The organism is Enterococcus sp. AZ050 (assembly GCF_051715085.1).
Taxonomy (GTDB): domain Bacteria; phylum Bacillota; class Bacilli; order Lactobacillales; family Enterococcaceae; genus Enterococcus; species Enterococcus faecalis.
The window spans coordinates 2,042,501-2,273,186 of record NZ_JBIOTC010000001.1 but is presented as its reverse complement, the minus strand read 5'-3'; the positions used below and the strand labels follow the sequence as shown (position 1 = coordinate 2,273,186).

Sequence of the window (230,686 nt, the reverse complement as noted above, 5' to 3'; positions counted from 1 at the left end):
AACTAATGCAACGACTTCTTCCATCGTGTCGCATTCTTTTAATGCGCGGTCAGCAAGTTCAGCCATTTTAGTTGTGTCTAGACGTTTCATCAAGCTACGTGTTTTAAGGATAGATGTAGCACTCATTGAGAACTCATCTAAGCCCATACCCAATAGTAATGGAACAGCTGTTTGATCGCCCGCCATTTCACCACACATACCAGCCCATTTACCTTCAGCATGTGCTGCATCAATTACATTTTTAATTAAACGTAAGATTGATGGGTTGTATGGTTGGTATAAGTAAGAAACGCGTTCGTTCATACGGTCTGCCGCCATTGTGTATTGGATTAAGTCGTTAGTTCCAACACTAAAGAAGTCTACTTCTTTGGCAAATTTATCAGCTAATACGGCAGCTGCTGGAATTTCAATCATAATACCTACTTGGATATCGTTTGAAACTTCAACACCTTCGTTGACTAATTTTTGTTTTTCGTCTTCAAAGATTGCTTTCGCTGCTCTAAATTCTTTCAAAGTAGCAACCATTGGGAACATGATACGTAAGTTACCATGAACAGACGCACGTAATAATGCACGCATTTGTGTACGGAACATGCCGTCACCTAGTTCTGATAAGCTAATACGTAATGCACGGTAACCTAAGAATGGGTTCATTTCGTGTGGTAATGTCAGGTAAGGAAGCTCTTTGTCCCCACCAATATCCATTGTACGAACCACAACGGGTTTTCCTTCCATTCCTTCAAGAACTGCTTTATACGCTTGGTATTGGTCCTCTTCAGTTGGAAAGTCAGATGAATCCATGTATAAGAATTCTGTACGATATAAACCAACAGCTTCGCCGCCGTTTTTGTGTACGCCTTCTAAATCTTTTGGTGTACCAATGTTTGCAGCTAACTCAACATGTTTGCCGTCAGCTGTCACTGTTTCTGCATTTTTTAGTTTATCCCATTCTGCTTTTTGATCTGCATAAGCTTTTGCTTCTGCTTCAAATTCAGATTTTTCAGCATCTGTTGGGTCAATAATAACATCCCCAATGATTCCGTTCACTGCTAAAATATCGCCTGCTTTTACTTTGTCAGTAATTTCTTTTGTACCAACGATTGCAGGGATTTCTAACGAACGAGCCATGATTGCTGAGTGAGAAGTACGTCCGCCGATGTCTGTCACAAAGGCTTTAACATACGTACGGTCTAATTGTGCAGTATCACTAGGTGTTAAGTCATGGGCAACCACGATTACTTCTTCGTTAATCATTGAAGGATTTGGAAGAGTCACACCTAATAAATGTGCTAAGATACGTTTGGCAACGTCACGAATATCTGCTGCACGCTCTTGCATGTAAGCATTATCGTCCATTGCTTCAAACATACCAATATACATATCCGTAACTTCTTTCAAGGCAGCTTCTGCATTGACTTTGTTGTCTTGGATATTTTGTTTGATTTGACCAACCATTTCTGGGTCAGATAAAACCATTAAATGAGCATCGAAAACTTGCGCTTCTGCTTCACCAAGGCTTTGAGCTGCTTTGTCGCGAATTGCTTGCAACTCTTCAGTAGATTTTGCTAAAGCATCGTCTAAGCGAGTTGCTTCTGCATCAGTATCTTCTACGGAAGTTTTGTTGAAAGACAAGTCAGGTTGAACTAGCAGGTAAGCTTTAGCAACAGCAACGCCATCACTTGCGGCAATCCCTTTTAGCATCTCAGACATTATTCAGCCAATCCTTCTTTTTGTAATGTTTCAACGATTGCTGCCATTCCTTCAGCTTCGTCAGCACCATCAACAGTGATTGTTACGTCAGAACCTTGACCAACGCCTAAAGACATAACGCCCATGATTGATTTTAAGTTAACAGATTTACCTTTGTATTCTAAGTTAATATCTGAGTTAAATTTGCTTGCAGTTTGTACTAATAAAGTAGCTGGACGTGCGTGAATTCCTGTTTCTGCTACAATGTGAAATTCTTTCTTTTCCATATAAATCGGTCTCCTTCGTAAATAAAAAATTTTTATGTTAGGGTTTTCCTTTCTTGATACGCTAAAATCAAACGTCTACTCGAAAAAAGACCCTTTCAGTTTCTAAGATTACCATTTTTTTCTATCTTACACAACACTTTTTGCTTAAATTTCGTGATGTTTTGCACTGACTATTCTTCCTCTTTTTGGTAACGATAAATGATTCGTCCATTTAACCCCGCTTCTCCAACAATTTCCGCGCGGTCAGGCAAAGAAATCCAAGCATCACGAAATTGGAAAAATTCATTTTGCTCCACGATTAATTCAGAGATTTCTCCAGCTTTTAATGAAGCAATTTTTTCTACAAAAGGATTTTCAGCCATTGATTTCACCACTCTTTCTCTTAAATATCAACTCTTATAGTTTACTTGAAAATGGCGCAATTGTCTGTAAAAAAAATCGAATCTTTGCCTTTTTTTAAACAAGGTCTTTTACTTGATTCTCTTACAAAAAATGCTATAATAACCTCAAAGGTCAAAAATGGTCAAGTGGTTTTATAGACAGAATTTATTCCTGCTATCTAGTACTTGGCTGGTTTGAGGAAAAATGGTCTGTTTACTAGAAATAATAGAGCAAACAACTATTTTTCTGGCCTCAGTTATTTTGAAAGGATGTGTTTCATTCAATGATTTGTCAAAATTGTCAACAAAATGAAGCAACAATTCATTTATATGCAAATGTGAATGGTCAAAGAAAACAACTGGACTATTGCCAAAGCTGCTATCAAAAATTAAAAAATCAAGCGAATAATTCCCCTCAAAATATGGGACAAGACCCTTTTGGCTTTGGGAGTTTAGACGATTTATATCGTTCTCTTTCTCGCCAAATGCAACAAGGTAATCCTTATGAACAACAAACACCACCCACTCAATTTGGTGATGGTGGTAATGGCGGTCAACCCCCTCGCGGAGGCGCTGGCGCTGGTCAAGGTTTACTAGGCGAGTATGGGATTAACATCACCGAAGCGGCACGCCAAGGAGATATCGATCCTGTGGTAGGACGTGACCAAGAAATTAAGCGTGTCATTGAAATCTTAAATCGCCGTACAAAAAACAACCCCGTTTTAATCGGTGAACCAGGTGTTGGTAAAACAGCCGTTGTCGAAGGTTTAGCCCAAAAAATTGTCGATGGCGATGTGCCCCAAAAATTATTGGACAAAGAAGTCATTCGTTTAGATGTGGTTTCACTTGTTCAAGGAACTGGTATTCGCGGACAATTTGAAGAACGGATGCAAAAATTGATTGAAGAAATCACTGAAGCTGAAAATGTCATTTTATTTATTGATGAAGTCCATGAAATTGTGGGTGCTGGTGCTGCTGGTGATGGCAATATGGATGCTGGCAATATTTTAAAACCAGCCTTAGCACGTGGTGAATTACAATTAGTCGGTGCCACAACTTTAAATGAGTACCGTATTATTGAAAAAGACGCTGCCTTAGAACGTCGGATGCAACCAGTCCAAGTAGATGAGCCAACCGTTGCCGAAACCATAACGATTTTACATGGTCTGCAAAAACGTTATGAAGATTATCATCATGTCAAATATACAGATGAAGCGATTAACGCAGCAGCAAACTTATCCAATCGTTACATTCAAGATCGCTTTTTACCAGATAAAGCGATTGACTTGTTAGATGAATCTGGTTCAAAAATGAATCTAACTATCCAACTCGTCGATCCAAAAACAATTGATAAAAAATTAGCAGAAGCGGAACAACAAAAACAACAAGCTTCCGCAGAAGAAGATTTTGAAAAAGCGGCTTATTATCGTGATCAAATCAATAAATTACAAGCAATGAAAGAAAAACAAATCAGCGATGAAGAAACACCCGTCATCACTGAAAAAGATATTGAAGCCATTGTGGAACAAAAAACTGGCATTCCTGTCGGTGACTTAAAAGAAAAAGAACAAACCCAATTGAAAAATTTAGCTGTTGACTTAAAAGCTCATGTTGTCGGACAAGATGATGCCGTCGATAAAGTAGCTAAAGCGATTCGTCGCAATCGTGTAGGCCTAGGCAAACAAAACCGCCCAATTGGTTCCTTCTTATTTGTTGGGCCAACAGGCGTTGGTAAAACAGAATTAGCAAAACAATTAGCTTTTGAGCTATTCGGTTCAGAAGATTCGATGGTTCGTTTTGATATGAGTGAGTATATGGAAAAACACAGTGTTTCTAAACTGATTGGTTCTCCTCCAGGCTATGTTGGGTATGACGAAGCTGGACAACTCACAGAAAAAGTCCGTCGTAATCCTTATAGTTTGATTTTATTGGATGAAATTGAAAAAGCGCATCCTGATGTTTTACACATGTTTTTACAAATTCTCGACGATGGTCGTTTAACAGATGCACAAGGTCGTACGGTCAGCTTTAAAGACACCATCATTATCATGACAAGTAATGCTGGAACAGGAGCTGTGGAAGCCAACGTTGGCTTTGGCGCTGCCCGTGAAGGTGTGACTAAATCTGTTTTAGGTCAATTGAACAACTTCTTCACCCCCGAATTCCTTAACCGTTTCGATGGTATTATCGAATTCAAAGCATTAAGCAAAGAAAACCTGATGAACATTGTCAGCTTGATGTTAGAAGAAGTAAATGGCTTATTAGCTAAACAAAAATTACACATTGAGGTTCCAACAGAAGTCAAAGAAAAACTCGTTGATTTAGGTTATGATCCTGCAATGGGCGCTCGTCCTTTACGTCGAACAATTCAAGAACAAATTGAAGACGGCATTGCTGAATACTATCTAGATCATCCTGAAAATCATCAATTAGTCGCAGCGTTAGATAACGAAGGTAAAATTATCGTAACTGGCGCACAAGAAGTGACTAAAACAGAAACTTCAACATCTGACCAAGCAGAATAATCAAAAATCCACACGCATTAATAACAATGCGTGCGGATTTTTTTATGCTTTTCACTTTTTATTTTCATCAAAAAAAACTATAATAGAAGAAAGATATTCGTATACTTGTTCCTCATAGAAAAAATTCAATCTGGAACTCCTGTACATAATTGGAAACGCTCTTTTGCAGCACACAACTATAATGAGGTGATAAAATGAAATTAGTGAATGTGACCAATAGCTACAAACAATTAGTAAATAAACAATTGGAAAACACGGATGCTTACTTTGTAAAAGTCTACTCAGCAGGAAACACGACCGCTGTCTATTCAGAAGCAGCTCACCATGTGGAAGTTCTGATTATGAATAAAAATCGTCGCATTCGTCCGACAGAAGTAAAAGAAATTTTAGCAAAACTGTTAAAACGATTACCTAAAGAGGCTTATGACCCAGATGAAATTTCTATCATTGAGTTAAACCATGTGACCGAAGTGTCTGTTCCATTAAAAGTTTCCCTCATGGAAAACTAAAAAAACTGCCGAAGTTTCCCCACTTCGGCAGTTTTTTCAATTTATTGTGACGTTATTTTTTTTACAAGCCTTTGATAATTTTCCGACCAGGCTTCCTCATTTGTCGGACTGACTAATTTATTTTCCTCGATTGCTTTTTTTCTTAAGTCATCTACTTCTTTTTTGAAATTTTCCCCCGATTTTTGAGCATAATCTTTAGAAAAATATTTTGATTGGCGAGAATAAGCCTTCAGTTTCGCATCTTTAATCTCTTCTTCTGTATCTGCAAAATATTCATCATAACGAAGATCGGTTATTTTCCCTGAATCTTTTAACGTAATAACCGTTAAACGTCCAGAAAGCCCCTCTCCAAAATCTTCTGTTAGACTTGTATAATGTTCTTTTGAAGGTTCTTTGATTTCCTTGGCTAAAGCCCTAGCAGCAGGAAGATAACCATTATTAGCGCTATTGGATTGACCTTTGGCTGTCTGGAATGCGCCATCTAGGCGATTTTCAGCAACCATTTGATTTTCTAGAAAAGTCATCGTATTAACAACGGTCACTAACGATTGATCAGTTCGGGCGTTGTTCGCTTGAAAATTTGCATAGCCGGATAAACGTTTTGTCACTCCTGCCCATTCTTCAGAATAATAGTTTTTAGGTCCACGTTCATCAAATTCCACTAACTGAATTTGTTGATCCTTAACAACGACATCAATTAAAGCCGTATAGCCGCCATCAAACACGACTTCATGATGATAATAATCCCCTTGAACTTCTCCGATTTCTGGACGACCTGACCAATACATCTTCTGGGCTTTTTCTTCTGGACTAATTCCTGATTGTCCATTATTAGCTTCTACTGTAGCGCCAGAAACAGCATCAACTTCAAAGGTATGTCCATTACGCTCATAACTCACTTTGGCAGCACTCTCCTTCGGTTGATCATTCGTGTTTGTCTGCTCCTCCTGCTTTACAGAAGTGGCATTAGTGGCTGCCGAGGCACCACTCGTTACTTGGACTGCTTCTGCTTCAGTACTTTCTTTCATTTTTTCAGTTCGTTGATCTGGTTGGCACCCCATTAAAATAATCATTGAACAAAATAACCCGACAACTATCTTTTTAGTTTTCATTTTTCCTCCTTTTGAAACTCATTGAATTACCATTTAATTTTAATATAAGTAGGATGAAAAGTATAGCTAAGAAATCGTTTTTTCTTCATATGGCGATAAACTTAACTGTCCAGATAAATACTCACCTAGATAGATTTCCTGTAATCTTTGGAAGCCTTGTTCTTGGATTTGCGTTAACAGCCAGTGCTCATCTTTTTTGATTAACTCTAGGACATCCATGTTGGCTTGACCGTCCACAATAATCGGATAACGAATACTTTCATCGCCATATTCGACGATTGTTAATTGACCATTTTGTTCTAAAACCGCCCGTTTAACAAGCTGGACTTCATAAATACCATTTGCTCGTAATTTAAACATTAGATCATTTGCAGAAATACCATTTTTCAAACATTCCTTCACCACAACCTGTCCATCCTTGATTAAAGTAATGGGTTTACCATCCACAATTTGCTTCACATAGCGATTGTGTTCTTTTGCAAATTTTAAAATTAAGACTAATAATGTCCACAAAATTAACACTAATACAAATTGGAGCACCGTAATTGAATCATTATAAATAACACCACCAATAATGCCCCCCAATACATAGTTTTGCACTTGGTCCATAGCCGATGTGGGCGCCAAATTGCCTTTTCCCATCAAATTAATTTGGACAATTAAACAAATAATACCTAAAGCAAATTTAATAATAATTGGACTATAAAACTGCATTAATTTTCCCTCACTTTACTTTATGATTTCAAACGTTGGTGTTAATAAATACGTTTCTTGTAACGTATAAGACTGCTGATCCGTACTTAAACTCATTTTATAAAACACTTCGTCAATTTTAACTATGGTTCCGTCAGCCAATTGTGTACCATTGACATAAACTTTTTCTGGAGAAACCTTTTTTTCCTGTGCCACTTGTTCGACAAAATGTACCATTTGCGAAGATTGTGAATGCTGATTTTGGTTCAGTTGATAATTGGAATATTGAACCCCTAAAACAAATAATAATGATAAAAAAATAATAATACTTAATTCACGATATTTCGTTTGAATTTGATGTCGCACATAAAAACTAAACACAATGACTAGCCCGATTAACAAAGCAAAAATAAAAAAATACTTTAAGTAATCATTTAAATTAGATTGGCTTTTTAAATACTCGATGCCATAAAAATTCATGTTCTTGTCCACTCCTTGATAGGTTCGTTATAGTAAGTATTCTATCTCAAAAAAAACAATCACGCCTGCTTTAATACCTTATAAGAAGAAAAAGCTCAGCGCAATCATCTTGAGAATGATTGCGCCGAGCTTCAATCTTCTAAAGATTCAGCTACTGATTGATTACAAATTAATTTTACATCAAACTTTTCAGTTCAACATCTGGATATTTATCCGCAAACCAGCGTTCCGCAAATTGGTTTTCAAATAAGAATAAAGGTTGATCGAAACGGTCCCGTGCCAAAATGTTTCGGCTAGAGCTCATGCGTTCATCTAAATCTTCTGGATTAATCCAGCGGGCAATTTTAGAACCCATTGGCGTCATTACTACTTCAGCATTGTATTCATTAGACATTCGGTATTGGAAAACTTCAAACTGCAATTGACCTACTGCGCCAATGATATATTCTTCTGTTAAATATGTTTTGTATAATTGAATGGCTCCTTCTTGAACCAGTTGGTAAATTCCTTTATGGAAAGATTTTTGTTTCATCACGTTTTTGGCAGTCACTTTCATGAATAATTCAGGGGTAAATGACGGCAACTCTTCATATTGAACATTCATTTTCCCTTCATATAAAGTATCGCCAATTTGGTAATTTCCTGTGTCATACACGCCGATAATATCGCCTGCAACAGCTTCTGTGACGTTTTCGCGGGCATCCGCCATAAATTGTGTCACGTTACTTAATTTGACTTTTTTGCCTGTTCTACCTAAAGTCACGTCCATGCCTCTTTCAAAAACACCTGAACAAATTCGAACAAAGGCAATTCGATCACGATGGGCTGGGTTCATATTCGCTTGAATTTTAAAGACAAAGCCTGAAAATTCTTTTTCATAAGGACTTACTTCGCCACCCTCTTCTGTTTTATGCGCATGTGGCGCAGGCGCAAATTGTAAGAAGGTTTCTAAAAATGTTTGAACCCCAAAGTTTGTCAAAGCAGAACCGAAGAAGACTGGCGTTTGATCACCACGAGCGATTTTTTCCTCGCTAAATTCATCGCCTGCTTCTACCAATAACTCAACATCTTCCAACACTTGTTGATAAACGCTGTTATTGTGCAATGGTAAATCGCTTGGGATATCGCCATCTTTTAAAGGAATAAAACGCTCCCCGCCATTATTTTCTGGACGATATAATTCCACGCGTTCATTATAAATATCGTATAGACCTTCTAGACCTTTTCCCATACCAATTGGCCAGTTCATTGGATAAGATTCAATATCCAATAGTTCTTCCAATTCTTCTAAAAGTTCCAATGGTTCCCGTCCGTCACGGTCCAATTTGTTAATAAAAGTAAAAATTGGAATACCACGTTTTTTAACAACTTGGAAAAGTTTTTTCGTTTGTGCTTCAATCCCTTTGGCACTGTCAATAACCATCACAGCACTATCTACGGCCATCAATGTCCGATACGTATCCTCTGAGAAATCCTCATGCCCTGGGGTGTCCAAGATATTAATCCGTTTATCTTGATAGTCAAATTGCATCACAGAACTCGTTACCGAAATTCCCCGTTGTTTTTCAATTTCCATCCAGTCAGATTTGGCAAAGTTCCCTGTTTTTTTCCCTTTGACGGTTCCAGCTTGGCGGATGGCGCCCCCAAATAATAGTAATTGTTCAGTAATCGTTGTTTTCCCAGCATCCGGATGGGAAATAATCGCAAACGTACGGCGACTATCGACTGCTTCTTTTTGATTGATCGTCATAAAAATCTCCTTATCACTTGTGATGTTTATTTATTTATTTTCTTCAGCATAATTTTTGATTAACCTTTGCTAGTATATCATGTCAAGCCTTGAGAATAAAGAGCTGCTGTTAGCTGTTTTTTAAAAGGAAAACCTGCGACATTAGTCAAAACGACTGATGTCACAGGTTATTTTTAACGTCTTGGTTCGTCATCTTCCATTTCTTTACGGAAAAAACGACGATTTTCTTCTGGTTCTTCATCGACAGTTTCTTCATCGTAGAAATGAACGCGTAAGACTAGCAAACGTGTGCCTTCCATTTCTTCAGCAGTTAACTTAATATTGCCCACTTCAAAAGAAGGTTTTTCCCCTTCATCAGGAATGGTTCCTAATGCTGTAATTAAGTAACCTGCCATTGTATCAACATCGCTCATGTGTAAATCTGTTTCAAATACTTCATTAAATTCGTCAATTAACATGCGTCCTTGAACCAAATATTCATTGTCAGCCACTTGTGTATATAAATTTTCTACTTCATCTGTTTCATCGTCAATTTCACCAACGATTTCTTCTAGTAAATCTTCCAGTGTTGCTAAACCGACAACACCGCCATATTCATCTAGTAAAATCGCCATTTGGTTTTGTGTTCGTTTTAACTCATAAAGTAAATCATCAATAAAAATGGTTTCTGGGACAAATAATGGTTCTTGGATAATCGCGCCTAATTCAATGTTTTCAAAGCCTAAATTACGTGCAGCTTTTAGTAACGTTTTGGTATGTAAAATACCAACAATTTTATCTTTGTCTTCACTATAAACAGGAATCCGAGAATAATTTTCTCCTAAAATTAAATTGATGTTTTCTTGGACATCATCTTGGATGTCAACCATGAATGCGTCTGTCCGAGGAACCATTACTTCTCGTGCCACTTTTGTATCTAATGAAAAGACACCTTGTAGCATTTCTAGTTCTTCGTTTTCCAAAACACCTTCTGTTTCAAGCATGTAGCGCATTTCATCTCGTGTCATCTTCGAATCGGCATCATCGAAAGTCATTGGTGTGATTTTGGATAATAAATCGGTCGAAGCCGATAGCAACCAAACGAAGGGACGCGCGATAACTCCTAAAAAGCGGACTGCACCAGAAGTCAATTGAGCGACTTCTTCTGATTTATTCATGGCAATTCGTTTAGGGTATAATTCACCAAATACAATAGAAACGTACGTTAACAACGCTAAGATAATGATACTGGCAAGACTCTTAGCTGCGGCGCCGCCACCTAATACAGGGGCCAAACGACTAGATAAAGTCTCTGCTAATGAAGCACCAGATAGGATATTAACCAAAGTAATCCCTACTTGGATTGTGGATAAAAAGTTATTGGGGTCTTGCAATACCTTAAGCAATTTTTGAGCTTTTGCGTCGCCGTCTTCCGCTTTTTGTTCCACACGATTCTTGTTAACAGATACGACTGCAATTTCCGCCGCTGCCAAAAAGGCATTGATAAACGTCAACACGACTAATAATAGAAGTTGCGCAATTAGCGACTGACTCTCAGGGTCAGCATTATTCATAATGTTCTCTCTCTCCTTAATTGTTGATAATTCCGAGGCTGTACTTTCGTACTCTTTTAACGTTCTTCCTCTTTTTGTGGTTAGGCTTAGAAACAGACACAATCAGTATTATGACAGGTTATTTTCTATCCTAATCCATAAAATCATAGCACGAAAGATTAGCGGATTCAATCATTAACCGTTATTTTCTTTCGTATTTGTTTCATTCCCTAAAAGAACGGCATTGGTAACTTTTTCACTACGACCCGCTTTGACCATATCAATAACATAGTAGATAATGGTCCGGCAGATTGCGTAAAATGGGACGCCGAGGAAAATACCTAGCAAACCTGCTAAATTTCCTGCTACCAATAAAATTAAAATAATCGTTAATGGATGGATTTTTAGAGATTTTCCGATAACGTTTGGATAAATAATATTTCCGTCCAATTGTTGAACCACTAGCACCACTAAACAACATAAGGCTGCTTTGACGGGTTCATTAAAGATAGTCACTAAGACAGCGGGCGCTAATCCTAGATAAGGTCCTAGATAGGGAATCAAATTCGTAAAGCCGGCAATGACACCAAATAAAAAGGCATAACGAACGCCAAGCAATGAATACCCAATAATCGTAAATGTACCGACAAATAAACATTCAATCGCTTGTCCACTAATATAACTGGATAAGGTTTGGTTCAATTGTCCTAAAAGATCCACAATATCATCTTTTCTTTTCTCAGGTAAAAAGCGTTGAATCGCTGGTACTAGCTTATCTCCATCTTTTAACATATAAAATAAAATAAATGGCGCAGTGACCAAAACAATGGTGGTTGACGCCACCGTTGATACGATTGAACCTAAGCTACTTGATAAACTACTTAAAAATTGTTGGATAATATTTGCATAAGAAATATCCATTTTTTCAATATAGCTTGTTAAATCAATTTGTTTAAAAATAGGTAACTCCGCAATCTCATAAATCCAGGTCTCCACTTGTTTAAAGAAATCTGGCATACTTGATGCTAAACTAGCTAGCTGATCTGCCAACTTAGGGATAATTGTTAATAAGATCAGAACTAATGCGATGATTAGTAATAAAAATACCAGTAAGACGGCATAAATTCGTTTCATTTTCGTCTTCATTAGTAGATTGACCACAGGATTTAGTAAATAATACAAAAAGCCTGCTACTAAGACTGGGGCAAACAACGTTGAAAAGAATGTCCCAATCGGTGCAAATAAGAAATTAATTTTCGAAGCAATAAATAATAGCATGGCCACGACAAGTAATTCAACTGACCAGAAAAATAATTTCGATTCTTTAAATCGATTAATCACAGCGGCTCCTCCTTTATTTTTATTCAATTGTTGCTGTTTTATTTTATCACACCTTCCCCCCTCAGTCATTGAGAATACTTCATTGCTAGAACTTTTTCGTGGTATAATAAAATAGAAACAGATTCTGAACTTGGGGGTTTTTCTATGCATGTAGCTCAAACAAAAGATACCATGAGTGATCTTTATTTAGATGCTGTCCGGCTTCGTCAACGCGTATTCGTAGCGGAACAAGGGGTACCAGAAGAGATGGAAATCGATGAATATGAAGCACATTGTATTCACTTTGTTTTGTACACGAACCATGTAGCTGTCGCAACTTGTCGCTTGCTTCCACTAGAAAATGGCGTTATGAAATTACAACGAATGGCCGTTGAAAAAGCTTATCGTGGCGCCGACTATGGACGAGTGATTATGGAAGCGGCGGAAAATTTTGCCAAAGAACAAGGCTACCACAAGATTACTCTAGGAGCACAAGTCACCGCTGTAGGCTTCTATGAACGTTTAGGTTATCAAAAAACAGGCGCACCTTTTATGGATGCTGGCATTGAACACTACGAAATGAATAAAGAACTATAACACCAATTAAATCGGAAAATTTAGAGCTTGGAGCATTAGCCATTTTGGCTAATGCTCCAAGCTCCTTTTGTGGGCTGTTTACATCGGCTATTTTTTTGATAGCTGTTGATAACGTTGATACCAGATATCTACATACTCGGGCGAGAAGGGGCCTTTTTCGTTATTAATCCAATCCACTAAAGTCTTGACATTTTCTTTTAAAATGAAGTCAATATCTTCTGGATAATCCATTAGTTTGCTATGAAATTCATATTCATCAACGTCTAGTAAACGTTTTTCACCATCTGGAAAAACCTTGATATCTAAATCATAATCAATATACTTCAACGCTTCGTCATCTAAAACATATGGCGAAGCCAGATTGCAGTAATACGAAACCCCCTTTTCTCTAATCATTGCTATTATATTGAACCAATATTTCTTGTGAAAATAAACAATGGCTGGTTCACGAGTCACCCACCGACGTCCGTCGGATTCCGTTACTAACGTATGATCGTTCACACCAATTAAAGAATACTCGCTCGTTTTTAGTACCATCGTATCACGCCACGTTCGATGTAAATGTCCGTCATGTTTATAACTCTGAATGGTTACAAACTCGCCTTCTTTAGGAATTCCCATAATACCCCAACTTTCCCCAAATAAAGTAAAGCACTGTTACTTTTTGGGTGTTCATACATCGATATCGAAATAATTATATCATATCTTTTGAGTTTGCGTACATTGAGTTCACTTAAAGAAGACGATTTCTGAAAAAATTTAATTCAGATGACCAATTAGTTCAAATTCAGTAAATATTTTCAGCTTAATTACTGGATTTTTTCAAAGACTGATACTGCGCTCTCTCTTAAAACCTGATTTAATTCGTCAACATTTGTTTTACCAGTTGTTTCAAGCCACGCAACGGCTGCTTCAGAACCTTGTTGAACAAATGGAAGCACGCCGTCTGCCCAAGTTGCGCGACCACATAAGACTCCATTAAACGAGGAACCTGCTTTTTTTGCAAATTTCAATGTTTCCTGAAACATCGTAGCACTAACCCCTGCACTCAAGAAAATAAATGGAAGTTGTGTTGCTTCACTTTGCATTTTGAAAAAAGCCTGCGCTTCATCTTGGCTATAAAGACTTTCAGTGCCAAAACCTTCTACAAAATTCATATTCACAGGGACTTCTACTTTTAAAACATCAACATTATAGCGATCCTTTGAAAATTCTTTCATCGCTTCAATTACTTTGTGCGGTTTTACTTTAGCGTATTCTTTTGAAGCACTATCCGAATTGTTTGCATCATAAGAGACAATTTCTAAAAAGAATGGAATTTCTTCGGCTAAACACTCTGAACCAATCCGTTCTATATAAGCTTTCTTTCGTTCATTGATTGCTTCACTTTCGTCAACATCGTAGTAAAGTAAAAATTTACACGCGTCTGCGCCCGCTTCTTTTAAACGCTTAACCGACCAAACATCAAGACTATCGGGGAACCGTCCTGGTGTCGAAGCATCGTAGCCCGTTTTTTCATACGCAAGTAACAAACCTGAAGTCTGTGCTCGATTTTCAGCAGCAGCTAGGCCATATTCTGGATCCAACAAAATTGCTGAAGTCTCTGGTGTTAAGCAACGAGATACTAATACTTTAAAGTCACTGATTTCTTGCGCAGTCACCTCTTTGTATTTTCCCATCATGCGTTTTAAGGCCCCACGTTGATCAATGGCTAGTGCGCCAATAATCCCTTGATCATCTACCAGATTTTCTAAATGTTTACGTTTTTGTTCACTAATTTTTTTCATTCTGTTCCCTCTCCTAATTGATTATTTAGTAACGTAGCAATTTCAGCTGGCGAACTTGCTTGTTTCAGTCCAGAAGTAACTTCTTCTCTTAATAAGAGGCGCGCAACAGAAGAGAGTAATTTCAAATGTGTCGTGCCAGCTTCGGCATCTGGAATAAACAGCGCAATCACAAACTCCGTTAATTGGTTGTCAAGGCTCTGCCACTCAACACCTTGGTCCAAGGTAACGATGATAATGGCCGCTTGTTGAATCGTTGCTGCTTTTGCATGAGGTATCGCAAATCCATTCATCATCCCCGTTGTTCCTTCTTGTTCTCGCTCGTTCAGTTTATCGAAAACTTCCTGTGCGTCCTGAGCAACTTCCAATTCTGTTGATTTTTTTGCTAAAAAGTGAAAAACATCCTCTTGCGTTTGTAACTGTTGATTTAAAAAAATATGATTTTCTTTAATAAAAGCCATTCCATCCACTCCTAATTCCTGTTATTTCATTTTTTTGATAACGATTGCTCTTGTTTGGCGATTCTACTTTTTTGTACAAAACCTAGCAATAAACCGCCTACCAATGAACCAGCTAAAATTGCCAGAACCCATTGAACAGCGTGAGTAACAACTGGTAAAACAAGAAATCCTCCATGAGGTGCTGGCACTTGTACCCCAAACATATACGTTAGGACTGCCGCAATTGAAGATCCGAGCATCATAATTGGTAAAACCTTTAATGGGTCTTTTGCTGCAAACGGAATAGCGCCTTCTGTAATATGTGTGGAGCCTAAAATAAAGTTCACTAGCCCCGCATTGCGTTCATTTGTGTCAAAGTATTTTCCAAAGAATAATGTAGCAAAGCCTGTAATTAAAGGTGGCGCTATGCAGGCAGCAGAAACTCCTGCCATAAAAGAAGTATTTCCTTGAGCTAAGAGTGCCGTCCCAGTAACATAGGCCGCTTTATTAACTGGACCTCCCATATCAAAGGCACACATACAACCCACAATTATTCCTAAAACCAACGGACTGGAGTTTTGGAAACTAGCTAAAAAGCTCATCATTCCTTCATTAACAGCTTTCATCGGATCTGCTAATAAAGACATAGTGATACCAATAACTGCAACGCCAATGACTGGATAAAGGAAAATTGCTTTTAAACCATCTAATGATTTAGGCAAACCTTTAAATACTCTTTGTAATAAAAGAATGAAATACCCAGCAAGGAAACCAGATAATATCCCTCCTAAAAAGCCAGTACCACCCGTGTTAGCAATCAAACCACCGACAAAGCCCACAACCAAACCAGGTCGTTTCGCAATCCCCTCTGCGATATACGCAGATAAGATTGGCACCATCATTCCCATTGAGGCATCACCAATACTTTTTAACATAGCAGCGGTAGCATTATACTGACTACTTTCTGGATCAAATGAATAAATGCCCCAAATAGCAAAAGAAAGAGCAATTAAAACGCCGCCTGCTACTACAAACGGCAACATGTGAGAGACGCCATTCATTAAGTTTTTATAAATACTATGTCCAACATTTCCTGAAGAAATTTGTGTCTCCTGTTCAAGTTCGTCCACTGCTTGGTTTTCGGCTGCAATCGATCCTTTGCCTGCGAGTGCTTCTTCAATTAAGCGATCTGCTTCTTTAATCCCCACACTGACAGGGACATCAATGATTCGTTTCCCAGCAAAACGTTCTGCTTGAACGTCTTTGTCGGCGGCAATAATGACTGCCTCCGCTCCTTGGATTTCTGCAGGTGTTAACTCATTTTCTATGCCAATCTGACCATGTGTTTCAACCTTAATCGTAATACCTTTACGTTTCGCCGCTTGTTCCAATGCCTCCTGTGCCATATACGTGTGCGCTATTCCCGTCGGACAACCTGTAGCAGCTATTAATTGATACGTAGCCATCTGTTTATTCCTCCTCTTGAATCTTTATTTGTTGCTCTAACTCCTGAACATCTGAAAAATCTGTCAATCCTTTGCGAAATGCTGTTGAACTACCTGCTGCAATACTTCTTTTTAAATTTTTTTCCAATGAAAGTCCTTGATGCCAGCCAGCTAAAAAGGTACCTAACATTGCATCCCCTGAACAAGCTGTATTTACAACCATTCCAGTTGGTGAATTACCTGAAAGAACCTTTTCATTGTTCATAAATAAAGCCCCTTCACTACCTAAAGAAAGTAAAATATTTTTGGCTCCCCGCTTCAGTAATTCTTGTCCATAAAAAATGTAATCGTCCTTAGTCTGCACTTCTGTATGAAACCACTCTTGAAGTTCTTCTTCATTTGGTTTCAATAAAAATGGTTGATAAGGCAAACAATCTAAAATTTCTTCATAACTACTGTCTAAAATTAAGAACACCTGCTTTTCAAAACAAATTCGGCTAATTTCAATCAAAATACTTGGCGAAACCCCTTGTGGTAAACTTCCTGATACGCACAAATAATCCCCTTTACGTAACTCTGAAATTTTTTTCAAAAAACGTTGTACATGTTCTTCAGATAATTTTGGTCCCTTATTGACTAATTTGTATTCCTTTTGATCTTGGGTAACTTTTGTAAACACATTAATTCTCGTTGTGCCAGCGACTTCGATAAAATCAGTGGTTATCTCTTTTTCTTTTAAATAATCCTCGACATAGTTCCCAGTGAAACCAGCTTTGACTCCCAAAGCGGTATTATCAATCCCTAACATCTTTAAAATTAGGGAAACATTGACTCCTTTCCCGTTTGCTTGAATATCATCTTCCTTCGTGCGATTCACGACAAAAGGAACTAGCTCTTCTGTTTCGATAAATAAATCAATGGCTAAATTTAATGTACATGTATAAATAGTCACTGTAGTTCCTCCTTTCTCCTCTTTATTATGTCTCAAAATACTATGTAAAGGTTTTCATTCTTTCGCAAAAATATAGAAAACATTTACAATTTCATAATTTCTCTAGCTTTTTTATTTTTTTTCATTAAAAATAGGCTTATAAATGTTTTTTAGCGAAAGAAAGAAGGGCTAGCCATTATGGAACAAAAATTGAGTGAGTCAGAGCAATATCTCTGGCATTTTATCGAAACACATATTTTAGAAATCCCTGATTATTCCATTGTAAAATTAAGCGAACGAGCCAACGTATCAACTGCAACGATTGTAAGAACCATGAAAAAGAAAGGCTATGAAGGTTTCACATCCTTCAAGCATCACTTGAAAGATAAAGAAAACCAAAATATAAATTTTTCAGCATTAGAAAAAGTAGACCGAGGAATTCGGACGGCCATTTTAAAGAATGAAGAAGAAGTAACTCGCACGATTAACATGATTGAAATTGGTAATATCGAAGATGCGATCCAAAAAATCAAGGCTTCTCGACGGATTATTATCTTTGCTAGAGGTTTTTCAGAATTAATTGCTCAGGAAATGATGGTTAAGTTTCAATTGGCTGGCAAATACTGTGAGCTGCATACGGACCCAGAAATTATTAAAAATATTAGTAAAAAGTTATCAAAAAAAGATGTGGCTCTTTTTGTTTCCTTAAATGGAGAAACCCAAGAATTAGTTGTCGCTGGTAAAAACTGTTACGACTCAGAAATTGGGACTATCCTTTTAACTGCAAGCAAACACTCTAGTTTAATGAAATATATTGAAATTCCGTTCGTAGGTTTCAAATCAGAAGGCTCCTTTTTCCCCGATTATGAAGTGCGTTCACGGTTACCACTATCCATTCTGGCCAGAATTTTATTGGACGCCTATGCTTTAAGAACGACAACTTAGGCTTTCTTAAATAATAAAAAACAAGCATTCCTTCACTTAAAATAAAGGAATGCTTGTTTTTATTTTGCAACAAAACGTGCTTCTACTCGATAAATTCGTTGACCACGCCTAGAAAATTTTTCTTCGTATTCTGTCATAATGTTGCCTTCAAACTCGCTATTATGCAAATCTAGCCATACACGTTCAATAATCATGCCATATTTAGAAAAGCTACTTAATGAGTATTCGAAGAGCCCTTGATTATCCGTTTTAAAATGAATTTCTCCATTTGGTTTTAAGATAATTTCATCTGTCGCTAAAAAGTTTTTATACGTTAAACGACGTTTTTCATGTTTTTTCTTTGGCCAAGGATCTGAAAAATTTAAATAGATTAAATCTACTTCATTTTCAGCAAAATATTCTGTTAATGCTTCGCCGTCTACTCGCAATAACTGTAGATTAGGTAACGGCTCGGCCACTAGCTTATCTAATGCAATCGATAAAATACTTAATTGCATATCGATACCAATATAATTAATTTCAGGATGTGCTTTAGCCATTTCATAAATAAAACGACCTTTACCTGAACCAATTTCAATGTGGATGGGATGATTATTGCCAAAACGTTCTTGCCATTTCCCTTGCCATTTTTCAGGACCTTCTACCACATATTGTGGATATTTTGCCATATATTCTGCTGCTCCGGGTCTATTTCTTACACGCATATTTAAAATTCCTTTCTTTTAAAAACAGACTGGTGAAATTCGCCAGCCTGTGTGGATGTTAAATGAATTAGTTTAACTACTAAACATTCGTTTTAATTGTAAAATTTCTGCAGTCATTGCTCTTCTTTCGCCCTCTTGGTGATGACGAACAATCTCTTGTAAAAAGCTAAATAAACCATACCAATAAATTCGTTGAACTGTACTTTCATTAGGAATTAAACCATAAGATAGTAACCATTGATTCCAACCGGAACGAGGCACATAATGACTCAAAATCATTCCTAAATCTACCGCTGGGTCCGCGACCATCACAGAATCCCAATCTACTAAATAGAGATAATTATTCGAGACTAACCAATTCCGATGATTCACATCGCCGTGGACAGCTACATAACTAGTCTCTGGATATTCTGGTAAATGATTATATAAATAAGTGATTACTTCTTTTAAATAACTGTTTCGTTTTAATTCTTTAGGTAGTTGACGCTTATACTCTTTCAACATTGTTAGCGGGGTACAAACTTCGCCACCAATTTTTTTCAACATGTCTTTCAGCAAATTGGAATGATGCAATTGGTATAACACGTCAATCACGTCATTGCGTTTGCCAATTTCGTCCGCATGTAATAAACGTCCTTCCAGCCATTCTTGGGCTGTTAGTACGTCGCCATTCGCTGTCCGCTTTGTCCAAATCATCTTCGGGGCTAACCCTTCTTTAGACAATGCTGCAAGAAGTGGAGAAGTGTTTCGTTTAATGAACACTTTCTCTGTTTCTTTTATTCCCATGTATGTTTGACCAGTTGCGCCCTTTATCGGCTGCAGACGCCAGTCTTTATCCAACTGAAATTCCATGGAAATTATCTCCTATCTCAACACAATTTTATTGCAATTTTTACAGCAATTACCATTTTAGTCGCCAAACCTTGCTTCGTCAAGCTTCTATGTGGTTCTTTTGTAAATTTTGCTGGGTTTTCTCATCTTTATAACTTATTCAAGCGCATTGGAACATACATTTTAGTGAAAATCACAACTTCTACAATTAAGGCACCCAGAATGATCAAGCTATTTTGCAAATTGCCTAAACGAAGGCAGACAATCCCACCAAAAATAATGGCCGCAACAGACAATGCGCCGCCAATTAACCGGCGAATTGCTGCTTGTTTTTTTTCTATTGAAATTGGATATAGCTGTGTCATCACCATATAATCAAATTGCGTGTACATGGGAATCAACTGGAACCCGATTAAATAGACAAACAATAAAGCAACTACCAACGCAATCCAGAATTCTTGTAAAAAGAAGAGTAGCACGCCACCAACCAAAATCAAACGAAACAATAAGCCGCTATATTCGCTACCTCGTAAAAAGCTCCGAATGAATAAGTAAGCATACGTGTTCTCAGATGTTTTTTTGACTACTCCGAGGAGAGGATCTAAGTATTTACGACGTTTTACTGTACTACTCACTTCAGGAATATCTGTAAACAGCTGAATGAATTTATAAATTCTATGCATTCTGTTTTGTTCTTTTTGGATCATTTTTTCCCAATCCAAGAAACTCTGTTTCATCTTATTTTGCCAAATACTCGATAAACAAACGGCCAGAATGATGCCACCAATCACACCAACCCAAGGCGTCCAGTAAATGGCTCCCGTCATAATCAAGAGACTACTGATCAACCAAACGAACCACCAACTACGGTAAGTGGTTGACGAAAGATGATAGAGCCCATAGCTTTGTAAACTAAGATGTGTATAAATCATACAAACTAGCATAACCAAAAATAAAAAGAAGGTTTGAAACGACCAACCCGTTGTGACTACAATCAACGGCATTAATAGGCCACTTCCTAGAAAGCTGACCACAATCGGTAAAAGTAAAGAGTAGCGCAGCGCTCGTTTCAGATAAGCAGCGAATTGTTTTTCTTTTGGTAATAAAAACACCTTGTCTGGCTCTTCTGTCAAAGTGGCCAACTTACCAACTTGAATGAGTAGCAGCCAACCCAACAGAATTAACGGCCTGCCCCAAACAAAATCACGAGGTAATTCTTTTAACAACTGGGAATAGTACAGACCTAATCCGCCTAATAAAAACATACAGACTAAAACAAAATGATCATTTAAAATATAGCGCAAGTACTTGGACATTTTTTTGAAATGCCGTGACAAACGTTGACTAAAAAATTCGCCCATGTTACCCCACCTTTTCTTCCTTCGTCAAGGCAAGATAAATATCATCTAAAGAAGACTCTGGTAAATTAAATTCTGCACGTAATTCAGCCATTGTACCGTTTGCCCGTAATTTCCCTTCGTGTAGCACCACAAAGCGATCACAATATTTTTCAGCTGTTGCTAAAATATGCGTGGACATTAAAATCGCTGCCCCTTGCTTACGCATCGTATCCATTAATTCTAATAAAGCATGAATTGCTAAAGGATCTAAGCCTAGAAAAGGTTCATCAATAATATATAAACTCGGTTCAATTAAGAATGCACAAAGTACCATGACTTTTTGTTTCATGCCTTTTGAAAAATTAGCAGGAAACCATTCCAATTTATTGTCTAAACGGAACGTTTTTAGTAATGGTTCTGCTCGTTTGAATGCTTCTTCTAATGGAATATCATAAGCCAAGGCCGTTACTTCGATATGCTCTTTCAATGTTAATTCTTCATATAAAGAAGGTGTTTCCGGAATATACCCGATTTTTTTACGATATTCTTCAGGGGCTTGTTGCAATGTTTCCCCGTCAATCATAATTTTGCCTTTTTGCGGCGTAAGTAACCCAATAATATTTTTGATGGTGGTACTTTTCCCCGCACCATTCAAGCCGATTAAACCAACCATTTCACCAGACTTGACGTCAAAATTAATATCTTTTAAGACAGGAATATGGCCGTAACCTCCTGTTAAATGTTCAATTGTTAAGCTCATTTCTTTTGCCTCCAACCTTTTCTCTCTACCATTATTAAACCCTAAGCGAACCAAGAATTCAAAAATTACTCCCTTAATTAAATGGATTTTTTTCTTTCTCTTATTATACACGAAATGAAACGAACTTTTTAGCGAACTCACGTACTTTTTCATCCACAGAGAAATCAACTTGTGGTAAAGTAAAGGAAAGAACCTAGAGAAAAGAGGAATTTTTCATGAATGATTGTATTTTTTGTAAAATTATCAACGGCGAAATCCCAAGTTATAAAGTCTATGAAGACGAGAAAGTCTACGCGTTTTTAGACATTACACAAGTGACCAAAGGGCATACCTTAATGATTCCAAAACAACACGTTGCTGATATTTTTGAATATAATGACGTTTTAGCAAGCGACGTCTTTGCTCGTATTCCTAAAGTAGCACGAGCATTAGAAAAAGCTTTTCCAGAAATGGAAGGATTAAACATTTTAAATAACAATAAGGAAGTGGCTTATCAATCCGTTTTCCATTCCCACGTTCATTTGATTCCCCGTTATTCAAAAGAAGATGATTTCTCTATTCATTTTGGCAACCATCAAGAGGACTATTCCGCCGAAGCGATGCAAGAAATTGCTGAGACCATTGCAAAGCAGGTGAACTAAATGAAAAAATTTATTAAAGGTCTCTTTTTTGGTGCAGCTGCTGGTACCATTGGCGGCTTGTTGGCTGCTCCAAGAAGCGGGAAAGAAACACGCCAACATTTAATCAATGAGCTAGAGGACTATCGTTCACTGAAAAATCAAGTCACGAATGACTGGGATCAGGTGCAACGAAATTTGGCAGTTGTCGAAGAAAACGTTCCTCTGGCAACTGAATTTTCAAAAGACCTGCAACAAGAAATCACTGATTTCAAATTCCAAGCGGAACCTCGGATTGCTCAAATTAAAGAACAAATTGCTAAAATCACGGCTGAATTACCTGACACACAAACCAACAAGCAAAAGTAAAGTCTTTTATGTTAATTATTTCTTTTGTTATTAAAAAAATAAAAAGTGTGACGTAAATACGAATTTTGTTTGAAACTATGCCTGAGACTCTTTCTTTTTCAAAATAAGGTATGGTATAGTTATAACAGAAATAAAACTAAAAAAACAGGAGTGCATAAGAGAATGAAGAAAAAACTAATCTTAGCTGCAGCGGGCGCAATGGCCGTTTTTAGTTTAGCAGCGTGTTCAAGCGGTTCAAAAGATATCGCAACAATGAAAGGTTCAACAATTACTGTTGATGATTTTTATAACCAAATTAAAGAACAAAGCACGAGCCAACAAGCGTTTAGCCAAATGGTTATTTATAAAGTCTTTGAAGAAAAATATGGCGACAAAGTAACTGACAAAGATATTCAAAAAAACTTTGACGAAGCCAAAGAACAAGTAGAAGCACAAGGCGGAAAGTTCTCTGATGCATTAAAACAAGCTGGTTTAACTGAAAAAACATTCAAGAAACAGTTAAAACAAAGAGCAGCCTATGATGCAGGTCTAAAAGCCCACTTAAAAATTACAGATGAAGACTTAAAAACAGCTTGGGCAAGTTTCCATCCAGAAGTAGAAGCACAAATTATCCAAGTTGCTTCAGAAGATGATGCCAAAGCTGTCAAGAAAGAAATCACTGACGGCGGCGATTTCACAAAAATTGCTAAAGAAAAATCAACAGATGCTGCTACGAAAAAAGATGGCGGTAAAATTAAATTTGATTCACAAGCAACAACTGTTCCTGCCGAAGTTAAAGAAGCTGCCTTCAAATTAAAAGATGGCGAAGTGTCAGAACCAATTGCTGCAACAAATATGCAAACCTACCAAACAACCTACTATGTAGTGAAAATGACGAAAAACAAAGCAAAAGGCAATGACATGAAACCTTATGAAAAAGAGATCAAGAAAATTGCTGAAGAAACAAAATTAGCCGATCAAACATTTGTTTCGAAAGTCATTAGTGACGAATTAAAAGCGGCCAATGTGAAAATTAAAGATGATGCCTTCAAGAACGCTTTAGCAGGCTACATGCAAACTGAATCTTCAAGCGCTTCTTCAGAGAAAAAAGAATCAAAATCAAGTGATTCTAAAACAAGCGATACCAAAACAAGCGACTCTGAAAAAGCAACAGATTCTTCAAGCAAAACAACAGAATCTTCTTCTAAATAAGCATAAAAAAGAGAGTGGTCGATTGGAACTGACCTAAGATTGTGAGACAGGAATAAAAAAGCATTTTCCTAGACTGCTGATTTCCGATAATCTATCGGCGATTGGTAGTCTAGTTTTTGTTGAATTCGACTTTCACTATAATAAGTAATGTATTTTTTTACAATTTCTATTACAATAGATGTAGGTTCATTTGTGAGCCCATCTAAGTAGAACGTTTCAGACTTTAGTGAGGCATGAAACGATTCGATGCAGGCATTATCTGAAGGTGTCCCTTTGCGGGACATACTCATGGTAATGCCTTTTGTTTTTATTTGATTCTGGTAGTCAAAAGAAGTATAAACAGAGCCCTGATCACTATGCAATAGACAATCCGTTGTTTGGGGCAATTGATCAAGTGTATCCAGAACAAAAGCCGTATCTTGCTTATCACCGATGGTATAGGCAATAATTTCACCATTGTATAAATCCATAATTGAAGACAAATACAATTGCTTTTGACCAAAAGGCAGATAAGTAATATCTGTTACCAATTTCTTTAAAGGAGCGTCTGAAGAAAATTGTCTATTTAGCTTGTTCTCGACAACCGTGTAAGGTTGTCCCACTTTACTGCGTTTCTTCATTTTCACGCGACAATTCCAATGATATTTCTGCATAATCTTTTGTACGGTGTTTTTGTTTACTTTGTATTCCTGATTAATCAACGCAGTAATCTTTCGATAGCCATATCGAAACTTATGCTGGAAGCAAAGTCGACGAACGGCTTCTTCAAGAGGTGTTAACTTTCCTAAGTCTTTTCGATGAGTCCAACGATAATAAGTAGCTCGCGAAACGCCGAAAAGTTGACACAATGCAGTAATGGTTATTTTTCCTTTCATTTTTTTAACTAATTCTACAAATATTTCTGGCTCCACGTCCTTTCCAATTCTTTGTACTTTTTTAGCACCTCAATATGCATTTTTAAATAGTTATTTTCATTTCTAAGCTGTTGTTCATTTGATAGAATTTCTGGACCTTTTCCATAAGCATATTGTTTTCCAACGGGTTGAACCAGACGATGATTCTCGCCATTACGGTACCAACGCCAACATGTTTCAATTTGTGTTTTGTTTTTAATTCCTAATTCTGCCATAATTATTTTTACAGGAATATTCTCTTTTTTCATCTGTATAGCCATTTCTTTGATGTGAATCGGATAAGAAACTCGATTTCCCATTGAAAAAGCACCTCCTAGTTAAATTCATTTTAACGTGAATTCAACAAGAGGTGCTTTTTTATTTTGTCTCAGTTTATTGGGTCAGTTCAGATTGACCACTCCCTTTTTTTATTTATCTTTTGGAACATAGAAACTGCGGTTATCTAAACCAAAGATTCGTTCCGTATACTCCCCAGGCTGTGTTTGACGAATGGCCCCTAGCATCATTTGAATGGACGCATCCATGGTATCAATTTGATGTAAGATTTCCGCTTCCATAATTCTTGGTCGCACAGGTGAGCCATATTCCAACAGTCCATGGTGGGCTAAGACCATGTGCCGAAGAACGACAACGTCTTCTTCTCGATCATCAATTTTCAAAGCCAGACACGCCTTGGTAATTTCCTCATCCACCAAAACTAAATGACCAATTAAGTTCCCTGCCACCGTATATTCTGTCGTAATAGCACCAGATAACTCTAAAACTTTTCCTAAGTCATGTAAAATAATCCCCGCGTATAATAGTGACGTGTTAATTTCAGGATATTCCTTAGCAATTGCTTTGCCTAGGCGCAACATTGAGACAGTGTGGTAAGCTAAGCCATTCGCAAAAGCATGATGGTTCCGTTTGGCTGCAGGAAATTCATAAAATTCTTGTTGGTATTTCGTCATGAGATAGCGCACAATACGATTCCAATGAGCATTGGTAATTTCAAAAATCACTTGATTGATTTCCTCGACCATCTCTTCTTTTTTCAAAGGCGCTCGTTCCATATATAAACTTGGCTGGCTTGGTTCCTCTGCTGTCGCTAAACGCATGTGTAAAATTTTTACTTGGGGTTTGTTTTGATAAACTTCTCGTTTCCCATTCAGTAAAACAACGTTTCCCGCAGTAAATCGTGTAATTTCATCCTCAGAGGCGTCCCAATATTTTCCGTCAATCGTGCCAGATGTGTCTTGAAAGGTAAAGGCAATAAACTTTTTCCCATTTTTAGCTACACGCACATCGGCATTTTTAATTAGAACAAATGATTCAAAAAGTTCTTCTACTGTTAATTCACGTAATTTTTTCACTTGACGCTTCCTCCTTCTAACGCAATTACTCTTTGTTGTAAGTCCTGATAATAGCTTACCATTTCTTGGTCAGAAGAAAAACAAATGACTTGCTGTTTTTGACCAAACTTAGTAAATAATTCAGCTAATTGGGCTTTTCTTTGATGATCATAGTGTAACCAGCCATCATCAATGATAATTGGACAAACCAGTTGCTCGCCTTGGACTGCTAAAAAGGCAAAACGAACAGCCATCATCAATTGATCTTTAGTGCCAGTTGATAATTCATGTAAATAAAACATTTCTTGTTCTTTCGTCACCGCAACTAGTTGACCTTCGGCTACTTGGATTGATTGATAACGCTGATTTGTTAAAAGTGCAAAGTAGCTTGATGCATACTGTAATAAGCTGGGCAATTGTTGTTCCGAAAGCTCTGTTAATAGGTCCATTAACAGTTGCCCCGCCAGTTGATACCCAGACCAACGTTGAGCTAGTTCTTTGATTTCCGCTTTTAAAATCGCTTGGCGTTGATACAACTCATCTAAGGTACCATCCGTCATTAATTGTTGTTTTTCATAAATCAGCGCTTGATACTGTTCTTGTATTTTATTTAACTGGCTTTCTACCAGTGCTTGTTGCTGCGCCAGTTGTAAAGAACGGTCTTTTAACGTTGCCTCTGTTACCGCTTCTGGAAACAGATTGCCTAATTGTGTCGCTAATTCTTGCCCACGACCAACTTGAGCTTGCTGAGTGGTCAGCTGTTGAATCCTCATTGGAACATCAGCGATTGATAGAATCCGATAACGAATTAGTAAAGGCTGAATTCGTGTTAATGCTTCTTGCTGTTTAGTTTTCAACTCTCGTAACTGCTGTTTGAGATAGCCATCTGCTTGATACTCTTGAGCAAAGCGAACTTTCTCCATTTCTTCAGCAAACCCTTCTAAAAAGTGTAGCTTTTCGGAAAGGCTCTTTCCTTGCAAGGGTAAATGCGTCATCAATGGGAAGACTTGTTCTTCAAATACTTGGCGTTTTTGTTGATTTTCCTTCAATTGACTCATGAGTTCTTCATTTGTTTGAACAAGCAATAAATAGCGCGTAATCAATTCCCGCTGATTCATTAAAGTATCAATTTGATTCATTTTTCCTAATTGATGAAGTTGGGCTTGCTCCGCTACTGCTTGTTCAAGTTGTTCCACTTGCAGTTGTGCCTCACGTTCTTGATTCAACGCTTGTTGGAACTGTTCATTTAAATAATCTAGTTGCGAAAGTTTCGTCTGCCATTCTTCTTTCACTTCATCTGAGGACGCTTCTTTTCTAGTGGCGTAGCCAATCACTTCTTTTGCGATAAGACTAACTCCCACGAGAACTAGGCCCCATTTTAAAGGGCTCGGCAAAAAGAAACCCAGTAATGTAAGGAGACTTCCTGACAATAACCATAGTGGCTGACTTGTTTTCTGCGCTCTTTGAGCACGTGTCGCTTCACCAAAAAATGCAGCGTGCTCTTTTTCAAAGTCCGTTAACTGGTCTTCCAGATTTTCAATTTGAGAAGCCAAGAATGCTTTTTGTTCTTGGCCTTTTTGAAGAGCTTGCGTATACGCAACTTGTTGTTGGCGCCACTTTTGAACGGTTTCGTTGTCATAAAAAAGCTGTGGTGGTCGTTCAGGCGACCATGACCATTCGTTCTCTAAAAGGACCATTTCTTGACGATTTTGATCAAAGGTTTGGGTCATCCATTCCGATTCCGTCATCAATTGTTGCATATCATAGCGTTGATTCAACAATTGTTGAATCAATGCTTCTTGTTCTAGGTAAAAAGCATAGCCTTCTGGAACATCGAGCGCTTCTGACTGAAGAGATAACTCTTTGGTCAAACGTTGTCGTTCTTTGTCTAGGTACATATATTCTTGAAAGGTTTCTTCTAGTTGAACTTGGTCTTCTTTTACTAAAACAACGTTCTCTGTTTCTTCAGGCAGCGACTGCCATTCTTCGTACAAGGGAAAGTGACGTTGCTGTTCCGCCACCTGTAACAAGTCCTGTTGCGTTTCTTTTAATTGCTGTTGCAGTGTCACTCGCTGTTGTTCTGTTTCGCGAATCGTTTCTTCTAATTGTTGAAAAGTTTGTTGCTGCGCTTCTTTCTCTTGAATTTGCTCTTTTAGTTCTTGATAAGCCGCCAACTTCTGATTGAGTAATGGCTGCTGTCCTTTACCTTTAAAGATTTTTTGTGCTTCTTTAAAGTACGCATTTCGGTAAGTCAAAAGTTGTTGACTACCAGAAACACCAATGGCTAACAAGGATGTTTGCAGTTCCTCTTCTGTCAACTTGTCACTCGTAATTAATTGTTCTTGTTGGAAAGTAAAAACCTCTTGAAATAACTTTTTCGTTAGCGGATGTAACATTTGCTGTAAGGTTTTTTCATCCCCCATTTGTTGTTGATAATAAATGATTGCTTGCCCTTTATTTTTTTCTTTAAAACGCTCGACTTGAACTTCCCCAAACACAGGATGTTCCAACCACAAACGACCACCATACGAACCACCATTTTTAGGTGCGTAATCGCGCTTTCTTTTACCCTTTGTGGGAAAACCAAACAGCATTGCTTGAATGAATTGATACAATGTGGACTTGCCAACTTCATTTGCGCCGTACAGCAATTGATTACCAGATTCAAATGTAATTTTCTGTTGTTGCCATTTTCCAAAGCCCACAATCTCTACTGCAAGTAATTTCATAGTGGGTCCTCCTGAATAGTAAAGTCTTCATTAATTTGCTCATGTGCTAGGCGCAAGCTCTCTAATCGCCACTGCTCATCCATTGAAAAAATTCCAGCAAATTCTGGATAACGTAACAATTCCTTGGTGGTATCTTCAAAAATAACTGGATCTAAGTATGTTTTTTCTAATGCCGTTAATAAGTTGGGACTAGCGGCTAAATAGATCGGTTCTTTCGTTGGTTCCTCTGCTTGCAATATTAGGCGATAAACAAAAAAATCACCTTGCGTTTTTTGTAAAAGCTGCTGCTGTAAGTAGCTTAATAGTTCACCATTGACAATGGCTTGCACCACGGTCACATCCAAATGTTGCGTTTCTTTCAGTGTCAACGCCATCAATTGCTGTTGCTGATGCGCATGCCACTTCGTCAGCAAACTGGTTTCAAGATAAGACAAAACGCTTTGGGTGTCACGGCATTGCGCCAGAGATATTTCTTCATTCGTCCAATCTATTTCTGCGACTTTTTCAAATTGAACAGTCGCTTGATTTTGGGAAAGTGTGACCACTGCAACCCCTTGTAAAGACTGTTCTTTTTTCGTGTGCCCTTGAGGTGTTCCAGGATAAACAATTAGCGGTTGTTCACTAACAATTTGCGGCTGATGAATGTGGCCCAATGCCCAATAATTATAGCCAGTGGCTTTTAAATCCTTCCATGTAAACGGAGCATAATTTTGTTGCGCTTTCCGACTGGTGTCTCCATGATAAATCCCAATATGAATGTCAGATTCTGCTTGTTTGATAGGAAATTCTAGTGCTTTATTTTCATCAATCCAGGGATGCTCATAACTAAACCCTGAAACAGCCACTTGTTCGCCCGCTTTCGTTTCAAAATACAGTGTCTCAACCATTTCTTTTTCAAATAAAAAAACATTGTCTGGAAAAGAAAACCAATAGCGGTCTTTTTTATAGTAATCATGATTCCCAAATGTTAGAATCACGGGGATTTCTGCTTGTTTCAACTGTTCTAATGCGGCCATCAATTGGGCTTGCATTGAAATAGAGGTCTGACTTTGATGAAACGTATCTCCTGCAAAAATAACCAAGTCCACCGCTTCTCGAATAGCAACTGTTACGATATTCATTAACAATTGTTGATTAGCTTCTCTTAAGCGCTTCGCTAAGGCTGTCGGGATCCCAGTTAACCCTTCAAAAGACCGATCCATGTGTAAATCAGCTGTATGCAATAGTTTCATCGTTTCCCCTCCTTTTCTCCTTCCTTTATCATATCATTTTCTGCCAGCTTGGTCAGTAAAAACATACGAAAATTTGTTCGTTTTTTCAATAAAAAAAGAATCAGGTTAACTGATTCTGTCGAAAAAGCAAGTATTTAGATTGTCCGTTTCTTCTTATATTCATAAAAGTAAAATAGCTATAATTGGTAAGAATAATAAGTGAAAATTTTTATAAATGATTTCAAATTTAGGATTACTCTAAAAACAGGTACTAAAGTAGTCCTTTCTATAAGTTCAAATACTGAATATTGAATCAAATTTATTAAAAAAATCATTTTGGTTTTTAGGTAAATTATTGCTTAAATATCTATAATAAATACAGAATTCTTCTGAATCAACAGGTACCTCAAAGTTCACCAAATTTTCTAAATGTATCTCTCTCAATAGATTTTTAGAAAGAACCAAGATATTAAAATTATCACTAATTTTTTCATTACTATATATTGCTCTTATTTTTATCTTCTCTTTCACATAGCTGTCATCTGCCTGATCCTCTATCACGCCTACAATTGAATTAGTTCTTACAGGGGGATCAAAATATTTAAAATTATCTCCTTTACATATGGCTAGACCTTCTCCTATACTGACTACTCTATGTGCAAAAAAGTTGTTGTATAGACTTTTTATTACAACAATTTTACCTGTACTTATTTCAAAGTTACTACATTGTGCTATTAAAATATCTCCCTCTTTATATGTTGGCAACATAGATACTCCTTCTGCAACAAACCTCATTGCCTCATCACCACCACATCATATTTCAATAGCTCTTCTATAAATGCCTTAATTTGTTCTCTTACTATATGCATATTTTGATTATCTGTATCAAATTCTTTAGATAACCTAGACACAGCTTCATCAATATTCTTAAATTTTTCAGCTTCGATTCTATGAAAAATAAATATTGAAGTTTTATCTTCAAGCATAAAGCCATCCTCATTTAATGATATAACTAAAAACTCTCCTTTGTCTTCATAATTAATTTTTTCATTAATACTAAGCATGCTCTTTACCTCCATATACAAATTGATACATTTGTTCCAAAATCATTCCTTTGATTATTTTGCATTCCTCATTATTGATTACATTCGAAGAATCATCCTTTGACTTTGAATAATAATGATTTGCTCTACACGAGCCTCCACAAAGCAGTTTGAATGAACAATTTTTACACGGCTCCATACCAAGGGACGAATAAGAGAAGTGATCAATTTTTTTATTCTTAAAAATATAGTCTAGCGGTTCGGCTCTAACATTCCCTAAGTAAAAATCTTTTTGATCCAATAACTTACAAGTATAGACATTTCCCATGGGATCAATTGAAAATTCTCCGATACCTTGACCACAATGAACTTTAATTGTAAATGGATTTAAAGCTTTCTTGTATTTCATCGCAATCCGATCAATCTCTTTTCTTTCATCTTTTGTAAGAGAAATATCGTCAAATCCTCTACCCAATTTACAAAAAGTTCCAATATTTAAGTTTATTTTATGAGATTTTGCAAAGGCAACCATTGTATCAATGTCAGCAACATTATTTTTAGTAATTGTTTGATTAATGGCTAAATTTTTAAAGTTAAGTTTTATTAGATTCTCTAAAGCCTTTGTAGCAACTTTAAAGCATCCTCTTCCTCTATTGTCATCATTGTTATTTTCATTTAAAGAGTCTAAACTGATTGTAATTTTGTAACAACGTTCAGATAAAAACTTAGCTTGTTTGATGTTATAGGCTACTCTACCATTGGATATTAAGTTGCAGATAAATCCTTTTTTATATGCATTATCTAATATCTTATAGAAGTTCTTTTTTAAACCAACTTCTCCACCTGTAAAAACAATTTTTTTTACTCCAGCTACCTTTAACTGTTTAAAAATCTTATCATACTCTTCGTAATCTAATTCTCTACGTAGCTTTTTACCTGGACCTGCTTCAGCATAACAATAGGTACATTTTAAATTACATTCTTCGGTTACAACAATATATACCGTGCGTGGAATAGAGAAATTTTCTATTAATTTATGAAAATTCTCCTCTACTTCCAAGTCAGTGAAATCAAAGATTCTATACAATTCTATTTTTCTTAATAAGTCTTTTGAGATATCATGTCTATCTCTAGTTTTTAGATATTTTTCGAGAATAGGAAGTTCATTTTCTTCTATACCAATCCAACTACTAATAATTGGATTATGTACTATAACCTTGTTTCTATAAAAATAAAATTTTAACAAAAATTATCCTTCCCTTCTTTGTATGCCTGAGAGCATTTAAACTTAAGCGTACATTATTAATTAAAGATAGAAAATTTAAGGAGCTAAGATTCATCGTTTCGTAATATTAAATGAAAAATTTGATTAGGTTACATTTCTTTATTCAAAATTGTTTTTTAAGTTCCAGTACCTACAAGGATTCCACACATACAGCCTAATTGAATTGTTTTGCCAATTTTTTTCAATTCTGGTTTATTAAATTTCATAGAAAATTCCTCCTCTCCTAAATAATCAGCTCCTTAAATATATTTCAAATAATACATACTTTTCCTCATAAGGTCAAATATTTTCCTCTTTATTCAATATAATTTAGGAAAAACAGCGAAAATATTGATATCTATTATGAAATTATATACAATGTGTTTAAGTACGAAAGGGGAGTTGCAAATCATGGAAAAGATTATGAAAAAAAATAAAAAATTTGTTTTTCTAGTTAGTTTGACTGCTATAGTCACCACATTAACCTCTTTAATTGCACCAATTATCATTCAATATCTAACAAATAAAAAAAACCTTAATTCACAGGCAATGATCTATATTTTCTTAGCCATGTTATTGTCTTTAGTAATACAATTAGTTATCATGGTTTATAAAGAAAATTTTGCTGCAAGATTCAATTCCAATTACTTATTTACTCTAATTAATAAAATGATACACCTTAAGTATGACTCTTACATTACTCTTGAACCAACCTATTTGATTAATCGTATTTTTAGTGCTGTGGATGCACTTTATTTATTTTTGATATCTAGCTTCAGTGTGACAATTAAATCAATTTTCACTATCCTTTTATCTTTACTTATGGTCAGTTATCTTTCTATTGAAATTGTTTTATTCATGGTTTTATTGATTCCTTTAAACTATTTTGGATTTAAGTATATAAATAAAAAATTAAAAGTTCGAATGGAAAACATGCAAAAAAATGCAGCTGTTGCAAACAAAAATTTAATTTCTACGTTATCAAATCAAGATGCTGTTAAAGCCGGTATTTCAGCTGAAATATTAGAAAATTTACTCTACGAAAAAATCAATTTAATGTATCAATCCGTAGCTAGTACTAATAAATTCGCTCAAAGCACTAGTAGTATTGTTGCTTTTATTAATCAAAGTTTCCAAACTTTTGTTTATATTCGAACAAGTATGTTAATTGCGGCAGATAACTTGCCCATTTCCAGTCTAATTATATTAAGTATCCTTTTGCCTTTGTTTTTTTCCTCTTTGAGTGAATTATCTAAAGTTACTATCGATTTAAATACTTTAACAACAGCAAATACATTTATAAAAGATAGTTTAGACAAAAATATAGAAAGAGATGGTGACATAGATATAGATGCTATTGCAAGCATCCAGTTATTTTTTCCAACATTCGAGATAGACGGCAACCAATTTCAATACAGGATCCAAGAAAACCTACAAAATGGGGATCGAGTTTATTTAACGGGAAAATCTGGAAGTGGTAAATCATCTTTATTAAAACTATTACTAAAGTTTCGAGAATCAGCAGGAATTATGATTAACGATTTACCAATCAATGCAATAAATAATAAAAGTTTGAGAAACAAAATTGCCTATTTGGCACAAGAACCAACAATACTCACAGAAACTTTAGAAAAAAATATTGGTATGGGAACGCCTCTATCCTATGAACAAAAACAACTTATTTTAAATACAGGCATTCTTAATCCTATTTTGAAAACTAAGGACTGGGAAACTGTTTTAACTGAAAACGGTAGTAATTTATCTGGTGGAGAAAAACAAAGAATTGCAGTCGCAAGACTTATTTTAGCGGATGCCGATGTTTATATTTTAGACGAGAGTACCAGTAATATTGATGAAGAATCCAGTCAAGCAATCTTTGAAACATTATTAGAATGTGTCAAAGATAAAATATTCATCTTTACCTCTCACGATAAAAAAAATAGTCAATACGCTAATAAAATTATAAATATTTAAAGGAGACTTCTAAATATGTTGTCTGTAGAACAATTAGCCCAAGAATTAAATGTGACCACAAGAACCATTCGAAATTATTTGAAAGAAGGAAAAATAAAAGGAACAAAAATTGGTGGACAATGGCGTTTCTCAGAACGAGATATTTATGATTTTTTAGGAAAATCAGATGATATCATTGTAAAGAACACCGCTATCGAATCTTATGTAAAAGATGTTCCACAAAACAATGAAGGCCTTGTAACATTGACTTTCTCACTTAACACAGAAAGTGATATTGAATTCGTTAAAAATAAAATACTAAAACATTTCAACTCTGTTTACGGTAGTAATCAGCAAAACAAAAGTTTTGAATATCAGCTTTTGCCTAGAAACCTTGTTAGAATTACCTTAATTGGCCCTCATGCTTACATTTTAAATTTTGGAAACTGGCTAACAAACTTTATAGAATTATCGATTCAAAATTACCAAGAGTAGCTAGCTATTCACAAAATTAAATAATAATAAACCCCCAGAGAAGCACTTGCTTCTCTGGGGGTTTATTATTAATCGTTATACATATCACGCACAGGAGTCATGATAATTCGGTTTAAATCATTGACAACTAAGCTAAACGCTTGTTCTTTTTGCATTAATTCGTTGATAACTGCTGTTTCTTGCACTTTCGTTGCAATGCTTTGTGCTTTTTCAGCATCTTCATCCGTGAATTCTTCGCCGCGCATTTGTTTTTCTTGAAGTCCTTGTTGGAATCCTTGGAATTCTTTAAACAATGTGTAAGCTGCTTCGTCTGCTTTTACTTCTTCATACGCTGCTTGTAATGCTTTAAATTCGTCTAACTCACGTAGTTCACGTTCAATCTGATTGGCTGTATCATAAATGTTACTCAATGGAATCCCTCTTTTCTCAATAGTTTCATCTTTATTGTACCATTTCTCTTAGGTTTTCCCAACTAATTTCCTAATAAGCCTCCGAAAATTCCTTCAATCTTGTCTTTGACTTTTTTCGCGCCGTCTTTAATTTGTCCCCCAACTTCATTCAATGTATCTCCGAAATTGCTAGCGCCGTCTTGAACAGAATTTCCAAAGTCTTTTAAGTTATCCCGCCAATTAGAATTGGCACCACCAGTTAAACTATCGTTGCTATCAACAACTTTCCCACCTGTGGCATAAGCATCCGCGACAGGAAATTGTGCTTGTTTGACTTGTGGCAAGATGCCACTGGCTTGACTGTTGAACACCTGAGAAGCATATGTGGCGCTACTACCTTCCAGATAATGGGTTTTACTGGTTTCTTGGAAGCCTAGCCAAGTAGCAATGACAACTTCTGGTGTATAACCAATCACCCACTGATCGTTCGTTTTACTACTATCGAAGTTGGTTTCTGTCGTACCTGTTTTACCAGCCATTACGTAGCCTGCTGGTTGTGCGTTGACCCCGCTCCCAGAACTAAAGACCCCTAGCAGCATACTTGTAATCCCGTCTGCAACATCTTTGGTAATGACTTGTTCTTTCTTGACTTTAGTATTATCAACTACAATTGCGCCAGTTGAGTCGACGATTTTTGTAATTAAATGCGTTTCAGTTTTATAGCCTTCATTGGCAAAGGCACTATAAGCTCCCGCCATAGTTAGTGGCGAAACACCCGTTTGTAATCCCCCAAGGGCTAAACCATAGTACCGATCTTTTTCTGATAATGGAATGCCAAATTTCTCTGTTTTTTCATAGCCTTTATCTAAACCAATTTGATGTAATAACCATACCGCTGGTAAATTTAAGCTTTCTCCTAAGGCTTGATACATAGGAACTTCTCCACTGTACGTGCGGCTATAGTTTTGCGCTGGATAATAATCTTGTGGTTTATCTTCTAAAACAGAGTCTGGTTTATAGCCAGCCTCTAAAGCTGGTGTATAGACAGAAATTGGTTTTAAGGACGAGCCTGGTGAACGTTTTGTTTGCGTTGCAAAGTTAAAGCCTCGATAAACATGTTCCCCTCGACCGCCCACCAGTGCTTGCACGCCGCCGGTTTTCGGATCAATGGCTACAGAACCACTCTGAACCATGGCACCATCTTCTGCATTGGGTGGAAATAGTGCATCATTTTTATAAGTTGCATCCATCGCATCTTGATACCCCTGATTTAAAGAAGTGTAAATCTTGTATCCTTTATTTAAAATATCTTCTTCTTTAAATTTATAACGATTGACCGCTTCATCAATTACCGCATCAAAATAATATGGATATTTGTAACTATTTTCGTCGCCAACATAGGTGTCATTTAATAGACTCGCTAAGTTAACACTCGCTTCTTGATTGGCTTCTTCTTGAGATAGTTTTTTATTGTCGACCATTAGTTGTAAAACGGTATTCCGTCGCGCTGTGGCATTGTCAATGTAATCAATTGGGTTATAAATTCCTGGCCCTTTTAACATGCCCGCTAGCGTTGCGGCTTCCCCCACTGTAACTTGGGACGCATCCACGCCAAAGTATTTACGAGCTGCATCTTGCACGCCCCAGACACCATTACCAAAATAAGAATTATTTAAATACATTGCCAAGATATCTTTTTTCGAATATTTCTTTTCGATTTCAATCGCTAAGAATAATTCTCTGGCTTTCCTATCTAACGTTTGTTCTTGCGTTAAGTAAGCATTTTTGGCTAATTGCTGCGTAATTGTACTTCCGCCACCACCGCCACCGATTTTCCCGAAGGTCAATTTTCCAACAACCGCACGGGCAATCCCTTTGATGGAATACCCTTTATGTTGATAAAACCCGCGATCTTCAGTTGAAATAACCGCATCTTGAATATAAGGAGAAATATTATCCAGCTCCACAAAAGTCCCTTTTTGCCCGAATAACTTTCCGACTTCTTTTCCTGATTCATCATAAACACGTGTTGATTCACTTAGACCCGATTTTAGGGTCTCAACGTTTGCGGACTTGGCTAAGTAAAATAAATAAATACTGGCACCTAAAGCGACTACCAAACCAATTAACAAGAAAATTTTATTGATTTGATACTTTTTCCAAATCCGCTTTCTGGCTTGATGGAATTGTATTAAATAAGGCTTTATCCACGTCCAAAAATGACGTAATCCGACACCGACTTTACTAAAAAATTGTTTAAGATTATCCATAGTACTCCCTCTGTTTACGTTTCTTGGCTAAGTCTACCATATTCTTGTGAGTACGACCTAGGTCTAAAGCATGAAAAATTCTTGAAAAACAATTTCAATGGTCTTTTCGCTGTAGCAAAGGAAATGTTGCCTTCGCTAGAGGTAAATAATTGCTTACGCTTAGAAACGAGTCTTTATTTAGCCTCTATTCTATCATGCTTTTCTTCGTTTTTTATGTAAATTTGTTTAAGAATCTCTCAAGGAACTGCCTTTCTAACAAATTTCAGCTTTTTTTCCGTTCTGACTTGACCTTTTGAGTAGCTTTGTTACACTAAATAGCGAATCAGTGAAAGGTGGGATTTGGTGGAATATTCAATGAGATTACCTGAAAATTTTTCAACAATGACTGTAAAAGAACTATTAGAAAATGAGTGGCTAGTCCCTCGAAAAGTGCGCCATTTTTTACGCACGCGAAAAAATGTCAAAATCAACGGAGAAACAGCTGCTTTTCATTTTCCAGTCCAAGCTGGCGATTGTGTCACCTTAACGTTTGAAGAAACCGATTATGTACGTCCCACTATTCATTTGGGGGAAGCAACGCGTGTGAAGGTTTTATATGAAGACGAACATTTAATGATTGTAAATAAACCTTATGGCATTAAAACCCATCCAAATCAGCCACAGGAAACAGACACCTTGTTAAATCATGTTGCTGCCTATTTAGCTGAGAAAAATCAGGTCCCTTATGTCGTTCATCGATTAGATAAAGAAACCAGTGGTGCGATTGTCTTTGCTAAAAATCCTTTTGTCTTACCTATTTTAGGGCGTTTATTAGAAACAAAACAAATTTACCGCCAATATCAAGCGATTGTAGCTGGTCACTTTAACCAAAAAGAACAGACAATCAATCAGCCGATTGGTCGTGATCGGCATGATCGCCGGAAACGACGGATTGATCCTCAAAAAGGGGATTCAGCGATTACACATGTCCAAGTGGTCAAAGCTCTTTCTAATAATCAAACCGCAGTTACCTGTGTTTTAGAAACAGGTCGGACGCACCAAATTCGGGTCCATTTAGCTAGCGAAGGGCATCCAATTATTGGTGATCCGTTATACAACCCAAAATCGCAGGCAGCTCGTTTAATGCTCCATGCTTCACAACTTCATTTACTCCATCCGTTTACAAAAAAACAAATCGTTGTGACTGCAGCGCCTGGCCTATGGTAAAAAAAACAGAAGAAATCGGACGGTAACCGCCGATTTCTTCTGTTTTTTTATTTTACCGCACATTCACTGCTGAGAACGGTATATCTGCGTTTGCTCAGTGTCTTGGTGTTAAACAGTTCCTGAGCTAACTCTCAGCCTTAATCATTTGTAGCCACTCTTTTTGTAAAATTCCGTAATTGTAGATATCCAGCCATTGGCCATCTTGAAATAACGCTTCTCTATCAATTCCTTCTTTTTTGAAGCCTACTTTTTCATAAACATGAATCGCTTTTTGATTGTTACTATTGACAGCTAATCTGATTTTGTGCAAGCCCAATTCATAAAAAGCAAATTTACAAATTAAAGACACCGCCTCAAAGCCATATCCTTGACCACGTTGCTCTTTTTGTAAAATAGCAATCCCTAAATTGGCCCCTCTATTTTTCAACTGTACATCAGACAACGAAACCCAACCAATAAATTCCTCTGTCGTATTTTCTAAAATAGCAAATAGAAATCGATCATCTTCTCCTTTATTAATCGTGAAATCTTTCCATTCTTCAAGCCCCCACGGATGTAAAGCATCCCAGCTCAAATGCCGAAGCAATTCATTATCCCATTGCTGTTTTGCAATATATTCGATATATTCTTCTCTAAAATGAGAAAAGCCAATGTGTTTTCCTTTTAAGACATTTTCCATAAGAACACCTTTAATTTCCTAGATTATTTTTCTATTTGCTGACTATCTATTTCCTCGTATTTTTGTAAAAAAGTGGCAATTTTTTCGATGACACACGCATTTTTATCGCTTTGGTCATTCTCTACCTGAAGAACAAGCAACGGTTCATGCAGACTTAAGCGTAGCAAAAACCAACCACTGCCATATTGACCAGACACGTTTCCCCGAACACCTTCTTGGTTTTCACGGTCCACAGCAAAGTCTGCTTGATTTTCTACAAACAATTCAAAGTCTCGCAAGACTTGTTGCCCATAACAAGTAACATCCTCCGCAGTAATTTTGAAGCGAAATTCGTTGGTTTCTGCCGGTTGCTTCAATGTAGCAATCAGATCTCCTAACGTTTGATTGTTTTGTTTCAATTCTGGTAACAACATTAAAATTTTCGCCACGACATATGCACCATCATCCAGATTGTAGTTTTCTTGAAACGCTGCATGACCACTGGTTTCAATGGCTAACGGTGTCTGAAAGCCCCCATGATTCAATTCAATCATTTTATTAATGACATTTCGGTAACCAGAAATATAACGAATCTGTTGGCCGCCTTTTTCTTCAATAAATGTTTTTAAATGACTTGAGGTTGGCGAATTTGTCACAATATAACTACCAGGCGCTTCTTTTAAAACGATTGCCGCTAAAACAGCAATTAAATTATTTCGGTTTAGTACCTCACCTGATTGGTCCACCACAGCCGAACGATCTACATCTGTATCAAAAATAATGCCCAAATCTGCTTGATTAGCTAAAACAGCCGTTTGAATACTTTTCATTGCTTCAGAATTATCTGGATTAGGTACATGATTAGGAAAATGCCCATCTGGTTCTAAAAACTGTGATCCCGTCGTATCAGCGCCCAAAACTTGAAGAACCTGCTCCGCAAAGAAGCCCCCAGCCCCATTACCCGCATCAACGATAATTCGAAAGCCCTGTAAAGGTTTCTCTTCGGGCGAATGAATTCCTTGGCGGATTTTTGCCACCAAATGCTCCGCATAAATTGGCAGTAACTCTTGCTTCATCAGTGTGCCATTTTCATTGGCTGTCAGCGGATCAGTATGAGATAAAATATACCGAATATCTTCTTTCTCTGCTCCACCTTCTGCTGTGAAGAACTTCAAGCCATTAAAGTAGTAAGGCAAATGGCTAGCTGTAATCATAATCGCTGCATCACATTGAAGCGTTGTAAATTGAGTAGCCATAAACATAGCAGGCGTCGTAGCTAAACCAACGTCAATCACCTGAATACCTAATGAAAGAAACGTATCTACTAATGCTTGCTTAATCGGCTCCGCCGTTAGACGACTATCATGTCCGATTGCAATTGTCAGGCGCTGTTGTGCCTTTCGTGGCAGCTGTTTTTTGTCCTGTAACCAACGAACCACGCCCACCGCAATCTCGGCTACTGCTGTTACGGTTAATGTTGCAGTTTGTTCTTCCGTATCCAAAGCAATTCCCCGAATATCCGAACCATTTTGTAGCGCTTTCAATTCTACCAAGAAAAAAACTCCCTTCTATTGATGCTTTCAATTTTAAAAAATCATATTTTCGATGCGTTCGATAAAGTGTTCCGCATCCTCTTCTGAACGTGTAATCACAATAATCGTATCCGCACCAGCCACTGTACCCGCCACTTCCGGATAAGCTACTTCATCTAAAAAGTTACTCACCACATCGGCATTTCCCATCTCTGTATGCAAGATGACAATAAATTGTACTCGCTCCATTCGAACAACTGAATCTTTTACTGATTCTCGTAATTTCTCTTCACTGCTTGTGCCTTGTGCTTGAGAAAAAATTGCATATTTGACACGACCATCTGCACCATGTGTTTTAACAATACTCATTTCACGGATATCTCTTGAAACAGTCGCTTGAGTGGCTCGGACGCCAAGTTCTTCCAAACGTGTGATTAATTCATCTTGTGTTTCAATTTCTTGTTGCATAATTAATTGTTTAATCAAACGTTGACGTTCTGCTTTTTTCATATAGACCACTCCTCTCCATTCATTTCTTTTATTATATCCAAAAATGAGTAAAAATACAGGTACTTTTCACATTAAACTCTTTATTTATCTGAAAAAGACTGGATAAATGTTTATATACCAGTCTTTTTCAGTAAAAAATACTTATTTAAGAAGATTCTTTTCTTTCAAATAGTCTTTCGCCACTATGCTAGGGTCTTGCCCCTCCACATTGACTTGATAATTCATTTCACTCATTTCTTCTTCGCTAATTTTTCCTGCCAATTTATTCAATATTTCTGCTAATTCTGGATATTTTTCCAACGTTGCTGTTTTAATAAGTGGTGCTCCTTGATAAGGCGGAAATAGCGCTTGATCATCTTCTAACGTTACTAAATCGTATTGTCTCAATTCACTATCCGTTGAATAGGCATCAATCACATTTACCTCACCATTATTAATCGCTTGATAGCGTAACGCCGGTTCCATCGATTGGACATTCAGATTTAAATGATATTTTTCTTGTAATCCCTTATAACCATCTTGCCGATCAATAAATTCTAACGTAAAACCTGCTTTCAACTGATTGCTAATTTTCTGTAAATCACTAATCGTTTTTAATTGATGCTCTTTTGCAAATGAGCGCTTAACTGCGACGGCATACGTATTTTCATAGCGCATCGGTTTCAGCAAAGTAAGGTTTTCTTGTTTTTTCAAGCCAGCGCGTGCCGCTTCATAGACTACTTGAGGTTGATTGTCTAGCTGAGGAGGATTTTTTAAAAAGGTCTCGATCACTGTTCCTGTAAATTCTGGATAAAGATCGATTTCATCTGATTTCAAGGCATTATATAAAAAAGTAGTCTTGCCAAAGTTTGGCTTTAACGTCACCTGAATGTCGCTATTTTCTTCAATTAAGGCTTTATACATATTAATAATAATATCTGGTTCCGCTCCTAATTTGCCAGCAATTGTCAGCTGTTTTTCCTTTGAAGAAGTTTGTTGATTCCAGAAAAATGAACTACCTAACAAAAGGCCTAAAATAGTACCGCCAATGATTAGTCGCCGCCCATTCGCTTTTTCCAACCAATGAATTCCATAATTAAATAAGACTGCTAGTGCAGCTGATGAAAGAGCTCCAATAAAAATCAACGATAAATTATTTCGATCAATTCCTAATAAAATGAAGGTCCCTAAACCGCCTGCTCCAATTAACGCTGCCAACGTGGCCGTACCAATAATTAAAACGGTAGCCGTTCGAATCCCAGAAATAATAAATGGTAATGCCATTTGCAACTCAAACTTGAACAGTTTTTCTTTTTTACTCATACCAAATGCTTCTGCGGCTTCTTCTAACGAAGGATCAATTTCCGTCAAACCAGTATAGGTATTTTGTAAAATTGGGAATAAGGCATAAATCACTAGCGCAACAATTGCCGGTGGTCGACCAATACCAATTAACGGAATCAATAAGCCTAGCAAAGCTAAAGAAGGGATGGTTTGGAAAATCCCAGTCACTTGTAACAGACTTTCCGCTAACTTGCGATGACTCGTTAAATAAATGGCTAAAGGAATGGCAATCAATGCAGCGAATAATAACGAAATAAAGGACAATTGCATATGCTCGATTAACGCTTGCAGATATTCTTCTTTTCGAGCGAAAAAAGTTTCAATCAGTGCTTGCATCTACTGTCCCTCGCTTTCCAACAGTTGTTCCATAAAACGAGTAATCGTTTTTGAGGTGATACACCCTAAAACTTGTTGTTTTTCTACTAAATTTGCTTTCTCTTGCGCATTAATGAGTTGGACAATCTCTTTTAAATTGGTTTCCATGAAAACAGTCGGCACTGGCTCAATCGTCTTATCTGCGGCTTCTAAAAATGCAGTCAAGTCAGCGCCACAATAGTTCGCTAGTTCTGGCGAAGATTGTTTGAAAAATTGACCGACAAAATTATTTTTCGGATGTTTTTGAATGGCTTCTGGCGTATCGACTTGAATAATTTTGCCAGCGTCCATAATACAGATGCGCTCACCTAACAATAAAGCTTCATTCATATCATGGGTTACAAAAACAATGGTACTCGCTAATTCCTGATGAAGTTCTTTCACCAAACGTTGAAGATGATGTCTTGAAATTGGATCTAGCGCGCTAAAAGGTTCATCCATTAAAATCACTTCTGGTTCAGCTGCAATGGCGCGTAAAATCCCGATACGTTGTTGTTCGCCTCCTGAAAGCGCTGCTGGCTTACGATGCAAATATTCATCAGGATCCAGCTGAACTTTTTTCAATAGTTCAATGGTTCGCTCTCTGCGTTGCTCTTTGGGCCATTTTTTCATTTCAGGAATCAACTCAATATTTTCCGCCACGGTTAAGTTAGGAAATAAGGCAATTTGCTGAAGAACATAGCCAATTTTTAGTCGTAATTCACGTAAAGGGTAGTTGGTTACCGCTTGTTCATTGAGAGCCACTTCACCTGTCGTTGGCTCAATGAGCCGATTAATCATTTTCAAAGTCGTCGTTTTTCCACTACCACTCGGCCCTACTAATACAAAAAATTCGCCTTGTTGGATTGTTAAATTCACATCGGACAAAACGGCATTTTCTTGATATACTTTTGAAACATTTTGAAATTTTATCATTTATTTTCACCGCATCTTTCACTTCTTAATAAACAAAATCTTTGGAGGATCGTCACTCTTTCAGTATAATTTAAGACTAACATCCTGCCTAATTTTTTGTTTTAAGCGCAAGTATGTGGGGGCTCATTTAACGGCTGCCGGTTCGTATCTACAATTATCTACTCAATGAATGGAAAAATTGTCCTCTTCTGCCTTAAACAAAAGTGAACTGTTTTCTACTAAAAGGAGTGATCGTTATGGAAAACGACAAGCGAATTTATAAATGGGACAACGTGAAACTTTTTTTAATTTTCTTAGTGATTTTTGGGCATATTTTAGATCGTGAAGCTTCTCCTTCACGACTCATGGAAACGATCAACTTTTGGATCTATTCATTCCATATGCCAGCCTTTATTTTTGTCTCTGGACTCTTCAGTAAACATGCCATTAAACAACGAAAATATCTCCGTTTACTTTCCTTTGTTTGGCTTTATCTCTTAGCGAAGTTGTTGATTACGCTTGCTAATTTCGCCTTTGCAAATAAAATGAATTTTGATTTACTGAACGAAACGGGCGTTCCTTGGTACTTACTTTCCTTAGCAAGTTTCTACTTAATTACCATCTTTCTTCAGCGCATTCAGCCGAAAATCATGTTGCCAATTATCGTTGTTATCGGCTGCGCCTCAGGCTATTTACCTGTGGAAGATTTCTTGTCTTTAGGACGGACTCTGGGCTTCTTCCCTTTCTTCTATTGTGGCTACTTAATGGATATTCAAAAGCTGCAAACCTTTTTAGATCATCGCAAAGTCAAATGGGCAGCGATAGGCGTAATTTTAAGCTCCTTTTTATTTGTAAATAGTCAATGGTCATTGGCAACGAAATTTTGGGGCTTCTTAACTGGTTGGGCTTCCTACGCTGAAATTAGTCCGGCCTTTGAATACAGTAGTTTCATTCAGCTGTTCTTTTACGTTGCTGCAGCATTGGTGTCTCTTTCTTGGTTTGCATTATTGCCGAAACGAAAGTTACCTTTAAGCGCCCTCGGAAAAGATACCCTCTACCCTTATCTCTTGCATATGCCCTTAATTATTCTGTTGGAAAGTGGTTTGCAATTAGACACACTCTTTAAAGAATGGTTTACTTTCCGAATCCTGGCACTTTTCTTCTTAGCCCTCTTCATTTTAGCTATTACGAATATGCCTGTGGTGAAACGGGGAGCGGATTATCTTTTTAATCCAATTGCGTATGTGTTGCCAAAACAATGGTTAAAAGTTAAATAAAAAAAGAAGAGCGTGGGACAAAAATCACTTTGGATTTTTGCTCCACGCTCAAAAACTGTTAAACGGCGAGAGTTGCAATGTTTCACCGTGAAGCATGAACAAATGAAATCATCGTACCTACTTGGTTTTTGGAGCTAAACACTTTTATCTCAGATTTTTTTCAACTATTGAAACAATCCTTTAATTTTATCAAACAAACCATCGGTCGTTGTATCAGCTAACATCGCTGTAATTTTATGATAGTGTTCGCCTAATTCATCTTTATGTTCTTCAATGAATTGTTGCGCATGTTCCACGTTGCCTTCTCCAATTAAATCTTTTGCTTTTTGAACTAATTCTTCTACGTTCATCTTCACACGTCCTTTGATTAAATAGTTAACAATAAGTGTTTCACTCATTGCGTTTTCTCCTATTTATCGTATCGTGGGATCCGTTGATTTGCAAGAAATTTTCAGTAAATTGACGGTTCTGATTTTGGGTTTTTAAAAGGCAAAAATTGCAAAAAAAAGCTGTTTTCGAAAATGGAACTGACCTAAGATTGTGAGACAGGAATAAAAAAGCATTTTCCTAGACTGCTGATTTCCGATAATCTATCGGCGATTGGTAGTCTAGTTTTTGTTGAATTCGACTTTCATTATAATAAGTAATGTATTTTTTTACAATTTCTATTACAATAGATGTAGGTTCATTTGTGAGCCCATCTAAGTAGAACGTTTCAGACTTTAGTGAGGCATGAAACGATTCGATGCAGGCATTATCTGAAGGTGTCCCTTTGCGGGACATACTCATGGTAATGCCTTTTGTTTTTATTTGATTCTGGTAGTCAAAAGAAGTATAAACAGAGCCCTGATCACTATGCAATAGACAATCCGTTGTTTGGGGCAATTGATCAAGTGTATCCAGAACAAAAGCCGTATCTTGCTTATCACCGATGGTATAGGCAATAATTTCACCATTGTATAAATCCATAATTGAAGACAAATACAATTGCTTTTGACCAAAAGGCAGATAAGTAATATCTGTTACCAATTTCTTTAAAGGAGCGTCTGAAGAAAATTGTCTATTTAGCTTGTTCTCGACAACCGTGTAAGGTTGTCCCACTTTACTGCGTTTCTTCATTTTCACGCGACAATTCCAATGATATTTCTGCATAATCTTTTGTACGGTGTTTTTGTTTACTTTGTATTCCTGATTAATCAACGCAGTAATCTTTCGATAGCCATATCGAAACTTATGTTGGAAGCAAAGTCGACGAACAGCTTCTTCAAGAGGTGTTAACTTTCCCAAGTCTTTTCGATGAGTCCAACGATAATAAGTAGCTCGCGAAACGCCGAAAAGTTGACACAATGCAGTAATGGTTATTTTTCCTTTCATTCTTTTAACTAATTCTACAAATATTTCTGGCTCCACGTCCTTTCCAATTCTTTGTACTTTTTTAGCACCTCAATATGCATTTTTAAATAGTTATTTTCATTTCTAAGCTGTTGTTCATTTGATAGAATTTCTGGACCTTTTCCATAAGCATATTGTTTTCCAACGGGTTGAACCAGACGATGATTCTCGCCATTACGGTACCAACGCCACCATGTTTCAATTTGTGTTTTGTTTTTAATTCCTAATTCTGCCATAATTATTTTTACAGGAATATTCTCTTTTTTCATCTGTATAGCCATTTCTTTGATGTGAATCGGATAAGAAACTCGATTTCCCATTGAAAAAGCACCTCCTAGTTAAATTCATTTTAACGTGAATTCAACAAGAGGTGCTTTTTTATTTTGTCTCAGTTTATTGGGTCAGTTCAAAATCGAAAACAGCTTTTTTACTTTACTTCGCTAAACGATAAATCGCATCTGCATAAATAGCAGCTGCTCGGAATAAGTCATCTAATTCCATAAATTCGTTGGCTTGGTGCATTGTGTCTGTGTAGCCAGGGAACATTGCGCCATAGGCAACACCACGTTTCAATAAGCGGCCATAAGTACCGCCACCAATGATTTGTTCTTGGCCTTTTTCGCCTGTATGGTCTTCGTAAACTTGTAGTAACGTTGCCACCAATGGATCATCAACTGGTACATAATGCGGTTCTTGGTTGCGATCTCCTTGTGTTGCAGTGACCGTTTCACCGACTGTTGTTTGAACTTTTGCTTGTAATTCTTCTGCTGAAGTTCCTTTTGGATAGCGGAAGTTTAATGTTACTAAGCTATTTTCAGGGTTTTCTGGATCAAAGTTAACAATCCCAGCGTTCATTGTCAATTTACCCATTTTTTCGTCTTCAAAAGCCACGCCTAATTTTTCACCATAAAAATCTTCATGGATAAATTCAGCAATGGTATTAATAAAGCTGTATGCGCCTTCTGCAAAGCTGTAATCATTTAAGAAAGTTGCCAAGAAAGTCGCTGCGTTAATTCCAGATTGTGGGCTAGCACCGTGAGCACCTTTACCAACTACATGGAAAGTCACTGTTTTATCTGAAAGTTCTGCGTTACCTGAAATTTTTGCTTCTTGTTTGATGAATGTTTCAAAGCTAGCAGCTAGTGAAGCCGCTTCGTCTGCTGAAGCAGCCGTTACAACAGCATCTGCTGTTCCCGGAACCATGTTTTCACGTAAGCCAGATTTGAAGCTTTCTAATTTATAATCAGCGCCGTTACCGCCTCGGAAAGTTAAACGAATAGTCACATTTCCTTTTTCCCCATTGATAATTGGGAACTCAGCATCTGGTGAGAAACCAAAGTCTGGCGCTTCTTCATGTTGGAAATAGTAATCCATATCGCCCCAGCCGCTTTCTTCGTCACTTCCTACTACGAAACGGATTTTTTTAGACACGGGTAAGCCTAATTCTTTGATAATTTTCATTGCGTAATAAGCAGCCATACTTGGGCCTTTATCATCGCTTGCACCACGTGCATAAATTTTGCCATCTTTAATGACTGGTTCATAAGGATCTGTTTCCCAACCATCACCAGCAGGAACAACGTCCATATGACCAAAAATCCCTAACGTTTCGTCGCCTTCACCATATTCAATGTGTCCAGCGTAATTGTCGACATTTTTCACCGTAAAGCCATCACGTTCACCATACGCTAACATGTGTTTTAAGCCAGCAACTGGTCCAGGTCCAAAGGGCGCTTCAGGTGTTGCTTGTGCATCATCACGTTCACTGTTGATCCGTAATAAGTTTTGTAAATCTTCTAATAAGTCGTCTTTACGTGCTTCGACTTCTTTTGTCCAATCAATTGTCATTTGTTGTCACTCCTATTCATAAAGTTCTACATAGTCAATCATACCATTTTATGCAGAAAAAGAAAGAAACCCGACACTATTTTTCGAGAAAATTTTTATCTTTTCCGCAGAAAGGGCTGGGTTTTTGTTTATTTTAATTGAGGTATGATTGTTTAGGTTGTAGTTGTTGCAATTCGGCTTCTGTTAAGGGCCGATATTCCCCTAGTTCTAACGTTTCATCTAACCATATTTCGCCCATTCGTAATCGTTTTAAATACGTCACAGGTTTGCCTACAGTGGCTAACATCCGTTTGACTTGATGAAATTTCCCCTCTTGAATCACTAAACGGACTACGGAAGTCCCTTCTTCCTCATTGATCGTCTCAATGACTAAGCGACTTGGTTTAACCATTTCTCCATCTTTCAAGGCAAATCCTTGCGCAAACAGTTGACAATCTTCCGCTGTCACAAGTCCCTCAACTTCAGCTAAATATTCTTTATCCACATGCTTTTTGGGTGATAATAATTGATGCGCTAACTGGCCATCATTTGTTAACAGAAGCAAACCTTCGGTATCTTTATCCAAGCGACCAACTGGGAACAAGTCGGCACGGTAATCCTGATCAGTTAACAAGTCAATTACCGTTTCATCTCGCTGATCTTCCGTCGCAGAAATGACACCTTGTGGTTTATGCAACATGTAATAAAAGAATTTCTGATACGTAAGAATTTCTCCCATCAAGGCAATTTGATCTGTTTCTTCATTTACTTGTGTTTTGGCTTCTTTTACGACGTCACCATTCACCGTAACGACTTTTTTCTTTAACAATTGTTTGATTTCTTTACGACTACCGATACCAACATCGGCTAAAAATTTATCTAAACGCATCGTCATTCCTCTTTCCTTTAAAAAAATAGCTTGGGACATAAATCGAATCGATCGATGTCTCAAGCCTTGTCTCTTAAGAGAATCTGCTGAAAGTAGTTCAATCAGCTATTATTTAATATTGAATTTTGCACGTAATTTTGCGGCATTTTTCCCTAATAAACGATCAGCTAAGCGAATCTTCAAGACCGAATAGCCATAAAAAGCGCCTCCTGCAGCAGCCACAATTACAACGATAATGAAAGCTTGGAAACGTCTAGTTGGATCTAAAAATAGATACAAGAACTGACGGAAAATCAAAGCGATAATCATCATGATGACTGTAATACAGAACATTAACAATGTTCGCCGTAAGGTTAATTTGTAATTAAAACGTGTCACTTGACGAATTCTTCTTAGAATCAATACGCAAGAAACCGTAAAGCCAATCATCGTTGCTAATAACGGACCGTAAACTTCAAATAAACGGATTGCGGGGAATTGCACGATTAATTTCACTGCTAAACCAATTCCTAAATAACGCATTGCGTCACGATTTTCATACATCCCCATTAACATATTTGACACTAACATATACAAGCCCAAGAATAAACTAGCATAACAAGCTTGCACTAATAAAGAAGTGCCTAAAGCATCTGGCATGTAAAAAACAGTGTATAGTGGTTGCGCTAAAACAATCATACCAAACGTTGCTGGCAACATTACAAACACAAAAAGTTGTAAATTATTACTAATCAAACGCGCTAACTCACGGTGATTTTTTAAGGTGACCGCTTCTGTAATCAACGGTAATCCAGTAGCCGAAATCGAAGTTGCTAAAGCCACGACAATCATGGTTAATTTGTCCGGATTGGCATTAAAAATACCGAAAAGCTCTCGTAATTGGGTATCTGAATAATCCGTAAACAAACGCATAAAGTTTGAGAAAGTAAACTGATCGACAAGTTTAAAGACCGTTACCCCTGAGCCAACTACGATAAAAGGAATCGCCTCTTTAAAAGTTTCAATCAATAACTCTTTTGGAGCAATTTCATGTTCATTGGCGCTGTGTTCTTCTAAATAATCAAATAATGGTTTTTGTTTGTACATGTAATAACCTAAAACCGCAAAACTTGCGAGCATCCCAATAAATGCCGCAAAAGTGGCTTGGGTCACCGCTGTAACGTAATTACCTTCAAAGACTTTCATGATAATAAAAGCAGTTAATAACATGTAAAAAACTCGTGCTACTTGTTCAACAATTTGTGATAAAGCAAAGGGCATCATTTCTTGATTTCCTTGGAAATAACCGCGAATGACACTCATGCTTGGGAAAACTAAAACGGCTAAACTTAATGAACGCATCGTTGGAACTAATTCAGGTCCTCCGCCAGACAAAGCTGCTAATGCCGGAGATGCCAAATACATCACAATAGCAAAAACCACACCTAAGCCACCCATTAGTTGTAAGGCACGATAAAAAAGCTGTCGACTAATTTTATATTCGTTCAATGAATTATAATGCGAGGTCTGCTTGGCAATCGCACCTGGAATTCCGGCGGTAGAGATCATTAGGAATAAGGCATAAATCGTATACCCCATTGAAAACAAACTGTTCGCTTCGTTTCCGTGCTCGCCCATCCAAGCGTACCAGGGGATGATGTAAATCGCCCCTAACATGCGGGAGATAATATTACTAGCTGTCATCCAAGCTGAGCCTTTGACCATTTTTTCTTGGTTCGTCAGGATTGGTTGATCAACTGAATTTGGTTGATTGATCATTTTGTCCTCCAATATTCTTTGAGTATGCTTTCTTTATTTTAATTGTTCATCTTGGGATATGCAACGACTTTCTCGAAGAATTATCCTATTTTAACATTTCTCATGGATTTTCTCACGCTAACGAGATGGTTTTTTTAAAAGAAAAATAATGCTATAATGACATCAGTTTTGAAATTTCGTTGAAACGTTTGGAGGCAAAAAAAGTGACGATTTCATTATTCGCAATTCGCGATTGCTTAGAAAAAGAAGATTTATTAAAAGAATTTATTTCACCAGAAGGCTGGCACTTGACCCTTTCCGACACGTTAGGTCAACGAGAAGTAACGGCTCTTTCTTACGATTCGAGAGACGTAACAGCAGAAACACTCTTTTTTTGTAAAGGATTAAACTTTAAAGAAATCTATTTAGAAAATGCTGTAAAAGACGGCCTAGAAATCTATGTTTCTGAGGTGCCTTATGAGGTTCCGGCGCAACTAGGAATTATCGTGACTGACATTAAAAAAGCAATGGCTGTGTTAAGCATGGCTTTTTATGATTATCCACAAAATAAATTAAAACTGATTGGCTTTACTGGAACCAAAGGTAAAACAACAGCGGCTTATTTCACCAAATATATTTTAGATGTTGCTACACAACAAAAAACAGCCTTGCTTTCTACCATGAATTCGACATTAGATGGCAAAACATTCTTTAAATCTGCATTGACTACACCCGAATCTTTGGACTTGTATCGAATGATGGCAACCGCTGTTGCTAACGGGATGACTCATTTTATTATGGAAGTTTCTTCCCAAGCCTACAAAACTAATCGTGTCTACAAGCTGTTTTTTGATGTCGGCATTTTTTTAAACATTACCCCCGACCATATCAGTCCAATTGAACATCCAACCTTTGACGATTACTTTTATTGCAAACGTCAATTGATTACACATTCTAAAGTCATTGTGTTGAATCACGAAGCTGATTATTTTCCATTACTTAAAGAAACTGCACAACAGCAAAAAGTCCCTGCCATTGTCTATGGCAGTCAGCCAGCTTCAGAAGTTGACTATTCATTCGCTGTTTCTTCAGAGGATTCCTTACGTTTTATCGTTGAAAGTCCTGCAGATGCGTTAGGATTGGCCGGCTTTTATCACCTTCGTTTAGGTGGTGATTTTAACAAAGGTAATGCGTTAAGTGCGGCGATTGCTAGTGTCCTTGTGGGAGCTTCAAAAGAAGAGTGTCAACAAGGGATCGCAGCAACCACCGTCCCTGGCCGGATGGAATCTTTAACGAATACCAATGGTGCAACCGTCTATGTTGATTACGCTCATAACTATGACAGTTTGAAGAATCTTTTAACCTTTGTCCGTGAAGAACATCCTGACGGCCGCTTAATTGTTCTTGTCGGTAGCACGGGAGACAAAGCGATTTCTCGCCGCAAAGACTTTGGTACGGTTCTTTCTGAATTGGCTGATGTTGCAGTCCTAACAACCGATGACCCAGCCAGTGAAGATCCAGCAAAAATTTGCCAAGAAATTCAAGCCCATATTACCAAAGAAATGCCTGTTTACACCATTTTAGATCGTGGCGAAGCAATTGCTCACGCATTATCTTTAAGCACAACGGCTGATGATGCGATTGTCTTAGCTGGTAAAGGCGCCGACCTTTATCAAAAAGTAAACGGCGTAGATGAACCTTACGCAGGAGACTTTGCCCTTGCGGAAGCTTTCATTAATAAAAAGAACTAAATCATTTAAACACACATGAAAAAACAAGCTGCAACCACTTATCAGCAAAGGTTGCAGCTTGTTTTTTAAAGAACTTCTTTTAATTTCGTTACTTCTTCTTCCGATAACCCATGACCGCCATCCACTAGTAAAAAGTCGACTGGAAAATGTTTCTTTAATTGATTAGCTAAAGAAAGAACTTGTCCCGGAATACTCAACTCATCCTGAGCCCCTGTTGTGACAATCACTTTTGTCGCAAACTCACCAGATACATATTGATAGCCTAAATTGCTTGGATGCAGTAAAATAACAGTGTTAGCAATAGTCGGGTTCTTTTCTAACAGGCCTAAAATAAAATTGGCACCGTTAGAGTACCCTATAAAAATAACTTCATCGTATAACTTTTGCGGTTGCCAAACTTCTTCTAGAAACGCAGTCACTCGCTCATCAAAGTTAGCACGAGGTAATGCTCCATTGACTAATGGCGCAAAAAAGCGTCGCTGTTCGCCTACACCTTCTGTCCCTAAGTAACTTAGAATACTCGCTTCTGGATAAAGGGTTGCGATGGTCGTTAATAATTGATATTCATTGCCACCAGTACCATGGAAAGCGACAACTAATTGATTAGGTTTCGACCCTTTTTGAAAAAATTGTTTCATTTAATAAACCTCCAAGAAAGGAATTTTACTATGTATGCACAAATTCATCACATCTCTATTTTAAATCGATTGATAAAGCCTACATTTGACTTCTATCATAATACACTGGGATTAAAATTACTAATGAAAACGATCAACCAAGATGACCACACCATGTATCACTTGTTTTTCTCAGATAATGAGCAACGAACAGGTACCGAATTAACTTTTTTTGAATTGAATGATGGCCAAGATCAATCCTTTGGGACAAATACAATTGAACGAACTATTTTAAAAGTACCAACGCGCGCCTCTTTGGATTTTTGGGCAGAACGTCTTGAGCAAGCGGGTATCTGCCACTATGGTGTGGAAAATTTAACCAACACCCAATTTTGCGTTTTGAAGCGCCCGATAATACACAAATGGCGCTTGTTCCGTTACGTGAATTTGAAAATGCGGAAGATTATTTTCCAGCTGAGCATTCTGAAATTCCAGTAGAACATGCAATTTTAGGCATTGATGCAATTCAATTACGCGTCCAATATGCCGCAGCTACCAAACAACCTTTAGTGGATTATTTACATTGGCATGAAAAAGAAACAGTACCTTTTTTTGAAACTGCGCATGAAGTAACCGTTCTGGAAAATCATCATCCACAGTTTTATCAAGAGGTGCACATCATTGATGACCGTACCAATCCGCTTGCCATTGAAGGAATTGGTGGCGTTCATCACGTCGCCTTTGGGGTGGAAGATACGCAAGAATTAACGCAAGTTGATAGCCTGTTAGAGGAAAAGAATTTTACAAACTCAGGAGTTAAAGACCGCGAATTTTTCAAATCATTGTATTTTAGAGAACCGAACCACTTGTTATTTGAAGTAGCCACACAAAAAGGCCTGCTAGATGCCGAAGCCTATGAAAATCAAAGCTCAAACTTTGATGAAATCCCCCTTTATTTGCCTCACTTTTTGGCAGATCAAAGAGAACGAATCGAAGCGATTTTAGCACAACAACGCCATGAGTAAACAAAAATAGCGGTTAGGACCGCTATTTTTGTTTTTTAATATCCTATTATTGCCCTTTTTTGAAAAAAAGGAGTACACTAATAGTAGATGAACTGCGCAAGGAGGTGAGTACATGTTATCTAAGGAAGAAGTTCTACACTTATTGAACGAAGCAAAAAAAGAAGTCGATCGTTTAGAAACAAACCGCCAAGAAGATTTAGGTAATTCAATCAACTATATTGAAAATGAATTACAGCTCCAACGTGTCTTATCTCAAGTGGAAGCTTATGAAAAAGTACTTGGTTAATTGATTACGCATTAAATGAGAGAGGAGCAACCAGATTCATTCACCTGAATCTGGTTGCTCCTCTCTCATTTTTTACTAGACTAATTCGTAAGCAAGTTCTCGTGCAATAATTTTTGCGGTTGTTTCAGCGATTTCCCCAGTAAAGCCAATGCATTGTTCCATATGCTCAGGTGAGCCCATCGTCATTTTACTTGTCAAAATACTGCAGCAAACCACTCGATGCTTTTGTCGAAAACTTTGATGCAATTCGTTGGCTAAAGCCATCGTTTTATTTACTTGTTCTCCTTTGGCTTCTGTCCGACCAAAAAAGTAGCCCAGACACATAACCCCGCCTGAAAGAGCACCACAAATACACTTCGCTCCTCCAACACCTACAGGAAACCCAGAAGCCATGGCCACAGCTTCAATGGGAATCTCCGCATCGAAGTGTTGCCGAATGGTCGCCACAATCGCTTCCGAGCAATAAAAATCACCGTTACGATAATAGGCTTCCGCTTCTTCCCTGATTGCTTGTAAACAAATTCTCTTTTTCAAAATGCCCTCCATTCTGTATCCGATTTCATTTTATGAATAAAAGGACGCCAAGCATCCCTTTATTTTATAGATTTTCTGCAGAGGTAAATACTTCTGACACATCATCATCGTCTTCTAACTTGTCAACCAAACGCTCTAATTGCGCTTTTTGTTCATCGTTCAAGGTTAGTAAGGTTTGCGGAACCATTGTTAATTCAGCTTGTGCTAATGAATAACCTGCTTGTTCTAAAGCATCGCGAACCGCTGTAAAATCTTCTGGTGCTGTGTAAATTTCAAATACTTCTGGTGATGTTTCTAAATCCTCGCCGCCTGCTTCCAAAACGACTTCTAGCATGTCGTCTTCCTCAATTGCATGATCTTCTCTCTTAATGACAATATAGCCTTTACGATCAAACATATAATTCACCGAACCCGTTTCACCTAAAGAGCCACCATTTCGAGTAAACGCGACGCGAACATTGGTGGCCGTTCGGTTGCGGTTATCTGTTAGTGCATGAACTAAAATTGCCACGCCACCTGGCCCGTATCCTTCATAAGTTACCTCGTCATAATGTTCCCCTTCACCAGCACTACTGGCTTTTTTTATGGCGCGCGCAATATTATCATTGGGCATATTGGCTGACTTAGCTTTATCGACTGCTAAACGTAAAGCAGGATTCATTGTGGGGTCAGGGCCACCTGCTTTTGCCGCCATATAGATTTCCCTTGAAACTTTTTGGAAAATTTTCCCACGTTTGGCATCTTGTGCATTTTTACGCCCTTGAATGTTGCTCCATTTGCTGTGTCCTGACATCCTTGATTCCTCCTGACTTTTCGTTACTATTCTCCTATATTCTACTCTTCTTTTCAGTTAGGAACAAGCGCTACCAAAAAAAGACCCTCGCTTACCCACCGTTCTGACGAATAAACGAAGCTCTTCTAAATTAGCGTCTTCTTTTTTTATTTTTCTTCAAACCATGAACCACCAAACAAATAACGATGGCTGTCAAAGCACCCATGGCATCCAACATAACATCTTGAAAAAGAGGGGTCCTTCCGCCTGTGATCATTTGATGAAATTCATCTAAACCTGCATAGCCAGTAGCAGCTAGCCAGGAAACAACAGCTGTTAAAAACAGACCTTTGATTCTTGGTACTAATCCAATAAACCAACTACCACCTAATAGAAAATACGTACCAAAATGGGCTCCCTTACGAATAAAAAATTCAACAAATTTACTATAACCACTAGCTTGAATGCTCACTTCACTGCCAGCATATTGAAAAGAAATATTTTTTAATTGTTCTTCAAAAGGATGACTGCTCAGAAGTTTATCTAAAAGACCAACTTGTGATTGCTGTTCATACGTCTGTGATGAACTGAAAAATAAAATGGCCATAATAACAAACGCAATGACTAAATATAAATTACTATCTTTCAAATAATTTTTCATATAATCCTCTTTTCTTGGTTTCAAGTTGCCCCGTGCCTGCCACGGAAAATTCTTTTTTATTATAGTCGGTTTCGAGGGAAAAAGAAACAACTTCTCTTAGGTCTTATGATATACTGAAAAGAAAAAAATGAAAGAAGGATTGGATATGACCTATTCTATTACATGGGATTTAGACAGTATTTTCCCCAATGGGAGCGAGTCCAAAGAACTTAGCCAACGAATGACTCAATTAACCGAACAAACAAAAGAGTACCATCAATTAATCACAGAATGGACACCAGAAAGTGCCCAAGGCAAAGAACAATTTGCTGAAATCTTAACGTTACAAGGGAAAATCTCAAATGGCTTTTCACAATGTAATAGTTTTTTAACTGCTTTAATTTCTGCTAATACTAATGATACCAAGGCCAAAATTTTATCAGGCGATTTATACAATCTATTGCCAGCGATTCAATTAGCTGAAACCATTTTTACTAAAAAAATCACCAAGATTTCAGCAGAACATTGGCAAGCCCTGTTAGCCGAAGAACCGTTTAAAACAATGGCTTTTCGCTTAAATGAATTACGCCGTGATGGAAAAAAACTGCTTTCCGAACAAGAAGAAAATATCATCAATACGCTTTCTCTAGATGGGTTAAATGCTTGGAGTACACATTACGATACGATTGTTGCTTCCATCGTGATTCCTTTTGAAGAAAAAGATGGCTCTGTGACAGAACTATCTGCAGGCCAAGCCTTTAACCGCATGATGGGAGATCCTGACAAAGAGGTTCGTCAACGTTTGTTTACAGCCTGGGAGAAAGCTTGGAGTAGCAAAGCTTCAATTTTAGCAGACACCCTAAATCACTTAGATGGGTTCCGTTTATCTGATTACAAATTGCATGGCACTACAGATTATTTAGAAAATCCCTTAAACTATAATCGAATGAGTCAAGAAACATTAACGGTTATGTGGGAAACCATCCAAAAAAATAAACAACCATTCGTCGACTTTCTAACGCGCAAAGCGCAATTATTCGGCAAAGAAAAAATGGATTGGCAAGACCAAGATGCGCCAATTATTTTAGGTGATTTAGAAGAAAAAACGTATTCCTTTGATCAAGCCGCTGCCTTTATTTTAGAAAATTTCCGTAAATTCAGTCCGAAAATGGCCGATTTTGCCCAAATGGCTTTTGAAAAAAGTTGGATTGAAGCTGAAGATCGTCCAGGCAAACGTCCTGGGGGTTATTGTACAGAATTACCTGAAACACAAGAGTCGCGGATTTTCATGACCTTTGGCAATTCAATCAACGAAGTAGCTACTTTAGCCCATGAATTAGGTCACGCTTTCCATAGTAGCGTGATGTGGGATTTACCTTCATTGAATCGAGAGTATGCCATGAACGTAGCAGAAACAGCTAGTACCTTTGCAGAATTGATTGTTGCTGACGCTACCTTAAAAGAGGCCAAATCAGACGTTGAAAAGATTAACCTTTTAGACACAAAAATGCAAAATGCCATTGCCATGTTTATGAACATTCATGCACGTTTTATCTTTGAAAATAATTTTTATCAAGCGCGCCAAAAAGGTTTAGTAGCGGAAGAAGATATTACTGAATTAATGTTAGCGGCGCAAAAAGAAAGCTACAAAGATAGTCTTGGCAGTTATCATCCTCATTTCTGGGCGAGCAAATTGCACTTCTTTATTGATGATGTGCCTTTCTATAATTTCCCATATACTTTTGGCTATCTATTCAGCATGGGTATCTATGCGTATGCCAATCAACAAGGCAGCTCTTTTGAAGACCAATACATTGCGTTATTAAGAGACACTGCTTCGATGACAAGCGAAGAATTAGCGAAAAAACATTTAAATGTTGACTTAACAAAACCTGATTTCTGGCAAGCCGGCATTGATCAAGTCCTAAAAGATGTGGAACAATTCATGACTTTAACTGAAAACTATGTAAACTAAGCAAAAAAGAAGCAGTAACCAACATCAGGTTACTGTTTCTCTTTTTTTCAAATAGTTTCGATACGCAAGGTAGCCCACAAGCATTAGTCCAAACGTAACAAATTCAACCACAGGCATGGCTAACCAAACACCGGTTAATCCTAGTAATTTCACCAAAATAAATAAAACTGGCACAATTAAAAAGAACCCACGCAAAGAGGAAATCATTAGCGCCATTTTCGGTTTACGAACTGCCGAAAAGTAATAAATCCCCATAAAATTCAATCCTGTAAACAAGAAGGAAATCGCATATAAGCGGATGGCTGTCCTAGCAATTTGCGCCAACTGGTCGTTCCCTTCGCTATTAAAGACCTCAATAATTTGTCCCGTAAACACTTGACTGATTAAAAAAAACAGGAAGCCGGCAACCAAGTACGTAATAAAGCTAAGTTTAACAAATTTACGCAACACCTTCGTTTCCCCTAAACCATAGTATCGGCTGAGTAATGGTTGCGCCCCTTGCCCAATCCCTGTAAAAATGGCAATCACAATAATATTGAGATTGGCAACAATTGCATAAGCTGAAATCGCCACATGACCAACTAAGTTTAACAAAACAATATTAAATAAAAACATGACAAAGGCCGAAGAAAATTCATTTAAAAAGGAAGAAAAACCAATCGACATAATTTCTCGAACATCCTGAAATTTCACTTTAAACTTTTCAAAACGTAAAACTCGTTGCGGCGACCACTTATGCAACGTAATCAGGATTAAGCTTGTTAACGGTGACATCACCGTTGCAATGGCCGCACCTGCCATGCCCCACCCAAATTGATAAATAAAGACATAGTCCAAAATAATATTGACAATTCCCCCACTGACAAAAGCAATCGTTGCCAAACGAGGATTATGGTCATTTCTTAAAAAAGTAATCAGGCAATTGTTTAAAATAAATAATAATGAACAGCTAAGGTAAATCATATAATATTCCTTTGCCAAACCAAACAAGACACCGGTCCCCTGAAGTCCCCGAATAATTTGATCGGAAAAAATCAAGCTCACTAAAGTAAAGAGACTCCCTATAACGAAAACTAACCCAATCGTTAAACTAAAATACTGATTGGCTTTTTTGATTTCTTTTTGCGCAACCGTTGTCGAAAACAACGTAGCGCCGCCAACGCCAAACATCCAACCTAATCCATTAATAATATTAACGAGTGGTAAGACAATGTTAAGCCCCGCCAACGCCTCGGTGCCGATCCCATTTGCAATGAAAAATGTGTCCGCCAAAATAAAAATTGATTGCGCCGCCATACTTAAAATTCCTAACAGAACATTTTTATAAAACAACGCAGTAAAATGGTTTTGCTGTGTTTGCTCCATACCCAAATCTCCTTCTAACAAAAAAAGGACTCATTCTTTTTGCTTCAAGGCTTACGCAAAAATCAGAATCCTTCAATTATTCAACCCAGCGATTAAATAATCTGTCTATTTATTGATACTTCTAGGGTAGCATTCTCTCTTCGAAAAAACAACCATCCTTCTATTTTTCTCATTTTAAACTTTCTTAAGCAGTTGCAGTTGTTTTTGAACCACTTGCCAATCTTCTTTCACGACTTCTTTTAAACGATAATTATAAAAGACAGCCGCTGGATGGAAGAGTGGAATGATTTGATAGGTTTTCTGCGTCCAATAATAGTTTTGTGATTGCTCATCAAATGTTTGAATGGGCGACTGAATGACCGTTCCGTGCACTGCAGTGATTGTTGGCTTTGGTCCTAAAAGTCGTTGCAACCCAATATTCCCCAGTGTCAAAATTAGTTCAGGTTGGCAAACAGCGATTTCCCAATCAAGCAAAGGCGCAAAAATTTTGATTTCTTCTTTGGTGGGCGTTCGATTAGGAAACTTGGTTACTCTTTCTCCCGTTTTTGCAATCTGCTTCGTTTTTACAGAAAAAGGCCGACTCCTAACCGCACTGGTGATATACACCGTTTCACGACTTAAGCCAACTTGTTGTAATTGTTCCATCAACAATTGACCTGAACGCCCTATAAATGGTACGTTTTCTTTAATTTCTTCTTTTCCAGGGGCTTCCCCAATCAACATCACTTTTGGCTGTTGCGGACCTTGCCCTTCCACAAAACCTTCTAATGGTAAGTCTTTTGCTTTAGCTAAAACTGCTTTTTTCAGATGTTCAGGATAGTGCATTTACCATCACGCCTCTCTTCTGGTGTTCTTCCTTCGCTATATTGATTATAAATAAGGCCCAAAAGAAACTCAAAAAAGGAGCCTACTCATTTAGGAGCTGGTTTTTCTACACACAAAGCTTTGTCTTTAGCTAAATAAAAAGGCCGTAAGTAACCAACTAAATTAGACATTGGTAAAACCTCCGTTGGTAAGTCAATCTTTAATGTCTCCTTTAAATAGGCTTTGCGTGTCGTAATCCGTTGCCACATGTCTGGATAAGTTTGCTGAATCTCTTTTTGCAGTGTTTCATCAGCCAAAGCCACACATTCTTCTGCACTCACCCCTGTATAACCAGGTACAGAAGGAATAATATCCACTTGAAAGAGCATGCCACTTTCCAAGCGAATGGCTGAATCTGGATAAATAGGCGACGACATCCATTCATCATCCGAAACTAAATGCCCAGGATTCAAATGCCAGTGATAGATTTCTTTTGGTAACTGTTCTTCAATCGCTTGGTACATTTCTCGCCCTAACAGTCCGATTCGAATGGTTTCAAGCCAGTGAACGACAGCTTGAAAATAGGGTTTTGCTACGCGTTCTAAATAATCACGTTGCGCTTCTGGCAATTGCTGCTCGTTTTCAATAACAAAACCTGTTCGGCTAGACAAGCCGCCTTTGTAGCCTGTAGTTAATGATAAGGCATCACCTAACTGAATTTCTTTGGCAGTCGGATACATGTTTGCATATTCAAAACGTTGACCAGTTGCCGCAATGGTTACTACCGTCGGCGTTTGACCTTCATCATTTAACAAAGCCCCAATGTCCGTTTCACGCTGTCCTATTTCAATTGCATTTAAGGCCTTTAACATACTGCGAGAAGCCAAATTCGCCCCATATTCATAGTGCGCCAATTCGTTAGCATTATTTGTTGTGCGGGCCCCCTTTGCTCCAATCAATAAGTGGGTCCCATTTAGTAAACGAGCTTCTTTCGGCAGCGCTTTTTTCAGTGCTTCGACAATAAAATGTGGCACATCAAACATCGTAGCAGGTTCTTGCTGTTGTGTCGTAAACATTTTCCACCCAACGATACCTATTTTTTGAGCAGTTTCATCGAGAAGCGTTTCAAAAATCTGCGCCAACTTTTGTTCTCCAGCCATTGGTTGATTAGGTAGCGAAAAAGCTGGATAATGAATTAAATCGGCTGAGATGCGGGCATGTTGGCACAGTTTTAAATTTTCATTACCTAAAATAAGTGTCGCCATACCATCCTTATTTAACACAAGGAGTCCTTCTTCAAACCTCGGAATAAAGCCAGTTAAGTATTCAAAATTACTGCCATGCTCTTTGTCTGCATAGAAGACCAATTGATCGAATTTTTCTGTTTCCATTCGTTGTAATACTTTCTGCTTGCGCGCCATCATCGTTTCATTCGTCAAATACGTTGGAAAAACATTCTCAAAAACAGTAGGTTCAGCAATATGTGTATAATTAATTTTTCGCTTCATTATTATCCTCCATTATTCATCTGCGACAATCAACGTTACGCCTGCTTGCGCTAACTGCTCGCAAAATTTTTCATCAGGTCGTGTATCTGTCACTAAACAATCAATTTCTGTTAATTCGCAAATTTTAAATAAACCCGTTTTGTTTAATTTCGTTTGGTCTGCTAAGGCAATGACTTGTTTGCCTTGTTGAATCATTCGCCGTTTGACTTGACCTTCTTCTTCTGTGTGAATAAATAATCCTTGTTCAGATAACGCAAACACACCTAATAATGTATAGTCGGGGGCAAATTCCCCAACCTTAGCGACTGTTTCTGCCCCAAACAAAAAGAGTTGTTGTTTATGCAGTTGCCCAGGTAATACTGTAATTTTTGTCTGATCCATTTGCGCTAGAAGTAGCGCATGACTGAGAGAGTTCGTGATCGCGTGAATCGGACTATTTTCCATCGCTCGAATAGCTGCTTCCACCGTGGTTGATGAATCAAAAAAAATGGACGCTTGTTTGGGAATATCTGCCCAAACTTTTTGGGCAATCGCTTGTTTTTTCTCTGGGTGCTTCATTATTCGTTGAGCATAATCATAAATAGTTGCTTCAGACTGCACTGAGATAGCGCCACCGTGCGTTCTCTTTAAATGTCCTTCCTTTTCTAAACGAATTAAATCTCGCCGAATAGTATCTTTTGAAACGGAGACTTGCTCCGCTAACGCTTCCATGGAAATACTTTTTTGTTCATTCACTATTTTTTGAATCTTGGCTAAACGTTCTTCAATCAACATGCTTCCTCACCTCTTCTAAGTAAAGATAGCACCTTTTGCATTATTTTGCAAACGAATGCAAAATAATGCAAAAAAAGGCAAAAAAACTAGTCCTTCATTTTCTAACGAAGGGCTAGTTTGAGAGTGGCTTTAATAGGTAAATTGAATAATCATGCCGCTAGGATCTTCTAACGCAAGTAAATGATCTTTGGCAATAAAATGTAACTTTGCTTCTTCCGCATTGGCTTGGACGATCTCTAAATCTGCCGCAGTTGGTAAACGGAAGGTGTAATTTTCTAAGCCAAATTGATTTTCTTGAATCGTTGGCAGCTGTTTGCCGCTCCATGTATTTGTCCCAATATGATGATGGTACTGACCCGCTGCAAAAAACTTCGCTTGTTGACCAAAGTTAGACTTTAAGCCAAACCCTAAATTTTTATAGAACGTTTCAGTGGTATCTAAATCGGCCACTTTCAAATGAATGTGCCCAATTTTAGAACCTTCGGAAATTCCTAGCCAGTGACCGTCAGCTTCTGCAGCTAAACTATCACCGTCTAATTCTTCTGTCACACCGATAATTTCACCATTTGGACGAATATCCCAGACTTCTTCTGGTTTATCCCAATAAATTTCGATGCCATTATTTTCTGGATCACTTAAGTAAAGGGCTTCACTATAGCCATGATCTGCTGCGCAAATTTGCACATTTTCCTGCAAAAGCCACAGCAACATATTGCCTAAATCTTTGCGGGTTGGTAGCAGGAAAGCAATATGGTACAAGCCAGTGGTACCCTGATTTTCTTCCCCAGCTGTTAGTTCTTTTAAGACAAGAATTGCATCGTTGGTGCCTTGTGGCGCTAGCCAAGCACGTCCCTCTCCTTGTTTTAAAAGTTTTAAGCCAATTGTTTTCGTATAAAAGTTTACCATTTTATCTAAATCAGCCACTTTCAAAGTGACTTGTTGAATCCCAATATTACTTGGTAATGCTTGAACCATTTGCTTTCACTCCTTTCCTCTTCGTTTTACTAAAGCAATGATTTAGTTGAATTCTTTAAAACGAGCACTATCTTCCATGTATTCTTTTTCGCCAGCTGGCGCTTCAATGGAACCAATGACCATTTGTGCACGCAAATTCCAGTTTGCAGGAATTGACCATTCTGCAGCAACCGCTTCGTCAATGACTGGGTTGTAGTGTTGTAAGTTTGCGCCAATATTTTCTTGCGCTAAGGCAGTCCAAACGTTCGCTTGTGTTAAACCAGTTGCTTGTTCAGACCAAACAGGAAAGTTATCCGCATATAATGGGAAGCTATCTTGTAAGTTTTTCACGATATCTGTATCTTCAAAGAATAAAATTGTGCCCGCACCAGCTGCAAAACCTTGTAATTTAGCTTGTGTGTTTGGAAATGCTTCTGCTGGAGTTAATGGTTTTAAGGCATCTTCAGTCATTGCCCATAATTTTTTGTGAGCATCGCCGAATAAGAACACAACGCGTTGTGTTTGAGAGTTAAAAGCTGTTGGACTTTCTCTAACAACTTCTTTTACTAAAGCCGTTACTTCTTCTTTTGAAATTGGTAAGTTTTCTCCTAAAGCATAGATTGAACGACGGTTTTTCATCATTTCAGTAAATTTTGACATAATATGTTCATCCTTTCGAATTTCCTCAGTAAATTCATTTAATTTTGTTTACATGCTTACTATACTACCTTACTAAAAGTAAGTAAAGCTTTTTGTCTTACTTTTTGTAAGTTTTTTTATTTTTTAGCGAAAAACCTTATTCTACCAAAGAAAAAAACAACCAGCTTTTTTCTAAGAAAAAGAAAAATCTGGTTGTCGATTAATAAATGTAGAAGTCAATTGAATCGTTTTCGGCCGTTTTTCTTGAAATAAATGTGTGGCTTTTTCCCCTAATTCCATTAATGGATGACAGATTGTTGAAAAATTTAAAATTTCACTTAATAAAGTTTGTTCCTGTCCCACTAAAAAGAGTGGTCTTTCAATAACGGCTTGAATCCCTGCGGCAATTTCATCACCGTTGGTCACAACCGCTTGGAGCGTTGGATCTTGCCCACAGTGACGTCCTACTTCACACCCATCTTCATAGGTTAAACAGTCCTTAAATAACCGATTTTCAGGAATCGCTCCATAAATTTCCTGATATGCGTCAACTAAATAGCGTGCGCTTGTACTTTTTTCTGGTGCACGGTTAATCGTAATTGCCACTTCACTACATCCTTGTTGTTTCAACGCTTGGAAGACCCGCCGATAAACGGTTAAACGATCGATATAGATACTAGCATAACTAGGGTCTTCTATTTTTTCACAAAAAACAACTTGCTCTTTATACGGAGCAAACACACTTAAAGGATTTGCCTTTGACAAAACAATCATGCCATCAAACGCACCCGTGGCCATTTTTTCCAAGTAACTTTTTTCAACTTCTTTATCATAATCCGTTGGTAATAAACTGACCATCATCCCTTGTTGAAATGCTTGGTGGATAATCCCACTTAAAATAGCATCAAAATAAGGTTGATTCGTATAAGGAACCATGACACCTAATGTATTACTTTTCCCAAAGCTAAGATTTCTCGCTAATATATTGGGCTTATAGCCCAACTCATCGATAATTGCTTGGATTTTCAGTCGTTTTTCTTCAGAAACATACGGATGATGATTAATCACACGCGAAACAGTCGTAACTGAAGATCCTGAAAGGCGCGCAATTTCTCGAATTGTTGTCATACTTTCACCTCATTACTTTACAAAATTGAGTTAAATAAGGCACAATCCCTGTCCCGTAATCAACAAAACGATAAAAGGTCTCCTGCCAAGCAAAAGAAATTTCCTGAATATCCTCCTGCTGTGTCAAGTGCCACTCCGTTATCTGATGGTACGGAATTTCTTGATGCCAAATCTTATAGTATTTTTTGGGACTATCTAACTGCAGACTTTTGGCCGTCGTAGTCACCGAGACAAAATAGTAATCCATACCAAGTCTATCGCTTATCTCCACTATAACATTCATTTTCATGCCCTCCAATATTTTGATACACCTAGCTTACCTTATGAAACGCGTACCAGAGCAAGAGGAAAAATAAAAAAAAGTGAGACCATGTTATACTAGATGTATCATATAAAAGCAAAGGATGAGTGCAATGGAAACTGTTACAGTAGCAACAAAAAGCGACTTACTAACAAATTTGAACAAGCAAACTCTTTTATAACTTTTAAGATAATCAGCTGAACAAAAGTAACTCCTTCGGAAATAAGCTGAAATTCCTCGAAAGTCAAAAAGCAACTTTCAAAAATTTCTTCTTATTTCTTGGAGCTAAACACTTTTGTCTCAGCCTCGGGGGCACTTGCACAAGAAATTTACCACTTAAAAAAACAACAATTAACCGAAACGGAAGAAATGGGCTTTTTAGTGGGTAGCCAAGGTGCTGGCTCATTTTTAACCTATTTAATCGAGAAGTTATCCTATATAAATTCGGCGCTATCGCCAGAAGAACAAAAAATTGAACATGCAATTTTGCGTTTATATGTTATTAAAAAATTAACTCCAGAAACTACTTTATTACGTCTAAAACAGTTAGATTATTAAAATTTTATTTAATCAAGATAGACCAATTCCCTGCGTACAACGAGTCCCTTTCATTAATCACTTGATATAATTACCTTTATTCAAGTTCCCACCATTGTCATTATCGATTAACCAATGGTATATTAGAAGTAACAGGTAAGTCATTTTATTTGAAAAAGTGTTTGGGAAATGTTTGGGGAGGAATGTTTATGTGTCAACCGCAGGAAAAAAAGAAAGAAATTTCTGTTGCTAAGTTACGTTATCGTTTTGAAGTACCAATGATTATCATTGGTTTTGTTTTATTGTTTTTCGCATTGGGGTTAGTTGCCTTATTAATATTGAGTGATTTGCCGATTCCTGACTGGTTATTAATTGTCTTAATTGCACCAATTGCGCCAGTCATTGCTTTTTTTACCATTCGTTATATGTACATGGACACTGCTTCTAACGGAGTGGAAATTACAGAAAATCAATTACCAGAAATTTATTCCTTGTATATTGATTTAGCAAAAGAAATGGGCTTTGGCACTAAAAAATTAAGGATGCCACGTCTTTATTTAATCAACGGGAATGGTGTCTTAAACGCTTTTGCGGCAAAATGCTCTTTACACAGACGCTATGTTGTCATTCACAGTGATTTGTTGGATATCGCGTACAATACAGGCGATTTTTCGCTGATTCGCTTTATTTTGGCACACGAGCTAGGACACCATAAATGTGGACACACTAATTTATGGCGGCTAATGTTATCCATTATTTTGAAACCAGTTGCGTTAGATAAAAGTTTTACAAGAACGCAAGAATATACCGCTGATCGCGCAGGTTTATACTACGCCGAAGAAGGTGCTTTAAGCATGATTTATTTATTTTCAGGAAAATACATGGGCAGTCGTGTGGATTTAGAAGAATACTTTCACAGTATTGATTTACATGATGATACCATCTGGCTTAAATTGAGTAACTTCTTATCCGATCATCCTGTTGGCTTTCGTCGAATGCAAACATTGAAAAAAGCCAAAGATACTGGCAATTGGGACGTTCATGGGAAATTTTTCTAGCAAGAGCCAACCATCATTAAATAAACGTGCTGGGACAAAAGATTCTTTAACTTTTGTCCCAGCACGTTTATTAATCCACCAATAAATGAACAAATTCTTCTTTGGTGATATTTACAAAGTAGTCTTCAAAGTTAAACGCTGCTAATGCTTGCCAAATTGATGAATACTGATAGTCCACACCTAATAAAGCTGCAACGATTTCCGCTGTTTCTTTTTTGGCAAAGTAATCACCATAAATCGTTAACTCAATTATTTTACCTTTTTCAACAGTCAAACGTGCATCCACGATGCCGCCTTTAAACTTTTCTTCTTTTTTGATCGTAAATTTAGGCGCTTCACCAAAAATCCAAGCTTCATTGCCATACACTTCAGCGACCAATTTCCTAATTTCCTGTTGATCTGCTTTGGTTAGGACATATTCTTTCTCCGCAACTTCAGTTAGAGATTCGACATCAAAGAGCTCCATCAGTAAACGATTGCGAAATTCCTCAATGGTTAATTGTTGATATTTTTCGTCTAAGTACGGCCGTAAATTGGTTACGCGTCCCCGAACAGATTTTGTCCCTTTTGATTCAATTTTTTTCTTAGAAACAGTTAAAACACGTTGAACTTCTGCCAAATCAACATCATACATCAAGGTACCATGAGTATACATCTTCCCCTTTTTTGTATACATGGCATTGCCAGAAAATTTTTTCCCATCAATTAATAAATCATTGCGACCGCTAATCTCGGCCCCCGTTGCGCCCATTTTATGTAATGCTTCAATAATTGGTTTAGTGAACGCTTTAAAATCCCCAAAAGCTTGATGTCCTTCCTGAACAACAAAACTAAAGCTGACATTCCCAAGATCATCATAAACAGCACCACCGCCCGATAAACGGCGAGTAATAACGATTCCCTTCTCTCTAGCATAAGCTAAGTCAATTTCTTCATAAGCATTTTGATTTCGGCCTAAAATAACACAGGGTTCCTGAATATAGAACAACACTAAGGGCTCTTCAAAAGAGAGAGTGTTTAATAGATAATCTTCCGTTGCTAAATTTTCACGAATATCTCGTGACTGCATTATGACATAACGCATAAGGTCGCCCCACTTCTTTTTCTTCTAGTGTATCACTTTCTTTCAAAATTGGTTCACTAAACGTCTTCTCTGGCCATTCTCAAAAGCGGATGATCAACAAAAAAACGAACGTGGGACAACAATCACTTTGGATGTTTGTTCCACGCTCAAAATCTAATAAACAGCAATTACAGAACTGTTTAGCTTTTTAGTCTAACCAAGTTACTACTTCTGAAACATCTCGTCGGACTGTTTCAAAGCCGGGTGTTTGAGCTTTGCCAATCGGAATAATCAGTCCGTTCACTAAATGATCCTCAATATTAAATAACTTGCGAACAGCTTCTGTTTCAAAACCAGACATCGCCACAGTATCATAGCCTCGATCTTTTGCAGAAAGCATCAGCTGCATCGCAACTAAGCCTTGGTCTAACATTAGCCACTCTCTTTTTTGTTCTTCGCTAACATCATAGTACCAAGAAACATTTTCATTAATTCCTTGACGAATTTCTTCCGTCATCGTTCCTTGTGCGACAGCTTTAGCACTGATTTCATCTGCATTGGCCACTGTATAAGCAGTCAAATCACCTAATAAAATAATCACCGCCGATGCCCCTTTAACTGCTGGTTGTTGCATCGAAACTTCGTAAAGGGCCTCTTTTTGTTCTTTTTCTGTGACAATAAAAAAACGCCATGAATTTAAATTGGTACTATTTGGCGCGAACATCGCTTCCTCAATTATGGCCATTAATTCCTCTTTAGGAATCTCAACATCTGGCATAAAATCCCGAACTGAGCGGCGGCTGCGAACAACATCTTGATACATCATATTTCTTCTTCCTTCCTCTTACCTTACTTGACATAGTTATTATTACTCACTATGATGGAGAAAAAAAGTACGCACTTTTTATTCACCTAGGAAGAAAAAAGTAACCATTACGTGTCACAAGGAGAAACTATGACAACTGATAAACAAACCAGTATCAACTTAGCCCTTTCCACCATTAACGGCAAATGGAAATTATCATTAATGGATGAATTATTCCAAGGAACCAAGCGCAACGGTGAATTGATGCGTGCGCTCGACGGAATCACTCAACGCGTCCTGACAGATCGCTTGAGAGAAATGGAAAAAGATGGCCTAGTCCATCGAGAATCCTTTAACGAACTGCCCCCGCGTGTGGAATATACGCTCACTTCGGAAGGATATGCTCTTTACGATGCCCTCTCTTCACTTTGCCATTGGGGCGAAACATTTGCACAAAAAAGAGGTCGGGACAGAAGTGTTTAACTCCGAGAAATAAGAAGGAATTTCCGAAAATTGTTCTATAATTTTTGGAGAATTTCGGCTTATTTCCGAAGGAGTTGCTTCTGTTCCCGCCGTTTATCAATTTTTAAGCCTGGGACAAAAATCCAAAGTGATTTTTGTCCCAGGCTCTTTTTTATCTATTTTGGGTATTATGGGTAAACTTAAGATATTTTAGAAGTCCTTCTTGAATTGAATAAAAGGGCGAAAAACCTAAGCCTTTCAAAGCAGAACTATCTGAAAGAGAATATTTTATATCGCCATCTCGTTCCTTTTGATAAGAAACTGGCAAAGAAAGTCCCACTAATTGGTTCATTTCTTCAATTAATTGATTAAGGGAAATGGCAACTTCGGTACCCACATTATAAACGTGTCCCAACGCTTCACTTTTGGTTGCTACTAAATCTAATGCAGTTAGGACATCATCAATGTAGATAAAGTCACGTGTTTGCTGACCATCTCCAAATATTTGAAATTGGCTCGCTTGCCCTTGCTCTAATTGGATATAACGATCCATCAAAATGGACAGGACACCAGAATAGGGTGAAGCAGGATTTTGATTGGGACCATAGACGTTAAAGAAGCGAACTGCACTCGTGGGTACCCCATGTAAATGGTATTCATTGAGAACATAACGTTCAGCAGCAAACTTATCAATAGCATAGGGACTCAAAGGGCAAATCATCGAAGTTTCTCTTTTAGGCAACGTTGGCTCTGCACCGTAAACGGCTGCCGACGAAGCAAAAACAAAACGTTTGAGCTCTTTTTGATATTTTTTTATTGATTCCAATATTTTCAATACACTTAAAAAATTGACCTCATGTGTCTCTAGAGGCTGTGCCACAGAACTTGCCACGCTTGCCACGGCCGCAAGATGAAAGATATACTCAAACGAATGCTTTGAAAGTACTTCGTCCAATAATTGCTGATCCGTCACACTTCCTTTAATAAAAACCAACTGCTCAGTTTGTTGCAAATTTGACACTCGCCCCATGGACAAATCATCAATCACAAAAACTTGATACTGTTGACTATAAAAATTAGCCAAATTAGAACCAATAAAGCCAGCTCCTCCAGTAATTAATAGTTTCTTCACCTCTTTGCTTCCTCTCTTTTTTTTAATTTAATTCCACTTTTTTCGTGTTATTTTCTCTTTGGAATAAAAAAATGCAATATCGAATGAACACATAACTTACAATAGCCACAGCTAATAACAGTTCAAAAGTAGACAAAATATTTAACAGACTCGTTAGACCTACCTTTTCTGCAAATAAAGGTTTAACTTTGACTAACGCTGTCGCAGAAATCACTAATGGGAATGTAAAGGCAGCATAACTTGGATAGAATGTCACTTGCATAATTTTATATAGATTCACTACTACAATCCCATAAATACATTGAGATAAAATTAGCAAGAAAACAACTAATGGCATATACAAATGACCACCCATTGAAATATAGCCAGCTAAACATAACGAACCTGGCGCTGTCATAATCGTCAATAAAGGAATGGTCGATTCAGGCATTTCTTTCGACTTCGTAATTCTCTTGATTAAAATTGGTAACAAGAGTAAATAAAAGAACAACGCTACCCAAAAAACAATTTTTCCCAACTCATTGATAAACAATTGAGAAGTATTAGGAATAACGCCAATGCCGACAAACGTAATAAACCAGCTTGGATAAATGTGTTCCAATTCGATTTTTGTTGGAAAAATATGCACCGCTACAAAATAAATCATTAAAATAAAATGTAAAATCACTGCGCCAATCCACAACACATTAATCCAAGCAGCATTGGTAAATATCCGATCTAAGAAAACACAGATAACCATTAAAGCCATTGTAAATGTTGGTGATACCGAAGCAATAATTGGATCATCTAAGGTGCTTAATGCATGTTTCATTGTAAAAATAATTTTTAAAATAACTAAAATCATTAAGAGACTGCCAAGTACACAATAAATGGTCCCAATTGTTGCATATCCCAAGGAATAAAGTAAATTCCCCAAAGAAACCATCCCTAAAATTAGTCCACAAATGGGAATCGGGACTTTCCGCAAGAATTTTTTCGCACTTTCTACCATTATGTAGTCACACTCCGTCTTTATTTATTATTATTGATATTAATCAAAAGTATGTTATTATACTAAATGAAATATTTATATTTGTAAAATAAATATTTTCAATACCAACTATTAAGATAGTAAATAGAAAGAGGCGATTTTATGTTCGAATGGATCAAAACATTTATTGCTGTGTATGAAACCAAAAATTTTAGTGCGGCGGCCAAACAATTGTATATTTCTCAGCCAACTGTTTCTTTGCAAATCAAGAAATTAGAGCAACACTTTTCGATCAAGCTGTTCTATCGTAATGGAAAACAATCGGTTATTCCTACCAAAGAAGCTGATTTTTTATATCCAAAAATGCTCTCGATTATTGAAAGCTTAACTACTTCTTTTGCGCAAGCTGCAGAAAAAGAGAATTTTAAAGAAGACTGCATTATAGCCTCTTCAAATACAGTTGCTATTTATTTATTGCCAGATATTATGGAGAGTTTGGTTACCGCTTTTCCACTCATCAACTTTTCGATTCAACTGATGAATTCAAACGAAGTCGTGGATATGGTTCAAAATAATCATGCCCACATTGGACTAATTGAAAAACCCATTGAAACCAAAAATCTACACAAAGAAATTGTTTATGAAGATCAACTAGTTCTAGCAGGAGATGCCGCTTCAAAATTTTGGCTCTTAAGAGAAAAGAACTCTGGCTTACGTTTTTTCAATGAGCTTTATCTCAACGAACACAGCATCAACTTACCAATTATCGAATTAAACAACAACGAAGTCCTGTTACAATTGCTAAAAAATAACATTGGGCAATCAATTGTTTCTCGATTATCTATTTCCGATGAGATCCCTTGGCAACCAATTGATCAGTCCTTTGCTTCTCGAAAAATTTTCATTGTCCAGACCGATCACCATGCCAATACTTCCTTCTCTGAAGTTTATAACCGAATCGTTGAAAAAATTCGTGAACGACAAGCCTAAAAAACAGGAGAACGACTTAGCTTTCGCTAAATCGTTTTCCTGTTTTTTATTTATCAGTTTCCTCTACCAATTCAAATTCAAAAGGTTCTAACTCAAATAGTTGGTGTAAAATTTGCTGGGTTTCTTGGAACACTTGTTGTGGCTCTTTAGACAAAAGAGTGCTTTGAATGGTCTGTTTTTTTGATTGAAAAAGAATTCTCGTTTCCTCTTCCTTGAATACAACTTGATGAGTTTCCCTTTCAAACACCGTATATTCTTCGAACATTTCCATAACTAATTTTTGACGAAACCCTTCTTTGAGTGCTAATAAAGTTACTAAATCTGCAACGGTTAGTGTTTCTAACGCAATTGTTTCATCTTCTACATGAACAAGATAATTCGTACACTTCACATTCGGACAGGCATTGCAGCCGCCATTAATCAAGTCTGAGGTAGTTGTTATTTTCACCTGTTTCATCTTAATCCTTCTTTCCTACTTTTCGAGAAAAACACAAGGGGTCTCCTCAAAAATATTCAATAAAATATGATTGACTTCTTGAAAGACTTCTTCGTGATTTCGGCATTGTTTTTCCATTACTAAACGCAGATCATTCACAACAAAAGTCAACGTCGTCGCTTGTTGGGAAACATGTATACAACGGTTGCCTTTAACAAAACATTCTGTTTGTTCTTCAATGAATGGTTCTTTTTGATAGCCATATGCTGAAGCGACACATTCCAGGATTTCGTAGATTTCTATTTTTGGAAGTTCATAGCTACAGCTACCGATAACTAGTTGAAAACGGTTCGGCTGTTTTTCATTATTGCTTGCATAATACACTGTTGTCGTTGTCATTTTGCCTCCTTATCTCCTCTATTTTCCTACTCTTATCATAACAAAAAAAGCAGGCTTCCCTTATTTAAATTGTTAATAAAGACTATTACAGATTGGTATAACCACACCTAAAAAGTTCGTGATATAATTCACTAAGAAAGAAATATTACAGAAAGAAGAGATGAACGATGAAAGTATTTAACAAAAAAGTCGCAATTATTGGTACTGGTTTTGTTGGCACAAGTATTGCCTATTCCATGATCAACCAAGGGATTGCGAATGAATTAATCTTAGTTGATATTGACAAAGCCAAATCTGAAGGCGAAGCAATTGACTTATTAGATGGTGTGTCTTGGGGTCAAGAAAATGTAAACGTCTGGGCTGGCGACTATCAAGACTGCCAAGATGCCGATATCGTCGTGATTACAGCTGGCGCTAATCAAAAACCTGGGCAAAGTCGTCTAGATTTGGTTTCAATCAATGCAGAAATTATGAAAACAATTGTTAACAATATCATGAAATCTGGTTTTGATGGAATTTTAGTGATTGCCTCAAATCCTGTCGATGTACTGACTTATGTGGCTTGGCAAGCTTCTGGTTTACCTGTTTCAAGAGTAATTGGAACTGGTACAACTTTGGACACAACTCGTTTCCGCAAAGAACTGTCTCAACGTTTAGCGATTGATCCACGCAATGTTCACGGCTATATTATTGGCGAACACGGGGATTCTGAAGTGGCTGTCTGGTCTCATACCATGATTGGAACAAAACCTATTTTAGAAATTGTGGATACGACAGAGCGCTTAACTAGTGACGATTTACCAATCATTTCTGATAAAGTGAAAAATACAGCTTATGAAATTATCGATCGCAAACAAGCGACCTATTATGGGATTGGTATGAGTACTGCACGCATTGTTAAAGCCATTTTAAATAATGAACAAGCTATTTTACCTGTCTCAGCTTACTTAGATGGGCAATATGGGCAACAAGATGTATTTACAGGGATTCCTGCAGTCGTTGGCAATCAAGGTGTGACTGACATTATTGAATTGAATCTAAATGCTGCTGAAAAAGAACTCTTCCAAAAATCAGTGACACAATTAAAACAAGTGATGGCATCGTTACAACCGAACGCTTAGTAATTTTTAACTAAAAATAACACTTCAACTAAATTATTCTCTACCAAAATAGATTCTAATTCCCCTTTATCGTTCTTTTTGGTACCATGAAAGAAGAACTTCAACTAAAGCAGAAATTAGGAGGACAAAAAATGGTAATCCAAGGAGATACGTTAGAAAATAGCGCACGTCGTTTATTGCAAGAACGTGGCGTAACAATGAATGATTTAGCTGAACTTGTGTTATTTTTACAAAAAGATTATATTGATAATTTAACATTAGATACTTGTTTAGAAAGTATTGATGCAGTGTTAACAAAGCGTGAAGTACACAACGCGATTATTACAGGTGTCCAACTGGATATTCTGGCAGAAGAAAACAAGCTACTCTCACCGTTACAAGAAATTTTAACGGAAGATGAAGGGCTTTATGGCATTGATGAAATTATGGCGCTCTCCATTGTAAATGTTTATGGATCTATCGGTTTTACGAACTATGGGTATATCGACAAGGTAAAACCAGGCATTTTAAAAGAGTTAAATGCGCATGATGGCGAACATGTCCACACATTCTTGGATGATATCGTGGGCGCAATTGCGGCTGCGGCTGCCAGTCGGTTGGCTCACTCACAACCAGATTTAAGTGATATTACTAAATAAAAAACTTGCCTCTTCATTTTTATGAGAAGAGGCAAGTTTTTTATTTGCTGGACTTCTCACAAGCTTTCTACTTAACAGTAATTATTTGCCGTGTTATGTTACAGTCAAGAATAAACAGCTAAAGGAGGTTATCTAGAAATGAAAAAGTTTTTACGCGTATTTTTAATTTTTATTGGGGTATTTTTTCTTGCAAGTTGCGGTTCAAAAATAGAGACAAAAACCTTTGTAGGTTCGCCACAAGATGGGATTGATTCCACCTTAACCTATACGTACCAAGGAGATAAAGTCTTAACGCAAACGGCTAAAAACATTGTTTCTTATGACAAATTGGGGATTACAAAAGAAGAGGCAAAAACAGCGTTGGAACCCGTTTCTAAACAATATGAGGACATCAAAGGGCTTAATTACAAACTGACCTATGAGGACAAACAAGCCATCGAAAAATTGACGATTAATTATGAAAAACTTGATTATGATAAAGCCAAAAAAGTGGATGGTATCCTGATTGATGGCGATTCTTCTAAGGGAATTAGCATGAAGAAAAGCCAAGAATTGGTGGAGTCACAAGGCTATACAGAACAAAAATAATAAAAGAAAGCGTGCGACAATGGGCATTGTTGCACGCTTTCTTTTGATTATTTAAATCGATGTTGCCATCTTCACTGCTTGAATTGGGTCAAAATGATGGACAGAGTAAACGACTGTACCGGCTTGCCAAACTACTGAGTTGCGATTATAGTCAGTGGTTCCTGCCACGTTCAGTGTGATTTGACCAACGGTATTCGGTGCTGGCAACGTTTCTTGTTCCAAAATGTTGACAACATTTTTCGCTAAATCATCAGGCGATTCACCATTGATATTTGAGGCCCGTACGACTAAACTCCAATTGCCTTCTTGCCAAGATAAGTAACTAGAACCTGCCGCTCCTTGTTTATACCCAGTAATATTGTAACCTAAATCTACTGGTTGACCGCCATTGTCAATGATTTGGTTCACTGCATTTTTTGCTTCGGCATCAGAGCCATATGTTTTTTTCTCAAAAGAACTAATTGGCGTTAACTGATTGACACGTGCATCATTCACTGGAATCGCTTCTTTTTCTGCATAATATAAAACACGGAAATTGTTTTGATCCGCTTGTGAAGTTGTCGCTGCAGTTAAAAAGTTATTCGTTTGACTCGTTAAAATTGCCTGCGGTAAGCCTTGACCAGGAAACATGTTTGCTAGCTGGTTAAGCACTTGGTTGGCTTGGTCATCTGGATTCGCATTTTTCGCTGGTGATTGCTTCTCTGCTGAGCCATTATTTGCCGCTTCCTTCGTAGAAGAAGCTGTTGCTTTCGAATCAGCTGTTGTTGTTCCTGACGGTTTCGCATCACTAGATTTTGTTGCTGCTTTGCTACTTGATTCTTTTGTAGCAGATGCTTTTGTACTCTCGACTGTGGTACTTTCCGCAGCACTGGAACGACTATCCGTATTTTCTGTACTTTTTCCGCCGCCGCATGCTGCTAAAGCAAGGGTTAAAAGAAAAGCACTAGAAATAATCCCTATCTTTTTCATAAGAATTCCTCCTTGTTTTCCCTACCCTTATTGTACCTTAATCATGTGTATCCGTCACTTGTTTGTGTTTCGTTCTAGTTGGTTTAAATAACAGAAAGTGGACGGTAGGATTCGAACCTACACCTCAACATTGAGCAAGAATAAACTACTGTTAGTCTCTATGAGTTTAACACCACGTTCATCCACCTATTTGATTGATCCTTTGTATCATAACTTAGAATAATTAAATTGCCTTTAAGGAGCTTCAAAGATTATATGAAGAATTGTAAAAAATCTGTGACGAAAAAACGATTGAACCAATCAGTAGATACACTGAGGTTCAATCGTAACCAATTGTTTAATTATCTGAAAAAACTCACAATTCAACGTTAGTCCCTGGTGCTTTTTTGTTTTCCCCTTGTTGTTTTTTTAAGAATATCCCCAAAATGACGGTGATAATAGGGCAAAGCAATGGGAAAAAGGCATACGGTAAGTATTCTAGTGCACCAACTTTTAACGTTCCCATAATGAAGGTACCACTAACTCCCCAAGGAATTAACGAGTTGACTGCCGCCCCAGCATCTGCCAAAGTACGAGTTAAATATTTTTTATCAATACCTAAACGAGTAAATGAGGATTTAAATGTTTCCCCTGGTAAAATAATTGACAAATATTGTTCGCCAACTAGTAAGTTAATTCCCACAGAACTTAAGGCAGTTAAAGCGATTAATTTGGCTGGATTATTCACATAACCTTTAATTTTATCAATTAAAGTAGCCACGATGTTAAACTTAATCAACAAGCCGCCCAAACCTAATGCCAAAATAATCAACGCAGCAGAACCTAACATGCTTTCAATCCCACCACGAGATAAAAGTGTATCAATACTTTGGTCCCCTGTATCTGCCACATAACCACTCATTAAAATGGTAGAAACTTTCGCTAAACTTAGGTGATGATCATTTATAAAAGCTAAGATGACCGCCACTGTAGAGCCGACTAGTAACGTTGGAATAGCCGGTACCTTTTTCCAGGCGAATAAGAATAAAACCGCTACTGGCAACAATGTAATCGGTGAAATCCAGAATCCTTGATGTAACGTTTGGACCATTGCATCAACCGATTGTAAATCCGCCGAACCAGATTGATGCCCCAAGAAGATATAGCCGACAATCGAAATAATAAACGCCGGAATAACAGTGTACATCATGTTTAGTATATGTTCAAAAAGGTTCACGCCACCAATTCCAGCAGCTAAGTTTGTTGTATCAGATAACGGTGAAATGTTGTTCCCCAAAAAGGCACCTGAAACAACTGCACCAGCTGTCATCGCATTGTCGAATCCAAGAATATGTCCAATACCTAGAAAGGCAATCCCCATAGTTGAAACAGTTGTAAAGGAGCTCCCTACCGTCACACCAACTAGTGCACAGACCACAAAAACGGTTGGTAAGAAGAACTTCACTGAGATAATTTTAAAACCATAGACCATAATTGTTGGAATCGTCCCAGATAAGATCCAAGTAGCAACTAAGACACCTATCAACAAGAAAATAATAATCGGAATGATCCCTGGTTTGATCCCTTCCACAATGCCTTCGTGGATTTCATCCCAAGAAAATCCTTTCCATTTGCCATAAAGCAACAACAACATGAATACAAAAAGAATCGGTATGTGAGGGGTTAATTTTTGACCAATAATTAAGTACCCGAGAATCGCTAACAAGGCAATCAAAATGCCTAAACTTTCAGCGAACGAAACAGTAGGTTTCGTTGATTTCATATGAAAACCTCCTTTTATGGAAAGCGAAAACTGAAGCAATAATCGAACTTGCTTCAGTTTCCAAACGACAATTTACTATAGTCATCAGGTGAAGAGGCACTCAGCAAAATAATTGCTAGCCTTTTTATTCACCTAAATCTTCTTTTACTTCCGTTGCCCAACTTGCTTTTTTAAAGCGATTAATGATTAACGGAATCACAAACATAACAATAGTGATTAATGCAACTAAGACTGCATCAGTCACGGTTGTTGTACCTAATGTGGCGAAAATAACAATGATAACACTAAAAATTAACATTGCTGCCACTAAATAAGCTAAGCCATTACCTTTTTTACCAATTCGGTAAGGACGTAGTGTATCTGGTTGAGATTTACGTAATTTAATTAGGGAAATCGCAATCAATACATACACAATACTATAAATAATTGTTGTTGCATTTGTTAAAGTTAAGAATACAGCGTTGACATCATCCATTACCCCATAAAGTAAAGCGAATAATGAGATAACTACAGATTGTGTTAACACAACGTTACGAGAAACGCCATATTTATTTTCGCGATGGAAACCAAATTTTGGTGGCAATAAGCCATCACGAGCAACTTGAATAATTGTTTTTGATGGTCCAGTAACCCAAGCAGATAATTGTAATAACACACCTAAGAAGACCATGAAACTAAAGATATTACCAATAATTGTTGGTAAACCTAAAACGTCACAATAAAGCAAAATTGGTTGTGTAATGTTAGACAATTCCATTTTGCCATTTGGAACAATATTAGCAACAAACATTGCATTAATAACGTTTAATAAAACTAAACCAATTAATGAAATGAAAACGCCTTTTGTATAATTTTTTGTTGCATCTTTCAAACGAGGAATATAAACAGAAGACATTTCAATCCCAACAAAGATAAACGCAATCCCTGCTAGATATTTAAATGTGTCCATATTTTCTAAGTTTGGTAAAACTTTTGACCAAGAGAAGGCACCTAAATAGCCGCCAGGTGTTAAGCCTACTTTAATCATTGAAAGAAGACCTAAAACAAACATAACTAATACTGGGATGTAAACACCTAGCCAAACACCAATATTTCCGCCAACTTTCGCCATGTCAAATTTCAAGTTCAAGATTGTAATAATCCAGTAAATCACTAAGATACAACCTAATACGAACCAATGATTTTCACCTAAATGAACATTACCAAATGTATTACCTAGCAAAGGGCCTAATGTAGAAGCAACCATTACCATTCCTGGGAACATTTGCACCCATAGTAACCAAGCGACAACAAAACCCCATTTGCTACCTAAGGCAGTTTTAACCCAAAGTTGAGGGCCACCTTCTTGAGGAAGCATCGTAGATAATTCACCAGATATCAATGCGATTGGACCAGCAAAGAATAAGACCGCGAAAATTGTGTAAGAAATTAATGTCCAACCAACAGCAGCAAGTGTTGGGATACTACGTACAGTTGCACACAATGCCATTGTTAAACCGATAAAAGTACCTAATTCAATTTTTTTAACTTGTTGTTTATCCAATTTTGTACACTCCTTATAAGATTTTGGATAAGGAGCATGAATGACTGTTATACGCTGAGTAAAACAGTCATTCGACTGCCTCTTACCCAGACAAAGAATTGGTTAAGAGGTTAGCCATCTGGTTGATTTATCTCTTAAATAAATCAATCAGACGAACGTTCCCTCATTCGGTTACCATTTCTTTTTTCCGTTTAAGATTCAATTATTTTACGTCGTAAATTTGTTCTAATTTTTCTTGTAAAGCAGCTTGAATCTTAGGAGCGTAAACATCAAATTCTTCTTTATCGTTCATGTATGGAGTCATTACAGCAGCACGTAACACAGTTACTTTACCTGCACGGTTCCATTCTTCGTCACTAAATCCTAAGCTGTTTACAAATTTTAATGGGCTGTTGCCATAATCTGGAATAGCAAAGTCAGTATGTGAAGTAATGAATTCGTTGTTGTAAATATTTCCTTTAACGTATGATGCATAGTCATATACATCATGGTTTAATTTGTTCATTGCTACTAAATCATCGTTGCCTTTTTCTTTAAACACATAGTCAACCATGTTGAAGTCTGGATGAGTTAATGTGTGGACTTCGATTTCTTTGTCGCCAACTTTGAATGTTAAATCATTCAAGAAGTTATAGAAATGATGTGATCCTTCAATTGAAGCACCAATTAATTTACCATAACCTGCAACGTTTAAAGGTAAAACGTGATGTGCAGCCCATACAGAAGCAGCTGTTGCACCAGCTTTTGAACCTTCAAGGATATAAGCACCTAGTAACGCAGGAATATCGGCACCTTTTTCAAATACGTAAGTTGCGAAGTAAGAAATAACGTCGCGCATACGGATATCTTGGATAACGATACCACCAGCTGAATAAGGGATATAACCCATTTTATGAGGGTCAATTGTTACTGATTCTGCTAATTCGATTGCTTTATATGCATCATACACTTCTCTTGAAATGTGTTCTTTTTTCTCTTTGAAGACACCGTATTCTTCGTGAACATCTTGTAAATCTTCGTAAGGGATGAAGTTGTTGTCTTCGTCTAAGAAGATGGCACGTCCATAACCACCATAAGCAGCATCCACGTGTACATAATAGTAAATACCGTCTTTCATTAATTCATCGCGTAAAGCAATAATTTTATCGATTGAGTCAACGGCACCTTCTTCAGTAGAACCAACTACACCGACAACACCTAGCACTGGAATTTGTTCTTCTGCTAAGCCACGAACGATTTTTTCTAATTCGTTGATATCCATACGGTAGTTATGGTCAACTGGTACTGGGATAACTTGATCTAAACCGATACCGATAATATCAGCAGCTTTTAACCAGGAATAGTGTTTAGTTTGTGGAACTAACCATTTACCGATTGCTTGTAAATGTTTACCTGAACGAGCTGAATGAGCTTTGATTTCATCAATTTCATCTTCAGCTGATTCTAATAAGTCCATAATTTCTTTTGTTGGCATGTTCAATAGTTCCCAATCTGATTTGCCAGCAACTAATTCTGGTTTTACTTCTTTCATAGCAAATGGTAATGATTTAATGTTACGGGCATACCATAAGCCTTCTAAGTTAGCTAAAGAACCATCAGCAACGATGTGTCCCCAACCATTTTTGTAGCTCATCAAGTGAGCAAATTCATGTCCTACTTCTTCTTCCATTTGAGAAGTTGCTGGAGAAGATTCATAGGCAACGTTGTTCCCGTTCCATAGCATTGCAAAGTTGTAAGCTAATAGAGAAGGCATTAATGTTTCTGAGTTCATATGTCCCCAATATCTACCTGCTGTATGCCATGGAACTGAATGTGTACGCATGCGAGAAGAAATTTCATTCAATACATCTTTCATATGGTTGACAGTTTTTTCGTAGCTTTCAGATGTGCGTTCTTGAGAAGAGATAACTGGCATGTCTTGTGGCATGTAGTTTTGACGCCATCCTAAATGTTCATCTACTAAGTCGATCAACAAGTCTTTATATAATTGTCCGTTTTCGGCTTTGTCCCCAATGAATAGTGCATTAAGGTTCATTTCGCCTTTTGCTAATTTTTCGTTTTTCATACGAAAATTCCTCCTTACAAATTTTAATGAATTAGATTTTGCATTCACAACTTACACCCAAACGGCTAAAGTGTAAAGAAGAAAAATAACAATGGTTATCATAGCTCTTTAATTTTATAATTTTTTCACAAGGTGTCTTGTCAGAACCATTATATAAAAAAATAAGAGTGGGATTGTGTGTACAATCCCACTCTTATTAGGTGTATTAACGGTTTCACCACTACCTGTAAGGAGAAATAGAATTTTAACTTTGATCAAATAATCACACGTCTTCTCTTCGTGAAATTATTATCAATTTCTAATCCATTACTTTTGCTAAAAAGTAATTTTTCTTCCCTTTCCGTACAACAACGAATTTTCCATCGAAATGTTGTGTTGGATCGACTGCAAAATCTAAATCGGTAACTCGGTCACCGTTAATACTTATAGCTCCTCCGCTCACATCTTCGCGAGCTTGACGTTTTGATGGTTCGATTTCTGTGTCAACTAACCAATCTACGATGTTTTTAGCATCTTTGGTAATTTCAACAGTTGGCACATGTTCTAACCCTTGCTCGATTTCCTCAATCGTTAAATCTTTAATATTGCCTGAGAAAAGAGCTTCTGAAATTTTTTGCGCTTCTTCTAATGCTGCATCATCGTGAACAAATCGTGTCACTTCTTCAGCTAAGCGTCTTTGTGCTTCACGTTTACCTGGTTCTTTTTCAACTTTTTCAGCTAACGCATCGATTTCTTCTTTATCTAAGAAAGTAAAGAATTTCAAGTATTTGATGACATCACGATCATCTTGATTTAACCAGAATTGGTAGAATTCAAATGGTGAGGTTTTCTTAGGATCTAACCAGATAGCGCCACCCGCTGTTTTCCCAAATTTTGTACCATCTGCTTTTAGCATTAAAGGAATGGTTAACCCGAATACTTTGGCTTCTGGTCCTTCTTTTTTACGAATCAAATCTAATCCTGCAGTGATATTGCCCCATTGATCAGCGCCACCAATTTGCAATTGAATATTATGTTTTTTATGCAATGTGTAAAAGTCAATTGATTGAAGAATTTGGTATGTGAATTCTGTAAAGGAAATGCCACTTTCTAAACGACTAGCAACAATGTCTTTTGCCAACATCGTGTTGACATTAAAGTTTTTCCCGTAATCTCTTAAAAAATCTAATAAAGATAGTTCTGATAACCAATCGTAGTTGTTCACCATTGTTACCTCAGCATCTTTACCAAATAATTTTTTCATTTGATTTGAAAGACTGTCCACATTATGTTGCACAGCTTCCATCGTTTGTAAAACACGTTCAGTTGTTCGTCCACTTGGGTCACCAATTGTTCCAGTTCCGCCACCAATTAAAATGTATGGGTGATGACCTGCTAATTGGAATCGTTTCATCATCATAAAAGGAATTAAATGTCCAATATGCATGCTATCTCCAGTTGGATCGACACCGCAATATAGCGAAATGCTCGTATTTTCTGTAAGTTCTCTTAGTCCTTCTTCGTTTGTTTGTTGATTGATTGCATCACGCCATGCTAGCTCGTCAATGATATTCATGTTATCACCCTCCATATTTATAATTATCTCTTTATAGGAAATCGTTCATTTAAAGAAATAAACGATTAACACACTTTTTTTTACACGATATCCCGTGTTTATTTCTATGTATACACGGGTTCACGAAATTTTCTTTGATTTGCCACGTATTCAAAAAAAGAATACAAAAAATCCCTAAGTCGTTGAAACGACTTAGGGACGAATTTCTCGTGGTACCACCCAAATTTATACATAGTTTAATTTATTTAAAATACTATATACCTCTTAACAAATAACGCTGTTACCCGTGCCCTGTAGGCAGAAGCTCAAGAATGTAATTCGATAAATAACGTGTACTAGTTTCCAGCGCCACTAGCTTTCTGTAACAGTGGTTATTTCTCTACTGCTTTTCTGTCATTGCTTTGTATTTAACTTGTACATGTAGCATATTCCTTTTCGTTTTTTTTGTCAACACTCTTTGCTTAATTTTTTTTACTTTTATAAAAGATGTCCCTTTTTCACAAAAAATAAAATAACACAATTAAAATAATATTTATTTATTTTAAAAGCAACTACAGATAAAAAATAACGAATAAAATTAAAAAAATATTCTTTAAAATTTTTTTGACTTTTTTTGTGATTTTCTATACTTTTATAAAATTCCCGAAGAAAAATGACGAACTTCGGATCAGAAGTTCGTCATTTTGTGAAAAACAGTTTTAAAGAATTGGTGAAAATAATCGTGAAATTTGTTGTTTAAAAATCAACCATTTTGACATGTCGCGAACAACTTCTGGAGTCATTGTTGTACATTTTTTTCGATCTTCTAAGAAAATTGCTTCTAATTGATCAATGATTTTTTTATCATATAACACAGCATTTGCTTCAAAGTTTAATTTGTAACTTCGGATATCTTGATTGGCTGAACCAACTGTGCAGACTTCATCATCCATAATCATTGTTTTCGCATGTAAGAAACCACCGTTATAAATTAAAATTTCAATATTTTCTTTCATCAATAAGCGGCCGTAATACTGTGTTGCTCGATAAATAAACGGATGGTCGGGCTTATCTGGAATCATAATTTTAACATCTACTCCTGAAGCCGCAGCAACCTTTAAAGCAGCCAAGACACTATCATCAGGAACTAAATACGGCGTTTGAATCCAGACTCTTTTCTTGGCAGAAGTAATCAATTTAATAAAGGCCAATTTAATTTGTTCACGGTCACTGTTAGGACCACTGGCAATCATCTGAATGGATGTATTTGCCTCTGGCACCAATGCTTCAAGTTTAAAGAAATAATCCAATTGATACGCCACACGATTTTTCTCGGGGGAAGAGACGTTCCAATCCATTAAAAAACGCATTTGCAGTAATGAGGCTGCTGGCCCTTGAATCCGTAAATGTGTATCCCGCCAATAGCCAAACTTTTTAGTCGTTCCGGCATATTGATCGGCAACATTAAAGCCGCCAATGTAGCCTACTTTTCCGTCAATAACAACAATTTTCCGGTGATCATGATAATTCAAACGAAACTTCAAAAGTGCTTTTTGAGAAGTAATAAACGTTTGGACAAAACCACCGTTTTTTTTCAATTCATTCAAATGATGAACCTTGGTGCCCTTTGAGCCAAAGGCATCGTAAAGCAACCGCACTTCAACCCCTTCAGCCGCCTTTTCTTCTAATAAGTTCAAAATTTTGGTGCCGATATGATCCGTTACAAAGGCATAATATTCAATATGAATGGAGTGCTGAGCTTTTTTTATGTCCGCCATCAACGCATTGAATTTTTCCGTACCATCCGTAAAAATTTGAACATCATTTTTCTTAGTCAGAGGCATCCTATTCAACGAGGAAAAAAAGTCTGTAAACTGTTGTTGCTCCTCCGTCGGCATCTTTTGACTATAAAGTTCAAAACTTTCTTCTTGGAAATTCTGAAAATTCTCTAATTCCCGCAAATCACTTTGTTGCAAATAAAATTTCTTTTTGTCGGTTAAACCGCGCCCAAAGAATAAATATAAGAAAAAACCAAAAACGGGTAGAGCAATCAGTACGAGTAGCCATGCCCAAATTGCTGCTACATCTCGAGGTTTTAACAAAATGGTAATTCCCGCAATAATTGCATTAATAAAATAAATAACTGTTAAGACGCTAAGAATCAATTGTCTTCCTCCTTTATTTGTTACGTTTTAGTATACCATCAATTACGGATTTGGAATATCTTTTCTTTAGCTGCTTCTGTCTAAAAAAATAAAAAGAACCCCTCATTCTAGTACCAGTAACTAGAATGAGGGGTTCTTTTTGATGTTTGTTTGAAAGTCCTTTAACTTAATTTCGTGTAAATGGACCTTTAGGAGCAATCAATTCTAAATTTGTACCATCTGGATCGGTAAAGTAAGCGACCCCTGTACCAAAACCGCTCTTCAAGCCATCTTCTTCTTGGAATGTAATCGGCTCTCCATCAGGTTCTACGCCAATCGCTCTTAAACGTGCAACAGCTGCATCAATATCTTCCACTTCGAAACACATATGCATTGCACTAATTTGTTCGTTGGAATAAGAAGCTTTTTCTGATTTTGGTTTAACATATTCTAATAAATCAATATTGATGTTTTCTAGATGCACATTGGCATACTTGATTAATGTATCATCTAACCCTTGTGTTTGGGCCATCCGTTTTCCACCAATTTCATCACGATTTGCGATTTTTGTTCCTGTTAATGCTTCATAAAACTTCACTGATTCATCCAAATTACTGACTGTAATCCCCACGTGGTTGACTACTGAAAAACCTTTAACTGCTTCACTCATTATATCTCCTCCTAGTTAATTTTTAGAAATCAAACGTGTCTGGATCTGGTCCCACACGTAACGATTCATTCAATTGGTTAATTTGTGCCATTTCTTCTGCACTTAGTTCAAAATCAAAGACCGCTGCATTGTTAATCATCCGTTCTTTGTGGACAGATTTCACGGCTAATAAGATATCTTGTTGAATATCCCAACGTAAAATCACTTGCGCTGCTGATTTATTATGGTTCTCAGCAATCGCCAAAATGGTTTCATTCGATAATAATTGACCTTGCATCAACGGTGACCAAGCTTGGACTTTGATATCATGTTTTTCACAGAAATCACGCACTTCTTTTTGATCCAATTTTGGATGTAGTTCCACTTGGTTAATTACCGGAACAACTTTTGCATAAGAAAGTAAATCTTCTAAATGATGAACTTGGAAGTTGCTGACACCAATTGCTTTCACTTTTCCTTCGGCGTATAAAGTTTCTAAAGCTTGCCATGATTCTTTGTAAGAATTATTTCCTGGCCAATGAATTAAATACAAATCTAAATAATCTAAACCTAAACGTTCCAAACTATCATTGAAAGCTTGAATTGTTTCATCATAGGAAATATGCGCGTTCCAAACTTTCGAGGTAACAAATAAGTCCTCACGGTTCAAACCAGTTGCCGCTAAGCCTGCTTTAATTCCCGCTCCTGTACCAGATTCATTGCCATAGATTTGCGCTGTATCGATTAAACGATAACCATTGATAATCCCTCCTTCGACCACTTTTGCTGTCTCTTCGTCTGGTATTTGGAATACCCCGAGACCCATTCCTGGAATTTTAGTGCCGTTGTTTAATGTTACTGTATCTGCTAGTGATGTAATCATTTGATTCGCTCCTTTAACGTTTTCTGATATCATCATATACCGTGCCGTACATGCTGTATAGTACGTACTTTTTCGTTTCATAGGAACCAAAAAGTGCGCTTTTTGGTAAATTCGCTTTTTTAGCCTGAAAAATTTTTAACTTTTTTTATATAACATACTTTTTCTCTCTTCTAAGCGTAGCATTCTTTAACCGATTTAACTAGTGTATCTCTCACGACACACGACATTTTATGTAAAAAAAAAGAGAACGCGTACTCCGTCTTCGAAACGTCCTAAGACGCCGACAGAATACCGTTCTCGTGGGTTTGGCACCCAATGGGGGCATAGGGATTCGAACCCTAGACCCTCTGATTAAGAGTCAGATGCTCTAACCAACTGAGCTATGCCCCCGTTGTATAAAATAGCTTTTCAGCTACCTCAATATTGTAGCACTCCGCTATTATTTATACAAGAGGGAATTTTTTTCAGTTGTTATTCTTGTGAAGATTGTTCTTTTTTTACAGGACAAGCTGTTTGACAATCTTCACAACTTTCCCCTTTTTTGATTCGTCGATAGGTGATGATTCCTGCTGTTCCAAAAATTAAAATGGATAAAATAATTGTTGCCATCCGTTATTACCCTCTTTCTAAAGAAGTGATTGCTTGGACACTTTCTTTGCCTGGCTTTGGTTTTCTTATAAGGAAATAAAAGCCAGCTAAAACAACACCCATCGCTAAAAAAGTCCCCAGAGTTAGTGTGCCTTTTTCGACTAACACATGGCCCAATTGATAAATCACAAAACTAACCATATAAGCCAAACCGCATTGATAACCAATGGCTCCTAATGTCCATTTGAGGTCTCCCATTTCACGACGAATTGCGCCAATTGCAGCAAAACAAGGTGCACATAATAAGTTAAAAGTTAAGAACGAATAGGCCGCGACTGGCGTAAAGGTGTGTTGCAGTGCGCCCCAGACTTCTACCCCGTTTTCAGAAACATCTTTCACATTGCCAAATAAAATGCCTAAGGTACCAATAATATTTTCTTTCGCTATCAATCCTGTAATTGTGGCAACTGCCCCTTGCCAATTACCCCAGCCTAATGGGATAAATAGCACCGCCAACCCTTTACCTAGAAATGCTAGAATACTTTGACTTTCTGGAACGGGTTGAAACGTCACAGAATAATGTGACATGAACCAAATGAGAATACTGGAAACAAAAATAATCGTTCCTGCTTTTTTTACAAATGAGCGACATCGTTCATAGGCATGCCGAACCACACTTCTAAGCTGTGGCAAATGATAGGCGGGAAGTTCCATAATAAATGGTGCTGGATCTCCCGAAAAATGCTTGGTCTTTTTTAAAGCAATCCCTGACAACACAATGGAAGCAACCCCTAAGAAATAAGCAGAGGGCGAGACCCAACTTTGGTTAGGAAAAAATGCACCTGCAATCAGAGCGATAATTGGCAACTTCGCCGAACATGGCATAAAAGTCGTGACCATAATAGTCATTCGCCGATCGCGTTCGTTTTCAATCGTTCGACTAGCCATCACGCCTGGGACCCCACAACCTGTCGCAATTAACATTGGAATAAACGACTTACCAGATAGGCCGAATTTCCGAAACAAGCGATCCATGACAAAGGCAATCCGTGCCATATAGCCACAATCTTCTAAAAAACCTAAACATAAAAACAGGACGGCCAGTTGTGGTAAAAAGCCTAACACAGCCCCAACACCTGCAATGATCCCATCTAAAATTAAACTTTGCATCCATGGCGCTACTTGCCATTGCGCCAACCAATTTCCTACAAATTGAGGAACCCATTCCCCAAAAAAGACATCATTTAACCAGTCTGTCCCCATTGTACCAACCGTTTGAATAGATAAGTAATAGACCAACCACATCACAAACGCAAAGATTGGCAACGCCAACCACCGATTGGTTACCACTCGGTCAATCTTATCACTATGAGTAAATGTCATTTCTGTTTTTTTCGTCGCACACAAAGCAATTAATCGAGCAATAAAGGCATAGCGTTCATTAATGATAATGGCTTCACTTTCATCTTGAAAGATTTTTTCGGTAATTTGTATGACTTCTTCAATTTCTTTTTCTTGAAAAGAACTCAATAATAATTGCTCTTTGGTTCGAACATCTCGTTCAAAAAGTTTTAAACTATACCAACGCTGTTGCGTTTCAGGAACAGTATTTCCTAAAATATCAACAATTTCAGCAAGTGCTGCTTCTAAGCGATTATCATAAGAAGGATAAATAACCTCTGTCTCTATGGCATTCGCTCGCTGCTTACTTTGTTTTAAAGCATGATCCAACCCACGATTCTTCAAAGCACTAATCTCAACGACAGGCACGCCTAAGCCATAACTTAACTTTTCACTATTCAATGTTTGGCCGTTTTTTTCCAACAAATCCATCATATTTAACGCACAAACAACCGGTAATCCAGTTTCAATTAATTGTGTTGTTAAATAAAGATTCCGTTCCAAATTGGTCACATCGAGAATATTCAAAATCACTGAAGGTTGGTCCTCCAAAAGATAATCTCGTGCCACAATTTCTTCAGGCGTATAAGGAGAAAGAGAGTAAATCCCTGGCAAATCTTGAATAATGAGTGTCTTATCTTTCTTTGCCACCCCCTCTTTGCGTTCCACAGTCACCCCTGGCCAGTTTCCAACATATTGGTTGGCTCCTGTTAACATATTGAACGTTGTCGTTTTACCGCTATTAGGGTTGCCGGCTAGTGCAATTTGCTGAGTCATTCGCTTTCCTCCTTTTCAACCAAGATTAGTTCCGCTTCACTTTTTCGTAACGTTAGTTCGTAGCCACGTACATTGATTTCAATTGGATCAGCTAAAGGAGCTACTTTGCGAATAAAAATTACTGTTCCTTTTGTTAAGCCCATGTCCATCAACCGACGTTTCACCGCTCCTTGTCCGTGGATCCCTACTATTGTAGCGCGTTCTCCAACTTTCAAGGTATCCAAGGAGACCCAAACTTTCTCATTCGCCGAGCGCTCCTCCACATGAATCGCTTGTAAAATCGTATCTGTCAGCGCAATTCGACTATTATGTAATAAAACAATACCATTTTGATTCTGATAATTGACAAGGACAACTGCTTGGCCTGCAACGACACCTAAATTGTTCAGATGTTTCTTTGTCTGAACATCTGCTTGGACGCTTTCGACTGTATAGACTTTCCCAACTTCTGCCTGCGCTAACGTAATCATTTACTTTCCTCCATGTGAAAAAGTTTCAAACGAAAATGAGAATCGTTCTCAATTAAAAGAATACGCTTGCTTACACGGAAAGTCAATGAATTTCTGGATGTATCTCCTGTTTTCTTCTATTTTCCTTCTATATAGAGACACTTTTTTCAGGTTACCATTTTTGAAAAAAAGTCAGCTCTTGTTTTTTATGTTACTAGCTACTATAAAATTCCACTCATTCAATAACAAATCCGCTTATTTTTTCTTCTTGTGCCTAACTCAAATGTCAACACAATATTTAGTGTTTTTTCACTAAATGTTCTCTTTCAAAATTTTAATTTTTTTGTTTGTCAAACACTGACCAATGTGTTTTTTCTCCCAAAAACGAGGATTCACGTGTTTTCATTTTTCTTTCAAAAACACAAAAACTAGTATTATGAGAAAAACGCACCACAATATATAGTGTTAAAGTGTTGACTTTTTTCTACATAGATTTATACTAGTCTATGTAGAAAAAAAGAGGAGGAACTTTCAATGAACGTAAAAATCTTTTCAAAAAATAACTGTATCCAATGTAAAATGGCGAAACGTTTCCTAAGTGAAAATAACATCGCTTTTGAAGAAATCAATATCGACGCACAACCAGATGCTATCGACTGGTTAAAAGAACAAGGGTTCCAAAGCGTACCGGTAATCACATCTGAAGCAACAACCGTTGTTGGCTTCCGTCCAGACCAATTAAAACAATTGGCTAGCTAAGATGAAACTTGTTTATTTTTCAGTCACCGGTCAAACAAGGCGCTTTATTAAAAAATTGGATTTGCCTGCTTATGAACTTGAGCCAGCGAATCCTTTTTTTGAAATAAATGAGCCTTTTATTCTTGTCATTCCTACCTATGATGCAGAAATTACAGAGGTAGTGAATGACTTTCTTGATTATAAAAGTAACCAAGAACTGTTAGTTGGTGTAGCTGGTGGGGGCAACCGTAATTTTGCTGAATTATTTGTCTATACCGCCAAAGATATTGCCCGCGATTACCACGTTCCGCTTCTATACTCCTTTGAGTTTAGCGGAACAGACGAAGACGTGGAGACCTTTAAGAAAGTAGTGGAAGAAATTGAGTCTAAAAGAAATTAAAGATGTCAGCTATTTCAAACTGAATAACGAGATTAACCGTCCTGTTGATGGTCAAATCCCTTTAAATAAAGATAAAGAAGCACTCGCAGCCTTCTTTAAAGAAAATGTAGAACCGAATACACGTAAATTCAGCTCTGCTGAAGAAAAAATCAACTTTTTAATGAAAGAAGATTTTATTGAAACTGAATTCATCGAAAAATATTCAATGGACTTTATTGAAAAATTGTATGCTTTCTTAGATGAACAACATTTCCAATTCAAGTCTTTCATGGCGGCTTATAAATTTTATTCTCAATACGCTTTAAAGAACAACGCCGGAACAGAGTATTTAGAAACATATGAAGATCGGGTTGCCTTTAATGCCTTGTATTTTGCGGATGGCGATGAAGAGTTGGCTTTAACATTGGCGGATGAAATGATCCATCAACGGTATCAACCAGCCACACCTTCTTTCTTAAACGCTGGGCGTAAACGTCGAGGTGAATTGGTTTCTTGTTTCTTAGTTCAAGTAACAGATGATATGAACAGCATTGGGCGTTCAATTAATTCTGCCCTTCAATTATCACGAATCGGCGGTGGCGTAGGGATTACTCTTTCCAACTTACGTGAAGCGGGCGCACCAATCAAAGGTTACGATAGCGCAGCAAGTGGTGTTGTCCCTGTTATGAAATTATTTGAAGATAGCTTTAGCTACTCTAACCAACTAGGTCAACGTCAAGGTGCTGGTGTGGTTTATCTAAACGTCTTCCATCCAGATATTGAAATGTTCTTATCTGCTAAAAAAGAAAACGCTGATGAAAAAATCCGTGTAAAAACGTTGTCTCTTGGTGTTATTGTTCCAGATAAATTTTACGAATTAACGCGTAACAACGAAGATATGTATTTATTTAGTCCTTATAGTGTGGAACGTGAATATGGTGTACCTTATTCCTATGTAGATATTACCAAAGAATATGATAACCTAGTGGCCAATCCAAACATACGTAAACGTAAAATTAAAGCCCGTGACTTAGAAAATGAAATTTCTAAATTACAACAAGAATCTGGCTATCCTTATATCATCAATATTGATACTGCTAACAAAAACAATCCGATTGATGGCAAGATTATCATGAGTAACTTATGTTCTGAAATTCTTCAAGTTCAAACGCCTTCTGTTATTAATGGGAAACAAGAATATGAAGTTTTAGGAACAGATATTAGTTGTAACTTAGGTTCAACTAACATTGTTAATTTAATGGAAAGTCCTGACTTTGGAAAATCTGTCCGCGCTATGACGCGTGCGTTAACTTTTGTAACAGATGCTTCTGAAATTGATGTCGTGCCAACTATCCAAAATGGAAATCGTTTAAGCCATACAATCGGACTAGGCGCAATGGGCTTACACACCTTCTTCGCTAAAAATCATATGGAATACGGCTCTGAAGAATCATTAGACTTTACAGACATTTATTTCATGTTATTAAATTACTGGACTTTAATGGAAAGTAACCAAATTGCGAAAGAACGTAACCAAGTCTTCCATAATTTTGAAAAATCAGATTATGCTTCTGGTGCTTACTTCGATAAATATATTGAAGGCAATTTTACACCAAAATTTGATAAAGTGAAAGAAATCTTCAAAGACATTCAGATTCCAACAGCTGAAGATTGGGCTGCGTTACGCGATGCTGTGAAAAAAGATGGTCTTTATCATCAAAATCGTTTAGCCGTAGCGCCAAATGGTTCAATTTCATATATTAATGATACTAGTGCCAGCATTCATCCAATTACTCGCATGATTGAAGAACGTCAAGAGAAGAAAATTGGTAAGATTTACTATCCAGCGCCTTATTTAGCGAATGATACAATCCCTTACTATACTTCTGCTTACGACATGGATATGCGCAAAGTGATTGATGTCTACGCAACAGCGCAACAACACGTTGATCAAGGAATGAGTTTAACCTTGTTTATGCGTTCAGAAATCCCTGAAGGCTTGTATGAATGGAAAGAAACACCAAAACAAACAACCCGTGACTTGAACATTTTACGTCATTATGCGTTCAACAAAGGGATTAAATCAATTTACTATATTCGTACATTTACAGATGATGCTGAAGAAATTGGCAGCAATCAATGTGAGTCTTGCGTGATTTAATGAAAAGCACTTAAATAAGGCGTTCTGCTTGAGCGTCTTATTTTTTAGGAATGTTCTCTTTTTAAACAGGACATTTTCAGATATACTGGACAAAGAAGAACGGCTGCACACTCCTATTTGGACTCTGTAGAACGTTTTAAGCGAAGAAACGAGACAACTAGTCAAACAGACTGCTGTCCCAGCATACAGGAGGAATAACCATGGCAACGTATTATGAAGCAATTAACTGGAACGCCATTGAAGACGTCATTGATAAATCCACTTGGGAAAAATTAACCGAACAATTTTGGTTAGATACACGGATTCCGTTATCCAATGACTTAGATGATTGGCGGACTCTTTCCGATTTAGAAAAAACTACTGTCGGCTACGTTTTCGGCGGTTTAACTTTATTAGATACTGTTCAATCAGAAAGCGGCATGGATCAACTGAGAAATGATGTGCGGACGCCCCATGAAGAAGCCGTCTTAAATAACATCCAATTCATGGAATCTGTCCATGCCAAAAGTTATTCTTCTATCTTCAGTACATTAAATACAAAAAAAGAGATTGATGATATTTTTGAGTGGACAAATACCAACAAACATCTGCAATATAAAGCAGAACGGATTAACGAAATTTATAAAAACGGTACTCCGTTAGAGAAAAAAATTGCTAGTGTATTTTTAGAAACGTTTTTATTCTATTCTGGGTTCTACACTCCCCTTTACTATTTAGGAAACAATAAACTAGCGAACGTCGCTGAAATTATTAAATTGATTATCCGTGATGAATCAGTGCACGGCACGTATATTGGCTATAAATTCCAATTAGGATTTAATGAATTACCAGAAGATGAGCAAGATAAACTAAAAGACTGGATGTATAATTTACTTTACGAATTGTACGAAAATGAAGAACGTTATACAGAAGAATTATATGATGACTTAGGTTGGACCGAAGAAGTAAAAACCTTTTTACGTTACAACGCCAACAAAGCTTTAATGAACTTAGGTATGGATCCCTTATTTGCGGATACAGCCAATGATGTGAACCCGATTGTAATGAATGGTATTTCGACAGGAACTAGCAACCATGACTTCTTCTCTCAAGTAGGAAATGGCTATTTACTAGGAACAGTTGAAGCCATGAAAGATGATGACTATCTTTACGGTTTAGATAAATAGCAAAAAGCTAGAAACGATCAACGTTTCTAGCTTTTTATTTTACCAACTTCCTGAGGCGCCGCCACCGCCGAATGAGCCGCCACCGAACCAAGAACTAATCCAACCAAACATACTTTTCACCTCCCTAAGTAAAATATATATATAAATTAGAGTATGAAACCATTTTATTATGTACCCTACTCTAACTTATAAGTAATTTCTTTTCTCATTGCCCCTGATAAACAGGATAACAATTAGCTTATGCAAAATGGCTTACTTTTTTCTTTTAAAAGCAACCTGGATAATTTTGGAGAAAATAAAGCTAAAAATTATGATGCAGGCTAAAATAACAAAAGAACCGATAGTATTTTCCAAAACATTCTTAAATACGGGAATTTTTATTAACCCTAGATACCCAATAAGAGATAAAATAATGCCCACCAAATAAAATTGGAGTATTTCTCGGCTAGATTTTTCTTCTCCTTTTTCAAATCTGGTAGAAGCAAAATCTCCCACTTGAAATGGAAGGGGTGAACCATTTTGCGAAGGATCTACTTTTGTATTCATTTTATCAAAAGAAGAATTAGAGATATTCATTTTCTCATTAGCTTTTTCTTGATTATTTTTCATCCTACATCCCTCTCTATTTTCATTATCCCTATAAAACCAAACGCTAAAAGCATCCATTTCATGAGATATTTTTTAATTTCTACACATTAATCAATCGTAATTTTGTTACATTATTTGAAACAGATAGATCTTCGATAACATCGGCATACGTTAGGCCTTTAGGCAAATCAATAGTATAGATATTCGTATAGATTTTTGTATCATCCACCCAAGAAACATTGAAGTTCACATCATAAATTTCAATATGTTTTTCTTCAAAATACTGATTAATAAATTCTTTGGTTTCTTGTTTATGTTGATAGCGAATTTCTAATTTTTTGATTGTTGGTACGTGAATAATTCGTTTGACAATGGTTAAGGCAAATAATACACCGATAAAACTTGTTAAGGCAATCGTATAGTAGCCCATGCCCACCGCAATCCCTAAACCAGCAACGGTCCATAGCGACGCGGCTGTCGTCAATCCGGTGACACTTTGTTTCGTTACAATGATGGTTCCAGCACCTAAAAAGCCGATTCCACTTACAACTTGTGCGATCAATCTTGCTTGATCTGAACGAATGACCCCCGTCAAAGCCGGATTAGCTAACGCATCTTTCAATGCATTGATTGCAATTTGCGACTGAATTAACGCAATAATAGCCGCGCCCATACAAACTAAAATGTGAGTGCGCATCCCTGCTGGGCGATTCTTATATTGTCTTTCAAAACCAATTGCGCCACCCATCACCATCGCTAGGACTAACCGTAAAATAATTTCTGGAATTGTTAGCTGTAACATCCTTTTCACCTCTTCTTCTATTACTTCCAGTATAACAAAAAAAGAACTTGAAACATAAGGAAATCCTTATGTTTCAAGTTCTTTTTAATCAACGATTATAATTTACTTGCAGCTGCATCATCAATGATTACAACAACATCTTGATGGTTTTGTAATGCACTTGCTGGCATGTCTGTTGTTACTGGTCCGTCAATCATTCCTTTAATGGCCTCTGCTTTTGCTTCGCCATAAGCCATTAAAATCATTTTTTTACCTTTCATGATTGAGCCAATCCCCATAGAAACAGCACGTGTTGGGACATCTTCTACTTTGTCAAAATAACGTTTGTTTGCGTTGATTGTTGATTCAGTCAACTCAACGACATGTGTTAAGCTATCTAGAGGTGTGCCTGGTTCGTTGAAACCAATGTGTCCATTTTGACCAATACCTAAGATTTGGATATCTACTGGATGTGCATCGATAATTTTTTCATATTCTGCGGAAGCAGCATCTAAATCTTCTGCTTTACCATTTGGTACAAATGTTTCTTTAAATGGTTTTTTGTCAAATAAGTGTTTGTTCATGAAATAACGGTAACTTTGCTCATCTTCGCCACCTAAACCAACATATTCATCTAAGTTTACAGAAGTCATTTCTGTAAAGTCGACATCACTTGCTGTCATTTCTTTATATAATGTTTCTGGTGTACTACCTGTTGCTAAGCCTAAAACTTTCGCACCATTGTTCATACCTTCTTTAATTAATTCAAACGCTTTTTTGCCGCCTTCTTCTGCATTTGCTACACGGATAATTTGCATTTTGACACGCTCCTTACGGTTTATTTTGGTATAGTCCAATTATAACACCTTCTGAAAAAAATTTCTAGAATAAAAGAAAAAAACTTCTATTTCCATCAGAAATAGAAGTTTTCGAGCTTGTTTAACAGATTAATATTGTGGTGCGTTGGGATCCACATACGTATTTGGATCAGCATAAGCGTTTGGATCTGTGTACGTATTTGGGTCAACGTACGTATTCGGATCATAGGCTCCTTCTGCTGCTTGTTGCGTATTGCCGTTGTATTCTGTTTGACCGGCTGTGGTGTCCGCTGTGCTACTCGAACTAGTAGAGCTATTGGCACTTGAATCACCAGATTCACCAATCAGTGCAGTATCTGTAACAGCATAGCTAAACTGATTATAAAAAGCTAAATCTTTTTCACGTTCAGAAGCATGTTCTTTTAAACCAAGTTGTTTTCTAAGTGTTGTTTGTGTTTTGTATAAACTATTTGGATCTAGGACTTGATAATAAATATCATCAATAGTTGCACTGTATCCTTGTAATTGTTCAGAGTCAATTGTTTTAAAGGCAGACAAATATTTTGATTGGATGTCCATCATGTCATCCCAAGTTAAGTCTGTTTTTACGTTGGCTTCAACAGCATCAAGAATTTTTCGATATTTTGAAACACCATCAAAACTCATGACTTTGCGCACGATTTTCTCAACAACTTCTCGTTGGCGGCGTTGACGACCCACATCTCCTTCAGGATCTTCGTGACGCATCCGCGCATAAGCCAAACCTGTCGTGCCATCTAACTTGATTTTACCTGCTGGAACAGTAATACCGTCCAACGTAAATTCACCAATCGTATTATCTACTTCAATACCGCCTACCGCATCAATCAGGTCTTTTAACCCTTTCATATTGATGGATACATAGTGATGGATGGGAATATCCAGTAATTCTTGGACTGTATTAATCGCCATTTCGGCGCCACCAAATGCATAGGCATGGTTCAATTTGTCTTGTGTGTCATTTCCAACAATATCTGTTAGAATATCTCTATCCAAACTGATCATTGTGGACTTGTTTTCTTTCGGGTTGATGGTTACAACCATTGTAGTATCTGAACGACCTTGTTCTGTTCGACCTAAATCGCCTGTGTCAATCCCCATTAAAAGAACAGAGAATGGTTCTTGCGCATCAATATTGGCCGTGGCTCCTTTATTGGACTTACGGTTAACTGATTGATAGATCCCATTAATTGTTGAATTGGCATCTAAATACATCTTAATCCCGTAAGCACATACCCCAGCTACTGCCACTAGCAAGACGCTCAAGAAGCCCAGTACTACTTTTTTCCATAGTTTCATAAGACACTTCCTCGTTTATCTAAGAATAATTCTTAATTCATGCCCTTTATTTTCTCATAGTTTGCTTATTCAAGCAATATTTTTTATTTTTTGGAACAAGAACTTAACACAATTGTAAAATAAAAGAGCGCTTTATCAAGGAACAATTGTTATTTTTGAGAAAGTGTTTGCAGAAATTCTTGATAATATTTTTGTTCATTCGTTTCAGTAATAGTTATTTTCTCAAATGCACCATTTAGTAAATCAGTCAGTGATCCTTCAATCAAATGCGTAATCGTGGCATTCCCAATTAATTCCATCCAATAACTGCCATCTGACGTTTCGTGGACGACTGTTTTCACCATACCTCCAGCATTTTTGACGGTTATTTCTTCATAAAAAACACCATCTTTCAATAACGTATAAAGTAAACTACTTGCGCACATAGCTGTCCCACAAGCACTTGTAAAACCTACACCACGTTCATACGTTCGAACAAATAGTTGATTTTTGCCAAGAATTTCAACAAAACTCACATTTATCCCTTCTGGAAAATATGGATTTTCATTATTTACATAGGTAGCGATTCGTTCAAATTCTGGACCATTTAAGGTTTCGTGATCCACAAATGCTACAAGGTGCGGATTAGGCACTGCTACCGCTGTAAAGCGAATGGTGTTAGATAAGGCTGGTACGATTTCATCAATTAATGTTTGGACCCCTAAATGCATTGGGATAGTCACTGCTTCAAAACTTACTGGCGAAATTTCCACTTGGTAAGTCGCTACTTCTTCAGCTAAATTGGGGGCTTGACGTACTTTCAAATCTGCAAACATTGTTTCAACTGTAAATGATTTTTCTTGGTTTTTTTCAGCTAAATAACGGGCAACCGTACGCAAGCCGTTCCCGCACATGCTTGCTTCACTACCATCGCTGTTAATCACTCGCATTCTAGCATTGGACGTGCCGTGAGTCCCTTCTCCTACCAAAAGTAACCCATCTGCTCCCGCCAATAATCCTGTTTCCCGCGAACATAACTGGATGCGCAATTGCTCAATTTCCTCAGCGGTTAAAGAACGCTCAAACTGTGTTTCATCCAATAAAAAGAAATCATTTTCTGACCCGTGTACTTTTTGCATCATAACATTCATTTTTTTAGCTCCTTCTTTATGTATCCGTTATCTTTCCCTACTTACTTTAGTATGCCATAAACGAACAACTATTTCGACCCTGGATTTGTAAAAGGAAAGAGTCAAATGACAGCCGTCATTTGACTCTTTCCTTCACAATTGGCAAACTTATTTTGCTGCAGCAAAAAGTTCGTTTACTTTATCCCAGTTAACAACGTTCCAGAATGCTTCAATGTAATCTGGACGAACGTTTTTATATTTTAAGTAATACGCATGTTCCCAAACGTCAAGACCTAAAACAGGTGTTTGGCCATCCATTAATGGTGAATCTTGGTTTGGTGTTGAAGTGATTTCTAATTTACCGTTATTCACAACTAACCAAGCCCAACCTGAACCAAAGCGGCCAGTTGCAGCTGTTTTGAAAGCAGCTTTCATTTCATCAAAGCTACCAAATGTTTCATCGATTGCTTCTTTAATAGCGCCAGTTGGTTGTCCACCAGCATTTGGTGCCATAATTTCCCAGAAGAATGTATGGTTTGCGTGGCCGCCACCATTGTTACGAACGGCTGTGCGGATATCTTCAGGAATAGCATTCATATCTGAAATTAGGTCTTCTACAGATTTTTCGCCTAATTCTGGATGTTTTTCAATCGCTGCGTTTAAGTTAGTCACATAAGTGTTGTGGTGTTTATCATGGTGTAAGTGCATTGTTTCCACGTCAATGTAAGGTTCTAATGCATCATAAGCATATGGTAATTCTGGTAATGTGTAAGTCATTTTTTAAATCCCCCTATTTTTTAGTATGTAACATACGTCTTTCATACAACTATTATGATAACAGAGTGAACCGCTTTCTACAAAATAGTTTGCTTGCCAAAAGAAAAGTTTTACAAAAGAGGGAGATTACCTTGTGTTTCCCTCATAAATTCGCTAGAATGACCTGTAGAAGAACGATGTGAGGAGTAAATAAATGAATACATTGCAATTATTTAAGCAGGCCTTTTTTTCAGTTTCAGAATTACGGCATGCGAAAAAAATGGCGTTTTGGAAAGTAATTCTCTATGCTGTTTTTTTAAGTGCTATTTTAGCACTACCTATTACCAAACAAGTCTTTTCTGTGCTACAAGAGGTGCAACAAGATGGCCAAAAAATTGCAGAAAAGTTGTCTGACTTTTCTATTGAAAATGGCACGTTGCAAACAAAGGCCAAAGAATCTGGTTTTATTTATCAAACCGACTCGATTATTTTTACGTTTGATCCAGATGGAAAACGTACAGCCGCTGATGTCCAAAAGGATTTAATTGGTAATGCGTTTGGTTTGGCTTTTTTACAAGATGAATTTGTAGTCGCCTTACCAAATTCAGGCGCAACTGAATCAATTCTAGGCACCGACCAATTTATCTTCCCTTATAGTAAAGGAACCTTAGATGGCGTTAACGCTCAGAGTATCAAGACTGCGCTAAGCGAAGCAGCAATCCCTTGGTGGACAAAACTCATTGTCTTTTTAGTGGCTATCTACCCTGTTCTAATCGGTTTAGTTTTAGACTTACTGATTGCCGCTATCGGTGCATCTCTCTATTCAAAATTACGTTTTTATTCTTTACGTTTGATTGATTGTTTAAAAATTATTACGTATTGTGCTACCGTGCCGGTCATCTTAAGTGCTATTTTAAACTTCGTAAATCCGATGTTTAACGATGGCATCCTAGTTATTTTACTGAGTCTATTCTTTTTCTTTGTCACAACCAAAAACGAACCACGGAATATCCCTGGTTCTTAAAAAAGGTGTTGTCTTTGAGACAACACCTTTTTGCTATTCTTCAAATTCTTCATCTGTTAATTCAGGTAAGTCAATCGTGGTCACCGCAGATTGGCCAATTTGCGTTAAATATGCAGCTAATTCATCCACATTTTCCACAGGTGAGACGGCTGCTTCAATTGCCATTGCTAAATTAAGTCCAGCGACTACTCGCAATTGCGGATAAGTGCCCATGGCTATCATAGCCACATTACAAGGTGTTCCTCCTTTTAAATCAGCTAATACAAGCGTCGGGACATTGCCAGCTTCTTTTAAGATTGCTGCCAGTTTTGCTTGCGTGCCGCTCAAGCCATCTTCTGCGGTCATTGACACAATCGCAGCATCTGCTAATTCCCCGACAATCATTTGAGTAGAAGCTAAGGTTTCTTCTGCCATCCGTCCATGGCTCATTAAAATTAATTTTGGTTTCATCATATCCTCCTAAAAATACTGCTGATAAATTTTTGTTCGTGCTTTCAGAAAGCCACGTTCTTCACGAGTGGGATGAATCCGATTCGTCAACAAAATTAGGGCTTCTTTGGTCTCTTTTTTCATACCAATCGCCGTTCCAGTAAAGCCAGTATGATACAAATAGTCTGCCCCTGCTTGCGTCTTTTTCACTTCCCAACCAAATGTACGTCCCCCTTGGTTCATAGACCAGAGAGCAGTGAACATTTTTTCAGAAAATAATGGTTTGCCAGACGGGTAGCGATTGTTCATAAAACATTGAACAAAAGTGAGTAAATCTGGTAAAGTTGCAAATAAACCTGCACTGCCGATTGGCGCTTTCAGCTGATAGGCTTTCGAATCGTGGACCACTCCCTGAATAACGCCGCGTTGTTTTGTAATCTCTGTGGGCACTGCCTGGGCAAAATCGCTGACCGTAAAACTTGTATGTTGTAGGTTCATTGGTTGAAATACGTATGTTTGAAAGCTCTCTTCTAATGAGCAGCGATCCAATACTTGAATAATTTCTCCCAATAAGTAATACCCTAAATCAGAATAAGTGGTTTTCCCTCGTTCAGATAACGAATGCGTTAAAATGATTTCTTGCAAGCTTTTTTTTGTGACATTTTTCTTATCGACAACATCAGCTGGCAGTCCGCTCTGATGCAGTAGAAGCTCCCCAATCGAACAAGATAGTCCTTGATAAGCAGGTAGGATTTCCCCCACAGTGGTTGAAAAAGTAAGCTGATTTGTATCGATTAATTGTAACATTCGATTTGTTGTCCCAATAACTTTCGTTAAGGACGCTAAATCATACAGGCTAGCTGATGAAATCTTTTGTCTTGCAAATGGACCAGTATTACCTAAAAAGCCCGTATACTGTTCTGATAAGCTATCTTCTGTGATCGTCCCCCAAGCGACACCCGGAACGACTTGCTGATTAATCAGTCTCTGAATTGTTTCTTGAATTGCGATTTGATTCATTGTTCACCACTTCTATGCTAAAACTTCTGAAATCCGTCCGTCATGTTCTGCTAATAGTTGTTTGGCTTTTTGAAAATCAACGTGGGCTTTCGCCATTACAATGGCTGGTGCCACTTCTAGCTGTGATGCCTCCAAGTATTCTTTGGCTTGCGATTCCTCGATTTCTGCTGCTTCTTTAATGATATTCGTGGCACGTTGCATTAATTTTTCGTTCGTTGGTTGTACATTGACCATCAAATTTTGATAGATATTCCCTACTTTAACCATAATTCCTGTTGAAAACATATTTAACACCATTTTCTGTGCTGAACCCGCTTTCATTCTAGTTGACCCTGTAATGACTTCCGGTCCTACAATTGGCGCAATCCCAATTTCCGCCAATTGATTCATCGGACTTTGATTATTACAGGTAACTGAAATGGTTAGAGCGCCCACTTTTTTTCCGTATTCAATTGCGGAAACAGCATATGGTGTCCGACCACTAGCAGCAATCGCAATTACGACATCTCGGGCAGTCAATTGATGTTGCGTTAAATCTTCGATAGCTAATTCTTTCGAGTCTTCAGCGCCTTCAATTGCTTGATACATTGCTTTTTCACCACCAGCTAAAATACCAAATGCGCGTTCTGGCGACACACTATATGTGGGCGTTAATTCAATCGCATCCAAAGCACCTAAACGTCCAGACGTTCCTGCACCACAATAGATTAAACGGCCCCCTTTTTTAAATCGTTCTGCCGCTGCATCAATTGCTGTAGCAATCTGCGGAAGCACCTTTTCAATTGCTTGTGCTACCTTTTGGTCTTCTTGATTTATTAAAGTTACCATTTCTAATGTTGACACTTGGTCAATCTTTTTAGTCGCTTCATTTCTGGCTTCTGTCGTTAATCCTTCTAAGTTCATTTGCTTGCACACCCCTACTTCTCTTTTAGACGGCTGACAAGTTGACTCGTTTCAATCATATTGCGTTCAATTTCTGTGTCTAAATCATCTTGAATTGAACCTAAATACAGAACATCGCCAATTGCCATTGACGAAGCAATCGATGAAATAGCCCCAACTCGAATGAGGTGCTCATTATTGGGGACTAAAAGAACTTCATCGCTCAATGATCGCACGTTTTCTCCATCGTTACTGGTAATAAAAATAACCGTTGCACCTCTATTTTTGGCAATTTCACAGGCGATTAAGGCTTCTTTTGTCAAACCACTATAGGAGACCGTGATCAAAATGTCTTGTGCCGTTGCATAATTTAAAAACTCCAACATCATGTGACTATCATAATTAAAAATTGCTTGGCGACCAGCGCGGTTAAACTTGTGATAAAGATTATAAGTCGTTAAAGAAGAGGCACCAATTCCAACCAAATGAATTTTTTCCGCTTTTTTAACATGCGCGATTGCTCGTTCCAAGGCTTGTTTATCCACTGTATAAAATAAATCCTCAATCGTAGCATTTAATAAAGATTCTACTTTCATACAAATAGTATCCACCGAATCATCTGCCGCTACAATTGGATCAATATCTTTTTTACCGTTACTGGCAGCTTGTACCGCTGCAATGGATAGTTTTAACTCTTCCCAGCTGTCAAACCCTAATTGTTTAGAAAAACGGGTAACTGATGCTGGAGAAGTTTCGCTATTGCTAGCAATTTCGTTTGCTGTTAATGAGAGAAGACGGGTCGGATCCTTCAGTATATAGTCTGCGATTCTCTTATTTACTTTGGAAAAGTCCTTATATTTTTGTCTGATTGAACGGATTGGCTCCATCTTCTCATCTCCATTTCTATTTTATGAAAGTTAAAATTGCTTCGTTTGGTTCAGAAGGGATCATCTGTGCGGTAATAGTCACCCCATTATCTGTTAAACGACGAACAGTTTGAATATCTTCATCGGTTAATGCAACAGATTTTTTAATTGCTCGACTGCCTTCTTTTTGAGAAATATTGCCGACATTGAAGCTCTGTAACGGAACACCGCCATCAATTAAAGCCGCCATGTCTGCAATGTCTTTCGTAATTAAAAAGACTTTTTCTTCATCATAATTGCCTGCTAAAATTTTTTCAATCGCTTTACGTTTCGATAAAATGGATAATTTAACTCCTGCAGGCTTAGCCATTTTTAAGGCACCAATTTGTAATTGATCTTTGACAGCGGCATCATTTACTACCATGATTCTTTGTGCGCCAACCGTATTCGTCCAAACGGTTGCAACTTGTCCGTGAATTAAACGCTCATCTACTCTTGCATGTACAATTGTCATAATAAATCTCTCCTATTATATACTATTTTTTTAAAATAAACCGCCAACCCAAGCCAACATTGGTTGTAAATTACCTAAAACCATGCCAATTAAAATTAAAACAAAGATTAGCCGTGTTGAATTCATTTTCTTTTTCCCTAGTAACCAATAGGATAAAAGAACAATCCCTAAAGGAATTAATGCGGGTAAAATTTTATCCAACATTTCTTGAACAGATAATGTTACATCTCCCATTTTATAAGTTAAATCTAATTTGTAAGTAATTACCGAAGGAATCAAACCGCCGACCACCGTTAACCCTAAAATAGCTGCACCTTGCGTAAACAATTTCATTTTATCCGCAAATTCTGTCGCAATTTTTTCCCTTGATGGTAACCAATCCAAGTGAATTTATAGCGAACCCATAGGACCACTGCTCCGGCAATTAACGGGATCAGTAACCCAACAACCTGGCCCCCTTGCGCCATGTAAGCTGCAATCGAAAAAACAATCGCACGATAAATCGCGATAAAAATGGTATCACCAACACCAGCAAACGGACCCATTAGACCTGTTTTCAAACCAGTAATGGCCGTTTCATCTTCAATGCCAACTTCTTCTTCCAAAGCCATATCAGCTCCGACAATTAAATGCGACATGGCTGGCGTTGTATTCATAAAGCCAAGATGTGTCTTCAAGGCTTTCTTCATAGCTACTGGATCTTCACTGTATAGTCGCTTTAATGCAGGCATCATCACCCAAGCGTAACCAAGTCCTTGCATTTTTTCATAGTTCCAGCCCCACTGATAGCCAAAAAGATTACGGACGTAAACTTTATTAATATCCTTTTTTGTTAATTTGTTAGTCATCAATCTCAACCTCCTCATCATCTTCGTAAATAACCGTGCCACTTGTTGTAGCTGCGCCGCCTTTGTTATGATTCATCACATAAATCGCTGCTAAAGCCAAGCCAACCAGTGCGACACCTAAAACTGAGAAGAATTGGGCCCCATAAGCAAGTAACACGAACCCAATAATAAAATAAGGCCAGTATGTTTTAATTGGCAAGTAACGCATTAAAATAGCAATCCCCATCGCTGGTAAAATAGCACCTGCTGCTTTTAACCCATTCATCACCCAAATAGGAATCCAATTATTGATAGCGTTTACAACTTGTTCACCAAAAGCTAGGCCAATAAATACTGGGATGACACGAGAAATCGTCCAAGGAAAAATTCCTAAAACATTGCAGCGCTCGACCCCTTTATAATTGCCTTCTTCCGCATAGCGATCTGCTTTGTGTTGGAAAAACGTATTAGCCATTCTGCCTAAAATATCTAGTTGTGTTAATAATAACCCAATCGGAACCGCAACTCCGATACCATACTCTGCCCCTTTCCCTGAAATGATTGCATAAGCCGTTCCCATAATGGCCCCTGAAAGAAAGTCTGGGACTGTTGCTCCTCCATAAGTCGCTACGCCTAATGTCATCAATTGAAGCGTTGCCCCAATCATCAAACCTGTTTGAACATCTCCTAAGACTAGGCCAGTAAACGTTGCAGCAAACAATGGTGTATATGGACCAATCTGAATAGAAATTTGGTCAAGTACACCAACAACTGTGTAAAGACATAAAATCAAAATAATACCAATCGATACTGTCATGCTTTCTCATCCTCCTTGAATGCGTTTTCTTTTTTGTATTTGTAGAATACCATTAAAGAAATGTCATTTCAAGTTCTTTTTAAAAATATTTTCAAATGAAATTACATTTCTTATATAATTTTTATGCTATACTAAAAGAAAACGGTTTAGGAGTGATTATGTGCGGGTTTTGCTGATTTATTTCATAACTATTTTTCTATCCAATACAGTTGGGGCGCTCTCTGGGATGGGTGGAGGCGTCATTATTAAGCCTGTTTTGGATTTTCTTGGGTTCCATTCGTTAAATAGTATTGCGTTCTATTCAAGTGTCGCTGTTTTTGTCATGTCCATTTCTTCGACTTATAAACAGTATCAAAATGGTGTCCAAATTGAATGGAAAAAAGCCGCGAGTATTTCGTTTGGTTCCTTAGTCGGCGGTATGTTAGGTGATTTACTTCTTAATCAGGCGATTGCACTAGCGCCAAATGAAGAAAAAGTACAACTAATCCAATATATCATCATGTTGGTGACCTTGGTTTTGGTTCTTCTCTACAATCAATTTTCCAACTGGCACTTACACCTCAACGGATTGAGCATTTTTCTGATTGTCGGATTAGGCTTAGGGATTCTATCAACCTTTTTAGGCATCGGTGGCGGTCCCATTAATGTAGCTTGCCTTATTCTCTTTTTTGGAATGGATATCAAATCAGCAACTGTCTATTCCATCATTACTATTTTTTTCTCCCAACTCGCCAAACTTGGCAATATCGGCTTGACCACAGGGTTTGCGGTTTTTGATTTAACAATGCTTTGGGCTATTATTCCTGCCGCTTTATTCGGTGGTTATGTCGGCGGTCTTTTCAGTAAAAAATTATCTCAACAACGGGTCGCCCAAATTTATAGTTTAGTTGTTTTTTTAGTTATTTTGTTAAATATGTATAATTTGTGGACTGTTATCTAAAAAAGAAGCGCTTTGTCTATATGACAAAGCGCTTCTTTTTTAATTAAATCACTGTTAATTTAACATCTATATTATTTCTTGTTGCTTTAGAATATGGGCAAATTTCGTGGGCTTTTTTAACAAGTTCTTCTGCTTTAGCTTGATCTACTCCATCAATGTGAACTTCTAATTCAGCACCAACGCTAAACCCATCTTCTCCTTGGAATAAGGATACACGTGCAGTTACTGTACTTTTACCTTCGACTTTTTCTTGATCCATCACTAATTCTAATGCACCGTTAAAGCAAGCACTGTAAGCCGCTGCGAATAATTGTTCTGGATTTGTTGTATTTTCTTTCTTGACACCTGGCGAAGCAACCGCATAAGAAAATGATTTATCCGGTGAGTGAACTTCTCCTGCACGTCCACCAGTATTAATGATAGTTGTTTCATAGATTTTTTTCATGTAAATTCCTCTCCTTTGTAAAGTTTTACACTTCTGAGAACTTGTTACTTACATAATTATTGTAGGAAACTTTGTCAGATACAGCAAACGTTGTGCTTGTGAATAATAAAAAATAACATTTAACGTTGTATTTTTGACGTAGAAAAAGAACCCATTCTATGATAGGATAAAGTGAACTTGTACATTTGTACACAAACTATTTTACAAAGGAGACTTTCCCTTGACACACTTACTTGATTATCAACCATTAAACCTCTACACAAACTATCAAGAAGCCGCAGAAAAAACACCAACTGTTCCAATTATTTTTGATGAATCTTTGCCTGCTTTTCCTGCACTTGGCTTAGAAACAACTTATGGTGAAAGCCATCAAGAAATTTTGAAACGGGCATATCAATTAGCCGCTTTAGGTGTAAAAAAAGGCGACAAAATTATTATTTATAAAAGTCCTAAATTCGACACGTATTTACTAGCTGTTGCGGCCTCATATCTAGCAGCCGTTCCTGTAATGGTTTCATACCATTTACCTTTTGAAACAATTGAAGTATTCGTTGATCGTTTAGAAGATCCTTATATTTTATTTGATGATGTGACTGCTGAAAAAGTTCAAGCTGTTCGTAATAGCTCTGCCAATAAAAAACTTTCGGTTGCTTCTCTTTTAGAAGCTGATGCCACGGAAGTTCCTCAAGACGAACTGACTAAAGACGAAATTGCCTACATGACCCACACCTCTGGAACAACAGGTATTCCTAAACTTATCTGTCATTCCAATCACTCTATGGGTTGGCGTACAAAATGGCAAAAAACCATTTTTACAAAAATTGCTGAAAAGAAATTAGTTGGCTTTCATATTTCGCCAGTTCATTCTCGTTTTAACATTGGCGTGTCTTCTTTAATGGCCATGGGCTTCCCTATGATGCCTTTAGCAAATGCTTCGAGCGAAAAAGTCGCTGAAATGTTCAGCACCTATCAACCAATCGCTGTAGAAACACACCCCAATAACTTCGTTCAATGGGTTCGTTTGGCCAAAGAAAAACCTGAAGCTTTCGCTAGTGTCCATTATTATCATTCTACTTTTGATGCAATTAACAACGCTACAATGGTGGCTTTCTTAAAAGCATCTGCTGCCAATGAACCAATTTTCCTACAAGTTTATGGACAAAGTGAATGCGGGCCAATGATCTTACGAGCGCATACTTTAGAATCTCTAAAAGATTCAGATGCTCGTGACATGGGCGTTGGTTTAGAGGATTTAACACAAGCTCGAATTACTGATGAAAAAGGACAAGTTTTACCTGCGATGACGGACGGCCATATCCAATTCTTATCAAAAGGACGGGCCTTAACATATTACAAAGAAGATGCCCGCTTTGCAGAAAATGTCTACGGCGAATGGTGGGACAGCGGCGATTACGGAATGTTAGATGAACGCGGCCACTTATTCTTGAAAGATCGCCAAGTAGATCTAATTGAAAACATCGACAGTAATTTAGCTATTGAAGATCATTTATTGGATGCATTAGATTTCTTAGAAGAAGTGATTATTGTCCGTGGCAAAGAAAATGAACCTCAGCCAATTTTAGCGGTTGTCCCTGGGGAAGAAATGGATTGGGACGCTTGGTGGACACAAGTAGCCGATTTACCACATTTAAACGAACCTATCATTATGGCTTTTGATGAAATCCCTCACACAGCTACTATGAAAGTGCAACGTTTACAACTAGAAAAATGGTTAAAAGAACAATAAAATAAAATTCTTTGTTAAACAGTGTTGGTCAAAAGAACGTTTAGATTAGCATTGTAGCAAGTGGAACAGAAAGCTAAAAAGTTAACTCGTTGTAGGTTATCTTAAGTTTTAAAAAGAGGGGCAGCCATCGTTTTGACGGCTGCTCCTCTTTCTTTTGTCTACCGTTAATTAAATCCTTTTTGTGAAGAGCTTGACATGGGATGGTTCCCACAAATTATACTTAGCTTATTCAAAGAATGGAGTGAGCAAGTATGAAAATTTTAATTAAACAAGATTTCGACACGATGAGCGAATGGGCAAAAATGTTACTTCTAAGCACGATGAGCAAAGATAAACGAGTGAATTTATCAATTACCGCTGGCAAAACGCCAACACTTGTTTACCAAAAATTAGCCTCGATTGTGAAAAATTCATCTGAATTTGATAATGTTCATTATTATAACTTTGATGAAATCCCCGTTCCTCATCAAAAGGAAGGCATTACTCTGACAGATTTGCGGACGCTGTATTTGACACCTGCGGAAATATCCGAGCAAAACATCCATCCATTAACTGTTGAAAACTTTCAACAACAAGATCAACGGATTGCTGACGCAGGCGGCTTAGATTTGATGTTAATTGGCTTAGGAGCAGATGGTCATTTTTGCGGGAACATGCCCACTACCACTCATTTTAAAAATGAAACCTATCAAGTGACCGTCACTGGTTCAGAGCCTTGGTTTGTTCCTGAAATGATGCAGCCAGGCATGACCTTTGTTACGATGGGGCCAGCCAGCATCATGAAAGTTAAGCATCTTGTCCTAATTGTAAATGGTGAACAAAAAGCTCAGATGGTCAAACAAGTGCTCCAAGGACCTGTCACAGAAACGTATCCTGCTTCTATTCTTCAACTCCATCCAAATTTAACGGTTCTCTTGGATGAAGCCGCAGCGAGTCAATTAGAAAAATAAAAAATTGCGCCTAGATTATGCTTCTCTGCATAGTCATAGGCGCAATTTTGTTATCATTACATGATTTTTTGATACTGACTGTATTTTAGCAAATTCGTCTGGGAAAGTGTAACACCAATACCAAGTCCCTGAGGCACGGTCATTGTCCCTTGCTCTAAAACAAAAGGTTCAGTGATGATATCTTCATAAAAATAGCGTTCCGTTGCTGAAATATCACCTGGAAAGGAAAAAGTAGGCTGTGACGCAAATTGCAAATTCAATGCGCGTCCAACACCAGACTCAAACATGCCACCTAACCAAACCAATAAATCATTTTCTTGGCAAAATGTGGCAATCTTCAACGCCTCGTGAACCCCACCTACACGAGGAATCTTCAAATTGATACTACGGCAACTGCCCAATGCTAACGCCACTTGGCAGTCTTTGAGACTACGAATATTTTCATCCAAACAAATTCTTGTTTTCAGTTCTCTTTGTAATTGTGCGTGATCTAAAAAATCATCTGCAGCAAAAGGCTGTTCAATCATCGCTAATTGATAGTGATCTAAACGTTGCAATTGAGGCAAATCAGCCAATGTATACGCTGAATTGGCATCGACCATTAAAGGCAAGTTAGGAAAATGCTGACGAATCAAAGCAACGGGTTCCACATCATAACCGGGACGAATTTTCAGCTTCACTCGTTGATACCCTTTTTCTACAGCTAACTGAACTTGTTTAAGCAATTGAGGTAACTCTTCTTGAATCCCTAAACTAATCCCTACAGGAATTTTCCTCCGCGTTGGTCCAAAAAATTCAGTTAAACTCTTCTGTTGCCGTTTGGCATATAAATCCCAGATGGCAGTTTCTAACGCAGCTTTTCCCATCCAATGCCCTTTAACTTCTTCAAAAATTGTTGAAACCTCTTGCGGCTGTTCAAGCGCTTCTGTTAAAAGTAACGGAATTAAATGCTGTTGGATGATGAAGCGTTCGGTTACCAACGTTTCTTGCACATAATCAGGTTGCTCAAAAGCCACTAATTCGCCAAACCCTTGATTTCCTTGCTCATCCGTTATTACAAATAAATCAAACGCTTTTTCTTCCAGGCGACCATAGCTCGTGACAAACGGCGTTTTTAAAGGCAAACGAACCTGATAGGTTTCAATTGATTGAATGTTCATTCAGATAGCTCCTTCCAATAACGCTGTCACCTTTTCATAAAAAATCGTTGGTTGTTCCAAATGGATACAATGTCCTGCTTCAGGAAAAATTGTCAGCCTCAACAACGGTTGACGTGCCTGCATTTTTTTCGCAATCCCAATAAATTTTTGATCTTCGCCGCCTACCAATAAATCGGTAGGAATCGGCTGCAATTCTGCTAGACGTTCCCAGTAACTCTCTTGCGCTCCTGTACCCATATACCACAAACTACTAGCCAATCCAAAGGCCGATTGGCTCAAACGTTCCTGCCGAATGGCCATTTGCTGTGCCACAGACAAGGTTTTTTGCGTTTGAAATAACGGTAATTCTTGCCAGAAATCAATAAAATCCACAAGCGGTTCCTCTAAGAGATGTTCCGCCAAACGATGATCTTGACAGATACGAGCCTGACGTTCTGCGGCGGTGGCCAAACCTGGTGATCCACTTTCCAATAAAAGATGCTGTACCTTTTGTGGATAATGTAATGCAAAACCTAAAGCTGTTCGTGCGCCCATTGAATAGCCTAATAAACAAAAGCAAGGCAAATTTAGCGATTCGGTTAGTTCAGCAAGATCATGGCAAACCTGTTTCATGGTATAACGCTCTGGTGCTACCAAACTAGCAGTCGCGCCATGCCCAGGTAAATCAATGCCTAAAACGTTATAAGGTGTTTGACTGGGGAAAACGGCTGCAAACGTGGCTAACGTTCCTGTGAAACCGTGTAAACAGACTAGTGTCGTTCGCTTTGCATCAAAAGGTGTTAACCATTGATAATGGTACTGCATCCCCCGAATTAACCGTTCCATGAAATCCCCTGTCTTTCTACTCGTCTACCAATTTCAGCTAAAATTGATTCGTACAAATGAACATTCTCTTGGCGATTTCCTTTGACTTCGATCACTTGAAATTGTGGTTCTTCAGCCGCTACTTGTAAAATTTGCTTGAGCTCCACGATTGTTTTGACTTCTTGGTACGAAGCACCGTAAAGTTCAGCAACTAACGAAAAATCTAAATCAAGCGGTGTTCCAAATAAAGGCTCGAAATCGTCCTCACGTAAAGTTCGTTGAGATAGAAAAGAGAAAATCCCGCCACCATTGTTATTTAATAAAACAATTGTTAACGGCAACTGATAACGTTTAGCCAAAAATAAACCATTCATATCATGATATAGCGCTAAATCACCAATCAGTAGAACGTTTTGCTGTGTCGGTTCTATGGCACTCATTCCTAAAGCAGTTGAAACAATCCCATCAATCCCGTTGATGCCGCGATTTCCAAACATCCGATAAGGGCGACTATCCATAAATCGATCTAAGTAGCGGATAGCCATACTATTAGATACAAATAACTGACCGTTCTCTTTCATCGTTTGGTGAACAGCTAAGCTGGCTGTTGTTTCATTTAATTCTGTCGCGTTCAGCGTTTCTAGAAGAACTTCAGAGACCGTTTTTTCCAGCAGGAGCCATTGTGCTAACCAAGTCGCTTCTGTTGGTTTGACAACCGTTAGCAGTTGTTCTACAAACGTGGTTTCCTTTGCCTGAATAACTGTTTGTGATTTTTTCAATTGCTCTTGCCATTGCCCATTTTCGTCCACAAAATAAAAAGCAGTCTCTGTCGTTGCTAAGCGTTTCAACCATAACATGATGTTTTTAGAAATTGGCAGCGAACCAAAACGCACTACCACTTCTGGTTCTTGTGGCAAGGTCGCTACATTTAGAAACAGGTCACTGTGTGCAATAATAACTTCACTATTTCGCCCATATGTCACAATGTTTGCTAAAGGATCCGCTAGTAACGGCCATTGCAAAGCTTCGGCTAATTGAATAAATAACGCCGCTTCTTCCTCTGTATGACTGCCACCGACAACCAAGACGCCGCTTTTCTGGTACCATTGATCCGCTAACTGTTGCACTTGTTCTGTAGAAAGGATTGATTGACCAGCGAATAAAGCCGTTTGTTGAGAACTCTTTGTTTTTCTCTCTAAGTCAGGTAATAATGGTTCCCGCAAAGGAAAATTCAAATGAACAGGTGCAGCAGGCGTTTGTTGCGCGAATGCTGCTCCTTTAGCGCCTTGCCAATAGGCGTAATTCAACATCTCTTCTGTTGCTTCTGGCAAAGCCATTTCAACAAATAATTTCACGTGATTTTGATACATTTGTAATTGGTCCATGGCTTGAGGAGCACCAACTTGACGTAACTCATGTGGCCGATCCGTTGTTAAAACGACTAAAGGCACATGGCTAATATTGGCTTCGCAAATTGCTGGATAATAGTTTGCAGCTGCTGTTCCAGAGGTACAAAGTAAGACCACTGGTTTTTGGCTCGCTTTACTTAATCCTAAAGCAAAAAAAGCAGCGGAACGTTCATCGACATCGACAAAAGTTTGGATTGCGGTTTCCCGATGAAGTAATAAAGCCAGTGGTGTGGAACGGGATCCTGGACTAATGACTGCTTGTTCAATCCCACTATTTTTTAAGCCTTCAATAAAGGCCGTTAAATAATCGGTCATTGTTTCTTGATGATTCATTAAACCTGCCCTCCAATTCCTCGTAACATCGGTTGAAATTTTATTTTCGTTTCTTCTCTTTCTAGCTCTGCTTGGGAATCCGCAACAATACCACAACCTGCATAAAGAACGCCTTGCTGACCAGCAAAGACACCTGAACGCAAGGCCACAGCGAACTCGCCACTATCATCATTCCCTGAAATCCAACCGATTGGCGCACCATATAGCCCACGACTCCCTGGCTCATATTGTCGAATCCATTCGACTGCCAACTCTTTGGGCTCACCGCCTAAAGCTGGCGTTGGGTGTAGCTGCATCACACTTTCCAAAAACGAAATTCCCGGCTTACGTTGACCCGAGATTGGCACATAAAGATGTTGTACATCTCGATTTTCCAAAATAATGGGTGCTTGAATACTGTTTTCAGAAGTCGTCATCTTCGCCAACTCTTTCGCTAAACGTTCCACCACAATTTGGTGTTCTCCGGTATTTTTGCGGTCTTGCAAAAGTTGTGCTCCTAAAGCTTTCGTTTCTTCTGGTGTTTGACCCGTTTTAATGGTTCCTGCAATACAAGCGGTCGCAAACGTTTCTTTAGTACCCAACAGAAGTCGTTCTGGTGTTGCACCAATGAAACTTGTGTCATTGGCTTCCAAAGCAAACAAATACGTATTTTGTTGTTGTGCCATTAAATTAACGAGCACTTGGTTACTTCGAATTTTTTCAGGACTGCTCACAGCAAGTTGTCGAGCCAAAACCACTTTTTTTAAAGGGCCATCTTCTCTTAAGACTGATACTGTTTCGTTGACAGCTTGTAGCCATTCAGTCACAGCAACTTCTTCCTTGTCAATCTTTGTTTCCGCTACAGCTGGCAACTCCTCACAGGTAGCTAACAAGCGATCAAACTGAGCCACCAAAGTCGACCAACGTTCCTCGACTTCTTGTTCACTAGAACCTGAAAAGTTCAGCGTTCCATAAATACGTGAACCTGAAAAAGTAAATAGAATACTTGGTAGATAAAACCAACCTTCCCCTAACTCTCCCCAGGCCTCAGTAGGCGTTTGTTCTGTATCAAAAGGCAAACCGCCAAACAGAAGAGCCCCCGTACCAGAAATAGACATATTTTGAAAACGAGTTGCCGCCTCTTTTTTTAAAAAGTTGTTCAATTGCTGCGTTTCTGTTTCTGCGCCTTTTAAGATAGTTTCATATCCGAAGCCAACCAAAGCAAAATCTTTTTTCGGCGTTTGCCAAAAAAAACGTTCTCCTTGATATGCCTTTTCACCAGCGGCAAAAATTGCCAAGGCTGTTTGTTCTGTTTCTAATGGAAAAACCCAACTGAACTGACGGGCATTCTTCTGATAGGCTTGTCGTAATTCATCAGGCAATTTCATCTGATTAAAAACGCCTCTCTTTCTTCTGTCATGAAACGATGTTTGGCAATCTTTCCACTTGCTGTTTGCGGAAAAGAATGACAAAAATAAATGCGTTTCGGTCGTTTATATTTTGCCAGTTTTCGTGAACACTGGTCTTGAATTTGCGCTAAGGTGATTTCTTGGTCACTAATCACATATGCAACTGGGACGGCTCCCCATTGCGCATCTGGTTCTCCTACAACTGCCGCTGCTTTAATTCCTGTTATCGCCTGTAACACCTGTTCAACCTCAGTGGGGTAAATATTTTCACCACCAGAGATAATGAGTTCACTTAAACGACTAACCAAATACAGGTACCCTTGTACATCTAAATAGCCCATGTCGCCTGTTTTAAACCAACCATCTGCTGTCCATTTTTCAGGTTGACGCTGGTTAAGGTAACCTGAAACAACGTTTGGTCCCTTAAGTAAAATTTCCCCGACTTGCTTTTCTGGCTTTTCTGGCTGTTCTTGTCCTAGTTCATCAACAATTTTGATCTGCATATCTTTTAACGGTTGCCCAGCAGAGCCGATTTTCAGCGCCGCATCTTCAAATTTCAAGGCAACAACTTGCGAACACGTTTCCGTCATCCCGTAAGATTGAATGACTGGAATCCCTTTTTCCTCACACTGCGCTAATTTATCCGGTGCAATCGGTCCGCCGCCCAATAGCATTCCTTTAAAGCTGGCGCTGTAGCCAGCCTCAGGATAGACAGACAATAATTGTTGTAACATTGTCGCAACCACTGAAATGACGGTTCCACGGCCTTCTTGTAAATCTTGTGTCACTTGCTGTTCATCAAATTTATCGTAAAGGCGAATACTACAACCTAAGACGAGTTGTCGAACAACAATCGACAATCCGCTAATGTGAAATAATGGGACTGCACACAACCAACAATCTTCAGCAGTAATCCCCATATTTTCTTGGGTGCCTCTAGCACTGGCAAAATGATTTTTAAACCGTTGCAAGACCCCTTTAGGTTGTCCTGTAGTTCCAGATGTATACATAATAGAAGCCACCGACTCTAAGTCACTTGGCTGTTGAAACTCCTGACGTGAAAGACTATGCTGTTTTTTAACCATTGGCTGAACGTCGACAAAAGAAATCTCCTCTAACAAAGCCTGCGTTTCAGGCGCACCAATAATCGTTTTAACTTGCGCATCTTTTAACTGAAAAGTCAGTTCAGCAAGTGTCAAATGCGTATTTAAAAATAATAACTCTTTCCCCAATTCCCATAAGGCTAGAATTGAAAAATACAACTCTTTGCTGTTCTTACTGAATAAAGCCACACGTTTTTCTTCTGGTGCAAGCACCTGTTGATATGTGGCTACCCAATGGCTGACTTCTTGTTGCACTTCTAAAAACGTCCAAGATTCATCCTGAAAATAAAAAGCAGGATGATCGGGACGTTTTTGTACTTGTTTATTTAACCAAGTCATTGGTTTATGGGAATTTAGGGAATTGATCGAAATCTGGTGTCCGTTTTTCTTTAAATGCATCTCGGCCTTCTTGTGCTTCAGCCATTGTATAGTAAAGAAGTGTCGCATCACCAGCTAATTGTTGCACACCAGCCAAGCCATCTGTATCGGCATTTAAAGAGGCTTTAATCATCCGTAAAGCAATCGGGCTTTTGGTTAACATTTCTTCTGCCCACTCCATTGTCACATCTTCTACTTGATCCAATGGAACAACGGTATTAATCCAGCCCATATCTAAAGCTTCTTGGGCAGAATATTGTTTACACATAAACCAAACTTCTTTCGCTTTTTTATGGCCGATAACGCGCGCCAAGTAACCTGAGCCGTATCCACCATCAAAGCTACCGACATTTGGTCCTGTTTGCCCAAACTTAGCATTTTCAGCCGCAATTGTTAAATCACAAACTAATTGTAAAACATTGCCGCCACCAATGGACCAGCCTTTCACCATTGCGATGACTGGTTTGGGAATGACACGGATTAACCGTTGTAAATCTAACACATTTAAACGTGGAATGTTGTCTTCGCCAACGTAACCACCATTACCTCGAACTTTTTGATCGCCACCAGAACAGAATGCTTGGTCACCTGCGCCTGTTAAAATAATAACCCCGACATCTTCTTTATCACGACTAATGTTGAATGCATCAATCATTTCCATGACTGTTTTCGGTGTGAATGCGTTGTGAACATGCGGGCGGTTGATAGTAATTTTTGCTACTTTGCCTGCTTGCTCAAATAAAATTTCATCATATTCTTTAATTGTTGTCCAGTTTCTCATTAGGAAACCTCCTTCATTAATCTCATCTTTTCTATTATACACAAGAATCGGCACTTTAGAGAAAAAGTCGCTTGAATTTTAAGAAAAAACATGGCTATTTCAAATTTTCTTCATTCCTGTATAATAAATAAAAAACCTTTTATTCTCTCTTTTATTAGAAAGGACTGATTACTATTCATCTTTTAGAGTATTTAGGCATCACGATTCAACATGTTTCTGCTGAGAAATGTCAGCTTACTTTAGCGGTAAAAGACGTGCATAAACAACCCTATGGCCTTGTCCACGGGGGCTTAAACGGCGTCTTAATTGAAACTGCCTGTAGTTTAGGTGCGAACGAAAACGTTCCTGAAAACACTTTTGCTGTCGGCATAGACTTACAAGTAAATCATCTTCGTAGTGTCCATGATGGTAGCCTTACCGTGATTGCGACGCCCGATCACTCGGGAAAGACCCTTCAAGTTTGGGAAGCAAAAATATATAACGCAGACCACCAATTGACGAGCGTGGGGCGTTGTACCTTAACAAATCGACAAAAAAAACAGTAATCTTTACAGGTTACTGTTTTTTTGTTTATGGTTTTTAATAAGTAATTAGATTACTTCGTTTATTTAATTTTAGTACCAACCATTTGCTAACCAGAATGATTTAGCTGCATCCCATGAACCATAGCGACCTGCTACGTACTGATCTGCCACGCGTTCTTGGTTGGCAGGTGAATAGTCACCATTTAAATAAGAGGCAGATAATTGGTAACGACCGATATACTGCCCGTTTGTTGCATCGTAAGAACCACTAGATTCACGTTGTGCGATCCACTCTTTTGCATCACTGCTTGCGGCAGGTGCTGCTGGTTGCGCTACTTCTTGAGCAACAGGTTGTTGTACTTCTTGTTGTACTGGTTGTGCAACAGGTTGTTCAACTACTTGTTGAACTGGTGCAACTTCTACAGCTGGTGCTGGAGTATTAGCAACTTCTTTTTCTGAACGAATAACTAATTGTTCTCCTTCAAAAATTAAATCAAGGTTTGGCAATTTGTTATCAGAAGCAATTTTTTGAATTAAGCTATTGTCTCCTGCAAATTGATGAGAAATTGTTGATAAAGTATCTCCTGCTTTAACTGTATATAAGCTTTCTGCGTTTGCGTCTGTTCCTAAGAATAATCCTAAACCTGCGGCCAAAGTTGTTCCAAGTAAAATCGTTTTGATTGATTTCATGTATGTTTCTCCTTTGTAATTAAAAATATTTGATTGTTGCTCTTAGCTCTCGGCAACAACCACGTCTGCTTCGCTTTATCGAAACGACTTCACATACTTTATCATCGAATGGCCGGCCGTAGGTGAATATCTCGTGACAATTTATTACTAGAATGTCGGTTTTGTTACATTTTGTAATAAAAAGCTGCTGGAAGCTTGATATTACCCTGTTTATATTTTGCGAAAAAAAGTTAAAAAAACAGGATTTTATTTTTGAGAAACCGTTTTCTAACCCTTGATTAGCCCTTAAATGTCGGTTTTTTTACATTCGTTTCAGTCAAAAAGTAACAAAATGTTAAATATACTAGACATGAGAATGTTTTTTTCAAAAACTCACGCCTAAAAAGAACAGGTGTTTTCTTTGAATTTTTTTTATCATTCACTATTTTTATTTTTCCTTCTATTATATAGATAAATTTTTTGTCGTATTCATTTTTCGATTCTGAAAAAACACTAAGCACTTCCTATTGAAACAAAAAGAGTTAAACAAAAAAATCTTATATTTTGCTTGTTATTTATTCATTTTAATCTTATTCAAAAAAAGAACAGCTAAAACGACTGTGAAAACAAATTATTGAAAATAAAGCAGAATAAATATTCATTTTTATCATAATTCACGAATAAAAAACAAACAATCGCTCGAACGCTTGTTATTTAAAAACATAATCAGTTTTTTCTCTTTCTATTTTCCAATCTATGAGTAATAAAATATATGAATCTACATTTAAGTCATTTTATTATCAAATATTCTGAATATTATAAGAATTGGAGTTTTATCTATGAGTGACAAAGAACAACTTGAGAAATTAGACAAATCCTTTCTGGGACAACCGAAAGGACTAGCAACACTGTTCTTCACAGAAATGTGGGAACGTTTCAGTTACTACGGCATGCGTGCTATTCTAATGTATTACATTTACGATACCGTAGCCAATGGCGGTTTAGGTCTCCCCAAAGCAACTGCCTTAGCCATCATGTCCATTTATGGATCAATGGTTTTCATGTCCAGTATCATTGGCGGTTGGGTCTCTGACCGTGTCTTAGGTTCAAGGAAAACTGTTTTTATTGGTGGTTTGTTAATCATTGCTGGACATATTGTTCTCGCTACCCCATTTGGTGTCCCCGCCTTATTCGTTTCTATTATGTTAATTGTATTTGGGACTGGGATGTTAAAACCAAACGTTTCAGGGATGGTTGGCCATCTTTATTCAAAAACTGACTTACGTAGAGATGCAGGCTTCTCCATTTTTTACATGGGGATTAATATCGGAGCCTTAATCGCTCCCCTTGTTGTCGGAACTTTAGGACAAGAATATAATTATCATTTAGGCTTTTCCGTTGCCGCAGTAGGGATGTTCTTCGGGCTACTACAATATTATTTCCAAGGACGTAAATCTCTTGCTGGGATTGGTCAGGCCCCAACTAATCCAATGTCTAAAGAAGAGCAAAAGAAATTTGCTAAAGCATTTATGTTGGCAATTGTCGTTGCTTTACTTATTTTTGGTGGCGCCTATGTCACAGGACATTTAACAATTGATTTCTTTATTAATACCATCAGCGTGTTAGGAATCCTGTTACCAGTTTATTATTTCAGCAAAATGTTAACGTCTAAAGATGTCACTGCTGAAGAAAAACCAAAAGTTCTGGCTTACTTGCCATTATTCTTAGCAGCAATTGTTTTCTGGTCATTGGAAGAACAAGGTTCGTCTATTCTTGCTCTATTTGCAAATGAACGGACGCAAACGAGTTTGTTTGGCTTCCCTATTGCCGCTAGCTGGTTCCAATCATTAAATCCTGTATTCGTAGTTATTTTGACCCCTATTTTTGTTACATTATGGACAAAACTAGGTAAACGTCAACCATCAACAGTTGTGAAGTTTTCACTAGGGCTAGTCTTTGCTGGTCTTTCCTTCGTCTTATTAATGTTGCCAGGTCTACTTTATGGTACCGAAGGACGGGTGAGTCCACTTTGGTTATTCTTTAGTTTCTTCATTATGATTGTCGGAGAAATGTGTTTATCTCCCGTTGGCTTATCGATTACTACAAAATTAGCACCGAAAGCTTTCGAAGCTCAAACCGTTGCTATTTGGTTATTAGCAGATGCCGCTTCACAAGCCATTAACGCTCAAATTGCTCGTTTCTATACACCTGGAACAGAGTCAGCATATTTTGGGATTGTCGGACTTGTAGCTGTCGTTGCTGGGATTCTCTTATTCATTGTGAAAAAACCAATCCAAAACTTAATGGGTGACGTCCGTTAAACCGTCAAAAAAGTTGCCTTTCTCTTTTTTGAAAGGCAACTTTTTTATACAGCGTTTTGATAACGTTTTCATCAAGTAGTATACTAAATAGAAGGAGGACGAGGACATGCGTTACTTAATTGGCGGTATTTTTTTATTGATTAGTATCTGGCAATTCATTGTTACTGGACGAACATTTTCCTACTTAAAGAAAGAGGGCGGCAAAAGAACCTCACCATTTATTCTGTTAGGACTATGGAGTAGCTTAGTGTTTGCTATTATTTCATTTGCTGTGGCGATTGCTTCTTTCTTTTATGTGAGTTTTTAGTAGAAGGCTAGCCATAAGTAAAAGGAGCGAGATTGCTAGTCTCGCTCCTTTACTTATTTATTATGGTTGTTTTCCAATATAAGCTAAAATTCCACCATCGACATATAAGATATGTCCGTTAACAAAGTCAGAAGCGTTAGATGCTAAGAAAACTGCTGGGCCAGCTAAGTCTGCTGGTGTGCCCCAACGATTAGCAGGTGTTCGTCCCAAGATGAATTCGTTAAATGGATGCCCTGGTTCTCTTAATGGCGCCGTCTGTGGCGTTTCAATGTAGCCAGGTCCAATCCCATTACATTGAATATTATATTGTCCATATTCAGAAGCAATATTTTTCGTTAACATTTTTAGTCCGCCTTTTGCTGCCGCGTACGCACTAACTGTTTCACGACCTAGTTCACTCATCATTGAACAGATATTGATAATTTTGCCATGACCCTTTTCAATCATATCTGGAATAACCGCTTTTGCCATAATAAATGGCGCATTCAAGTCAACATCAATCACTTGACGGAACTCTTCTGCTGACATATCCACCATTGGAATTCGTTTAATAATTCCCGCATTATTGACTAAAATATCAATAGAGCCGACTTCTTCTTTAATCTGAGCGACCATCGCTTGAACTTGCTCTTCATCAGTGACATCACACACATAACCACGTGCTTCAATCCCTGCGGCCCGATAATTTTCCAAGCCTTGTTCAACTGATTCAGGAGATAAGTTATTAAAAACAATTGTTGCTCCTGCTTCAGCTAGGGATTTCGCAATCTCAAAGCCAATCCCATAAACAGCACCTGTAATTAACGCTACTTTTCCATCTAATTGAAAATCATTCATTTTAAATTCCATGTTTTCTCCTCTTTCTTTAGTTTATTTTAATTGATCCATTGCAACCATATCCATGTCTGTGTACGTAATATTTTCTCCGCACATGGCCCAAATAAAGGAATAATTACTTGTACCAACCCCAGAATGAATTGACCAGCTTGGTGAAATAGCTGCTTGTTCATTACTCATTACTAAATGTTTCGTTTCGTCTGGTTTACCCATCATGTGGAAAATCCGCGTATCTTCTTCCATATCAAAATAAACATACGCTTCCATACGACGTTCATGTGTATGACAAGGCATTGTATTCCAAGCGCTACCTGGTTCTAAAATGGTGTAACCCATTTGTAACTGGCAACTTTCACAAACGTTCGGATGAATGTATTGGTAAATTTTACGTTGGTTCAATGTTAATGGATCACCCGTTTCCATTGGGGTAATTTCATCAATACTAATTTTTACGTTGGGATATTTGTGATGTGCTGGCACACAACTAATGTAAAATTTCGCTGGATTATCAGGGTTTTCTGAAGAAAAACGAACATGTTTTGTTTCTTTCCCAATATAATAGCCATCTTGTTTTTTCATTGTTTCTTTGGCGCCATCAATTTCAATAAAGCCGGGTCCCCCAATATTAATAACCCCTAGTTCACGACGTTCTAAGAAATAATCAACTCCTAATTCCTTGTCCAAAATAATTTCTAATTCTTCTGTGGTCGGTGTCACACCACCAAAAATCATCCGATCATTATGTGTGTAGGTTAAGCTGATTGCACCTGGAATAAAAACTTTCTCTACTAAAAATTCATCTCTCAATTGTTCTGTTGAATAGTGACGGATATCCGCCGGACTATGTGTATAACGTGTTTCCATATTTTGCATAACTAAAATCTCCTATCTATTTATTTTTCCTGAGCCCGTTGCCAAAAAAGCAAGGACTTCTTTTTGACTAAATTGATTACAATCACCATGGACAGTATGTTTTAACGCACTAGCCGCTGTCGCAAAATCAATACAGGTTTGTGGATCATAGGCAGCTAATATGCCATGTAAAACCCCACCAGCAAACGCATCACCGGCACCGAGACGGTCAACAATCGGTTGTAATCGATGACATTTGGACGTATAATACGCACCTTTGTACCATAGCGTTCCGATTAATTCATTATCTGTCGCTGAATGAACTTGACGTTTGGTTGAATAAAATACTTGAATGTTGGGATAACGTTCTTGCATTTTTCGGTAGTACCACGTTAATGCGTCTTCAAGTTCTTCCTCTGGTTCTGGAATCTCCAGTAAATAACGAGCATCTAATACCCCAGCTGAACAAATATCAACAAATGGAAGAATGGCCTTCAATGCCACGCTCGCTTCTTTCTGGGACCAAAGTTTCCCTCGATAATTAATGTCAAAACTTACTTGGCACCCTGCTTGCTTCGCTGCTTTAACTAGCGCAACCGTCATACTTTGCCACGTTTTTGATAACGCCGCTGTAATCCCTGAAATATGAAAGATCTCTACTCCTGAAAACAGCTCATGTAAGTCCCATTCCATTTCTTCGATTTGAGCAAAGCTTGAATAGGCGCGATCATAGACAACACTGGCTGCTCGTTCTCCTGTACCAGTTTCCAAGTAATACGTTCCTAGACGTGTTCCGCCAGTTCGTACAAATTCCGTTGAAACCCCATAACGACTTAAATGCTTTTTGGCGGCTTCTCCTAATGAATTATCGGGCACTTTACTAGCAAAAGTCACTTGGTGGCCATAGTTCGCTAACGAAATCGCTACATTTGCTTCACCACCGCCGTAATGTACAGCGAAATTTTCTGTTTGTGCTACGCGTATTCCGACAGGCGTGGACAAACGCAACATGATTTCTCCCAATGTTACGACTTTCCCCATGTGCCTACACCCCTTTGATTGCTTGGAATTTTTCCATATAGGTTTGGGCAACCTCACGAACTTTTTCAAAATCCCCAGTTGCTGCTGGCGCTAACAGATTGCCACCAACACCGACAGCCGTCACACCTGCAGCAAACCACTCGGCCATATTTTCCAAACTGACACCACCCGTTGGCATAATATTTAACTGAGGCAATGGCGCTTTAAATGCTGAAATAACACTCGGTCCATAAACACTTCCCGGAAATAGTTTAATAATATCTGCTCCGCTTTTCAGTGCTTCTTTCATTTCTGTGATGGTCATACAGCCTGGCAAGTAGGGAACTTGATATAAATTGCAAATTTTAGCGGTTTCTTCATCGAAGCTTGGACTCACAATATATTCAGCCCCTGCTACAATAGCTAAACGAGCAGTCGTAGCATCCAAAACTGTCCCCGCACCAATGACTACGTCAGGATTCTCTTGGTATAACGCAACTAATTCCTGAATCACTTCTGTTGCTTGAGGAACAGTAAAGGTTAACTCAATCCCCCGCATACCGCCTGCTACAATAGCTTGACTAGCTTTTAGCGCTTCCTCTTTTGTCTTTCCGCGAACCACAGCAATCACGCCAGCATTTTCTAATTTTTGTAAAATTGATACTCGCTTCAACAGACTCCCTCATTTCTTATTTAGAAATATATATTTATTATAAAGAAATTTACAACTTCATTATACAGATAAAAAAAGAAAATGCAAACGTTTTTACAAAAATAAAAAAAGAAAGACAAACAAAAATCCCAATCGACTTTTGTTTGTCTTTCTTTTTCTACTATAATTTCGCTTCAATCGCTGCTTTTGTTGCCAAAAGGGCTTGATTAATCGTCGTTTTATTTTCCTCTGTCAAACGATATTTCGGCATGCTTACACTAAAAGCACCCGCAATTTCGCCATCTTTCATTAAAGATACTCCGCTACAGAAAATATCTTGTTCAATTTCTTCATCATCGTAAGCAACCCCCGTTTGTTGCACTTGTTTTAATTCTTTTTTCAAACGCAAGGGATTGGTAATCGTATTTTCGGTATAGGGAATTAATGTCTGCGTGTCTAAATATTGTTGCACTTGTTCTTCCGAAAATTCTGCTAAAACGGCTTTACCCATGGCCGAATTATACAACGGTCGAGTAATTCCCACTTTCGAGGACATGCGAATCGTTTGATTTTTCGGTTCTAATTTATTGATATACAGAATTTCATTATTATTTAAAATCCCTAAATGAATGGTTTCATCGACCGTATTTTGAAGGTTTTCTAAATAAGGTACCGCAATTTCAGCTAAATCGATTTGCTCCACACTTTGATTCGCATAGCGAATCAATTTTGTTCCTAAGCGGTACGTCTTGTTCGTGTCTTTTTGAACATAGCCAATTAATGTTAAGGTTTCTAAAATTTTGATTGCCGTTGATGCCGTCATTTCGGTATTCTTTGCAATTTCCTGTAAGGTTTGATCGGGTTGTAAACTTAGACAGTCCATGATTTTAGCCGCTTTTAACAAGACTGTTCCGTAAGGTTTTGTTTCTTTCATCGAAACCCTCCTTTTCCATATAAGAAATTATATAGAAAAATAAAGAAATTGCAAGAAAAAAAGAACTCGAAGATTCATTCAGTAACGTTTTACTTTCACTTCAGGTCTTTCTCCCAGTCCTATTTCATTCTTATTTTCTTTTCTTTAACTCATCAGAAACATCTGCATCCTTAGGAATTAAAAGATACTCACTGACTTCTGTGGTTTCATTAAATACGACATATAATTTTTGTTCTTCATCGAAATCGCCTAAATCAATCGCTACGTAATTAGGACAAACTTCTGAGATACCATGAAACATTTGACTAAAGATTTTTTTCGTCATCCCCACATTACGATGCTGCTCTTCTGCTTTTTCCACCGCACTTTGTAACGTATATCCTTCATCTAAAAAACGCTTGATCCAATGCACTTTGACGACTGTATGTAACCGATATTTCCGTGGACCGTTTGCGTCTTTCGCAATGGAAGAAATATACCCTTTTTCTTCCCAATAACGAAGTTGACGTGGCGAAACTTCAGCAATTTCACTTAGTTCACTAATTCCTATCAACAAATTTTCTTCATTTAACAAACGCTGAATCATTTTTGACCACATTAGTTTAACTTCCTTTCCCTTATCCTTTCCTTAATTGTAGTTTTTTTTACACCTTTGTCAAGTAAGTTGACAAAGATTCTAATTAGTTGTAAAGTAGTTAATGCAATTTAATTTGAAACTTACAGAAAAAGGAGCGATATATGTGACTTCACAACAACCTGTGGATATTCACGGAAAACCTTATAACCGGTCGTTACTAGTCGGCGTTTTACTAATCGGAACATTTTGTACGATTTTAAACCAAACACTTTTAACGACGGCCTTACCTACATTAATGAAAGAATTTGATATTTCAGCTTCAAGTGTACAGTGGCTAACCACTGGATTCCTACTTGTGAACGGCATTATGATTCCCATCAGTGCTTGGTTGATTAACAAATTTAGTTCAAAAAAATTATACATAACAGCGATGTCAACGTTCTTAATCGGAACCATCATCTGTTTTGTAGCTCAAGACTTCGGCATGTTATTGACTGGACGTCTTGTTCAAGCCGCAGGGGTCGGCGTATCTATGCCTCTTTTACAAACAATTATGCTTTCAATTTTCCCGCCTGAAAAACGTGGCGCTGCCATGGGCACAACGGGAATTGTTATCGGATTAGCACCCGCTTTAGGTCCAACATTATCTGGTTGGATTATTGATTCTTATACATGGCGTGACCTTTTTGGGATGGTCATTCCAATTGTCGTTTTAGTCCTAATTTTAGCTTCATTTTTAATGAAAAATGTCATCCAATTATCTAATCCAAGTATCGATGTCTTATCGGTCATTCTTTCTACTCTTGGCTTTGGTAGCTTACTTTACGGTTTCTCAAGCGTTGGTGATAAAGGTTGGGGTAGCCCGCAAGTCTATGGATTCTTAATTGTTGGTGCGATTGTTTTATGTCTTTTTACATATCGACAATTGCATTTAGAACAACCTTTCTTAGAACTACGCGTTTTTAAATCAAAAGTCTTTACTGTTGCAGCCATTTTATCTGGCGTAACCAACATGGCAATGATTGGTGCCGAAATGGTTTTACCTTTGTATATCCAAAATATTCGTGGTGAATCTGCCTTCCATTCAGGGTTAATGCTTTTACCAGGAGCGTTAGTCATGGGACTTATGATGCCAGTAACTGGTCGCATTTTTGATAAAATTGGTGCCCGTCGTCTTGCGATTACTGGGATGTTTATTTTAACAGCTGCAACGTTACCGTTTGCTTTCTTAACAAAAGCAACACCTATTATTTATATCATTGTCCTATATGCGATTCGGATGTTTGGTATTTCGATGGTCATGATGCCTGTGACAACTTCTGGCATGAATGCTTTACCAATGAATTTATTAAGTCACGGAACTGCTGTAAACAACACCTTCCGACAAGTAGCCAGCTCAATTGGAACAGCTGTTTTGATTAGTGTTTTAACAAATGTTACCAAAGACGGCTTACCTGCATCGGACTTATTAAAAACAGCCCCACTCGCTTATCGCGATCAAGCAACAAACGCAACACTAAACGGTTATCACGCAGCCTTCTTCGTGGCAACAATCTTTGGCGTTCTCGGCTTGGCGATTACTTTCTTCTTAAATAAAAAAGAAGCGATGCCTGTTAAGGAAGTAGGTGCAATGAAATAATGATTATTTTCCTTTTAATCCTTTGCGTGTTAGGCTTTGCCTATACGAATGTATTTGGCCGAAAAGTCTGGCATAAATTCTGTATGGTTATTTTTGGTTTAGGGTTCTTAGCTTCGTTAAGTCTTATCGTTTTAAACGATAAAGATCATTTTGGTATGACCGAAGTTACTCAGGACAAAACGTTTGAACTAAAAAGCAGTAGTTCAAGCAAAGATGGCCCCAACATGTTATTGTACCAGCCGTTGGGCGATGGTTCCGAAAAAGTTTATTTATATAACACACCAGATAAAAAGAAACTACAAAAAACAGGAACGGAAAATGTCACAAACACAGTTCAAAAAGATGCTCAAAAAGCCACATTAGTCCAAAAAACGACGAAATGGTCTTATCAAGAGTCTTGGGCCAAAACACTATTTGGCCTTGCTGACAACGATAACCAATTTGCAAAACAAGAAAACACCTTCAACGTTGCTAGTGACTGGCTAGTTTTAAGTGCTGATCAAGCCAAAAAATTAGGCGAATATATGGAACAACATGCCACTGATATCAAAAAAGAAGGGACTGAAACAGTTGGCAAAAAAATGATGGCCGCTATGATGGCGAATCCATCAATGTCCCAAGAAGAACAAGCGAAACTCACCGAACAATATACCAAAGAGTTTCAACAAGAATTGATTCAGAAAATTCTTAGTGATATGAAATAAAAAAGCGAGCTTGATAGGATCATCAAACAAGATGTGACTACCAAGCTCTTCTTTTTAATTATAAATCGCTTTAATCGGATCCATCCTCGAGGCACCAATTGCTGGAATAATCCCGAAAAAGATACCTGTGAAGACCGAAACTAATGTTGAAATAGCAAAGATGGACGGCGTAATAATTGGCGTAATCGAAATATACCCACCGACCACAGTTGCCAATAAATAGCCGCAGCCGACACCAATCAAACCACCAATCAATGTGATAAACGCTGCTTCCATTAAAAATTGGAATAAAATGACTCGTGGTTTAGCACCAATGGCCCGACGAATCCCGATTTCTCGTTTCCGTTCCGTGACAGACACATACATGATGTTCATGACGCCAATTCCCCCGACTAATAGGGAGATTGCAGTAATTGCCATCAGAAACATTGTCATACCCGTGACCATTTCTTCCATTTGTTGTTGGAGTTGTTGGTCTTGGTCGTTTTCTTTAAACGTTCCTTTCACTTCAGGATGATTTTCACTTAAAATAGTGATTGCCTGTCCTAAAATTGCTTCACGGTCCGCTCCCTCACGAACTTTAATATTGATGCCACTAATTGCTTTTGTTTTCGCTAATTTATTGTATGATTCTCGAGAAACAAAACTACTCATAGCAGTTGCCCAATCATCGTTCATGCCCAAATTATCTAAATCTTTTGGTGCTAAAATACCAATCACCTTGTACATATAACCACCAATTGAAACAGCTTTTCCAATGAGTTGGCTAGGATCATCAAGCCGAATTTGCGCTTCAAAGATATCATGATTTAAGACAATCGCATCTGTATTTGCATCGCTCGGTTGAAAATCACGACCATATAAAATATCATTCTGCCCTTTAGTCGACGTAATGGATAAATTCGCCTGCGCCCCAAAATAATCCATTGGTACAAACAAATTGTCTCCGCCCCCCATCATTGATTCACCATATTGAGGATAAATACTTTCAATTCCTTGAATGTCTTGTAATTTTTTCAAGTCCACTCGGCTAAACGTATAATCTGGCTCTTCATAGGACATAAAATTGTCACTGCTACCATCTGACATTGTATAATGAATCTTCAAAACATCCGCGTTCACTGCACTGGATGCCTTCACAACTTGACGCTTCATCCCTTCACCTAGCGCAGAAATCGTTACGACTGATGTAATCCCAATAATAATCCCGACCATCGTTAAAAATACCCGCAACTTATGTGCCTTTAAGCTTAAAAAAGTACTAACAAATAAATTAGCAATCATCTAATCACCTCTTCTTCCAAAAAGCGACCATCTTTCATATGAATCACTCGTGAGGCATATTTTTTCATATCTTCATCATGTGTCACCATGACAATTGTTTTGCCCTGTTCATTCAATTCTTTCAATAATTCCATAATTTCTGTACCCGTTTCACTATCCAATGCCCCAGTCGGTTCATCAGCCATAATCAATAATGGATCATTCACCAAGGAACGAGCAATGGCTACTCTTTGTTGCTGTCCTCCAGAAAGTTCAGTAACTTTTGATTTGGCTTTTGTTTCCAAACCGACAATTTTTAGGTATTTTTCAGCAATCGCTTTTTTCTCAGCGCGGCTTTTTTTCCCTTCATAAACACAGGGCAATTGAACATTTTGACTAACATTTAAGGAATTAATCAAGAAAAATTGTTGAAAAATAAACCCTAGATATTCATTGCGAAAGGCTGATTTTTTATTTTCAGACAATTTTGAAACATCTGTTCCTGAGAAATGATAACTTCCGTCTGTTAAGCGATCCAAGAAACCAATAATGTTCATCAGCGTTGTCTTACCGCTGCCGGACTTCCCCATGATTAAAATGAACTCTCCTTGATGGATGGTCAAGTTCAATTCTTTTAAAACATGTAGTTTTTCCTTACCTACTGGATAGAACTTGTTAATGTCCCGCAATTCAATGAGGGGTTGATTTGTATTGTTTGCTTCCACCATCAAGCCCTCCTATTTCGACGCATCTGTCAGTGATTCGTTGGTTGCTGATTCATCAGAAGCAATCGCTGCATCTGATTCAACAATATCACCGACTTTTACTGGTTTTTTTGAAGAAATAACCACTCGGTCGGCTGATTCTAAGCCAGATTCAATCGCCATTTTGTCGCCATTTTCTTGCCCGACTTGGACATCACGACGAATGATGGTTCCAAAATCATTCACTAAAACGTAGGCCTGTTCACCCTCTTTTTGAATCGCTTTTTTCGGTAACTCAATCGCCCCTAAATCGCCTAAATCAATGGTTGCTTGCATATGATAGCCATTTTTGACTTTGTCTAAATTGGCAACGCAATTTTGACGCTATAACTAGACATCGTTGTGCCGCCCTCTGGATTGCCACTCGCGGCATCGCTGTTGCCTTCAGGAGGATTATCATCGATGTAAGAAATTGAGCCATCCACAACCACATTATTGGAAACAGAAGTTAGTTTAGCTTTTTGCCCAACACTAATTTTAGTCAAGTCCTTTTCATTCACTTTCCCAGCTAAATAAAGATCTTCTGAAGTTAACCGTAAAATCGGTGAATTGGCATCTTTTACTTCTGGAATTGATACGCGACCTTTGAAATTAGCCTTTGTGGAAATATATTGCTTCGCTCCTAAATCCGCTAAGGTTTCATTGGTGAAGGTAATCTCTTCATCTACTGCATCGACTTCTGTTTGATATTGTTCATTTAAATCATCACCAGACATCGTGCGGTCTTCTTCTTTAGTTTTATTAAATTTATCAATGGCCCGATTCCACTTATTATAGATATTCGCCCGCTTCGTTTCTAATTTGGCTAAGCTATTTTGTTGTGCCTCAATTTCTTTTGTGACCGCCTCATCTTCGTAAGTAAATAGTTCTGTGCCTGCATCTACGACATCGCCGTTTTTCACCTTAATCTCTGGATCCTTTGTTATTTTTTGATCACGCGCAAAGGCTTCCATTTGTTCCGGTTGGATGACACCGTTAATATAAATTTGTTGCAAGTCAGGAACATCAAAATAGTCAATTCCCCAGTCATCTTTAGGCGCTTGCTTGACAGCTACTTGTTGTGCATTTTTATTTAACGCATTCACAGTTACGATGCCCCCAACCGCAATTACCGCAACTGCCCCCAATATAATTATCGTTTTCTTCTTCATTTTCTTCGTTTCATCTCCTCATTCTGTCTATTTTCCCCAACAAACTAAATTGCTCGGTCGTTCACTTATACCTATTTAACCATGCTTGAATTCAAGAAACAAGGGCATTTCTCTAGGCCTTTAGTCTGATTTATTTCATTTTTGTTCATTTTTTTATTTATTTCACGACAATAAACAACCATTGTTGGGTCTATGTGTTTCAACAATCAAAAAAGGTTATTTTTATGTTATTTATAACTAAACTATGCGCAATCGAGATTTTTTGCTTCTTTTTTTATTTAAGGTACACTAGAAGAAACAATTGAAAGTGAGGGCTTGCCATGAAAATTATTATTTTTGGCGGTAGCGGTTTTTTAGGTCAACAAATCGCAAAAATTTTAGTCCAACGCCAACATCAAGTCATCAGTGTTTCACGTCATGGAAAGCCTGCCACGCTCTCCGCATCTTGGAGCCACCAAGTGCAGTGGGTATGCTCCGATGTTACTCGTGACACGAATTGGCAAGAACAAGTCCAGCGTGCTGACTGGGTCATTGATACGGTAGGTATTTTATTTGAAAATCCACGAAAAAAGAAAACCTATCAACGGCTAATTCTGACGCCCGTGAAAAAAATCAGCTCTTTTTTAGCACAACAAAAAAAGCCAGCTAAGTTTTTATTTATTTCAGCCAATACTGTTCCTTTCCCTTTGAGAAAATATATGGATGCCAAATTGGCAGCGGAGGAACTAATCCACCAAGAAGTCGCCGAAGCAGTAATTTTTTATCCTAGTTTACTTGTAGGTCAAGAACGTACCGGCACCATACTTTTTAGTAAATGTATTTATTTTTTTAAGAAAATCCCCTTTTTAAAGAACTTATTTATTGGCTATGATCCCGTGCCTGTGGCAGAAATGGCACAAGAAATTGTTCACGTTTTAGAAGGCGGCAATTCTATTTACACACACAGAAGGACCCGCTAACAATTTATCTCTCAATCGTCTCTGTCTAGAGGCGGTTTTTTTGTGTTACAATACAACTGTTCGAAGGAGAGAAGAAGCATGAAAAAAATTGCCATTATTGGCGGCGGCATTATCGGAATGACGTTAGCTAATTATTTAGATCCACAAAAATTTGACATTACCGTTTATGATGAAGGGATCGGCCAAGCGACTAAAGCGAGCGCTGGGATTATTTCCCCTTGGCTATCCAAACGTCGAAATAAGAAATGGTACCAATTAGCGCGAGAGGGCGCTGCCCTATTTCCAAAGCTAGTCAAAGATTTTCAGCTGACGGAGGATATTTATCGTCAATCAGGGACAGTCATTTTGCGTCCGGCAGCTGCTTTGGCAGACTTAGCCCATTTGGCAGAAGAGCGTAAGCAAACTGCACCTGAAATTGGAGAAATCACGATGTTGTCAGCGGTTCAAACAGCGAAGTTCTTACCGCTACTTAAGGAAACTCCTTCACTTTTTATTTCTGGCGGCGGTCGCCTAGATGGACCAGCTTATCTAAACCATCTTCAGAAACGCGCCGAAGCTAAAGGGGTCACTTTTTGTTCACAACGAGCGCACTTTCGACAACTGAATCAAGGGTGGGAAATTGTCACAAATTCAGAAAAAAAGAGCGTTGATTTTCTCGCTTTAACACCTGGTCCTCATTTAAAGGAATTACTCGCTACTTTAAATTTATCTGTGGACATTCGTCCCCAAAAAGGACAATTGTTAGTTTTCGAGACCCCTTTTACAAATAGTCAGCAATGGCCTGTTGCTATGTTAGATGGCGAAGCCGATTTAATTCCTTTTAATCAAGGAAAAATTTTATTAGGTGCCACCCACGAAAATGAACAAGCCTGGGATTTAGAAGAGACTGCTAGCGCTTTTCAACAACTAACTTCTGGGACTGCGCCATTTCTAAAAGAAGCAGAGCAGCTTTTTAAGCAACCCATGCATTACCGCGTCGGTACACGTGCTTATACATCCGATTTCGCTCCGTTTTTTGGCCCTTTGCCAGAAATGCCCCACCTTGTGGTTGCTAGCGGACTTGGTTCATCAGGACTCACTACTGGCCCATTCATTGGTTACCAATTAGCTGAATACTTCAATACAGGTACCTTCAAAGGAGAGCTTTATCAAAAACCACTTAGTCAATATGTTAAAAACAACCCCTCACTTTAATCAGTGAGCGGTTGTTTTTTCTTTAATTAAGAAATGTGAAGTATCTTGGTAGAAGGATTTTGTTATTATGCTACTTGTGGTCGCGCATAGCGTTCTACGTTTTGTTTAATATTTTTAACCGTTTCTGGATCTTCAATGCCCGTTACTTCAGCGATCACTGTATCAACGCTTTCTTGGTCAAGCATTTCCTGTAATTGACGGCTTTGTTCATCTTCTGGATCATGATAATTAAAGACAATACCAATCATTGCTAATAAATGCGGCGACACTAGATTGCGTTCCTGTAATTCACGGATTGGTCGAATAAACCGTTCTTGCGCACCTAATTTTCTGATTGGTGTCCGTGCTACACGTGTAATAGCATCTGAAATATATTTATTTTGGAAACGTTGAATAATTTTTTCAATATAGGCTGCATGTTCTTGTTCATCAAAATTCCATTTAGCCACTAAAAGTTTACCGGTTTCCTGCAAAACTGATTTGAGTTGTGCTACCACTAAGGCGTCCTGCATCGCTTCGTCAATGGTTTGATAGCCTAACAACGCCCCTGTATAGGCAACTGTAGCATGGCCAGTGTTTACACTAAATAATTTTCGTTCAATATACGGCTCTAAATCAGCAACGTAATGAACGCCTTCTAACTGAATCTCTTTGGCTTTTCGGTTGGTATCATCAATGACCCATTCACAAAAAGGCTCAACTTGAACAAAAAGTGGGTCTTCATGTTTTTGTAATGGAACAATCCGATCAACCGCCGCATCAGGAAAACCAATCCATTGTTCAGCATAAGCTGGGTTTTTCAAATATTTGGCCACTTCTTCTGCTAAAAAGGTTGAACCACCAATCATATTTTCACAAGCGATAATATCCAGCGGCTTTTGGCAATTTGCTTCGGCACGTGCATCAATTCCTTGGGCAATTAATTCAGCAATTCTTGGTAAAATATTGGGACCAATCGCCGTCGTGACTAAATCAGCTTCCGCAATTGCTTCTACTACTTTTTCTGGTTCTGTCATGTTATTTAACCCGGTCACATTTTCAACGTTAATTTGTTGATGTGAGGCATCGGCCAATTCAATTGTATAACTTTTACGTTCTTTTAACGCTTGAATGATAGTTTCATTAACATCCACAAACGTAATATGAAACCCGTTTTTAGCTAAAATTTCGCCGATAAAGCCGCGTCCAATATTTCCTGCTCCAAAATGTACTGCGTTCATTCTTATTCTCTCCTTTAAGCAATGGCTAAATTTTCTGTTATTTCTTCTTTACTTAATGCATCGGCAAGTTGCACCACGTTATCCATATCACTACAATAAAGTGCAATTTGTTGGACTAATTGCAAATGTTCTTCACCGACTCCGGCAATCCCAAATAATACGGTAGCAATTTTTTCATCTTCTTCGGTGCCAAAATTAACGCCCTCTGGGACTTGCACTACACAGATTCCTGATTTTTTCACTAATTTTTTGGCTTCTTCTGTTCCATGAGGAATGGCAATAAAATTCCCCATATAAACAGATAGCAATTGGTCTCTTTCAATCATTGCTTCGATATAAGCGGGCTCAACACAGCCTGCCTCGACTAGTTTTTCGCCGCAAAAGCGAATAGCTTCTTCTTTTGTATTAAACTGTTGATTTAATTCAATTGAAATATTCGTAAGATTTTCCATTGTTTTCTTCCTCTCTAGGCACTTTCTTTTAAGAGCGAAACCACTGTTTCATATTTTTGGGGATTAACCATACTTTTTACTGATAAGTGTGTCGCTTTCGGTGCTTTTTTACGGGCTTGTTCCGTTAGTTCAGCTTTAGTGACAATTAAAGCCTGTGTTTGTTGAGTTAATTCATTAATATTAATTTTTCGAATCGGCATTGAAATTTTCTCTTTATCTAAAATTTCTTCTAAGACTTTCATTCCCATCGTTGCTGACCCGACACGGTCATCGTGAACCAAAAGAATTTCATTGACATTTGCTAAATCTCCCTCAATTTCAGAAGCAGGTGTTGCTTTGAAGGCTGTTGGTTGTGCGTCGTTTTTTTCTTTGGTACCTGATAGTTCAGCCACAATTTCATCATAACGTGGTGAGTTCAAGAAGCTTTCAACTGCTACAAAGGTTGCATTAGGTGCTTTCTGTTTGGCCCGTTCTTGCAATTCCGCTTGTGTGACAATCAATGTATTTCCCTCATCGGTCAAATTATTAATGCCCCGATTCGTCACAGTTTGTACTAAACCAGCCTCTTGGACCTTTTTCCGTAAGATAGACGCACCCATTGCACTAGAGCCCATCCCAGCATCACAAGCAAAAATAATTTGTTGAATTCCTGACAATGAAGCACTACCATTTGCGACAGTTAATCCTTTTGATGCTGCTTTAGCAGCTTGGGTTTCTTTCACTTTTTGGGCAAATTCATCACTTTCTTCTTTCGCATCTGCTTTTAAAATGACTGCGGATACTGCAAAGGAAACAGCAGTTGCTGCCAAAACACCTAAAATAACTGGTAAGTAAGAACCCATTGGTGTCATCGCTAAAATAGCTATAATGGAGCCTGGTGAAGCGGGCGCACGTAAACCAGCATCTAACGTTTGGAAAACCAAACTACCAGTCGCGCCACCTGCAATAACCGATAAGAATAATAACGGTTTCATCATTAAATATGGGAAGTAAATTTCGTGGATACCACCAAGGAAATGAATAATTATTGCTCCCGGCGCAGAAGATTTTGCCGCACCTTTTCCAAAAAACATAAATGCTAATAAGACACCTAACCCAGGACCAGGGTTTGCTTCTAATAGGAAAAGAATTGATTTGCCAGCCGATAAGACTTGTTCTGTCCCTAAGGGTGTTAAAATGCCATGATTAATCGCATTGTTTAAAAAGAGCACTTTTGCCGGTTCAATAAAAATACTCGTTAATGGAATCAAATGAGCATTTAAAATGATTTCCACACCACGTGCCATTGCAGCAGTCAGCGCATCGACAATTGGGCCAATCGCTGAAAAACCAAGTAAAGCTAATGCAAAACCAATCAATCCAGCTGAAAAATTGTTTACTAACATTTCAAAACCAGCTTTAATCCGATGTTGGAAATACTGATCAAATTTCTTAATTGTAAAGCCACCAAGTGGACCCATAATCATGGCACCTAGCATCATCGGAATATCGGTTCCCACAATCACGCCCATTGTCGCAATTGCGCCAACTACGGCACCGCGATCACCTGCAATTACTTTCCCACCAGTGTAGCCAATTAATAATGGAATTAAATAGGTCAACATTGGGCCAACCATCGTGGCAAAGGCTTTATTTGGCAGATATCCATCTGGGATAAATAGCGCTGTCAAAACGCCCCACGCAATCAACGCCCCGATATTGGGCATCACCATGCTAGATAAGGTACTGCCAAGTCTTTGGACTTTCGCTTTAATTGATACTTTATTTTTTTCTGGTACTTGTTCCATTTTTATTCCCCTTCTCTCAAGTAACTTTTCTTGTTGACTAAATTGTATCCGCTTTCCGAACCTGGAAAAAGTCGTACTTTGGCACAAACCATTGTGCCAAAAGTTGAAAGAAAAAAGCACGTGTTCTCTAGTTACGAAAACTAGAAAACACGTGCTTATTCCATTTCTAATAATTTCAATAATAAATGAACAACTTTTTATGCTATACTCAAATTGGCGACTTGCCTCGAAAGGAGGTGCATCACATGTACGACATTGTCACAAAAATTCTTGTGCCGATTTTTGTCGGGATTGTCCTGAAACTTGTAACCATTTGGTTGGAAAAACAGAACGAGGAATAAACAAGTTGCTTCCAGCCGCTGCTGTCTAAACAGCAAAAAAAGACACCCTACTACTGATAGGGTGTCTTTTTAGTGCATCCATGCACGACTTTGTCACAAGTTACCTTAAATTTATCATAGGGCCTATTTTTTGTCAAGGAATCTTCTTATCTTTTTTGTTTAATCTCTTAAATAAAAATATTTTAATTTTTATTATAAAATTATTTCAATAATTATTGAACATTTCAGAATGAATTGATTTTTTACTACCAATTTTTTTCAGACGTAACTTTAGGCTTTAGCCAGAATTTTTTGCGCTTCATCTATTGTTCGACAATCACTGAGCCGCTGAATGTTTTCGAGATCTGAACAGAAAAAAGCTAATTCTTGAAGCATGCTTAGTTGCCGTTGACTTTTTAGAGCAACGACAAATAACAAAGTAGCTATTTTTCGATCTGCTTCCGTACCAAAGTTGACCCCATCAGGCACTTGAATAAAGCAAATCCCTTCTTTTAAAACTTGTTCATCTTGTCCTTCCGCATGAGGCAATGCCACGAAGTTACCGATATACACGCTGACTTTTTGTTGACGTTGATACATTGCTTTGACATAGTCAGGCGTGACCAACTGATTTTTTAGCAGTAATTCACCAGAAGCTGCAAGTGCTTCCTCCCAACTAGCATACGATTGATTCAACATTATTTGCTCCGCTGTAATTTCAAACATCTCTCAACACCTAGCCTTTCATTTCTTCAATTAATAATGACGAAAGCAACTGATAAACAATGGCTTCATTTCCTGAATGAAAAATTTCTGTATTTAAATCATTCATAATAATCGCACCACTGATTTTCCCTAAAATTTTCCCGATTGTTTCATCAATCGGCATCGGCGCTAGCATGAGTAACATACGTTGTAACTGCATCGGCTTTTTATCCATACCTTCAATCATAAGTGGCTGGGCCAGATTAAAAATACAAAAAACAGGCTGTGTCACTGCTGTACTTGAGGTATGGAATAAGGCCATTTCCGTCTGAGGAATCCCAATAGGCGCTTGCTCGTAACGTTTCATCAATTGCTGACAGACGATTGCACTATCGGTGATTAAATCTGCGGAAAGTTGCGCGAGAGCTTGTTGAACGGTTTCAGCTAAATCCGCTTGATTATTTAAATCTGCTATGAAAAATGTTTCTAATAGTTTACTAATTTCTTCCATGAAAGCGACCACCGTTTCGTAGCTTTCTTCGCCACCTATTTTTTTCACAGGCGCTTTCCTAAGCGAGCGTTTTTCGTGACTAATCCGCTTAAACTCTTCTTTCAATTGGCGGATTTCATCGTCTAAAAGTAACGGTGAGATCAATTTATATTTACCGTTATATCCTGGTAATAACGAAGTGGAAATCACTAAGTCATAGTTTTCCTCAACATTCACCTTACCTAAATCCGCAATCCGAAAAAAATGAATCTGGTTGATAAAAGGAAAGTAGCGCCGTAATCGCATTTCCAGCATACTTGTCGAAGCCAAACCGCTAGGAGAAAAACCAGCAATATCAACTTCCATAATTTTGGGACTCCGTTCTAAAGAATTGGCAAAATGAAGTACCATGTAGGCAATTTCCTCTTCCGATAAATTCTTTTGCGGAAAAATTTGCGGCAACGCTTGGCGTAAAGCCGCAGCTATTTCTTGATATTGATTCATGATCCGTTCTAAAATGGGATTCGTTAAATCTTCTTCTTGTAAAACCGCCCGAGAAAAAACACCTGATAAATGCGTCAACAACATTTTATACAGATTGGTATCTTCGAAAAAATTAACTTCCGTTTCTTGACTTACTGCTTCAATCAGTTGTTTCACTTCATAAGCCAGCTGAGTGTCAAAATGTTCATCAAAAAAATCTTCATCAAAAGAATTAGAAAAATCACTTAATAAGCTAGCAAAAAAAACAATCTCACTGACAGCGTATAGTTGTTTCGTTTCAGCAGCGACTTTTGAAAAAAGTCGTTTAGAACAATTTAGAAAGGCCTTATTCATCTGCCCAGTATAGGTCTCATCAGCTAAATAAAAACCTGCAGTGACCCGATCCATCGCAATTGTTAACATTAAAATCAAATGTTGTAATTTACGATCACTTAATGCTGGAAATAAAGTTTCTACTTCTGGCTGAACAATTTTTTGTGCAAATGCTAAATGTTCCGCATGAATAAATTGAAAGAAAAAATGGTCGTTTGTCGTTAATTCGGTAAAATGAAAAAATTGGTACTCATTAATTTCCATACTTAGAATATTCGCCATTAGAAGACGGCGATATTTTTCAGAACCAGTCACTTCATAGCCTTGATTCCGAGAAATCGTCAACGGAATCCGAGCAATCCATGTTTCTAATTGTTTAATATCGGCATAAAAAGTCGTATTACTAATACAATACGTTTCCAGAAAATAATGCATAGAGACTGGCTCTTTTGTTTGCAGTAATGTCAATAAAATCGCATGTTGCCGCGCCAAAGTAGAAAGTTCCTGTGTCTCTTCTCCTAAAATAGCAGCCTGAATTTCCGTCATCGCTGCTTCATCTGCTTGAATCGAAAAGCGCCCACGAGCTACTTTTTCCAACGTCGCGCCCATCGATGCTAGCGAGGTTTCTAAATTTTCTAATTCACGATATACCGTCCGGCGGCTAACCTTTAACAAATTCATCATGCGGTTTACTGAAACGGGGGTGGGACTATTCACTAATTCCGTTAATAGAACAGTTTCTCTTGTCGTTAAAAACATCTATCAGCTCCTCCTTCCAGCCATTCTTGATACTCTTTCTTATTCAAAAAACTAGTAACTACGTATAAATTTTGTTGCGTTAGATCTAAATGATAGGCTTGCGCCAGTTCACGAGTCACTACGTAGGTTGTCTCCTTGGTAAAAAAGACTGTTTCCAGTGGTTCTTTAGATACTTCAATCGCGACTCCTTGTTTCGCTGCTTGTTGCCGCAATAATTCCATTCCCATTGTTTGCGATCCTCGAACATTCTCGGCATATAAAAAAACAAGCTTCTGTCTTTGTTTGGTCGATTTCGTTCCAGTAGACTCTGAACCAAGTGAAGATTGCTCTTGAGAAGAAGCAGTCAGTTTGGCTAAAACTTGCGGGTAATAGGATTTAATTTCTAAAAAATTTTGAACACTCACCATATCCTTTTCTGGGACGTACTTTTGTGCTAACTGTTTCAATTCTGCTTGAATGACCACTAATGTCTTAGGCTGCCACTTCATCTGATGAACGGACTGGTAAGTCACAGGTATCTCCAAGTCCACAGCTTTTAATTGTCGGCTTAGCAAACTAGCCCCCATGGCACTTGAGCCCATTCCTGCATCACAAACAAATAAAATTTGCTGATAGTTAGGTGTGACTGTTTCCACTTGGTCTTCCTCCTTCTCCTTCATCTTTATCATTGAAACTGGTTCAATTCCTCGTTGACGTTTTAATAACAAGCTTGCTATTGCAAAAGAGCACAGAAAGCTAACAAAAATTCCGCTAAAAACCGCCAGCCTCGCATCAGTCGGGGCATTGGCTAAAATCGCAACCAATGAACCTGGCGAAGCTGGAGCACTTAGCCCCACATTAAATATTTGAAAAACAAGCGTACCACTCATTCCTCCAGCAATTACTGCTAAAAATAAGCGCGGATCCATTAAAACAAACGGAAAATAAATTTCATGAATGCCCCCAATCAGTTGAATCATGGTGGCGCCTCCTGCTGTTTTTCGTTGTCCTACAGGACCAAACAGCAGAAAAGCAACCAAAACGCCCACGCCTGGTCCAGGGTTTGTTTCCAATAAAAATAAAATGGACTGACCTGTTTGACTAGCACCTTCTAAACCTAGAGGCGTTAATAAGCCATGATTAATCGCATTATTAAAAAATAACACTTTTAAGGGTTCTAAGAAAACGTGAACCAATGGTAAAAGATTGGCTTCAATTAACCAAGAAGAAAATTGATACAGCCAAAAACTAGCGCTTTCAACAGTAGGAGCTACAACCAGAATACCAAAACAGCAAAGCAGTCCTCCCACAATTCCTGCTAAAAAGTTTTTAGTCAGCATCTCATAGCCTTCTTTAACTTTCGGTAAGAAAATTTGTTCAATTTTGGCGAAAGTATATCCTGCTAAAGGGCCAATAAACATAGCACCAAACAACTGTGGAACATCTGTGGAAACAATCACGCCCACTGTCGCAATAGCAGCAACAACGCCGCCACGTTGTTCCTCGAACATTTTTCCGCCTGTAAAACCAATTAAAATCGGTAAAACAACTCGAATCATTATCGTTTCGACTTCAGAAAGAGCTAGCCGTAGATTCCCTGTCGTATAGCCAGCCACCAAAGACAATAAGCTCCACGCAATAAAAATACTCAAATTTGGCATAATCATCCCACTCAAACGATGACCAAAACGACGTAAATAGGGAGTTACTTTCACAAACTTATGTTTAAAAAAGAGCGAATGCATTTCTTTTTCCTTCATATTCCTTGTCCCTCGCTCTCTATGTAGATAATTAGAATACTTCTATTATATGAAATTTCACAAAAAAATAGTATAGATTTTTGTAAAATAATTCTTTTATACACCTCACAAGAGAATCCGTTTACATTAATAGAAAAAACTTTTATACTAAAAGAAAGAAATTCTTCGGATTGGAGGCCAATTATGGCAATCAAAGCAATTGTAATGGATATTGATGGTACCTTGTTAACTTCAGAAAAAAAGATTTCACCAAAAACGCGACAAGCATTAGTAGCTGCACAAAAGCAAGGCCTATCACTGATTTTGGCTTCTGGCCGCCCGACTAACGGTATGCGGCCCTTAGCAGATGAATTGGAGATGGCTCATTATAATGGACACCTACTTTCCTATAACGGCGCTTGTGTCACCCATCATGGCAGTCAGCAACAACTATTTAACCAGACAATTTCAAAGTCATTGAGTCAACAAATTTTAGAGCATTTGAAACAATTTGACGTAATTCCAATGATTAATGATGAAACATTTATGTATGTCAATGATGTTTTTCATAACACCTTACATTTAGAGACTGGTGATTTTAATATTATTGAATATGAATCACGGGGTGGCAACTTTCAATTATGTGAGTGGCGTGATTTAGCCGCCAGACTAAACTTTCCCTTGAACAAAATTTTAATTGCTGGTGAACCCGCCTATTTACAAAAATATCATGAGGCCATCTACGCGCCTTTCAAAGAAACCGTCACCGCTGCTTTTTCCGCTCCTTTCTATTTTGAATTTACCGCAAAAAATATTGATAAAGCGCGTTCTTTAGAAAAACTAACCCTACAGTTAGGCATAACTGCTGAAGAAGTAATTGCTTTTGGTGATGGTCACAACGATTATACAATGTTGGAATGGGCCGGCACGGGAATTGCTATGGAAAACGCCGTTGACGAGCTTAAAAGCATCGCAACGGAAGTCACTTTATCCAACGACAATGACGGCATCGCTGTTGCATTAACCAACTTTCTTTAAGAAAGTTGGTTAATGCAAGCGTACGCCGTCATTTTTTATTGCCTATTCAAATGTCGTGATTTTTTCTGGTGCTAAACGAACAGATTCATAGCCAGTTTCCATGCCCTTACCCACAGATAAAATCATTACTGGGACATAGCGCTCTTGATCTAAACCAAATGTTTCGGCTAATTTTTCCGCTTCAAAACCACCGATTGGATTTGTTTCATATCCGTGAGCTCGTGCCACTAACATAAATTGCATAGCTGCTAAACTCGCATCAATTTTTACGATGTCATTCATTTGTTCTCTACTTAAACTTTCATAATGGGGAATAATGGCTGCTAATTGTTGGTCCCGCACTTCCTTAGGCATTTTACCACTAGCATAGGCTTGATTGTAAATTTCCTCTCCTCGCTCATGGCAGTTTAGATCACCAAAAATTAAGAGCATTGCAGAAGATGTTTCATTTTGACGCGTATTAAAGCGAATTAAGGGTTTTAATTTTTCTTTGCCTACTTCACTTTCTACTACGACAAAACGCCATGGCTGCATGTTAACAGAAGAAGGGGCGGTGGTCGCTTCTTGAATCATTGTTAACATTTCTTCATGAGAAATTTTATGGGTTTCATCGTACACCCGAACCGATTTGCGGCCAAAAACAATCTCTGAAAAATCATTCGTTGTATATGTTGTCATTCTATCATACCTCTTTCGTTGTAATGCTTTGATCTAGTTTTGTCAAAAGTTCTTTTAACTGGCGACAGTCGTCCTTTGTAAATGTACTGGGAATAATTTCTGTTACCGTTTGTTGCTTGGCTGTACATTGCTGTAGTTCTTGTTGTGCTTTTTCTGTTAAATGCACTAGCACTTCCCGATTATTTTCTGGATTTCGCTGTCGTGTCACATACTGTTTCTCTTCTAAAATTTTCAAATGGCGAGTGACCGCACCACTATCGATTTTTAAGTGTTCTTGAATCTCCGTTTGAAGACACGGCTGACGTTCTTTTAAAATCATCAGCAACTCATAACGAGTCAAACTCAAGCCAACTTGCTCTTCAAAAACTTTGGTAATTTTTTGATCTAATACCTTTAACTGACATAATAATTGGCTGACTTCCCGTAATGATAACGACATAGTTTCCTCCTTAAAAAGATGACTCGTCAACAATTGACTAGTCAACTATAACTGTTTCTTTCTAAAAATGCAACCTTTTTTACAAGAAAAATAGAACAATTGACAGAGAGAAACTACAGTATTCCCCATCAACTGTTCTATTTTAATCAATCTATTTTTCGGTAACAGGTTCTGCTGATAACCGCTTAATCCCTAAACCAGTAAATGCACTGACCATTGAGAAGACAGGCGATAATAAGCTAAAGAAAACAAATGGTAAGTAAGTCAACGTTGGTACGCCAAAGGTCCCCGCTACGAAGCTACCTGCAATCCCCCAAGGAATGAGGTAGTTAATAACCGTCCCACCATCCTCCAAGGTTCTGCCTAAAACAGTCGGATCCAAACCTTCTTTTTTGTAAACTTCTTTAAAGGCATTCCCTGGTAAAATAACCGATAGGAATTGTTCACCAATAAAAATATTTACGCCAATTCCTGTTAATAACGTTGATAAAATCAATTTCGGTGTACTGCTCATTTTCTGCGAAACAACTTCCATGACCGCAGAAATCAATCCTAATTCCATTAATAAGCCACCTAGAGACAACGTTAGAATAATAAGTGCCACAGTCGGCATCATACTCATAATCCCGCCACGACTTAATAATTGATCAATTTGTGCGTTCCCCGTTTGAGAAACAAACCCATTTTCCAACGTGTTTCCTAATGCCTGCAACGATACTTTCGGATTTTGAATAATAATCATAATTACTGCCACAATAATGTTCAACAAAATCGTGATAATCGCTGGAATTTTGCGCCAGGCACAGATTAACATTAAGGCTAATGGTAACAATGACCAAATTGAAATGGTAAAGTGGTCTTCCAATACTTGAATAACTTGAACTACTTCTGTCAGACTTGTATTCGCGTACGTTTGTCCTAAAATCATAAACAAGATTAAAGAGACGATAAATGCTGGTACAGTCGACCACATCAAGTTTTTTATGTGTTTAAACAAATCCGCTTCAACAATCGCTGCGGCTAAGTTTGTTGATTCTGATAAAGGTGACATTTTATCACCAAAAACTGAACCAGAAACAATCGCCCCCACAACTAAAGCAGGATTTAACCCTAAGGTACTGCCAATACCGAAAAAGGCAATTCCAATTGTTGACATCACTGTAAAAGCACTACCTACTGCACTGCCGACAATCGCACAGACAATAAAAACTGACGGCACAAACCATTTAACACTAATCATTTTAAAACCAAAAACCATAATCGTTGGAATAATTCCTGCTTGAATCCAAACGGCAATCAATGCCCCCACTAAAATGAAAATAAAAATTGGAATAATTCCTGGCTTCAAGCCATCAACAATCCCTTTATGCATTTGATCAAATGGTACTTTACGAAACATTGCGTAGCCTAAAATCAATGCAATCACAAACAAAATAGTAATATTTGGCGATATCTTTAAGCCAATTACTCCTGTTGCAATAGCTGCCACAATAATTAATAACACGATACTTGCTTCTCGAACACTCACGGTCTTCTTTTTCTGTTTTTCTTTCATTTCGTTACTCTCCTCTAATCTTTTTTCTGAATACTCTGACATTAAAGGATCTTATGATAACGAATAACCCCTCCACAACTCATTGAAAACGCCTCCTAAAGCTACATAAAAAGAGAGATTCATCCTTAAAGAATAAGGACGAATCTCTCCGCGGTACCACCTTAATTAGAAGCTTACTTGCTTCTCGCTTATGTATTATGTAATTGTCACTACTTATTAGTGTAATTCACAAATAGACTTGATCGATTCGCAGCAACCATCGACTTTCTGAACAAAACATCTATTTCCTACTGGGCTAATAATTTATGAATCTCAATATACCAAGAAGAAACCGACTTGTCAACGAAAATAGCATAAAAAATTTTTTCACACGCCAACAAAAATTACTTTTTCTTTTTGTAAAAATAGAAAAGCGCCTCCGTTCTCACGAAAGCGCCAGTTAATTAGTGGGTTGTGCCACCTTGTAGTTGAATATCTTCTTGCGTTTTTACCGCTGCTTCAATCATATAGAACAAAGAATCTGTGATTGCTTCTAATGACATAGAAGCAAACGTTGGTTTATCAATTGTTTGTTCTGGTAGGAACGGAACATGAATAAATCCGCCACGAATAGTTGGATATTTAGTGTTAATTAAGTGTAGTAAGTGATACATAATATCATTACATACAAAGGTTCCTGCTGTATAAGAAATCGCTGCAGGTAATTGATGGTCATGACAATTTTTTACCATCGCTTTAATCGGTAAATTTGTAAAATAGGCTGTTGCTCCATCTTCAACCAATGGCACATCGCTTGGTTGTTGTCCTGCATTATCCGGGATACGCGCTTCCGCTAAATTAATCGCCACTTTTTCAACAGTGACTGTTTGGCGGCCGCCTGCTTGTCCAACACAAATCACCATATCTGGTTGATGGGTTTCAATTGCTTCAGCCACTTTTTCACCACTAGTGCCAAAAACAGTTGGCACCTCAACTTTAATAATTTCAGCTCCTGCAATTTCAGCAGGTAATTTTTTGACTGCTTCAAAGGCAGGATTGATTGCTTCTCCTCCAAATGGATCAAAGCCAGTAACGACAACTTTCATTTCGATCATCCTTTCTTATTTGAATAGAATCATATAAACAATTTGGAAAATTAACATGAAGAGTGCAATCGGCAATTGATTTTTAATGACGCCGTACTTATCTTTCATTTCCAACATGGCTACAGGTACGATATTAAAGTTCGCAGCCATCGGTGTTAACAGTGTACCACAAAAACCACATGTTAAGGCAACCATCCCAACTAATGCGGGATCTGCACCTAAAGAAAAGACAAACGGCACACCAATTCCGACTGTCATCACGGTTATTGCTGCAAAGGCATTGCCCATGATAGCCGTAAAAATAACCATTCCCACAGCATAAATAATAATCCCTACATTGACATTTCCTGCTGGTACTACGGCACTAACTCCTTTTGAAATAATCTCACCAACACCAGCGCTAGTAAAAACAGCACCTAAACAAGCTAATAGCATTGGCAACGTACTAAGAGGACCGACTGTTTCTAACATTTCCGCCGCATCATCAAAAAATACTTTCGGCGTATTATTTTTAGAAAAGAACATCATGATGAAAATCGCTACAAAGACACCAACACCGACACCGACTAAAGCTCCTAAAGTAGTCAATGTGGCAAAAAGAATTGCAAAAACCCCGATACTTAGTGCGGGAATAAAAATCTTCATTCCTAATTTTTGAGACATTTTTTCCATGTATTCTTTCGAAGGTAAGCGACTTTCTCCTTTTGTCACTTTTTGAAGAATTGCCGGAATTGTCATCACAAAAATAAGTACGCCACAGGCAACTGGTGGAATAAACCGACCAAAACCGATTAAGATCCCTAAAATCCCCCAGAATAAACTAGTCCCATACGCATGTTGATTGGTTTTATCACGAAAACTACGAAAACTTGTATATAACAAGATAATACCCATAAAAATATAAAGGACTTCCAATAACTTTGCACTCAAATCAATACTTGGATCTGTGAAAAAACTCATTTCAGTCCCTCCTGTCCATAATATTTTTTACGTAATCTTTTTTCTTTTAAAATAAAGTAAATACTTGCCGAAATTAAGGCAACTAAGGCGACTGGTACTTCCACTAAAGCCAATTTACCTAATGTCACTTCATAGCCTAAATCTTTCAATGTTGATTGAACAAGCAATGCCCCAGCCCCACCAACAAACAGAACTTGACCAAAGAACCAACAGATATTTTCCATGGCTGAAGCCATCCCTTTTAGTTCTTCTTCATACTCTGGCACCATTGGTAAATTTTTTGATTCAATTGTTCCTAACGCCATTGGCAAAATAATCGGACGCACAAAACCTGCTACCCCACCGAAACTTACGTTAAAAGCGGCGAAGATAATCCGAAAGACACCATAAATGTCAATAACCACACCAGCAGATACCTTTTTGAATCGTTTAATCAACGTAGCCGCTGACTCTTTCAAGCCATTTCTCTCTAACGTTCCTGTTGCTAACATAATAATAATAAAGATAGCCATGCCTCGATTATTCACAAAGGTTGTTCCTAGTGTTTCTAGCATTGATGTCAAACCAAGCCCGCCAGTAAAAGCCGTCACTATTAAAGCAACCATCACAATCAAGATAGCATCAAATTTCAATGCGAAGCCGACAATGACGATCAATACGCCTAATAAAGGTAATAAATCCATCAAATCTCTCCTTCTTAAAATAAAATTTCACTTTCCATTATATGCCAATTTTCGCTCATTTGTAAGACTTTTTTAATTTTTAATGTTATTTTTTCTAAAGACACAGTTTCCAACACTTTTTAGAGCTACCACTCGCACTTTTTTCTTTTTTCCGCTAGAATAAAAGAAACAATAACATTGAGGAGGATTTTTATGTTCCAAACTTTTAGAGAAAATTTTCGACGCCATACCCTATTGCGCGACGCCGTCTTTATCGTTATCGGAAGTGCCATTGTCTTTAATCCCAGTGCTTTCTTCCAGTTCGTCGGTTATTTAATTGCTGGTTATTTGATGCTTTTAGGGTTAATTAATATTTATGATGACTACAAAATAAAAAAACAAACGGGTAGCTGGGGGCTTGGTTTCGTAACAGGTTTAATCTTTGTCGTCTTAGCAGTAGCCTTTTTATTTTTTGCACCGGTGATTGTTTCGATTCTGCCGTTTTTATTAGGGATTAGTATCGTTATAAACGGCCTCGTTCAATTGACTTTTGCTTTAAATACTCGTCAAACAGGCGCGCTTATCTACAGTATTCTGGTTTTAATCGCTGGAGCTGTTTTAGTTTTCAACCCCTTCAAAAGTCTCTTAGTTTTGATGCAAGTCTTTGGATTTATCCTGATTTTCATGGGTGTCATTGAAATTATTGGTCATTTTAGAAATAAAGCTTAACGAAAGGAGCAACTTATGGATAAAGAAAGTACCAAGTGGATCCGCTTTTTAGGTGGGAAAAATTTACTTTACACATTAACTATCCTTTGTCTAATTGCTGTAACTATCTTTTTATTCAACACTGTTTCATTTATCTTTAAACCAATTTTTGTTATTTTTAGTGCCGTCTTAGGCCCGGTACTTTTTGGTATTATTCTATTTTATTTGCTTAATCCAATGGTGAAACGCTTTGAGAAAAAAATTCCCCGTGTTTGGGCGATCGCGATTCTCTATGTCTTAATTATTGCATTACTAGTGTTAGCTGGACTGCAACTTTTCCCAATTATCCAAGACCAAACGGAAGAATTAATCAAACAATTCCCAAGTTTTTGGAAAAGCACGCTCCAAACAGTACAAGAATTTATGGCTAAAACACCTTTTGCAAAAGATTTAGAATCTGCTAATGAGTCGATTAATCAGCTCTGGGGCAAACTTACAAACTCCTTTAAAGACTTTGCAGGGGATTACCTACAAACAGGCGCACAAGGTCTGGGAAGCGTCTTTTCTGCAGTTTCTTCTACTTTCCTAACCTTGTTTACAGGACCTATCATCGCCTTTTTCCTTTTAAAAGACAAAGAAAAGTTTTATCGCTTTGTAAAAGGCATCATTCCCCCAGCTTTTCGTCCTGATTTTGATGAATATAGCCAAATTGCCAACATTCAAATTGGCGATTATCTAAAAGGTCAAGTCATTGCTTCGTTGGTTTTAGGGATTATGTATTGGCCAGCTTTTCTATTAATTGGTTTACAATTTGGTAGCATTTTAGCTTTAGCTGCGGGTATTTTATGTATTATTCCTTATATCGGGCCATTTATTGCCTTTATTCCTGGATTGATTATTGCCTTTCAGGATTCCACATTTATGGTAGTTAAATTTGTTATCGTCTGGTTTGCCATCCAATTGATTCATGGTGATTTTGTTATTCCTCGTGTGATGGGCGATAAATTAAAAGTCCATCCGATTACTATTTTACTTGTCTTGTTAGTTATGGGTGAACTGTTTGGTTTAATGGGCGTTATTTTTGGGATTCCAATGTATTGCCTAGTTAAAGTGACAGTCATTTATTTATTCCGCAAATTCAAACAACGCTATAACCGCTTTTATGGTGACAACGGCGAGTATGAACACACGAATTTTACTAAAGATCAATATTTAAAATAATACAATGAAAAAACTGGGACATAAGCCGTTTAGACTTATGTCCCAGTTTTTTACCATACTTCTCTAGCAATTTCTTGAAGTAATTGAACTTTGCGCCATTGTTCTTTCTCCGTCAAACGATTTCCTTCTTCTGTCGAAGCAAAACCACATTGCGGACTAATACTTAAGTTTTCTAAAGGAATAAACTGTTGAGCTTCTTCAATTCGTGCTTTCACTTGTTCAGTCTCTTCTAATTCAGGAAACTTAGAAGTAACTAAACCTAAAACGACTTTGCTGCCATTATTTTGCCAATGTCTTAATGGTGAAAAGTCCCCTGCACGATCTGAGTCATATTCCAAGAAGAAACCATCATAATTCGTAGCAAATAATTCTTTTGCTATCGGTTCATAACCACCTGAAAATAACCAAGACGAAGCATGGTTCCCACGGCAAATGTGTGTGGTTACAGTTAAATCTTCTGGCTTGCCAGCTAAGGCTTCATTAATAATCGTGGTACACACTTGTGCAATTTCTTCTGGCTGTATTCCTTTTGCTCGTAATTCTTCTTGTTTTGTCTGATCCGCTAGAAACGCCCAATTTGTATCATCAAATTGCAAATAACGGCAACCTCTCTCGTAAAAGGCCGCAATTGCGTCTTTATATGTTTGTGCTAAATCCTTATAAAAAGCACCAATCTCTGGATAAATTGTTTGAATGCGCGAGGTGCCGTCGTTGGATAAAATTTCTTGACGTAAAATCATGGTCGGACTAGGGATCGTTGCTTTGGCTACCGTGCCATCACCAACTTCCACCACCTCTTTTAAAAATGAAAAGTCCTCTAAAAATGGATGTTGTGCAGGAAAAGATATTTGATCCACTACGCGGATATTATAGGCCGGAGCTGCTTTTCCATGAAAGGTTTGGTTATACCCCGTTTCTGGGATATAGCCTGTCACACCATTTAATCCTTCTAAGAAATCAATATGCCAAAAACCGCGACGAAATTCACCATCTGTGATTCCCCGTAAGCCGCCAGCTTTTTGTTTTGCTACTAATGCTTTGATTTCTTCATCTTCAATAAGACGTAGCTCTGCTTGAGATAACGCACCTGCTTGGACCTTTTTCCGTGCTTTCTTAATTGTTTCTGGACGTAAAAAACTTCCCACATGATCAACTGTAAAAGGAATCTGACTACTCATTTGCCTCACTCTTTCCTATTTTTATTTATAAAAAAACGCCCTTTTACTAGCCGTAACTAGTAAAAGGGCGATTATTATCGCGGTACCACCTTTTTTCGGAAAGATGACTCTTTCCCTTCAACTGACAATCATAATCAGCGGTCTTGTTAACGAAAGACATTACGTTTTTGCCTACGTTTCGACAAAAATTCCTCCTAGGCCATTTTTCGATACAGACATCTAACTTTTTTCACCAACCAAAGTCTCTCTACCAGCTGTCTTGCATTTACTTTCCTATTCAACGGAAATTATTAGATTACAATTAGAATACCACGTTTAGCAAATTTGTCAACGGAGATGGATGAAATAGTAATGAAAAAAGCAGCTTCTTTTCAGAAGCTGCTTACGTCTATTTTTATCATTGCTGATTAGGCTGAGTGTCCTACGATTGTGCTACCTGAGTAACCAAAACCGACACGTGTAATACCTGGGTTAATTTCCCAATCACGGTGACCGCTACCTGAAGCTGTTACCATGTTTGTTTCATTGTACCACGCCATGATTACTGAGTTACCTGGCGCCCACATAATTGCGATAACTTCATCTCCACGAGACCAGTGATCATTTGGAATACCACCTGCTTCAACTTGTGCTGCACGAGCAGTTGCAGAAGCTGCTAAGCCTGCATCCCACACTACTGGACGTAAACCTAATGATTGACGTAGAACGTTCAATGCATTGATTGTTGGATCAGCAGAAGGTGTTGGTGTTGGTGGTGTTGGTTTCTCTGGTTCTGGTGTAGGTGTTGGTGTAACTGTTCCACCACCAGTTTGGCCACCATTATTTCCATTATCACTTGGTGTTGTAGGTTGTACTGGTTGTTCTGATGAAGAAGAGCCAGTATTTTCTGTTGCACTATTATCTGTACTTGGTGTAGTTGTTTCAGTTGTTTGTTGCGTGCTTGATTCAGTTGCTGAGCTTGAGCTTGCTGGTGTTTGTGCTTCTGTTGTTGATGAAGAGGCAACTGGTGCTTCTGCTTTCACTTCAGCTTTAGCTGGTTTTGCAGCAGCTTGTTTGGCTTTTTCAGCTGCAGCTTTTTGTTCAGCAGCTAAACGTGCTTGCTCTGCTTCAGCAGCTGCTTTTTGTTTTTCTAAGCCAGCTTTAGAACTTTCAGCAGATGATTGTTCTAATGCTAATGAAGCTTTCATTACGTTTAATTCAGATTGTTTAGAAAGTAAATCTTGACGTTTTGTTTCTAATTCAGCTTCTGTTGCTTCAAGTTGTTTCATTTTTTTCTCGTTTTCAGCTTTTTTATCAACAACGGCTTGTTTATCTTCTTTTTGTTGTTGCATTAAGTCGTTGTTGGCACTTACGATTGTTGAAACAGCTTGAACACGGCTGATTGCATCTGCAACTGAGTCCGCATCTAAAACTGCATCTAGCATTGTTGTGCTTTGTCCATTAACTTGAACATCACGTGCTTGATTTTTGATTGCTTCGTTACGTTTTTCAATACGTTGATTCAAGTTTGTAATTTCTTGTTGTAATTGTTCTGATTTTGCTTTTAGTGTTTGCTTTTGTTCACGTAAAGCCATGCTTTCATCAAATACTGAAGATACTTCTGCTTCTAAAGAAGATACTTGTGAAGCTAAATCCCCTTGTTTTGCTTTTAATGATGAAATTTCTTGATTTTTTTCTTCAATTTTTTTATCAACATTGTCCGCCAAAGCGATGCTTGGGGTAGCAATTGCTGATAGCGTTAATGAACATAGTAATACTGATGCAAATAGACGTTTCTTCACTTGTCATTCCTCCGAATTAATTTCTAAAGTTTATTTAAAATATCTTAATCTTTTCTTACGACAAAAACATTCTACCACACCCATATTTCAATTAAGCAATAGAAATGTTACAAAAACATTTCAGATCACTCGTTCTTTCTCCATAATAGGTAAACTTACCTTTTGTAAGGCTTTTATGCCTTGTCATGACTGGTTTTCACGTGTTTTCAATTGTTAAACAATTCTTCGATTTTTTTTCATATTTTTTCTTTTTTTATTCAAATTTTGCTTCTTTTTTGTCGATATATGCTTTTTTTCGTAAAATTAATCATTTTTCCTTCTTTTTAGCAAACGTTTTTGTTACAAAATTCGTTATATTTTGGTAATGAACCAAGAAAAAGGCCGCTTCGTTGAGCCGCCTTTTATTATTTCTATGCAATGTTTTTGATCAAACTATTCAACTTATTTTTTATGGACTTATGGGCCTGTCACTAAATTCCAAGTCACCATTGCTTGATAAGTTTGATCTTTTCTACCTTGATTTGCTGGAATTTCTAATTTGATTTGATCAAAAGAAAAATCAAATTGATAAACATCACTTTCGTCAAACTGACCATTGGCAACAATATGGCTAGCTACACCGTTGGCAACTAATTGAATAGCGGTTGTTTTGCCAAGAGCAACTTTAGTTTCCGTTGGTTGATTGTACTGAATAAAACCTGAAACATTGGTTGTTCCTAACAATAACTTTGTCATTGATGATAGTTGATCCACTCTTCCTTCAAAGGGGGATAGTTCTGCAGTTAGTGCCCAATTGGGTTGTGATTTTTTCAAACGTAAATATGGATTTTCCTGACCATTTTCATAATAATCTGCTGCCTGCTTTAAACCATGTTGCTGCGTGTTGCTAGAAATGGCGACTTTACCAAAATCAAAAGTTGGTGTGCTGATAAAACCTTCCTCATCTGGTGCCACAATTTCTTGATTTTTAGGTTGGATTCTGACAGTATCAGCTGCGTGAACAGCAGAAAAATTTCCATTCATTTCAACAGCCGCTTGTAACACTTGATCTGGTTCACCTGTAGCAATTGTTGTCATCATAATAGTTGCTGTCTGACCAATAGGCACTTCCGTATTTAAAGCAATGCCCACTCGCCAATTTTCATCAGTAATAGGAACAATTTTGTTTGGTTCAGATCCAACACGAATCGTGACTTGGATTGGCCGAGCTAGACCTGGTGACCAACCAATTGCTGGCTTTAAGTTTATTTTTTTTAACGGTACTTCTCCCACATTTGTAAGCATAATCTGCCAAATTTGTATATAACCACTTGGCATGACTTTGACTAGTCCTTCTATTTGCATTTCAGCTTTTGCAGTTATTTCCTTATACACTGCTGTAATAGCGTTCATTTCATTAAAAACAGGGGAGTTTATTGGTCGTTTTGTTTTTTCTAAGTTCTCTTGTTTTGTTTTATTTTGATACCAACCTTGATATAAATAAGTTTTACCGTTAACGCTGTATTGTTGTGGCAGTTTTTTTCCAGCTAAATAGCGAAAGCCATCCGTAGTTATTGGTCGTTGGTGATCCTGAATAAAATCAGATGGTGGTGCAATTTCAACACCATTGACATCCTCAAATGTATAATTTTTTTGAGGTACCTCCTTATAGACAACAGTTAAATCATCATTGTCGTCATAGGTAATATCATAACTGGGCGTTACGCTTTTTTCTAAATTTTCAGGTCTCGTTTTCCCTTTATACCATCCTTGAAATTGATATGTTTTTGAGTCGATTTCATAGCTACTTGGCAAAAGGCCGTTCTGTTTAAAGGTGTAAGGGTCACGTTCAATAAGCGTTTGCTTTCCTTGTCTAAACCCCGGTGGCGGAGGGATTGGTTTCCCTTGAGTATCCACAAAATGTTCTGTCACTTTGCGATTGGTAACATGATAATAAACCGGCCCTGAAAATTTAAAGTAATTCAATAGCCCAGATTGATTCGATGAATCAACCTTCACTTGGTTGTACACAGGAACGATTAGTTTTTGACTCTCGCTAATGTTAAATGTTACTCCTGTTTTCTGACTATATTGTTGTGCAGATATTTTTTCCAATTCAAATTGCGAAATTGTTGTTGGATATTGGTTTCCTGATGCGTCGGAAATAGTTGGCAGCGGATAATTGGGATCAATTTCCCCTTTCTTATTGTATAAGCTTAAAGAAGTATAATATCTTGGTAAAAAAAATGTTTGATTACTCGCTGCAAGCACCGTTGACATGTCGGAATAGACGGCTACTTTCTCACTTGGAATTACCACTTCTTTTAAATTAGCCACTGTAGATGCTGTCGCTGGTTGACTTTCACCTTCCCACACATTTATGCCATTTGGGGAATTGCCTTGCCAACTATGATACTGTAGAAGGATCTCATTGGCGTTTACTGGCTGCCCCTCTTCATTAATAAATCCATAACGATAAGTTAGGTTAGGCGTCTCAATTCTTTCTCTAATCGTTTGACTTGTAACATTAGCCTCATTATCGATTAACTCACTTTTTGGCAATACTAGTGGTTCTTCATCATGTAGTTTATCCTTTGTCTGTGGTTGTTCACTTTCGGCTTTTTCTGCTGTTAATGAATGATTGGTTCCTTCTCTTACTTGTTCACCTATCGTTGTACTTGGCAACGTTTCTGCAAAAACAGTTGTCTGTATTAGTATGGGGAATACTAATATATGGCAGATGCCCGTTACTATCAATTCTTTCCATTTACTTCGCTTCATATTGTCCCTTCTTTCTAAAGAACAATCCAACAATTCTTAGTTAACTAAACATTAAGACACTAAACTTAGCAGAATGATCACTTACCATTTTCAGCAACAGTCTTGTCTTGTGGTATCGGTTTCATTTTTCTTTATACTTTGGATCATTCACTTGTTTCAGCGCTATTCGTCCAATACTTCTTTTTACTAACCAGTTATAACTAGTTTAGCAAAAAAGAATAATTTCTGAAATTCCGAATTTTAAACAGACAGGAGCATTTCCTGAAGATTCTATATATATCAAGGAAAATCGACCAAAAATAAACTAAAAATAAACTTTTCAATAGAGAATCATAGCTAAAACAGGATAAATTAATCATATTTTCATCTTCCTAGCTTTACCTTTATCAAAAAAAGCTCAAAATGTTAGTTTTGACAACTAACATTTTGAGCTTTTTGTTTTTTTCTTAACGAATGATTTCGACTTTTTTGTCTGTCTTGACTGTAACACGGCCGTTTTTAATAACATATAACCGTTCTGGAATATCAATAATCGCATGTTCAACCACTTTTGTGTCTAATAAGACTAAATCTGCTTTATTCCCAACTGCGACACCGTATCCTTCTAGTCCCATCGCACGAGCAGGACTTGTTGTTACCATTGGTAGCACTGTTTTTAAGTCATCCGCTCCACCTAGGTGCCCAACAGGAATGGCTAACATCGCTGTTTGAACAATATCCCCTGTGCCATATGGTGTAAAAGCATTGCGAATATTATTTGTAGCAATACAGACATTCACGCCACCATCGCGTAATTTACGGATTGGCGTAACCGCACGTCGAACATTGTACTGATCACCACGAGCCCCTAAATGTAAATCCGTTGCTGGTAAAGCCATCACGCTAATATTCGCTTCCGCCATTTTTGCAATAATAGGCGCCAATTCTGCTTCAGGTAAGGCATGCAATGCCGTTAAGTGGCCCACTGAAACACGGCCTTGGTAGCCTTCAGCGATGGTTTTTTCACATAAATATTCAATACTCATATCATCAGCTTCATCGGCAAAATCTTGGTGTAAATCTACATCTTTATCATATTTTTTAGCAATTTCAAACACTAAATCAATATGTTCTTTCGCTGGTGCATCATTATAAGGAATACCGCCGACAACGTCTGCGCCCATATCCATTGCTTCATACATCATTTGTTCTGTTCCAGGGGCTTTAAAAATTCCTTCTTGCGGAAACGCAACTACTTGCATGTCAATTAACTCTTTGCATTCTTCTTTCAAACGCATAATTGTTTTGAAGCCAGTAAAACCTTGCGCTGGGTCAAATTCTGCATGCGTTCTTAACGCCGTGGTTCCATGAACGATTAACATTTCTAAGGCACGTTTGGCACGGTCGTAAATGTCTTCTTCGGTAAATGTTGGTTTTAATTCTGCGGTTACTTCAATTGCTTCTTTCAACGTACCTGATTTATTTGGTTTACGATCAGCGATTAATGCCTTGTCCAAATGTAAATGGCTTTCTACAAAACCTGGGATTAAAACACGACCATCTGCTTCGATGACTTCTTTGGCATCGCCAGTAATAACTGGGGCGATTTCAATGATTTTTCCTTCTTTAATAGCTACATCTTGTAATGCTTCACCGTCTTGAAGACGAACTTGTTTAATTAATAAATCCATGTTTTCCACTCCCTAAATTGTTTTTTATCCAAAGATTAAACCGATAACTAATAATAGTACAGAGGCAATACTTAACCATTTCACGTTTCCTTTAACAACATCCAAAATTGGAATTTGGAAGCCTGAAGATAAAGCTTGCATAGTAATATTAACGAAACTCATTTGACTACCTAAACCAACACCCATTGCTACAAAACCTAATGCTAACGGCGGGAAGTTCAACGATACAGCAACTGGTAGCACTAAAGTTAAAACAGAACCCACGTAGGCCCCAGCTGGAATCCCAATTAAAATCCCTGTTAAAATGGCAACTGGCACGACAATAAAGGCTGGTGCATTTTCAGCAACACCTGCGATGACAGCAAACGTTCCTGTTTGTGCAATAACATTAATAAAGGCTAAGAAAATCCCTACTTGGAATAAACGAGTCAAAATATATGTAGACCCATCTACCATCGCTTCGACAGATTTGTTCATTGAGAAATCTGTACATAAGAAAATTAAAACTAATGTTAAAATCATGTATACAAGTGGCGTAAAGAAGGCAAAACCAATTAAATCATTCACAATTGGTCCAAAAATTACAGCAAACAATAAGAAAATGGCTGGCAAGGTAATTTTAAATAATTCACCATTGCTCTTTTTATCAAATTCATCATCTGCCGACTCTTTAAAGCCAACATTTCTATGTTTCGTTCCCCAAAAGGCTAACACAATCGCTAATGCTACGAAGAATAACCAGTAAGGTCGCATGGTTGAAACATATGAACCGACACTGATATCGCCTAATTTTGAAACAATACTTGATTCTAATGAAGCGGGTGATGTTGTAAATGATACCGCAGCAGCTAAAGACATTGCTGCAATTAATTCAGGAACAACGCCAACTGCGGCAAAGGCCAATGGCGCAATAACCATCGCACTTCCGCCACCAATTCCTGACATATATGTGGCTGCGGCTAATAAGATAACAATAAAAGCTGAAACATACTCGACTTTTCCTTTTGTGCCTCGTTTGGCTAAAGTTAATGCAGCTGAATAACTACCTGCTTTAAAGACCGCCATCGCAACAGCTGAATTAATGATGGGAACGGTAATTCCTAACATCATCGGGATAGCTTCCAACATCTGTTTATTCGCTTCTTCTAGTCCAATGCCACCAATCAGCATCGCTAAGACGCCACCAATTAAACCAGCGATAATCATATCGACTTTCATAAACAATAGAACCAAAACAACAATCAATGGAATAATCACAACTAATGCCATGATTCCTGTCGGGGCAACTACATCCCCAATCTCATCAGCAAAGGCCGCAACTGGCACAAAAATACTAACTAAGAATGCAAAAATAAGTGCTACTTTTGACGATTTTTTCATTTTACTTTCCTCCAATAGAAAGAAGGCGAGAGCAACGCAGCAGCGAATACTCTCTGCGCTCCTCATTATTTGGCAAAGGCACCTTGCCCGCCATATTTATCGTAATGTACAATCTCACTAACTAAATAATCATAAATACTTTGTGGAATTTCAATGCCTTCTGACATGGCTTTTTGATAGTTTAGCTGACCAATTTCTCCTGGATAGTAAACTTGTTGAAACCCTTCTGCTGTAGGCACACTATGAAGTTCTTCCACCATTTGATTAATATTTTCTTTAAATCGTTCAGAATCTGTAAAGCGGCTTGGATCAATGACTAAAAACATCTGACCCAGATTCCGTTTCTCCGTTAAATCCGCATACATGGAGCTGACATGTTTGCCAAAAGGTAAGCCTAACAACGAACCAGCTAAGACATCGACCATCATCATTAGTCCATATCCTTTTGGTCCTGAAATCGGCAATAAACCTCGTACTTCATAAGGATCAGTCGTTGGCTGGCCTTTTCCGTCTACTGCCCATGTGTCGGGAATTTCAACATCTCTTGAACGTGCATCTAAAATTTTCCCCCAAGCCTGTACTGTCGTAGCCATATCAAACACGACTGGTTCATGACCTGCTCTAGGTGCTGCAAAAGCGATTGGATTTGTTCCAAAATAATTGCTTGTACCACCAAACGGTACCACCATTGGATCAGATTGACACATCGAAAGAGCAACCATGCCTTGTTCCGCTGCTTTTTTAACATAATACGATAACGTCCCGCTATGACTCGTTTGAGAAACGCCAACATATGCTAACCCTGATTCTTTGGCTAGGTCAACTGCAGCAGCTAATGCTTCGTTACAAACAAATTGACCCACGCCATTATCGCCATGAAAAATGGCAGTGGACGGTCCAGTTTTTTCAAATGATAATTCGGGATCAATCGTGATCCCGCCTTTTGCAATCCGTTCCGCATAATAATCCATACGAACCGCACCATGTGAATGAATACCGCTAGCATCTGCAAAAGTTAAATGTCGAGCAACTTCTTCGGCATGTTCAGAATGTAAACCAGCAGCTTCTAATTTTTGTTTCATCAGCTTTTCTAATTTTTCCGGTGTAACGACAACCATTTCTTCCATTGCGCTTGCTCCTTTATCATTAATCTTAAAAAAGGGAAAGAAAACAAGTGATTTTCTTCTTCGTCCTTGCATTTCCTCCCCTTTTTTCACTACTTATTGCTACTGTTAAAGACAGTATAGTCAATTTCATCCACTGATTTTGCAACTAGAATAGCAGAGTAAACATCTGAATTGACATTTAAAATTGTTCGTAACATGCCAACAAACCATTCGACGCCTGCAAAAATTGCAATACTCTCAATGGGTAAACCCATTTGCGGAACAATCACTGCCAGTGAGACTAAGCCCGCACCGGGAACAACTGCGTTTGCTAGTGAGACAAACGTTGCTGTAATTGCTAAGTAAATCATTTTCGTAATATCAAACTCTAGCTGATACATCTGAGCGATAGTCATTACAGTAAAAGCCATATGCATCGCTGAACCGTTACTGTTTAACGACATACCTAACGGCAACACTAAGTTAGTAATTCGCTTACTTAAACCTAATTTTGTTTCTGTTTCTTCCAAAGCTACTGGTAAAGTAATTGCTGAAGAAGTTGTCGCCAAGGCCATCACAGACATATTTTTCATGTTTGTAATTAAACGTAGTGGACTTACTTTACAGTACAATGTGATAACCAAAATCCAGATGCCCAAAAATAAAATAGTTCCTAATCCATAGACCAATAGATACTTCACTAACGGTAAAATAATTTGAAGGCCTAAGTGACTAATTGTTGAAGCAATTAAAGCAAAAATCCCCAGAGGTGCTAGATACATGACGTATCGAATGACTGTAATGATAACTTCATTAAAGTCCACAATTATTTGGAAGAGTTGTGTCTCTGGATGGCTTTGTAAGTATTTATTCAGTGCTAAACCAAAAAATAATGCAAAGACAATAATTTGAATAATCGATCCTTGAGTCAGTGAATCAAAAATATTTTTCGGAACGAAATTTAAAATCGTATCAGTGATTGAGATTTCTTGCGCTTTAATAGAAGCATCTTGGAAGCCAGTCATTTTAACACCGTATCCTGGATTAAAAATGACTGCCATTAGGACGCCCCATAAAGCGGCAGCTAAGGAGGAAATCCCGAAAACAGCGATTGTTCTACCCCCAAGGCTCGTTAATTCTTTTGGATTAATACTGCCAACTGCTTGGACAATTTGTCCTAAGATCAAGATAGGAATAGCCATTTGCATCAGTCGCAAAAAGACATCTCCAACTATTTTCAAGTAATTGCCGCTAGCAGGAATCAAGAGTCCTACGAGGATTCCTACGACAACAGCAATTGCAATTTGGGTGATCATGGACGGTTTTTTCATGGTAAACTACCCCTTTTGACTGATCACAGTTCCTGCTTCTTTATCGATGTTTTCTAAGTTTTCGATAGAAGTAATGATTGCTTTCCGTTTGTCATCACCTTTTACGAAGTCTAAGGCAGCTTCGATTTTTGGTAGCATACTACCAGCAGCAAAGTGACCTTCTTTAATGTATTCTTCTGCTTCGGCTACACTGATTTGTTCTAATGCTTTTTGATCTGGTTGATTGTAATTAATGTAGATGTTATCAACGCCTGTCAAAATAATCAAACGGTCTGCATCAACGTTTTCAGCTAAAACACGTGCAGAGAAATCTTTGTCGTTAACCGCTTCCACACCTACGTATTGTCCGTCTTCTGCTACGACCGGAATGCCCCCGCCACCAGAACAGATAGTTAAAACGTCCGCCTCTACTAAAGCACGAACCGCCTCTTTTTCAACAATTTCTTTAGGCATTGGTGATGGAACAACTTTTCGGTAGCCACGGCCAGCATCTTCCACATACGTAGAGCCATCTTTGGCTGCTTCCGCGTCAGCTTCTTCTTTTGTATAGAATGGACCAATTGGTTTGGATGGTTTTTTAAACGAAGGATCTTCTTTGTCCACACGCACTTGCGTAACTACAGAGATAACTGGTTTAGCAATGTTACGTTTTTCAAACTCATTAGTTAAAGCATTTTGTAACCAGTAACCGATACTTCCTTGTGTCATCGCAACACAAGTATCCAATTTCAACGCTGGATTTTTTTCACTTTCGCCTGCTTTTTGTTGTAAAAGCAAATTCCCTACTTGTGGTCCGTTTCCGTGACAGACAATGACTTGTTCCCCTTTAGCAACAAATTCTGCAATATATTTGGCCGCGTGATTAACGACGGCTTTTTGGCCTTCATCTGTTGGATCCGTATCTAAAATAGCATTCCCACCTAGGGCAATTACGTTTAAACTCATTGATTGATTCGCTCCTTTTTAGTAAAGCAAAGACAAAATCTTTTCAGTATCGATGGATAAGAAATAATTTGTTTACGAAATGAAAGATTTTGTCTTGCTCATTTTGATTGTTTCAGTCATTATCGAAGGGATAATTAACCTAATTTCGGTTTACTTTCATCTTTAGCTAAGAAAGCAAAAGCTAGTAAACCAATAACTAATAGTACACAAGAAAGATAGAAGCCAACTTGCATTGAGCCTGCTGTATCTGCTAAATATCCTGTGACATACGGTGCTAGGATTGACCCTGACATCCCAATAAAATTATAGGCACTTAACGTTGTTCCTAAGGCCGCTTTTGGTGCATGTTTGGTAACAAAAGTCACCATAATTGGATCTAACGCTAATTTCCCTGTTAACCCATAAAGAATTAAAACAGAAATTAACAATGTCCGATTTGTTACAAAAGCAATCGCAAAGACAGATAGGATTGCTAAAGGTACTAATGTAAAGACTAATTTTTTCGTCGCACCTGTTTTATCATTCAAACGAGCGAAGATTAAGGCGCCTGGAATAGAGGCCCATGGTACAAGTGATGAAATGAAACCAACGCTCGCTCCTGTAAAGCCACGTTCAGCAATTAAAAATTGTGGCAACCAAGTAATAATGACAAAGTTTGCATAAATACTTGTGAAACATAAAATAAATGCGGCTAATAAATTACGATTTGAGAAAATTTCTTTTAATGAGATCTTTTCTTGTGGTCCTTCTTCAGCAGCTGCTCGTGCAGCTTCTTCACCAGGACGAATCACTTTTTCTTTCAAAATTGTATAGAAAAGAATTCCTACGATAAACGTTGGAATCGCCATGATAAAGAATGGTTTGCTCCAATGTTCACCATTTTCTAAAACCAACTTACTTGAAAGTAGGTACCCACCTGATGTACCGAAGGCCATCCCACTATTGATGATGGCATTACCGATGGTCCGTTTACTTGCTGGAATCGCTTCTGTCGATAGCGCATATTGCGGGCCATAGTAAGCTCCTTGACCAATACCAGCAATTGCACGAATGACTAAAAACATAACAAAGGTTGTCGCTAATCCACTAAAATAAGTAGAAATAGCAAGAACGATAAACCCAACAGCAATGACTAATTTCCGCCCAATTTTATCGCCAATCATCCCAAAAGGAATCTGTGCAACAGCATAGGTTAGAAAGAAGATACTATTGGCTAAACCAAGTTGTGTGTTACTTAGACCAAATTGTTCTCCAATGACCCCCATCACTGGATTAAAAATAGTTCGTGTTGCGTACATTAAAATCCAGCCTACGAAGAAAATGGCTACGACTTTAATCCAGTAACTATTGCTCACTTGCACTGCTTGATTTTTTTTACTATTCTCCATGTCTTCTCCTCACTTCTCATCTAACTCTACAGATTGTAAAGCTAGTAACATTCCAAATGACATATCTTTACCAGAGGAATGTCCGATTTGTATAATTCTGTCAATATTTTCGTCAACTCTATTATCCCGATGGTTCTCCAAATCCAAGAGTAACTGATACAACAATGAATTTACATATCCTTTAGCCGAGCTTGCAATATAGCCTTTACTAACATCTGTTGTGGATAAATTTGCTGCCGAAAGAGTAGCGGCTAACGCCGCAGCTCTTTCATCAGCAAATATGAACAGAATTGTTTGATACGCCACTAAAATGTCATCACCACTCGGGGTTAACCCTTTGCCCCGACCAATCAGATAATTCGTTACTTCTTGCCATTCCGATAGTGTCCAAACTTTTTGTTTTTGGCTCATTTTTTTGAAAATATGCTTTGCTCGTTCGTCTAAAGGCAGGCCAATTCTACGTTCTAAGTTTCTCGCTAATAAGCGGTCTCGCAACAAGCGTAATTGGTCTTTTTCTAACTTGAAATGAGTAATGTTTAAAGAAACGACCTCGGCAGGTGTGAGTTGGATCGTTTTCACGCCGACTGTACTGTAAAAGGTCAACTGATTTTCTGTGATTTTGACTTTATTACCTTGTTGTACATACGGAAAGATTTCTTGAAACAATTGATCTGGCAAAAACATACCAAAGCTTGATAAATAATTATGGAAGTTTGCAACATTGATTAATTGATCCTGGACTTTCAGATTAAATGAACGTTCAAAAACACTGTGAATGGTTCCCATCTTGCCATATTGGTGGATAGGAAAAATGTAATCACTAATGACTAGTTGGTTATTCAACCGTAATGCCTAGTTTCTCAGCATACGCTTCTAGGGCTTTTTCAAAACAGCCTAGAGGTGCTCTAACTGTCCCTGCACCAATTTGACCAACACCGGCATTTTTATGTGCAATCCCTGTATTGATGATTGGCGTAATTCCTAATTCCACCACTTTACGGATATCAATTCCTAAACAAGTTCCTTGGAAATCCCAAGTTGGAATTGAGAATGTTGGGTTGTGTCCTTCACAGATTTTTGCCATTTCATTTGAGGTTGCTAACGCATCTTCAAAGCCACCTGCACCAACAAACCGTGTTACGCCAGGTGCAGCTACCATAGCCATTGCTCCAACGCCTACTGTTTCAGTAATTGCACTATCCCCGACATCAGGATTTCCGTCTTCTTCGCTGAAACCAGTGAAGTAAAGACCTTTTGGTGTATTTACTGGTGCGGTATGCCATTGATCGCCTGTTTCTGCAATCCGGACCCCAAAGTTCACGCCGTTACGAGTCATCGTTGTGACAATCGTTCCGTTGGTATCTTTACGGGCACCATCAACAATTGCTTTTCCAGTTGCCATCATGACATTTAAGAAGAATTGATCTGTGTCAGCTAAGAATTTGATTACTTCGTATTTTTGATTTTCTGGAATATCTGTTTTGATAATTAATGGAGACAATTCTTTTAAGAAGTTCAAAGATGCGGCAATATTTCTTTGGTGGAACTCGTCACCCATTGTAATAGAGCGCGCAATCAATACGTTTAAGTTCAAGCCTTCTTCAGAAAGTTTCAAGGCTTTCGCAATAGTTGGTCCTAAAACATCTTTAATCCAATCTAAACGATCAACCACTTCTTGTGAATAAGCACCAAAACGCAATACTTTACCGATACCTTCATTCAAGATACAGTATGCTTCGTTACCTTCTAAGCGATTTTCTACAACAAAGACTGGCATATTACCAGAAGTAATACCGCCCATTGGTCCAACTGCTTTTACATGGTGACAAGGAATGAAACGTACTTCGCCAGCTTCAAAAATCTTCAAAGCATCTTCTTCGTTGTCTGCCCAACGTTCGAATAATGCTGCACCGATACAAGCCCCTTTCATTGGTCCAGTCATTTCAGACCATTGGATTGGTGGTCCAGCATGAAGTAATGTTTTTTGTGCGTCATCATTTAATTCTGGAATCACTGATTTTGCAGGTACCACATCTACTAAGAATGGTTGTGCATTTTTAATTTTGTCTGTTACTTTGTGATTTTCAGCTTCGATTTGTTCACTGTAATCTTCCAAAGCATCCAAAATTTTAATCATTTTTTTATTGCCGTTAGCACGTGGACGCCAGTTAAATTGAACAGTTTCGCCACCGTAATCAACGATTGATTCTGTAAAGCTTTGCAACCCAACGTTAATGATTCTTGGTTTGGTTGTTAATAATTCCATTACTTTTTCGCCTGGTTTTGGTACATCGACAGTTGGTCCGTTGTAAGCAACCACTTCTTTATCGTCTTCTGAAATTTCGATTCCTTTTAGTAATAAAGCTAATTGAACAGCTTTAGCATTGCTTTCTGCAACTAAAACGCCGCCTTCTTTCAAACGATCAACCGACGATTGGTAATTTTGCGGATCTTTCGTCGTCCCACAAACAGTTGCAACAAAGTAAAGATCACGTCCTGCTTCTTTGGCTGTGGCACGCGCTTCTTCAATTGCTGGTAACAATGCACCAACCATGTCTTCATGAGCACCATAGCCTAACACCACATCGAATAAGATAATCCCCGTTTTTTCATCTTGTGCGTATTCACGAATTTTTTCGATACGAACATCTGGGTCAATCATTGGGTGCGGACGACCTTGTGTATACATATCATCGCCTAAGTCAATGACTTCATAACCGTGAGATTTCAAGACATAACCTTCTGCTTTCACTAAACCGCCAAGATCTAAAGCTTCAGAAATTAACATACCTGCTTCAGAGGCTAATGTACCACCTGAATATAAGCCTTTTACAACTTTATCTTCTGGTAGTGTTGGTACAGCTGGTTTTGCTAATGCTTCAAAGTAATTTTTCTTCACGGCCACATCATTTGCTAAATCAACAGCAATTTTAGCTGTTTCTTCTAATGTATGAGCTAGATAAACTTTGCCTTCGTGACTTGTTGGTTTTTCTCCTAAGAAAATCGCAACGACTGGTTTTGAAATGCTTTGTAATAATTCAACCACTTCATCACGAACTTCTTTTGCAGGTGGTTTAGAAATAACTGTAATCACATCGGTTGGTTCGTGATTTTCTAAGGCCACAATAGCATCTTTCACTGTGATAGCGCCTACTTTGTCGCTTAGGTCACGACCACCAGTACCAATGGCGTGAACAACTCCGCCACCTAAGCGGTCAATAATCGTTGTAACTTCTTGAATCCCTGTTCCTGAAGCACCAACAACGCCAATGTTTCCTGGAGAAACAACATTTGTAAAGGCGATTGGAATACTTGAGATAATACCAGTTCCACAGTCAGGCCCCATCATTAGTAAGCCTTTTTCATGCGCTAATTTTTTCAAACGTACTTCATCTTCAATTGACACATTATCCGTGAAAGAGAACACGTGTAAATCATTTTTTAAGGCACGTTCCATTTCTGGCGCACCATATTCACCAGGAATACTGAATAGCGCTACATTCGCCTCTGGTAAAAGATCAAACGCTTCTGACCAAGAAGTTGCTGCTTGTGCTTCTTCACTAGTTCCCTTTGCTGATAAATCATCTAAGAATTCATCAATCGCTGGCATAACTTCTTCCATGATGTTTTCTTTTTCACTGTCAACCACAATCATCATGTCGTTTGCAGATGCACTATTGGCCTCATCCGTTAACAAGTTCGTGTTGTTAAGGATGTCTTTGTTGGCATCTGTTCCCATCATGATTTGACTCATGGTTACACCATCTAATGCATTGATTTTATTGGTCAATAACATTAAGTTGATGGAGTCTTGGTAATTGTTTTTCAAAATTACTGTGTGTAACATTGTTCATCCTCCTATCTATTCCTTACAATGCTATTGTATCGAAACGAGAAAGTGTTTTCATCGGACATAATTCTAAAAAAATGGTATAATTTTTATCCATAAGAGAAAAAAAGGAGAAAACGATGAAATTAAGAGAGTTATTATCGATAGGTGACTTAAAAAAAGGTAAAATTTTGACGAAAGAGATTGGTTTAGACAATGAAGTTGACTCGGCAATGGTCTTAGAAGCGATTGACATTGAGAACTGGAGTAGAAAGAATCAGTTAATTTTGACTTCTTTCTACGCATTGCATGATCTACCCGAAAAAGAGTTGGAAAATTTTTTTCGTAAAGATGCGCCGAATTGGCATCAGCGGCTTAATTTTGAAAACAGATCGATTCATTAAAATGATTCCAGAATGGTTTATCGAATTATGTTTCAATTATGAAATTCCTTTAATTAAAATCACACAAGACATTAGCTATGAAAAAATTCTGTTTACGATTTACGAGCCTTTGTTGAATTATCAGTCGCATGTCTTACGTACGTATTACGATGTACGCCAACGTTTCACCAAATTAGAGCGCCACTACCCAACGGTTGAGACGATTATGCAAGAATTTTATGACATCATTAAATTACCCTTCGCTTTAAAAATGTTGGATAAACATCTGGAAATTAGCGATGGCGACTTACCCCATGATGCGATTGTGCTCTCAAGAGAAAAACTAAAAAACAGTGAGTTCACTAAAAATGATTACTCTCTTTTAACACTTTATTCTCATGCCAACCCCAAAAAACAGTTGGCACTAGAAGTTTCTATTTTCAACAGTTATTCCACTAATTGTTTACTTCTGGTTTATTTACAAGATGAAAAGGTTAAAGAAACGGATTTAGTGATTATCGAAAATGCGATTGATGTCTTACAAGAAAAATTCAATACCGAAAATTTGTTAAAAAAAGAACGGTATACTCGTTTGAACAACTTAGCGGATGCTATTTTACAAAATACACCGCAAAATCCTGACGAGCTAAACAGTTTGCTTCGTGAAGTGCAAATGCAAGAACTAGATTCTTACCAAGCGATTGCTTTTTCTACCAAAGACACCAATACACAACTCATGAAAGAACGAATTATTGTCTTACTTCGTACCCTGCGTGTGAAATCCATCTTCTTTGATCAGCTAAATTATTCGGCGGTCCTTTTTAACTTCAATGAAAGTGATGGAAAAATTACAAAGCTGCAATTAAGTCGTTTATTAGCTGAACTTTTAGAAGAAAACGACACGCTTACCGTTGCCGTCAGCAGTTTAAAATCACGAGAAGGGATTAAAGAGCTACTGATTGAATGTCTGGACATTCTGCGCTTTAATGAAACTTTTTATAACGGACCAATTGTCACCTTAGCCGATATTGGGGTATTTAAAAATTTTATCCGCGAAGACCAATTGGAAAATTTAGACGAATTAATTCCTCGCGCACTTTATCAATTAGCCGAAAATAACTACGATTTGTTTGAAACCTTGTACAGTTTTTTCCAAAATAATCGCAACTATAAACAGACCTCTGAAGCGATGTTCCTTCATTCAAAAACGATTCGTTATCGTTTAAACAAAGTGGAACAACTTCTTGATATTGACTTAGCCAATCCCTTGCAATTGTTAAATTATGAAATTGCCACATACATTATAAAGATGAGGAGACGTGCACTTGAAAAACAATCAAACACTCGCTAATGGCGCAACAGTTACTATCTACCCCACTACGACTGAACCAACGAACTATGTCGTCTATTTACACGGTGGCGGGATGATTTATGGAACCAAAAGTGATTTACCAGAAGAACTGAAGGAGCTGTTTACAAGCAATGGCTATACCGTTTTAGCGCTGGACTATTTGTTGGCTCCAAATACAAAAATCGATCACATCTTAGGGACGCTAACAGAAACCTTCCAATTGTTAAACGAAGAGATTATTCAAAACCAGCCCTTTGGTTTGTGCGGGCGTTCCGCTGGCGGTTATTTAATGTTACAGTTAACCAAACAATTACAAACACTAAATTTGATGCCACAATTTTTAGTCAATTTTTACGGCTATACAGATTTAGAATTTATTAAAGAGCCACGGAAATTATTAAAGCAAGCCATTTCCGCTAAAGAAATAGCTGCTATCGACCAAACGAAGCCTGTTTGGGATGATCCTTTTCTTTCTCGCTATCTGCTGTATCATTACAGTATTCAGCAAGCGCTATTGCCGCACTTTTACGGATTACCAGAAAATGGGGACTGGTCTGCTTACGCACTGTCAGACGAAACATTAAAAACTTTTCCACCTTGTTTCAGTACAGCTAGCAGTTCAGACGAAGAAGTGCCGTTCCGCTATAGCAAAAAAATCGGACGGACCATTCCTGAGAGTACCTTTAAAGCGGTTTACTATTTAGAACATGATTTTTTAAAACAAACCAAAGATCCTTCGGTCATCACTTTATTTGAGCAATTGGATAGCTGGCTGAAGGAACGATAAGCAATCAAGAAATTTTATTAAAGTATTAGACTTGTGATAGAAACTTTTTTATGATCCATGATATACTGTATATACAATATATACGAAAGGTGGGTTACTAGTGGAAATCAAAGAAAGAAAACTTAGAAAAGTTGGGAATTCTGTTGTTATGACATTGTCAAAAGAGTTTCTAGAAAGCATTGGTGCGACTGCGACAGACACCGTTTATGTAGACGAAGAAAAATTAAAAGATATTATTGTTAAAAAAAATATGTCAGAACATCAAAAAAAATTACAACAAATGATGGAGAACTCAAAACAAAAACATAATGAGCTGTACAAAGAATTGGTTACTAAATGAAAAGTATTTATTATTTATCAGCGGATGATCTATTTCAAATGAATACTTTCTTGATCCAAACGTATTCTCCCGCAGAACAAATTGGCATCAAAGATCGTAATGCATTAGAAATGGCTAGCAACCAACCAGCACAATTCGTCTTTGACGTTGACCTGTACCCAACAATTGAAGAAAAAGCAGCTATTTTAATGATTAACATTGCAACAAAGCATTGTTTTTACAATGCAAATAAACGGACAGCTGTAATGGCAACCGACTTATTTTTACAATTAAACGGTTATGATTTCCAATTAGATACGCAAGAAGGCGTTGATTTATTGGTTTTTATTGCTACTTATAGATCAGATTTTGATCAGTTGAAAAACGATGTATCAAAAGTAATCAGAGCTAAATTAAATCATACTTCTTCTCACTAATTTCATCAATTAAATATAAGATGGATGTCGTTTTCAATTGTAAAATTAAGCGTCTAATCCAAATAAATTTAATAATAAAAAAAGAAGCGAGAAATCTCGCTTCTTTTTGTTATTTTTGATAAAGTGTGGTTCCTTTTACCACACTGATTTCCACCGGTGTCTGACGAGCGACAAAAGCCGCCGCACATTCTGCTTCAGTGAGTAAGTATGTTGCTTCAGCACCAATTTGCGGCCAATTTGCTTGCCCTTGTTCGTCTAAAGTTGTGACACCATCTGTCACTAAGCCTAATAATTGGGTTAAAGCATCTTGATCTTTTACATTAAAAAGTTCACCTAAACGAGCCAATTTTTCTTGTAATGAACCATCACCATAGGGAGACCAGCAATCGTAGATATTGTCACAACCAAGATGAACATTGATTCCATGACGTAACAATTCCATAATTGGCGGAATCGTATTAGGTGTGATTGGCACGCTGGAATTAATATGAATTTTTTCTGCTGCTAAAGCATCATAAACTTCGGCACGTTCTTCACCAATGAAATCATTTAACCCGAAGGCATGACTGATAAACACTTTATCTTGTAGGCCATATTCTTTCGTTAAACGGATAATTTCTTTAATCGTTGTTGTCCCAGCTTCGTGACGGTCATGTAAATGAATATCCACACCGACACCATGTTTATCTGCTAAGCGGAATGTTTCAGCCAATGATTTTTTGTAATCACCATCTAGTGAATAAGGATCCACGCCACCAATAAAATCGGCACCTTTTGCCAATGCTTGATCAACTAATTCAACGGAATCTGAACGTAGTAAGCCGTGCTGTGGAAAGACGACAATTTCTACCGCAAATGGTTTCGTTTGGGCCAATGCTTGGACTTCATCAAAATAACGTAAGTCTGTCATCGGTTCCACGTCGACATGTGTTCTGAAGGCTGTCGCGCCATGTGGTAATTCTAAGTCAATTAAATGGTTGGCGCGTTCTGTTAAAGAAAGTTCTAAATTATCTAAATAAGGGATTTCTGCTTCGACACGTTCCACAATTGACTTCGCTGGCGTCACCGGATACCACGGAACACCTAGTTTACTTTTATCAAAGTGACAATGTTTTTCAATCAAACCTGGTAAAATCAATTGATGGTGACCATCAATAATTGTCAACCCAGGTTCTTCTACCAATTCTTCATTGGGGATGATTTTCGTAAATACTCCATCTGTTATTTCAATTGCCACTTCTTTGGTTACTGTCCCAGATAACCAGTCACCTTCTTTTTGATACCCTGTTTCAATTCGAACATTTTTTAACCAATAATTCATGCTTTCCTTCACTCCTACCTGTATTTATTCCTTCCCGAAAGGACACAATACTTAGTTGTACTGTGCTAAAATTTTACTAATTTCCGTATAACCTTTTTGATTGGCATAGTCCATTGCTGTTCGACCAGAATTGTCTTTAATGGATTGATCCGCACCATTTTCCATTAACAATTTTACAATATCTTGGTATAGTTGGTTCCCTTCACGTAACCCCACTGCCTCAATCAACGCGGTATAGCCAAAGTCATTTTGGAAATCTATGTCTTCTCGTCCATCTTCTAACAAGAGCTTCACATTGTCAATATGTCCTTTTTCAGCTGCCGGAATTAACGCATTGCCACCGTAACGGTTATGCTTATTTAAATCTGGTGTCGCATTTTTTAACATATATGCTAAAATCTCCGTACGTCCTTGCGCTCCCGCATAAAGATAGGGACTATCACTAATGCTATTTTGCAGATTAATATCGGCACCCCGATCAATCAACGCTTTTGCAATCTCAATGTCATTATTGTGCACAGCGATATTGAGCGGTGTGTTGCCTTCTGTGTCGACTTCATCCACTTGATAAGTAGTATCTTGTAAAATTTCCTTGACCTTCTTCGTATCTCGTTGATTGGCTGCTTCTAACAGCGCACCCACTTCATAGGTCTTCATCGGTTCTTTCACTTCCTCTTTTGATGTTGTTTGAGCTACCGAACGGGTTGTACTGGTGCTTTCAGTTTTTGCACTACTTTGAGTAGTCACCGTTTGACTATTTTTTGATGCTGCAGAAGGTGTTTCTCCTCCTTGACACGCAGCAAGTAATGGAATGGTCACGACACTTAATAGCCCCATTAAAATTTTTTTGTTCATTGTGCTCAACTTCCTTTCCTCGAGAGAAATATGAGATTTGTCTCCAGTGGTTCTAATCTAACGAATCTTTTTTTATTTGTCGATTAAAACGCTTTCTCTGTTTTTCTATTTTAAAAAGAGAGAAACCAAAAGAAGTCGAAACTTTTTTTGGTTTCCATTCGTATGTTTTGTTCTTAAAAGGTAAATTCAGGATCAAAAGTTCCTTGGTATGGTTCATGTTCCACATAGACTTGGATATCGTTTCCTTCGTTATCTTTACCCATTCGTGTGTACGTAAAACGATTATCATTCAATTCTGTTAATTCTAAGACAGCGCCATAGCGATTGGTTCCAATGGACACATGGGCACGGAATTTATTTTGATTTCCTACTTTAAAGTAGCCATAGTCGCCACGGGTTTCACCCGTTTGTAAATTGAAAAATTCATATTTGCTGCTGTCTTGGTCAAATTTCGCTAAGCTAATGAAGTTTTGATTAGCCGATGTTACATCATTGCCATCTTTATCCACTACTTTCGTGCCATTCCATAAACGCTCAGGCGTACCATACAACCAAGATGTTTTTCCAAGAATCTCATCACCAGGTCGATTAATATCGATTGCCCCTGTTTGCTCTGTCATCGCACGTCGGCCATTCGTAAATTCCAGTGTTCTCGGACGATTATTTGGGAAAGGTTGCGGATATCCATAGACAGGACCAGAGGTTGCTTTATTTTCTACAAAAACTTCCACATCATTTCCTGCTTTGTCTTTCCCTGTTTGTGTATACGTAAAAGTATCTTGGTACAACATTCTTGACCGGTAAACACCTTGATAATTCTTTGTTTCAGAAATAATTACTAAGTAGCTCTTATCAGATAAGCCAGCGGTCATAAAGAAGGTCCCTTCATCACCTGTGGATTTCCCAGTTTCTTTGTCAAAAAACTCATAAAAACTAGTGGTTGCATCAAACTTAATTGCATGTAATAAATCCTGATTTTCAGCGGTTAAATCGGTCCCATTTTTATCATAGACACGTTGACCTGCCCAATCTTTTTCCGATAACATTTCATCTTGCCGAATACCAACCGAGCGTAAATACTCAGGTAAATTCCCTAAATTATTGGGATTGTCTACGCTTTGAGGAACGTATGCTTCTGCCGTCAAAGCCCCTCCTGCTCCACCAACTAATAACGCACTTAAAGCCAACAATGTAATTGTACCAACGATTTTTTTCTTCATAAGCTACTACTCCCTTTCCCTCTTGATAATTTAAGGATAGCAAGTAGTTATTAACTCCACCTGTCCATAATATGAACAAATTATTAAATAATAATTATTATAATTATCTTAATAATAATATTTAATTGTAACTAATAACAATTTATTTATAGAAGAAGAGAAAACAAAAGAACGTTGGGGGACGTTCTTTTGTTAAATGAGAGAGAAGACAAGAGACTTTTAGAAAGTAAAGGCTGGATGATATGTGCCTTGGTAAGGTTCATGTTCCACGAACACTTGAATATCATTACCAGCGTTATCTTTACCCATTCGAGTATACGTAAATCGATCATTGTTTAGTTCCGTTAATTCTAGCGCCGCACCGTAACGATTCGTACCAATAGATACATGGGCCCGAATCTTGTTATTGTCCACCACTTGGAAGTACCCAAAATCGCCGCGGGTTTCACCTGTTTGTAAATTGAAAAATTCATATTTACTTGTGTTTGGATCAAATTTCGCTAAACTAATGAAATTTTGATTGGCCGCTGTCACATCATTACCGTTTTTATCTACGACTTTTGTGCCATTCCACAAGGTTGTTCCTAAAATTTTATCCCCTGATTTATTTGTCACAATTTTGCCAGTTTGATTGGTTAATGCTTCACGTCCATTTGTAAAAGCTAATTTTTTCCCATGATAAGGGATGTGTTCCACGTAAACTTCAACATCATTCCCCAGTTTATCTTTCCCTAAACGCTTGTAAGTAAATTTGTCTTTACTCACTTCGGTTAAATCCACTACGGCTTGATAATTTTGTGTCCGCGAAATTAAAATTCGTTTTGTGCCATCACCTGTCACAAAAAATGTTCCTTCGTCACCACGGGTTTCCCCAGTGTTTTTGTCGAAAAACTCGTAAAACCCGGTTTCACCATCATATTTTGCTAACCCAATAAAATTAGCATTTTCTGCCGTTAAATCATTACCAGCAGCATCATAAACACGGGTTCCTTGCCAGTCCGTGCCAGATAAAATCTTAGTCGCCTTGTCACCTCTTGTTTGGCCATTGTTTTGATGTTTGCCTAAATTTGCTGTAGCACTATTTGGATTGGTTGCATGACCTGCAAATGCTGGACTTGCATAACCTGCTATAAGTAACGTACTTAATGTTACTAAAGTAATCGAACTTAATACTTTCTTTTTCATAAAGCATCGCTCCTTTTCTTTGATAAACCAATCTTAACAAACGATTCTAAACTACCACTGTCAGAAAAATGAACAATTTATAAACGATTAAAAACAACTATAAACTATTTTTTTGTTAAAAATGAAGCGGTCAAAAGAATCCTTTACTTCCTTTTGACCGCTTCATCCACTCGTGATTGACTAATTAGAACGTGAAGTCTGGCGTAAAGTCGCCTTCATACGGTTCATGTTCCACAAAAACTTTAATTTCTTTGCCGTTATTGTCTTTACCCATTCGTGTATACGTAAAACGTTTATCATTTAATTCTGTTAATTCTAATGCAGCTCCATATTTATTGTCACCAATTGAAACGTGAGCACGGATTTTGTTATTATCAATTACTTGGAAGTAACCAAAATCTCCACGTGTTTTACCCGTTTCTAAATCAAAGAATTCATATTTACTTGTTTTATTATCAAATTTCGCTAAACTAATAAACATTTTATTTGCTTCAGTAACATCGTTACCGTCTTCATCTAAAACTTTCGTGCCATTCCATAATGTGGCCCCTAAAATGTCATCCCCAGGTTCATTGGTAACAATTTTGCCAGTTTCTGTTTCTAAATCTTTACGACCGTTCGTAAAGGTTAACTTTTTATCAGAATAAGGGACATGCTCTACAAAGACTTCTACATCTTTCCCATCTTTATCTTTCCCCATTCGCTTATAGGTAAATTTATCTTTCGTTACTTCCGTTAAATCAACCACTGCTTGATAGTTTTGTGTATCCGAAATTAAGATACGCTTTTCGCCATCATCTGTCACAAAGAATGTGCCTTCATCGCCACGGGTTTCACCTGTTTCTTTGTCGAAAAATTCATAAAAACCTGTTTCACCATCATATTTTGCTAAACCAATAAAATTAGCATTTTCTGCTGTTAAATCATTATTATTTTTGTCGTAAACTTTTGTGCCTTGCCAATCAGTACTGGATAAAATTTCTGTTAATTCTTGTCCTTTTGATTGCTCTTTAGCTGCTTCTGCTGAACTAGAGACTGCAGTGCTTGAGCTAGCTGCACTTGATTTATCTGTTGCAGAGTTGGCTCCGCCAGCACAGCCTGCGATCAACAACGTACTAAAGGTTAATAAGGTAATCGTACTAAAAACTTTTTTCTTTTTCATAGTTGGTAATCCCCTTTTTTCTTTTTGATATACCTAGAATAGCAAAGCCTTATAAACTCCTACTTGCCGAAAAATGAACAAATTATAAACAAATGAAAAAAAGTTAATAACAATACTAGCTTTTTTTTGTTTACTTGTAATACACTATAAGTAAGAAATAGATTAAAACCACTAGGAGGGACGCTTTTGACCATTAAACGCCGCTTTTTTATTTCTTATATTAGTGCCATCATTATTACTTTAGCCTCTGTTTTAGCTGTTTTATCCTTAGCTTCTTACATCACATTAGGAACTGTCCCCAGTTTGCCCCAAGCTTACCGAATGATGAATAAGCAACGACCATTGACCGCTAACGAAGAAGAAAGTTATTTGGCCTTAGATCAATTGTTAAAAAAGTCACCGAAATTACTAGATACGCCTTTAAGTAAAGAATTAAAGGAAACGATTCAAACAATTGAGGCAAAAGGATTAAGTGTGATTATTCGAAAGAATGCACGGTTTCCTTATTATTCGGATAATTTAGTAGAAAAATCTTTGTCTGTACATATTCCAAACTACGAAATGAATAATATTATGCCAACTGGCACACTGGATAATGCAGGGCGTCTGTATCATTATGTCAAATCCGATTTTCATTATTTAGATGGTTCTAATGGGAGCTTTATTGTCTTGAAACGCGAAAGTAGCCTTTTTGAATTCTTCACACGCTGGATTATCTGGATGATTTTGTTAATTGTCCTTGTAGCAATTGCAGCAGCTTGGCTCATTAATAAGCGCTTAACCAAAACCACTATCGAGCCATTAGAAGCATTAGAAAAAGCGACTAAAACATTGGGTAAGGATGCCCAAAAAGAAAATCCATTTACACCAACTAGCCACCAAACCGTCTCAACAGAAGTCAAACAGCTCCAACTTAGTTTTGAACAAATGTGGCAAGATTTAGAAGAAGCCAATGCGGAACGCGAAAAATATGAAGATAATCGGAAAGAATTAATTGCCAATATTTCTCATGACTTAAAAACACCAATTACTTCTATCATTGGTTACGTTGAAGGTTTGATGGATGGCGTTGCCAATACTGAAGAAAAAAAACAGCGCTATTTAACGGTCATTCATGAAAAAAGTTTAGGCCTCAATGATTTAATTGAAGAATTATTTTTGTATTCTAAATTAGACCTAGACCGTGCTGTCTTTACAATGGAAAAGACCAATTTCACTCGTTTTATTGCACATATTCTTGAAGAATACCGTTTGGAACAAGAACTCGTGATCACTTCTGTACTTCCCACCGAAGCTTTATACGTTCAAATGGATCCCACGCAGATGAATCGCGTGATTACCAATCTAATTCAAAATAGCATTAAATTTGCGGATCCCACTAAAGAACAACTAGCCTTTACGATTTCTTTAACGCATAATCAAACAGACTTAGTTTTAACCATTACAGATAACGGCATTGGTATCGATAAAAAAGAATTACCTTATTTATTCGAACGCTTCTATCGTGTAGACAAATCTCGAACCCCAACAGTTAAAGGAAGCGGCTTGGGATTAAGTATTGTCAAACAAATTATTGACTATCATCAGGGAACAATCACTGTCACAAGTAAAAAAGGAGACGGCACCAACGTGATAATTACGCTGCCGTTGTTGGAGGATGAAAAATGAAACCACATGTATTAATTATTGAAGATGATCCAAGCATTGCTGATTTGCAAAAAGATTATTTAGAAATTAACGATATGACTGTCACAATTGAACATGATGGAAAAAAAGGATTGGAAGCAGCTTTAAATGAGCCCTTTGATTTAATTATTTTAGATGTGATGCTGCCAACTATGGATGGTTTTGAAATCTGTCGTGCAATTCGGAAAAAAAAGCAAACGCCGATCATGATTGTTTCGGCTAAAAAAGAAGATATTGATAAAATTCGTGGTCTTGGCTTAGGTGCGGATGATTATATAATTAAACCGTTTAGTCCCAATGAATTGGTCGCTCGAGCAAAAGCTCATATGAACCGCTATCAATTGTTAAGCAAGGCAGAGCAACCGCCACAATTACTAAAAATCAATGAAATCGCTGTCGACACTGCCGCCCACAAAGTGTTTGTTTTAGAAAATGAAGTTATTTTTACAAGCAAAGAATACAAATTGTTGGTTTTCTTGATGGAACATCCTAACCGTGTGTGGAATAAAGAAGAACTTTTTGAAAGTGTCTGGGGGTTTGATGCCTTAGATACTGAGGTTTCGACTGTCGTTGTTCACATTAAACGGATTCGGGAAAAATTAAAAAAAGCCAATCTTTCTGACTCTCCAATTGAAACACTCTGGGGAAGTGGCTACCGCTTCAATCGATAAAGAGAGCAAAAATAAGTCGGAGCCTATTTCTAGGCTCCGACTTATTTTTTTATTAATTTACACGAGAAAATTTTTGATAAAGTTGGTTGAAAACAATCATAAATTGTTCAATTTCTGCCATTGTATTGCTTTCATCTAAACTAATGCGCACAGCGGAAGTCGCTAATTCCCCTGGCACATGCATGGCATACAAGGTGCTACTAGCCATTTTTTTCCGGCTAGAACAAGCACTCGTAGTCGAAATATAAATCTGTTTTTCTTCCAATGTATGGACCAGCACTTCGCCACGAATCCCTTTCAAAGCAAAACATAAAATGTGTGGCGCAAAATGTTCATTATCTTGTGAAAAAACAGTCACATTTTGAAATTCTTCTAGCGCCTTTAATAAATAACTCCGTAATGTCGCCACATGTTGCGGTCGTTGTTGTTCGTTCTCTAAATGCAAGCGTAACGCTTTGGCCATTGCCACAATTGCTGGTACGTTTTCTGTCCCACTGCGTTGGTTGTTTTCTTGCCCGCCTCCTGTTAAAAGCGGCGCTAAACGTTTTCCTTGTTTCCAATACATAAAACCAATGCCTCGTGGTCCATGAAATTTATGTGCAGAAAACGTTGCAAAATCCACCCGATCCGTTAACCACTCTGAGTAATTAACTTTCCCAATTGCTTGAACCGCGTCTACATGAAAATGAATTTTAGGAAACTCCGCTAAAACCTCGCTGATTTCTTTAATTGGTTGAATCGTTCCCACTTCATTGTTCACTGCCATAACAGAAACCAAAATCGTTTCTTTTCTAATTAATTTCTGTAATTCCTCGACTTTCACACGACCTTCTTTATCCACTGGCGCATAAGAAAGTTCAAAACCTAGTTCGACTAATTGTTCCGCTGTTTCTGTAACTGCTGGATGTTCCACTGCAGAAATAATAATATGATTACCAAATTCTCGTTTTTCGATTGCCGTTCCTTTTAAAACCCAGTTATCTCCTTCAGTTCCGCCACTTGTAAAATAGATTTCATTTGCTGAAACATTGATTAGCTCCGCAATCTGCTTCCGTGCTTGTTGTAAGAGCCGATTGGCTTGGTTGCCTAAGTCATGCAGACTAGACGGATTGCCAATAATCCGCTGACTGGTTTTTACATATGTATCTAAAGCCTGGGGGTAAATCGGTGTAGTTGCACTATTATCAAAATAAATCATTTGTCACCCTTCTTTTTTAAAATTCTTTCCCATTATATACTTTCTAAAGTATCACTTCAAGTCACCCCCACGCCATAAAAACAGAGGCTTGTCTGTCGACAAACCTCTGTTTAGTGATTGTTTAATTAAATTGCTGTTAAATTAGGGTTATTGATATTTTTAAAATAAAAATCTTCGATTCGTTTGAACGCCCCTGGCTCAACAGCTTCCAATGCCGTTCCAATTTCATCTAATGCATCTTGATAACGGAATTCTGTCGAGAATAAATACATGCTTTTATCTAAAGCCGCTCGGATGTTCTCGTGAGTATGACGATAGCGGTTTGCATATTGCATCATTTGTTCTGTCAGAGCTGCTGCATTGACTAAATCTTTTGTTTTCTTATCTAATAACTCTAAATCATCTTCGCATAAGTCACACAAACGATTGATTTCATCCATGTTAATGCGCATTTTATTTAAGGCTCGGCTTAAATCTTCAATTCGATCCGTTGCCACATAGAAAAATTCTAAGTAATCAGCAGACAAACCTGGCAATCGTTGCTTTTCAACATACCGTTTGATACTCCGTAAACGGAATTCGTATTCGTCAACTTTTTCTTGGGCGACTTTTTCGCCTTTTCTTAGTTCTTTCAATGAAGCATAGATTTCTAATTGTTGATTTTCAATATCATCTAAAATCTTATAGCATTCTTTATAGAACGCTTGAATTTCAGAGTAAGGAACGGTATGTTCTTTCATTCGAGGTTCCAAGTCTTTTTGACGGCGGATAATTTCTTCAATTTCCGTTTGAAAACCACGACTACGTCCTAGCTCGTTGTTATTTAAGGTGTAGCTTTGTGATACATGGTCCAATTCAATCATTAATTGACGGTTATTTTTTAAGGAATGAGAAATATAATCGTCAATAATTTTTTGATTGGTCACGACATATTTCTTCGCTTCAATCTCACGTTCCATCACTTCATATAATGCATCAATCGCCGTTGCTGTGTCACGGTTCGCAACCTCTACTGCGGCAATCTCTGTTTTCTCTAAATCAGCCATTGAATTCTCGACACGTTTTTTCGCATGTTGAATTTCTTCAGCAAAGTTTTGTTCAGGGAACACATAATCGTCAGCTAATAATTGGTTGTAGCCTTCTTCGATTTCTTTTAATTGATCTGGGAAAGTTTCATTTAATTCTTCATACATTGGTGGAATCCGTTTCATTAAGTCTTCCAATTCATACGTATGACGTTCTGCATCTTCTAGGACTTCTCGAGCCTCGATTGGGTCCCCCGATGTATTTAGTGTGACAAATTGTGTGAATTCAATTTCGACGTTTCTTAATTGTTTTTGGATTTCGGAGTAAGCTGGACCAAAGCTAGCTTTATCATCTTTTAGTGATTTACTTAATTCTTCATAGACATCCAAAGCTTTTTGAACTTCCAATGAATTGCGCTCTTCACTTTCACGTAATTCTTTCAAGCCATTACGAATGACTTCCACTTCGGCTTCCATTTCGGTCATCGTTTCATTCGCTTCCACGACTGCTTTCTTCGCTTTCATGAAACGGAAAATTTCATTTTGATTTTCGACTTCATAAATTTGACTCTCTAGTTCGGCGAAAGAACGCGTCGATAGTTCTACCCAGCGTTGATTCCATTCACGGAAACTATTTTGACTCTGTCCAACTAGATGCATTTTTTTAATGTCATCGATTTCTTCAAAGACTGGCAAGTCAAACAGGGCTTCTTTACGAACTTCTAATTCATCTAATTGTTCTTGATTTTTTTTGCGCATAAAATAACCAATTAAGTATAGCACCGCAGCAATAATAACGATTACTAGTACTAAAATGATAATCCAATTATTCTTCATTTTGGCTCCTCCGATAATTTTTCTATAATAAAAGAAAGGTTGTTTGTTCTCTTCACACGGTTATCTATTGTTCCTGACCCTTGAAAAAGGGCATTCTTGCAGAAATACCTATAGAAAATTATAGCACAAACTGTATATTCATTCACTAGTTATAACAAACTTTTTTAAGAAAACCCGCGATCTTCTTACGAAGGGGTTGATTCACTGCTTTCATCGATCCGATTTTCACTAATTTTTTTACAAATATCACTTAGTTGTGTTAAGAAGGCATCCGCTTGACTTTGATCCATCCCAAAGTGTTCATCGCGCATAGCCCAAACTTCTAGCCCAGCTTCTTTGGCAGAGGCAATGCCTTTTTCTGAATCTTCAATGGCTATACATTCCTGTGGCGCAACAGCTAATTCTTGTAACGTGTGCAGATAAATATCCGGCGCCGGTTTACTTTCTTCGAAATCTTCCCCACTCACGACCGCATCAAAATAACTACTTAATTGCCCCACTGTCAAAACTTCTTCAATTGCGTCTTTTGTGGAAGAAGAAGCTAATCCGATTTTATAGCCTTGTCTTTTTAAAAATTGTAAAACACGTTTCGCATTTTCATCAAGCACAGCTAAATAATCTATCGGATGCGCTTTTTTATAGGCTATGTATTGTTCATTTAAAAAAGCAATATCTAGCTCTTTTTTGTTGACTTGTTCAATCTTTTGCCATAATGAACGCATATCCGCACCGACTAATTCTGGCAAGGTTAGGCCCTCAATGGTCAAATCAAATTCCGCTAAAAATGCTTTACGTCGCTCATAATAATAAGCTTCGCTATCTACTAGGACACCGTCCATATCAAAAATAATGGCAGTTTTGGATTCTGTCATACTATTTAACTCCTTCGTTACGACTCATATCTTTACAGTTTAACAAAATTTTAAGGAAAAATGAAGAACAAATATTTTCATGATTTCCTAACTTTCTGAAAATAAGTGGTTGCTTTTCTAAATGTTTTTCGGTATCCTTTTACTAATCTACAAATGAGAAAATAATTAAAAACAGGAGTGATAAACGTGAACGTAGTTAAATTCGGCGGTAGCTCGCTAGCATCAGCACCACAGTTACAGAAAGTCTTACAAATCGTCAAGGAAGAGCCGCGCCGAACGTTTGTCGTTGTATCCGCTCCTGGAAAGCGAACCCCGCAAGATATTAAAGTGACTGATTTATTGATTCAATACTATCAGCGCTACTTAAATAATGAGGAAATTGAATCGACAATCTCTGCCATCATTCGTCGTTATGAAGATCTTTTCGATGAATTACACTTGGATAAAGCAGTTTTAGCTGATATTGCTATTTCGATTCGCCAATTAGCCACTTTACCAAAAGAAAACAATGCTTTTTTATTTGACTATTTTTTAGCTAGCGGCGAGGACAATAATGCAAAAGTTGTTGCCAGTTTTTTCAATCAGAATGGCTTAGATGCTCGCTACATTAGTCCAAAAGAATTAGGTCTCCTAGTGACACCTGAGCCAGGCAATGCCCGCATTTTACCAAAAGCTTTAGAGAAAATTAGTGCCTATCGTGAGACTCAACAAATCTTGGTTATTCCAGGTTTCTTTGGTTATACAGAAGCCGGCGAAATTTGTACTTTTTCTCGTGGCGGTTCCGATATCACAGGGTCCATTGTTGCCGCAGGTGTTCAAGCAGATTTGTATGAAAACTTTACCGATGTGGACGGAATTTATGTCGCCCATCCTGGAATTATTGAACAGCCTCAAACGATTCAAGAATTGACCTACAGAGAAATGCGGGAGTTAGCTTATGCAGGATTTGCCGTCCTCCACGACGAAGCCTTAATGCCTGCCTATCGCGCAAATATTCCAGTCGTTATCAAAAATACTAACAACCCACATCATCCTGGCACCCTAATTACCACTTCTCGCAAAGTGAAGCATGCCCCTGTTGTAGGAATTGCTAGTGATCAAGGGTTCGCAAGTATTTACATTAGTAAGTATTTAATGAATAGAGAGTTAGGTTTTGGGCGACGGCTTTTAGAAGTACTAGAAAAATTAGCCTTAAGCTATGAGCATATGCCCTCAGGAATTGATGACATCACGATTGTTTTAAGAGAAGACCAGTTAACAACTGAAATTGAAAATCGACTGATGGCCCAACTCCAAGAAGTTTTAGCGCCTGATGAGTTACGCATCACGCATCACCTTTCCATGATTATGATTGTTGGCGAAGGCATGCGCCAACGAATTGGGGTTACTGCTGAAAGTACAATGGCGTTAGCCAAAGAAAAAATCAACTTAGAAATGATTAACCAAGGATCTTCGGAAGTAAGCATTATGTTTGGTATCAAAAAAGAACAAGAGGAAAAAGCCATCAAAGCCTTATATCGGACGTTCTTCCATGATTAATAAAAAAGACGAATGAGTTTTCTCATTCGTCTTTTTCATTGGTCTCAGTAATTTTCAATTGGCGTTGAATTTCCGCTTTAATTTTAGCTTCTGGCGCAAAATCTTGTTCCCAATTTTCAGGTTTTAATACTTTATTTGTTTCCGGATCATAATGTGGCTGCCCATCTGGAAATAATTTCCCCATATTGGCTTGATGAACGATTTCAATAATTTTTGTTGGATTGACGCCCATTAAGCAAAACGAACCATAAGTAAAATACAATAAATCGACTAGTGCATCCACTTCCTCCACTAAAGGATCAGATACTGGTTTGCCTTTCGCCAAGACTTTCTGCTCTGCTTTATCGACAGATTTTTTTAATCCGTCGACCAATTGTTGAAAAAGCACTTGGTCATTATTAGCAGCACTATATAAAAATTCCACAAGTTCTTCGACTTTAAACTCTGCTCGTCGACTGGCTAGCTCTGGCGAAAAAGCAGTTGGTTGCTCTGGTTGTTGTGGATTAAAAACCTCGTGGAAGGCACAAGCCATTTCATAAGGGGATTGCTTTTCAGACATTCAGCTACCTTCTTTCTCAAAATAAATCTAATTGTTTTGGATTCAAATCATCGTAACTCAAATTCAAGACTTTTTGCATCTGTAGAGCGTTTTCTGCGGCATCGCCGCCAGAATTATTATTAAAAATCACGCCCACTTCTTTAGCTTCTTGCGACATTTTTAAAACAGCTTCGCTTAAATCAACGATTTCCTGCGTATTATAATGATAGAGGGTTCTTTTTTTACGCCACTCTGCATCATTGGCTAACCAGCCAGCCGCATTACGTCCGTGAAACCGGAAGAGCACGAGATTAGGATTCGTTACATACGGATAAAAGGGCACTGGATTCGTAGGAATCTGCGGTTCATCTACAATCACAAGTGAAAATTGATTTTCTTTCATAAATTGCAACATTTGTTTTACAAAGTTTGGTTGATACCATGAATTATTTCGTAATTCAATGGCGATGGGTAGGTCTTTAAACCAGTGACGAATTTTTTGCAAGTAAGCGACATTTTCTTTCGTACAACCAAATGTTCCTGAAAATTGTACCAGAAAGGCAAATAATTTTTTACTTTCAATTAATGGGGCCATACTTTCTAAAAAAGCGGTGATCATTTCTTCTTCACTTGCATAATAGGTTTGCCACTCACCTTGACAACTGATTCCACTATAAACTTTCATGACAAAGCGAAAGTTTTCGGGAACTGCTTTGACCCATTCAGCTACTCGTTCTTTGGGAGGAATCCCGTAATACGCCGTGTCCATTTCAACTAGCGGTAAATGACTGGCATATTCATAAAGCGTGGACCGTTTTTTTCCAGTTAAATAGTCGTGTTCACTAAAAGATGTTAATCCTAAGCGAATCATGTCCTTCCTCCTCTGCGTACCTTTTTATTTTCTAAATCGTCATCTTAACTTAATTTGTCCAATCGATATTGGCTTCACAATAGGTTTGACCATCAATCCGAATCTCATGGCGTGTTTTCAACTGATTTTCTTGTTCGACAATTTCGTAATGACTTTCGACTTCTTGGCCATATTCTACTTCTTTATCAAATTTCACAAGAATTTTTTTCGGTTGATGCGTTGTTAAAAAGTCATACCCTAACACATCCAATAACCAATTAAAATAAATCGCATTATTAACATGTTGATTGCCATCAATATCAAAAAAACGCACACGATAAGGTAAAAAGTTCCCCTCTGTGACCTTTTCAATTTTTTCATGGCGATAAATTTTAGTGATTTTTTCAGAATCAAAAGGTGCAATAATTTCTGGTAATACACTACTGATTTTCCGATTTTTTTGATCCATTAAGACAAAGGTTGATTTCACAAAGACACATTCATTGCCTTCTTCATCATGAACCCAAAAGTTACGATAACAAAAATATTTGTTATAACTCATAGCTTGCGTTGTAATTGCTACTTTTTCACCAACTTTTGGTAAGCGGTGAATCTCTATTTCATAATTGGTGATGACCCAGCCTAGACCAAATTGAGCGACATAAGCCGCATCTCTTCCTAGTAATTCTGTTTGTTCTTCTGATACTTTAATGACAACCGCTAACAAAGCCGGTATCTTCATTGCACCAGTAAAATCGCCGTCATAGTAGGCAACTTCATAAGAGGATGTATGTTTTTTTCCCACGAAATAATCTCCTTTTTCCAATGGCTACTTTCGTGTCATTGTTTCTTCTTAAAAGTATACCACGTGATTTCTTCAATTGCGATTCCGAATGAAAAATTAACAAAACTTTGAAAAACACTATTATTTATATTATTTAAAAACATTCTTAATATTACTTAAAAAATATTGTTTTATTTTTAAAAATAACATTTCTTATTATTTGTATCCGAAAGATTATTATGTTATATTCCTATCTGTAAGCGCATACAAAATAATTTTTTAGGAGGTTTTTTTCGTGAAAAAGAGTTTATTAACAATCGTCCTGGCTTTTAGTTTTGTTTTAGGTGGCGCTGCATTGGCCCCTACTGTTTCGGAGGCTCATGGTTACGTAGCAAGTCCTGGAAGTCGTGCTTTCTTTGGTAGTTCTGCTGGTGGTAACTTAAATACAAATGTTGGTCGTGCACAATGGGAACCTCAAAGTATCGAAGCGCCCAAAAATACGTTTATTACTGGTAAATTAGCCAGTGCAGGTGTCTCAGGTTTTGAACCTTTGGATGAACAAACAGCTACTCGTTGGCACAAAACAAACATTACAACAGGTCCCCTTGACATCACTTGGAACTTAACTGCCCAACATAGAACTGCTTCTTGGGATTACTATATTACTAAAAATGGCTGGAATCCCAATCAACCATTAGACATTAAAAACTTCGACAAAATTGCTTCAATCGACGGCAAACAAGAAGTTCCTAATAAAGTTGTTAAACAAACAATTAATATTCCGACAGACCGCAAAGGTTATCATGTCATTTACGCTGTCTGGGGCATTGGTGATACGGTGAACGCCTTTTACCAAGCGATTGATGTGAACATTCAGTAAAAATACTCACATCTTAAACTAAATTAAAGGAGTTCTCAAAAAATGAAGCTAAAAAAAATAATTCCTGCTTTTCTCCTTCTTTCAACCGTTGCAGTTGGCTTGTGGTTAACGCCTACTCAAGCTTCTGCAGATGCTGCGGATACGATGGTAGATATCTCTGGCAAAAAAGTGTTGGTTGGATATTGGCATAACTGGGCCTCAAAAGGACGCGATGGTTACAAACAAGGAACATCAGCATCACTAAACCTTTCAGAAGTAAATCAAGCCTACAATGTCGTCCCGGTTTCCTTCATGAAAAGCGATGGCACGACACGGATTCCTACGTTCAAGCCTTATAACCAAACGGACACTGCCTTCCGACAAGAAGTCGCACAATTAAATAGTCAAGGTCGCGCAGTTTTATTGGCACTTGGTGGAGCAGATGCACATATTCAATTAGTCAAAGGCGATGAACAAGCCTTTGCGAATGAAATCATTCGTCAAGTGGAAACATACGGCTTTGATGGTTTAGACATCGACTTAGAGCAATTGGCGATTACTGCTGGCGACAACCAAACCGTCATTCCTGCTGCATTGAAAATAGTCAAAGACCATTATCGAGCACAAGGAAAAAATTTCATCATTACGATGGCGCCAGAATTCCCTTATTTAAAACCTGGTGCCGCTTATGAAACATACATTACTTCCCTAAATGGTTATTATGATTACATTGCCCCACAATTATATAACCAAGGCGGCGACGGTGTCTGGGTTGATGAAATTATGACTTGGGTTGCTCAAAGCAACGATGCTCTAAAATACGAGTTCCTCTATTATATGTCTGATTCATTAATCCATGGCACGCGCGGCTATCTACAGATACCAAACGATAAATTAGTCCTTGGTTTACCAGCAAATCGGGATGCTGCTGGTAGCGGCTATGTCGTTGAGGCTACCCCTGTAGCCAAAACTTTTGATCAGTTAGCAAAAGACGGTAATCCTATCCGTGGCTTAATGACTTGGTCTGCAAATTGGGACGTTGGTCAAGATGTCAACGGCAAGTCCTACAACAATGAATTTGCGACACGTTATAGTAACCTCGTAAAATAAAAGCTATTTTGAGACAGAACACCGCATTTGGTTCTGTCTCTTTTTAAATTTTACTCACCTGTCTTTCAATAATCCAAACAATGTTCTCTTGCTTTCTAACCAATTAATTTTAAACCAATCACAGAAACAATGATTAAAAAAATAAAAAATATCCGTCGTAGGTCTTTTGATTCACCTAAGAGCATTCCTAAAATAGCGCCTCCTGCTGTACCAATTCCTGTCCAAACTGCATAAGAAACGCCCATCGGTAATTGTCTCATCCCTAAATATAAAAATAAGAAACTACCACTAAACGCTAGAATTAAAATTAACAATGAACGTAAGTCTTTTTTTGTTGTAAATAATTTAATTGAACCTACGCCAAAGATTTCAAAACAGCCTGCAATAACTAAGTATAACCAACTCATCTTGTTTCCTCCTCTTTATTTCCAGTTACCATTTTTAAGCCAATCACACCTATTAATAACAGCAACAGAAAAAGAACTTTTCCTATGCCCAATGGTGTGTGGAATAAAAAATGATCTGTTACAATAGTTCCAGCACTACCTAAGCCGACAAATACAGCATAGGCTGTGCCCACTGGCAATTCCTCTCCTGCTTTAATCAGCGCATAAAAACTGATAAAGATTGCGATTACTGTCCCTAAAATCTCCCACCATGTTGTACTATGCTTCATGCCAATGACCCAAATCACTTCACAAAAAGCGCCAAAAATAACTTTTAACCAAGCTTTACTCATCTTGTTTTCCTTCCCTTCCAAACAAAAAAAGTGCCAACAAACAGTTCAGCTATGGCCTAAGAACTGTTCATTAACACTTTAGTCGCAAGCATCCGGCGATGTTTACGAAAGTTTATGTATTAAAATATCTCAGGCTATTATATTCTTATTTTTTTAAAAAATCAACTAAAAAATAATAGTTCGAATTCGAGACATTTCTTTTGCATTTTTAGGACTAATCATTTAAACTTACTTTTAGTAAGTTAATTAATCAAAAAATTATTTTTCTTTTAGGAGGATTTTTATTATGAATACACAAATTTTAGGTTTACACCACGTCACTGCCATGACTTCAAGTGCTGAAAAAATTTATCACTTTTTCACCGATATTTTAGGTCTACGTTTAATTAAGAAGACTGTCAACCAAGACGATATTGAAACATATCATTTATTTTTTGCTGATGATGCCGGCTCTCCCGGAACAGATATGACTTTCTTTGACTTTCCAGGCTTACCTAAAGGAACCAAAGGAACCAATACAATTTCTCGTACTTCCTTCCGTGTAAAAGATGATGCTGCTTTGGATTACTGGGTATCACGCTTTAATGAATATGCAATTGATCATGGAGAAATTCAAGAACGTTTTGGCAAAAAGTATTTAGAATTTGAAGATTTTGACAATCAACGTTACCAACTTATTTCTGATGAAAAGAACCAAGGTGTTGCAGCTGGCACGCCTTGGAAAAAATCTAACGTTCCTAGTGAACATGCTTTAATCGGCTTAGGTCCAGCCTTTGTAACTGTCGAAAATTACGAACATCTGCAACTAGTTTTAACTGAAGTTTTAGGGTTCAAATTGATTGATGCTGAAGGTAGTTTCCATTTATTTGAAGTTGGCGAAGGTGGGAATGGTGCCAGCATTATCGTAGAGCATCGAGAAGATTTGCCAGCGGCCCAAGAAGGCTACGGCAATGTCCATCACTTAGCCTTGCGCGTTGCCGATGAGGAAGCACTACGTTTCTGGATTGAAAAAATTAATCGTTTGGAATTTCCTAATTCTGGCTTTGTGGAACGTTTTTACTTTAAATCTGAATATTTCTTGGCAGCAACACATGTTTTATTTGAACTGGCAACCGATGGTCCTGGATTTTTAGAGGATGAAACCTATGAACACGCTGGTGAAAAATTATCATTACCGCCATTTTTAGAACCAAAACGGGCAGGGATTGAAGAATTTGTGCGTCCTTTCGATACTTCAGATGCGAATGTTCAAAGAAATTAGTATTTTTTCTAGGAGGCTCCTATGATTCATTACAATAGTAACGAGTTATCTGCAAAAACAGCGTATAAATTTTTATCAGGAAGTATTATTCCTCGGCCAATCGCTTGGGTTACAACACAAGATACAGCTACAGGTGTCGTCAACGCTGCTCCCTTTAGTTTCTTTAATGCGGCGGCAGCTGAAATTCCTTTAGCAACGTTGTCCATTTTACGACCAGACAAAGAGCCTAAAGATACGGCACGAAACATCTTGGCTACTAAAGAACTTGTCATCCATTTCGTTAACGAAGACGTTCTTACTCAAATGAATCAGACTTCGGCACCTTTAGCAGCAGAGATCAGTGAAATTGACACATTCGGTATTGAAACCATTGCCAGCCAGACTGTTGCTGTTCCAGCAATCAAAGCCGCGCCGATTCGGATGGAAGCTCGCTTGCATCAATATGTACCTATTGCTAACCATGAAGGTCAAATTATTACGGATTTATTCATTGTAGAAATTACCGATTTCTATTTTGATTCAGCCGTTTTCGATGAAGAACATCAGTACATTTTACCTGAAAAACTCCAACCGATTGCTCGTTTAGCAGGCAATGATTATACAACATTGGGCGAAATCCGTGAAGTTCGCCGCCCAACGTAAAAAGAAGGCCCCGCCATGACGGCGGGGCCTTCTTTTTCTGTTTTATGCTAATGCTCCCATTGGATCCCAAGGTGCCAAAACAGTTGGCGCTTGTTCCCAAGCTTTTTTCTGTTCATCAGTTAATAAATCTTTGTGCACAACGATTTGATAAGTGTATTCGTCCATCCACGCATCGCTCATAACGAAGAAGCCATTTTCACCGACTTTTTCGCCCCAGCTATTTTCCACTTTCCATTTTGTTGTTTGACCATCAACGATATCAACACCTGTTAAAACCATGGCGTGTGTCATTAAGCTTTCACCAAAGTCTAAACGTTCTGCTTTAGTCATCGTAAAATCAATATCAAAAAGATCGTTCATATCGTAAACGTCTAATGCCATAATTCCTGTGTCACGTGTTGAAGATTGTCCGACATCACAACCAAACCAAACAGATTCGCCTTGTTCCAATTGTGCAGCAGCTAATTTTTTGAAAGCAGCCATTTCTACATTTAAATATTTAACTTCTTTGCCGCCGACAACATTCCCTAACATTTCAACAGTGTATGTTTTGTTGAAGGGTTTATCTTCTGTAGGAGCATTAATAATGCTTACATAATCATGTAAATTAACGCCAACGTATTTTTCAAAGAATGTTTGCGGTGTTAGATTTTGATCCAAATGATAATTTTTTTCTTCGTCACGGTATTCAAAATCAAAGGTTTCTGGCGGTGTTCCTAAAGAGATTGCTAAGAAATTATAAATTTCTTGTAACATTGCTTCTTTGTTTTTTTGGACTTCTTCAGCAGAAGCGCCTTTTTCAATTAAACTACGTAAAATTGTTGCATCTTTGCGTAATTTTTTATTTAAATAGTTGTTTAAATCACGTGAATTGGAGCTGTTGCTGCTTTCAGGCATTGCCGTTTTAGGCACTACGCCATATTTATCAAAAATTGAAACGATCATATCCCATTGCCCACCATCTTGTTGTGGTGTCGCTAATAAAAAGGCCACTTTACGACTAGTCAACGGTTGATCGGCTGTTGCAATAATATTTTCATAGAAATAGTTTGATTTTTCATATTTATCCCAGAAAAATGTATAGTTTTGTGATAATTCAAAATCTTTTAATTGAAACGCATTTAACATTCTATGTCTAAATGTATTTAATGCCGCAAACATCCAGCAGCGACCGCTTTGTTTTTGATTGGCCACTTTTCCAGTAGCTAAGTCGACTGAAAAGACGGGTACGTTATTCACGGCTCCTTGTACAGATTCACCTGAAGCGCTGATACCATTTTTTACTACACTACGTTGTAAGGCATTTTGTTTATTATTGTTCAAGAAATCTTGATGGAATTTCTCTGTTAATTTTGGTTCAATTGCTGTCATATTTTCATCGTCCTTTCATTTTACGTTCTTCTTCATTATATGCTTCTCTTTAAACAGAAACAACCATTTACTCTAAATTCCTTGCTTTCCAACTCTTTTTGTATTAGTATATATAATACAGATAGCACAAATAAGACAGGAGTGATTCGATGCTTTTAGAAATAGATGAACAAAGCGAACAGCCCATCTATCAGCAACTCATTGATCAAATCATTGTAGGCATTGCCAAAGGTGAACTGGTTCCCAATGAAAGTTTGCCTTCTATCCGACAATTGGCGGACGAAATCGGGGTCAATATGATGACTGTTTCAAAAGCTTATAATAAGTTAAAGCAATCAGGTTATATTGTGACTGACCGTCGTAACGGCACCAAAATTGCCGCAAAGTTACCTGCTACCGCTGTTTGGCAACAGCAATTGCATGAGCGTTTAGAACTTCTGTTGGCTGAAAGTTTTTTACATCAGCAATCCGAAGCAGAAATCCAAGCACTTATTCAGAAAATTTATCAAAATTTTGATTCGAAAGGGCGTGCACTATAATGGCGGTATTCTTTTATTTCATCCTAGTTTCTGTCGCTTTTTTTATGGCATTTACTATGGGGATTTATGCAAATCCTCACAAAAATATTATTTTGGAAAACACTTTACCAGAAGATAAACTACAAGATCCCAGCGTTCAAGCAATCCGAAAACGTTATAAAAAACGCTTGGTTCAACTAGCAGCCGTTTTTAGTGTTCTTAGTTTACCTTTGTTATTTATTCCTTATGATTCGATTTTGTTGTTTCTTTTTCTGTTACTTTTATTTAGTTTTATTGGCAGTGGCTACTATCTGCAAATCGTTTATATTCGCAAAATGGCCGCTTTAAAAATGCAAAACGGCTGGTTGCTACCTAAGCGTCCTCTCTTAATCGATACGCAATTAGTTTTAAATAAAAACCAGAAACTTATTTCATTTTGGTGGTTTTTACCTGCAATTATTCTTACTTTTGCTGGGGGCTTTTATTCCTTGCAAACGGCGATTGGTTCCTGGATTCTTTTCTTAATTACTGTTTTGATGTTAAGTTTGTTCATTGGCGGCTATTATTTTATTGCGCGCTTACCTGTCAAACCGCTAACTAGTGACTCAAAAATTAATCAGCAAATCAATGATTTATTTCGGCATCATTGGTCTGTTTTAATGGTTTTATCCGCCTTAGTTTTTGCACCGCTAACCATTTTACCAACTTTCACAATTGTCATTGATTATACGGTTGCGATGGCCCTTACTTTTTGTTATTTTATTCTTTTGTTTGTTTATGTAGGCTTTCTCTTCTACTACCTATTTTCAATGCGCAAAAAACAAGATCAATTCGTTTTACAGGCTGGCGATTATCGCTATGGGGATGATGATCAATATTGGCGGTATGGGATTTATATCAATCCAAAGGACCCCAAAATCATGGTTCCTGATCGCATTGGTATGAATTTATCTATTAACCTAGGACGGCCTGCTGGGAAAATTATTCTAGCCGCTACTGGTATTTTAACGATTGCGGTGCTGTTCTTTGCCACAGTACCAATGTTTATAAATGATTTTTCTAGTCATGCCTTTCAAGCAACTATTGAAAATAAACAAATTGAGTTATCTGCCCCATTAGCAAAAACAAGGTCAATTCCTTTTAACCAAATCACTGCTGTTTCTTTGATTGATGACTTACCTCAAGAACGCATCCGCACAATGGGTGCTGCGACAGATAGTTACTTAACAGGAGAATTTAAAGTCGCTGGAAAACCTGCTTATTTATTAATTTATACAAAAAGTCATCCGATTCTGAAAATAGAAACGCGGGAAAAAGTTTATTATTATACTGCGCGTGAGGGTCAAGAAACGACTAAGATTTATCAGGAAATCAAAGCAAAACTTCCATAACAAAAAAACAGGGCCTACCATCATGAGTAGGCCCTGTTTTTTTGTTATTCGCTGACAACCTTGAATTTTGTATCCGCCAACGTGGTATTCAGTTCATCCTGGCTTACTTCACGATCTGCTGTCACAACGGCTGTTTGATCTGCCAAGTGAACCGCAACATTCGTTACGCCGTCAATTCCACTAAATTTTTCAGTGACCGCTTGAACACAGCCATCACATTTCATCCCATCAATTTTTACTGTTTTTTCCATTTCACTTCATCCTTTTCAATTTTATTTTTGACTTCCACTAGTTCTTTTCACCGTCGAAGGTTTAAATCCTTTTAAGCGTAAAGCGTTTAGTAAGACAGAGACTGAACTAAAACTCATAGCTGCTGCTGCAATCATCGGACTTAACAAAGGTCCACCAAATAAGTGTAACACACCCATAGCCACTGGAATACCTAATGTATTATAGGCAAATGCCCAGAAAAGATTTTCTTTGATGTTTTTGATGGTCGCTTTACTTAATTCAACTGCTGTAGGCACATCCATTAAATCACTACGCATTAGCACAATATCGGCCGATTCCATTGCAACATCTGTGCCTGAACCAATAGCAATCCCCACATCCGCTTGGGCAAGTGCTGGTGCATCATTAATACCGTCACCCACCATCGCAACTTTTTTGCCTTCTGCTTGTAGTTTTTTCACTTCTAACGCTTTATCTTCTGGTAAAACTTCACTTAAGACACGATCGATACCTACTTGTTTCGCAATCGCCTCTGCAGTACACTTGTTGTCTCCCGTAATCATCACGGCTTCGATCCCCATTTTATGCAAACGTGCAATGGCTGTTTGACTGCTATCCTTCACAGTATCTGCTACCGCAATGATACCCGCAAACGAACCATCTTTTGCCACAAACATTGGGGTTTTCCCTTCTTCTGCCAAACGATCCGCTTGTTGAACAAACGTCGATAGCTCGATGGCTTCTTCTTTCATTAATTTTATATTGCCCAAAAGTAGGACTCGTTCGTTGATTGTCACACGGATGCCGTGACCTGGAATCGCTGAAAAATCGCTTCCTTCTACTAATGGCAATTGACGTTCTTTAGCCGCTCCCACAATTGCTTCACCTAGAGGATGTTCTGATCCTTGTTCTGCAGAAGCTGCTAATGTTAGTAACTCAGCTTCTGAAAGTGCTGAATCAGCAACTAAAATATCCGTAACCACCGGTTTGCCTTCTGTAATAGTTCCTGTTTTATCAAACACGATTGTTTGAATTTTGTGAGTGGTTTCTAAAGCATCCCCACTTTTAATTAAAACGCCATTTTCAGCGCCCTTACCTGTCCCCACCATAATCGCAGTCGGCGTTGCCAAGCCGAGCGCACAAGGACAAGCAATCACTAACACAGAAATGGTAATTGTCAAAGCGAAAATCCATGACTCTTGTCCTAAAAAGAACCAAGCCAAGCCAGAAAGAACAGCCAAACCAATAACGATTGGGACAAAAACACCCGAAATTTTATCAGCTAATTGTGCAATCGGCGCTTTTGAGCCTTGCGCATCTTCCACTAATTGAATGATTTGGGCAAGGGCCGTCTCTTTTCCCACTTTTGTCGCCTTGAATTGAAAGCTGCCATTTTTATTGATGCTAGCACCAATTACTGCATCACCGACTTTCTTTTCAACAGGCAAACTTTCGCCCGTTAACATGGCTTCATCCACAGAACTACTGCCTGAAACAATCACTCCATCAACAGGGATTTTATCTCCTGGGCGAACAATCACAATGTCATCCAACTGAACAGCATCAACTGGCACTTCAATTTCTGCGCCATCACGTAAAATATGAGCAGTTTTCGGCGCCAAACCCATTAATTTTTTTATCGCATCTGAGGTTTTCCCTTTTGAAACAGCTTCGAAATATTTTCCTAATGTAATTAAGGTTAAAATAACACCCGCTGATTCATAATAAAGAGCCATTGTAAAACTTGTGTCTCCTAAAAATATCATGACTGTGCCATATAAACTATACACAAAAGCAGCACTGGTTCCTAAAGCTACTAAAGAAAACATATTCGGATGCCCTTTAAATAATGCTTTAAAACCGACTGTGAAAAATTCTCTGCCGACATATAGGACGGGTAACGTCAAAATCAATTGAACCATTGCAAAGGTCGTCGCATGTGTCATTGGATTCAAAAAATCCGGCAATGGTAAGCCTACCATATGTCCCATCGCAATATAAAGAAGGGGTACTGTAAACACCGCTGAGATCCAAAAACGTTGCCACATCTCAGCAATATGTTTTTGTTTCTTTTCACGATCTTGGTCCGCTGTTGCACCGGCAGCGACTTCTTCTGTCGCTTGATAACCTGCATCCGTAACTGCTTTGATAATTTCAACACTCGTTACTTGATGGTCGTCATAACTAACCACCAGTTTTTCCGTGGCTAAATTAACAATCGCTTGTTGAACACCAGATAATTGGTTCACAGCTTTTTCAATCGTTTGGGCACAGGAAGCACAACTCATTCCTTCAATCGCAAACGTTCGTTGCTGGGCTGGGCTAATCGCCTTGTAGCCAGCATCTGACACAGCTTCCTTAATTTCTTCTTCTGTGACTTCCGTCTGATCATACGTGACACTTAATTTTTCCGTAGCTAAATTGACACTTGCCTTTGCCATCCCAGGTAACTTCGCCGTAGCCTTTTCAATCGTTTGGGCACAGGAAGCACAGCTCATCCCTTCAATATCAAACGTTTTACTTTCCATTTTTTTCACTCCTTTTTAAATTAAATGACATTGGCATTGACCAGGAATACAGTTGCAAGGGACGGATTCAACCGCCGTCTTGCGCTTCTCTTTCAAGAGTTCCTCTAATCGATCCAAATCGTCATAACTCAACTGACTCTCTGTTAAAATTGTTTCTACCACGGAACCAACTTTACGGCTGCACACTTTGGCCAAAAGTTCGTCTGCCACCGTTTCAACGCTCCGACGTTCTTCTACTAGCGGATAATAAATATATTTATTACCTGCTTTCTCCGTTCCAACTAACCCTTTATCTGTTAAACGACTTAGTAACGTCTTGACGGTCGTTGATTTCCATTCTTTCTTCTCATTTAAAAGTGTATGCACTTCACGACTCGTGGTCTTACCTTGGGTCCAAATAACCCGCATGACTTCCCACTCTGCATCAGTAATTGTCGCTAATTTATCTTTTGCCATACTCGTTAAATTCCTCCTTCATCAATAAAAAAAGAGTTCAAGAATATTGACTACAAACGTAGTCGTTTATCTTGAACTCATCATATAGCTATTTTATTTTTTTGTCAACAACTTCTGCTCATCTTTTTTATTGCAACGCAGATTCTTGTTTTTTAACAAAGTATTTCAATAAGAACGGTGCAACTAAGGTCGTTAAGATAATTACCACAATCATGCTCGTATAATACGCTTCTGAAAGTAATTTAGATTGGTAGCCAATTTGCGCAATGATTAATGCCATTTCCCCACGCGAAACCATCCCAGCACCGACCATTAAAGAACTTGTATTGGAGAAACCAACCATTTTCGCTCCCCAGGCACCGCCCAGTAATTTCGTTAAAATCGCCATAATCGTCATTACCAAAATAAAAGGTAAATCCTTTCCTAACGTGTTAAATGTCACTGATAAGCCAATGCTGGCAAAGAAGACGGGAATAAACACGGCATAGCCAATAGCTTCAATATTGAAATCAATTTCTGTTTTTGCATCCGTTTGTCCCACAGCAATCCCTGCAAAAAAAGCACCTACGACAGAACTTAAACCAACTAAATCAGCCAAATAAGCCATGCCCAAACAGATAATCAATGACATGATAATAACAGACGACCCAATGTTCATTTTTTGACTTAAACGTAGTAAATAGGGAGCAATAAAGCGGACCAAAAAGAAAATCCCAATAAAGAATAAGCCTTGTTCAATTAACTTAACAATAAAGCTGACTTCTGTATTGCCGCCTGTACTTGCACCAATCATGCCGACAGCGACACTTAAAATAATCACGACCACGATATCGTCAACGACGGAAGCCCCAAGAATCGTTGCACCTTCTTTACTACTTAAAACATTCAACTCTCTTAATACTTCTACTGAAATGCTGACCGACGTTGCTGCTAAAACTAACCCAAGGAAAAAAGCTTCTTTCCAAGAAAAAGCAAACAGCTGACCAATCAACATAGTAAAACCAACCGGTAAAACGATGCCCAAAATAGCGACCATGACACTAGGTTTCGCATATTTTTTCAATAATTCCAATTCACATTCCATTCCAGCAATAAACATCAGCATAATGACACCAATTTCTGAAAAGTCATGCACAAACACATCTTGATGCACAATATTTAACATCGCTGGACCTAACACAATCCCTACTAGCAATTGCCCAATTACCGCAGGAATTCCTACTCTTTTACAAGCAACACCTGCTAAAGTCGTTGTAATTAAAATCAAACATAAAATACCTAAAAATTCCATTCTATTTCCCTCTTTCTCTATTAACCAATCATCACTGATTCTTTTGGATATTGAACTTTCGACTGACTTTCCAAGCCTTTCTTAATTAATGACAATAACACCGTGTACACACCCACACGACCGATGAACATTAGAAAAATAATCACCAGTTTACCAAAAACAGTTAAATCTGGTGTTAACCCCATTGTTAAACCGACCGTTCCAAATGCAGAAATCACTTCAAAAACAATATACTCAATCCCGTTTTTTAAAGGTAATGTTTCTGTAAACGAGAGAATAACCGAAGCAGTTACACATAAAAAAGTTGCCAAGAAGAACAAAGTAAACGCTTGGAGCACTACTCGCTCAGGAATTGTGCGTTCATGGAATTCCACTCGCTGTTTCCCTTTAAAAATTGCACGAAATTGTAAAAATAACACACCAAACGTAGTGGTTTTCAAGCCGCCAGCGGTTGATCCTGAAGTGCCACCAATAAACATCCACAAAATCGTGACAATCAGGCCTGGATTACTCATTTTCAAATAATCAACTGAATAAAAGCCAGCCGTTCTTGGTGTAACCGACAAGAACCAACTGTTGACAAGACGCTGCCAAAAAGACATGTCAGCTGGAAAATGGCGATATTCTGAAATGTAAAAAATAACGGTCCCTAAGACTAAAAAGGTGGCGGTCACCGTTAAAGCAAGGCGTGTATGAATACTAACACGGTGCTTAATTTTATTTTTATAGCCTTTAATCATTGCAAAAATATCGCGCCACACAATAAATCCTAAACCACCAGCTATAATTAAAAAGCTAATGACTAGTAAAAGATAAGGCGAATTTTGATAAGGAACCATACTATCCCCTAGCAAATCAAAGCCAGCATTACAAAATGCCGAAACGGCATGGAAGAGACTAAAAAACAACCCTTTTTTCCACCCAAATGTTGGCACAAATTGAAAGGACAACAAGAAGGCTCCAAGTAATTGAATAATGGCCGCAAACTTCATAATATATTTCATTAAACGAAAAACTCCGGAAACTTCACTAACATTTAAAGCTTCTTGATACAACATCCGTACACTTAGTGACGCTTTTTTCCGCAGCAAACTAAAGAAAATCGTGGCAACGGTTAAAAAGCCTAAGCCACCTAATTCAATCAAAATCATAATAATAACTTGCCCGATAGGACTCCAATGTTCCGCCGTATTCAAAGGCGAAAGCCCTGTAACACAGACGGCGGAAGTTGCCACGAAAAAAGCATCAATCCATTGCGTTTTTTGTCCAGCTTGTGCAGAAAAAGGCATCATTAATAAGATTGTGCCTACAACAATTAATAGAAAAAAGCCTAAGACAATTGTTTGAACAGGTGAAATATACAACCTTCTTTTGATCTGATGTTTCATTTTTTTCTCCTCTACCATTTCTTTGTCAATCAAAAACAACACAAACGGCTAGACAACTGTTGCTTTGTTCCTCTCGCCCTATGAGAAACTCAAAACCTTGAAAGCAACTTGCCCAACCGAATAATTATTTTTTAATTTTTGTTTTCACGTTGATAAATCGAATAAACCAACTCATTTTTTTGATAAACCTGTTTTAAACGAACTGGGATTGATTGAGCCATTGTCTCGTATAGAGCAATGCCCTCACCCAGAAACAGTGGTATTGTCGTCAAAATGAAGGTATCAATTAAATCAGCTGCCAAAAGCGGTTGAACCACTTTCGGGCCTCCAACAATCCAAATTCCCGCGCCGTCTTCTTCTTTGAGACGACGAATTAATGTGACGGGATCTTCCTTGGTAAAAGTTCTTGAAGCAGTTGATGGTTCTGGATGAGAGGTAATGATATAAGAATGCTTGTCTTCATAAAAATACACATCTGGGGACAATTCTTGTGTCACTTGATCATAAGTAGTCCGCCCCATTACCACAGTGTCTATTTTTTCATACATTTCATCGTAACTACGATCTTCTTCATCGCCACGAATATTCTCTTCTAACCAAGCAACACCGCCCGCTTTGTCCGCAATGAAACCATCAATACTCGCTGCAATAAATAAAATTACTTCCCGTGCCACATCAACGCCTCCTTTTCTCTTCTTATCTATTTTAGCTTGTTTTCTCAAAAAACTCTAGGGGTGCGCATTGTTATTTTTAAAAGAAAAAAGAGAAAAACTAGAATAATTGGGCTACTTTTTGTAAAATAGGAAATAAGAAACTTTTTATTGAGTTATTTTACATTTTTTTCAAGAAAAATAAGAATTGGTTTATTTGATTTACACAAAAAAATAACATATTCAGTTTTTATATAAAGGAGGATTACTTTGTTTGATTTAGAGAAGGTTCAGACCTTGAATGAATTAGAAATGCTCGTTTACCATTATGTATTGGAACACCTGCACCAAATCCCTCAACAGACCATTCGCCAACTGGCTACTTCCTGTCATGTCTCCACCTCAACGATTCTACGATTTTGTAACAAAATGGGCTATGCTGGTTTTTCCGAATTAAAACATGCAGTGAAAGAAGAAGCCAAACAAACACAAACGTTTGAAAATTTTTATGATGCCACGGTTCACGTCGATGCTTTTTTAAAAAAATTAAACCAAGAAACCTATTACGAAATGCTTCGTCCAGCAATTCAAATGATTGTTCAAGCACGTCACGTTGCCTTTACTGGCATTGGTACTAGCGGAATTTTAGGTAGTTATGGCAGTCGTTATTTTGCCAACTTAAATATCAATTCTTACAGTATTGCTGATCCCTTTACGCCTATCCCCAAGCGCGGATTTGAAAATACATTAGCCTTGATTCTGTCTGTATCTGGGGAAACCAATGAAATGATTAAACAAATGACCGATTTTAAAACAGCTGGTGCCAAAGTGCTAAGCATTACCAACAATCAACATTCAACTATTGCCCGCTTGGCTGACTACAACATCTCCTATTATATGCCCGACGAACGTTCTCCATTTGCAGATAAGTCAGTCAATACAACCACTCAAATCCCTGTCATTGCTTTAATTGAACTCCTAGCTCATCAAGCAAGTCAACTTTTAAAGGAACTAGATGAAACACCTTTCTAGTTGTTTTTCACAAAAGCTCATGCTGTTTTAGACAGCATGAGCTTTTTTGTTTTTTTTCTTGGTACATGTTTCTCATTCAAGCAAAAGTCTATTTTTTCTTCAAATAAGCTTATATAGTAAATGTGTAAACGGATACATTTGCATTTATATTATTCTTCAAAGGAGAGATTTTTATGAACGAATGGATTAACGAGAAATTATTACCTCCAGTACTAAAATTCGTCAATACCAAAGCAATTACTGCCTTACGGAACGGGATGCTTTACACGATGCCTTTTACCATTGTTGGTTCCGTGTTTCTTCTATTAGCGAATTTCCCAGTTACAGCTATTTCTGAATGGGTTAACGCAAGCGGTCTGGCTGTTTATTTCAATCAAGCATATGGGGCATCTTTTGCGATTATGTCGTTATTTGCGGTCATCGGTATTGCCTACTCATATGTAAAAAGCGAGGGATTTGAAGGCCTCCCAGCGGGTATGATTGCCATGGTGGTTTTCATTTTGTTTATGTCATCTGAAGTCAAAGATGCGGTTTCTGGCGCAGTAGTTGGCAATGTCATCAACAAAGATTGGACAGCTGGCAAAGGAATGATTACAGCTATTATTGTTGGTTTGTTAGTCGGCGTTGTATATAGTTGGTTTTTACGTCATGATATTCGTATCAAATTACCAGAAGCTGTACCAGAAAATGTGGCCAATTCCTTTACTGCGTTAATTCCTGCCAGCGTCATTGTAACTGGTGCAATGCTAATTTTCATTCTTCTAGATAAAGTCTTCAATACGACATTCTTTGACTTTATTTACGAAGTGCTACAATCACCACTTCAAGGAGTCACAGATTCACTAGGTGGCGCATTACTATTAGGTTTTGTCATTCCGCTCTTTTGGTTTTTCGGTGTTCACGGGTCAACAATCGTTGGCGGTATCATGGGCCCTATTTTACAAGCAAACTCTTTAGAAAACACCGAAATTTTGAAATCTGGAAAAGACTTAACACTGGCTAATGGTGGCCATATTGTTACACAACAATTTTTAGATCAATTTTTAACGGTCACTGGTGCGGGCATGACAATCGGGTTAGTCGTGTTCATGGTTTTCTTTGCCAAATCAGCTCAGTTTAAGCAATTAGGTCGGCTTTCAATTGGGCCAGCTGTTTTCAATATTAACGAGCCAATTGTCTTTGCTACACCTATCGTGATGAACCCAATCATGGCTATGCCATTCATTATCACACCGATTGTTTCTTCTGTTGTGACATATTTTGCCTTGTACACAGGACTGGTTCCTCTCTTTACTGCGGTACAAGTTCCCTGGACTACTCCTCCAATCATTTCTGGACTTTTAGTTGGTGGTTGGCAAGCCGCGTTGCTTCAAGTAGTGGTACTGACGATGAGTTTCTTTATCTATTTACCGTTTGCTAAAAAAATGGATGCACTTAACTACGCAGAAGAAACCAATCAACCGATTACTGAAGAAACCCTTGAAAAAGTCGAAGCACAAAACGTATAAAAATTTGAACAAAGGACTGAAACGATATGTCAATTTTGAAAAATGATTTTCTTTGGGGCGGCGCTGTCGCTGCTCATCAATTAGAAGGAGGCTGGGACCAAGGCGGTAAAGGGGTGAGCGTGGCGGATGTAATGACTGCCGGTGCACATGGCGTCCCTCGTAAAATTACCGCAGGCGTTTTACCAGATGAACACTATCCTAACCATGAAGCGATTGATTTTTACCATCGCTATCAAGAAGATATTCAACTATTCAAAGAACTTGGTTTAAATTGTTTCCGAACCTCTATTGCTTGGACACGAATTTTTCCTAACGGAGATGAAGAAACGCCCAATGAAGAAGGCCTTCGTTTTTATGATGCACTTTTTGACGAGTGTTTGAAAAATGGCATTGAGCCAGTCGTGACACTGTCTCACTTTGAAATGCCTTATCATTTAGTCACAAAATATGGCGGCTTTCGCAATCGCCAGGTCATTGATTTTTTTGTCAAATTTGCTGAAGTCTGTTTCACTCGTTACCAGAAAAAAGTCAAATATTGGATGACCTTTAACGAAATTAACAACCAAGCCAATTATGAAGAAGATTTTGCACCTTTTACTAACTCTGGTATTGCTTACCAAGAAGGAGAAGACCGCGAAGCAATTATGTATCAGGCTGCTCATTATGAACTAGTCGCTAGCGCACGTGCAGTGAAAATTGGCCACGCTATCAATCCTGACTTCCAAATTGGCTGTATGATTGCGATGGTGCCTATTTATCCTTATTCTTGTAATCCTGAGGATATGATGATGAGTGTTAGCGCAATGCAAAAACGTTATTGGTTTACCGATGTTCATGTCCGCGGTCATTATCCAAGTGCAATTCAATGCTATTTGAAACGAAAAAACATTTCATTAGATGTCACAAAAGAAGATTTAACTGATTTAGCTAATGGCTGTGTTGATTATATTGGCTTTAGCTATTACATGTCGTTTGCTGTAAAAGGTGCAGAAAAGGCCCCTACTTTTGACTACAATGAAGCAAAAGACTTGGTGCGAAATCCTTATGTAGCAACATCTGATTGGGGCTGGCAAATCGATCCTATGGGCTTACGCTATGCAATGAATTGGTTCAATGATCGGTATGAATTACCACTCTTTATTGTCGAAAATGGCTTTGGTGCTATTGATGAGCTAGAACCAGACGGAACGATTAACGACACTTACCGAATCGCTTATTTACGTGAACATATTGAGATGATGAAAGAAGCCGTTGCGTATGACGGCATTGATTTGATGGGCTACACACCTTGGGGATTCATCGATTTAGTGAGCGCTAGTACAGGCGAAATGAAGAAACGGTATGGCTTCATTTATGTAGATAAAGACAACGATGGTCACGGAACGTTGGAGCGGCGAAAGAAAAAATCGTTTGCTTGGTATCAACAAGTGATTGCTACGAATGGAGAAGAATTATAAACAAAAGGCCTTCGTCTAAAGACGAGGGCCTTTTGTTTATGCTTGTAATCCCTTTTCTAAATCAGCCAATAAATCTTCGACTGCTTCAATTCCTACAGATAAACGAATGAGTCCATCTTTAATTCCCACGGCTTCACGATTTTCTTTGGGGATAGATGCGTGAGTCATAATGGCAGGTACTTCAATTAAACTTTCTACGCCACCTAAACTTTCCGCTAAAGTAAAAATTTCCAACGCTTCTACGAAAGGAACGACTTGCTCATCCTTGGCTAATTCAAAAGAAATCATGCCACTAAATCCCGACATCTGTTTTTGCGCAATTTCGTGACCAGGATGACTCGCTAGTCCTGGATAATACACTGTTGCTACAGCTGGATGCGCTTCTAAAAATTCTGCGATTTTTTGAGCATTTTGGGCATGCGCTGCCATCCGGACGCCTAATGTTTTTAAACTACGTTGGACCAACCAACTATCATGTGGTCCTAAAACAGCGCCAATCGCATTTTGTAAAAAGGCAATCTTTTCTGCGCTTTCTGGATGATTCGTTACGACTAAACCAGAAACTACATCACTATGGCCCCCTAAATATTTTGTCCCGCTGTGAACCACAATATCAGCACCTAACGCTAACGGCCGTTGAAAATAAGGCGTCGCAAATGTATTATCGACAATGGTTAACAACTGATGTTTTTTAGCAAGCTTAGCTGCCGCTTCAATATCTGTAATTTTTAACAGTGGATTACTTGGTGTTTCCAAAAACAAGGCTTTTGTATTTGGCTGAATTGCATCTTCAATTGTTGATAAGTCACTGGCGTTTACAATCGTGTAGCTTAACCCATTTGCTACAAATACTTTATCCAATAAACGGAAACTGCCCCCATAGACATCGTCACCTAATAAAATATGATCTTCGGGTCCAAACATAGAAATGATTGCATGAATACCAGCTAAGCCTGAGCTAAACGCAAAGCCATGGCTCCCACCTTCTAACTCAGCGATTAAGGTTTCTAATGCGTGACGTGTGGGATTACCTGAACGAGAATATTCATATTCTTTGGGCTGGCCCACGCCATTTTGTTCAAAGGTTGACGTTTGATAAATAGGAACACTCACTGCACCTGTTGTTGTGTCTTTGCTAATGCCGCCATGAATTAATTTGGTATTGAATTTCATAAAAGTTTTCCTCCTAAGAATAAATATTTTTTGATAAATAACGGTCACTACCGTCAGGAAAAATAGTTACAATTGTGCTGCCTGCTGGTAAGCGGCGCGCCTCTCTTAATGCCGCCGCAAACGCTGCGCCGCTGGAGCTTCCCACCAGCAAAGCGCTTTTCTTGGCTAATTGTTTGACCCAGAAAAAACCATCCTCGTCTGAAATGGTATAAAAGCCGTCCACAGGAATCTGTTTAAGAAAAGGCGGCACGAACTCCACGCCAATACCTTCGATTTCATGTCCGTGTGCAGGTCCGCCATTTAAAATCGAACCTTCTGGCTCCACGCCCCATAGTTGCGTCTTACTATTTTGTTCTTTGAGATATCTGCCAACACCTGCAAACGTTCCACCACTGCCTAAACCTGCGACAAAGCTAGTAATCTTCCCGCCTAGGTCTTGAACAATTTCAGGTCCTAATCCTTCGTAGTAAGCAGCAGGATTATCCGGATTTTCAAATTGTAACGGGACGTAACTATTAGGAATTTCCTTGGCTAAGTCTTGGGCACTAGTTATCGCTCCGACAATCCCTTGCTCTGTTGGCGAAGGGACAATTTTAGCACCTAACGCTTGCATCAGCTGTTGTTTTTCCTGACTAAATTTTTCTGGCACAACAAAGATTGTCTTGAGGCCCAGTTGACTGGCAGCTAATGCAAGTCCAATCCCTGTATTCCCCGCTGTCGGTTCAATAATTGTTGTGGCTTGATTTATCTTTCCCGTTTTCATTGCTTCTTTGAGAAGATGCACACCAAGCCGATCTTTGACGCTGCCACCTGGATTCAAATATTCTAGTTTCGCATAAATTTTAGTGCCTTCTGGCATAGGATATTGTTCACTTGTAAATTCAAATAATGGTGTTGCTCCGATTGTGTCTAAAATTGACTGAACAATCATAGCGAATTCCTCCTTCTAATACATGTACATAAAACAAAAAGGCGCTGATCGCATCAGCACCTTTTTTGTTTATTTCTGGTTGTCTAGATTCAGAGAGGAATCGTGTTAGGCAATTTTTCAGAAATAACGGAGGTTTTCCCCATCACAAAAGAGTATGCTGCACTATTTTGCACCATACAACAACAGTTTTCCGTTTCTAAAAAAAGGCTAGCTTGTTTTTTCGTCATGGTTGATTTCCTCCTTCGTCATGTGTTGACCAAACTATACCATTTTCCATTTTCTAGTGTCAACGATTCTAACGATTGCTATTTCCTATCACACCAATGGTTTTCTTATAGGTAAAAGAATTAATAGACCAAAAAAAACAGAAGGCTAGCCTTCTGTTTTTCTGCTACTTATTTAGCACGTTTTAAATACGTACCTTCCGCAGTATTGATTTCTAATAATTCGTCTGCTTCAACAAAATCTGGAACGTTAACAACTAATCCTGTTTCCATTGTAGCGGGTTTACCAGAACCAGTTACTGTTGCGCCTTTGATTGAAGGTTGTGTTTCAGCAACACGTAAGATTACCGTTGTTGGTAAAGTTAAACCAATGACTTCTTCACCATAAAATTGAATTTTTACTTCCATATTTTCTAATAAATATTTTAGTTCTTCTTCAATTAAAGCAGTTGGTACTTCATATTGTTCATATGTTTCTAAATCCATGAAAATAGCCATATCATCTTGGCTGTATAAATATTGAACCGGTTTTGTATCGATGTGCGCTTTTTTCACTTTTTCATCTGGGCGCATTGTTGTATCTGTTGTTGAACCCGTACGAACATCTTTTAATTTCATACGCATAACCGTGTTACCTTTACCTGGTTTGTGGTGGCTAGCTTCCATTACTTTAATTAATTTGCCGTCTTGCTCAAAAGTCATACCGGCTTTTAAATCGCTTGCTGCAATCATTGTAATTTCTCCTTTTCTCTGGTTAATTCTTCATTATTGTAGCAAATAACCTAGGATTAATCTAGGAAATCACGTATCTTTTTTAGAAGTTTATCACTCCCCAGACATTGAATTGGGAAATAAAACGAGTTTAACTTGCCTTTTTTCTTGAATTGCGTTAGAATTACCAAGCTTTCATCAATTATTTTCACTTTTTACATAGAAAAAATCAATCATTAAAGGGGGTGATGATATGATACGTCAAACGCTATCTTTATCAAAAACACATGAGGTTGTCTGTCACTAAACATACGTTGGTGAGACAAATTGCCTTTCAGCGTATGTACTCGGTCTATTTGAAAGGAATTTAAAATCATGAACCCAACTATTCAACCTTACCAATTTAACATAATTAAAGAACAAGTCGCTGTGTTACTAAATACCTATACGTCTGTTAACGATGCTACGACTGTCAAAACTGTCCAGGCCCTATGTGCCGAAAAAATCAATGGGTTATTTCCAGAAGAACACCCTGCTGTTACGATTTTGTTGGACAAAGTGATGGATCGTCGTTTAACACGCGCGCGTGCTGAAAAATATTTAGACGAATTAAAAGAAACCGTGTTGCCCTTTAAAGAACCTTCAACACCACAAGTCACGAAAGTCTTTCGCAAAGTGAAAAAGTTAAAGATTCCTGAGTGGGAAAACATGGATTTACGGAACAATACCTATGTCGGTTGGAACGACGCTGGGACTCAGAAAAAATTTATCTTAGCTTATCGAGAAAATAAATTAATCGGCGTCCACGGCACCCTTTCACCCACCATTGTTAAAGGTGTTTGCTCCATCTGTCAAACAATCACGAATGTGTCTATGTTCCTAGCTACCACCAAATCAGGCGGCGACGGAACCTACACGAAAAAAGGCAATTACATTTGCCATGATAGCGACACCTGTAACCAACAATTAACACAACCTGAATATTTGGAAGCCTTTATGGAAAATGTTAAGGCTGTGAAATAACAAAAAAGAGCGTGGGACAAAAATCACTTTGGATTTTTGCTCCACGCTCAAAAACTGATAAACGGCGGGAACAGAACCAACTCCTTCGGAAATAAGCCGAAATTCTCCAAAAATTAAAGAGCAATTTTCGGAAATTTCTTCTTATTTCTCGGAGCTAAACGGTTCTGTCCCGACCTCTTTTTTGTTACATCTCTTTCAATTTCCCACGAAATTCTTCAATACTTTCATAACCTTTTGCTGCCATGATTTCTTGTAATTCTTTGGCTAGACGCTCAAAAACTTGTGGACCTTCTTGATGCAATTGTGTGCCAACTTGTACTAATGTCGCACCACATAAAAGATGCTCAAAAACATCTTTTCCGCATGTAATACCGCCCGTTCCAATAATTTTGATTTCTGGTTTCAAACGTTGCGCAAACGCACGAACATTGGCTAACGCTGTCGGTTTGACATATTCGCCGCCCAGTCCACCGAAGCCTCCTTTTGGTTTAATGACCACTTCTTCCTTGTCACTGTCAATATATAAACCATTACCGATGCTATTAATACTATTCACGTATACTAAAGGGAATTTATTTAAAATTTCAGCCATTGCGTCAAAATGTGCAATATCAAAAAATGGGGGTAATTTTACACCTAATGGTTTAGTAAAAAATTGGAAAACTTCTGTTAAAAGCTTTTCTGTTAATTCAAAATCATAAGCAATTTGCGGTTTACCAGGCAAATTGGGACAAGACAAATTAAATTCTGTCACTCCTGTGTATTCACTTTCTTGCACTTTTTTTAAAATAGCGATATTTTCCTCATAATTCATACCAGATACAGATAAAAAGCGTAACTCCTCAGGAAATTCCTTTTGACGTGCAATCTGATAATCTAAATAATAATCAATCCCTAAATTAGGCAAGCCCATTGAGTTAATACTTCCTAATGGTGTATCAAAATACCGAGGCTCCTCATTGCCCTGACGAGGATTAGGTGTTGCCGTCTTAGCGACAAAAGCACCTGCTTGAGAAGCCGCTAACTCATCCATTTCCTTAATTGTCATACAATGAATGCCTGATGCGTTCATTAACACATTCGCCAATTTATGTCCCGAAAACTCTACTGAAATATCCAAAAGAAAAACCCTCCTGTAAATTGTTTTACTCATAAGCTTACCACCTTCACATAAGCTTTTTATGATTATAGCATGTTCTTTGACTTTCAGCATGTTTTTTTGTGTTAGTGTTATTTATATAAATTTAAAAAGGAATAAGCCATTGTGACTTATTCCTTTTCTTAGGGAAACTAACGTATCCAAAATTGATTGATTCTTATCGTCCCACAATAAACGTCAATTCACATTCGCAGACCTTTTTATCTTCCACGTAAGCAGTCGCTTTGCCGATGCCGACAAAGTCACGTAATTTGACGATTTCAAAATGTAATTTCAAGACATCACCAGGGACCACTTTTTGACGGAATTTGGCTTTGTTGATACCGCCAATATAGGCTGTTTCACCTTCAAATTGATCCATTTTTAAGATTAAAATCGAACCTACTTGTGCCAATGCTTCAATAATCAAAACGCCTGGCATTGTTGGATTTCCAGGGAAATGTCCTTGGAAAAATTCTTCGTTAATTGTCACATTTTTTGTTGCAATAATCTTTTCATTTGGAATAATTTCATCCACATAATCAATATAACAAATCGGATAGCGATTAGGAATCATTTCCATAATTTCTGTTGCAGTCATTACTTTTTTCATACTAGTTTTCCTCCCATTTCTTCAAGCAAATTACACCATTATGGCCACCAAAGCCAAACGAATTACTAATTGTATAGTCCGCTGTAATGTCACGTGCACCTTCTGTGACATAATCTAAATCACAATCTGGATCAGCTACTTGGTAGCCTACTGTCGGATGAGCTTTTCCTTCTTGCAATGTTTGCACACAAGCGATCGCTTCGATACCGCCAGCCGCGCCCAATAAATGTCCAGTCATACTCTTTGTACTTGAAATTGGAATTTGCGATGCTCGCTCACCAAAGACACGCTTGATGGCCGTTGTTTCCGCAGCATCATTCGCTGGGGTTGACGTACCATGAGCATTGATATACCCAATTTGTTCCGGTGTAATCCCTGCTTCTGCAATCGCCATTTCCATCGCAGCCGCCGCGCCACTACCGTCTTTTAAAGGAGCGGTCATGTGGCTAGCATCACAGTTGCTGCCATATCCAACAATTTCGCCGTAGATAGTTGCGCCACGTTTCTGTGCATGCTCGAGTTCTTCTAAAACCAGCATTCCTGCGCCTTCACCCATCACAAAACCTTTTCGTTCTTTATCAAAAGGAATCGAAGCCCGAGTCGCATCTTCTGTTGTATTTAAAGCATTCAATGCTGCAAAGCCTGCAATCCCAATTTCACATACTGTAGCTTCTGTCCCCCCAGTTACCATCATGTCAGCTAAACCATATTTAATCGTGCGAAAAGCTTCACCAATCGCATTCGTCGCAGAAGCACAAGCAGTCACGATAGTTTGAGAAGGTCCTTTTGCACCTAGACGAATCGAAATATTTCCCGCTGCCATATTAGCAATTACCATAGGCACGAAAAATGGTGTTACGCGTTTTGCGCCTTTTTTATCCATTACCCGTACTTGGTCTTGTAAGGTAGTCATCCCGCCGATTCCACTACCGACAATCACACCTAAACGAGTCGGGTCAATCGTTGCTTCTGTTAAACCACTCATTTCCCACGCTTCTAAAGCAGCCACCAAGCCATATTGAGAAAATAAGTCCATTCTTTTTTGCTCTTTGCGTTCTAAAACAGCACTTGGGTCAAACTCTTTCACTTCGCCAGCCAAAGCTACCCCAGTATCTTCAGAATCAAATTTAGTAATTTTGCCAATTCCTAGCTTGCCATCCACTAGATTATGCCAAAATTCTTTTACGGTATTGCCTAATGGTGTTACGGCTCCCATGCCGGTTATGACCACTCTTTTCATACTGTACCTCCGAGTTTATTTTGATTATCAAACTATTATTTCATGCGGTTTCCAGCACTTTTTCTTAAAAAATAAGAAAAATAGTTTGACTTTCAAAGTATTTTGGTTAATAATTCAGACATCAGGAAAAATGTCTGTTTTTTTCAAGATTAGAAAATTGAGAAGATTTTGTTATCATTCTCACACAGATAATACCAGTTGAAATTTTATTCGTCAACTCAATAAATGTAACTTTTACATTTTGATGAAGAAAAGCCTATTCTATCAACAAAAATTTTTTATTAAAGGAGATTTTATATGTTTTTACAAAATAAGAATGTCGTCGTAATGGGTGTTGCCAACAAAAAAAGTATTGCTTGGGGCTGTGCAAAAGCATTAAAAGATCAAGGGGCCAATGTTATTTATACGTATCAAAACGAACGCATGAAAAAGCAAGTGGTTAAATTAGCAGATGAAAATGATTTGTTGGTGGAGTGCGATGTTGCTTCTGATGCGTCCATTCAAGCAGCCTTTGAAACAATTAAAAATGAAGTGGGCACGATCGATGGACTAGTCCATGCGATTGCTTTTGCCAAAAAAGAAGAATTGTCTGGAAACGTTAGTGACATCACTCGTGATGGTTTCCTATTAGCACAAGATATTAGTAGCTACTCTCTTTTAGCAGTCACTCATTATGCGAAACCTTTGTTAAATCCTGGTTCAGGAATTGTCACATTGACGTATTTAGGTTCCGAACGTGCGATTCCTAACTACAATATGATGGGGATTGCTAAAGCATCTTTAGAAACTGCCGTGAAATATTTAGCTTTTGAATTAGCTGCAGATAAAATTCGTGTCAACGGAATCTCCGCAGGAGCGATTAAAACATTGGCTGTGACTGGTGTAAAAGACTACGATCAATTGATTAGTATTTCTAATGAGCGGACACCAGATAAAACAGGCGTAACCATTGAAGAAGTCGGAAACACTTGTGCCTTTTTAGTCAGTGAACTAGCTAATGGTGTGGTCGGTGACATCATTTATGTCGATAAAGGCGTTCACTTAACTTAATCATTTTTTGTCTTTATTTTCTATTTATACATTAAAAAACAGAGATTGGACAATCTCTTTCACTCATTGATTGTTCAATTTCTGTTCTATTTTTTACTTTATTCTATAATAAAATCGACAGTTTCAATTTCAAAAACAGTTGTTAGGATTTGATTAACTTGTTCAAAAAGTTTTGGTAAATCTTCCAGTTTATTTTTAGATTGGATTTTTTCAGAACCGTTATCGTAGCTTAAATGATTGTACGCTTCTTTAAAGGTTACTGCTGTGTCTTCTTTTCGATAAAGGATATATTCGTCATCTAGCATATCCATTTGTAGCTCCTGTTTAAATCCATTTCTGGCAACAACAGCAGAAACTAGATGAGCAACAGTCAAGCCATCTAACGGAATGTCCACTCCATTCATTGCTAATGTGTAGACGGTATCTTCCACTAAACCACAGGCGTTGCAACCACCACTGGTTAAATCTACTGTACTTGTTATAATTGCCTCTTGCATCGTTTCTTCCCCCATATTGTTTTTTAAAGTTATTCTTTCATTTGTTATTTACGAACGTAATTCACATCATAATCGTCAACTTCAATATAGATATAGATTTTTTTATCAGGCATTTTACTGCGAATGTCTCGTTCAATCGCATTCACAACATCAGGTGCATCTTCTTCCATTGGTTCTACCACATCAATTTTTGCCGCTACTAAAATTTCAGTTGGGCCTAAATGAACGGTCTTTACATCAATTAGTTTTTCAACATCCGCCCGATCAAATGCGGTTTTAATTTTTGCTAAATCTGTAGCGGTCACACTTTCGCCTATAATCAAACTATAAAATTCTTTCGCTAAGAAAATGGCTGCACACATTAATAGTAAACCAATCAGTAAACCACTGATAGCATCAAATGCAGCAATCCCAGTTACCATCGTTAAAAGGGTCCCCACCAAAGCTAAACACAAACCAATAACCGCACAAAAGTCTTCCGTAAAAATAATTAAAATTTCACTGTGACGACTTTCTCGCAAAAATTTTAAGAGCGATAACTTCTCTGTATTCAATTCTTTGATTTCTTTCATCGCTACACGCAAAGAGCTACCTTCCACAAGCAAACCAAAAATTAAAATACCAATGACAATAGCCACATTTTCTACTTCATGAGAGGGATGCAGTAACTTCTGAATAGCCTCCATTACGCCTAACGCGCCCCCACCAAAAAAGAGCATCGTTGCAACAATTGTACTAAAAAAGTATTTTGCACGGCCTTCTCCAAATTGATGTAACGCACTTTGTCCACGAGAAGCGCGCTTATTCCCAAAAAGTAATAACACCTGATTACTACAGTCCACGACACTGTGGATACTTTCATTCATCATAGCGGTACTACCACTTAAAGCAAAACCAACAAATTTACTAATCGCTACTAAAATATTCGCAATCAGTGCGGCAATAACTGCAAACATGCCACTCGATTTTTTTGTCTCCATAATTACCTCCTATATGTAACGTAAAACTAAGATAAACCACCCGTTTATTCATCCATCATTTTACCACTTCTGAGGTATTTGTAAAAAAGAGTTCTCTTAAAATTCAAAAAGAAATGTACTGACTGTTTTAGTTGACCCTCATTTATCGGTGTCCATCCCACTCTTGATAAAATTCCTCCAGATAAAGTTCCATAAATTGATGACGCTTTTCCGCCAATAAGCGACCATAATTTGTATTCATTTGTTCCTTTAACTTTAAAAGTTTCTCATAAAAATGCATAATAGCAGTATCTTCCCCATTCCGGTATTCTTCTTGGGTTAACTGTTCACGAGGTTGTTTGTGAGGATCGTGAATTAAACGGCCTTTATTTCCCGAATAAGCCATCACCCGTGCAATTCCAATTGCGCCGATGGCATCTAGTCGATCCGCATCCTGGACCACTTTTCCTTCTAATGTAGTGACTGTTTTCCCAGTATTTCCTCCTTTAAAGGACATATTAGCAATAATGGAAAGGATGTGATTCGTTTGCTCTGTTGATACGTTATTTGCTTCCAACCATTGTTGCACCTTTAGCAAGCCAGCCTCTTCACTTTCGTTAAATTTTTCATCGCCAATATCATGTAACAATGCTGTTAATATACATAAAAATAAATTTGCTTGTTCTTTCTCTGCAATTGTTTTTGCTAATTGTGTCACTCGATAAATATGCCACCAGTCATGGCCACTTGCTTCGTTGGCTAATTCTTGTTGAACATAACGCTCTGCTGCTTGAATAATTGTTTTTTCTTCAAAACTAAGAGATTCATTTTCAAACATCCTAACACTCCTTTATTCTGGATTTAAAATTTCCACCTGGATAATCCCGCTAGCTTTCAGAAACATATTGGTGACAATCGGACCTACAAAAGAAAATCCTCTTTTTTTTAAGTCTTTTGCTACGTTATCTGACAAAAGCTGTGTGCGCGGGACTTGGTATGCTTCTTCATAAATAGATAAAACGGGGACGTTTTTTACAAATTGCCATAGATAATTGGCAAAACTGCCAAATTCTTCTTGTACTTTTAAAATTGCTTGCGCATTTTTAATGGTTGCTTCAATTTTGCGCCGATTGCGAATCATATCTGGATCAGCTACTATTTGATCGACTTCGTCAGGCAACAGCGCGGCAACTTTTTCCGGCTTCATTTGGCAAAAATTTTTCATGAATGCTACTTTTTTCCCTGCTGCTGCTTTCCAACTTAAACCAACTTGAAAAACACCCACCGTCAACAATAAAAACAGCAAATCATCCTCTCTTGTAGGTTTTCCCCATTGTTCTGTATACCATTGATAGTTGTTCATCGCCGCCTCCTTTTAAGACTGTTCAAATGTTAATAATGCTTGTTTCATTGCTAAACCACCACGGTAACCGGTTAATTGTCCCTTGCTGCCGATGACTCGATGGCAAGGAATGACCATTAATAAAGGATTTTTCCCAATCGCTGTGCCAACTGCTCGAACCGCACGTGGACGCCCAATTTTTTCTGAAATTTCTTGATAAGTCATTGTCTCACCATAAGGGATTTCTTGCAACGCCTGCCAAACTTCTTTTTGAAAGGGCGTTCCTTCGATGTCTATGGGACAAGCAAACGTTGTCGAATGTTGGTTAAGATAACTTATTAATGCTTCTTTATAAGGCGCAGTTTTCTTTTCAGAAGCTTCTAATTGTGCTTGAGGGTACCAGTTTTTCAGCTCTTCTATCGATTGATTGGCTGAACCTACAAAAGCTAGTCCAGCGTCTGTCACACCAAGATAATAGTGATCTTTCTGCCATTCTTGTTGCGCATAATAAATCTTTTTTGCCATATTTCTACACTTCTTTCTCGTGTTTTCTTATCTTCATTATAATTCTTTTGGCTTTCAAAATCTTGCGCTCCTATCACTTTTTACTTGTTTTTATTAGGGATTCTTTTACAATGAAGAAAATGGGAGGTGTGCTTACAATGAAAACAACGTATCGACTTACTCAGAAACGTTGGGAAGCCATTCAAAATAATAATACGCAATTTGATGGTGATTTTTTTTATGGTGTGACCACAACTAAAATTTTTTGTCGTCCTTCGTGCCCTTCCCGTGTGCCCAACAAGAACCACGTTCTGATTTTCAAAACGGCTCAGGAAGCTTTAACACTTGGTTTTCGTCCATGTAAAAGATGTCAACCAACCGGGCAAGTCGTTCCTAATGAGGAATGGGTTGCTCAAATTAAGCAATTTATTGATCGGCATTCAGCGGAACCATTAAGTTTAGACTATTTAGCGCAAGCCTGCCACGGTAGTCCCTTTCATTTGCAGCGAACCTTTAAGGAGCAAACGAAACAAACCCCGTCAGCTTATTTAACAAGTGTCCGAATTAGGCACGCCCAAGAATTGCTTCTCCATTCACCCCTTACGATTCAACAAATCGCGAAAAAAGTTGGCTTCCAAACCGCAGCATATTTTGCCACCACTTTTAAAAAAGAAACAGGCGTAACCCCCTCTGTTTATCGCAGTAAAAATGAGCCGAAAAAATAACATTTCGGCTCATCGGATTATTTATTGGGGCGTGATTGTAGCCATGCTACAATCAATTGACTGATTTCTGTTTGCTGTTGCTCATTAGAAATTGTCGCTTTGTTGTCTCCTTTTTGGACACCGTAATTACCAAACCCTGCATGATTCCCACCTTCGATAGATACATACTGCGTATCTTTTGGCAAAAACTGTTTGGCTTTTTGATAGCTAGTCCAATTTAAAACACCATCGTTTGTGGCTGTTATTGACAGAACCGGCAGATTTTGCTTGTTTAGTGCACCTTTTTCGTCAGGATAGCTGGCTAAATAAATCATGCCTTTGATTCGTTGCTCATTTTCCGCTACAAAACGACTAGCCATCACACCACCCAGAGAATGCCCAGCCAAAACGAAGTTTTGTTGTGGATGATCCTTTATAATTTGTTCTGCAGCATTTGGTGCAAGAACCGCTAAATTCAAAGGAAAATGAACAATATAGACATCATAACCTTTCGTAGCAACTTCTTGCGCCCATTCACTATAACTAGCGGGCGCAACCAATGCACCTGGATAAAAAATCAGTGCTGTATCATTTTTTTGCCCGTTTGTGTAATAATCATAATTTTTTTCTTGCGTGGCACTTTGACTTATTTTTAAGGCCGAATCGGTTGCTTGATACGTACTATTTTTAATAAAAATAGTCAAACCGATGACTAATACCGCTAAAAAAAGCCCGATTCCTAGGACAATTTTTTTCCAACGTGATTTTGTTCTATTTTTCATCTCATTTCCTCCCAATGAAAAAATTCTTCTTTCTGATTCTACCTTTAATAAAAAAAGAACACAACAATAGGAGTTGGTGAAGCAATACTTCTGTTGCTTCACCAACTCCTAAATAGACTGTTTCTCTAATCCAGGGATTATTTTGTCTCTTTTTCGCCTGCTTCTAAGTAGCTGATAATAACCGTTTCAAATCATCATTTATTTTTCCTACACTTCCCTTATTAAAATAACAATGAAGCTGAAAGCAGAAATATCAACACCGAACAGATCAATAAAGCCCTGTTATTTGATAAAGTATAGTCTAAATAGATATACTCGCCAATGAAAAATACTATCAGAGCTAACGAAGCCCTCAATAAACCAACATTTTCAAAAATATATTCTTTGAAAATGAAGGAAAGGACTCCTAAAATAAGGAATGATAGTAACATTGACTTAACAATAAACCATTGCTTCCTCGCCATTCTAACACTTCTCTCTAATGAATTAATTATATCGCTTCACTTGAAACCATCAATACACTTTCTTAAACTTTTTCATTAATATATAAATTATTTTTCAACAAACAGTCTTACTTTCATAAATTTGTCTGTTGTAAAAAATAGTAGCATACACTATTTTAAATAGACATAGCTATTATTCTATTTTATAGGAACACATTACTAATATAAGCAAGCATAGTAACAGCCTTATACAATTTAGATAATAAATAACAACCTATTTCATTAACTAAAACAACAATAGTCATAAAAAGGACTGGTTTTTAACAGATACATGTCACAATGTTTTCATGCTATTTATTTAATAGTTGATTCACTAATTAAAAAAATAATTTCTAATTTTTACTTAATATAAATGTAAAAATACCCCATCAGAACATGCTTTTATTCAGTTAGTATAAAAACGGTCCAAAATCTAGTCAGCATAGTTATGCGATAAATCATTTTTGAGCTCGAACCACTTCTATTTAAAAATGTGATGAGGTAAGCCTTCACTTTTAATAAAAAAACAATAGGAGTTGGTGGAGCAACCCTTTTCTTGCTCCACCAACTCCTAAATAAACTGTTTCTCGACGCCTTAGATTATTTTGATTCTTTTTTGCCTGCTTCTAAGTAGCTGACATCATTGACTTTATCCAAAGTATACTCGCCATTTTTGTAATGAATCGTTGTAACACTAGCATTCTTCAAACCGCCTTCTGGGACTTTAAAATCATCAAATAAAGTTGCTAACAACGCTGAAATACTCAAGCCATGAGAGACCACTAAAACATTGCCATTTCCGGGATTGGCTGATTCTGTGGCAACAATTTTATCTAAGCCTTTTTTCAAACGTTTGGTAATTGTAGCATAGTCTTCTGCAGGCCAGTTATTCTTGCTTTCCTCGCGCTGTTGATCCAGTTTAGCTACACTGTTGGCAAAGGATTCAGGGGTCATGTTTTTCATAAATTCTTCTAAGGAAACACCTTGATCATCAGCAATATCCTGCCACATTGTCTTGTTTAAATCCCCTTCATAGCTACCAAAATTAAATTCACGTAAATCTGGGGCACGCACGACTTCAAGGTCTTTGCCTGCTTTATTTTGATCTAAAATAAGTTGAGCAGTTTGCAAGGCGCGGCCACTATCACTACTATATGCATTTTGAAAGGCAACATCTTTCAGGCCAATCCCAGTTGCGGTCACAACTTTTTCACCTTCTGGTGTTAAGACCGCATCTGACCATCCTTGTACGCGGTCCGTCGTATTTAACATGGTTTTTCCGTGGCGCACAATGTAAAGAGTTAGTTCTTCAGGTTTTGTCTCTTTTTCTTTTGTTGTTGCTTGCTGATTTTTACCACAACCAACCATTACTAAAATGGCCAGAAAAAGCATCCCCACAATCGTCAATCGTTTTTTCATTTTTTATTTCCCCTCATTTTCTACTCAGTTGTTAAGTTTTCACCATTACTAGCGATAACTTGTTTGTACCAATTAAATGATTTTTTCTTAGTTCGTTTCAAGGTTCCCTGACCTTCGTCATCCATGTCTACATAGATAAAACCGTAACGTTTTTTCATTTCGCCAGTCCCTGCTGAAACTAAGTCAATACAACCCCATGGCGTATAACCAATTAAGTTAACCCCGTCTTCTTCTATTGCGGTTCTCATGGCTTCAATATGTTGTTTAAAATAATCAATGCGGTAATCGTCGACAATCGAGCCATCCTCTTGCAATGTGTCTACCGCGCCAAACCCGTTTTCAACCACAAACAATGGCATATTGTAACGATCTGACAACTGACACAATGAAATTCTTAACCCTAAAGGATCGACAGCCCAGCCCCATTCAGATTCTTGCAAATAAGGATTTTTAACCGCAGGCATTTGGTTGCCTCCGACATATTTTACTTCTTCGGGATAAGCAGTCGAAACAGTCGACATATAATAACTAAACCCGATATAATCAACTGTTCCTTTTTGAATAATCGCTAAATCCTCTGACTCCATTTGAATTGTCATTCCTTCACGCTCAAATTCTTTGAGCTTATGCGCTGGATAATAGCCCTTAGCCTGGACATCCATATAAAATTCTTGCTCTCGGTTAAATTGAACAGCTGCCATCACGTCCTCAGGTTTGCAGGACAAAGGATAACTTGGAATATAAGCCACCATCATACCAATTTGGAAATCTGGATTGATGGAATGTCCTAATTCAACGGCTTTCGCACTTGCTACAAATAGATGATGCGCTGCTTGATATTTACTTTGTTTATCATTATTGTGAATCCCAATTTGCGTCCAACTTCTTAAAAAATTAATTTCATTAAAAGTCATCCAATACTTCACTTTATCCTGGTAACGTGTAAAAATGGTTTCGCAAAAGAAAACAAAGAAATCAATCACTTCACGATTTTTCCAACCATCATATTCATCGGCCAAATACATCGGAATATCAAAATGGTTAATCGTCACAACAGGCTCAATTCCATGGCGCAGCAAAGCATCAAAAACTTTATCATAAAAGGCTAAGCCTTCTTCATTAATCTCTTTTGTTCCATTTGGGCAAATCCGGCTCCAGGCGATAGACAGCCGAAAACATTTGAAACCCATTTCTGCAAATAAGGCGATATCTTCTTCGTAATGATGGTAAAAGTCCGTCGCTACATGACTAGGGTAGTATAACTCTTCATCGATATAGCCAATCGCTCCTTCGGGTAATGCTTGATCGCGCGTACACGAAGCTTTTTGGCCCTCTTTAGTTAAATACGTAATCCGTCGCGGTTCTGTTTGACTACCACCAGTAATTGCATCTAATGTACTCAGACCTTTGCCTCCTGAAAGGTAGCCACCTTCATATTGGTTAGCAGCTGTTGCACCGCCCCATAAAAAATTTTCTGGAAATCCCATAAAACCCCTCTTTCCCTCTGTTTTTAGGCATCACAAAGAAACCATCAAGGGAATTGACGTTAGCAGAAGAGTCCTTGTTTTTTCTGCCAACGTCAAACGCCCTTTAATAGTTGCTAATTTTATTAATTACTTAAATCTTCACCATTTGTTGCGATTACTTTTTTGTACCAATCAAACGATTTCTTCTTGCTTCGTTTTAACGTACCATTTCCTTCGTTATCGCGATCCACATAGATAAAGCCATAGCGTTTTTTCATTTCACCTGTTCCAGCTGATACTAAATCAATACAGCCCCAAGTCGTATAGCCTAACAAGTCGACACCATCTTGTTCAACAGCATCTTTCATCGCTTGAATATGCGCCGCCAAATAATCGATACGATAATCATCGACTACATCACCATTTTCGTCTGGTGTGTCTACCGCTCCTAAGCCATTTTCAACAATGAATAGTGGTTTTTGATAACGATCATATAAATCATTCATCGTAATTCTCAAACCAAGTGGATCAATTTGCCAACCCCATTCACTGGCTTTTAAATAAGGATTTTTCACAGAGGCAAAGATGTTACCAGCTGTTTGCTCATTAATTTCTGGATCTGTTGATGTGACACGAGAAGAATAATAAGAGAACGAAATGAAGTCCACCGTATGTTCTTTTAAAAGTTCTTCGTCGCCTTCTTCCATTTCAATTTGAATACCTTTACGGGCCATTTCTTTTAAAGCATACGCAGGGTATTCCCCACGTGATTGGACATCAATAAAGAAATAATTTTCACGATCTGCTTGTCGAGCAGCGAAAACATCTTCTGGTTTACAAGTATAAGCGTAGTTGGAACCAGCCGCTAACATACAACCTACTTGGTTTTCAGGATCTACCTCATGAGCAATTTTTGTCGCAATTGCACTTGCTAGTAGTTCATGATGGGCCGCTTGGTATTTCACTTGTTCTTTGTTTTCGCCTTCTTCAAAGTATAGACCTGCTCCCATAAATGGTGCATGTAAAATCATATTAATTTCGTTAAATGTTAACCAATATTTGACTAATCCTTTATATCGGTTGAAAATTACACGGCAAAGATTTTCATAGAAACCTACTAACTTACGACTACGCCAAGCGCCATATTCTTCCACTAAGTGCATTGGGCAGTCAAAGTGTGTAATCGTTACTAGTGGCTCAATCCCATATTTATGACATTCTTTGAATAAGTCTTCATAGAACTTCAAGCCTTCTTCATTCGGCTCTGTTTCATCTCCCATTGGAAAAATTCGACTCCAAGCAATGGATAAACGGTATGTTTTAAAACCCATTTCACCAAATAAGGCGATATCTTCTTTATAGCGATGATACATATCAATTGCCTCTTGTGCAGGATAGAAATGTTCTTCATCAAAGTTAAACATTTTCTTTTCACCAGTGATTACTGGAAAACGATCTGGACCCGTTGGCGCTAAATCGACGTTTGCCAAACCGCGTCCGCCTTCGTTATAGCCACCTTCACATTGATTGGCTGCTGTTGCGCCACCCCATAAAAAGTCTTTTCTAAATGCCATAAATTCTCTTCCTCCACATCTTTTTATATTAAAGCGGTCAGCAAATCATCACTTGTTGAAACTTCATTACTGCCGACTTCCAAAATATCTAAATAATCCGCTGTATTCGTCACAACGATTGGAATTTGTGTACTAAACCCAGCTTTTTTAATTCCTTCTAAATCAAAGGTTACTAATGTTTGACCTTTTTTCACGCGGTCACCTTGTTTTACAAAAGCTTCAAAGCCTTCGCCTTCTAATTGAACTGTATCAATCCCAATATGAATCAATAATTCTGTGCCGTTATCTGAAATCAAACCTAATGCATGTTTTGTTGGGAATAGTGTGACAATCGTTCCATCAAAGGGTGCAACCACTTTGCCTTCCGTTGGTTCAATCACGACCCCATTTCCTAATGCTCCATTTGCAAAAGCAGGATCCTCTGCATTTTTTAAAGATAACACTCGTCCTTTGACTGGACTTGTAATATTTTCTTTTTTAATCGTTGTTTTATCAATAATCACTTCTTCTTCCTCAACTGTATTGTCTTTCCAGAAGAAGAATGTTAGACCAAAACCAACGACCGCTGCAATGGCAATTGCAATAAAGGACTGGATCATCCCACTTGCATCATCACCATTGATAAAGTTTAGCACACCGAAAATTCCTAAACCACCCATTGTATAAGCTGTCACATTGTTGATCATCAAATATAAACCACCGACAGCGCCACCAATCATTGAATAAATAAATGGCCATTTTTTTGGTAAAGTGATTCCATAAATTGCTGGCTCTGTTACACCAAAAATACCAGAGATAATTGCTGGCGGACACAAAGCTTTTAACTTTTTATCTTTCAATTTGAAGAACATCGCTAAAACAACCGCTGTTTGCGCAAAACTAGCTGCAAATGATCCCGTTAATACTTGGCTTGAACCTTCTTGTGTCACTTGCATAATGGCTAATGGCACAACGCTCCAATGTAAACCAAAAATAACTAAGACTTGCCAGAAGAAGCCAAGAATCAAACCATACAAAGCTGGTGAGAAACTCATTAATGCTGTAAAGCCAGCGCTTAATAAATCTGTTAGCATGCTAACGATTGGCCCAATTACTAAGAAACCAATTGGTAAGGCAATCAACAAGACGAAAAACGGTACTAAGAACGTTTGAACAACTTCTGGAATAATCCGTTTAAACACTTTTTGAACTTGTGCCGCAAAAGCAATAATGAAGATGATTGGTACGACACTACTTGTATAGTTCGCACCGACCCAAGGAATCCCCATAAATGTATTATAGGCAGGTAAGCCGAATAAATTATACGGTGCTGCGGCTCCGGCTCCCGCTGTTGTTTCAAAGGCCGTTTGTAATGCACTTCCTTGAATCGTTGGGTAACATAAAGCTGCGCCAATCACGATCCCTACCATCGGATGCAACCGGAATTTTTTAGCTGCTGTATAACCTAAAATAACTGGCATAAAGTAGAAAATTGCATCGCCAATCCCATTTAACATGGTATAAGTCCCTGACGTAGCCGTATAGAGCTTTAAGAAAACCAATAAGGCATTTAACCCTTTGACCATCCCAGCCGCTGCTAACGCCCCTAAAAAGGGTTGGAAACAACCACTTAAAATATCTATTAAGCGATCAAATAAATTCCCACTGGAAGCTTCTTCTTCACGTTCTCCTGACAAGCCTGCAATACTAACTACTTCTTCGTAAACGGCTGGAACATGGTTCCCAATAACGACTTGGTATTGTCCACCGCTTTTCATAACAGTTACCACACCGTCCATATTTTTTAAGACATCATCATTCGCTTGACTCTCATCTTTTAATTTGAAGCGAAGACGTGTGATACAATGTGTCAAACTATTAATATTCTCTTGCCCACCGACATTTTTTACAATTTTTTCTGCTAGTTCATGATATTTTCCCATCTTTTTTTCCTCCAAAAATTTATTTTCATTTGAAGGTTTAGCCAACTGAATGTCACTATCCAAAGTGGTGCGTTTATTGTTCCGTTGTTTGTACAATTCGTGCAATGTGAATCGTTAGGTACAAGCGTTCTTCATTTGAAACTTGATAGTCATAGTTCTCATTTAAATACAAGCTGATCTTTTCCACGCAACGATAGGCGTTGAGATATTTCTTTTTAATTACCGCATACAGTTCTTCATCATCATTTTCGACAACTTCACGTTGGTGTAATAAGCGATAACAGAAAAATTTTAAATGTGTGCTAAATCGATAAAAGTAGACAGAGTCTTCATCAAAACTTACCTTAAAATAGTATTTGACGATATTTGTAATCTCTTGCATCAACTTTGTCAATTCGTAAATATTACCGACTTCTTCCTCCATCTCCGCATTTACCAAGTGCAATGCGATAAAACCTGCCTCATCCGTTGACAATTCCATTCCTACGCGCTTTTGTACCATTTTTAAAGCATTTACTCCTACTTCGTACTCTTCAGGAAAAAAACGTTTAATATCCCATAATAATAAATTCTTAATTGCAATTCCTTGTTTTTTTCTTTCTAAAGCTGTGTACAAATGATCCGTCAGAGAAATATAAATGGTATCATTCAAACTCTTTTTCAACGTTGATTTTGCATAAACAATAATGTCATCCGAGAGTTTCATCATCTCTAAAGGAATATTTCCTAACAATTCTTGAAACTTAAGTGATGTTTCTTGATTGGCTAAATAAAAAACTTGATCGATGCTTTCATCAGGAACCCAATCACCAATGCGTTTCTTAAAAGCAATTCCTTTGCCCATAACAATTTGCTCTCGTTTATCATCATCTAATGTAATAACCACATTATTGTTCAAAATTTTGTGAATAATCAATGCCCCACCTCCTTTGTGTTTCGTTGAAAAAAGAAAAACCCAATTTCTTCAAAAAGAACGACACATCTGTCGCTTCATGAAAAAATTAGGTTTAGCTTGTCTTTAAACAATCACTATCCATCTATTTACTTATCCCTACATCCAAAGAATAACATATTTACAACAAATGTCAACGCTTTCAACGACATTTTTTTGTAATAAAAATAAAAAAAGCATACAAACAATGTTTGTATGCTTCACTATGACCCGTACGGGACTCGAACCCGTGTTACCGCCGTGAAAGGGCGGTGTCTTAACCGCTTGACCAACGGGCCATTAAAAAGAAAAAACGGAGAAGGAGGGATTTGAACCCTCGCGCCGGTTTCCCGACCTACACCCTTAGCAGGGGCGCCTCTTCAGCCACTTGAGTACTTCCCCAAGAAATAAATGGGCCTAAATGGACTCGAACCATCGACCTCACGCTTATCAGGCGTGCGCTCTAACCAGCTGAGCTATAGGCCCCAAATAAGAAAAAAGCGGGTGACGAGAATCGAACTCGCGACAACAGCTTGGAAGGCTGTGGTTTTACCACTAAACTACACCCGCAAATTTTTCTTGGATGGCGCGGGACAGAATCGAACTGCCGACACATGGAGCTTCAATCCATTGCTCTACCAACTGAGCTACCGAGCCAAAAACGGTCTGGACGGGACTCGAACCCGCGACCTCCTGCGTGACAGGCAGGCATTCTAACCAGCTGAACTACCAAACCAATTCGTTTTTGCTTTATGCAAATGTATGCTTTAAAAAATAAAAGCAATTGCGGGGGCAGGATTTGAACCTACGACCTTCGGGTTATGAGCCCGACGAGCTACCTGACTGCTCCACCCCGCGATAATTAGACTAAGGAAACTTAATTCCTAAGAAAGGAGGATAAGGGATTCGAACCCTTGCACGGTTTTACCCGCCTGACGGTTTTCAAGACCGTTCCCTTCAGCCGGACTTGGGTAATCCTCCGTAACAAAACTATGACCCGTACGGGACTCGAACCCGTGTTACCGCCGTGAAAGGGCGGTGTCTTAACCGCTTGACCAACGGGCCATTTTATAAAATTATGGGCCTAAATGGACTCGAACCATCGACCTCACGCTTATCAGGCGTGCGCTCTAACCAGCTGAGCTATAGGCCCAAAAAGAAAAGCGGGTGACGAGAATCGAACTCGCGACAACAGCTTGGAAGGCTGTGGTTTTACCACTAAACTACACCCGCATGGCGGTCTGGACGGGACTCGAACCCGCGACCTCCTGCGTGACAGGCAGGCATTCTAACCAGCTGAACTACCAAACCATACTTTTCTTTTTATGTGCTTTTGAAATCAAAAGCAATTGCGGGGGCAGGATTTGAACCTACGACCTTCGGGTTATGAGCCCGACGAGCTACCTGACTGCTCCACCCCGCGATAATTAGACCAAGGAAATTTAATTCCTAAGAAAGGAGGATAAGGGATTCGAACCCTTGCACGGTTTTACCCGCCTGACGGTTTTCAAGACCGTTCCCTTCAGCCGGACTTGGGTAATCCTCCATGATAAAAATAAAACTATAAACAACGTCACAATGGACCTTGTAGGACTCGAACCTACGACCGGACGGTTATGAGCCGTCTGCTCTAACCAACTGAGCTAAAGGTCCAGGCTCTTCCAAATGTATAATCGCGGCGGAGGGGATCGAACCCCCGACCTCCCGGGTATGAACCGGACGCTCTAGCCAGCTGAGCTACACCGCGAAACTCTTATATTAAAATAAGAATGGAGCCTAGCGGGATCGAACCGCTGACCTCCTGCGTGCAAAGCAGGCGCTCTCCCAGCTGAGCTAAGGCCCCATGAAAATTATTATCGGGAAGACAGGATTCGAACCTGCGACCCCTTGGTCCCAAACCAAGTGCTCTACCAAGCTGAGCTACTTCCCGTATATAACTAATGCACCCAAAGGGAGTCGAACCCCTAACCTTTTGATTCGTAGTCAAACACTCTATCCAGTTGAGCTATGGGTGCTAAATATAAAACAATGCCGAGGACCGGAATCGAACCGGTACGGTGATCACTCACCGCAGGATTTTAAGTCCTGTGCGTCTGCCAGTTCCGCCACCCCGGCGTAATGAATTGGCTAAGCGGAAAACGGGGTTCGAACCCGCGACCCCCACCTTGGCAAGGTGGTGCTCTACCACTGAGCTATTTCCGCAAAATGGTGCCGGCTAAAGGACTTGAACCCTCGACCCTCTGATTACAAATCAGATGCTCTACCAACTGAGCTAAGCCGGCTAAATATGCGGGTGAAGGGACTTGAACCCCCACGCCTTGCGGCGCTAGATCCTAAATCTAGTGCGTCTGCCAATTCCGCCACACCCGCAAATGAAATATGAATATGAGCCGTACAGGGCTCGAACCTGTGACCCTCTGATTAAAAGTCAGATGCTCTACCAACTGAGCTAACGGCTCAAAAAATGGAGGTTAACGGGATCGAACCGCTGACCCCCTGCTTGTAAGGCAGGTGCTCTCCCAGCTGAGCTAAACCTCCAAAAACAACAATTCGCGTGGCGACGTCCTACTCTCACAAAGGGAAACCCTTCACTACAATCGGCGCTAAGAAGCTTAACTTCTGTGTTCGGCATGGGAACAGGTGTATCCTTCTCGCTATCGCCACCACACTGGGTGTTGTTTCTTATTGAGTTGAATCTTCATTCACTCAAAACTGGATTGAAGTTTGAATCAAAATAACCAAGTTGCTTTTACTTATCCATTCTTTGGTTAAGTCCTCGACCGATTAGTATTGGTCCGCTCCAACTATCACTAGCCTTCCACTTCCAACCTATCTACCTGATCATCTCTCAGGGGTCTTACTTTCTTAAAGAAATGGGAAATCTCATCTTGAGGTGGGCTTCACACTTAGATGCTTTCAGCGTTTATCCCTTCCCTACATAGCTACCCAGCAATGCCCTTGGCAGAACAACTGGTACACCAGCGGTAAGTCCATCCCGGTCCTCTCGTACTAAGGACAGCTCCTCTCAAATTTCCAACGCCCGCGACGGATAGGGACCGAACTG

Annotated in this window: 214 protein-coding genes, 26 tRNA genes, 2 rRNA genes, 4 pseudogenes and 3 other annotated features (2 of these 249 cut by a window edge); of the genes and pseudogenes, 61 read left to right on the top strand and 185 right to left on the bottom strand. The window is 38.0% G+C overall.

The features are described from left to right. The 3 genes from ptsP to IGJ04_RS11105 all read right to left on the bottom strand — a co-directional run. Nucleotides 1-1,710, bottom strand: the 5' portion of a protein-coding gene (gene ptsP, locus IGJ04_RS11115) for a phosphoenolpyruvate--protein phosphotransferase (RefSeq protein ID WP_002361251.1). 18 nt of this gene lie to the left of the window's left edge; only the first 1,710 of its 1,728 coding nucleotides appear in the window; its start codon is at nucleotides 1,708-1,710; the stop codon falls past the left edge of the window. After that, the gene (locus IGJ04_RS11110; protein WP_002355551.1) at nucleotides 1,710-1,976 is read right to left on the bottom strand and encodes a phosphocarrier protein HPr; all 267 of its coding nucleotides are present in this window, start codon (nucleotides 1,974-1,976) and stop codon (nucleotides 1,710-1,712) included. Before IGJ04_RS11110 ends, ptsP begins: the two co-directional genes overlap by 1 nt. 170 nt (nucleotides 1,977-2,146) lie before the next feature. Continuing rightward, a complete protein-coding gene (locus tag IGJ04_RS11105) occupies nucleotides 2,147-2,338 on the bottom strand; it encodes a hypothetical protein (RefSeq protein WP_002366170.1) in 192 nt (63 codons plus the stop codon). A 302-nt stretch (nucleotides 2,339-2,640) separates the two neighbouring features. Between IGJ04_RS11105 and IGJ04_RS11100 the strand changes: the two genes are divergently transcribed. Further along, a complete protein-coding gene (locus tag IGJ04_RS11100; RefSeq protein WP_002386935.1) occupies nucleotides 2,641-4,881 on the top strand; it encodes an ATP-dependent Clp protease ATP-binding subunit in 2,241 nt (746 codons plus the stop codon). Nucleotides 4,882-5,075: 194 nt separating this feature from the next. Continuing rightward, nucleotides 5,076-5,390, top strand: a complete 315-nt coding sequence (locus IGJ04_RS11095; RefSeq protein ID WP_002355547.1) for a DUF1827 family protein — start codon at nucleotides 5,076-5,078, stop codon at nucleotides 5,388-5,390. 41 nt (nucleotides 5,391-5,431) lie between these two features. Here the strand turns inward: IGJ04_RS11095 and IGJ04_RS11090 are convergent, their stop codons facing one another. The 6 genes from IGJ04_RS11090 to IGJ04_RS11065 all read right to left on the bottom strand — a co-directional run bounded on the left by IGJ04_RS11090 (nucleotide 5,432) and on the right by IGJ04_RS11065 (nucleotide 12,367). Then, on the bottom strand, nucleotides 5,432-6,502 hold the full coding sequence (locus tag IGJ04_RS11090) for a hypothetical protein (protein WP_002363169.1): 1,071 nt from the start codon (nucleotides 6,500-6,502) through the stop codon (nucleotides 5,432-5,434). 66 nt (nucleotides 6,503-6,568) lie between these two features. Continuing rightward, the gene (locus IGJ04_RS11085; protein WP_002355545.1) at nucleotides 6,569-7,216 is read right to left on the bottom strand and encodes a DUF421 domain-containing protein; all 648 of its coding nucleotides are present in this window, start codon (nucleotides 7,214-7,216) and stop codon (nucleotides 6,569-6,571) included. A gap of 15 nt (nucleotides 7,217-7,231) precedes the next feature. Continuing rightward, nucleotides 7,232-7,675 carry a DUF3290 domain-containing protein gene (locus IGJ04_RS11080; RefSeq protein WP_010828559.1) on the bottom strand — a complete coding sequence of 148 codons (444 nt, stop codon included), beginning with the start codon at nucleotides 7,673-7,675 and terminating at the stop codon, nucleotides 7,232-7,234. Nucleotides 7,676-7,850: 175 nt separating this feature from the next. Continuing rightward, nucleotides 7,851-9,425, bottom strand: a complete 1,575-nt coding sequence (locus IGJ04_RS11075; protein WP_002355543.1) for a peptide chain release factor 3 — start codon at nucleotides 9,423-9,425, stop codon at nucleotides 7,851-7,853. Between the two features lie 173 nt (nucleotides 9,426-9,598). Further along, a complete protein-coding gene (locus IGJ04_RS11070; protein ID WP_002363168.1) occupies nucleotides 9,599-10,978 on the bottom strand; it encodes a hemolysin family protein in 1,380 nt (459 codons plus the stop codon). Between the two features lie 174 nt (nucleotides 10,979-11,152). Beyond that, complete coding sequence (locus tag IGJ04_RS11065; protein ID WP_002384914.1) at nucleotides 11,153-12,367, bottom strand: AI-2E family transporter; 1,215 nt, start codon at nucleotides 12,365-12,367, stop codon at nucleotides 11,153-11,155. A gap of 75 nt (nucleotides 12,368-12,442) precedes the next feature. Between IGJ04_RS11065 and IGJ04_RS11060 the strand changes: the two genes are divergently transcribed. Beyond that, nucleotides 12,443-12,874 (top strand): GNAT family N-acetyltransferase, encoded by a 432-nt coding sequence (locus IGJ04_RS11060; RefSeq protein ID WP_002355539.1) that lies wholly within the window; start codon nucleotides 12,443-12,445, stop codon nucleotides 12,872-12,874. An 87-nt stretch (nucleotides 12,875-12,961) separates the two neighbouring features. On the opposite strand, the gene bph is transcribed toward IGJ04_RS11060, so the two are convergent. The 5 genes from bph to pfkB all read right to left on the bottom strand — a co-directional run bounded on the left by bph (nucleotide 12,962) and on the right by pfkB (nucleotide 17,495). Then, nucleotides 12,962-13,495: a biofilm phosphatase Bph gene (bph, locus tag IGJ04_RS11055; RefSeq protein ID WP_002355538.1), complete on the bottom strand. Its 534-nt coding sequence runs from the start codon at nucleotides 13,493-13,495 to the stop codon at nucleotides 12,962-12,964. A 188-nt stretch (nucleotides 13,496-13,683) separates the two neighbouring features. Then, nucleotides 13,684-14,661, bottom strand: a complete 978-nt coding sequence (gene lacD / locus IGJ04_RS11050) for a tagatose-bisphosphate aldolase (RefSeq protein WP_438840215.1) — start codon at nucleotides 14,659-14,661, stop codon at nucleotides 13,684-13,686. After that, nucleotides 14,658-15,119 (bottom strand): fructose PTS transporter subunit IIA, encoded by a 462-nt coding sequence (locus IGJ04_RS11045; protein ID WP_002358680.1) that lies wholly within the window; start codon nucleotides 15,117-15,119, stop codon nucleotides 14,658-14,660. The genes lacD and IGJ04_RS11045 overlap by 4 nt, the downstream gene beginning before the upstream one ends. A 26-nt stretch (nucleotides 15,120-15,145) precedes the next feature. Then, nucleotides 15,146-16,564, bottom strand: coding sequence for a PTS fructose transporter subunit IIC (locus IGJ04_RS11040; protein ID WP_002355535.1), 1,419 nt, complete (start codon nucleotides 16,562-16,564; stop codon nucleotides 15,146-15,148). A 4-nt stretch (nucleotides 16,565-16,568) separates the two neighbouring features. Next, complete coding sequence (pfkB, locus tag IGJ04_RS11035) at nucleotides 16,569-17,495, bottom strand: 1-phosphofructokinase (RefSeq protein ID WP_002355534.1); 927 nt, start codon at nucleotides 17,493-17,495, stop codon at nucleotides 16,569-16,571. 177 nt (nucleotides 17,496-17,672) lie between these two features. On the opposite strand from pfkB, the gene IGJ04_RS11030 reads away from it, so the two are divergent. Continuing rightward, nucleotides 17,673-18,419, top strand: a complete 747-nt coding sequence (locus IGJ04_RS11030; protein WP_002363162.1) for a MurR/RpiR family transcriptional regulator — start codon at nucleotides 17,673-17,675, stop codon at nucleotides 18,417-18,419. 59 nt (nucleotides 18,420-18,478) lie between these two features. On the opposite strand, the gene trmB is transcribed toward IGJ04_RS11030, so the two are convergent. From trmB to IGJ04_RS11010, 4 genes are all read right to left on the bottom strand, one after another. Next, nucleotides 18,479-19,123, bottom strand: coding sequence for a tRNA (guanosine(46)-N7)-methyltransferase TrmB (gene trmB / locus IGJ04_RS11025; protein ID WP_438840214.1), 645 nt, complete (start codon nucleotides 19,121-19,123; stop codon nucleotides 18,479-18,481). A 72-nt stretch (nucleotides 19,124-19,195) separates the two neighbouring features. Then, on the bottom strand, nucleotides 19,196-19,975 hold the full coding sequence (locus IGJ04_RS11020; RefSeq protein WP_002355531.1) for a phosphotransferase family protein: 780 nt from the start codon (nucleotides 19,973-19,975) through the stop codon (nucleotides 19,196-19,198). 128 nt (nucleotides 19,976-20,103) lie between these two features. After that, the gene (locus tag IGJ04_RS11015) at nucleotides 20,104-21,315 is read right to left on the bottom strand and encodes an ABC transporter permease (RefSeq protein ID WP_033624308.1); all 1,212 of its coding nucleotides are present in this window, start codon (nucleotides 21,313-21,315) and stop codon (nucleotides 20,104-20,106) included. Between the two features lies 1 nt (nucleotide 21,316). Continuing rightward, nucleotides 21,317-22,054: an ABC transporter ATP-binding protein gene (locus IGJ04_RS11010; protein WP_002363160.1), complete on the bottom strand. Its 738-nt coding sequence runs from the start codon at nucleotides 22,052-22,054 to the stop codon at nucleotides 21,317-21,319. 215 nt (nucleotides 22,055-22,269) lie between these two features. Here IGJ04_RS11010 and IGJ04_RS11005 point away from each other — a divergent pair, with 215 nt between their 5' ends. The 3 genes from IGJ04_RS11005 to IGJ04_RS10995 all read left to right on the top strand — a co-directional run bounded on the left by IGJ04_RS11005 (nucleotide 22,270) and on the right by IGJ04_RS10995 (nucleotide 24,231). Continuing rightward, nucleotides 22,270-22,695 (top strand): HIT family protein, encoded by a 426-nt coding sequence (locus IGJ04_RS11005; protein ID WP_002355527.1) that lies wholly within the window; start codon nucleotides 22,270-22,272, stop codon nucleotides 22,693-22,695. Then, nucleotides 22,696-23,040: a YtxH domain-containing protein gene (locus IGJ04_RS11000; protein ID WP_002355526.1), complete on the top strand. Its 345-nt coding sequence runs from the start codon at nucleotides 22,696-22,698 to the stop codon at nucleotides 23,038-23,040. Nucleotides 23,041-23,202: 162 nt separating this feature from the next. Continuing rightward, nucleotides 23,203-24,231, top strand: a complete 1,029-nt coding sequence (locus IGJ04_RS10995) for a peptidylprolyl isomerase (protein ID WP_002355524.1) — start codon at nucleotides 23,203-23,205, stop codon at nucleotides 24,229-24,231. A 68-nt stretch (nucleotides 24,232-24,299) separates the two neighbouring features. Here the strand turns inward: IGJ04_RS10995 and IGJ04_RS10990 are convergent. The 7 genes from IGJ04_RS10990 to IGJ04_RS10960 all read right to left on the bottom strand — a co-directional run bounded on the left by IGJ04_RS10990 (nucleotide 24,300) and on the right by IGJ04_RS10960 (nucleotide 32,705). Next, nucleotides 24,300-25,444, bottom strand: a protein-coding gene (locus IGJ04_RS10990) for an IS3 family transposase (protein ID WP_438840213.1) whose coding sequence is annotated in 2 segments (ribosomal slippage) — nucleotides 24,300-25,171 and nucleotides 25,171-25,444 — 1,146 coding nt in all. Because the reading frame shifts where the segments join, the coding sequence is not laid out codon by codon here. A gap of 108 nt (nucleotides 25,445-25,552) precedes the next feature. Continuing rightward, entirely contained in the window at nucleotides 25,553-26,497 is a 945-nt protein-coding gene (locus tag IGJ04_RS10985) for a 3'-5' exoribonuclease YhaM family protein (RefSeq protein WP_002355522.1), read from the bottom strand. Further along, on the bottom strand, nucleotides 26,494-29,205 hold the full coding sequence (locus tag IGJ04_RS10980; RefSeq protein WP_438840212.1) for an ATP-binding protein: 2,712 nt from the start codon (nucleotides 29,203-29,205) through the stop codon (nucleotides 26,494-26,496). The genes IGJ04_RS10985 and IGJ04_RS10980 overlap by 4 nt, the downstream gene beginning before the upstream one ends. Beyond that, nucleotides 29,202-30,437, bottom strand: coding sequence for a DNA repair exonuclease (locus IGJ04_RS10975; protein WP_002379104.1), 1,236 nt, complete (start codon nucleotides 30,435-30,437; stop codon nucleotides 29,202-29,204). Before IGJ04_RS10975 ends, IGJ04_RS10980 begins: the two co-directional genes overlap by 4 nt. Before the next feature lie 273 nt (nucleotides 30,438-30,710). After that, on the bottom strand, nucleotides 30,711-31,211 hold the full coding sequence (locus IGJ04_RS10970; RefSeq protein WP_142963816.1) for a S24/S26 family peptidase: 501 nt from the start codon (nucleotides 31,209-31,211) through the stop codon (nucleotides 30,711-30,713). Further along, nucleotides 31,208-31,480, bottom strand: coding sequence for a hypothetical protein (locus IGJ04_RS10965; protein WP_002373330.1), 273 nt, complete (start codon nucleotides 31,478-31,480; stop codon nucleotides 31,208-31,210). The genes IGJ04_RS10970 and IGJ04_RS10965 overlap by 4 nt, the downstream gene beginning before the upstream one ends. After that, nucleotides 31,473-32,705 (bottom strand): radical SAM/SPASM domain-containing protein, encoded by a 1,233-nt coding sequence (locus IGJ04_RS10960; protein WP_002373328.1) that lies wholly within the window; start codon nucleotides 32,703-32,705, stop codon nucleotides 31,473-31,475. Before IGJ04_RS10960 ends, IGJ04_RS10965 begins: the two co-directional genes overlap by 8 nt. Nucleotides 32,706-33,134: 429 nt before the next feature. On the opposite strand from IGJ04_RS10960, the gene IGJ04_RS10955 reads away from it, so the two are divergent. Together IGJ04_RS10955 and IGJ04_RS10950 are read left to right on the top strand one after the other, a co-directional pair. Then, complete coding sequence (locus IGJ04_RS10955; protein WP_010713899.1) at nucleotides 33,135-34,697, top strand: ATP-binding cassette domain-containing protein; 1,563 nt, start codon at nucleotides 33,135-33,137, stop codon at nucleotides 34,695-34,697. 15 nt (nucleotides 34,698-34,712) lie between these two features. Then, nucleotides 34,713-35,171 (top strand): helix-turn-helix domain-containing protein, encoded by a 459-nt coding sequence (locus IGJ04_RS10950; RefSeq protein WP_002368000.1) that lies wholly within the window; start codon nucleotides 34,713-34,715, stop codon nucleotides 35,169-35,171. 68 nt (nucleotides 35,172-35,239) lie between these two features. Here the strand turns inward: IGJ04_RS10950 and IGJ04_RS10945 are convergent, their stop codons facing one another. Both IGJ04_RS10945 and IGJ04_RS10940 read right to left on the bottom strand, forming a co-directional pair. Then, nucleotides 35,240-35,581 carry a YlbF family regulator gene (locus IGJ04_RS10945; RefSeq protein WP_002355518.1) on the bottom strand — a complete coding sequence of 114 codons (342 nt, stop codon included), beginning with the start codon at nucleotides 35,579-35,581 and terminating at the stop codon, nucleotides 35,240-35,242. Between the two features lie 62 nt (nucleotides 35,582-35,643). Then, nucleotides 35,644-37,830, bottom strand: a complete 2,187-nt coding sequence (locus IGJ04_RS10940) for a PBP1A family penicillin-binding protein (protein ID WP_002366159.1) — start codon at nucleotides 37,828-37,830, stop codon at nucleotides 35,644-35,646. A gap of 342 nt (nucleotides 37,831-38,172) precedes the next feature. Between IGJ04_RS10940 and IGJ04_RS10935 the strand changes: the two genes are divergently transcribed. Continuing rightward, entirely contained in the window at nucleotides 38,173-39,036 is an 864-nt protein-coding gene (locus IGJ04_RS10935; protein WP_010710803.1) for an RluA family pseudouridine synthase, read from the top strand. 124 nt (nucleotides 39,037-39,160) lie between these two features. Here IGJ04_RS10935 and IGJ04_RS10930 read toward each other — a convergent pair whose 3' ends face one another. From IGJ04_RS10930 to IGJ04_RS10910, 5 genes are all read right to left on the bottom strand, one after another. Continuing rightward, the gene (locus tag IGJ04_RS10930; RefSeq protein ID WP_438840211.1) at nucleotides 39,161-39,715 is read right to left on the bottom strand and encodes a GNAT family N-acetyltransferase; all 555 of its coding nucleotides are present in this window, start codon (nucleotides 39,713-39,715) and stop codon (nucleotides 39,161-39,163) included. A gap of 23 nt (nucleotides 39,716-39,738) precedes the next feature. Beyond that, nucleotides 39,739-41,247, bottom strand: coding sequence for a phosphomannomutase/phosphoglucomutase (locus tag IGJ04_RS10925; RefSeq protein WP_438840210.1), 1,509 nt, complete (start codon nucleotides 41,245-41,247; stop codon nucleotides 39,739-39,741). Between the two features lie 33 nt (nucleotides 41,248-41,280). Then, the gene (gene argR, locus IGJ04_RS10920; protein ID WP_002355509.1) at nucleotides 41,281-41,736 is read right to left on the bottom strand and encodes an arginine repressor; all 456 of its coding nucleotides are present in this window, start codon (nucleotides 41,734-41,736) and stop codon (nucleotides 41,281-41,283) included. A gap of 141 nt (nucleotides 41,737-41,877) precedes the next feature. Further along, entirely contained in the window at nucleotides 41,878-43,395 is a 1,518-nt protein-coding gene (locus IGJ04_RS10915; protein WP_252654544.1) for an ABC transporter permease/substrate-binding protein, read from the bottom strand. Continuing rightward, nucleotides 43,396-44,349 carry an ABC transporter ATP-binding protein gene (locus IGJ04_RS10910; protein ID WP_438840209.1) on the bottom strand — a complete coding sequence of 318 codons (954 nt, stop codon included), beginning with the start codon at nucleotides 44,347-44,349 and terminating at the stop codon, nucleotides 43,396-43,398. A gap of 236 nt (nucleotides 44,350-44,585) precedes the next feature. Here IGJ04_RS10910 and IGJ04_RS10905 point away from each other — a divergent pair, with 236 nt between their 5' ends. After that, a complete protein-coding gene (locus IGJ04_RS10905) occupies nucleotides 44,586-45,605 on the top strand; it encodes an acyltransferase family protein (protein ID WP_347496017.1) in 1,020 nt (339 codons plus the stop codon). A 164-nt stretch (nucleotides 45,606-45,769) separates the two neighbouring features. On the opposite strand, the gene IGJ04_RS10900 is transcribed toward IGJ04_RS10905, so the two are convergent. From IGJ04_RS10900 to IGJ04_RS10880, 5 genes are all read right to left on the bottom strand, one after another. Then, nucleotides 45,770-46,003: a hypothetical protein gene (locus tag IGJ04_RS10900; RefSeq protein WP_002355504.1), complete on the bottom strand. Its 234-nt coding sequence runs from the start codon at nucleotides 46,001-46,003 to the stop codon at nucleotides 45,770-45,772. 169 nt (nucleotides 46,004-46,172) lie between these two features. Beyond that, nucleotides 46,173-47,317, bottom strand: a protein-coding gene (locus tag IGJ04_RS10895; RefSeq protein ID WP_096397480.1) for an IS3 family transposase whose coding sequence is annotated in 2 segments (ribosomal slippage) — nucleotides 46,173-47,044 and nucleotides 47,044-47,317 — 1,146 coding nt in all. Because the reading frame shifts where the segments join, the coding sequence is not laid out codon by codon here. 112 nt (nucleotides 47,318-47,429) lie between these two features. Beyond that, nucleotides 47,430-48,845: a dipeptidase PepV gene (gene pepV, locus IGJ04_RS10890; RefSeq protein ID WP_002371462.1), complete on the bottom strand. Its 1,416-nt coding sequence runs from the start codon at nucleotides 48,843-48,845 to the stop codon at nucleotides 47,430-47,432. Between the two features lie 133 nt (nucleotides 48,846-48,978). Then, a complete protein-coding gene (locus tag IGJ04_RS10885; protein ID WP_438840208.1) occupies nucleotides 48,979-49,713 on the bottom strand; it encodes a pseudouridine synthase in 735 nt (244 codons plus the stop codon). A gap of 108 nt (nucleotides 49,714-49,821) precedes the next feature. Next, on the bottom strand, nucleotides 49,822-51,471 hold the full coding sequence (locus tag IGJ04_RS10880) for a putative polysaccharide biosynthesis protein (RefSeq protein WP_002364837.1): 1,650 nt from the start codon (nucleotides 51,469-51,471) through the stop codon (nucleotides 49,822-49,824). A 203-nt stretch (nucleotides 51,472-51,674) separates the two neighbouring features. On the opposite strand from IGJ04_RS10880, the gene IGJ04_RS10875 reads away from it, so the two are divergent. Continuing rightward, nucleotides 51,675-53,201, top strand: coding sequence for a UDP-N-acetylmuramoyl-L-alanyl-D-glutamate--L-lysine ligase (locus tag IGJ04_RS10875; protein WP_438840207.1), 1,527 nt, complete (start codon nucleotides 51,675-51,677; stop codon nucleotides 53,199-53,201). Between the two features lie 65 nt (nucleotides 53,202-53,266). On the opposite strand, the gene IGJ04_RS10870 is transcribed toward IGJ04_RS10875, so the two are convergent. Continuing rightward, on the bottom strand, nucleotides 53,267-53,839 hold the full coding sequence (locus IGJ04_RS10870) for an alpha/beta hydrolase (protein WP_016618144.1): 573 nt from the start codon (nucleotides 53,837-53,839) through the stop codon (nucleotides 53,267-53,269). A gap of 30 nt (nucleotides 53,840-53,869) precedes the next feature. Here IGJ04_RS10870 and IGJ04_RS10865 point away from each other — a divergent pair. Both IGJ04_RS10865 and IGJ04_RS10860 read left to right on the top strand, forming a co-directional pair. Next, nucleotides 53,870-54,843: pseudogene (locus IGJ04_RS10865) on the top strand (ring-cleaving dioxygenase). Nucleotides 54,844-54,955: 112 nt separating this feature from the next. Beyond that, complete coding sequence (locus IGJ04_RS10860) at nucleotides 54,956-55,129, top strand: hypothetical protein (protein ID WP_002355495.1); 174 nt, start codon at nucleotides 54,956-54,958, stop codon at nucleotides 55,127-55,129. A gap of 75 nt (nucleotides 55,130-55,204) precedes the next feature. On the opposite strand, the gene IGJ04_RS10855 is transcribed toward IGJ04_RS10860, so the two are convergent. The 3 genes from IGJ04_RS10855 to IGJ04_RS10845 form a co-directional block, all read right to left on the bottom strand. Then, on the bottom strand, nucleotides 55,205-55,675 hold the full coding sequence (locus tag IGJ04_RS10855) for a C-GCAxxG-C-C family protein (RefSeq protein WP_002384891.1): 471 nt from the start codon (nucleotides 55,673-55,675) through the stop codon (nucleotides 55,205-55,207). Between the two features lie 52 nt (nucleotides 55,676-55,727). Further along, nucleotides 55,728-56,456 carry a YebC/PmpR family DNA-binding transcriptional regulator gene (locus IGJ04_RS10850; protein WP_010826373.1) on the bottom strand — a complete coding sequence of 243 codons (729 nt, stop codon included), beginning with the start codon at nucleotides 56,454-56,456 and terminating at the stop codon, nucleotides 55,728-55,730. Between the two features lie 130 nt (nucleotides 56,457-56,586). Continuing rightward, nucleotides 56,587-57,096 (bottom strand): VanZ family protein, encoded by a 510-nt coding sequence (locus IGJ04_RS10845; protein ID WP_002366143.1) that lies wholly within the window; start codon nucleotides 57,094-57,096, stop codon nucleotides 56,587-56,589. 127 nt (nucleotides 57,097-57,223) lie between these two features. On the opposite strand from IGJ04_RS10845, the gene IGJ04_RS10840 reads away from it, so the two are divergent. Then, the gene (locus tag IGJ04_RS10840) at nucleotides 57,224-59,050 is read left to right on the top strand and encodes a M3 family oligoendopeptidase (RefSeq protein WP_161633949.1); all 1,827 of its coding nucleotides are present in this window, start codon (nucleotides 57,224-57,226) and stop codon (nucleotides 59,048-59,050) included. 24 nt (nucleotides 59,051-59,074) lie between these two features. Here IGJ04_RS10840 and IGJ04_RS10835 read toward each other — a convergent pair whose 3' ends face one another. The 8 genes from IGJ04_RS10835 to IGJ04_RS10800 form a co-directional block, all read right to left on the bottom strand. Further along, complete coding sequence (locus IGJ04_RS10835; RefSeq protein WP_025193926.1) at nucleotides 59,075-60,415, bottom strand: MATE family efflux transporter; 1,341 nt, start codon at nucleotides 60,413-60,415, stop codon at nucleotides 59,075-59,077. A 174-nt stretch (nucleotides 60,416-60,589) separates the two neighbouring features. Beyond that, on the bottom strand, nucleotides 60,590-61,240 hold the full coding sequence (locus IGJ04_RS10830; protein ID WP_438840206.1) for a uracil-DNA glycosylase: 651 nt from the start codon (nucleotides 61,238-61,240) through the stop codon (nucleotides 60,590-60,592). A gap of 86 nt (nucleotides 61,241-61,326) precedes the next feature. Further along, entirely contained in the window at nucleotides 61,327-62,727 is a 1,401-nt protein-coding gene (locus IGJ04_RS10825) for a M24 family metallopeptidase (protein WP_075578632.1), read from the bottom strand. Nucleotides 62,728-62,739: 12 nt separating this feature from the next. Continuing rightward, nucleotides 62,740-63,501 carry a DeoR/GlpR family DNA-binding transcription regulator gene (locus IGJ04_RS10820; RefSeq protein WP_033625567.1) on the bottom strand — a complete coding sequence of 254 codons (762 nt, stop codon included), beginning with the start codon at nucleotides 63,499-63,501 and terminating at the stop codon, nucleotides 62,740-62,742. Nucleotides 63,502-63,630: 129 nt separating this feature from the next. Beyond that, complete coding sequence (locus tag IGJ04_RS10815) at nucleotides 63,631-64,476, bottom strand: VOC family protein (protein ID WP_438840205.1); 846 nt, start codon at nucleotides 64,474-64,476, stop codon at nucleotides 63,631-63,633. A gap of 42 nt (nucleotides 64,477-64,518) precedes the next feature. Then, nucleotides 64,519-65,115, bottom strand: a complete 597-nt coding sequence (locus IGJ04_RS10810; RefSeq protein WP_002355475.1) for a nitroreductase family protein — start codon at nucleotides 65,113-65,115, stop codon at nucleotides 64,519-64,521. Between the two features lie 171 nt (nucleotides 65,116-65,286). Beyond that, nucleotides 65,287-66,222, bottom strand: coding sequence for a LacI family DNA-binding transcriptional regulator (locus IGJ04_RS10805; protein ID WP_002361227.1), 936 nt, complete (start codon nucleotides 66,220-66,222; stop codon nucleotides 65,287-65,289). A 4-nt stretch (nucleotides 66,223-66,226) separates the two neighbouring features. Beyond that, complete coding sequence (locus IGJ04_RS10800) at nucleotides 66,227-66,511, bottom strand: hypothetical protein (protein ID WP_002382953.1); 285 nt, start codon at nucleotides 66,509-66,511, stop codon at nucleotides 66,227-66,229. Between the two features lie 291 nt (nucleotides 66,512-66,802). Between IGJ04_RS10800 and IGJ04_RS10795 the strand changes: the two genes are divergently transcribed. Further along, nucleotides 66,803-67,081 carry a hypothetical protein gene (locus IGJ04_RS10795; protein WP_104670625.1) on the top strand — a complete coding sequence of 93 codons (279 nt, stop codon included), beginning with the start codon at nucleotides 66,803-66,805 and terminating at the stop codon, nucleotides 67,079-67,081. A gap of 182 nt (nucleotides 67,082-67,263) precedes the next feature. Further along, the gene (locus IGJ04_RS10790) at nucleotides 67,264-68,118 is read left to right on the top strand and encodes a M48 family metallopeptidase (protein WP_002382951.1); all 855 of its coding nucleotides are present in this window, start codon (nucleotides 67,264-67,266) and stop codon (nucleotides 68,116-68,118) included. A gap of 70 nt (nucleotides 68,119-68,188) precedes the next feature. On the opposite strand, the gene IGJ04_RS10785 is transcribed toward IGJ04_RS10790, so the two are convergent. Next, entirely contained in the window at nucleotides 68,189-69,202 is a 1,014-nt protein-coding gene (locus IGJ04_RS10785) for a lipoate--protein ligase (protein ID WP_010715030.1), read from the bottom strand. A 187-nt stretch (nucleotides 69,203-69,389) separates the two neighbouring features. Further along, nucleotides 69,390-70,007, bottom strand: coding sequence for a nitroreductase family protein (locus IGJ04_RS10780; RefSeq protein ID WP_438840204.1), 618 nt, complete (start codon nucleotides 70,005-70,007; stop codon nucleotides 69,390-69,392). A gap of 111 nt (nucleotides 70,008-70,118) precedes the next feature. On the opposite strand from IGJ04_RS10780, the gene IGJ04_RS10775 reads away from it, so the two are divergent. Next, a complete protein-coding gene (locus tag IGJ04_RS10775; RefSeq protein WP_002415976.1) occupies nucleotides 70,119-70,469 on the top strand; it encodes a winged helix-turn-helix transcriptional regulator in 351 nt (116 codons plus the stop codon). 151 nt (nucleotides 70,470-70,620) lie between these two features. On the opposite strand, the gene IGJ04_RS10770 is transcribed toward IGJ04_RS10775, so the two are convergent. Together IGJ04_RS10770 and IGJ04_RS10765 are read right to left on the bottom strand one after the other, a co-directional pair. Next, the gene (locus IGJ04_RS10770) at nucleotides 70,621-71,580 is read right to left on the bottom strand and encodes an NAD-dependent epimerase/dehydratase family protein (protein ID WP_438840203.1); all 960 of its coding nucleotides are present in this window, start codon (nucleotides 71,578-71,580) and stop codon (nucleotides 70,621-70,623) included. A gap of 22 nt (nucleotides 71,581-71,602) precedes the next feature. Next, nucleotides 71,603-72,571, bottom strand: coding sequence for a TDT family transporter (locus tag IGJ04_RS10765; protein WP_002355462.1), 969 nt, complete (start codon nucleotides 72,569-72,571; stop codon nucleotides 71,603-71,605). 141 nt (nucleotides 72,572-72,712) lie between these two features. On the opposite strand from IGJ04_RS10765, the gene IGJ04_RS10760 reads away from it, so the two are divergent. Further along, the gene (locus tag IGJ04_RS10760; protein WP_002355461.1) at nucleotides 72,713-73,540 is read left to right on the top strand and encodes a LysR family transcriptional regulator; all 828 of its coding nucleotides are present in this window, start codon (nucleotides 72,713-72,715) and stop codon (nucleotides 73,538-73,540) included. A gap of 46 nt (nucleotides 73,541-73,586) precedes the next feature. On the opposite strand, the gene IGJ04_RS10755 is transcribed toward IGJ04_RS10760, so the two are convergent. Both IGJ04_RS10755 and IGJ04_RS10750 read right to left on the bottom strand, forming a co-directional pair. Beyond that, nucleotides 73,587-73,997, bottom strand: a complete 411-nt coding sequence (locus IGJ04_RS10755) for a DUF4809 family protein (protein WP_010775571.1) — start codon at nucleotides 73,995-73,997, stop codon at nucleotides 73,587-73,589. Nucleotides 73,998-74,012: 15 nt separating this feature from the next. Continuing rightward, nucleotides 74,013-74,375: a DUF4809 family protein gene (locus IGJ04_RS10750; protein WP_002363122.1), complete on the bottom strand. Its 363-nt coding sequence runs from the start codon at nucleotides 74,373-74,375 to the stop codon at nucleotides 74,013-74,015. Nucleotides 74,376-74,542: 167 nt separating this feature from the next. Between IGJ04_RS10750 and IGJ04_RS10745 the strand changes: the two genes are divergently transcribed. The 3 genes from IGJ04_RS10745 to IGJ04_RS10735 all read left to right on the top strand — a co-directional run bounded on the left by IGJ04_RS10745 (nucleotide 74,543) and on the right by IGJ04_RS10735 (nucleotide 76,722). Then, nucleotides 74,543-75,496 carry an L-lactate dehydrogenase gene (locus IGJ04_RS10745; RefSeq protein WP_002358635.1) on the top strand — a complete coding sequence of 318 codons (954 nt, stop codon included), beginning with the start codon at nucleotides 74,543-74,545 and terminating at the stop codon, nucleotides 75,494-75,496. A 131-nt stretch (nucleotides 75,497-75,627) separates the two neighbouring features. Further along, the gene (locus IGJ04_RS10740) at nucleotides 75,628-76,134 is read left to right on the top strand and encodes a phosphatidylglycerophosphatase A family protein (protein WP_010710809.1); all 507 of its coding nucleotides are present in this window, start codon (nucleotides 75,628-75,630) and stop codon (nucleotides 76,132-76,134) included. 138 nt (nucleotides 76,135-76,272) lie between these two features. Then, nucleotides 76,273-76,722 carry a YehR family lipoprotein gene (locus tag IGJ04_RS10735; RefSeq protein ID WP_438840202.1) on the top strand — a complete coding sequence of 150 codons (450 nt, stop codon included), beginning with the start codon at nucleotides 76,273-76,275 and terminating at the stop codon, nucleotides 76,720-76,722. 51 nt (nucleotides 76,723-76,773) lie between these two features. Here the strand turns inward: IGJ04_RS10735 and IGJ04_RS10730 are convergent, their stop codons facing one another. The 12 genes from IGJ04_RS10730 to IGJ04_RS10675 form a co-directional block, all read right to left on the bottom strand. Beyond that, complete coding sequence (locus tag IGJ04_RS10730) at nucleotides 76,774-77,691, bottom strand: hypothetical protein (RefSeq protein ID WP_438840201.1); 918 nt, start codon at nucleotides 77,689-77,691, stop codon at nucleotides 76,774-76,776. A gap of 355 nt (nucleotides 77,692-78,046) precedes the next feature. After that, nucleotides 78,047-79,453, bottom strand: a complete 1,407-nt coding sequence (nhaC, locus tag IGJ04_RS10725) for a Na+/H+ antiporter NhaC (RefSeq protein WP_002363118.1) — start codon at nucleotides 79,451-79,453, stop codon at nucleotides 78,047-78,049. Nucleotides 79,454-79,577: 124 nt separating this feature from the next. After that, on the bottom strand, nucleotides 79,578-80,996 hold the full coding sequence (gene tyrP / locus IGJ04_RS10720; protein ID WP_002355453.1) for a tyrosine-tyramine antiporter: 1,419 nt from the start codon (nucleotides 80,994-80,996) through the stop codon (nucleotides 79,578-79,580). Between the two features lie 202 nt (nucleotides 80,997-81,198). Beyond that, nucleotides 81,199-83,061, bottom strand: coding sequence for a tyrosine decarboxylase (gene tdc / locus IGJ04_RS10715; RefSeq protein ID WP_002355450.1), 1,863 nt, complete (start codon nucleotides 83,059-83,061; stop codon nucleotides 81,199-81,201). 298 nt (nucleotides 83,062-83,359) lie between these two features. After that, nucleotides 83,360-84,616, bottom strand: a complete 1,257-nt coding sequence (gene tyrS / locus IGJ04_RS10710; protein ID WP_002355444.1) for a tyrosine--tRNA ligase — start codon at nucleotides 84,614-84,616, stop codon at nucleotides 83,360-83,362. Between the two features lie 191 nt (nucleotides 84,617-84,807). Beyond that, nucleotides 84,808-85,022 (bottom strand) — a binding site (T-box leader). A gap of 292 nt (nucleotides 85,023-85,314) precedes the next feature. After that, nucleotides 85,315-86,760 (bottom strand): cardiolipin synthase, encoded by a 1,446-nt coding sequence (gene cls, locus IGJ04_RS10705; protein ID WP_002355443.1) that lies wholly within the window; start codon nucleotides 86,758-86,760, stop codon nucleotides 85,315-85,317. 166 nt (nucleotides 86,761-86,926) lie between these two features. Continuing rightward, nucleotides 86,927-87,409, bottom strand: a complete 483-nt coding sequence (locus IGJ04_RS10700) for a VOC family protein (protein ID WP_002355441.1) — start codon at nucleotides 87,407-87,409, stop codon at nucleotides 86,927-86,929. A 22-nt stretch (nucleotides 87,410-87,431) separates the two neighbouring features. Continuing rightward, the gene (locus tag IGJ04_RS10695) at nucleotides 87,432-88,307 is read right to left on the bottom strand and encodes an aldo/keto reductase (RefSeq protein ID WP_438840355.1); all 876 of its coding nucleotides are present in this window, start codon (nucleotides 88,305-88,307) and stop codon (nucleotides 87,432-87,434) included. 280 nt (nucleotides 88,308-88,587) lie between these two features. Continuing rightward, nucleotides 88,588-88,661 (bottom strand) — tRNA-Lys (locus IGJ04_RS10690). An 81-nt stretch (nucleotides 88,662-88,742) separates the two neighbouring features. After that, nucleotides 88,743-88,880 (bottom strand): hypothetical protein, encoded by a 138-nt coding sequence (locus IGJ04_RS10685; protein WP_002355364.1) that lies wholly within the window; start codon nucleotides 88,878-88,880, stop codon nucleotides 88,743-88,745. Between the two features lie 6 nt (nucleotides 88,881-88,886). After that, nucleotides 88,887-91,037, bottom strand: coding sequence for a ferrous iron transport protein B (gene feoB / locus IGJ04_RS10680; protein ID WP_002355363.1), 2,151 nt, complete (start codon nucleotides 91,035-91,037; stop codon nucleotides 88,887-88,889). Then, on the bottom strand, nucleotides 91,034-91,507 hold the full coding sequence (locus IGJ04_RS10675; protein WP_002355361.1) for a ferrous iron transport protein A: 474 nt from the start codon (nucleotides 91,505-91,507) through the stop codon (nucleotides 91,034-91,036). Before IGJ04_RS10675 ends, feoB begins: the two co-directional genes overlap by 4 nt. A 513-nt stretch (nucleotides 91,508-92,020) precedes the next feature. Here IGJ04_RS10675 and IGJ04_RS10670 point away from each other — a divergent pair. The 4 genes from IGJ04_RS10670 to nrdF all read left to right on the top strand — a co-directional run bounded on the left by IGJ04_RS10670 (nucleotide 92,021) and on the right by nrdF (nucleotide 95,930). Beyond that, the gene (locus IGJ04_RS10670; protein WP_002355360.1) at nucleotides 92,021-92,245 is read left to right on the top strand and encodes a redoxin NrdH; all 225 of its coding nucleotides are present in this window, start codon (nucleotides 92,021-92,023) and stop codon (nucleotides 92,243-92,245) included. A gap of 1 nt (nucleotide 92,246) precedes the next feature. Further along, a complete protein-coding gene (gene nrdI, locus IGJ04_RS10665; RefSeq protein WP_002355359.1) occupies nucleotides 92,247-92,624 on the top strand; it encodes a class Ib ribonucleoside-diphosphate reductase assembly flavoprotein NrdI in 378 nt (125 codons plus the stop codon). Next, nucleotides 92,605-94,764, top strand: coding sequence for a class 1b ribonucleoside-diphosphate reductase subunit alpha (nrdE, locus tag IGJ04_RS10660; RefSeq protein ID WP_438840200.1), 2,160 nt, complete (start codon nucleotides 92,605-92,607; stop codon nucleotides 94,762-94,764). Before nrdI ends, nrdE begins: the two co-directional genes overlap by 20 nt. A gap of 200 nt (nucleotides 94,765-94,964) precedes the next feature. Beyond that, complete coding sequence (nrdF, locus tag IGJ04_RS10655; RefSeq protein WP_002355357.1) at nucleotides 94,965-95,930, top strand: class 1b ribonucleoside-diphosphate reductase subunit beta; 966 nt, start codon at nucleotides 94,965-94,967, stop codon at nucleotides 95,928-95,930. A 252-nt stretch (nucleotides 95,931-96,182) separates the two neighbouring features. Here the strand turns inward: nrdF and IGJ04_RS10650 are convergent, their stop codons facing one another. From IGJ04_RS10650 to IGJ04_RS10625, 6 genes are all read right to left on the bottom strand, one after another. Then, nucleotides 96,183-96,539 carry a hypothetical protein gene (locus IGJ04_RS10650; RefSeq protein ID WP_002375865.1) on the bottom strand — a complete coding sequence of 119 codons (357 nt, stop codon included), beginning with the start codon at nucleotides 96,537-96,539 and terminating at the stop codon, nucleotides 96,183-96,185. Nucleotides 96,540-96,618: 79 nt separating this feature from the next. Next, the gene (locus IGJ04_RS10645; RefSeq protein ID WP_002355354.1) at nucleotides 96,619-97,320 is read right to left on the bottom strand and encodes an MgtC/SapB family protein; all 702 of its coding nucleotides are present in this window, start codon (nucleotides 97,318-97,320) and stop codon (nucleotides 96,619-96,621) included. 95 nt (nucleotides 97,321-97,415) lie between these two features. Beyond that, nucleotides 97,416-98,117 (bottom strand): glucosamine-6-phosphate deaminase, encoded by a 702-nt coding sequence (gene nagB / locus IGJ04_RS10640; RefSeq protein ID WP_002355352.1) that lies wholly within the window; start codon nucleotides 98,115-98,117, stop codon nucleotides 97,416-97,418. A gap of 129 nt (nucleotides 98,118-98,246) precedes the next feature. Continuing rightward, nucleotides 98,247-99,455, bottom strand: a complete 1,209-nt coding sequence (locus IGJ04_RS10635) for an LCP family glycopolymer transferase (protein ID WP_438840199.1) — start codon at nucleotides 99,453-99,455, stop codon at nucleotides 98,247-98,249. Between the two features lie 149 nt (nucleotides 99,456-99,604). Continuing rightward, the gene (dapF, locus tag IGJ04_RS10630) at nucleotides 99,605-100,585 is read right to left on the bottom strand and encodes a diaminopimelate epimerase (protein ID WP_086317624.1); all 981 of its coding nucleotides are present in this window, start codon (nucleotides 100,583-100,585) and stop codon (nucleotides 99,605-99,607) included. A 147-nt stretch (nucleotides 100,586-100,732) separates the two neighbouring features. Next, entirely contained in the window at nucleotides 100,733-101,341 is a 609-nt protein-coding gene (locus tag IGJ04_RS10625) for a superoxide dismutase (protein WP_002361201.1), read from the bottom strand. Nucleotides 101,342-101,534: 193 nt separating this feature from the next. Here IGJ04_RS10625 and IGJ04_RS10620 point away from each other — a divergent pair, with 193 nt between their 5' ends. Next, complete coding sequence (locus tag IGJ04_RS10620) at nucleotides 101,535-102,344, top strand: DUF1189 domain-containing protein (protein ID WP_438840198.1); 810 nt, start codon at nucleotides 101,535-101,537, stop codon at nucleotides 102,342-102,344. Between the two features lie 33 nt (nucleotides 102,345-102,377). Here IGJ04_RS10620 and IGJ04_RS10615 read toward each other — a convergent pair whose 3' ends face one another. From IGJ04_RS10615 to IGJ04_RS10585, 7 genes and pseudogenes are all read right to left on the bottom strand, one after another. Then, nucleotides 102,378-102,794, bottom strand: a complete 417-nt coding sequence (locus IGJ04_RS10615; protein ID WP_010707846.1) for a PTS sugar transporter subunit IIA — start codon at nucleotides 102,792-102,794, stop codon at nucleotides 102,378-102,380. Nucleotides 102,795-102,803: 9 nt separating this feature from the next. Then, a complete protein-coding gene (locus IGJ04_RS10610; RefSeq protein ID WP_438840197.1) occupies nucleotides 102,804-103,793 on the bottom strand; it encodes a serine hydrolase domain-containing protein in 990 nt (329 codons plus the stop codon). Nucleotides 103,794-103,805: 12 nt separating this feature from the next. Then, on the bottom strand, nucleotides 103,806-104,696 hold the full coding sequence (murQ, locus tag IGJ04_RS10605; protein WP_438840196.1) for an N-acetylmuramic acid 6-phosphate etherase: 891 nt from the start codon (nucleotides 104,694-104,696) through the stop codon (nucleotides 103,806-103,808). A 14-nt stretch (nucleotides 104,697-104,710) separates the two neighbouring features. Next, nucleotides 104,711-105,562: a MurR/RpiR family transcriptional regulator gene (locus tag IGJ04_RS10600; RefSeq protein WP_002355339.1), complete on the bottom strand. Its 852-nt coding sequence runs from the start codon at nucleotides 105,560-105,562 to the stop codon at nucleotides 104,711-104,713. Nucleotides 105,563-105,578: 16 nt separating this feature from the next. Continuing rightward, entirely contained in the window at nucleotides 105,579-106,055 is a 477-nt protein-coding gene (locus IGJ04_RS10595; RefSeq protein ID WP_002355337.1) for a PTS system mannose/fructose/N-acetylgalactosamine-transporter subunit IIB, read from the bottom strand. A gap of 30 nt (nucleotides 106,056-106,085) precedes the next feature. After that, nucleotides 106,086-106,903 (bottom strand): annotated as a pseudogene (locus tag IGJ04_RS10590) (PTS system mannose/fructose/sorbose family transporter subunit IID). Next, nucleotides 106,896-107,699 (bottom strand): PTS mannose/fructose/sorbose/N-acetylgalactosamine transporter subunit IIC, encoded by an 804-nt coding sequence (locus tag IGJ04_RS10585; RefSeq protein WP_002358431.1) that lies wholly within the window; start codon nucleotides 107,697-107,699, stop codon nucleotides 106,896-106,898. Before IGJ04_RS10585 ends, IGJ04_RS10590 begins: the two are co-directional and overlap by 8 nt. 169 nt (nucleotides 107,700-107,868) lie before the next feature. Here IGJ04_RS10585 and IGJ04_RS10580 point away from each other — a divergent pair, with 169 nt between their 5' ends. Next, nucleotides 107,869-108,639: a sulfite exporter TauE/SafE family protein gene (locus IGJ04_RS10580; RefSeq protein WP_189656411.1), complete on the top strand. Its 771-nt coding sequence runs from the start codon at nucleotides 107,869-107,871 to the stop codon at nucleotides 108,637-108,639. A 43-nt stretch (nucleotides 108,640-108,682) separates the two neighbouring features. Here the strand turns inward: IGJ04_RS10580 and IGJ04_RS10575 are convergent, their stop codons facing one another. Further along, the gene (locus IGJ04_RS10575) at nucleotides 108,683-109,084 is read right to left on the bottom strand and encodes an organic hydroperoxide resistance protein (RefSeq protein ID WP_002355332.1); all 402 of its coding nucleotides are present in this window, start codon (nucleotides 109,082-109,084) and stop codon (nucleotides 108,683-108,685) included. 220 nt (nucleotides 109,085-109,304) lie between these two features. On the opposite strand from IGJ04_RS10575, the gene IGJ04_RS10570 reads away from it, so the two are divergent. Both IGJ04_RS10570 and IGJ04_RS10565 read left to right on the top strand, forming a co-directional pair. Continuing rightward, nucleotides 109,305-110,831 carry an AMP-binding protein gene (locus IGJ04_RS10570; protein ID WP_002361196.1) on the top strand — a complete coding sequence of 509 codons (1,527 nt, stop codon included), beginning with the start codon at nucleotides 109,305-109,307 and terminating at the stop codon, nucleotides 110,829-110,831. A gap of 251 nt (nucleotides 110,832-111,082) precedes the next feature. Beyond that, the gene (locus IGJ04_RS10565) at nucleotides 111,083-111,781 is read left to right on the top strand and encodes a glucosamine-6-phosphate deaminase (protein WP_033624804.1); all 699 of its coding nucleotides are present in this window, start codon (nucleotides 111,083-111,085) and stop codon (nucleotides 111,779-111,781) included. Nucleotides 111,782-111,837: 56 nt separating this feature from the next. On the opposite strand, the gene menC is transcribed toward IGJ04_RS10565, so the two are convergent. Genes menC through menB form a run of 6 tightly spaced genes read right to left on the bottom strand, consistent with a single transcriptional unit; the run spans nucleotide 111,838 to nucleotide 119,191 of the window. Next, nucleotides 111,838-112,941: an o-succinylbenzoate synthase gene (gene menC, locus IGJ04_RS10560; protein ID WP_438840195.1), complete on the bottom strand. Its 1,104-nt coding sequence runs from the start codon at nucleotides 112,939-112,941 to the stop codon at nucleotides 111,838-111,840. Beyond that, complete coding sequence (menH, locus tag IGJ04_RS10555) at nucleotides 112,942-113,766, bottom strand: 2-succinyl-6-hydroxy-2,4-cyclohexadiene-1-carboxylate synthase (protein ID WP_438840194.1); 825 nt, start codon at nucleotides 113,764-113,766, stop codon at nucleotides 112,942-112,944. Next, the gene (menD, locus tag IGJ04_RS10550) at nucleotides 113,754-115,487 is read right to left on the bottom strand and encodes a 2-succinyl-5-enolpyruvyl-6-hydroxy-3-cyclohexene-1-carboxylic-acid synthase (RefSeq protein WP_438840193.1); all 1,734 of its coding nucleotides are present in this window, start codon (nucleotides 115,485-115,487) and stop codon (nucleotides 113,754-113,756) included. The genes menH and menD overlap by 13 nt, the downstream gene beginning before the upstream one ends. Continuing rightward, nucleotides 115,487-116,854, bottom strand: coding sequence for an isochorismate synthase (locus tag IGJ04_RS10545; protein WP_049095535.1), 1,368 nt, complete (start codon nucleotides 116,852-116,854; stop codon nucleotides 115,487-115,489). Before IGJ04_RS10545 ends, menD begins: the two co-directional genes overlap by 1 nt. Further along, entirely contained in the window at nucleotides 116,851-118,317 is a 1,467-nt protein-coding gene (locus tag IGJ04_RS10540; RefSeq protein ID WP_438840354.1) for an o-succinylbenzoate--CoA ligase, read from the bottom strand. The genes IGJ04_RS10545 and IGJ04_RS10540 overlap by 4 nt, the downstream gene beginning before the upstream one ends. 4 nt (nucleotides 118,318-118,321) lie before the next feature. Further along, nucleotides 118,322-119,191 carry a 1,4-dihydroxy-2-naphthoyl-CoA synthase gene (gene menB / locus IGJ04_RS10535; protein ID WP_002391106.1) on the bottom strand — a complete coding sequence of 290 codons (870 nt, stop codon included), beginning with the start codon at nucleotides 119,189-119,191 and terminating at the stop codon, nucleotides 118,322-118,324. 110 nt (nucleotides 119,192-119,301) lie between these two features. Here menB and IGJ04_RS10530 point away from each other — a divergent pair, with 110 nt between their 5' ends. Then, entirely contained in the window at nucleotides 119,302-119,682 is a 381-nt protein-coding gene (locus IGJ04_RS10530) for a PaaI family thioesterase (protein ID WP_002361187.1), read from the top strand. Between the two features lie 69 nt (nucleotides 119,683-119,751). On the opposite strand, the gene IGJ04_RS10525 is transcribed toward IGJ04_RS10530, so the two are convergent. Beyond that, on the bottom strand, nucleotides 119,752-120,351 hold the full coding sequence (locus IGJ04_RS10525) for a LysM peptidoglycan-binding domain-containing protein (RefSeq protein ID WP_002355317.1): 600 nt from the start codon (nucleotides 120,349-120,351) through the stop codon (nucleotides 119,752-119,754). An 818-nt stretch (nucleotides 120,352-121,169) separates the two neighbouring features. On the opposite strand from IGJ04_RS10525, the gene IGJ04_RS10520 reads away from it, so the two are divergent. Together IGJ04_RS10520 and IGJ04_RS10515 are read left to right on the top strand one after the other, a co-directional pair. Beyond that, the gene (locus IGJ04_RS10520; protein ID WP_002355315.1) at nucleotides 121,170-122,651 is read left to right on the top strand and encodes a peptide MFS transporter; all 1,482 of its coding nucleotides are present in this window, start codon (nucleotides 121,170-121,172) and stop codon (nucleotides 122,649-122,651) included. A gap of 106 nt (nucleotides 122,652-122,757) precedes the next feature. Continuing rightward, nucleotides 122,758-122,958 carry a hypothetical protein gene (locus tag IGJ04_RS10515; protein ID WP_002355314.1) on the top strand — a complete coding sequence of 67 codons (201 nt, stop codon included), beginning with the start codon at nucleotides 122,758-122,760 and terminating at the stop codon, nucleotides 122,956-122,958. Nucleotides 122,959-123,018: 60 nt separating this feature from the next. On the opposite strand, the gene IGJ04_RS10510 is transcribed toward IGJ04_RS10515, so the two are convergent. The 6 genes from IGJ04_RS10510 to IGJ04_RS10485 all read right to left on the bottom strand — a co-directional run bounded on the left by IGJ04_RS10510 (nucleotide 123,019) and on the right by IGJ04_RS10485 (nucleotide 127,851). Continuing rightward, nucleotides 123,019-123,807, bottom strand: coding sequence for a gluconate 5-dehydrogenase (locus IGJ04_RS10510; RefSeq protein ID WP_002362994.1), 789 nt, complete (start codon nucleotides 123,805-123,807; stop codon nucleotides 123,019-123,021). A gap of 21 nt (nucleotides 123,808-123,828) precedes the next feature. Next, nucleotides 123,829-124,668, bottom strand: a complete 840-nt coding sequence (gene kduI / locus IGJ04_RS10505; protein WP_002355301.1) for a 5-dehydro-4-deoxy-D-glucuronate isomerase — start codon at nucleotides 124,666-124,668, stop codon at nucleotides 123,829-123,831. 12 nt (nucleotides 124,669-124,680) lie between these two features. Then, the gene (locus IGJ04_RS10500; protein ID WP_438840192.1) at nucleotides 124,681-125,688 is read right to left on the bottom strand and encodes a PfkB family carbohydrate kinase; all 1,008 of its coding nucleotides are present in this window, start codon (nucleotides 125,686-125,688) and stop codon (nucleotides 124,681-124,683) included. 4 nt (nucleotides 125,689-125,692) lie between these two features. Next, on the bottom strand, nucleotides 125,693-126,340 hold the full coding sequence (locus tag IGJ04_RS10495; RefSeq protein WP_002375826.1) for a bifunctional 4-hydroxy-2-oxoglutarate aldolase/2-dehydro-3-deoxy-phosphogluconate aldolase: 648 nt from the start codon (nucleotides 126,338-126,340) through the stop codon (nucleotides 125,693-125,695). 160 nt (nucleotides 126,341-126,500) lie between these two features. Then, a complete protein-coding gene (locus IGJ04_RS10490) occupies nucleotides 126,501-127,253 on the bottom strand; it encodes an IclR family transcriptional regulator (RefSeq protein WP_002355294.1) in 753 nt (250 codons plus the stop codon). Nucleotides 127,254-127,383: 130 nt separating this feature from the next. Beyond that, the gene (locus IGJ04_RS10485; protein ID WP_002383688.1) at nucleotides 127,384-127,851 is read right to left on the bottom strand and encodes a MerR family transcriptional regulator; all 468 of its coding nucleotides are present in this window, start codon (nucleotides 127,849-127,851) and stop codon (nucleotides 127,384-127,386) included. A gap of 100 nt (nucleotides 127,852-127,951) precedes the next feature. On the opposite strand from IGJ04_RS10485, the gene IGJ04_RS10480 reads away from it, so the two are divergent. Together IGJ04_RS10480 and IGJ04_RS10475 are read left to right on the top strand one after the other, a co-directional pair. Beyond that, nucleotides 127,952-129,469: an MDR family MFS transporter gene (locus IGJ04_RS10480; protein WP_002389910.1), complete on the top strand. Its 1,518-nt coding sequence runs from the start codon at nucleotides 127,952-127,954 to the stop codon at nucleotides 129,467-129,469. Beyond that, on the top strand, nucleotides 129,469-130,173 hold the full coding sequence (locus tag IGJ04_RS10475; RefSeq protein ID WP_137207967.1) for a DUF4811 domain-containing protein: 705 nt from the start codon (nucleotides 129,469-129,471) through the stop codon (nucleotides 130,171-130,173). The genes IGJ04_RS10480 and IGJ04_RS10475 overlap by 1 nt, the downstream gene beginning before the upstream one ends. A gap of 54 nt (nucleotides 130,174-130,227) precedes the next feature. On the opposite strand, the gene IGJ04_RS10470 is transcribed toward IGJ04_RS10475, so the two are convergent. From IGJ04_RS10470 to IGJ04_RS10460, 3 genes and pseudogenes are all read right to left on the bottom strand, one after another. Continuing rightward, nucleotides 130,228-131,457, bottom strand: coding sequence for an ABC transporter permease (locus IGJ04_RS10470; protein ID WP_010707861.1), 1,230 nt, complete (start codon nucleotides 131,455-131,457; stop codon nucleotides 130,228-130,230). After that, nucleotides 131,454-132,164, bottom strand: a complete 711-nt coding sequence (locus IGJ04_RS10465; RefSeq protein WP_002383683.1) for an ABC transporter ATP-binding protein — start codon at nucleotides 132,162-132,164, stop codon at nucleotides 131,454-131,456. Before IGJ04_RS10465 ends, IGJ04_RS10470 begins: the two co-directional genes overlap by 4 nt. A 9-nt stretch (nucleotides 132,165-132,173) precedes the next feature. Continuing rightward, a pseudogene (locus tag IGJ04_RS10460) lies at nucleotides 132,174-133,351 on the bottom strand (efflux RND transporter periplasmic adaptor subunit). Nucleotides 133,352-133,671: 320 nt separating this feature from the next. On the opposite strand from IGJ04_RS10460, the gene IGJ04_RS10455 reads away from it, so the two are divergent. Together IGJ04_RS10455 and IGJ04_RS10450 are read left to right on the top strand one after the other, a co-directional pair. Continuing rightward, the gene (locus IGJ04_RS10455; protein ID WP_002373205.1) at nucleotides 133,672-134,310 is read left to right on the top strand and encodes an NAD(P)H-binding protein; all 639 of its coding nucleotides are present in this window, start codon (nucleotides 133,672-133,674) and stop codon (nucleotides 134,308-134,310) included. 78 nt (nucleotides 134,311-134,388) lie between these two features. Then, nucleotides 134,389-135,504, top strand: a complete 1,116-nt coding sequence (locus tag IGJ04_RS10450; protein WP_010707863.1) for an NAD(P)/FAD-dependent oxidoreductase — start codon at nucleotides 134,389-134,391, stop codon at nucleotides 135,502-135,504. A gap of 65 nt (nucleotides 135,505-135,569) precedes the next feature. On the opposite strand, the gene IGJ04_RS10445 is transcribed toward IGJ04_RS10450, so the two are convergent. Genes IGJ04_RS10445 through IGJ04_RS10435 form a run of 3 tightly spaced genes read right to left on the bottom strand, consistent with a single transcriptional unit; the run spans nucleotide 135,570 to nucleotide 138,963 of the window. Continuing rightward, nucleotides 135,570-136,724, bottom strand: coding sequence for a mannitol-1-phosphate 5-dehydrogenase (locus IGJ04_RS10445; RefSeq protein WP_002355280.1), 1,155 nt, complete (start codon nucleotides 136,722-136,724; stop codon nucleotides 135,570-135,572). 14 nt (nucleotides 136,725-136,738) lie between these two features. Continuing rightward, nucleotides 136,739-137,176 (bottom strand): PTS sugar transporter subunit IIA, encoded by a 438-nt coding sequence (locus tag IGJ04_RS10440; protein WP_002355279.1) that lies wholly within the window; start codon nucleotides 137,174-137,176, stop codon nucleotides 136,739-136,741. Between the two features lie 14 nt (nucleotides 137,177-137,190). Further along, nucleotides 137,191-138,963, bottom strand: a complete 1,773-nt coding sequence (locus IGJ04_RS10435; RefSeq protein WP_438840191.1) for a PTS mannitol-specific transporter subunit IIBC — start codon at nucleotides 138,961-138,963, stop codon at nucleotides 137,191-137,193. A 245-nt stretch (nucleotides 138,964-139,208) separates the two neighbouring features. Here IGJ04_RS10435 and IGJ04_RS10430 point away from each other — a divergent pair, with 245 nt between their 5' ends. Continuing rightward, a complete protein-coding gene (locus tag IGJ04_RS10430; protein WP_122975133.1) occupies nucleotides 139,209-139,304 on the top strand; it encodes a type I toxin-antitoxin system Fst family toxin in 96 nt (31 codons plus the stop codon). Nucleotides 139,305-139,574: 270 nt separating this feature from the next. Here IGJ04_RS10430 and IGJ04_RS10425 read toward each other — a convergent pair whose 3' ends face one another. From IGJ04_RS10425 to IGJ04_RS10415, 3 genes are read right to left on the bottom strand one after another with little or no spacing between them, the layout of a single operon-like run. Next, complete coding sequence (locus tag IGJ04_RS10425) at nucleotides 139,575-140,009, bottom strand: PTS sugar transporter subunit IIA (protein ID WP_016631084.1); 435 nt, start codon at nucleotides 140,007-140,009, stop codon at nucleotides 139,575-139,577. A gap of 10 nt (nucleotides 140,010-140,019) precedes the next feature. Beyond that, nucleotides 140,020-142,053, bottom strand: coding sequence for a BglG family transcription antiterminator (locus IGJ04_RS10420; protein WP_438840190.1), 2,034 nt, complete (start codon nucleotides 142,051-142,053; stop codon nucleotides 140,020-140,022). Further along, on the bottom strand, nucleotides 142,044-143,792 hold the full coding sequence (locus tag IGJ04_RS10415) for a PTS transporter subunit EIIC (RefSeq protein ID WP_438840189.1): 1,749 nt from the start codon (nucleotides 143,790-143,792) through the stop codon (nucleotides 142,044-142,046). The genes IGJ04_RS10420 and IGJ04_RS10415 overlap by 10 nt, the downstream gene beginning before the upstream one ends. Before the next feature lie 183 nt (nucleotides 143,793-143,975). On the opposite strand from IGJ04_RS10415, the gene IGJ04_RS10410 reads away from it, so the two are divergent. Then, nucleotides 143,976-144,809, top strand: coding sequence for a Cof-type HAD-IIB family hydrolase (locus tag IGJ04_RS10410; protein WP_002370203.1), 834 nt, complete (start codon nucleotides 143,976-143,978; stop codon nucleotides 144,807-144,809). Between the two features lie 42 nt (nucleotides 144,810-144,851). Here IGJ04_RS10410 and IGJ04_RS10405 read toward each other — a convergent pair whose 3' ends face one another. From IGJ04_RS10405 to IGJ04_RS10380, 6 genes are all read right to left on the bottom strand, one after another. Then, nucleotides 144,852-145,487 (bottom strand): nitroreductase family protein, encoded by a 636-nt coding sequence (locus tag IGJ04_RS10405; RefSeq protein ID WP_010713585.1) that lies wholly within the window; start codon nucleotides 145,485-145,487, stop codon nucleotides 144,852-144,854. A 4-nt stretch (nucleotides 145,488-145,491) separates the two neighbouring features. After that, the gene (locus IGJ04_RS10400; RefSeq protein WP_002362972.1) at nucleotides 145,492-145,926 is read right to left on the bottom strand and encodes a MarR family winged helix-turn-helix transcriptional regulator; all 435 of its coding nucleotides are present in this window, start codon (nucleotides 145,924-145,926) and stop codon (nucleotides 145,492-145,494) included. Between the two features lie 151 nt (nucleotides 145,927-146,077). Further along, the gene (gene nhaC, locus IGJ04_RS10395; protein WP_002383673.1) at nucleotides 146,078-147,523 is read right to left on the bottom strand and encodes a Na+/H+ antiporter NhaC; all 1,446 of its coding nucleotides are present in this window, start codon (nucleotides 147,521-147,523) and stop codon (nucleotides 146,078-146,080) included. Nucleotides 147,524-147,612: 89 nt separating this feature from the next. After that, nucleotides 147,613-147,788 (bottom strand) — a binding site (T-box leader). A 136-nt stretch (nucleotides 147,789-147,924) separates the two neighbouring features. After that, nucleotides 147,925-148,566 carry a pyroglutamyl-peptidase I gene (pcp, locus tag IGJ04_RS10390; RefSeq protein WP_002355269.1) on the bottom strand — a complete coding sequence of 214 codons (642 nt, stop codon included), beginning with the start codon at nucleotides 148,564-148,566 and terminating at the stop codon, nucleotides 147,925-147,927. 15 nt (nucleotides 148,567-148,581) lie between these two features. Next, the gene (locus IGJ04_RS10385) at nucleotides 148,582-149,526 is read right to left on the bottom strand and encodes a DUF979 domain-containing protein (RefSeq protein WP_002355267.1); all 945 of its coding nucleotides are present in this window, start codon (nucleotides 149,524-149,526) and stop codon (nucleotides 148,582-148,584) included. After that, a complete protein-coding gene (locus IGJ04_RS10380) occupies nucleotides 149,523-150,209 on the bottom strand; it encodes a DUF969 domain-containing protein (RefSeq protein WP_438840188.1) in 687 nt (228 codons plus the stop codon). Before IGJ04_RS10380 ends, IGJ04_RS10385 begins: the two co-directional genes overlap by 4 nt. A 192-nt stretch (nucleotides 150,210-150,401) precedes the next feature. Here IGJ04_RS10380 and IGJ04_RS10375 point away from each other — a divergent pair, with 192 nt between their 5' ends. Both IGJ04_RS10375 and IGJ04_RS10370 read left to right on the top strand, forming a co-directional pair. Further along, the gene (locus tag IGJ04_RS10375) at nucleotides 150,402-150,917 is read left to right on the top strand and encodes an HdeD family acid-resistance protein (protein WP_002395439.1); all 516 of its coding nucleotides are present in this window, start codon (nucleotides 150,402-150,404) and stop codon (nucleotides 150,915-150,917) included. Between the two features lie 15 nt (nucleotides 150,918-150,932). Next, the gene (locus IGJ04_RS10370; protein WP_438840187.1) at nucleotides 150,933-152,117 is read left to right on the top strand and encodes an AI-2E family transporter; all 1,185 of its coding nucleotides are present in this window, start codon (nucleotides 150,933-150,935) and stop codon (nucleotides 152,115-152,117) included. Between the two features lie 50 nt (nucleotides 152,118-152,167). Here IGJ04_RS10370 and IGJ04_RS10365 read toward each other — a convergent pair whose 3' ends face one another. Further along, nucleotides 152,168-153,295, bottom strand: a complete 1,128-nt coding sequence (locus IGJ04_RS10365) for a 5-methyltetrahydropteroyltriglutamate--homocysteine S-methyltransferase (protein ID WP_438840186.1) — start codon at nucleotides 153,293-153,295, stop codon at nucleotides 152,168-152,170. 60 nt (nucleotides 153,296-153,355) lie between these two features. Next, nucleotides 153,356-153,585: a binding site (T-box leader), on the bottom strand. Between the two features lie 117 nt (nucleotides 153,586-153,702). Further along, nucleotides 153,703-155,076 carry a PcsB-like coiled-coil domain-containing protein gene (locus IGJ04_RS10360; protein WP_438840185.1) on the bottom strand — a complete coding sequence of 458 codons (1,374 nt, stop codon included), beginning with the start codon at nucleotides 155,074-155,076 and terminating at the stop codon, nucleotides 153,703-153,705. A 185-nt stretch (nucleotides 155,077-155,261) separates the two neighbouring features. Here IGJ04_RS10360 and IGJ04_RS10355 point away from each other — a divergent pair, with 185 nt between their 5' ends. Continuing rightward, entirely contained in the window at nucleotides 155,262-155,441 is a 180-nt protein-coding gene (locus tag IGJ04_RS10355) for a hypothetical protein (RefSeq protein WP_002367870.1), read from the top strand. Nucleotides 155,442-155,532: 91 nt separating this feature from the next. Here IGJ04_RS10355 and IGJ04_RS10350 read toward each other — a convergent pair whose 3' ends face one another. From IGJ04_RS10350 to fdrA, 9 genes are all read right to left on the bottom strand, one after another. After that, entirely contained in the window at nucleotides 155,533-157,836 is a 2,304-nt protein-coding gene (locus IGJ04_RS10350; protein ID WP_438840184.1) for a WxL domain-containing protein, read from the bottom strand. 446 nt (nucleotides 157,837-158,282) lie between these two features. Beyond that, nucleotides 158,283-159,506 (bottom strand): amidohydrolase family protein, encoded by a 1,224-nt coding sequence (locus IGJ04_RS10345; protein WP_438840183.1) that lies wholly within the window; start codon nucleotides 159,504-159,506, stop codon nucleotides 158,283-158,285. A 24-nt stretch (nucleotides 159,507-159,530) separates the two neighbouring features. Beyond that, entirely contained in the window at nucleotides 159,531-160,952 is a 1,422-nt protein-coding gene (locus IGJ04_RS10340; protein WP_002383665.1) for a hypothetical protein, read from the bottom strand. Continuing rightward, nucleotides 160,952-162,013, bottom strand: a complete 1,062-nt coding sequence (gene allD / locus IGJ04_RS10335; RefSeq protein WP_438840182.1) for an ureidoglycolate dehydrogenase — start codon at nucleotides 162,011-162,013, stop codon at nucleotides 160,952-160,954. Before allD ends, IGJ04_RS10340 begins: the two co-directional genes overlap by 1 nt. An 89-nt stretch (nucleotides 162,014-162,102) precedes the next feature. Beyond that, a complete protein-coding gene (locus IGJ04_RS10330; RefSeq protein ID WP_002361159.1) occupies nucleotides 162,103-163,323 on the bottom strand; it encodes a dicarboxylate/amino acid:cation symporter in 1,221 nt (406 codons plus the stop codon). A gap of 6 nt (nucleotides 163,324-163,329) precedes the next feature. Then, nucleotides 163,330-164,268 carry a carbamate kinase gene (arcC, locus tag IGJ04_RS10325; RefSeq protein WP_002355252.1) on the bottom strand — a complete coding sequence of 313 codons (939 nt, stop codon included), beginning with the start codon at nucleotides 164,266-164,268 and terminating at the stop codon, nucleotides 163,330-163,332. 134 nt (nucleotides 164,269-164,402) lie between these two features. After that, complete coding sequence (locus tag IGJ04_RS10320) at nucleotides 164,403-165,656, bottom strand: MFS transporter (protein WP_002355251.1); 1,254 nt, start codon at nucleotides 165,654-165,656, stop codon at nucleotides 164,403-164,405. Nucleotides 165,657-165,665: 9 nt separating this feature from the next. Then, the gene (locus tag IGJ04_RS10315; protein ID WP_192189292.1) at nucleotides 165,666-166,499 is read right to left on the bottom strand and encodes a DUF2877 domain-containing protein; all 834 of its coding nucleotides are present in this window, start codon (nucleotides 166,497-166,499) and stop codon (nucleotides 165,666-165,668) included. Continuing rightward, on the bottom strand, nucleotides 166,492-169,503 hold the full coding sequence (fdrA, locus tag IGJ04_RS10310; protein WP_192189293.1) for a DUF1116 domain-containing protein: 3,012 nt from the start codon (nucleotides 169,501-169,503) through the stop codon (nucleotides 166,492-166,494). Before fdrA ends, IGJ04_RS10315 begins: the two co-directional genes overlap by 8 nt. Nucleotides 169,504-169,625: 122 nt before the next feature. On the opposite strand from fdrA, the pseudogene IGJ04_RS10305 reads away from it, so the two are divergent. From IGJ04_RS10305 to IGJ04_RS10290, 4 genes and pseudogenes are all read left to right on the top strand, one after another. Next, nucleotides 169,626-171,219, top strand: a pseudogene (locus IGJ04_RS10305) (PucR family transcriptional regulator). After that, nucleotides 171,194-172,006 (top strand): alpha/beta hydrolase, encoded by an 813-nt coding sequence (locus IGJ04_RS10300; RefSeq protein ID WP_002397026.1) that lies wholly within the window; start codon nucleotides 171,194-171,196, stop codon nucleotides 172,004-172,006. The pseudogene IGJ04_RS10305 and the gene IGJ04_RS10300 overlap by 26 nt, the downstream one beginning before the upstream one ends. A gap of 100 nt (nucleotides 172,007-172,106) precedes the next feature. After that, a complete protein-coding gene (locus tag IGJ04_RS10295) occupies nucleotides 172,107-172,346 on the top strand; it encodes an AbrB/MazE/SpoVT family DNA-binding domain-containing protein (protein ID WP_002358371.1) in 240 nt (79 codons plus the stop codon). Beyond that, the gene (locus IGJ04_RS10290) at nucleotides 172,343-172,762 is read left to right on the top strand and encodes a type II toxin-antitoxin system death-on-curing family toxin (protein WP_002355245.1); all 420 of its coding nucleotides are present in this window, start codon (nucleotides 172,343-172,345) and stop codon (nucleotides 172,760-172,762) included. The genes IGJ04_RS10295 and IGJ04_RS10290 overlap by 4 nt, the downstream gene beginning before the upstream one ends. A gap of 109 nt (nucleotides 172,763-172,871) precedes the next feature. On the opposite strand, the gene IGJ04_RS10285 is transcribed toward IGJ04_RS10290, so the two are convergent. From IGJ04_RS10285 to IGJ04_RS10265, 5 genes are all read right to left on the bottom strand, one after another. Continuing rightward, the gene (locus IGJ04_RS10285) at nucleotides 172,872-174,083 is read right to left on the bottom strand and encodes an amidohydrolase family protein (protein ID WP_438840181.1); all 1,212 of its coding nucleotides are present in this window, start codon (nucleotides 174,081-174,083) and stop codon (nucleotides 172,872-172,874) included. Nucleotides 174,084-174,134: 51 nt separating this feature from the next. Further along, the gene (locus tag IGJ04_RS10280) at nucleotides 174,135-174,938 is read right to left on the bottom strand and encodes an ankyrin repeat domain-containing protein (protein ID WP_002373191.1); all 804 of its coding nucleotides are present in this window, start codon (nucleotides 174,936-174,938) and stop codon (nucleotides 174,135-174,137) included. A 173-nt stretch (nucleotides 174,939-175,111) separates the two neighbouring features. After that, on the bottom strand, nucleotides 175,112-176,158 hold the full coding sequence (locus IGJ04_RS10275; RefSeq protein WP_016618113.1) for a DUF4822 domain-containing protein: 1,047 nt from the start codon (nucleotides 176,156-176,158) through the stop codon (nucleotides 175,112-175,114). A gap of 219 nt (nucleotides 176,159-176,377) precedes the next feature. Beyond that, entirely contained in the window at nucleotides 176,378-177,343 is a 966-nt protein-coding gene (locus tag IGJ04_RS10270) for a DUF4822 domain-containing protein (protein ID WP_010824367.1), read from the bottom strand. A gap of 184 nt (nucleotides 177,344-177,527) precedes the next feature. After that, the gene (locus IGJ04_RS10265) at nucleotides 177,528-178,505 is read right to left on the bottom strand and encodes a DUF4822 domain-containing protein (protein WP_002373189.1); all 978 of its coding nucleotides are present in this window, start codon (nucleotides 178,503-178,505) and stop codon (nucleotides 177,528-177,530) included. Between the two features lie 324 nt (nucleotides 178,506-178,829). Between IGJ04_RS10265 and IGJ04_RS10260 the strand changes: the two genes are divergently transcribed. Both IGJ04_RS10260 and IGJ04_RS10255 read left to right on the top strand, forming a co-directional pair. Next, the gene (locus IGJ04_RS10260; protein ID WP_161975030.1) at nucleotides 178,830-180,173 is read left to right on the top strand and encodes a sensor histidine kinase; all 1,344 of its coding nucleotides are present in this window, start codon (nucleotides 178,830-178,832) and stop codon (nucleotides 180,171-180,173) included. Next, complete coding sequence (locus IGJ04_RS10255) at nucleotides 180,170-180,862, top strand: response regulator transcription factor (RefSeq protein WP_002355236.1); 693 nt, start codon at nucleotides 180,170-180,172, stop codon at nucleotides 180,860-180,862. The genes IGJ04_RS10260 and IGJ04_RS10255 overlap by 4 nt, the downstream gene beginning before the upstream one ends. 52 nt (nucleotides 180,863-180,914) lie before the next feature. Here the strand turns inward: IGJ04_RS10255 and IGJ04_RS10250 are convergent, their stop codons facing one another. The 3 genes from IGJ04_RS10250 to IGJ04_RS10240 all read right to left on the bottom strand — a co-directional run bounded on the left by IGJ04_RS10250 (nucleotide 180,915) and on the right by IGJ04_RS10240 (nucleotide 184,794). Then, the gene (locus tag IGJ04_RS10250; protein ID WP_016618110.1) at nucleotides 180,915-182,060 is read right to left on the bottom strand and encodes a cysteine desulfurase family protein; all 1,146 of its coding nucleotides are present in this window, start codon (nucleotides 182,058-182,060) and stop codon (nucleotides 180,915-180,917) included. Between the two features lie 125 nt (nucleotides 182,061-182,185). Further along, entirely contained in the window at nucleotides 182,186-183,922 is a 1,737-nt protein-coding gene (gene ezrA / locus IGJ04_RS10245; protein WP_438840180.1) for a septation ring formation regulator EzrA, read from the bottom strand. Nucleotides 183,923-184,107: 185 nt separating this feature from the next. After that, entirely contained in the window at nucleotides 184,108-184,794 is a 687-nt protein-coding gene (locus IGJ04_RS10240) for an HAD family hydrolase (RefSeq protein ID WP_002355232.1), read from the bottom strand. Nucleotides 184,795-184,980: 186 nt separating this feature from the next. Between IGJ04_RS10240 and IGJ04_RS10235 the strand changes: the two genes are divergently transcribed. After that, on the top strand, nucleotides 184,981-186,333 hold the full coding sequence (locus IGJ04_RS10235) for an aspartate kinase (RefSeq protein ID WP_002385384.1): 1,353 nt from the start codon (nucleotides 184,981-184,983) through the stop codon (nucleotides 186,331-186,333). Nucleotides 186,334-186,355: 22 nt separating this feature from the next. Here IGJ04_RS10235 and IGJ04_RS10230 read toward each other — a convergent pair whose 3' ends face one another. The 3 genes from IGJ04_RS10230 to IGJ04_RS10220 are packed head-to-tail and all read right to left on the bottom strand — an operon-like array spanning nucleotide 186,356 to nucleotide 188,526. After that, entirely contained in the window at nucleotides 186,356-186,892 is a 537-nt protein-coding gene (locus IGJ04_RS10230; RefSeq protein ID WP_002358362.1) for a haloacid dehalogenase, read from the bottom strand. A 16-nt stretch (nucleotides 186,893-186,908) separates the two neighbouring features. Beyond that, nucleotides 186,909-187,742: a DUF72 domain-containing protein gene (locus IGJ04_RS10225; protein WP_270278353.1), complete on the bottom strand. Its 834-nt coding sequence runs from the start codon at nucleotides 187,740-187,742 to the stop codon at nucleotides 186,909-186,911. Between the two features lie 49 nt (nucleotides 187,743-187,791). Beyond that, the gene (locus IGJ04_RS10220) at nucleotides 187,792-188,526 is read right to left on the bottom strand and encodes an acyl-ACP thioesterase domain-containing protein (RefSeq protein WP_002355227.1); all 735 of its coding nucleotides are present in this window, start codon (nucleotides 188,524-188,526) and stop codon (nucleotides 187,792-187,794) included. Nucleotides 188,527-188,800: 274 nt separating this feature from the next. Between IGJ04_RS10220 and IGJ04_RS10215 the strand changes: the two genes are divergently transcribed. Beyond that, nucleotides 188,801-189,385, top strand: coding sequence for a lytic polysaccharide monooxygenase (locus tag IGJ04_RS10215; RefSeq protein ID WP_002355225.1), 585 nt, complete (start codon nucleotides 188,801-188,803; stop codon nucleotides 189,383-189,385). A 42-nt stretch (nucleotides 189,386-189,427) separates the two neighbouring features. Continuing rightward, nucleotides 189,428-190,474 carry a chitinase gene (locus IGJ04_RS10210; RefSeq protein WP_002364979.1) on the top strand — a complete coding sequence of 349 codons (1,047 nt, stop codon included), beginning with the start codon at nucleotides 189,428-189,430 and terminating at the stop codon, nucleotides 190,472-190,474. A gap of 95 nt (nucleotides 190,475-190,569) precedes the next feature. Here IGJ04_RS10210 and IGJ04_RS10205 read toward each other — a convergent pair whose 3' ends face one another. Beyond that, entirely contained in the window at nucleotides 190,570-190,881 is a 312-nt protein-coding gene (locus tag IGJ04_RS10205) for a DMT family transporter (RefSeq protein ID WP_002355223.1), read from the bottom strand. Continuing rightward, nucleotides 190,878-191,234, bottom strand: coding sequence for a DMT family transporter (locus IGJ04_RS10200; protein ID WP_002386054.1), 357 nt, complete (start codon nucleotides 191,232-191,234; stop codon nucleotides 190,878-190,880). The genes IGJ04_RS10205 and IGJ04_RS10200 overlap by 4 nt, the downstream gene beginning before the upstream one ends. 265 nt (nucleotides 191,235-191,499) lie before the next feature. On the opposite strand from IGJ04_RS10200, the gene IGJ04_RS10195 reads away from it, so the two are divergent. Continuing rightward, nucleotides 191,500-192,474 (top strand): ring-cleaving dioxygenase, encoded by a 975-nt coding sequence (locus tag IGJ04_RS10195; RefSeq protein ID WP_002355221.1) that lies wholly within the window; start codon nucleotides 191,500-191,502, stop codon nucleotides 192,472-192,474. Between the two features lie 21 nt (nucleotides 192,475-192,495). Next, complete coding sequence (locus IGJ04_RS10190) at nucleotides 192,496-193,116, top strand: flavin reductase family protein (RefSeq protein ID WP_002395578.1); 621 nt, start codon at nucleotides 192,496-192,498, stop codon at nucleotides 193,114-193,116. Between the two features lie 42 nt (nucleotides 193,117-193,158). Here IGJ04_RS10190 and IGJ04_RS10185 read toward each other — a convergent pair whose 3' ends face one another. After that, nucleotides 193,159-194,487 (bottom strand): aminopeptidase C, encoded by a 1,329-nt coding sequence (locus IGJ04_RS10185; protein WP_002358357.1) that lies wholly within the window; start codon nucleotides 194,485-194,487, stop codon nucleotides 193,159-193,161. Nucleotides 194,488-194,636: 149 nt separating this feature from the next. Here IGJ04_RS10185 and IGJ04_RS10180 point away from each other — a divergent pair, with 149 nt between their 5' ends. Together IGJ04_RS10180 and IGJ04_RS10175 are read left to right on the top strand one after the other, a co-directional pair. Then, a complete protein-coding gene (locus tag IGJ04_RS10180) occupies nucleotides 194,637-195,026 on the top strand; it encodes a GntR family transcriptional regulator (protein WP_002358356.1) in 390 nt (129 codons plus the stop codon). Next, a complete protein-coding gene (locus tag IGJ04_RS10175; protein WP_002355216.1) occupies nucleotides 195,026-196,396 on the top strand; it encodes a DUF5808 domain-containing protein in 1,371 nt (456 codons plus the stop codon). Before IGJ04_RS10180 ends, IGJ04_RS10175 begins: the two co-directional genes overlap by 1 nt. A gap of 44 nt (nucleotides 196,397-196,440) precedes the next feature. Here IGJ04_RS10175 and IGJ04_RS10170 read toward each other — a convergent pair whose 3' ends face one another. The 6 genes from IGJ04_RS10170 to IGJ04_RS10145 form a co-directional block, all read right to left on the bottom strand. Next, nucleotides 196,441-196,647 carry a heavy-metal-associated domain-containing protein gene (locus IGJ04_RS10170; RefSeq protein ID WP_002355215.1) on the bottom strand — a complete coding sequence of 69 codons (207 nt, stop codon included), beginning with the start codon at nucleotides 196,645-196,647 and terminating at the stop codon, nucleotides 196,441-196,443. 21 nt (nucleotides 196,648-196,668) lie between these two features. Continuing rightward, on the bottom strand, nucleotides 196,669-199,155 hold the full coding sequence (locus IGJ04_RS10165; RefSeq protein ID WP_438840179.1) for a heavy metal translocating P-type ATPase: 2,487 nt from the start codon (nucleotides 199,153-199,155) through the stop codon (nucleotides 196,669-196,671). A gap of 15 nt (nucleotides 199,156-199,170) precedes the next feature. Beyond that, the gene (locus IGJ04_RS10160) at nucleotides 199,171-199,611 is read right to left on the bottom strand and encodes a CopY/TcrY family copper transport repressor (protein ID WP_002358353.1); all 441 of its coding nucleotides are present in this window, start codon (nucleotides 199,609-199,611) and stop codon (nucleotides 199,171-199,173) included. A 127-nt stretch (nucleotides 199,612-199,738) separates the two neighbouring features. Next, complete coding sequence (locus tag IGJ04_RS10155) at nucleotides 199,739-200,902, bottom strand: cation:proton antiporter (RefSeq protein ID WP_002355211.1); 1,164 nt, start codon at nucleotides 200,900-200,902, stop codon at nucleotides 199,739-199,741. A gap of 20 nt (nucleotides 200,903-200,922) precedes the next feature. Continuing rightward, nucleotides 200,923-202,290 (bottom strand): TrkH family potassium uptake protein, encoded by a 1,368-nt coding sequence (locus IGJ04_RS10150; protein ID WP_438840178.1) that lies wholly within the window; start codon nucleotides 202,288-202,290, stop codon nucleotides 200,923-200,925. A 131-nt stretch (nucleotides 202,291-202,421) separates the two neighbouring features. After that, complete coding sequence (locus IGJ04_RS10145) at nucleotides 202,422-203,012, bottom strand: dihydrofolate reductase family protein (RefSeq protein WP_002386047.1); 591 nt, start codon at nucleotides 203,010-203,012, stop codon at nucleotides 202,422-202,424. Nucleotides 203,013-203,210: 198 nt separating this feature from the next. On the opposite strand from IGJ04_RS10145, the gene genR reads away from it, so the two are divergent. The 3 genes from genR to genA all read left to right on the top strand — a co-directional run bounded on the left by genR (nucleotide 203,211) and on the right by genA (nucleotide 206,937). Next, nucleotides 203,211-203,972: a transcriptional regulator GenR gene (gene genR / locus IGJ04_RS10140; protein WP_438840177.1), complete on the top strand. Its 762-nt coding sequence runs from the start codon at nucleotides 203,211-203,213 to the stop codon at nucleotides 203,970-203,972. Nucleotides 203,973-204,145: 173 nt separating this feature from the next. Then, the gene (genB, locus tag IGJ04_RS10135) at nucleotides 204,146-205,480 is read left to right on the top strand and encodes a PTS sugar transporter subunit IIC (protein ID WP_438840176.1); all 1,335 of its coding nucleotides are present in this window, start codon (nucleotides 204,146-204,148) and stop codon (nucleotides 205,478-205,480) included. A gap of 26 nt (nucleotides 205,481-205,506) precedes the next feature. Further along, entirely contained in the window at nucleotides 205,507-206,937 is a 1,431-nt protein-coding gene (gene genA, locus IGJ04_RS10130; protein ID WP_002358345.1) for a 6-phospho-beta-glucosidase GenA, read from the top strand. 36 nt (nucleotides 206,938-206,973) lie between these two features. Here genA and IGJ04_RS10125 read toward each other — a convergent pair whose 3' ends face one another. The 4 genes from IGJ04_RS10125 to efp form a co-directional block, all read right to left on the bottom strand. Then, nucleotides 206,974-208,110 carry a cystathionine gamma-synthase gene (locus IGJ04_RS10125; RefSeq protein WP_368552850.1) on the bottom strand — a complete coding sequence of 379 codons (1,137 nt, stop codon included), beginning with the start codon at nucleotides 208,108-208,110 and terminating at the stop codon, nucleotides 206,974-206,976. 13 nt (nucleotides 208,111-208,123) lie between these two features. Next, nucleotides 208,124-209,041, bottom strand: coding sequence for a PLP-dependent cysteine synthase family protein (locus tag IGJ04_RS10120; protein ID WP_002361143.1), 918 nt, complete (start codon nucleotides 209,039-209,041; stop codon nucleotides 208,124-208,126). Between the two features lie 89 nt (nucleotides 209,042-209,130). Then, on the bottom strand, nucleotides 209,131-209,268 hold the full coding sequence (locus IGJ04_RS10115) for a hypothetical protein (protein ID WP_438840175.1): 138 nt from the start codon (nucleotides 209,266-209,268) through the stop codon (nucleotides 209,131-209,133). Between the two features lie 168 nt (nucleotides 209,269-209,436). Continuing rightward, on the bottom strand, nucleotides 209,437-209,997 hold the full coding sequence (gene efp, locus IGJ04_RS10110; protein WP_002355202.1) for an elongation factor P: 561 nt from the start codon (nucleotides 209,995-209,997) through the stop codon (nucleotides 209,437-209,439). Between the two features lie 354 nt (nucleotides 209,998-210,351). Here efp and IGJ04_RS10105 point away from each other — a divergent pair, with 354 nt between their 5' ends. Further along, on the top strand, nucleotides 210,352-210,999 hold the full coding sequence (locus tag IGJ04_RS10105) for a FusB/FusC family EF-G-binding protein (RefSeq protein WP_002355200.1): 648 nt from the start codon (nucleotides 210,352-210,354) through the stop codon (nucleotides 210,997-210,999). Between the two features lie 184 nt (nucleotides 211,000-211,183). Here IGJ04_RS10105 and IGJ04_RS10100 read toward each other — a convergent pair whose 3' ends face one another. From IGJ04_RS10100 to fabF, 3 genes are all read right to left on the bottom strand, one after another. Then, nucleotides 211,184-212,152 carry a dihydroorotate oxidase gene (locus IGJ04_RS10100; protein WP_002386045.1) on the bottom strand — a complete coding sequence of 323 codons (969 nt, stop codon included), beginning with the start codon at nucleotides 212,150-212,152 and terminating at the stop codon, nucleotides 211,184-211,186. A gap of 163 nt (nucleotides 212,153-212,315) precedes the next feature. Continuing rightward, nucleotides 212,316-212,750 (bottom strand): 3-hydroxyacyl-ACP dehydratase FabZ, encoded by a 435-nt coding sequence (fabZ, locus tag IGJ04_RS10095; protein WP_002355197.1) that lies wholly within the window; start codon nucleotides 212,748-212,750, stop codon nucleotides 212,316-212,318. A gap of 1 nt (nucleotide 212,751) precedes the next feature. Continuing rightward, nucleotides 212,752-213,990, bottom strand: a complete 1,239-nt coding sequence (gene fabF, locus IGJ04_RS10090) for a beta-ketoacyl-ACP synthase II (RefSeq protein ID WP_002358339.1) — start codon at nucleotides 213,988-213,990, stop codon at nucleotides 212,752-212,754. A 297-nt stretch (nucleotides 213,991-214,287) separates the two neighbouring features. Here fabF and fabI point away from each other — a divergent pair, with 297 nt between their 5' ends. Further along, nucleotides 214,288-215,040, top strand: coding sequence for an enoyl-ACP reductase FabI (fabI, locus tag IGJ04_RS10085; RefSeq protein ID WP_438840174.1), 753 nt, complete (start codon nucleotides 214,288-214,290; stop codon nucleotides 215,038-215,040). Nucleotides 215,041-215,138: 98 nt separating this feature from the next. Here fabI and IGJ04_RS10080 read toward each other — a convergent pair whose 3' ends face one another. From IGJ04_RS10080 to IGJ04_RS10060, 5 genes are all read right to left on the bottom strand, one after another. Continuing rightward, on the bottom strand, nucleotides 215,139-215,552 hold the full coding sequence (locus IGJ04_RS10080; protein WP_438840173.1) for a DUF4809 family protein: 414 nt from the start codon (nucleotides 215,550-215,552) through the stop codon (nucleotides 215,139-215,141). 29 nt (nucleotides 215,553-215,581) lie between these two features. Beyond that, entirely contained in the window at nucleotides 215,582-216,517 is a 936-nt protein-coding gene (locus tag IGJ04_RS10075) for a cation diffusion facilitator family transporter (RefSeq protein ID WP_002355191.1), read from the bottom strand. 142 nt (nucleotides 216,518-216,659) lie between these two features. Further along, nucleotides 216,660-217,334 carry an HD domain-containing protein gene (locus IGJ04_RS10070; RefSeq protein ID WP_016618195.1) on the bottom strand — a complete coding sequence of 225 codons (675 nt, stop codon included), beginning with the start codon at nucleotides 217,332-217,334 and terminating at the stop codon, nucleotides 216,660-216,662. Between the two features lie 12 nt (nucleotides 217,335-217,346). Then, on the bottom strand, nucleotides 217,347-217,859 hold the full coding sequence (locus tag IGJ04_RS10065) for a DNA-3-methyladenine glycosylase I (protein ID WP_002408650.1): 513 nt from the start codon (nucleotides 217,857-217,859) through the stop codon (nucleotides 217,347-217,349). Between the two features lie 12 nt (nucleotides 217,860-217,871). After that, a complete protein-coding gene (locus IGJ04_RS10060; protein ID WP_010713611.1) occupies nucleotides 217,872-218,363 on the bottom strand; it encodes a methylated-DNA--[protein]-cysteine S-methyltransferase in 492 nt (163 codons plus the stop codon). 110 nt (nucleotides 218,364-218,473) lie between these two features. Here IGJ04_RS10060 and IGJ04_RS10055 point away from each other — a divergent pair, with 110 nt between their 5' ends. Continuing rightward, nucleotides 218,474-219,067 carry a bifunctional transcriptional activator/DNA repair enzyme AdaA gene (locus tag IGJ04_RS10055; protein ID WP_016618196.1) on the top strand — a complete coding sequence of 198 codons (594 nt, stop codon included), beginning with the start codon at nucleotides 218,474-218,476 and terminating at the stop codon, nucleotides 219,065-219,067. Nucleotides 219,068-219,084: 17 nt separating this feature from the next. Here the strand turns inward: IGJ04_RS10055 and IGJ04_RS10050 are convergent, their stop codons facing one another. The 33 genes from IGJ04_RS10050 to IGJ04_RS09890 all read right to left on the bottom strand — a co-directional run. Further along, nucleotides 219,085-219,828 (bottom strand): alpha/beta hydrolase, encoded by a 744-nt coding sequence (locus IGJ04_RS10050; protein ID WP_192189302.1) that lies wholly within the window; start codon nucleotides 219,826-219,828, stop codon nucleotides 219,085-219,087. A gap of 1,082 nt (nucleotides 219,829-220,910) precedes the next feature. Next, nucleotides 220,911-221,729: a histidine phosphatase family protein gene (locus IGJ04_RS10045; RefSeq protein ID WP_438840172.1), complete on the bottom strand. Its 819-nt coding sequence runs from the start codon at nucleotides 221,727-221,729 to the stop codon at nucleotides 220,911-220,913. Nucleotides 221,730-221,749: 20 nt separating this feature from the next. Then, nucleotides 221,750-223,216 (bottom strand): glycoside hydrolase family 1 protein, encoded by a 1,467-nt coding sequence (locus tag IGJ04_RS10040; protein WP_071646527.1) that lies wholly within the window; start codon nucleotides 223,214-223,216, stop codon nucleotides 221,750-221,752. Nucleotides 223,217-223,338: 122 nt separating this feature from the next. Continuing rightward, nucleotides 223,339-224,769 (bottom strand): 6-phospho-beta-glucosidase, encoded by a 1,431-nt coding sequence (locus tag IGJ04_RS10035; protein ID WP_002375743.1) that lies wholly within the window; start codon nucleotides 224,767-224,769, stop codon nucleotides 223,339-223,341. 23 nt (nucleotides 224,770-224,792) lie between these two features. After that, on the bottom strand, nucleotides 224,793-226,691 hold the full coding sequence (locus IGJ04_RS10030; protein ID WP_002358327.1) for a beta-glucoside-specific PTS transporter subunit IIABC: 1,899 nt from the start codon (nucleotides 226,689-226,691) through the stop codon (nucleotides 224,793-224,795). A gap of 73 nt (nucleotides 226,692-226,764) precedes the next feature. Continuing rightward, entirely contained in the window at nucleotides 226,765-227,607 is an 843-nt protein-coding gene (licT, locus tag IGJ04_RS10025) for a BglG family transcription antiterminator LicT (RefSeq protein WP_002355181.1), read from the bottom strand. Nucleotides 227,608-227,849: 242 nt separating this feature from the next. Beyond that, a tRNA-Glu gene (locus tag IGJ04_RS10020) sits at nucleotides 227,850-227,921 on the bottom strand. Nucleotides 227,922-227,936: 15 nt separating this feature from the next. Then, nucleotides 227,937-228,024, bottom strand: a tRNA-Ser gene (locus tag IGJ04_RS10015). 10 nt (nucleotides 228,025-228,034) lie between these two features. Continuing rightward, nucleotides 228,035-228,108, bottom strand: a tRNA-Ile gene (locus IGJ04_RS10010). Nucleotides 228,109-228,121: 13 nt separating this feature from the next. Further along, nucleotides 228,122-228,192: transfer RNA gene (locus IGJ04_RS10005), tRNA-Gly, on the bottom strand. 14 nt (nucleotides 228,193-228,206) lie between these two features. After that, nucleotides 228,207-228,279, bottom strand: a tRNA-Phe gene (locus tag IGJ04_RS10000). Nucleotides 228,280-228,284: 5 nt separating this feature from the next. Beyond that, a tRNA-Asp gene (locus tag IGJ04_RS09995) sits at nucleotides 228,285-228,358 on the bottom strand. A 48-nt stretch (nucleotides 228,359-228,406) separates the two neighbouring features. Continuing rightward, nucleotides 228,407-228,480 (bottom strand) — tRNA-Met (locus tag IGJ04_RS09990). A gap of 33 nt (nucleotides 228,481-228,513) precedes the next feature. Then, nucleotides 228,514-228,603, bottom strand: a tRNA-Ser gene (locus IGJ04_RS09985). A gap of 12 nt (nucleotides 228,604-228,615) precedes the next feature. Further along, nucleotides 228,616-228,687: transfer RNA gene (locus IGJ04_RS09980), tRNA-Glu, on the bottom strand. A 14-nt stretch (nucleotides 228,688-228,701) separates the two neighbouring features. Beyond that, nucleotides 228,702-228,775: transfer RNA gene (locus tag IGJ04_RS09975), tRNA-Ile, on the bottom strand. 9 nt (nucleotides 228,776-228,784) lie between these two features. Further along, a tRNA-Gly gene (locus IGJ04_RS09970) sits at nucleotides 228,785-228,855 on the bottom strand. A gap of 1 nt (nucleotide 228,856) precedes the next feature. Further along, a tRNA-Asp gene (locus IGJ04_RS09965) sits at nucleotides 228,857-228,933 on the bottom strand. Between the two features lie 38 nt (nucleotides 228,934-228,971). Beyond that, nucleotides 228,972-229,045: transfer RNA gene (locus IGJ04_RS09960), tRNA-Met, on the bottom strand. A gap of 33 nt (nucleotides 229,046-229,078) precedes the next feature. Next, nucleotides 229,079-229,168, bottom strand: a tRNA-Ser gene (locus IGJ04_RS09955). Nucleotides 229,169-229,201: 33 nt separating this feature from the next. Beyond that, a tRNA-Ile gene (locus tag IGJ04_RS09950) sits at nucleotides 229,202-229,275 on the bottom strand. A 20-nt stretch (nucleotides 229,276-229,295) separates the two neighbouring features. Beyond that, nucleotides 229,296-229,369: transfer RNA gene (locus IGJ04_RS09945), tRNA-Met, on the bottom strand. 23 nt (nucleotides 229,370-229,392) lie between these two features. Continuing rightward, a tRNA-Ala gene (locus IGJ04_RS09940) sits at nucleotides 229,393-229,465 on the bottom strand. Nucleotides 229,466-229,478: 13 nt separating this feature from the next. Further along, nucleotides 229,479-229,552, bottom strand: a tRNA-Pro gene (locus IGJ04_RS09935). An 11-nt stretch (nucleotides 229,553-229,563) separates the two neighbouring features. Next, nucleotides 229,564-229,637 (bottom strand) — tRNA-Arg (locus IGJ04_RS09930). Between the two features lie 14 nt (nucleotides 229,638-229,651). Continuing rightward, nucleotides 229,652-229,737, bottom strand: a tRNA-Leu gene (locus tag IGJ04_RS09925). 15 nt (nucleotides 229,738-229,752) lie between these two features. Then, nucleotides 229,753-229,824 (bottom strand) — tRNA-Gly (locus IGJ04_RS09920). 4 nt (nucleotides 229,825-229,828) lie between these two features. After that, nucleotides 229,829-229,904 (bottom strand) — tRNA-Thr (locus IGJ04_RS09915). Between the two features lie 6 nt (nucleotides 229,905-229,910). Next, a tRNA-Leu gene (locus IGJ04_RS09910) sits at nucleotides 229,911-229,992 on the bottom strand. 16 nt (nucleotides 229,993-230,008) lie between these two features. After that, nucleotides 230,009-230,081, bottom strand: a tRNA-Lys gene (locus IGJ04_RS09905). Between the two features lie 6 nt (nucleotides 230,082-230,087). Next, nucleotides 230,088-230,160, bottom strand: a tRNA-Val gene (locus IGJ04_RS09900). A 14-nt stretch (nucleotides 230,161-230,174) separates the two neighbouring features. Further along, nucleotides 230,175-230,290, bottom strand: a 5S ribosomal RNA gene (rrf, locus tag IGJ04_RS09895). 96 nt (nucleotides 230,291-230,386) lie between these two features. Continuing rightward, nucleotides 230,387-230,686: ribosomal RNA gene (locus tag IGJ04_RS09890) — 23S ribosomal RNA — on the bottom strand; it runs 2,613 nt beyond the window's last position.

Coding starts and splice junctions, on each gene's coding strand:
- IGJ04_RS10670 (WP_002355360.1), top strand. CDS start 92,021: ATGAACGTAAAAATCTTTTCAAAAAATAACTGTATCCAATGTAAAATG.
- IGJ04_RS11090 (WP_002363169.1), bottom strand. CDS start 6,502: ATGAAAACTAAAAAGATAGTTGTCGGGTTATTTTGTTCAATGATTATT.
- feoB (WP_002355363.1), bottom strand. CDS start 91,037: ATGACTCAGCAAATTGCACTAGCCGGCAACCCTAATAGCGGTAAAACG.
- IGJ04_RS10695 (WP_438840355.1), bottom strand. CDS start 88,307: ATGATGATATCAGAAAACGTTAAAGGAGCGAATCAAATGATTACATCA.
- nhaC (WP_002383673.1), bottom strand. CDS start 147,523: ATGTCAGAGTATTCAGAAAAAAGATTAGAGGAGAGTAACGAAATGAAA.
- IGJ04_RS11015 (WP_033624308.1), bottom strand. CDS start 21,315: ATGGGCGAATTTTTTAGTCAACGTTTGTCACGGCATTTCAAAAAAATG.
- IGJ04_RS10470 (WP_010707861.1), bottom strand. CDS start 131,457: ATGATTGCTAATTTATTTGTTAGTACTTTTTTAAGCTTAAAGGCACAT.
- IGJ04_RS10645 (WP_002355354.1), bottom strand. CDS start 97,320: ATGTTACAGCTAACAATTCCAGAAATTATTTTACGGTTAGTCCTAGCG.
- IGJ04_RS10440 (WP_002355279.1), bottom strand. CDS start 137,176: ATGGAAAATCTTACGAATATTTCAATTGAATTAAATCAACAGTTTAAT.
- IGJ04_RS10850 (WP_010826373.1), bottom strand. CDS start 56,456: ATGTCAGGACACAGCAAATGGAGCAACATTCAAGGGCGTAAAAATGCA.
- IGJ04_RS11040 (WP_002355535.1), bottom strand. CDS start 16,564: ATGGCTACGTATCAATTAATAGCTGCTACAGGTTGTCCGACGGGAATA.
- IGJ04_RS10475 (WP_137207967.1), top strand. CDS start 129,469: ATGATTATTTTCCTTTTAATCCTTTGCGTGTTAGGCTTTGCCTATACG.
- IGJ04_RS10225 (WP_270278353.1), bottom strand. CDS start 187,742: ATGATTCGCTTAGGATTAACATCTTTTAGTGAACACGACTATTTAACT.
- IGJ04_RS11070 (WP_002363168.1), bottom strand. CDS start 10,978: ATGAATAATGCTGACCCTGAGAGTCAGTCGCTAATTGCGCAACTTCTA.
- IGJ04_RS10050 (WP_192189302.1), bottom strand. CDS start 219,828: ATGAAAAATAGAACAAAATCACGTTGGAAAAAAATTGTCCTAGGAATC.
- IGJ04_RS10490 (WP_002355294.1), bottom strand. CDS start 127,253: ATGAAAGAAACAAAACCTTACGGAACAGTCTTGTTAAAAGCGGCTAAA.
- IGJ04_RS10350 (WP_438840184.1), bottom strand. CDS start 157,836: ATGAAGCGAAGTAAATGGAAAGAATTGATAGTAACGGGCATCTGCCAT.
- IGJ04_RS10980 (WP_438840212.1), bottom strand. CDS start 29,205: ATGAAATTACTTGCAGTAGAGATTGTGGGCTTTGGAAAATGGCAACAA.
- IGJ04_RS10290 (WP_002355245.1), top strand. CDS start 172,343: ATGAAAAGTATTTATTATTTATCAGCGGATGATCTATTTCAAATGAAT.
- IGJ04_RS10065 (WP_002408650.1), bottom strand. CDS start 217,859: ATGAACAACTATCAATGGTATACAGAACAATGGGGAAAACCTACAAGA.
- tyrS (WP_002355444.1), bottom strand. CDS start 84,616: ATGAATATCATTGACGAGCTAGCATGGCGTGATGCAATCAATCAACAA.
- IGJ04_RS10425 (WP_016631084.1), bottom strand. CDS start 140,009: ATGTTTGAAATTACAGCGGAGCAAATAATGTTGAATCAATCGTATGCT.
- IGJ04_RS11000 (WP_002355526.1), top strand. CDS start 22,696: ATGAAAAAATTTATTAAAGGTCTCTTTTTTGGTGCAGCTGCTGGTACC.
- bph (WP_002355538.1), bottom strand. CDS start 13,495: ATGGGAATTCCTAAAGAAGGCGAGTTTGTAACCATTCAGAGTTATAAA.
- IGJ04_RS10820 (WP_033625567.1), bottom strand. CDS start 63,501: ATGTTGATTGAAGAACGTTTAGCCAAGATTCAAAAAATAGTGAATGAA.
- IGJ04_RS10105 (WP_002355200.1), top strand. CDS start 210,352: ATGAACCCAACTATTCAACCTTACCAATTTAACATAATTAAAGAACAA.
- IGJ04_RS10780 (WP_438840204.1), bottom strand. CDS start 70,007: ATGATGTATCAAGATGTTGTTCGCAGCCGCCGCTCAGTTCGGGATTTT.
- IGJ04_RS11095 (WP_002355547.1), top strand. CDS start 5,076: ATGAAATTAGTGAATGTGACCAATAGCTACAAACAATTAGTAAATAAA.
- IGJ04_RS10845 (WP_002366143.1), bottom strand. CDS start 57,096: ATGAAAAATTATTTGAAAGATAGTAATTTATATTTAGTCATTGCGTTT.
- IGJ04_RS10345 (WP_438840183.1), bottom strand. CDS start 159,506: ATGGATTTATTAATTAAACAAGTTCGTCTTCAAGACGGTGAAGCATTA.
- IGJ04_RS10450 (WP_010707863.1), top strand. CDS start 134,389: ATGAAAAAAATTGCCATTATTGGCGGCGGCATTATCGGAATGACGTTA.
- IGJ04_RS10265 (WP_002373189.1), bottom strand. CDS start 178,505: ATGAAAAAGAAAAAAGTTTTTAGTACGATTACCTTATTAACCTTTAGT.
- IGJ04_RS11060 (WP_002355539.1), top strand. CDS start 12,443: ATGCATGTAGCTCAAACAAAAGATACCATGAGTGATCTTTATTTAGAT.
- menD (WP_438840193.1), bottom strand. CDS start 115,487: ATGAATCATCAAGAAACAATGACCGATTATTTAACGGCCTTTATTGAA.
- IGJ04_RS10995 (WP_002355524.1), top strand. CDS start 23,203: ATGAAGAAAAAACTAATCTTAGCTGCAGCGGGCGCAATGGCCGTTTTT.
- IGJ04_RS10740 (WP_010710809.1), top strand. CDS start 75,628: ATGGTAATCCAAGGAGATACGTTAGAAAATAGCGCACGTCGTTTATTG.
- IGJ04_RS10355 (WP_002367870.1), top strand. CDS start 155,262: ATGACTGGTTTTCACGTGTTTTCAATTGTTAAACAATTCTTCGATTTT.
- IGJ04_RS10880 (WP_002364837.1), bottom strand. CDS start 51,471: ATGATCAATCAACCAAATTCAGTTGATCAACCAATCCTGACGAACCAA.
- IGJ04_RS10375 (WP_002395439.1), top strand. CDS start 150,402: ATGTTCCAAACTTTTAGAGAAAATTTTCGACGCCATACCCTATTGCGC.
- IGJ04_RS10540 (WP_438840354.1), bottom strand. CDS start 118,317: ATGACTTGGTTAAATAAACAAGTACAAAAACGTCCCGATCATCCTGCT.
- IGJ04_RS10905 (WP_347496017.1), top strand. CDS start 44,586: ATGGAAAACGACAAGCGAATTTATAAATGGGACAACGTGAAACTTTTT.
- IGJ04_RS10380 (WP_438840188.1), bottom strand. CDS start 150,209: ATGGATTTATTACCTTTATTAGGCGTATTGATCGTCATTGTCGGCTTC.
- IGJ04_RS10610 (WP_438840197.1), bottom strand. CDS start 103,793: ATGAATCAAATCGCAATTCAAGAAACAATTCAGAGACTGATTAATCAG.
- IGJ04_RS10480 (WP_002389910.1), top strand. CDS start 127,952: ATGCAATTTAATTTGAAACTTACAGAAAAAGGAGCGATATATGTGACT.
- IGJ04_RS10970 (WP_142963816.1), bottom strand. CDS start 31,211: ATGAGGTTTGTTGCAGAAGGAGTATCTATGTTGCCAACATATAAAGAG.
- IGJ04_RS10075 (WP_002355191.1), bottom strand. CDS start 216,517: ATGGAGACAAAAAAATCGAGTGGCATGTTTGCAGTTATTGCCGCACTG.
- pepV (WP_002371462.1), bottom strand. CDS start 48,845: ATGACAATTGATTGGACAAAAGAAGTCGAAGCACGTAAAGACGACTTA.
- IGJ04_RS10545 (WP_049095535.1), bottom strand. CDS start 116,854: ATGAAATTGCCTGATGAATTACGACAAGCCTATCAGAAGAATGCCCGT.
- IGJ04_RS11005 (WP_002355527.1), top strand. CDS start 22,270: ATGAATGATTGTATTTTTTGTAAAATTATCAACGGCGAAATCCCAAGT.
- IGJ04_RS10185 (WP_002358357.1), bottom strand. CDS start 194,487: ATGACAGCAATTGAACCAAAATTAACAGAGAAATTCCATCAAGATTTC.
- tdc (WP_002355450.1), bottom strand. CDS start 83,061: ATGAAAAACGAAAAATTAGCAAAAGGCGAAATGAACCTTAATGCACTA.
- IGJ04_RS10870 (WP_016618144.1), bottom strand. CDS start 53,839: ATGAAACAATTTTTTCAAAAAGGGTCGAAACCTAATCAATTAGTTGTC.
- nhaC (WP_002363118.1), bottom strand. CDS start 79,453: ATGAAATCAACGAAACCTACTGTTTCGTTCGCTGAAAGTTTAGGCATT.
- IGJ04_RS10765 (WP_002355462.1), bottom strand. CDS start 72,571: ATGGTAGAAAGTGCGAAAAAATTCTTGCGGAAAGTCCCGATTCCCATT.
- IGJ04_RS11065 (WP_002384914.1), bottom strand. CDS start 12,367: ATGACTGAGGGGGGAAGGTGTGATAAAATAAAACAGCAACAATTGAAT.
- IGJ04_RS10685 (WP_002355364.1), bottom strand. CDS start 88,880: ATGGCAACAATTATTTTATCCATTTTAATTTTTGGAACAGCAGGAATC.
- IGJ04_RS10745 (WP_002358635.1), top strand. CDS start 74,543: ATGAAAGTATTTAACAAAAAAGTCGCAATTATTGGTACTGGTTTTGTT.
- IGJ04_RS10340 (WP_002383665.1), bottom strand. CDS start 160,952: ATGAGGAGCGCAGAGAGTATTCGCTGCTGCGTTGCTCTCGCCTTCTTT.
- lacD (WP_438840215.1), bottom strand. CDS start 14,661: ATGAAAAAAATTAGTGAACAAAAACGTAAACATTTAGAAAATCTGGTA.
- IGJ04_RS10170 (WP_002355215.1), bottom strand. CDS start 196,647: ATGGAAAAAACAGTAAAAATTGATGGGATGAAATGTGATGGCTGTGTT.
- IGJ04_RS10500 (WP_438840192.1), bottom strand. CDS start 125,688: ATGGGGAAAGTCGTAACATTGGGAGAAATCATGTTGCGTTTGTCCACG.
- IGJ04_RS10955 (WP_010713899.1), top strand. CDS start 33,135: ATGGAAAAGATTATGAAAAAAAATAAAAAATTTGTTTTTCTAGTTAGT.
- IGJ04_RS10165 (WP_438840179.1), bottom strand. CDS start 199,155: ATGGAAAGTAAAACGTTTGATATTGAAGGGATGAGCTGTGCTTCCTGT.
- IGJ04_RS10525 (WP_002355317.1), bottom strand. CDS start 120,351: ATGAAATCAATCAAAACGATTTTACTTGGAACAACTTTGGCCGCAGGT.
- IGJ04_RS10730 (WP_438840201.1), bottom strand. CDS start 77,691: ATGAAAAAGATAGGGATTATTTCTAGTGCTTTTCTTTTAACCCTTGCT.
- IGJ04_RS10330 (WP_002361159.1), bottom strand. CDS start 163,323: ATGAAAAAACCGTCCATGATCACCCAAATTGCAATTGCTGTTGTCGTA.
- IGJ04_RS10320 (WP_002355251.1), bottom strand. CDS start 165,656: ATGGAGAATAGTAAAAAAAATCAAGCAGTGCAAGTGAGCAATAGTTAC.
- IGJ04_RS10045 (WP_438840172.1), bottom strand. CDS start 221,729: ATGAAAAAACGATTGACGATTGTGGGGATGCTTTTTCTGGCCATTTTA.
- fabZ (WP_002355197.1), bottom strand. CDS start 212,750: ATGAAAAAAGTAATGACTGCAACAGAAATTATGGAAATGATTCCTAAT.
- fabI (WP_438840174.1), top strand. CDS start 214,288: ATGTTTTTACAAAATAAGAATGTCGTCGTAATGGGTGTTGCCAACAAA.
- IGJ04_RS10055 (WP_016618196.1), top strand. CDS start 218,474: ATGAAGAAAATGGGAGGTGTGCTTACAATGAAAACAACGTATCGACTT.
- IGJ04_RS10160 (WP_002358353.1), bottom strand. CDS start 199,611: ATGGCAAAAGATAAATTAGCGACAATTACTGATGCAGAGTGGGAAGTC.
- IGJ04_RS10855 (WP_002384891.1), bottom strand. CDS start 55,675: ATGGAGGGCATTTTGAAAAAGAGAATTTGTTTACAAGCAATCAGGGAA.
- dapF (WP_086317624.1), bottom strand. CDS start 100,585: ATGAATGTTATGATGCAAAAAGTACACGGGTCAGAAAATGATTTCTTT.
- IGJ04_RS10430 (WP_122975133.1), top strand. CDS start 139,209: ATGTACGACATTGTCACAAAAATTCTTGTGCCGATTTTTGTCGGGATT.
- allD (WP_438840182.1), bottom strand. CDS start 162,013: ATGGAAGAAATGGTTGTCGTTACACCGGAAAAATTAGAAAAGCTGATG.
- IGJ04_RS10760 (WP_002355461.1), top strand. CDS start 72,713: ATGTTCGAATGGATCAAAACATTTATTGCTGTGTATGAAACCAAAAAT.
- IGJ04_RS10125 (WP_368552850.1), bottom strand. CDS start 208,110: ATGAAATTCAATACCAAATTAATTCATGGCGGCATTAGCAAAGACACA.
- IGJ04_RS10190 (WP_002395578.1), top strand. CDS start 192,496: ATGATTCATTACAATAGTAACGAGTTATCTGCAAAAACAGCGTATAAA.
- IGJ04_RS10815 (WP_438840205.1), bottom strand. CDS start 64,476: ATGGTTCAAGCATTACCAAGTAATATTGGGATTCAACAAGTCACTTTG.
- IGJ04_RS10385 (WP_002355267.1), bottom strand. CDS start 149,526: ATGAGTTTTTTCACAGATCCAAGTATTGATTTGAGTGCAAAGTTATTG.
- IGJ04_RS10410 (WP_002370203.1), top strand. CDS start 143,976: ATGGCAATCAAAGCAATTGTAATGGATATTGATGGTACCTTGTTAACT.
- IGJ04_RS10240 (WP_002355232.1), bottom strand. CDS start 184,794: ATGACAGAATCCAAAACTGCCATTATTTTTGATATGGACGGTGTCCTA.
- IGJ04_RS10625 (WP_002361201.1), bottom strand. CDS start 101,341: ATGACTTACACATTACCAGAATTACCATATGCTTATGATGCATTAGAA.
- IGJ04_RS10445 (WP_002355280.1), bottom strand. CDS start 136,724: ATGAACGCAGTACATTTTGGAGCAGGAAATATTGGACGCGGCTTTATC.
- IGJ04_RS11075 (WP_002355543.1), bottom strand. CDS start 9,425: ATGACGATCAATCAAAAAGAAGCAGTCGATAGTCGCCGTACGTTTGCG.
- trmB (WP_438840214.1), bottom strand. CDS start 19,123: ATGCGTGTAAGAAATAGACCCGGAGCAGCAGAATATATGGCAAAATAT.
- IGJ04_RS11045 (WP_002358680.1), bottom strand. CDS start 15,119: ATGGCTTTTATTAAAGAAAATCATATTTTTTTAAATCAACAGTTACAA.
- IGJ04_RS10035 (WP_002375743.1), bottom strand. CDS start 224,769: ATGGCATTTAGAAAAGACTTTTTATGGGGTGGCGCAACAGCAGCCAAT.
- IGJ04_RS10420 (WP_438840190.1), bottom strand. CDS start 142,053: ATGTTTTTAACGACAAGAGAAACTGTTCTATTAACGGAATTAGTGAAT.
- IGJ04_RS10835 (WP_025193926.1), bottom strand. CDS start 60,415: ATGGAGCAAACACAGCAAAACCATTTTACTGCGTTGTTTTATAAAAAT.
- IGJ04_RS11110 (WP_002355551.1), bottom strand. CDS start 1,976: ATGGAAAAGAAAGAATTTCACATTGTAGCAGAAACAGGAATTCACGCA.
- IGJ04_RS10975 (WP_002379104.1), bottom strand. CDS start 30,437: ATGAAACTATTGCATACAGCTGATTTACACATGGATCGGTCTTTTGAA.
- IGJ04_RS10250 (WP_016618110.1), bottom strand. CDS start 182,060: ATGATTTATTTTGATAATAGTGCAACTACACCGATTTACCCCCAGGCT.
- IGJ04_RS10810 (WP_002355475.1), bottom strand. CDS start 65,115: ATGTCAAAATTTACTGAAATGATGAAAAACCGTCGTTCAATCTATGCT.
- fabF (WP_002358339.1), bottom strand. CDS start 213,990: ATGAAAAGAGTGGTCATAACCGGCATGGGAGCCGTAACACCATTAGGC.
- IGJ04_RS10635 (WP_438840199.1), bottom strand. CDS start 99,455: ATGAAACTATGGAAAAAAGTAGTACTGGGCTTCTTGAGCGTCTTGCTA.
- IGJ04_RS10150 (WP_438840178.1), bottom strand. CDS start 202,290: ATGAAACATCAGATCAAAAGAAGGTTGTATATTTCACCTGTTCAAACA.
- menH (WP_438840194.1), bottom strand. CDS start 113,766: ATGGAACGGTTAATTCGGGGGATGCAGTACCATTATCAATGGTTAACA.
- argR (WP_002355509.1), bottom strand. CDS start 41,736: ATGAAAAAAGCAGAACGTCAACGTTTGATTAAACAATTAATTATGCAA.
- murQ (WP_438840196.1), bottom strand. CDS start 104,696: ATGAACTTAGAAGGATTAACGACAGAAGCCAGAAATGAAGCGACTAAA.
- IGJ04_RS11020 (WP_002355531.1), bottom strand. CDS start 19,975: ATGGAATTTCAGTTGGATAAAGACTGGCGTCTGCAGCCGATAAAGGGC.
- IGJ04_RS10415 (WP_438840189.1), bottom strand. CDS start 143,792: ATGAAGGAAAAAGAAATGCATTCGCTCTTTTTTAAACATAAGTTTGTG.
- IGJ04_RS10785 (WP_010715030.1), bottom strand. CDS start 69,202: ATGCGTTATGTCATAATGCAGTCACGAGATATTCGTGAAAATTTAGCA.
- IGJ04_RS10585 (WP_002358431.1), bottom strand. CDS start 107,699: ATGACAGTATCGATTGGTATTATTTTGATTTTATGTCTTTACACAGTT.
- IGJ04_RS10195 (WP_002355221.1), top strand. CDS start 191,500: ATGAATACACAAATTTTAGGTTTACACCACGTCACTGCCATGACTTCA.
- IGJ04_RS10365 (WP_438840186.1), bottom strand. CDS start 153,295: ATGAGTAGTCAGATTCCTTTTACAGTTGATCATGTGGGAAGTTTTTTA.
- IGJ04_RS10465 (WP_002383683.1), bottom strand. CDS start 132,164: ATGGTGGAAGCAAACAATACAAATCAACCCCTCATTGAATTGCGGGAC.
- IGJ04_RS10950 (WP_002368000.1), top strand. CDS start 34,713: ATGTTGTCTGTAGAACAATTAGCCCAAGAATTAAATGTGACCACAAGA.
- IGJ04_RS10210 (WP_002364979.1), top strand. CDS start 189,428: ATGAAGCTAAAAAAAATAATTCCTGCTTTTCTCCTTCTTTCAACCGTT.
- IGJ04_RS10900 (WP_002355504.1), bottom strand. CDS start 46,003: ATGAGTGAAACACTTATTGTTAACTATTTAATCAAAGGACGTGTGAAG.
- genA (WP_002358345.1), top strand. CDS start 205,507: ATGTCAATTTTGAAAAATGATTTTCTTTGGGGCGGCGCTGTCGCTGCT.
- IGJ04_RS11010 (WP_002363160.1), bottom strand. CDS start 22,054: ATGAGCTTAACAATTGAACATTTAACAGGAGGTTACGGCCATATTCCT.
- arcC (WP_002355252.1), bottom strand. CDS start 164,268: ATGAGTTTAAACGTAATTGCCCTAGGTGGGAATGCTATTTTAGATACG.
- IGJ04_RS10620 (WP_438840198.1), top strand. CDS start 101,535: ATGAATACATTGCAATTATTTAAGCAGGCCTTTTTTTCAGTTTCAGAA.
- IGJ04_RS10825 (WP_075578632.1), bottom strand. CDS start 62,727: ATGAAGCGAAAAATTAATTATACACATATTGCTGAACCTACTGTTTTT.
- IGJ04_RS10270 (WP_010824367.1), bottom strand. CDS start 177,343: ATGAAAAAGAAAGTATTAAGTTCGATTACTTTAGTAACATTAAGTACG.
- IGJ04_RS10030 (WP_002358327.1), bottom strand. CDS start 226,691: ATGGGAAAATATCATGAACTAGCAGAAAAAATTGTAAAAAATGTCGGT.
- IGJ04_RS11105 (WP_002366170.1), bottom strand. CDS start 2,338: ATGGCTGAAAATCCTTTTGTAGAAAAAATTGCTTCATTAAAAGCTGGA.
- IGJ04_RS10735 (WP_438840202.1), top strand. CDS start 76,273: ATGAAAAAGTTTTTACGCGTATTTTTAATTTTTATTGGGGTATTTTTT.
- IGJ04_RS10575 (WP_002355332.1), bottom strand. CDS start 109,084: ATGAAAAAAATCTATGAAACAACTATCATTAATACTGGTGGACGTGCA.
- efp (WP_002355202.1), bottom strand. CDS start 209,997: ATGATTGCAGCAAGCGATTTAAAAGCCGGTATGACTTTTGAGCAAGAC.
- IGJ04_RS10180 (WP_002358356.1), top strand. CDS start 194,637: ATGCTTTTAGAAATAGATGAACAAAGCGAACAGCCCATCTATCAGCAA.
- IGJ04_RS10965 (WP_002373330.1), bottom strand. CDS start 31,480: ATGCTTAGTATTAATGAAAAAATTAATTATGAAGACAAAGGAGAGTTT.
- IGJ04_RS10595 (WP_002355337.1), bottom strand. CDS start 106,055: ATGACAATTGTACATGCAAGAGTAGATGAGCGTTTAATTCACGGACAA.
- nrdI (WP_002355359.1), top strand. CDS start 92,247: ATGAAACTTGTTTATTTTTCAGTCACCGGTCAAACAAGGCGCTTTATT.
- IGJ04_RS10615 (WP_010707846.1), bottom strand. CDS start 102,794: ATGAAACCAAAATTAATTTTAATGAGCCATGGACGGATGGCAGAAGAA.
- IGJ04_RS10435 (WP_438840191.1), bottom strand. CDS start 138,963: ATGGAACAAGTACCAGAAAAAAATAAAGTATCAATTAAAGCGAAAGTC.
- IGJ04_RS10800 (WP_002382953.1), bottom strand. CDS start 66,511: ATGAAAATGAATGTTATAGTGGAGATAAGCGATAGACTTGGTATGGAT.
- IGJ04_RS10285 (WP_438840181.1), bottom strand. CDS start 174,083: ATGAATTATTGGTTAAAAAATGTTCGAATTGAAACAGGGTATCAAAAA.
- IGJ04_RS10070 (WP_016618195.1), bottom strand. CDS start 217,334: ATGTTTGAAAATGAATCTCTTAGTTTTGAAGAAAAAACAATTATTCAA.
- IGJ04_RS10485 (WP_002383688.1), bottom strand. CDS start 127,851: ATGTGGTCAAAAATGATTCAGCGTTTGTTAAATGAAGAAAATTTGTTG.
- IGJ04_RS10790 (WP_002382951.1), top strand. CDS start 67,264: ATGTTTATGTGTCAACCGCAGGAAAAAAAGAAAGAAATTTCTGTTGCT.
- IGJ04_RS10885 (WP_438840208.1), bottom strand. CDS start 49,713: ATGCGTTTAGATAAATTTTTAGCCGATGTTGGTATCGGTAGTCGTAAA.
- IGJ04_RS10255 (WP_002355236.1), top strand. CDS start 180,170: ATGAAACCACATGTATTAATTATTGAAGATGATCCAAGCATTGCTGAT.
- genB (WP_438840176.1), top strand. CDS start 204,146: ATGAACGAATGGATTAACGAGAAATTATTACCTCCAGTACTAAAATTC.
- IGJ04_RS10115 (WP_438840175.1), bottom strand. CDS start 209,268: ATGACGAAAAAACAAGCTAGCCTTTTTTTAGAAACGGAAAACTGTTGT.
- IGJ04_RS10910 (WP_438840209.1), bottom strand. CDS start 44,349: ATGATAAAATTTCAAAATGTTTCAAAAGTATATCAAGAAAATGCCGTT.
- IGJ04_RS10600 (WP_002355339.1), bottom strand. CDS start 105,562: ATGGAGCCAATCCGTTCAATCAGACAAAAATATAAGGACTTTTCCAAA.
- IGJ04_RS10510 (WP_002362994.1), bottom strand. CDS start 123,807: ATGGAATTTAAAATGAATGATTTTCAATTAGATGGAAAAGTAGCGTTA.
- IGJ04_RS10455 (WP_002373205.1), top strand. CDS start 133,672: ATGAAAATTATTATTTTTGGCGGTAGCGGTTTTTTAGGTCAACAAATC.
- IGJ04_RS10515 (WP_002355314.1), top strand. CDS start 122,758: ATGCGTTACTTAATTGGCGGTATTTTTTTATTGATTAGTATCTGGCAA.
- IGJ04_RS10520 (WP_002355315.1), top strand. CDS start 121,170: ATGAGTGACAAAGAACAACTTGAGAAATTAGACAAATCCTTTCTGGGA.
- IGJ04_RS10755 (WP_010775571.1), bottom strand. CDS start 73,997: ATGAAACAGGTGAAAATAACAACTACCTCAGACTTGATTAATGGCGGC.
- IGJ04_RS10175 (WP_002355216.1), top strand. CDS start 195,026: ATGGCGGTATTCTTTTATTTCATCCTAGTTTCTGTCGCTTTTTTTATG.
- fdrA (WP_192189293.1), bottom strand. CDS start 169,503: ATGTTACACACAGTAATTTTGAAAAACAATTACCAAGACTCCATCAAC.
- IGJ04_RS10650 (WP_002375865.1), bottom strand. CDS start 96,539: ATGAAAAATAATCAAGAAAAAGCTAATGAGAAAATGAATATCTCTAAT.
- IGJ04_RS10230 (WP_002358362.1), bottom strand. CDS start 186,892: ATGTCTGAAAAGCAATCCCCTTATGAAATGGCTTGTGCCTTCCACGAG.
- IGJ04_RS10370 (WP_438840187.1), top strand. CDS start 150,933: ATGGATAAAGAAAGTACCAAGTGGATCCGCTTTTTAGGTGGGAAAAAT.
- IGJ04_RS11030 (WP_002363162.1), top strand. CDS start 17,673: ATGGAACAAAAATTGAGTGAGTCAGAGCAATATCTCTGGCATTTTATC.
- IGJ04_RS10860 (WP_002355495.1), top strand. CDS start 54,956: ATGTTATCTAAGGAAGAAGTTCTACACTTATTGAACGAAGCAAAAAAA.
- IGJ04_RS10060 (WP_010713611.1), bottom strand. CDS start 218,363: ATGGCAAAAAAGATTTATTATGCGCAACAAGAATGGCAGAAAGATCAC.
- IGJ04_RS10400 (WP_002362972.1), bottom strand. CDS start 145,926: ATGTCGTTATCATTACGGGAAGTCAGCCAATTATTATGTCAGTTAAAG.
- IGJ04_RS10805 (WP_002361227.1), bottom strand. CDS start 66,222: ATGACAACAATTCGAGAAATTGCGCGCCTTTCAGGATCTTCAGTTACG.
- IGJ04_RS10155 (WP_002355211.1), bottom strand. CDS start 200,902: ATGGAATTTTTAGGTATTTTATGTTTGATTTTAATTACAACGACTTTA.
- IGJ04_RS10275 (WP_016618113.1), bottom strand. CDS start 176,158: ATGAAGAAAAAAATCGTTGGTACAATTACATTGTTGGCTTTAAGTGCG.
- IGJ04_RS10260 (WP_161975030.1), top strand. CDS start 178,830: ATGAATAAGCAACGACCATTGACCGCTAACGAAGAAGAAAGTTATTTG.
- IGJ04_RS10205 (WP_002355223.1), bottom strand. CDS start 190,881: ATGAGTTGGTTATACTTAGTTATTGCAGGCTGTTTTGAAATCTTTGGC.
- nrdF (WP_002355357.1), top strand. CDS start 94,965: ATGGCAACGTATTATGAAGCAATTAACTGGAACGCCATTGAAGACGTC.
- IGJ04_RS10565 (WP_033624804.1), top strand. CDS start 111,083: ATGAAAATTTTAATTAAACAAGATTTCGACACGATGAGCGAATGGGCA.
- IGJ04_RS10915 (WP_252654544.1), bottom strand. CDS start 43,395: ATGCAAGCACTGATTGAAACTTTTTTCGCTCGAAAAGAAGAATATCTG.
- IGJ04_RS10040 (WP_071646527.1), bottom strand. CDS start 223,216: ATGGGATTTCCAGAAAATTTTTTATGGGGCGGTGCAACAGCTGCTAAC.
- IGJ04_RS10100 (WP_002386045.1), bottom strand. CDS start 212,152: ATGAGTAAAACAATTTACAGGAGGGTTTTTCTTTTGGATATTTCAGTA.
- IGJ04_RS11085 (WP_002355545.1), bottom strand. CDS start 7,216: ATGCAGTTTTATAGTCCAATTATTATTAAATTTGCTTTAGGTATTATT.
- IGJ04_RS10840 (WP_161633949.1), top strand. CDS start 57,224: ATGAAAGAAGGATTGGATATGACCTATTCTATTACATGGGATTTAGAC.
- IGJ04_RS10120 (WP_002361143.1), bottom strand. CDS start 209,041: ATGATTGTTCAGTCAATTTTAGACACAATCGGAGCAACACCATTATTT.
- IGJ04_RS10280 (WP_002373191.1), bottom strand. CDS start 174,938: ATGAACAAAAAAATTTTAATGGGGCTATTAAGTGTCGTGACCATTCCA.
- IGJ04_RS10700 (WP_002355441.1), bottom strand. CDS start 87,409: ATGAGTGAAGCAGTTAAAGGTTTTTCAGTAGTCAACCACGTGGGGATT.
- IGJ04_RS10750 (WP_002363122.1), bottom strand. CDS start 74,375: ATGACAACGACAACAGTGTATTATGCAAGCAATAATGAAAAACAGCCG.
- IGJ04_RS10930 (WP_438840211.1), bottom strand. CDS start 39,715: ATGGAAAATGTCTTAAAAGGAAAACACATTGGCTTTTCTCATTTTAGA.
- ezrA (WP_438840180.1), bottom strand. CDS start 183,922: ATGAAGAATAATTGGATTATCATTTTAGTACTAGTAATCGTTATTATT.
- pcp (WP_002355269.1), bottom strand. CDS start 148,566: ATGAAAGTTGTCGTTACTGGCTTTGATCCATTTGGAGGAGAAGCAATC.
- kduI (WP_002355301.1), bottom strand. CDS start 124,668: ATGCAAAATATGGAAACACGTTATACACATAGTCCGGCGGATATCCGT.
- IGJ04_RS10830 (WP_438840206.1), bottom strand. CDS start 61,240: ATGCACTATCCTGAACATCTGAAAAAAGCAGTTTTAGCTAAAGCAAAA.
- IGJ04_RS10940 (WP_002366159.1), bottom strand. CDS start 37,830: ATGGATAATCTTAAACAATTTTTTAGTAAAGTCGGTGTCGGATTACGT.
- IGJ04_RS10405 (WP_010713585.1), bottom strand. CDS start 145,487: ATGACAACATATACAACGAATGATTTTTCAGAGATTGTTTTTGGCCGC.
- IGJ04_RS11100 (WP_002386935.1), top strand. CDS start 2,641: ATGATTTGTCAAAATTGTCAACAAAATGAAGCAACAATTCATTTATAT.
- IGJ04_RS10080 (WP_438840173.1), bottom strand. CDS start 215,552: ATGGGGGAAGAAACGATGCAAGAGGCAATTATAACAAGTACAGTAGAT.
- menC (WP_438840195.1), bottom strand. CDS start 112,941: ATGAACATTCAATCAATTGAAACCTATCAGGTTCGTTTGCCTTTAAAA.
- nagB (WP_002355352.1), bottom strand. CDS start 98,117: ATGCAAATTATCCGTGTAGCAAATGCAGAAGAAGGCGGCAAAAAAGCG.
- IGJ04_RS11080 (WP_010828559.1), bottom strand. CDS start 7,675: ATGAATTTTTATGGCATCGAGTATTTAAAAAGCCAATCTAATTTAAAT.
- IGJ04_RS10675 (WP_002355361.1), bottom strand. CDS start 91,507: ATGATTACGTTAGCGCAGGCAGAAGTTGGGAAAGTCTATACAGTCGAA.